Origin of the sequence: Pseudoalteromonas sp. NCIMB 1079, assembly GCF_040567695.1 — a bacterium.
Classification (GTDB): Bacteria; Pseudomonadota; Gammaproteobacteria; order Enterobacterales; family Alteromonadaceae; genus Pseudoalteromonas; species Pseudoalteromonas distincta.
Genome location: NZ_JBEWZA010000001.1, coordinates 57,672 through 288,357, shown reverse-complemented (window position 1 = coordinate 288,357; position 230,686 = coordinate 57,672). Strand labels below are relative to the sequence as shown.

General features: G+C 40.2%; 204 protein-coding genes, 9 tRNA genes, 3 rRNA genes, 4 pseudogenes and 2 riboswitches (2 of these 222 only partly in view). Of the genes and pseudogenes, 109 read left to right on the top strand and 111 right to left on the bottom strand.

Annotation, left to right across the window (positions count from 1 at the left end; all coding sequences use genetic code 11):
- Positions 1–325, top strand: the 3' end of a protein-coding gene (locus ABX891_RS01355) for an IS4 family transposase (RefSeq protein ID WP_024598303.1). It extends 1,049 nt beyond the left edge of the window; 325 of the gene's 1,374 nt are visible here — the last part of the coding sequence; the start codon falls outside the window, past its left edge; it ends in the stop codon at positions 323–325.
- Between the two features lie 49 nt (positions 326–374).
- Here the strand turns inward: ABX891_RS01355 and ABX891_RS01350 are convergent, their stop codons facing one another.
- Positions 375–812 carry a group II truncated hemoglobin gene (locus ABX891_RS01350; protein ID WP_004335148.1) on the bottom strand — a complete coding sequence of 146 codons (438 nt, stop codon included), beginning with the start codon at positions 810–812 and terminating at the stop codon, positions 375–377.
- A gap of 54 nt (positions 813–866) precedes the next feature.
- Between ABX891_RS01350 and aroE the strand changes: the two genes are divergently transcribed.
- Together aroE and ABX891_RS01340 are read left to right on the top strand one after the other, a co-directional pair.
- The gene (aroE, locus tag ABX891_RS01345) at positions 867–1,691 is read left to right on the top strand and encodes a shikimate dehydrogenase (RefSeq protein ID WP_024604902.1); all 825 of its coding nucleotides are present in this window, start codon (positions 867–869) and stop codon (positions 1,689–1,691) included.
- Positions 1,688–1,942, top strand: a complete 255-nt coding sequence (locus tag ABX891_RS01340) for a DUF1488 family protein (protein ID WP_004335144.1) — start codon at positions 1,688–1,690, stop codon at positions 1,940–1,942. Before aroE ends, ABX891_RS01340 begins: the two co-directional genes overlap by 4 nt.
- On the opposite strand, the gene ABX891_RS01335 is transcribed toward ABX891_RS01340, so the two are convergent.
- Entirely contained in the window at positions 1,934–2,479 is a 546-nt protein-coding gene (locus tag ABX891_RS01335) for a gamma carbonic anhydrase family protein (protein WP_309167893.1), read from the bottom strand. The two genes, ABX891_RS01340 and ABX891_RS01335, sit on opposite strands and share 9 nt — an antisense overlap.
- A gap of 602 nt (positions 2,480–3,081) precedes the next feature.
- Between ABX891_RS01335 and ABX891_RS01330 the strand changes: the two genes are divergently transcribed.
- From ABX891_RS01330 to ABX891_RS01270, 13 genes are all read left to right on the top strand, one after another.
- Positions 3,082–4,617 (top strand): 16S ribosomal RNA (locus tag ABX891_RS01330).
- Between the two features lie 76 nt (positions 4,618–4,693).
- Positions 4,694–4,770: transfer RNA gene (locus tag ABX891_RS01325), tRNA-Ile, on the top strand.
- Positions 4,771–4,820: 50 nt separating this feature from the next.
- A tRNA-Ala gene (locus tag ABX891_RS01320) sits at positions 4,821–4,896 on the top strand.
- 306 nt (positions 4,897–5,202) lie between these two features.
- Positions 5,203–8,092, top strand: a 23S ribosomal RNA gene (locus tag ABX891_RS01315).
- A gap of 149 nt (positions 8,093–8,241) precedes the next feature.
- Positions 8,242–8,356 (top strand): 5S ribosomal RNA (gene rrf / locus ABX891_RS01310).
- The 16S, 23S and 5S rRNA genes sit together here with 2 tRNA genes alongside, the layout of an rRNA operon.
- Before the next feature lie 672 nt (positions 8,357–9,028).
- Entirely contained in the window at positions 9,029–9,961 is a 933-nt protein-coding gene (locus ABX891_RS01305; RefSeq protein WP_033020991.1) for a hypothetical protein, read from the top strand.
- A 26-nt stretch (positions 9,962–9,987) separates the two neighbouring features.
- Entirely contained in the window at positions 9,988–10,887 is a 900-nt protein-coding gene (locus tag ABX891_RS01300; RefSeq protein ID WP_024597420.1) for a DUF350 domain-containing protein, read from the top strand.
- A gap of 3 nt (positions 10,888–10,890) precedes the next feature.
- Complete coding sequence (locus ABX891_RS01295) at positions 10,891–12,612, top strand: polyamine aminopropyltransferase (protein WP_354628761.1); 1,722 nt, start codon at positions 10,891–10,893, stop codon at positions 12,610–12,612.
- Positions 12,613–12,691: 79 nt separating this feature from the next.
- A complete protein-coding gene (locus ABX891_RS01290; RefSeq protein ID WP_004335098.1) occupies positions 12,692–13,105 on the top strand; it encodes a YjfI family protein in 414 nt (137 codons plus the stop codon).
- A 24-nt stretch (positions 13,106–13,129) separates the two neighbouring features.
- The gene (locus ABX891_RS01285; protein ID WP_004335088.1) at positions 13,130–13,822 is read left to right on the top strand and encodes a PspA/IM30 family protein; all 693 of its coding nucleotides are present in this window, start codon (positions 13,130–13,132) and stop codon (positions 13,820–13,822) included.
- Between the two features lie 74 nt (positions 13,823–13,896).
- Positions 13,897–14,535 (top strand): hypothetical protein, encoded by a 639-nt coding sequence (locus ABX891_RS01280; RefSeq protein WP_024604733.1) that lies wholly within the window; start codon positions 13,897–13,899, stop codon positions 14,533–14,535.
- A complete protein-coding gene (locus ABX891_RS01275; RefSeq protein WP_010554828.1) occupies positions 14,532–14,858 on the top strand; it encodes a hypothetical protein in 327 nt (108 codons plus the stop codon). The genes ABX891_RS01280 and ABX891_RS01275 overlap by 4 nt, the downstream gene beginning before the upstream one ends.
- Before the next feature lie 15 nt (positions 14,859–14,873).
- The gene (locus ABX891_RS01270; RefSeq protein WP_309167896.1) at positions 14,874–15,059 is read left to right on the top strand and encodes a hypothetical protein; all 186 of its coding nucleotides are present in this window, start codon (positions 14,874–14,876) and stop codon (positions 15,057–15,059) included.
- 29 nt (positions 15,060–15,088) lie between these two features.
- Here the strand turns inward: ABX891_RS01270 and ABX891_RS01265 are convergent, their stop codons facing one another.
- The 5 genes from ABX891_RS01265 to ABX891_RS01245 all read right to left on the bottom strand — a co-directional run bounded on the left by ABX891_RS01265 (position 15,089) and on the right by ABX891_RS01245 (position 18,184).
- Positions 15,089–15,490, bottom strand: a complete 402-nt coding sequence (locus tag ABX891_RS01265) for a hypothetical protein (protein WP_309167897.1) — start codon at positions 15,488–15,490, stop codon at positions 15,089–15,091.
- A 10-nt stretch (positions 15,491–15,500) separates the two neighbouring features.
- Positions 15,501–16,034 (bottom strand): hypothetical protein, encoded by a 534-nt coding sequence (locus ABX891_RS01260; protein ID WP_309167898.1) that lies wholly within the window; start codon positions 16,032–16,034, stop codon positions 15,501–15,503.
- Positions 16,035–16,143: 109 nt separating this feature from the next.
- Complete coding sequence (locus ABX891_RS01255) at positions 16,144–17,520, bottom strand: class II fumarate hydratase (protein WP_309167899.1); 1,377 nt, start codon at positions 17,518–17,520, stop codon at positions 16,144–16,146.
- An 11-nt stretch (positions 17,521–17,531) separates the two neighbouring features.
- Positions 17,532–17,897 carry a hypothetical protein gene (locus ABX891_RS01250; protein ID WP_223231703.1) on the bottom strand — a complete coding sequence of 122 codons (366 nt, stop codon included), beginning with the start codon at positions 17,895–17,897 and terminating at the stop codon, positions 17,532–17,534.
- 101 nt (positions 17,898–17,998) lie between these two features.
- Positions 17,999–18,184, bottom strand: a complete 186-nt coding sequence (locus ABX891_RS01245) for a hypothetical protein (protein ID WP_010554833.1) — start codon at positions 18,182–18,184, stop codon at positions 17,999–18,001.
- A gap of 200 nt (positions 18,185–18,384) precedes the next feature.
- On the opposite strand from ABX891_RS01245, the gene ABX891_RS01240 reads away from it, so the two are divergent.
- On the top strand, positions 18,385–18,975 hold the full coding sequence (locus tag ABX891_RS01240) for a DUF938 domain-containing protein (protein WP_309167900.1): 591 nt from the start codon (positions 18,385–18,387) through the stop codon (positions 18,973–18,975).
- On the opposite strand, the gene ABX891_RS01235 is transcribed toward ABX891_RS01240, so the two are convergent.
- The 4 genes from ABX891_RS01235 to ABX891_RS01220 form a co-directional block, all read right to left on the bottom strand.
- Complete coding sequence (locus ABX891_RS01235) at positions 18,952–20,091, bottom strand: GNAT family N-acetyltransferase (RefSeq protein WP_309167901.1); 1,140 nt, start codon at positions 20,089–20,091, stop codon at positions 18,952–18,954. The two genes, ABX891_RS01240 and ABX891_RS01235, sit on opposite strands and share 24 nt — an antisense overlap.
- Positions 20,092–20,097: 6 nt before the next feature.
- On the bottom strand, positions 20,098–21,486 hold the full coding sequence (locus ABX891_RS01230; protein WP_309167902.1) for an alpha/beta hydrolase: 1,389 nt from the start codon (positions 21,484–21,486) through the stop codon (positions 20,098–20,100).
- Positions 21,476–24,196, bottom strand: coding sequence for an ATP-binding protein (locus ABX891_RS01225; RefSeq protein ID WP_309167903.1), 2,721 nt, complete (start codon positions 24,194–24,196; stop codon positions 21,476–21,478). Before ABX891_RS01225 ends, ABX891_RS01230 begins: the two co-directional genes overlap by 11 nt.
- A 72-nt stretch (positions 24,197–24,268) precedes the next feature.
- On the bottom strand, positions 24,269–24,724 hold the full coding sequence (locus tag ABX891_RS01220; protein ID WP_024604725.1) for an Lrp/AsnC family transcriptional regulator: 456 nt from the start codon (positions 24,722–24,724) through the stop codon (positions 24,269–24,271).
- Between the two features lie 136 nt (positions 24,725–24,860).
- Here ABX891_RS01220 and ABX891_RS01215 point away from each other — a divergent pair, with 136 nt between their 5' ends.
- Together ABX891_RS01215 and ABX891_RS01210 are read left to right on the top strand one after the other, a co-directional pair.
- Positions 24,861–26,030, top strand: coding sequence for a PrnB family protein (locus ABX891_RS01215; RefSeq protein ID WP_165744624.1), 1,170 nt, complete (start codon positions 24,861–24,863; stop codon positions 26,028–26,030).
- Position 26,031: 1 nt separating this feature from the next.
- Positions 26,032–27,156, top strand: coding sequence for an aminotransferase class V-fold PLP-dependent enzyme (locus tag ABX891_RS01210; protein WP_309167904.1), 1,125 nt, complete (start codon positions 26,032–26,034; stop codon positions 27,154–27,156).
- On the opposite strand, the gene ABX891_RS01205 is transcribed toward ABX891_RS01210, so the two are convergent.
- The 4 genes from ABX891_RS01205 to ABX891_RS01190 form a co-directional block, all read right to left on the bottom strand.
- Positions 27,140–27,628: an RNA-binding protein gene (locus ABX891_RS01205; RefSeq protein WP_024597153.1), complete on the bottom strand. Its 489-nt coding sequence runs from the start codon at positions 27,626–27,628 to the stop codon at positions 27,140–27,142. The genes ABX891_RS01210 and ABX891_RS01205 overlap by 17 nt on opposite strands.
- 307 nt (positions 27,629–27,935) lie before the next feature.
- Positions 27,936–28,028: transfer RNA gene (locus ABX891_RS01200), tRNA-Ser, on the bottom strand.
- Between the two features lie 50 nt (positions 28,029–28,078).
- A tRNA-Ser gene (locus ABX891_RS01195) sits at positions 28,079–28,169 on the bottom strand.
- Positions 28,170–28,387: 218 nt separating this feature from the next.
- Complete coding sequence (locus tag ABX891_RS01190; protein WP_004335040.1) at positions 28,388–28,528, bottom strand: hypothetical protein; 141 nt, start codon at positions 28,526–28,528, stop codon at positions 28,388–28,390.
- 325 nt (positions 28,529–28,853) lie between these two features.
- Between ABX891_RS01190 and ABX891_RS01185 the strand changes: the two genes are divergently transcribed.
- The 3 genes from ABX891_RS01185 (at position 28,854) to ABX891_RS01175 (ending at position 29,988) form a co-directional block, all read left to right on the top strand.
- Positions 28,854–29,246, top strand: a complete 393-nt coding sequence (locus ABX891_RS01185) for a diacylglycerol/lipid kinase family protein (RefSeq protein ID WP_309167905.1) — start codon at positions 28,854–28,856, stop codon at positions 29,244–29,246.
- Between the two features lie 14 nt (positions 29,247–29,260).
- Entirely contained in the window at positions 29,261–29,392 is a 132-nt protein-coding gene (locus ABX891_RS01180; protein WP_309167906.1) for a hypothetical protein, read from the top strand.
- 185 nt (positions 29,393–29,577) lie between these two features.
- Positions 29,578–29,988, top strand: a complete 411-nt coding sequence (locus tag ABX891_RS01175; protein WP_354630087.1) for a diacylglycerol/lipid kinase family protein — start codon at positions 29,578–29,580, stop codon at positions 29,986–29,988.
- A 37-nt stretch (positions 29,989–30,025) separates the two neighbouring features.
- Here the strand turns inward: ABX891_RS01175 and ABX891_RS01170 are convergent, their stop codons facing one another.
- A complete protein-coding gene (locus tag ABX891_RS01170; protein WP_309167907.1) occupies positions 30,026–30,955 on the bottom strand; it encodes a DMT family transporter in 930 nt (309 codons plus the stop codon).
- Between the two features lie 102 nt (positions 30,956–31,057).
- Here ABX891_RS01170 and ABX891_RS01165 point away from each other — a divergent pair, with 102 nt between their 5' ends.
- The gene (locus ABX891_RS01165; RefSeq protein WP_354628760.1) at positions 31,058–32,500 is read left to right on the top strand and encodes an aminotransferase-like domain-containing protein; all 1,443 of its coding nucleotides are present in this window, start codon (positions 31,058–31,060) and stop codon (positions 32,498–32,500) included.
- 236 nt (positions 32,501–32,736) lie between these two features.
- On the opposite strand, the gene ABX891_RS01160 is transcribed toward ABX891_RS01165, so the two are convergent.
- A complete protein-coding gene (locus ABX891_RS01160; protein WP_309167908.1) occupies positions 32,737–33,531 on the bottom strand; it encodes a YggN family protein in 795 nt (264 codons plus the stop codon).
- Between the two features lie 387 nt (positions 33,532–33,918).
- Here ABX891_RS01160 and ABX891_RS01155 point away from each other — a divergent pair, with 387 nt between their 5' ends.
- The gene (locus tag ABX891_RS01155; RefSeq protein ID WP_007579801.1) at positions 33,919–34,104 is read left to right on the top strand and encodes a PA3496 family putative envelope integrity protein; all 186 of its coding nucleotides are present in this window, start codon (positions 33,919–33,921) and stop codon (positions 34,102–34,104) included.
- 118 nt (positions 34,105–34,222) lie between these two features.
- Here ABX891_RS01155 and ABX891_RS01150 read toward each other — a convergent pair whose 3' ends face one another.
- From ABX891_RS01150 to ABX891_RS01140, 3 genes are all read right to left on the bottom strand, one after another.
- Positions 34,223–34,720: a glutathione peroxidase gene (locus tag ABX891_RS01150; protein WP_033030969.1), complete on the bottom strand. Its 498-nt coding sequence runs from the start codon at positions 34,718–34,720 to the stop codon at positions 34,223–34,225.
- 73 nt (positions 34,721–34,793) lie between these two features.
- Positions 34,794–35,093 (bottom strand): AzlD domain-containing protein, encoded by a 300-nt coding sequence (locus ABX891_RS01145; protein WP_004335020.1) that lies wholly within the window; start codon positions 35,091–35,093, stop codon positions 34,794–34,796.
- Positions 35,090–35,794 (bottom strand): AzlC family ABC transporter permease, encoded by a 705-nt coding sequence (locus ABX891_RS01140; RefSeq protein ID WP_309167909.1) that lies wholly within the window; start codon positions 35,792–35,794, stop codon positions 35,090–35,092. The genes ABX891_RS01145 and ABX891_RS01140 overlap by 4 nt, the downstream gene beginning before the upstream one ends.
- A 107-nt stretch (positions 35,795–35,901) precedes the next feature.
- Here ABX891_RS01140 and ABX891_RS01135 point away from each other — a divergent pair, with 107 nt between their 5' ends.
- The 4 genes from ABX891_RS01135 (at position 35,902) to ABX891_RS01120 (ending at position 40,066) form a co-directional block, all read left to right on the top strand.
- Complete coding sequence (locus tag ABX891_RS01135; protein ID WP_033038622.1) at positions 35,902–36,558, top strand: cytochrome b/b6 domain-containing protein; 657 nt, start codon at positions 35,902–35,904, stop codon at positions 36,556–36,558.
- Between the two features lie 88 nt (positions 36,559–36,646).
- Positions 36,647–36,734, top strand: a riboswitch (cyclic di-GMP riboswitch).
- A 96-nt stretch (positions 36,735–36,830) separates the two neighbouring features.
- Positions 36,831–37,394: a hypothetical protein gene (locus ABX891_RS01130; protein WP_024604716.1), complete on the top strand. Its 564-nt coding sequence runs from the start codon at positions 36,831–36,833 to the stop codon at positions 37,392–37,394.
- A gap of 137 nt (positions 37,395–37,531) precedes the next feature.
- The gene (locus ABX891_RS01125; RefSeq protein WP_354628759.1) at positions 37,532–39,607 is read left to right on the top strand and encodes a S9 family peptidase; all 2,076 of its coding nucleotides are present in this window, start codon (positions 37,532–37,534) and stop codon (positions 39,605–39,607) included.
- Positions 39,608–39,667: 60 nt separating this feature from the next.
- Positions 39,668–40,066 carry a hypothetical protein gene (locus ABX891_RS01120; protein ID WP_024597142.1) on the top strand — a complete coding sequence of 133 codons (399 nt, stop codon included), beginning with the start codon at positions 39,668–39,670 and terminating at the stop codon, positions 40,064–40,066.
- A 22-nt stretch (positions 40,067–40,088) separates the two neighbouring features.
- Here ABX891_RS01120 and ABX891_RS01115 read toward each other — a convergent pair whose 3' ends face one another.
- Positions 40,089–40,841, bottom strand: coding sequence for a LytR/AlgR family response regulator transcription factor (locus tag ABX891_RS01115; protein WP_309167911.1), 753 nt, complete (start codon positions 40,839–40,841; stop codon positions 40,089–40,091).
- 238 nt (positions 40,842–41,079) lie between these two features.
- On the opposite strand from ABX891_RS01115, the gene ABX891_RS01110 reads away from it, so the two are divergent.
- Positions 41,080–44,022, top strand: coding sequence for a TonB-dependent receptor domain-containing protein (locus tag ABX891_RS01110; RefSeq protein WP_354628758.1), 2,943 nt, complete (start codon positions 41,080–41,082; stop codon positions 44,020–44,022).
- 284 nt (positions 44,023–44,306) lie between these two features.
- Here the strand turns inward: ABX891_RS01110 and ABX891_RS01105 are convergent, their stop codons facing one another.
- Positions 44,307–44,780 carry a Dps family protein gene (locus ABX891_RS01105; protein WP_165744884.1) on the bottom strand — a complete coding sequence of 158 codons (474 nt, stop codon included), beginning with the start codon at positions 44,778–44,780 and terminating at the stop codon, positions 44,307–44,309.
- Positions 44,781–45,115: 335 nt separating this feature from the next.
- On the opposite strand from ABX891_RS01105, the gene ABX891_RS01100 reads away from it, so the two are divergent.
- A complete protein-coding gene (locus ABX891_RS01100) occupies positions 45,116–45,325 on the top strand; it encodes a hypothetical protein (RefSeq protein ID WP_354628757.1) in 210 nt (69 codons plus the stop codon).
- On the opposite strand, the gene ABX891_RS01095 is transcribed toward ABX891_RS01100, so the two are convergent.
- Together ABX891_RS01095 and ABX891_RS01090 are read right to left on the bottom strand one after the other, a co-directional pair.
- Positions 45,322–45,927: an alpha/beta fold hydrolase gene (locus ABX891_RS01095; protein ID WP_004334986.1), complete on the bottom strand. Its 606-nt coding sequence runs from the start codon at positions 45,925–45,927 to the stop codon at positions 45,322–45,324. The genes ABX891_RS01100 and ABX891_RS01095 overlap by 4 nt on opposite strands.
- A 183-nt stretch (positions 45,928–46,110) precedes the next feature.
- On the bottom strand, positions 46,111–46,647 hold the full coding sequence (locus ABX891_RS01090) for a YaeQ family protein (RefSeq protein WP_165744885.1): 537 nt from the start codon (positions 46,645–46,647) through the stop codon (positions 46,111–46,113).
- A 91-nt stretch (positions 46,648–46,738) separates the two neighbouring features.
- Between ABX891_RS01090 and ylqF the strand changes: the two genes are divergently transcribed.
- The 3 genes from ylqF to fusA all read left to right on the top strand — a co-directional run bounded on the left by ylqF (position 46,739) and on the right by fusA (position 51,187).
- On the top strand, positions 46,739–47,683 hold the full coding sequence (ylqF, locus tag ABX891_RS01085; protein WP_007377881.1) for a ribosome biogenesis GTPase YlqF: 945 nt from the start codon (positions 46,739–46,741) through the stop codon (positions 47,681–47,683).
- Between the two features lie 487 nt (positions 47,684–48,170).
- Positions 48,171–48,896 (top strand): response regulator, encoded by a 726-nt coding sequence (locus ABX891_RS01080; RefSeq protein WP_222714700.1) that lies wholly within the window; start codon positions 48,171–48,173, stop codon positions 48,894–48,896.
- Between the two features lie 206 nt (positions 48,897–49,102).
- A complete protein-coding gene (gene fusA, locus ABX891_RS01075) occupies positions 49,103–51,187 on the top strand; it encodes an elongation factor G (RefSeq protein ID WP_024605154.1) in 2,085 nt (694 codons plus the stop codon).
- A gap of 453 nt (positions 51,188–51,640) precedes the next feature.
- Here fusA and ABX891_RS01070 read toward each other — a convergent pair whose 3' ends face one another.
- The 15 genes from ABX891_RS01070 to ABX891_RS01000 form a co-directional block, all read right to left on the bottom strand.
- On the bottom strand, positions 51,641–52,951 hold the full coding sequence (locus ABX891_RS01070; protein ID WP_309167426.1) for an IS4 family transposase: 1,311 nt from the start codon (positions 52,949–52,951) through the stop codon (positions 51,641–51,643).
- A 133-nt stretch (positions 52,952–53,084) separates the two neighbouring features.
- Complete coding sequence (mdoH, locus tag ABX891_RS01065) at positions 53,085–55,046, bottom strand: glucans biosynthesis glucosyltransferase MdoH (RefSeq protein ID WP_024597082.1); 1,962 nt, start codon at positions 55,044–55,046, stop codon at positions 53,085–53,087.
- A complete protein-coding gene (locus tag ABX891_RS01060; RefSeq protein WP_004334974.1) occupies positions 55,018–56,637 on the bottom strand; it encodes an OpgD/OpgG family glucan biosynthesis protein in 1,620 nt (539 codons plus the stop codon). The genes mdoH and ABX891_RS01060 overlap by 29 nt, the downstream gene beginning before the upstream one ends.
- A 331-nt stretch (positions 56,638–56,968) precedes the next feature.
- Positions 56,969–59,698, bottom strand: coding sequence for an ExeM/NucH family extracellular endonuclease (locus ABX891_RS01055; RefSeq protein WP_354628756.1), 2,730 nt, complete (start codon positions 59,696–59,698; stop codon positions 56,969–56,971).
- Positions 59,699–59,825: 127 nt separating this feature from the next.
- The gene (gene hemB / locus ABX891_RS01050) at positions 59,826–60,836 is read right to left on the bottom strand and encodes a porphobilinogen synthase (RefSeq protein ID WP_354628755.1); all 1,011 of its coding nucleotides are present in this window, start codon (positions 60,834–60,836) and stop codon (positions 59,826–59,828) included.
- Positions 60,837–60,848: 12 nt separating this feature from the next.
- The gene (locus ABX891_RS01045; protein WP_354628754.1) at positions 60,849–62,702 is read right to left on the bottom strand and encodes a sensor domain-containing diguanylate cyclase; all 1,854 of its coding nucleotides are present in this window, start codon (positions 62,700–62,702) and stop codon (positions 60,849–60,851) included.
- A complete protein-coding gene (locus ABX891_RS01040; protein ID WP_182197636.1) occupies positions 62,702–63,487 on the bottom strand; it encodes a TatD family hydrolase in 786 nt (261 codons plus the stop codon). Before ABX891_RS01040 ends, ABX891_RS01045 begins: the two co-directional genes overlap by 1 nt.
- A complete protein-coding gene (locus ABX891_RS01035; protein WP_354628753.1) occupies positions 63,487–64,002 on the bottom strand; it encodes a hypothetical protein in 516 nt (171 codons plus the stop codon). The genes ABX891_RS01040 and ABX891_RS01035 overlap by 1 nt, the downstream gene beginning before the upstream one ends.
- Before the next feature lies 1 nt (position 64,003).
- Positions 64,004–64,744: a twin-arginine translocase subunit TatC gene (tatC, locus tag ABX891_RS01030; RefSeq protein ID WP_024604418.1), complete on the bottom strand. Its 741-nt coding sequence runs from the start codon at positions 64,742–64,744 to the stop codon at positions 64,004–64,006.
- Positions 64,745–64,792: 48 nt separating this feature from the next.
- Positions 64,793–65,125: a Sec-independent protein translocase protein TatB gene (gene tatB / locus ABX891_RS01025; protein ID WP_004334956.1), complete on the bottom strand. Its 333-nt coding sequence runs from the start codon at positions 65,123–65,125 to the stop codon at positions 64,793–64,795.
- A gap of 5 nt (positions 65,126–65,130) precedes the next feature.
- A complete protein-coding gene (gene tatA / locus ABX891_RS01020; RefSeq protein ID WP_004334954.1) occupies positions 65,131–65,379 on the bottom strand; it encodes a Sec-independent protein translocase subunit TatA in 249 nt (82 codons plus the stop codon).
- A gap of 80 nt (positions 65,380–65,459) precedes the next feature.
- On the bottom strand, positions 65,460–67,061 hold the full coding sequence (ubiB, locus tag ABX891_RS01015; protein ID WP_354628752.1) for a ubiquinone biosynthesis regulatory protein kinase UbiB: 1,602 nt from the start codon (positions 67,059–67,061) through the stop codon (positions 65,460–65,462).
- 9 nt (positions 67,062–67,070) lie between these two features.
- Entirely contained in the window at positions 67,071–67,754 is a 684-nt protein-coding gene (locus ABX891_RS01010) for a ubiquinone biosynthesis accessory factor UbiJ (RefSeq protein ID WP_354628751.1), read from the bottom strand.
- Positions 67,755–67,765: 11 nt separating this feature from the next.
- On the bottom strand, positions 67,766–68,521 hold the full coding sequence (gene ubiE / locus ABX891_RS01005; protein ID WP_024597074.1) for a bifunctional demethylmenaquinone methyltransferase/2-methoxy-6-polyprenyl-1,4-benzoquinol methylase UbiE: 756 nt from the start codon (positions 68,519–68,521) through the stop codon (positions 67,766–67,768).
- 83 nt (positions 68,522–68,604) lie between these two features.
- On the bottom strand, positions 68,605–69,591 hold the full coding sequence (locus ABX891_RS01000; RefSeq protein ID WP_354630086.1) for a GGDEF domain-containing protein: 987 nt from the start codon (positions 69,589–69,591) through the stop codon (positions 68,605–68,607).
- Between the two features lie 334 nt (positions 69,592–69,925).
- On the opposite strand from ABX891_RS01000, the gene ABX891_RS00995 reads away from it, so the two are divergent.
- From ABX891_RS00995 to ABX891_RS00985, 3 genes are all read left to right on the top strand, one after another.
- Positions 69,926–71,704 (top strand): DUF885 domain-containing protein, encoded by a 1,779-nt coding sequence (locus ABX891_RS00995; RefSeq protein WP_354628750.1) that lies wholly within the window; start codon positions 69,926–69,928, stop codon positions 71,702–71,704.
- Between the two features lie 175 nt (positions 71,705–71,879).
- Positions 71,880–73,361 (top strand): FMN-binding glutamate synthase family protein, encoded by a 1,482-nt coding sequence (locus tag ABX891_RS00990; RefSeq protein WP_138489912.1) that lies wholly within the window; start codon positions 71,880–71,882, stop codon positions 73,359–73,361.
- A 131-nt stretch (positions 73,362–73,492) separates the two neighbouring features.
- Positions 73,493–74,866, top strand: a complete 1,374-nt coding sequence (locus ABX891_RS00985; RefSeq protein WP_024598303.1) for an IS4 family transposase — start codon at positions 73,493–73,495, stop codon at positions 74,864–74,866.
- 36 nt (positions 74,867–74,902) lie between these two features.
- Here ABX891_RS00985 and mtnK read toward each other — a convergent pair whose 3' ends face one another.
- Positions 74,903–76,120, bottom strand: coding sequence for an S-methyl-5-thioribose kinase (gene mtnK, locus ABX891_RS00980; protein WP_354628749.1), 1,218 nt, complete (start codon positions 76,118–76,120; stop codon positions 74,903–74,905).
- A 129-nt stretch (positions 76,121–76,249) separates the two neighbouring features.
- Between mtnK and mtnA the strand changes: the two genes are divergently transcribed.
- Positions 76,250–77,275, top strand: coding sequence for an S-methyl-5-thioribose-1-phosphate isomerase (gene mtnA / locus ABX891_RS00975; RefSeq protein ID WP_354628748.1), 1,026 nt, complete (start codon positions 76,250–76,252; stop codon positions 77,273–77,275).
- A 62-nt stretch (positions 77,276–77,337) separates the two neighbouring features.
- On the opposite strand, the gene ABX891_RS00970 is transcribed toward mtnA, so the two are convergent.
- From ABX891_RS00970 to ABX891_RS00960, 3 genes are read right to left on the bottom strand one after another with little or no spacing between them, the layout of a single operon-like run.
- Positions 77,338–77,880, bottom strand: coding sequence for a 1,2-dihydroxy-3-keto-5-methylthiopentene dioxygenase (locus tag ABX891_RS00970; RefSeq protein ID WP_354628747.1), 543 nt, complete (start codon positions 77,878–77,880; stop codon positions 77,338–77,340).
- On the bottom strand, positions 77,877–78,563 hold the full coding sequence (mtnC, locus tag ABX891_RS00965) for an acireductone synthase (protein WP_165744892.1): 687 nt from the start codon (positions 78,561–78,563) through the stop codon (positions 77,877–77,879). The genes ABX891_RS00970 and mtnC overlap by 4 nt, the downstream gene beginning before the upstream one ends.
- Positions 78,560–79,189 carry a methylthioribulose 1-phosphate dehydratase gene (locus ABX891_RS00960; protein WP_354628746.1) on the bottom strand — a complete coding sequence of 210 codons (630 nt, stop codon included), beginning with the start codon at positions 79,187–79,189 and terminating at the stop codon, positions 78,560–78,562. The genes mtnC and ABX891_RS00960 overlap by 4 nt, the downstream gene beginning before the upstream one ends.
- A 108-nt stretch (positions 79,190–79,297) precedes the next feature.
- Between ABX891_RS00960 and ABX891_RS00955 the strand changes: the two genes are divergently transcribed.
- The 3 genes from ABX891_RS00955 to ABX891_RS00945 all read left to right on the top strand — a co-directional run bounded on the left by ABX891_RS00955 (position 79,298) and on the right by ABX891_RS00945 (position 82,692).
- Positions 79,298–80,440, top strand: coding sequence for a methionine aminotransferase (locus tag ABX891_RS00955; RefSeq protein WP_354628745.1), 1,143 nt, complete (start codon positions 79,298–79,300; stop codon positions 80,438–80,440).
- Positions 80,428–81,201, top strand: a complete 774-nt coding sequence (locus ABX891_RS00950) for an amidohydrolase (protein WP_024606305.1) — start codon at positions 80,428–80,430, stop codon at positions 81,199–81,201. Before ABX891_RS00955 ends, ABX891_RS00950 begins: the two co-directional genes overlap by 13 nt.
- A gap of 75 nt (positions 81,202–81,276) precedes the next feature.
- On the top strand, positions 81,277–82,692 hold the full coding sequence (locus tag ABX891_RS00945) for a mannose-1-phosphate guanylyltransferase/mannose-6-phosphate isomerase (RefSeq protein WP_354628744.1): 1,416 nt from the start codon (positions 81,277–81,279) through the stop codon (positions 82,690–82,692).
- A 30-nt stretch (positions 82,693–82,722) separates the two neighbouring features.
- Here ABX891_RS00945 and ABX891_RS00940 read toward each other — a convergent pair whose 3' ends face one another.
- The 3 genes from ABX891_RS00940 to ABX891_RS00930 all read right to left on the bottom strand — a co-directional run bounded on the left by ABX891_RS00940 (position 82,723) and on the right by ABX891_RS00930 (position 86,290).
- Positions 82,723–84,879 (bottom strand): response regulator, encoded by a 2,157-nt coding sequence (locus tag ABX891_RS00940; protein WP_354628743.1) that lies wholly within the window; start codon positions 84,877–84,879, stop codon positions 82,723–82,725.
- A 166-nt stretch (positions 84,880–85,045) separates the two neighbouring features.
- Entirely contained in the window at positions 85,046–85,702 is a 657-nt protein-coding gene (locus ABX891_RS00935) for a helix-turn-helix transcriptional regulator (protein WP_004334929.1), read from the bottom strand.
- 219 nt (positions 85,703–85,921) lie between these two features.
- On the bottom strand, positions 85,922–86,290 hold the full coding sequence (locus ABX891_RS00930) for a histidine triad nucleotide-binding protein (protein WP_004334923.1): 369 nt from the start codon (positions 86,288–86,290) through the stop codon (positions 85,922–85,924).
- 92 nt (positions 86,291–86,382) lie between these two features.
- Here ABX891_RS00930 and ABX891_RS00925 point away from each other — a divergent pair, with 92 nt between their 5' ends.
- Positions 86,383–86,982 (top strand): DUF2057 domain-containing protein, encoded by a 600-nt coding sequence (locus ABX891_RS00925; RefSeq protein WP_004334921.1) that lies wholly within the window; start codon positions 86,383–86,385, stop codon positions 86,980–86,982.
- 58 nt (positions 86,983–87,040) lie between these two features.
- On the opposite strand, the gene ABX891_RS00920 is transcribed toward ABX891_RS00925, so the two are convergent.
- Complete coding sequence (locus tag ABX891_RS00920; protein WP_354630084.1) at positions 87,041–88,882, bottom strand: M1 family metallopeptidase; 1,842 nt, start codon at positions 88,880–88,882, stop codon at positions 87,041–87,043.
- A gap of 143 nt (positions 88,883–89,025) precedes the next feature.
- On the opposite strand from ABX891_RS00920, the gene murB reads away from it, so the two are divergent.
- From murB to tuf, 8 genes are all read left to right on the top strand, one after another.
- On the top strand, positions 89,026–90,033 hold the full coding sequence (gene murB / locus ABX891_RS00915) for a UDP-N-acetylmuramate dehydrogenase (RefSeq protein WP_354628741.1): 1,008 nt from the start codon (positions 89,026–89,028) through the stop codon (positions 90,031–90,033).
- Positions 90,033–91,025: a bifunctional biotin--[acetyl-CoA-carboxylase] ligase/biotin operon repressor BirA gene (birA, locus tag ABX891_RS00910; RefSeq protein ID WP_354628740.1), complete on the top strand. Its 993-nt coding sequence runs from the start codon at positions 90,033–90,035 to the stop codon at positions 91,023–91,025. Before murB ends, birA begins: the two co-directional genes overlap by 1 nt.
- The gene (locus tag ABX891_RS00905) at positions 91,022–91,732 is read left to right on the top strand and encodes a type III pantothenate kinase (RefSeq protein ID WP_197099251.1); all 711 of its coding nucleotides are present in this window, start codon (positions 91,022–91,024) and stop codon (positions 91,730–91,732) included. Before birA ends, ABX891_RS00905 begins: the two co-directional genes overlap by 4 nt.
- A gap of 126 nt (positions 91,733–91,858) precedes the next feature.
- Positions 91,859–91,934: transfer RNA gene (locus ABX891_RS00900), tRNA-Thr, on the top strand.
- A gap of 40 nt (positions 91,935–91,974) precedes the next feature.
- Positions 91,975–92,059: transfer RNA gene (locus tag ABX891_RS00895), tRNA-Tyr, on the top strand.
- A gap of 44 nt (positions 92,060–92,103) precedes the next feature.
- Positions 92,104–92,178: transfer RNA gene (locus ABX891_RS00890), tRNA-Gly, on the top strand.
- Between the two features lie 11 nt (positions 92,179–92,189).
- Positions 92,190–92,265 (top strand) — tRNA-Thr (locus ABX891_RS00885).
- Positions 92,266–92,394: 129 nt separating this feature from the next.
- Positions 92,395–93,579 (top strand): elongation factor Tu, encoded by a 1,185-nt coding sequence (gene tuf / locus ABX891_RS00880; RefSeq protein WP_024606594.1) that lies wholly within the window; start codon positions 92,395–92,397, stop codon positions 93,577–93,579.
- Between the two features lie 213 nt (positions 93,580–93,792).
- On the opposite strand, the gene ABX891_RS00875 is transcribed toward tuf, so the two are convergent.
- The 6 genes from ABX891_RS00875 to ABX891_RS00850 all read right to left on the bottom strand — a co-directional run bounded on the left by ABX891_RS00875 (position 93,793) and on the right by ABX891_RS00850 (position 100,454).
- Positions 93,793–94,704: a hypothetical protein gene (locus ABX891_RS00875; RefSeq protein ID WP_354628739.1), complete on the bottom strand. Its 912-nt coding sequence runs from the start codon at positions 94,702–94,704 to the stop codon at positions 93,793–93,795.
- Between the two features lie 174 nt (positions 94,705–94,878).
- Positions 94,879–96,075: a dipeptidase gene (locus tag ABX891_RS00870; protein WP_197098791.1), complete on the bottom strand. Its 1,197-nt coding sequence runs from the start codon at positions 96,073–96,075 to the stop codon at positions 94,879–94,881.
- Between the two features lie 64 nt (positions 96,076–96,139).
- A complete protein-coding gene (locus ABX891_RS00865) occupies positions 96,140–96,394 on the bottom strand; it encodes a YheU family protein (protein ID WP_004335925.1) in 255 nt (84 codons plus the stop codon).
- A gap of 2 nt (positions 96,395–96,396) precedes the next feature.
- On the bottom strand, positions 96,397–97,383 hold the full coding sequence (locus ABX891_RS00860) for a hydrolase (RefSeq protein WP_024606596.1): 987 nt from the start codon (positions 97,381–97,383) through the stop codon (positions 96,397–96,399).
- Positions 97,384–98,125: 742 nt separating this feature from the next.
- Positions 98,126–98,548 carry a TIGR02444 family protein gene (locus tag ABX891_RS00855; protein ID WP_024606597.1) on the bottom strand — a complete coding sequence of 141 codons (423 nt, stop codon included), beginning with the start codon at positions 98,546–98,548 and terminating at the stop codon, positions 98,126–98,128.
- The gene (locus ABX891_RS00850) at positions 98,532–100,454 is read right to left on the bottom strand and encodes an ATP-binding cassette domain-containing protein (RefSeq protein WP_008165349.1); all 1,923 of its coding nucleotides are present in this window, start codon (positions 100,452–100,454) and stop codon (positions 98,532–98,534) included. The genes ABX891_RS00855 and ABX891_RS00850 overlap by 17 nt, the downstream gene beginning before the upstream one ends.
- A 132-nt stretch (positions 100,455–100,586) precedes the next feature.
- On the opposite strand from ABX891_RS00850, the gene ABX891_RS00845 reads away from it, so the two are divergent.
- The gene (locus tag ABX891_RS00845; protein WP_007378899.1) at positions 100,587–100,790 is read left to right on the top strand and encodes a YheV family putative zinc ribbon protein; all 204 of its coding nucleotides are present in this window, start codon (positions 100,587–100,589) and stop codon (positions 100,788–100,790) included.
- A 32-nt stretch (positions 100,791–100,822) separates the two neighbouring features.
- Here the strand turns inward: ABX891_RS00845 and ABX891_RS00840 are convergent, their stop codons facing one another.
- Together ABX891_RS00840 and ABX891_RS00835 are read right to left on the bottom strand one after the other, a co-directional pair.
- A complete protein-coding gene (locus ABX891_RS00840; RefSeq protein WP_004335946.1) occupies positions 100,823–101,038 on the bottom strand; it encodes a SlyX family protein in 216 nt (71 codons plus the stop codon).
- The gene (locus tag ABX891_RS00835) at positions 101,025–102,023 is read right to left on the bottom strand and encodes a WD40 repeat domain-containing protein (protein WP_354628738.1); all 999 of its coding nucleotides are present in this window, start codon (positions 102,021–102,023) and stop codon (positions 101,025–101,027) included. The genes ABX891_RS00840 and ABX891_RS00835 overlap by 14 nt, the downstream gene beginning before the upstream one ends.
- A 215-nt stretch (positions 102,024–102,238) precedes the next feature.
- Here ABX891_RS00835 and fkpA point away from each other — a divergent pair, with 215 nt between their 5' ends.
- Both fkpA and ABX891_RS00825 read left to right on the top strand, forming a co-directional pair.
- Positions 102,239–102,985 (top strand): FKBP-type peptidyl-prolyl cis-trans isomerase, encoded by a 747-nt coding sequence (fkpA, locus tag ABX891_RS00830; protein ID WP_004335950.1) that lies wholly within the window; start codon positions 102,239–102,241, stop codon positions 102,983–102,985.
- Positions 102,986–103,116: 131 nt separating this feature from the next.
- Complete coding sequence (locus ABX891_RS00825; protein WP_354628737.1) at positions 103,117–104,427, top strand: IS4 family transposase; 1,311 nt, start codon at positions 103,117–103,119, stop codon at positions 104,425–104,427.
- A gap of 47 nt (positions 104,428–104,474) precedes the next feature.
- On the opposite strand, the gene rsd is transcribed toward ABX891_RS00825, so the two are convergent.
- On the bottom strand, positions 104,475–104,945 hold the full coding sequence (gene rsd / locus ABX891_RS00820; RefSeq protein WP_138489928.1) for a sigma D regulator: 471 nt from the start codon (positions 104,943–104,945) through the stop codon (positions 104,475–104,477).
- Positions 104,946–105,469: 524 nt separating this feature from the next.
- Between rsd and hemE the strand changes: the two genes are divergently transcribed.
- A complete protein-coding gene (hemE, locus tag ABX891_RS00815; RefSeq protein ID WP_002961084.1) occupies positions 105,470–106,534 on the top strand; it encodes a uroporphyrinogen decarboxylase in 1,065 nt (354 codons plus the stop codon).
- 107 nt (positions 106,535–106,641) lie between these two features.
- Here hemE and sthA read toward each other — a convergent pair whose 3' ends face one another.
- Both sthA and ABX891_RS00805 read right to left on the bottom strand, forming a co-directional pair.
- Positions 106,642–108,072 carry a Si-specific NAD(P)(+) transhydrogenase gene (gene sthA / locus ABX891_RS00810; protein ID WP_024604169.1) on the bottom strand — a complete coding sequence of 477 codons (1,431 nt, stop codon included), beginning with the start codon at positions 108,070–108,072 and terminating at the stop codon, positions 106,642–106,644.
- A gap of 13 nt (positions 108,073–108,085) precedes the next feature.
- On the bottom strand, positions 108,086–109,219 hold the full coding sequence (locus ABX891_RS00805; RefSeq protein WP_138489929.1) for an acyl-CoA desaturase: 1,134 nt from the start codon (positions 109,217–109,219) through the stop codon (positions 108,086–108,088).
- A gap of 126 nt (positions 109,220–109,345) precedes the next feature.
- Between ABX891_RS00805 and fabR the strand changes: the two genes are divergently transcribed.
- The 5 genes from fabR (at position 109,346) to leuD (ending at position 115,061) form a co-directional block, all read left to right on the top strand.
- A complete protein-coding gene (fabR, locus tag ABX891_RS00800) occupies positions 109,346–109,969 on the top strand; it encodes an HTH-type transcriptional repressor FabR (RefSeq protein ID WP_002961087.1) in 624 nt (207 codons plus the stop codon).
- 405 nt (positions 109,970–110,374) lie between these two features.
- On the top strand, positions 110,375–111,928 hold the full coding sequence (gene leuA, locus ABX891_RS00795) for a 2-isopropylmalate synthase (RefSeq protein WP_002961090.1): 1,554 nt from the start codon (positions 110,375–110,377) through the stop codon (positions 111,926–111,928).
- Positions 111,925–113,001, top strand: coding sequence for a 3-isopropylmalate dehydrogenase (gene leuB, locus ABX891_RS00790; protein ID WP_149594425.1), 1,077 nt, complete (start codon positions 111,925–111,927; stop codon positions 112,999–113,001). Before leuA ends, leuB begins: the two co-directional genes overlap by 4 nt.
- Positions 113,002–113,061: 60 nt before the next feature.
- Positions 113,062–114,462 carry a 3-isopropylmalate dehydratase large subunit gene (gene leuC, locus ABX891_RS00785; protein ID WP_182682468.1) on the top strand — a complete coding sequence of 467 codons (1,401 nt, stop codon included), beginning with the start codon at positions 113,062–113,064 and terminating at the stop codon, positions 114,460–114,462.
- Positions 114,462–115,061, top strand: coding sequence for a 3-isopropylmalate dehydratase small subunit (leuD, locus tag ABX891_RS00780; protein WP_002961095.1), 600 nt, complete (start codon positions 114,462–114,464; stop codon positions 115,059–115,061). Before leuC ends, leuD begins: the two co-directional genes overlap by 1 nt.
- Before the next feature lie 91 nt (positions 115,062–115,152).
- On the opposite strand, the gene ABX891_RS00775 is transcribed toward leuD, so the two are convergent.
- Entirely contained in the window at positions 115,153–116,652 is a 1,500-nt protein-coding gene (locus tag ABX891_RS00775) for a DUF3360 family protein (RefSeq protein WP_039488646.1), read from the bottom strand.
- Positions 116,653–117,067: 415 nt separating this feature from the next.
- Between ABX891_RS00775 and ABX891_RS00770 the strand changes: the two genes are divergently transcribed.
- Positions 117,068–118,054, top strand: a complete 987-nt coding sequence (locus tag ABX891_RS00770; protein ID WP_354628736.1) for an SRPBCC family protein — start codon at positions 117,068–117,070, stop codon at positions 118,052–118,054.
- 87 nt (positions 118,055–118,141) lie between these two features.
- Here ABX891_RS00770 and ABX891_RS00765 read toward each other — a convergent pair whose 3' ends face one another.
- Positions 118,142–119,767 carry an endonuclease gene (locus ABX891_RS00765; RefSeq protein WP_354628735.1) on the bottom strand — a complete coding sequence of 542 codons (1,626 nt, stop codon included), beginning with the start codon at positions 119,765–119,767 and terminating at the stop codon, positions 118,142–118,144.
- A gap of 303 nt (positions 119,768–120,070) precedes the next feature.
- On the opposite strand from ABX891_RS00765, the gene ABX891_RS00760 reads away from it, so the two are divergent.
- The 4 genes from ABX891_RS00760 to ABX891_RS00745 all read left to right on the top strand — a co-directional run bounded on the left by ABX891_RS00760 (position 120,071) and on the right by ABX891_RS00745 (position 125,121).
- Positions 120,071–121,885 carry an assimilatory sulfite reductase (NADPH) flavoprotein subunit gene (locus ABX891_RS00760; RefSeq protein ID WP_197098785.1) on the top strand — a complete coding sequence of 605 codons (1,815 nt, stop codon included), beginning with the start codon at positions 120,071–120,073 and terminating at the stop codon, positions 121,883–121,885.
- 61 nt (positions 121,886–121,946) lie between these two features.
- Positions 121,947–123,644, top strand: a complete 1,698-nt coding sequence (cysI, locus tag ABX891_RS00755; RefSeq protein WP_354628734.1) for an assimilatory sulfite reductase (NADPH) hemoprotein subunit — start codon at positions 121,947–121,949, stop codon at positions 123,642–123,644.
- A gap of 42 nt (positions 123,645–123,686) precedes the next feature.
- The gene (locus ABX891_RS00750) at positions 123,687–124,427 is read left to right on the top strand and encodes a phosphoadenylyl-sulfate reductase (protein ID WP_354628733.1); all 741 of its coding nucleotides are present in this window, start codon (positions 123,687–123,689) and stop codon (positions 124,425–124,427) included.
- A 145-nt stretch (positions 124,428–124,572) separates the two neighbouring features.
- Positions 124,573–125,121: a DUF4124 domain-containing protein gene (locus tag ABX891_RS00745; RefSeq protein WP_182674039.1), complete on the top strand. Its 549-nt coding sequence runs from the start codon at positions 124,573–124,575 to the stop codon at positions 125,119–125,121.
- Here ABX891_RS00745 and ABX891_RS00740 read toward each other — a convergent pair whose 3' ends face one another.
- From ABX891_RS00740 to ABX891_RS00725, 4 genes are all read right to left on the bottom strand, one after another.
- Positions 125,122–125,376 carry a hypothetical protein gene (locus ABX891_RS00740; RefSeq protein WP_354628732.1) on the bottom strand — a complete coding sequence of 85 codons (255 nt, stop codon included), beginning with the start codon at positions 125,374–125,376 and terminating at the stop codon, positions 125,122–125,124. It abuts the gene before it with no gap.
- 120 nt (positions 125,377–125,496) lie between these two features.
- Positions 125,497–128,241, bottom strand: coding sequence for an aconitate hydratase AcnA (gene acnA / locus ABX891_RS00735; protein WP_354628731.1), 2,745 nt, complete (start codon positions 128,239–128,241; stop codon positions 125,497–125,499).
- A 202-nt stretch (positions 128,242–128,443) separates the two neighbouring features.
- Complete coding sequence (locus ABX891_RS00730; protein ID WP_354628730.1) at positions 128,444–128,872, bottom strand: hypothetical protein; 429 nt, start codon at positions 128,870–128,872, stop codon at positions 128,444–128,446.
- Positions 128,873–128,973: 101 nt separating this feature from the next.
- A complete protein-coding gene (locus ABX891_RS00725) occupies positions 128,974–129,357 on the bottom strand; it encodes an RNA-binding S4 domain-containing protein (protein WP_002961114.1) in 384 nt (127 codons plus the stop codon).
- Between the two features lie 245 nt (positions 129,358–129,602).
- On the opposite strand from ABX891_RS00725, the gene ABX891_RS00720 reads away from it, so the two are divergent.
- Positions 129,603–129,890 carry a hypothetical protein gene (locus ABX891_RS00720; protein WP_354628729.1) on the top strand — a complete coding sequence of 96 codons (288 nt, stop codon included), beginning with the start codon at positions 129,603–129,605 and terminating at the stop codon, positions 129,888–129,890.
- Positions 129,891–129,989: 99 nt separating this feature from the next.
- On the opposite strand, the gene ABX891_RS00715 is transcribed toward ABX891_RS00720, so the two are convergent.
- The 6 genes from ABX891_RS00715 to glnA form a co-directional block, all read right to left on the bottom strand.
- Complete coding sequence (locus tag ABX891_RS00715; protein ID WP_354628728.1) at positions 129,990–131,261, bottom strand: IS4 family transposase; 1,272 nt, start codon at positions 131,259–131,261, stop codon at positions 129,990–129,992.
- A gap of 186 nt (positions 131,262–131,447) precedes the next feature.
- Positions 131,448–131,906: a cyclic nucleotide-binding domain-containing protein gene (locus ABX891_RS00710; RefSeq protein ID WP_354628727.1), complete on the bottom strand. Its 459-nt coding sequence runs from the start codon at positions 131,904–131,906 to the stop codon at positions 131,448–131,450.
- Between the two features lie 29 nt (positions 131,907–131,935).
- A complete protein-coding gene (gene ntrC / locus ABX891_RS00705) occupies positions 131,936–133,321 on the bottom strand; it encodes a nitrogen regulation protein NR(I) (RefSeq protein WP_354628726.1) in 1,386 nt (461 codons plus the stop codon).
- 14 nt (positions 133,322–133,335) lie between these two features.
- Positions 133,336–134,406: a nitrogen regulation protein NR(II) gene (glnL, locus tag ABX891_RS00700; protein ID WP_354628725.1), complete on the bottom strand. Its 1,071-nt coding sequence runs from the start codon at positions 134,404–134,406 to the stop codon at positions 133,336–133,338.
- Positions 134,407–134,488: 82 nt separating this feature from the next.
- Positions 134,489–135,010: a DUF4124 domain-containing protein gene (locus ABX891_RS00695; RefSeq protein ID WP_354628724.1), complete on the bottom strand. Its 522-nt coding sequence runs from the start codon at positions 135,008–135,010 to the stop codon at positions 134,489–134,491.
- A gap of 113 nt (positions 135,011–135,123) precedes the next feature.
- Positions 135,124–136,530 carry a glutamate--ammonia ligase gene (glnA, locus tag ABX891_RS00690; RefSeq protein ID WP_024603879.1) on the bottom strand — a complete coding sequence of 469 codons (1,407 nt, stop codon included), beginning with the start codon at positions 136,528–136,530 and terminating at the stop codon, positions 135,124–135,126.
- A gap of 507 nt (positions 136,531–137,037) precedes the next feature.
- Here glnA and typA point away from each other — a divergent pair.
- Both typA and ABX891_RS00680 read left to right on the top strand, forming a co-directional pair.
- Positions 137,038–138,861, top strand: a complete 1,824-nt coding sequence (gene typA / locus ABX891_RS00685; RefSeq protein WP_002961123.1) for a translational GTPase TypA — start codon at positions 137,038–137,040, stop codon at positions 138,859–138,861.
- 214 nt (positions 138,862–139,075) lie between these two features.
- Positions 139,076–139,393 (top strand): hypothetical protein, encoded by a 318-nt coding sequence (locus ABX891_RS00680; RefSeq protein ID WP_165743522.1) that lies wholly within the window; start codon positions 139,076–139,078, stop codon positions 139,391–139,393.
- 161 nt (positions 139,394–139,554) lie between these two features.
- Here ABX891_RS00680 and ABX891_RS00675 read toward each other — a convergent pair whose 3' ends face one another.
- From ABX891_RS00675 to ABX891_RS00665, 3 genes and pseudogenes are all read right to left on the bottom strand, one after another.
- Positions 139,555–140,283, bottom strand: a complete 729-nt coding sequence (locus ABX891_RS00675; protein ID WP_165743520.1) for a CBM9 family sugar-binding protein — start codon at positions 140,281–140,283, stop codon at positions 139,555–139,557.
- 67 nt (positions 140,284–140,350) lie between these two features.
- Positions 140,351–141,419: pseudogene (locus ABX891_RS00670) on the bottom strand (MBL fold metallo-hydrolase).
- A gap of 74 nt (positions 141,420–141,493) precedes the next feature.
- On the bottom strand, positions 141,494–142,150 hold the full coding sequence (locus tag ABX891_RS00665) for a DUF2959 domain-containing protein (RefSeq protein ID WP_149594446.1): 657 nt from the start codon (positions 142,148–142,150) through the stop codon (positions 141,494–141,496).
- 87 nt (positions 142,151–142,237) lie between these two features.
- On the opposite strand from ABX891_RS00665, the gene ABX891_RS00660 reads away from it, so the two are divergent.
- Positions 142,238–143,143 carry a virulence factor BrkB family protein gene (locus ABX891_RS00660; RefSeq protein ID WP_002961130.1) on the top strand — a complete coding sequence of 302 codons (906 nt, stop codon included), beginning with the start codon at positions 142,238–142,240 and terminating at the stop codon, positions 143,141–143,143.
- A complete protein-coding gene (gene dtd / locus ABX891_RS00655) occupies positions 143,144–143,581 on the top strand; it encodes a D-aminoacyl-tRNA deacylase (protein ID WP_002961132.1) in 438 nt (145 codons plus the stop codon). It abuts the gene before it with no gap.
- Here dtd and ABX891_RS00650 read toward each other — a convergent pair.
- The gene (locus tag ABX891_RS00650; RefSeq protein WP_309167962.1) at positions 143,578–144,285 is read right to left on the bottom strand and encodes a spermidine synthase; all 708 of its coding nucleotides are present in this window, start codon (positions 144,283–144,285) and stop codon (positions 143,578–143,580) included. The two genes, dtd and ABX891_RS00650, sit on opposite strands and share 4 nt — an antisense overlap.
- 246 nt (positions 144,286–144,531) lie before the next feature.
- Here ABX891_RS00650 and ABX891_RS00645 point away from each other — a divergent pair, with 246 nt between their 5' ends.
- Positions 144,532–145,425: a bifunctional GNAT family N-acetyltransferase/hotdog fold thioesterase gene (locus ABX891_RS00645; RefSeq protein ID WP_309167964.1), complete on the top strand. Its 894-nt coding sequence runs from the start codon at positions 144,532–144,534 to the stop codon at positions 145,423–145,425.
- Positions 145,426–145,497: 72 nt separating this feature from the next.
- On the opposite strand, the gene ABX891_RS00640 is transcribed toward ABX891_RS00645, so the two are convergent.
- The 5 genes from ABX891_RS00640 to dapA all read right to left on the bottom strand — a co-directional run bounded on the left by ABX891_RS00640 (position 145,498) and on the right by dapA (position 150,883).
- The gene (locus tag ABX891_RS00640; protein ID WP_165728327.1) at positions 145,498–146,532 is read right to left on the bottom strand and encodes a phospholipase A; all 1,035 of its coding nucleotides are present in this window, start codon (positions 146,530–146,532) and stop codon (positions 145,498–145,500) included.
- Positions 146,533–146,910: 378 nt separating this feature from the next.
- Positions 146,911–148,032: a succinylglutamate desuccinylase/aspartoacylase family protein gene (locus ABX891_RS00635; protein WP_354628723.1), complete on the bottom strand. Its 1,122-nt coding sequence runs from the start codon at positions 148,030–148,032 to the stop codon at positions 146,911–146,913.
- A gap of 5 nt (positions 148,033–148,037) precedes the next feature.
- Positions 148,038–149,243: a PLP-dependent decarboxylase gene (locus ABX891_RS00630; protein WP_354628722.1), complete on the bottom strand. Its 1,206-nt coding sequence runs from the start codon at positions 149,241–149,243 to the stop codon at positions 148,038–148,040.
- Positions 149,243–149,983 carry a 2,3,4,5-tetrahydropyridine-2,6-dicarboxylate N-succinyltransferase gene (locus tag ABX891_RS00625; RefSeq protein ID WP_002958799.1) on the bottom strand — a complete coding sequence of 247 codons (741 nt, stop codon included), beginning with the start codon at positions 149,981–149,983 and terminating at the stop codon, positions 149,243–149,245. The genes ABX891_RS00630 and ABX891_RS00625 overlap by 1 nt, the downstream gene beginning before the upstream one ends.
- Positions 149,984–149,998: 15 nt before the next feature.
- Positions 149,999–150,883, bottom strand: coding sequence for a 4-hydroxy-tetrahydrodipicolinate synthase (gene dapA / locus ABX891_RS00620; RefSeq protein WP_354628721.1), 885 nt, complete (start codon positions 150,881–150,883; stop codon positions 149,999–150,001).
- 190 nt (positions 150,884–151,073) lie between these two features.
- Positions 151,074–151,274: riboswitch (Lysine riboswitch) on the bottom strand.
- Between the two features lie 191 nt (positions 151,275–151,465).
- Here dapA and ABX891_RS00615 point away from each other — a divergent pair.
- The 6 genes from ABX891_RS00615 (at position 151,466) to ABX891_RS00590 (ending at position 160,007) form a co-directional block, all read left to right on the top strand.
- Positions 151,466–152,164 (top strand): DNA-3-methyladenine glycosylase I, encoded by a 699-nt coding sequence (locus ABX891_RS00615; RefSeq protein WP_309167970.1) that lies wholly within the window; start codon positions 151,466–151,468, stop codon positions 152,162–152,164.
- A gap of 8 nt (positions 152,165–152,172) precedes the next feature.
- Positions 152,173–153,582, top strand: coding sequence for a protein adenylyltransferase SelO (locus ABX891_RS00610; RefSeq protein ID WP_309167971.1), 1,410 nt, complete (start codon positions 152,173–152,175; stop codon positions 153,580–153,582).
- A 389-nt stretch (positions 153,583–153,971) separates the two neighbouring features.
- Entirely contained in the window at positions 153,972–155,036 is a 1,065-nt protein-coding gene (locus ABX891_RS00605; RefSeq protein WP_011326901.1) for an OmpA family protein, read from the top strand.
- Positions 155,037–155,328: 292 nt separating this feature from the next.
- Positions 155,329–157,926, top strand: coding sequence for a bifunctional aconitate hydratase 2/2-methylisocitrate dehydratase (gene acnB / locus ABX891_RS00600; RefSeq protein WP_002958806.1), 2,598 nt, complete (start codon positions 155,329–155,331; stop codon positions 157,924–157,926).
- A gap of 201 nt (positions 157,927–158,127) precedes the next feature.
- Positions 158,128–158,760 (top strand): 2OG-Fe dioxygenase family protein, encoded by a 633-nt coding sequence (locus ABX891_RS00595; RefSeq protein ID WP_002958808.1) that lies wholly within the window; start codon positions 158,128–158,130, stop codon positions 158,758–158,760.
- Between the two features lie 11 nt (positions 158,761–158,771).
- Positions 158,772–160,007 (top strand): cysteine desulfurase-like protein, encoded by a 1,236-nt coding sequence (locus tag ABX891_RS00590; protein WP_309167976.1) that lies wholly within the window; start codon positions 158,772–158,774, stop codon positions 160,005–160,007.
- 20 nt (positions 160,008–160,027) lie between these two features.
- Here ABX891_RS00590 and ABX891_RS00585 read toward each other — a convergent pair whose 3' ends face one another.
- On the bottom strand, positions 160,028–160,732 hold the full coding sequence (locus ABX891_RS00585) for a 2OG-Fe(II) oxygenase (RefSeq protein ID WP_165743502.1): 705 nt from the start codon (positions 160,730–160,732) through the stop codon (positions 160,028–160,030).
- A gap of 33 nt (positions 160,733–160,765) precedes the next feature.
- Here ABX891_RS00585 and ABX891_RS00580 point away from each other — a divergent pair, with 33 nt between their 5' ends.
- Entirely contained in the window at positions 160,766–161,164 is a 399-nt protein-coding gene (locus tag ABX891_RS00580; protein WP_024593444.1) for an acyl-CoA thioesterase, read from the top strand.
- Positions 161,165–161,308: 144 nt separating this feature from the next.
- Positions 161,309–161,824 carry an RNA polymerase sigma factor gene (locus tag ABX891_RS00575; protein ID WP_354628720.1) on the top strand — a complete coding sequence of 172 codons (516 nt, stop codon included), beginning with the start codon at positions 161,309–161,311 and terminating at the stop codon, positions 161,822–161,824.
- A gap of 79 nt (positions 161,825–161,903) precedes the next feature.
- Here ABX891_RS00575 and ABX891_RS00570 read toward each other — a convergent pair whose 3' ends face one another.
- Positions 161,904–162,788, bottom strand: coding sequence for a metallophosphoesterase (locus ABX891_RS00570; protein ID WP_354628719.1), 885 nt, complete (start codon positions 162,786–162,788; stop codon positions 161,904–161,906).
- A gap of 54 nt (positions 162,789–162,842) precedes the next feature.
- A complete protein-coding gene (locus tag ABX891_RS00565; protein ID WP_354628718.1) occupies positions 162,843–165,539 on the bottom strand; it encodes a TonB-dependent receptor in 2,697 nt (898 codons plus the stop codon).
- A gap of 430 nt (positions 165,540–165,969) precedes the next feature.
- Between ABX891_RS00565 and ABX891_RS00560 the strand changes: the two genes are divergently transcribed.
- Together ABX891_RS00560 and ABX891_RS00555 are read left to right on the top strand one after the other, a co-directional pair.
- Positions 165,970–166,914 (top strand): aldose epimerase family protein, encoded by a 945-nt coding sequence (locus tag ABX891_RS00560; RefSeq protein WP_309168934.1) that lies wholly within the window; start codon positions 165,970–165,972, stop codon positions 166,912–166,914.
- 217 nt (positions 166,915–167,131) lie between these two features.
- Positions 167,132–168,607 (top strand): annotated as a pseudogene (locus tag ABX891_RS00555) (alpha-galactosidase).
- A 160-nt stretch (positions 168,608–168,767) separates the two neighbouring features.
- Here the strand turns inward: ABX891_RS00555 and recG are convergent.
- From recG to asnC, 3 genes are read right to left on the bottom strand one after another with little or no spacing between them, the layout of a single operon-like run.
- Positions 168,768–170,849 carry an ATP-dependent DNA helicase RecG gene (recG, locus tag ABX891_RS00550; protein WP_354628717.1) on the bottom strand — a complete coding sequence of 694 codons (2,082 nt, stop codon included), beginning with the start codon at positions 170,847–170,849 and terminating at the stop codon, positions 168,768–168,770.
- Positions 170,850–170,907: 58 nt separating this feature from the next.
- Entirely contained in the window at positions 170,908–171,594 is a 687-nt protein-coding gene (gene trmH / locus ABX891_RS00545; protein ID WP_007580009.1) for a tRNA (guanosine(18)-2'-O)-methyltransferase TrmH, read from the bottom strand.
- Positions 171,595–171,635: 41 nt separating this feature from the next.
- Complete coding sequence (gene asnC / locus ABX891_RS00540) at positions 171,636–172,094, bottom strand: transcriptional regulator AsnC (protein ID WP_002958822.1); 459 nt, start codon at positions 172,092–172,094, stop codon at positions 171,636–171,638.
- 197 nt (positions 172,095–172,291) lie between these two features.
- Here asnC and asnA point away from each other — a divergent pair, with 197 nt between their 5' ends.
- Positions 172,292–173,287, top strand: a complete 996-nt coding sequence (gene asnA, locus ABX891_RS00535) for an aspartate--ammonia ligase (RefSeq protein WP_354628716.1) — start codon at positions 172,292–172,294, stop codon at positions 173,285–173,287.
- Between the two features lie 39 nt (positions 173,288–173,326).
- On the opposite strand, the gene ABX891_RS00530 is transcribed toward asnA, so the two are convergent.
- The 5 genes from ABX891_RS00530 to gmk all read right to left on the bottom strand — a co-directional run bounded on the left by ABX891_RS00530 (position 173,327) and on the right by gmk (position 178,739).
- Entirely contained in the window at positions 173,327–174,934 is a 1,608-nt protein-coding gene (locus ABX891_RS00530; protein ID WP_354628715.1) for a flagellar assembly protein A, read from the bottom strand.
- Between the two features lie 151 nt (positions 174,935–175,085).
- Entirely contained in the window at positions 175,086–175,478 is a 393-nt protein-coding gene (gene ridA / locus ABX891_RS00525) for a deaminase RidA (protein WP_002958826.1), read from the bottom strand.
- 12 nt (positions 175,479–175,490) lie between these two features.
- Positions 175,491–177,596, bottom strand: coding sequence for a bifunctional GTP diphosphokinase/guanosine-3',5'-bis pyrophosphate 3'-pyrophosphohydrolase (gene spoT / locus ABX891_RS00520; protein ID WP_002958827.1), 2,106 nt, complete (start codon positions 177,594–177,596; stop codon positions 175,491–175,493).
- 122 nt (positions 177,597–177,718) lie between these two features.
- Positions 177,719–177,994 carry a DNA-directed RNA polymerase subunit omega gene (gene rpoZ / locus ABX891_RS00515; protein ID WP_002958829.1) on the bottom strand — a complete coding sequence of 92 codons (276 nt, stop codon included), beginning with the start codon at positions 177,992–177,994 and terminating at the stop codon, positions 177,719–177,721.
- Positions 177,995–178,118: 124 nt separating this feature from the next.
- Positions 178,119–178,739 (bottom strand): guanylate kinase, encoded by a 621-nt coding sequence (gene gmk / locus ABX891_RS00510; protein WP_354628714.1) that lies wholly within the window; start codon positions 178,737–178,739, stop codon positions 178,119–178,121.
- A gap of 249 nt (positions 178,740–178,988) precedes the next feature.
- Between gmk and ABX891_RS00505 the strand changes: the two genes are divergently transcribed.
- A complete protein-coding gene (locus ABX891_RS00505) occupies positions 178,989–180,464 on the top strand; it encodes an NAD(P)H-hydrate dehydratase (RefSeq protein ID WP_354628713.1) in 1,476 nt (491 codons plus the stop codon).
- Between the two features lie 22 nt (positions 180,465–180,486).
- Here the strand turns inward: ABX891_RS00505 and ABX891_RS00500 are convergent, their stop codons facing one another.
- The 5 genes from ABX891_RS00500 to ABX891_RS00480 all read right to left on the bottom strand — a co-directional run bounded on the left by ABX891_RS00500 (position 180,487) and on the right by ABX891_RS00480 (position 184,283).
- Entirely contained in the window at positions 180,487–180,903 is a 417-nt protein-coding gene (locus ABX891_RS00500) for a VOC family protein (RefSeq protein ID WP_354628712.1), read from the bottom strand.
- A 200-nt stretch (positions 180,904–181,103) separates the two neighbouring features.
- The gene (gene rnk / locus ABX891_RS00495) at positions 181,104–181,517 is read right to left on the bottom strand and encodes a nucleoside diphosphate kinase regulator (RefSeq protein WP_010555031.1); all 414 of its coding nucleotides are present in this window, start codon (positions 181,515–181,517) and stop codon (positions 181,104–181,106) included.
- 193 nt (positions 181,518–181,710) lie between these two features.
- Positions 181,711–183,360 carry a chaperonin GroEL gene (gene groL, locus ABX891_RS00490; protein ID WP_354628711.1) on the bottom strand — a complete coding sequence of 550 codons (1,650 nt, stop codon included), beginning with the start codon at positions 183,358–183,360 and terminating at the stop codon, positions 181,711–181,713.
- 48 nt (positions 183,361–183,408) lie between these two features.
- Positions 183,409–183,696 carry a co-chaperone GroES gene (locus ABX891_RS00485; RefSeq protein WP_002958836.1) on the bottom strand — a complete coding sequence of 96 codons (288 nt, stop codon included), beginning with the start codon at positions 183,694–183,696 and terminating at the stop codon, positions 183,409–183,411.
- 110 nt (positions 183,697–183,806) lie between these two features.
- Positions 183,807–184,283, bottom strand: a complete 477-nt coding sequence (locus ABX891_RS00480; RefSeq protein ID WP_002958838.1) for an FxsA family protein — start codon at positions 184,281–184,283, stop codon at positions 183,807–183,809.
- A gap of 178 nt (positions 184,284–184,461) precedes the next feature.
- On the opposite strand from ABX891_RS00480, the gene cutA reads away from it, so the two are divergent.
- The 5 genes from cutA (at position 184,462) to accC (ending at position 189,162) form a co-directional block, all read left to right on the top strand.
- On the top strand, positions 184,462–184,782 hold the full coding sequence (gene cutA / locus ABX891_RS00475) for a divalent-cation tolerance protein CutA (RefSeq protein WP_002958839.1): 321 nt from the start codon (positions 184,462–184,464) through the stop codon (positions 184,780–184,782).
- Complete coding sequence (locus ABX891_RS00470; protein WP_354628710.1) at positions 184,782–186,611, top strand: protein-disulfide reductase DsbD; 1,830 nt, start codon at positions 184,782–184,784, stop codon at positions 186,609–186,611. The genes cutA and ABX891_RS00470 overlap by 1 nt, the downstream gene beginning before the upstream one ends.
- 228 nt (positions 186,612–186,839) lie before the next feature.
- A complete protein-coding gene (gene aroQ / locus ABX891_RS00465; protein WP_002958841.1) occupies positions 186,840–187,292 on the top strand; it encodes a type II 3-dehydroquinate dehydratase in 453 nt (150 codons plus the stop codon).
- A 38-nt stretch (positions 187,293–187,330) separates the two neighbouring features.
- Positions 187,331–187,795, top strand: coding sequence for an acetyl-CoA carboxylase biotin carboxyl carrier protein (gene accB, locus ABX891_RS00460; protein WP_002958842.1), 465 nt, complete (start codon positions 187,331–187,333; stop codon positions 187,793–187,795).
- A gap of 26 nt (positions 187,796–187,821) precedes the next feature.
- Positions 187,822–189,162 carry an acetyl-CoA carboxylase biotin carboxylase subunit gene (gene accC, locus ABX891_RS00455; RefSeq protein WP_002958843.1) on the top strand — a complete coding sequence of 447 codons (1,341 nt, stop codon included), beginning with the start codon at positions 187,822–187,824 and terminating at the stop codon, positions 189,160–189,162.
- 208 nt (positions 189,163–189,370) lie between these two features.
- Here the strand turns inward: accC and ABX891_RS00450 are convergent, their stop codons facing one another.
- On the bottom strand, positions 189,371–190,072 hold the full coding sequence (locus ABX891_RS00450; protein ID WP_024596672.1) for a FadR/GntR family transcriptional regulator: 702 nt from the start codon (positions 190,070–190,072) through the stop codon (positions 189,371–189,373).
- 199 nt (positions 190,073–190,271) lie between these two features.
- Between ABX891_RS00450 and ABX891_RS00445 the strand changes: the two genes are divergently transcribed.
- Both ABX891_RS00445 and ABX891_RS00440 read left to right on the top strand, forming a co-directional pair.
- Positions 190,272–191,030 carry an SDR family NAD(P)-dependent oxidoreductase gene (locus tag ABX891_RS00445; RefSeq protein ID WP_002958845.1) on the top strand — a complete coding sequence of 253 codons (759 nt, stop codon included), beginning with the start codon at positions 190,272–190,274 and terminating at the stop codon, positions 191,028–191,030.
- A 3-nt stretch (positions 191,031–191,033) separates the two neighbouring features.
- The gene (locus ABX891_RS00440) at positions 191,034–191,984 is read left to right on the top strand and encodes a 2-dehydro-3-deoxygalactonokinase (protein ID WP_354628709.1); all 951 of its coding nucleotides are present in this window, start codon (positions 191,034–191,036) and stop codon (positions 191,982–191,984) included.
- 31 nt (positions 191,985–192,015) lie between these two features.
- Here the strand turns inward: ABX891_RS00440 and glpD are convergent, their stop codons facing one another.
- The 7 genes and pseudogenes from glpD to galE all read right to left on the bottom strand — a co-directional run bounded on the left by glpD (position 192,016) and on the right by galE (position 201,052).
- A complete protein-coding gene (gene glpD / locus ABX891_RS00435; RefSeq protein WP_354628708.1) occupies positions 192,016–193,548 on the bottom strand; it encodes a glycerol-3-phosphate dehydrogenase in 1,533 nt (510 codons plus the stop codon).
- A 211-nt stretch (positions 193,549–193,759) separates the two neighbouring features.
- Entirely contained in the window at positions 193,760–195,259 is a 1,500-nt protein-coding gene (gene glpK, locus ABX891_RS00430; protein ID WP_033013631.1) for a glycerol kinase GlpK, read from the bottom strand.
- A gap of 207 nt (positions 195,260–195,466) precedes the next feature.
- Complete coding sequence (locus tag ABX891_RS00425) at positions 195,467–196,786, bottom strand: alpha/beta hydrolase family protein (protein WP_354628707.1); 1,320 nt, start codon at positions 196,784–196,786, stop codon at positions 195,467–195,469.
- Positions 196,787–196,815: 29 nt separating this feature from the next.
- Positions 196,816–197,820, bottom strand: coding sequence for a Gfo/Idh/MocA family protein (locus ABX891_RS00420; protein WP_354628706.1), 1,005 nt, complete (start codon positions 197,818–197,820; stop codon positions 196,816–196,818).
- Between the two features lie 19 nt (positions 197,821–197,839).
- Positions 197,840–198,988, bottom strand: a complete 1,149-nt coding sequence (gene galK / locus ABX891_RS00415; protein ID WP_354628705.1) for a galactokinase — start codon at positions 198,986–198,988, stop codon at positions 197,840–197,842.
- Positions 198,978–200,042, bottom strand: a pseudogene (locus ABX891_RS00410) (UDP-glucose--hexose-1-phosphate uridylyltransferase). The gene galK and the pseudogene ABX891_RS00410 overlap by 11 nt, the downstream one beginning before the upstream one ends.
- A gap of 1 nt (position 200,043) precedes the next feature.
- A pseudogene (gene galE / locus ABX891_RS00405) lies at positions 200,044–201,052 on the bottom strand (UDP-glucose 4-epimerase GalE).
- 267 nt (positions 201,053–201,319) lie between these two features.
- On the opposite strand from galE, the gene ABX891_RS00400 reads away from it, so the two are divergent.
- Together ABX891_RS00400 and ABX891_RS00395 are read left to right on the top strand one after the other, a co-directional pair.
- Positions 201,320–202,150 (top strand): SDR family NAD(P)-dependent oxidoreductase, encoded by an 831-nt coding sequence (locus ABX891_RS00400; RefSeq protein WP_354628704.1) that lies wholly within the window; start codon positions 201,320–201,322, stop codon positions 202,148–202,150.
- Positions 202,150–202,506, top strand: coding sequence for a putative quinol monooxygenase (locus ABX891_RS00395; RefSeq protein WP_354628703.1), 357 nt, complete (start codon positions 202,150–202,152; stop codon positions 202,504–202,506). Before ABX891_RS00400 ends, ABX891_RS00395 begins: the two co-directional genes overlap by 1 nt.
- 62 nt (positions 202,507–202,568) lie before the next feature.
- Here ABX891_RS00395 and ABX891_RS00390 read toward each other — a convergent pair whose 3' ends face one another.
- Complete coding sequence (locus ABX891_RS00390; RefSeq protein WP_007580070.1) at positions 202,569–202,811, bottom strand: HP1242/YdcH family protein; 243 nt, start codon at positions 202,809–202,811, stop codon at positions 202,569–202,571.
- 550 nt (positions 202,812–203,361) lie between these two features.
- On the opposite strand from ABX891_RS00390, the gene ABX891_RS00385 reads away from it, so the two are divergent.
- The 8 genes from ABX891_RS00385 (at position 203,362) to speD (ending at position 211,200) form a co-directional block, all read left to right on the top strand.
- Entirely contained in the window at positions 203,362–203,943 is a 582-nt protein-coding gene (locus ABX891_RS00385) for an anthranilate synthase component II (RefSeq protein WP_024596662.1), read from the top strand.
- Between the two features lie 43 nt (positions 203,944–203,986).
- Positions 203,987–205,147 carry an HDOD domain-containing protein gene (locus tag ABX891_RS00380; RefSeq protein ID WP_354628702.1) on the top strand — a complete coding sequence of 387 codons (1,161 nt, stop codon included), beginning with the start codon at positions 203,987–203,989 and terminating at the stop codon, positions 205,145–205,147.
- A 379-nt stretch (positions 205,148–205,526) separates the two neighbouring features.
- Positions 205,527–206,732 (top strand): aspartate aminotransferase family protein, encoded by a 1,206-nt coding sequence (locus tag ABX891_RS00375; RefSeq protein WP_354628701.1) that lies wholly within the window; start codon positions 205,527–205,529, stop codon positions 206,730–206,732.
- Between the two features lie 85 nt (positions 206,733–206,817).
- Positions 206,818–207,834, top strand: coding sequence for an arginine N-succinyltransferase (astA, locus tag ABX891_RS00370; RefSeq protein ID WP_354628700.1), 1,017 nt, complete (start codon positions 206,818–206,820; stop codon positions 207,832–207,834).
- Between the two features lie 15 nt (positions 207,835–207,849).
- Positions 207,850–209,319: a succinylglutamate-semialdehyde dehydrogenase gene (gene astD / locus ABX891_RS00365; RefSeq protein ID WP_149613632.1), complete on the top strand. Its 1,470-nt coding sequence runs from the start codon at positions 207,850–207,852 to the stop codon at positions 209,317–209,319.
- A gap of 132 nt (positions 209,320–209,451) precedes the next feature.
- Entirely contained in the window at positions 209,452–209,799 is a 348-nt protein-coding gene (locus ABX891_RS00360) for a DUF3802 family protein (RefSeq protein ID WP_002958862.1), read from the top strand.
- Between the two features lie 86 nt (positions 209,800–209,885).
- The gene (locus tag ABX891_RS00355) at positions 209,886–210,299 is read left to right on the top strand and encodes an OsmC family protein (RefSeq protein WP_002958863.1); all 414 of its coding nucleotides are present in this window, start codon (positions 209,886–209,888) and stop codon (positions 210,297–210,299) included.
- Between the two features lie 88 nt (positions 210,300–210,387).
- Positions 210,388–211,200: an adenosylmethionine decarboxylase gene (gene speD, locus ABX891_RS00350; RefSeq protein WP_024597058.1), complete on the top strand. Its 813-nt coding sequence runs from the start codon at positions 210,388–210,390 to the stop codon at positions 211,198–211,200.
- A gap of 103 nt (positions 211,201–211,303) precedes the next feature.
- Here speD and ABX891_RS00345 read toward each other — a convergent pair whose 3' ends face one another.
- On the bottom strand, positions 211,304–212,587 hold the full coding sequence (locus ABX891_RS00345; protein WP_354628699.1) for an aromatic amino acid transport family protein: 1,284 nt from the start codon (positions 212,585–212,587) through the stop codon (positions 211,304–211,306).
- Between the two features lie 445 nt (positions 212,588–213,032).
- On the opposite strand from ABX891_RS00345, the gene ABX891_RS00340 reads away from it, so the two are divergent.
- Positions 213,033–213,830 (top strand): alpha/beta fold hydrolase, encoded by a 798-nt coding sequence (locus tag ABX891_RS00340; RefSeq protein WP_354628698.1) that lies wholly within the window; start codon positions 213,033–213,035, stop codon positions 213,828–213,830.
- 243 nt (positions 213,831–214,073) lie between these two features.
- Positions 214,074–215,477 carry a KAP family P-loop NTPase fold protein gene (locus ABX891_RS00335; protein ID WP_354628697.1) on the top strand — a complete coding sequence of 468 codons (1,404 nt, stop codon included), beginning with the start codon at positions 214,074–214,076 and terminating at the stop codon, positions 215,475–215,477.
- Between the two features lie 72 nt (positions 215,478–215,549).
- On the opposite strand, the gene cysQ is transcribed toward ABX891_RS00335, so the two are convergent.
- From cysQ to cysG, 6 genes are read right to left on the bottom strand one after another with little or no spacing between them, the layout of a single operon-like run.
- A complete protein-coding gene (gene cysQ / locus ABX891_RS00330) occupies positions 215,550–216,320 on the bottom strand; it encodes a 3'(2'),5'-bisphosphate nucleotidase CysQ (protein WP_354628696.1) in 771 nt (256 codons plus the stop codon).
- 9 nt (positions 216,321–216,329) lie between these two features.
- Positions 216,330–216,923, bottom strand: a complete 594-nt coding sequence (cysC, locus tag ABX891_RS00325; RefSeq protein WP_149605738.1) for an adenylyl-sulfate kinase — start codon at positions 216,921–216,923, stop codon at positions 216,330–216,332.
- Positions 216,924–216,955: 32 nt separating this feature from the next.
- Entirely contained in the window at positions 216,956–218,680 is a 1,725-nt protein-coding gene (locus tag ABX891_RS00320; RefSeq protein WP_165743935.1) for an SLC13 family permease, read from the bottom strand.
- Positions 218,681–218,711: 31 nt separating this feature from the next.
- A complete protein-coding gene (gene cysN / locus ABX891_RS00315; protein ID WP_354628695.1) occupies positions 218,712–220,136 on the bottom strand; it encodes a sulfate adenylyltransferase subunit CysN in 1,425 nt (474 codons plus the stop codon).
- Positions 220,136–221,035, bottom strand: coding sequence for a sulfate adenylyltransferase subunit CysD (gene cysD, locus ABX891_RS00310; RefSeq protein ID WP_002958873.1), 900 nt, complete (start codon positions 221,033–221,035; stop codon positions 220,136–220,138). The genes cysN and cysD overlap by 1 nt, the downstream gene beginning before the upstream one ends.
- Positions 221,036–221,084: 49 nt before the next feature.
- Positions 221,085–222,512 carry a siroheme synthase CysG gene (gene cysG, locus ABX891_RS00305; protein WP_354628694.1) on the bottom strand — a complete coding sequence of 476 codons (1,428 nt, stop codon included), beginning with the start codon at positions 222,510–222,512 and terminating at the stop codon, positions 221,085–221,087.
- A 450-nt stretch (positions 222,513–222,962) separates the two neighbouring features.
- Between cysG and deoC the strand changes: the two genes are divergently transcribed.
- From deoC to rpoB, 9 genes are all read left to right on the top strand, one after another.
- Entirely contained in the window at positions 222,963–223,706 is a 744-nt protein-coding gene (gene deoC, locus ABX891_RS00300; RefSeq protein WP_354628693.1) for a deoxyribose-phosphate aldolase, read from the top strand.
- 148 nt (positions 223,707–223,854) lie between these two features.
- A tRNA-Trp gene (locus tag ABX891_RS00295) sits at positions 223,855–223,931 on the top strand.
- Positions 223,932–224,063: 132 nt separating this feature from the next.
- A complete protein-coding gene (gene secE, locus ABX891_RS00290; protein ID WP_002958877.1) occupies positions 224,064–224,441 on the top strand; it encodes a preprotein translocase subunit SecE in 378 nt (125 codons plus the stop codon).
- Between the two features lie 4 nt (positions 224,442–224,445).
- Positions 224,446–225,009, top strand: coding sequence for a transcription termination/antitermination protein NusG (gene nusG / locus ABX891_RS00285; protein ID WP_002958878.1), 564 nt, complete (start codon positions 224,446–224,448; stop codon positions 225,007–225,009).
- Between the two features lie 214 nt (positions 225,010–225,223).
- Positions 225,224–225,652, top strand: a complete 429-nt coding sequence (rplK, locus tag ABX891_RS00280; RefSeq protein ID WP_024603865.1) for a 50S ribosomal protein L11 — start codon at positions 225,224–225,226, stop codon at positions 225,650–225,652.
- Positions 225,653–225,655: 3 nt separating this feature from the next.
- On the top strand, positions 225,656–226,360 hold the full coding sequence (rplA, locus tag ABX891_RS00275; protein ID WP_002958880.1) for a 50S ribosomal protein L1: 705 nt from the start codon (positions 225,656–225,658) through the stop codon (positions 226,358–226,360).
- 323 nt (positions 226,361–226,683) lie between these two features.
- The gene (rplJ, locus tag ABX891_RS00270; protein ID WP_002958881.1) at positions 226,684–227,178 is read left to right on the top strand and encodes a 50S ribosomal protein L10; all 495 of its coding nucleotides are present in this window, start codon (positions 226,684–226,686) and stop codon (positions 227,176–227,178) included.
- Positions 227,179–227,254: 76 nt separating this feature from the next.
- Positions 227,255–227,617 carry a 50S ribosomal protein L7/L12 gene (gene rplL / locus ABX891_RS00265; RefSeq protein WP_002958882.1) on the top strand — a complete coding sequence of 121 codons (363 nt, stop codon included), beginning with the start codon at positions 227,255–227,257 and terminating at the stop codon, positions 227,615–227,617.
- A gap of 271 nt (positions 227,618–227,888) precedes the next feature.
- Positions 227,889–230,686 carry the 5' portion of a DNA-directed RNA polymerase subunit beta gene (gene rpoB / locus ABX891_RS00260; protein ID WP_138488388.1) on the top strand. Its footprint extends 1,228 nt past the window's final position, so 2,798 of the gene's 4,026 nt are visible here — the first part of the coding sequence; it begins with the start codon at positions 227,889–227,891; its stop codon lies off the right edge, out of view.

Genomic DNA, 230,686 nt, shown 5'->3' with positions numbered 1-230,686 from the left:
AAGATTGGTGACGATTAATGGCTTTATTGCGACGCGAATATTGCAACTAAAGTTCACCAATGAGCAGCCTGATTCTCCAAGTTGTGAACAACTGTTATCTCCCAAAGCATGGAAGTTATTGTGGTTAAAGAGAATAAAAACACCATTGCCTGAAACTGCTCCAAATATGTCATGGGCGTATCAGGAACTGGCAAAGTTAGGAGGCTGGAAAGATACCAAGCGCACAGGGCGTGCATCTGTGAAAGTGTTATGGAAAGGATGGCTTAAGTTACAAGCCATCCTGGAAGGCTACGATTTAGCAAAATCTCTTGAGTCAGACTTGTGATCAAGAGACAGCTAATTAGCGCCTTTTTGCATTATGGCTATATATAAATTTAATGCTGATTGATCATGTGCGTTGCTAGTTGAGAGAATGATTGCTTTAAGCCTTCACGCAACAACGGATTGTCTATTTCTATATCCAGCGTTTTATTCATGCAGTACATCCACTGATCGCGCAATGCTTTATCTACAGTAAAAGGCATATGTCTTTTACGTAGCATTGGCTGGCCATGTTTTTCAGTAAATAGGTTTGGCCCGCCTAACCAACCAGATAAAAATTCAAAAAATACTTGGCGAATTCGATCTAATGGCAGAGGATGCATATCATATAACGGTTTAGCGTATTCATCTGACTCCATTATGTCGTAGAATCGATTGGAGATAGCTCGCGCCCCTTTCTCTCCACCTATTATTTCATACGGTGTTTTTTCAGGAGTAGGAGCCTGTTGCTCGGGAGCCGGCTTAGATTTAGAAAAAAGTCGTTTAATCATATTACTTATCATCGTTAATAGGCAGTGTTATAGCTGCAAAGAGGTTGCTTTAAAATGGACAAATATGCGGTTTTTGGAAATCCAATTAAACATTCAAAATCCCCCGCGATACATAAACAATTTGCTGTATCACTGGGTGAGCAAATCGACTATCGCGCAATATTAGCACCTATCGATAACTTTGAAAAAACAGTATTGTCTTTTTTTGAGCAAGGCGGTGTGGGTGCTAACGTTACAATGCCATTTAAAGAGCAAGCTTATGCAATGGCTGATGAGCTTACGCCATTAGCCAAAATAGTAGGGGCTGTTAATACATTAAAAAAACGAGATGATGACTCATTACTCGGTGATAACACCGATGGTGTGGGCTTTGTAAATGATTTACTCGCTAATGAAGTAGCCATAACTAATAAACGCATTTTAATCATAGGTGCGGGCGGTGCTGCTCGAGGGGTTATTTTACCTTTGTTAGAGCATAACCCTCAGGAAATAATAATAGTTAATCGCACAGCACAAAAAGCCAAAGAACTCGCAGAGCTGTTTACCCAATATGGACCAGTATCTGGCTTTGGTTTTGATGATTTACCAGTAAGCGATTACTCACTAATAATAAACTCTACCTCTAGCAGTATGAATAACGAACTACCAGCACTTGATAAAAAACACATAACTAACTGTGAAGTCGCTTATGACATGTTTTATTCACTGCAAAATACCATTTTTATGAATTGGGTTGCACAGCATAATATTAACGCTAAGCTTTTAGATGGCAGTGGCATGTTAGTTGGCCAAGCTGCTCAAGCATATTATGTATGGCGTAATAAAATGCCAAAAATACTTCCCGTCGTTGATGCGCTCAAACAAGGAACGCTTAAATGAATCAGGCAATACAATTTATAGATAGGCTAGAGTTTAGAGAGCCCGATCATCAGTTAGTATTTTTTGCACAAGTTAGTGGCATGCTGGTGGAGTGTGTAATAGAAGTAAATACACTTAAATTAACAGACGAAAGCCATGCAACAGAGTATTTTGAAAAGTATCGTTTTGATTATGAAGAACGTGCCGAGGAGCTTATCGAAGAAGAAAGCTATAACTCGGCAGGCCAAATTGAAGTAAGCTTATTAACTTAAGTTAGCCATTTCAGCTAAGTATTCATCTTTAAGTGATACATAGTTATCTGCAGATATTTTTAAAAAGGCAAGTTCTTGCTCCGTTAGAGGGCGGGCTTGCTTAGCTGGACTCCCTACATATAAGTAACCAGACTCTAAGCGTTTGTTTGGTGGTACTAAAGAGCCGCCACCTATAATCACATCATCTTCAACAACTACGTTATCCATAATAATAGCGCCCATACCTACAAGTATACGGTTTCCTAATATACATCCGTGCAGCATTACCTTATGACCTACAGTTACATCGTCACCTATAATAAGTGGATAACCAGCTGGATTGCTTTTAGTTGCACGAGATAAATGCAATACACTGCCATCTTGTATATTGGAGCGTTTACCAATACGTATATAGTTAACATCGCCTCGGGCGGCTACTAAAGGCCAAACACTACTATTATCACCTAAAGTAATATCACCAACCAAAACTGATGACTCATCAATATAAACAGACGAATTAAACGAAGGAGTTACACCTTTATAAGAACGGATTGCCATATTTAGTACCTTTTAGATAATAGTTATTAGCTTTGAGTGTATCAGCAAGGTTATTTTTGTACCATAAAAGGCACTGTTTGATTACAAAACTATCAGTTTTAGGGTGTTTAGTTCAGATACTGACCGAACAGTATCTTTTTTTACTTTTTCTTTAAAAAAGTACTTGCGTAAAAATCTGTTCTCCCTATAATGCGACCCCACTGAGACGGGAAAGGCCAACGCATAGCGAGGCACGAACTACTCAGAGAGTTAAATAAAACTTCGGTTTTAAATCTTCTAAAAAGAAAGTTTAAAACTAAGTGTTGACTCAAAAAATAAAGGGTGTATTATTCGCATCCCTTGAGACGCTAAAGCGACTCAAAACGTTCTTTAACAATATAAAGCAATCATCTGTGTGGGCACTCGTACAGATTGAGTTCTAACAGCCAAACTACTTCGTTCTTTATTGAGCAAGTAATGAGGCAAACAAATTAGAGTCTCAATTGAAAACTGAGTGACCAACAGAATAGTTATTTCGGTAATTATTCGGCACAGTCAATTCAATATCGAAAGATATTAAAAAATTCAGAATTCATTGAGCTGTCGAAAGACATAAAACTTTTTAATTGAAGAGTTTGATCATGGCTCAGATTGAACGCTGGCGGCAGGCCTAACACATGCAAGTCGAGCGGTAACAGAGAGTAGCTTGCTACTTTGCTGACGAGCGGCGGACGGGTGAGTAATGCTTGGGAACATGCCTTGAGGTGGGGGACAACAGTTGGAAACGACTGCTAATACCGCATAATGTCTACGGACCAAAGAGGGCTTCGGCTCTCGCCTTTAGATTGGCCCAAGTGGGATTAGCTAGTTGGTGAGGTAATGGCTCACCAAGGCGACGATCCCTAGCTGGTTTGAGAGGATGATCAGCCACACTGGGACTGAGACACGGCCCAGACTCCTACGGGAGGCAGCAGTGGGGAATATTGCACAATGGGCGCAAGCCTGATGCAGCCATGCCGCGTGTGTGAAGAAGGCCTTCGGGTTGTAAAGCACTTTCAGTCAGGAGGAAAGGTTAGTAGTTAATACCTGCTAGCTGTGACGTTACTGACAGAAGAAGCACCGGCTAACTCCGTGCCAGCAGCCGCGGTAATACGGAGGGTGCGAGCGTTAATCGGAATTACTGGGCGTAAAGCGTACGCAGGCGGTTTGTTAAGCGAGATGTGAAAGCCCCGGGCTCAACCTGGGAACTGCATTTCGAACTGGCAAACTAGAGTGTGATAGAGGGTGGTAGAATTTCAGGTGTAGCGGTGAAATGCGTAGAGATCTGAAGGAATACCGATGGCGAAGGCAGCCACCTGGGTCAACACTGACGCTCATGTACGAAAGCGTGGGGAGCAAACGGGATTAGATACCCCGGTAGTCCACGCCGTAAACGATGTCTACTAGAAGCTCGGAGCCTCGGTTCTGTTTTTCAAAGCTAACGCATTAAGTAGACCGCCTGGGGAGTACGGCCGCAAGGTTAAAACTCAAATGAATTGACGGGGGCCCGCACAAGCGGTGGAGCATGTGGTTTAATTCGATGCAACGCGAAGAACCTTACCTACACTTGACATACAGAGAACTTACCAGAGATGGTTTGGTGCCTTCGGGAACTCTGATACAGGTGCTGCATGGCTGTCGTCAGCTCGTGTTGTGAGATGTTGGGTTAAGTCCCGCAACGAGCGCAACCCCTATCCTTAGTTGCTAGCAGGTAATGCTGAGAACTCTAAGGAGACTGCCGGTGATAAACCGGAGGAAGGTGGGGACGACGTCAAGTCATCATGGCCCTTACGTGTAGGGCTACACACGTGCTACAATGGCGCATACAGAGTGCTGCGAACTCGCGAGAGTAAGCGAATCACTTAAAGTGCGTCGTAGTCCGGATTGGAGTCTGCAACTCGACTCCATGAAGTCGGAATCGCTAGTAATCGCGTATCAGAATGACGCGGTGAATACGTTCCCGGGCCTTGTACACACCGCCCGTCACACCATGGGAGTGGGTTGCTCCAGAAGTAGATAGTCTAACCCTCGGGAGGACGTTTACCACGGAGTGATTCATGACTGGGGTGAAGTCGTAACAAGGTAGCCCTAGGGGAACCTGGGGCTGGATCACCTCCTTATACGATTTAGAACTTATTTGTTCGTAGTGTCCACACAGATGATTGTTATTGTAAAGAGAACAACACTTATTGTTTTGGGTCTGTAGCTCAGCTGGTTAGAGCGCACCCCTGATAAGGGTGAGGTCGGTAGTTCAAATCTACTCAGACCCACCACTTCTTGTCTAATCAAGAAGATGGTTAAAACAGTAAGTACCAGCATATGTGGGGCTATAGCTCAGCTGGGAGAGCGCCTGCCTTGCACGCAGGAGGTCAGCAGTTCGATCCTGCTTAGCTCCACCACTTTTACTTCTTAAAAATAAATATTCTTTATCGGGCCATTAACCGCCTGAGAATGAAGTGTGTTTAATTTTGAGGAGTTTTTATTTCTCTTGCTCTTTAAAAATTTGGAAAAGCTGATAATAAAATTCTGATGAATACATTGTATTTATCAAGAGTTTTCAAAAGTAAAAAAAGAATGGTAGCAGTACCATTCAGTGCCATTTAATTAACTCTTAGGAGTTGATTGATTGGTATCTACTTTAGTATTCAATATTAACTTCTGGCGAAGTTAAACTGTCACACAACAAAGACTCGTTTGGGTTGTATGGTTAAGTGACTAAGCGTACACGGTGGATGCCTTGGCAGTTGGAGGCGATGAAGGACGTATTAACTTGCGATAAGCCTAGTCAAGCTAGTAAAAAGCGCTTGAGACTAGGATTTCCGAATGGGGAAACCCACCTGCTTGCAGGTATCGTTAACTGAATACATAGGTTAACGAGGCGAACGCGGAGAACTGAAACATCTAAGTACCCGTAGGAAAAGAAATCAACCGAGATTCCGAAAGTAGCGGCGAGCGAAATCGGAACAGCCCTTAAGCTTATTATGTGTTAATGGAAGGCTCTGGAAAGTGCCACGATACAGGGTGATAGTCCCGTACATGAAAAGACATTTTAAGTGAAATCGAGTAGGTCGGAGCACGTGAAACTTTGACTGAATATAGGTGGACCATCATCTAAGGCTAAATACTCCCAACTGACCGATAGTGAACCAGTACCGTGAGGGAAAGGCGAAAAGAACCCCTGTGAGGGGAGTGAAATAGAACCTGAAACCGTGTACGTACAAGCAGTAGGAGCCTACTTGTTGGGTGACTGCGTACCTTTTGTATAATGGGTCAGCGACTTATATTTTGTAGCGAGGTTAACCGAATAGGGTAGCCGTAGGGAAACCGAGTCTTAACTGGGCGACTAGTTGCAAGGTATAGACCCGAAACCCGGTGATCTAGCCATGGGCAGGTTGAAGGTTGAGTAACATCAACTGGAGGACCGAACCCACTAACGTTGAAAAGTTAGGGGATGACCTGTGGCTAGGAGTGAAAGGCTAATCAAACCGGGAGATAGCTGGTTCTCCCCGAAATCTATTTAGGTAGAGCCTCGGACGAATACTTACGGGGGTAGAGCACTGTTAAGGCTAGGGGGTCATCCCGACTTACCAACCCTTTGCAAACTCCGAATACCGTAAAGTAATATCCGGGAGACACACGGCGGGTGCTAACGTCCGTCGTGAAGAGGGAAACAACCCAGACCGCCAGCTAAGGTCCCAAAGTCATAGTTAAGTGGGAAACGATGTGGAAAGGCCCAGACAGCCAGGAGGTTGGCTTAGAAGCAGCCATCCTTTAAAGAAAGCGTAATAGCTCACTGGTCGAGTCGGTCTGCGCGGAAGATGTAACGGGGCTAAACTATGCACCGAAGCTGCGGATTCAGAATTTATTCTGAGTGGTAGGGGAGCGTTCTGTAAGCGGTTGAAGGTGTACCGGGAGGTATGCTGGACGTATCAGAAGTGCGAATGCTGACATGAGTAACGATAATGGGAGTGAAAAACTCCCACGCCGGAAGACCAAGGGTTCCTATCCCATGTTAATCAGGGTAGGGTAAGTCGACCCCTAAGGCGAGGCCGAAAGGCGTAGTCGATGGGAAACAGATTAATATTTCTGTACTCGATATAATTGCGATGGGGGGACGGAGCAGGCTAAACAAGCATGGCGTTGGTAGTCCATGTGAAAGTGAGTAGGTTGGCGACTTAGGTAAATCCGGGTTGCTATTAAGACTGAGACACGAGACGAGTCACTACGGTGATGAAGTTGTTGATGCCATACTTCCAGGAAAAGCCTCTAAGCTTCAGATTATATGGAATCGTACCCCAAACCGACACAGGTGGTCAGGTAGAGAATACTAAGGCGCTTGAGAGAACTCGGGTGAAGGAACTAGGCAAAATCGTACCGTAACTTCGGGAGAAGGTACGCTCCTATCTGTGATGAGACTTGCTCTCTAAGCGGACGGGAGCCGCAGTGACCAGGTGGCTGGGACTGTTTATTAAAAACACAGCACTGTGCAAAATCGCAAGATGACGTATACGGTGTGACACCTGCCCGGTGCCGGAAGGTTAATTGATGGGGTTATCCTTAGGGAGAAGCTCTTGATCGAAGCCCCGGTAAACGGCGGCCGTAACTATAACGGTCCTAAGGTAGCGAAATTCCTTGTCGGGTAAGTTCCGACCTGCACGAATGGTGTAACCATGGCCACGCTGTCTCCACCCGAGACTCAGTGAAATTGAAATCGCAGTGAAGATGCTGTGTACCCGCGGCTAGACGGAAAGACCCCGTGAACCTTTACTACAGCTTGGCACTGAACATTGAACCTACATGTGTAGGATAGGTGGGAGACTTTGAAGCAGCGACGCTAGTTGTTGTGGAGTCGTCCTTGAAATACCACCCTTGTAGTTTTGATGTTCTAACGTTGGCCCCTGAATCGGGGTTACGGACAGTGCCTGGTGGGTAGTTTGACTGGGGCGGTCTCCTCCTAAAGAGTAACGGAGGAGCACGAAGGTTGGCTAAGTACGGTCGGACATCGTACGGTTAGTGTAATGGTAGAAGCCAGCTTAACTGCGAGACAGACACGTCGAGCAGGTACGAAAGTAGGTCATAGTGATCCGGTGGTTCTGAATGGAAGGGCCATCGCTCAACGGATAAAAGGTACTCCGGGGATAACAGGCTGATACCGCCCAAGAGTTCATATCGACGGCGGTGTTTGGCACCTCGATGTCGGCTCATCACATCCTGGGGCTGAAGTCGGTCCCAAGGGTATGGCTGTTCGCCATTTAAAGTGGTACGCGAGCTGGGTTTAGAACGTCGTGAGACAGTTCGGTCCCTATCTGCCGTGGGCGTTTGAGAATTGAGAGGGGTTGCTCCTAGTACGAGAGGACCGGAGTGAACGAACCGCTGGTGTTCGGGTTGTCATGCCAATGGCATTGCCCGGTAGCTACGTTCGGAACTGATAAGCGCTGAAAGCATCTAAGCGCGAAGCAGGCCTCGAGATGAGTTCTCACTAGACTTTTAAAGTCTCTGAAGGGCCGTTGAAGACTACAACGTTGATAGGCAAGATGTGGAAGTGGTGTGAGCCATTAAGCTAACTTGTACTAATTACCCGTGAGGCTTAACCATACAACGCCAAACGCGTTTTATGTGATAGTGAAACAAGCGAAGAAGTTAATATAACTAAAGTAGAAATTACTTAGAAAGACTTAAAAAATATTATCAGATATTTTCCAAATTCAGTTAGTGCGTAGCGATACGAATTAACGCCAAATTTGCTTGGTGACAATAGCGTTTTGGACCCACCTGATTCCATGCCGAACTCAGTAGTGAAACGAAACAGCGCCGATGATAGTGTAGCATTTGCTATGTGAAAGTAGGACATTACCAGGCTTCAAATTGTAGAAAGCCCGACTAGAAATAGTCGGGCTTTTTTACGTCTGAAGAAAAGTGAAATGCGTGCAATTAATATACACACATCACAAACCCTCTCAATATCTCAGTCGGCCAATACAGTAGCATTTGCTACGTGACCCTCCACCGTTGTAGATGTGGGCACTACGACATCCTACTGCGTAGCGCACCAACTTTAAATTGTAGAAAGCCCGGATCTAACGATTCGGGCTTTTTTACGTCTGCAGAAAAGTAAAATACGCGTAATTAATGTACACACACCAACACCTAGCACGTAGGTCGGGTGAGCGCCGCGACTCCCTACGCTGAAAGTACCCTTATACCAACCTGCATAAATCTTTAATCAATTTAACGAATTAAATTGCACTATACGTCGTTAAAATTTTTTATTTAGAACTACTAGATACAAAAATTTTTGCCTAGTTCTAGCGTAATTTTCTTAACGTTAAATAGACCCCATATATAAGCAGATTGGTATTATAAAGCTTCTACTTCAATTCTAACCTCACGATACGACTCATTATCTTCACTAAATCACAGTCTGATTTAAAAGCTAGCTACTTCTTCTCATTTTGTTGCAATTTCATTCTTGGTTTAATAAGTGACCTGTGTAAAACTACCTTAGTTAATTTAGTAAATCAGGTGACATGAATGTCGAATATTAAAGCTTGGAAACTTATAAGCCTGTTTTGTTTGTTCGCAGTGCTTATGGGTTGTCAATCTAAAGAAGAGCAGCTGCAACAAACAATTCAAGAATCTATTAAAAAAGCAGATACAGAGCTGTCACAGCTTGGTACTGCGCTTGATAATGGGAATGTGCGCAATGCTGTATTACTTAAAGAATATGGCGAGCTCCTTAAAAAACAACAGCCAGAGCTTACAAAAGTTGTTGATGTAATTACCCTTGATGCAACGCGCCGAGGCGCACTTTATAGTGGTTTAACACAGCGACTTAAAGATATTAAAGGAACTTACTTAATTCCTCCTTACGAAGATACGTTGCATAGTATTGATTTGTTGCGTGATGCGTCTAAACCTACGCTATTTTCTGATGCGTTAACCGATCCTATTAATATGCTAGCTGATATGTCCAAAGGCACTTTAGCGCGTGTAGGCGCAATTAGTAAGCAAGCTGAAGGTGAGGGTGTTGGTAACCAAATGGTAGGTAACCCTAACTATGGTAACTGGCAAACAAATAGTAATGGTATTAGCTTTTGGCAATGGTACGGCATGTACCGTATTTTAGGCGATGTATTTGACCGTGTTGAATATGGAAGTTGGAGCAAACGCCGAAAGTATAGTTATTACAATGACTATGGCCGTTCGCGTTATTCAAGCCCTAAACAAATTAAAACCCAAAGCGCGCTAGAAACACGCACGCGCCAAACATACCAACGCCAAGGTAAGCAGTTTACAAGCCCTTATGCGAGTAAAAAAACAGGTGCATCCGGTTTAAGCCGTAGTAGTTATACGCCACCAAAAAGCCGCAGTAGTTATTCTCGTTCGAGCAGTTATAGCAATAGCTCAGGATCGGTGCGTGATAGCGGTAGCAGAACCTCTCGTGGCGTGAGCCGTGGTAAGTAAAAGAATAAAGTTGGAGTTAGAATAATATGTATGAATTTAATGGAATAACTATGTGGTCGCTACAAGCATTGGCGATTGATTTTGCAATTATTGTTTTATTATTTGTAAGCCTTAAATATATAAAAGGTTGGGTTTCAAACTTACACGCAAATGATGAAATAACAGAGCGTGATAACTTTGCTTTTGGTATTAGCTTTGCCGCTGGTTTAGTGGCACTGGCGATTGTATTAACAGGTGTAAGTAGTGGTGCTTTTGCTGCAACATTGCAACAAGAAGCACTGCAAATGTTAGCTTACGGCGCATTAGCAATTGTACTTATTAAGTTGGGTCACTTTTTTCAAGATAAAGTAGCGCTTCGTAAAGTAAGCCTGCACGACGAAATAGTTAAAGGTAACGTTACAGCTTCAATAATTGATTTTGGTCATGTTGTTAGCGTTGCAATAGTTATTCGCTCAGCACTTTTATGGGTGGCTACTGATGGCTGGCATGGTCTTCCAATTGTAATTGCTGCCTTTATTATAGGTAGTGTTGTATTACTACTTGTTAGCCAGTACCGAGTGCAGTTATTTAAGCGTACAAACAAAAGTGGCGACTGCCTACAACAAGCAATTGTTGATGGTAACTTAGCTGTGGGTATTCGTTACGCTGGATTTTTAATAGGTAGTGCATTAGCTATTACAGCTGCAACGGGTGTTGCGCCATACGCTGCTGATAACATTAATGCGAGTTTACTATACTGGGCTATTAGCGCTGTTGTGAGCCTTGTTGCATTTATTATTTTGCACTTAGTGACAATTAAAATAATTTTATCTGGTTGCGATATTTCCGATGAAGTTAATCGTCAAAAAAATGTAGGTGTAGCAGCTATTTCTGCAGCAGTATCATTTGCTGTAGGTATCACTATGGCAACCTTACTAGGCGCATAATCAGTGTCATCAACCAACACTCCCCCAAGTAAGTCTCGCTTACTTGGGCACGATATATTACTAATTACTGTTATGGCCGTGCTTGCTGGGTGCGGCCTTATTTATGAATACTTACTCTCTCATTATGCGGGCCGTGTACTTGGCTCAGTAGAAAGCGCTATTTACGCCATGATCGGTACTATGATTGTAGCAATGGGCTTAGGCGCTTTTTTAGCGCGTTGGTTTAAAGATGCATTTACCGCTTTTGCTTGGCTAGAAAGCATTATTGCTTTGGTTGGCATGGGCTGCATTTTAGCGATAGCGGGTGTAATAGCTGTAAGTTATTCTCTTCCTCATTTATTTTCGAGCATTTTTAATTTACCCCCAGATGTTGTACTTAATGGTTACGTATTTCAAAAGCTACAAGAGTGGTCACGTTTTCTACCTTATGTTTTTGGTTTAATACTGGGCTTATTTATTGGTATGGAAATACCGCTTATAGCGCGCATTCGTCAGCACGTTTATGGTCGTTTTTTAGAAAACAACGCAGGGACTATTTATGGTGCCGATTATATTGGTGCTGGTATTGGTGCCGCCATTTGGGTAAGTATCATGCTCTCAATGCCTATAATGCAAGCTGCGGCGTGGACGGCGTTATTTAATATCATCGCAGGACTCGCTTTTTTATGGCGTTACCATGCCCATGTACGCTTTGCTAAGGCACTTTTAGTTTGCCATATAGTACTGCTGGCATTGTTTGGCTTTATTTTAGTATTTGGCAGTAGCTGGATGAACAATCTAAGTAATGTTTTATACAAAGATAAAGTAATTTATTCGCAAGCAACCAAATACCAGCACGTAGTTTTAACCGAAAGGTTAAGCAAAAACCAACCTCAGCCAATCACCGATTTATATTTAAATGGGCGTTTGCAGTTCTCAAGTATTGATGAACAAATATATCATTCAATGCTGGTTTACCCTGCAATGCTTGCCTCTAACAGACACGACCGTGTGTTAATAATTGGTGGTGGTGACGGGCTTGCACTTAGAGATGTTTTAAAATGGCCTGTGAGTGAAGTAACGCTAATAGATTTAGACGCGCAGCTTCTCAATTTATTTGGTCATAAAGACGGTGACTTTACGCCCCCAGAGCACATCAATAAGCGATTACTACAGCTAAACAATAAATCGATGCAAGACTCGCGAGCCAACATAATTGTGGGTGATGCATTTTTAGAAGTTGAAAAGCTGCTTGATCAATCTAAGCAGTTCGACACTATCTTAATTGATTTACCGGACCCAAATCACCCTGATCTAAATAAAATGTACAGTGACTACTTTTATAATCATGTACGTCAGTTATTAGCACCCGATGGCGCAATGGCGGTTCAATCAACTTCACCTTACCACGCTAAAAAAGCGTTTTTAAGCATTGCTAAAACAGTTAAAGCCGCAGGGTTTGAGTATGTTGAGCAATATCAGCAAAACATACCTTCTTTTGGGCAGTGGGGCTGGACTATAGCCACTAAAATGGGGCAGTCGGCCAGTGGCCGTATTAATGATGCGTCAGCTATGCCTGTGCCATCAAGATGGATTAGTAAAGAATATTTATTGGCAAGCTTTGTATTTCCTAACCACTACTTTGAACAAGTTAAAAGTATTGAGGTCAATAGGTTAGGATCTGGTCAGCTGTATGATTACTACCGAACTGCATGGCAAATAGAAAGCGAATTGTATAAAAACTAACAAAACATGGTTGACATAATATGTCGGCCGTGAGAATCTTAACTCAGACATAATATGTCAAACGACAAAAGGCAGAGACATGGAATTAAATGAACTTTCAATAAAATTAGCTTCTTTTGAAACTGAAGGCGCTAACTTTGAGTCTTTCTTGATTGCCAACCCTGGCGAGCAAGATGTTTTACAAGTCATTGTTGATGGAAATGATGAACTTCCAATTTTTGTTACACAAACGCAAGAGCAGTTGTTATGTATTAGCTACTTGTTTGACGAAGATGAAGTTAAGAGTGAATTACGCAACGAGTTAAACGAAACATTACTACGTTTAAACGTGCCAATTCCACTGAGTGCATTTGCTAAAATCGATAACAAATACGCGATTTTTGGTGCACTGTCGGTAAATTCATCATTAGATGACGTTACCCACGAACTAGTGACATTAGCCGATAACGCTATCGATGCACTAGAAGCCGTGACCTTGTATTTAAACGATTAATAGCCAGTTAGTGGAGTTAAGATTATGAGTATTTTAAAAAAATTATTTACAGCAGTACGTGGCGGCGCTCGTGAAGCAGGCGAAGCAATTGTAGACAAAAATGGCATCCGTATTTTTGAGCAAGAAATTGCAGACGCGCAAAATGCACTTCACCGCGCTAAAAAAAGCCTTACAGAAGTAATGGCTAAAGAAATGCAAACTAAGCGTAAAATTAGCGCTGTAGATGCATCAATCGCGGAACACGAAGCGTATGCAGGCCAAGCGCTTGAAAAGGGTAACGAAGCGTTAGCATTAGAAATTGCAGAAAAAATTGGTGACTTTGAAGCTGAAAAAGCCGAAAACGAGCAAGTATTATCTGGCTTTAGTAACCATATTGTTGCGCTTAAGCAGCAAGTTAAAGATGCTGAAAAATCAATTAAAGAGAATCAGCGCCAGCTTACAATGGTAAAAACCACTGAAAGCGTACAGCAAGCAACAATGGCTGTTAACAGCACGCTTAATACAAACAGCTCGTCTATGACATCGGCTCGTCAATCGCTTGAACGCATTAAACAGCGTCAACAAGATCGTAGCGACCAGCTAGGTGCTGCAAAGCAACTTGAGTCAGACGTAAATGGCGATGACTTAAAAGCAAAAATGGCTGAAGCAGGCATTGGCGACACAAGTCCAAAAAGTGCTGATATTTTAGCTCGCATCAAAGCGAAGCAAAATAGCTAACCATTACGTTTATACTTTAAAAAGGTAACCGAGTTTTGCTCAGTTACCTTTTTTGCTTAGAAGGCAGCCTTCCTATGTTTAATTTTTTCAAATCTAAAAAAGAGCCAGAGCGTCAGCTTAATCATCCGAGCGAGCTTAAAAAAGGCGACATGTTTAGTGTTATCGACTCATTTGCTTATCCGGCATGGTTAAAAGGTGAAACGCTACGTGTTACTGATATTCAGACTTACCAATATCAGCACAGCAGCGATACTGAATTTGTACTTGAGACAAATAGCGGCCAAGTTGTATTTTTACAAATTGAGCAAGATGACGGCGAAGAGTGGGCTAACTTTTCTATTAAAATTCAGCGAAACGAAGTTGAAGAGATATTTGGCCTTGATGAATTTGCGCGTATTTTTGATGAAGAGTCGTTAACCCACATTACAGTGCAAAATACACCAGAGCGCTTTATGCAGTTTTTAGCTAAAAGTTATCAACAAAGCGAGTCGCCTTATGTGTGTTATTTCCATAATAAAGATTACCGCAATCAAACATTGCCTCGCTATGAGCAAGAAGGTGGTGAACCATGCGAAATGATTTGTTTAGCGTCAGATAATGAAGGCTTTGGTTTAAATATCGAAATTTGGGATGGCGGCGAAACCGATGTATCGCTAACGCTCATGCGTCCAATGTCAGACATTGTAGACTTGTTTCCCGGAGACGCTAAGTGAGTGATGCTAAAGACAAGTGGTTACGTCAGGAACAAGCTGTACGTGCCACACAAATGGCATTTGATCTAAGCAGCGAAGTTCAAAAACTGATAAAAAAGCAGGCAATTGATCAAGAGCTAACGCCGTCAGATATGATCCGAAAAATACTTGGCTTAGACGTAAAGTCTAAAAAAACGCGTCAACGTTTATCGTTTAACTTAAATGATGATGAAATAGCGCAACTAGCCAGTCGCTTTGATGTACAAAGCGATGATAAGCGAGCCGTAAAGCAACAAGTAGCTGATTTATTAATAGCTCACACTAAAAATAAAAAAGTGAAATAATTTAATTAGGTTTTTATGAATATTGTTTTAATTGCTTACTTAATTATTTTTGCGTTGTTTGGTACTGCGGCGAGTTATTTTGTACGTTTTATTTATGCATATTGGGTGCTTAAAACAATGCCCATGAAGTACATTATAAAAGCGGGTATTTGCGTGGTACTGGTGGTTGTAATTTCAGCGTTAATTCCGTATTTAGGTTAACGCTGAGATTAAATTATACGCGACCGTTTTTATTTTATATCAAACGACTGGCATTGGTGATTAATACACAGCGATTGCACTTCAAGTACTGGTGAACAATCGGTTAAGCCTTGTGCTTTATTTTGTATTTTTTCTTGTTTTGTTATTTGTTGAGCAAGCTGTTCTGCTTCTTCTTGATATGTGTTCAGCGTTGAATAAACAGCATACTTACTCGGTCCGCCGCATGCGCGGGCGCCCACTTCAAGTACTTTGCACTGAAAGCTTGCAGTGCAGCTGTTATTACTCACCATGTTACTAAGATCATAGTTTAAGTCAGACAAGTTTTTACTTTGCTCATTTGACGTCACAGTACTAGCACAACCACTTAGTAATAAAATGCTGCTAGCAATGCTTAAAATTGATAGTTTAATTGCCGATGGTAAACAACTCATAACGTTATCCTTAAAATGCACTTACCGCTGAACCTTCAAGTTTAACACATTTATTTTCAACACACTGCGTGCTTGGCGTTGTTAAATGCTGACAAATGCTCATCATCCCTTTTTGTGAATTATAGTTACTTTCAAGCTTAGTAATTTTATCGCTAAGGGCTGCTACTTGTTTTTCAGACGCTGATTTTGTTGAGTACACAATAAAGCTGCTTGGCCCACCACATGCGCGACTGCCTACTGCACTTATTCTGCATTGAGTGCTGGTATCACATTGCGTATCTGTAATTAGCGTATTTAATTCGGCTTTAGCTGTTTTTATATCGTCTATTGAAACGTTTTTTAAATCGTTTATTGAAACGCTTTCAGAAATTACATTATTTTTTGTATTTTCTTGTAATTGAGTGTTTTCTTTTAGCTTTTGCAGCTCTTGCTTTGGCGCTTCAGTTTCTGAGGTTATTGTTACTTGCTGCGTTTCAGTTGGCGTTTTATCTAAGCATGCAGTTAAACAAAGTGGTAAAAGTATGGCTAACAATGGGGTACGCATAACAAACCTTGATAGTGATGAAATATTCATCACTATCATACACGGTGCATTTTTTACGGCAATAAAAACTATATTATCAAGTAATTAAAGCCGTGAAAAATATCGTTTATTAAAGTCCACCCTGCGTTAGTTTGGTGGGATTAAGTAGCTTTTCGAGTTCACTGCGTGGTAAATCGGTTTCTTGTTCGGCTACATCAATAATAGGGCGGGCTTCATTATAAGCCTGCTTTGCTATTTTTGCTGCTTTTTCATAACCGATCACCGGATTGAGCGCAGTCACTAAAATTGGATTTTTAGCGAGTGCTTTATCTATATTAGGCTTGTTTACTTTAAAGCTGGCAATGGCTTTATCGCCCAATGCTTGTGCGCTATTGGCAAGTAATTCTATGCTTTGCAAAATATTATAAGCAATGACTGGCAGCATAACGTTTAGCTCAAAATTACCCGCTTGGCCTGCTACTGTAATGGTCGCGTCGTTACCGATTACTTGTGCGCTTACCATGGCTGCGGCTTCTGGTATTACTGGGTTTACTTTACCTGGCATAATAGACGAGCCCGGTTGAAGTGCTTCTAGCTCTATTTCGCCTAAGCCCGCAAGTGGCCCTGAGTTCATCCAACGTAGGTCGTTCGCTATTTTCATTTGTGCTACAGCGAATACTTTTAATTGCCCCGAAAGCGCTACTATGGCGTCTTGTGAGCCGATGTTATAAAAAAAGTTACTACTAGGCGTAAATCTAATGCCTACATTGGCACTCAGGTTTTCTGCAAATTTGGCTGCAAACTTAGGGTCTGCATTTATTCCTGTTCCAACAGCTGTACCGCCTTGTGCAAGTTCGCATACACGCTCTAGGCTATGTCTAATTCCTGCTGCGGCATGATTAACTTGTGACTGCCATGCACTTAGTGTTTGATCAAATGTAACAGGCATTGCATCCATTAAATGCGTACGGCCCGTTTTAACTATATGGCCTATCTCAGCTTTTTTCTTTTCTAGGCTTTGCGATAAGTTTTCAAGCGAAGGAAGTAATTCATACACTACATTTATTGCGCTACTGAGTGCGATAGCAGTAGGGACTACATCGTTAGAGCTTTGCCCCATGTTTACATCATCATTAGGGTGAATGCTTTCATTGCCTATCCGGCTAGCAAGCGTTGCAATAACTTCGTTGGCATTCATATTTGAGCTTGTGCCAGAACCTGTTTGAAAAATATCAACGGGAAAATGCTCAACATGTTCACCATCAATAATACTTTGGCAAGCTTGCTCAATAGCATTTGCTTTGTCTTTACTTAAATGGCCAAGCTCGCAGTTACTTTGCGCAGCGGCTTGTTTTATATAAGCCAGTGCAGTGATAAATTGCTTTGGCATAGATAAGCCACTAATGGCAAAATTATTAACCGCTCGTTGTGTTTGCGCCTGATAAAGCGCATCAGTAGGTACTTGTAGCTCGCCCATGCTGTCTGATTCTGTTCTAAAGTTGATCATAAGTGTGCTCCTTAAAAAGGGTTGAATTCGTGACTAAGAATACGAGCTTCACGCTCAAGTATTAAAAATTGTGCAGTATTGTTATGCACCTTATAAAACCGTTTTAATGCTAATAATGGTTTGTATAGCTGCTCTAAACATTGTTTACGAATAGCATTATGTATAAGAGGGTCGCACATTTTGTTCATAATTTCATGGTGTGTGCGCCTAAGATAAAACTCTTGAAGCAAGGGATTATGTTGTTGCTCAAATTTTTTGGCGACGTTAAGGGCGGTTTCTATGTAGTCGGCAACGAGCATGGGTGCATGCAGGCCAGGTCTTAAGCAATGACAAGAGAGTTCTTGATGGTAACGATGCTGGGCATAATTTGAAGACATAAAAAAACCGACTCAAGTTAACGATAATAGTTATCATTACATTTAATCGGTTTCAGTGTAAACAGTTATTATAAAAATTATTTGCGATACTAATTTGAGTATTAATTGTAGCCAAGAATAAATATCTGATCTGTTTCATGTTTGGTCATCGCCTGTTGATTATGTTTAGGGTGCGAAAGTAAATCGATTACTGTAGCTCTCATATCAACGGCGTAACTATGATCGTCGGTGGTTTTTTCGGTTATAGCAATGGCCGCGTCTACAGCGGTATAAGGGGGTATATGCATAATTTTATCCTTTGAAATTTAATATAAGTTAAACCCTTTAGTGGGTTAACAATATAAAAGCATATTACGTACCAACCATAATGAGCCAGCTCAACCATATGATAGTTATAGTATTTAAAAATTACCTTTTTTTCATCACGACAAAATAAGCTAAATTTGCTTTACTGTTGTGCATTAATCTACAATTTTGGTGCACAGTAATGACAAAGCCATTTTCACAAGCCTGTGAAAACAATAAAACCCCTATTTTAGAGCAATTAAAGGACGTATTAAAAAATACTAAAACAGTACTCGAAGTCGGATCAGGAACAGGCCAGCATAGTGTGTTTTTTGCAGAGCAATTACCACATTTACAATGGCATACAAGTGATCGCGCTATAAACCACGAAGGGATTAATTTATGGCACCGCGAAGCTAATTTAACTAATTTACATGCACCACTTGAGCTTGATTTAAATAATGAATGGCCTGTAGATAAGGTTGACGCTATTTATACTGCAAACACATTTCATATTGTAAGTTGGCAATTAGTTGAACGTTTTTTTGACGGTGTTAAACGTCACTTAAATAGCGACGGTATGTTGTGTATTTACGGACCATTTAAGTACCTTGGTGAATTTACCAGCCCAAGTAATGATGACTTTAGTGCCTTTTTAACAGAGCGCGATCCTTTAAGTGGAATAAGAGATTTTGAAGCAGTTGAACAACTAGCTAAGCAAGCAGGGCTTACGCTTATTAGCGATACTGCCATGCCTGCAAATAATCAGTTACTCGTTTTTAAACGGCAGTAATGAGCTACATTGCTCTTTATATATATCAATATGGCCGCGTTCACGCTTTAAGTAGTCGCTTATTGCATTACTAAAGTCGCCATCAACAATATGGTGAGCAGAGTAGGTAAGTACGGGTTCAAATCCGCGTGCTATTTTGTGCTCACCTTGTGCTCCCGAATGAAAGCAGCTGAGTTTATGCTTTATTGCAAACTCAATACCTTGGTAATAGCACAACTCAAAGTGAAGCGAATCTACTTCCTCACTTGCTCCCCAGTAGCGCCCATAAAGTGTATTCTCACCTACTAAACTAAGTGTTGCAGCAATCACGCTGTCGTCTTTTTTGGCCAGCATAATAACGAGGTTATTAGCCATTAATGCATGTAAAAGCGTAAAAAACTCCATATTTAAATAACCCAAATGACCAGATCGCTTTAAGTAGGTACGCTGATAAAACTCACAAAACAATTGCATTATCTCGGGCGTAATTTGCGTTCCTTGCAGCCATTCAATATCAATATTTTGTTGCGCTATTTTAGCTCGCTCTTTTTTAAGTGACTTACGTTTTCGTGAGTTAAGTATTTGCAAGAAATCGTCAAAGGTTTCAAAACCTTTATTAAACCACTGAAATTGCACACCCACTCTTAGCATGGCATGTTGCTCAGTTAATGATGTTGCTTGGGCTTGGTCGCAAAAATTAACATGCCACCCCGACCACCTTTGATCAGCACTGTGTATGCTAAGTTGCTCTGTAATGTACTGATACACCGCATTAGGGTTAGCGTGCTCGATAGCAATACGCTTGCCTTCAATAGGGCTAAAGGGAATGCCAGATAGCCATTTGGGATAATATTCTAAACCGTGTTTTTCGTATGCCTCAGCCCATGCCCAGTCAAATACGTACTCGCCGTATGAATGACTTTTTAAATACCCAGGTGCAAGCGCAATGAGCGTATCATCTTCAAAAATAGCGAGGTGATGGGGCTGCCAACCGCTTTTTTGTGTTACGCATTGGCTTTGTTCAAGGGCATATAAAAAAGCATGTTGAGTAAATGGTTCATCACCAAATAAACGTTGCCACTGCGCCTGATCAATCTCATTAATACTGCTAAACCATTGGTGCGAAAACGTTCCCATGACTACTTACCTTGTAGTTGTTCTAAGCTGTTCTACGTTTTTAATAAACGTACTAATTTGCTTTTTAAGCTCGGTAAAATGAGGATTATAAGTTAAGCGTTGTAAAGCCGGATAGTGTTTTAAGTTGGCGCTTGTTCGCTCTCCTAGTTGTGGATTTTTTGTTGTTTTACATGTCTTGTACAGGGACTCGTCGTTAATAAAGCTGCCACAATTACGATAGGTTGCGTTAATTCCATAATGTGGATTTTGCGGTGAGTTAACAATAGCAATATGCGACATACCATGAACTTTTTTACACTGAGGCGTTGTGCATTGCGGATTATTTACTGTGTAGTCACTAGCAAAGTCTGGCGGTAAAATATCAGTGCTTCCATAAAGTACTAAAGTATCGAGCGGCTTATATTCTACTGAATTATCTTTGTGTAACGCACTTAATAATTTTAGCGTGGCACGCGTATCTATCGTGGTATCAATATCGCTAAGTACACTAAAAATAGGTAATTTAAGTGCAGGGCGTTTGTTTAAGCTACTTACTCTTGCAAGTGACATTGCATCGTACGAAGCGGCAGCTGCATTTAAAGGAAATGATTCATACTTAGCAAAGTCTACATCGGCGTCTTTATCTATCCAATTAACAAAGGGTATGGCATCAATCCACTTTGCTATCCAGCCGTACTTATTATGTGCCTCGGAGCCTGGCGAATAAAGCATAAGCGCTTTAATTTTGGGCGAAATAGTGTGCTTGGTTGCGTAATCAATAAGTAACGCTGCGCCGGTAGAGTAACCTGCGAGTATCACCTCATCAAAGTCTTGCACCGAGCGTTTAATACAGTATTGTATTGCCTGTTGCCATTGGCTAACCTCTACATTGAGTAATGCACTTGCGGCGCTTCCATGTCCTGGTAATAAAATAGTACGCACAGTATAGCCTTGTTGATAATACACTTGTGCTAAATCGTGATACGTAAATGGTGAGTCAGTTAGCCCGTGAATTAGTAGTGCAACTTTATTGCTGTTTGGATGCGTAAGCTCAAAAGGGGCAATAATATCTGCAATAGTAGGGTCAGGTTTTCGCGTACCTTGTGTTACTAATTGCTGGTACGTTTGTGTAATAACAGGGCATGGCATATCTGCACGTGGATTGGTTTTATTTATATGTTTATATGCAAAATCTAAGTAATCGTTAAATGGTAAAAGTGCGTGGTAATTAAAGCGCTGGTGGTTGTGCTCTTTTTCAAAGCGTAATAAGCCTTGTTGCTTACTTTTTGTTATAAATTTAAAGTCGCTCGCCTGCGATATACAGTTTTGAGCGACAGCAATATGCGAAAAAACACTTAAAACAAAACCAAAAGCGACTCTTAAAACTATTCTTAAAATTAAACCACTATTGTTCATTAACTTCTGCATATTGGACAAGACACTCGGTTAGCTTAATGAGTTCAAGCGGTTTTGCAAGGTGCTGGTTAAATCCAACGGCTTGTGCATGTGCTTTATCCTCTGGCATAACGTCGGCAGTTAAAGCAATAATCGGGAGCTCTTGTTCAGTTTTAAACTGGCGGATCAGTGCCGTTGCTCTATAGCCATCCATTACAGGCATTTGGCAATCCATAAGCACTAAGTCAAAATGCTGCTTTTTAACTATATCAACGGCCAGTTCGCCATTTTCTACTATATACGGCACAATTCCTAACGAGCCAAGCATCGCTTTAATAACCATTTGATTTACTGGGTTATCCTCTGCGACCAAAATATCTAGCGAAGTAATATTAGTATTATCAAATGTAATAACATGTTCTTTTTTAGGTTCTGTTGTTTCTAATCGCATTGAAAATGTAAAAGTAGAGCCTTTATTTATTTCACTTTTAAGTGTTATATCAGCCCCCATTAATTGGCTTAACTCTTTCGCTATGGTTAAGCCAAGGCCTGTACCACCAAACTGCCTTGAGGTAGAACTATCCGCTTGGGTAAATGCGTTAAATAATTTTTTATGTTGGCTTGGTTTTATACCTATGCCGGTATCACTAACGGTTATAACTAGCTGTACTTTATTGGCGGCAGTAAACTCTGTTTCTATGTTTAAAGTAACGCTGCCTTGGCTTGTAAATTTAATCGCGTTGCTACATAAATTAAGTAATATTTGCTCAATTCGCATAGGATCACCAATAAACCAGGTATCAACAGGTAGCTTTGAATTAACTTGCCATTTAATACCTTTGTTAACTGCGCTTTGCTCAAACATGTTGTTTATACGTGTTATTAAAGCACCTAAGTCGAATGCAATAGATTCAATAACTAACTTTTGGGATTCTATTTTTGATATATCAAGAATGTCATTAATTAAGTTTAATAAGCTTTTAGATGCTGAGTTTATTTTATCTAAATAGCCAATGAGTGTATTTGCATTGTCTGTTTCTCTAGCAAGTGAAGAAAAACCAATAACGGCGTTTAATGGTGTTCGTATTTCGTGGCTCATATTCGCTAAAAATTGGCTTTTAGCCTGATTAGCTAAATCGGACTGCTTCTTTGCTTGTGCGAGTGAGTGAGTACGCTCTGCAACTTGACGTGTAAGTGCGATTTGTTGCTGATTAAACAGCAGTAAAACCATTAAAATTAAAGAACATACGGCAACTTGAAGTATGAGTAATAATAAAGTTAGTTGACTATTATGTTGTGTTAAAAAGCTTTCTTTAAGGGCTAGTTTTACAATCCATTTTTGCCCTGCAAAGTCCACATCAAACGACATTAAGCGGCTGCCTTTAGCTTGCTGAACATTTTGAGAGTAATTACTATAAAACGGCGGAGTGTTTGTATCTTCGTATATACCAATCGAAAACATATCAGACTGTTCTTTAGAAATGGCCTGCTCAATAATACTACGCACTAAAAATACACCAGTGGCATAGCTTTTAATTGTTTTTTCATCACTATGCTGGGAGTACACAGGGGCAAATAATAAATAGGCTGGTTTAGGTTGTTTGGTTTGCACCAATTGAATTATTTTAGTTCCTACTGGCATGTACTTTATAGCGGGGTTAAGCAGAGAGCTTTTTCGATCAGGGTTTGAAAATACATTAAAGCCAATAGCTTTTTGATTACCATTAAAAGGAGCTATGTATTTTACTATAACAAGGGGATCGCTAGTTTCAAGAGGTTCGCCAACTACATCAATATCTAAATGATAAATGTTTGATATTTCTTGGGCAAAGACGTCGCGTTGATCTTGAGGTATTTTTGCGTTCCACGATAAGGCGTTAATAAATGCGTGCTGAGTTAGTAACTGGCTAGCATAAGAATAAAAATCTTGCTGGCTTAGCATGGGAGATGACTGTACCTGACTTGCTAGGCTCTGCACTGCAATAATACTACGATTTGTATATCTATAAAGGCTGTTTTCTATAACATGGACTTCACGTTCAGCAATTTTAATAGTGTTTATACGATTTTCTTGATCGTATAACTGCGTTGTTACCGCGACTGATAAAAATAAAATAGAGCATACTGCAATTGTCGGAAACGCCGATATATTATGTTGATTAGACTTTTGTGGTAATAAAGAAAGTAAAAGCGGAGTCGCAATTAATACTCCTAATGTATCACCAAGCCACCAGTAAGTAACATTCTTCCAATGATTATCAACACTGTAAACCGAGTTGAATTGGCTTAAGGCAAATACGCCAAAGTTAGCCGAAATTAAGCTGACCAATATTGCTATGACAAGGATAAAGTAAATTATATTCTTGCGCTTTTTAAAGCGCAGCGGGTGCCCAAGCCAATACTTTAAAAGAGCTGCGCCGACCATTGCCTGTATAACAACACCAAAGGCGATATACATAGCCTCGTTAAATGAGTTACCGACCAGGACTAGCTCATGAGCAGAACTGTCAAAAATATTAAGGTTAAAGGCAATTGCAGCTACAAATAAAGGCGGGATAAAGCGCCACCACCAAATATAACAACCGACTAGAGCTATGCCTGCAGGTAACCAAATTGGTATAATTTGCGAGTTAAAAGCAAGTTTAGTGAGTGCTATGCCGACTAAAAAATATGCTAAAGCAAACATGATGTAAAAAATAATGGAATGATTTTTAGAGTTAAAATTTTTCACATAAGGTCCAAGCAATTATTATTGTCGTTTTGAAATATCAGTATAGCTAACAGTAAGTTATTTTGGTTATTTTTATAAAGGTAACTGTTTTTTGCTAAATGATTGTTTAAGCACAACTGTTGATTCTATATTTGCGATACAGCTTAAGCCACCTAGTTGATGTTTCACAAACGTTTCGTAGCTCTCAAGATCATGTGCAATGATTTTTAATAAATAATCATAGCTTCCTGATATTACACAACACTCTAATACATGTGGTAATTTTTCTACATGTTGCTCAAATTGCTCTGCAGCACTGACCGAGTTTTGGCTTAATCGTACAAACGCATATACCAATACATTAAGATTAAGTGCTTTGGGATTTATGGCGGCGTGGTAGCCGGTAATAATGTTTTCTTGCTCTAACTTTTTTATACGCCTTAAACAAGGTGTATCCGATAGGTTAATACTGCCAGCTAAATCTGAAACCGACATACGAGCTTGGCTTTGCAGTGCAATGAGTAATTGCTGGTCTTTTTTATCTAACATAGTTGTCGGCTTTTATTGATTATTTTTATATTTGTAGTGATTATTGCTAAGTATTGCAGTTTTTACTAATTTTTTTGGCGTTTTACCCTCATTGAACTCTGTTAGCATTTAACTATAAAAATAATAGAGCACATCAATGAACACACATACCGCTATTTTCGATCACTGGATACGAACAGAGTTTGTCACTTTAAATAGTGAATTAGAGCAGCTTTATTGGCAGCAAACCGATAAAGCAAATGTAGAAGGAATAGGTGAGGCCTTAAAGCAACAATTAGAAAAAGAAGGCAACGCATTAATTAGTAATTTATTAGCCGAGGGAAACACAGATCAAGGCTTTGATAGCGCTTTTGACTTACTCGGTAACGTAGGATTATTTATGGCAGCGTGTAGGCGCCATGAAATTACTGAGCCAAGCAGAGAAACTACTTCACCGCTAATTGAAGCCTCAGCGCTTGCTATGCATATAGGCGCATCCATTGGCGTAACCCCTCGTTTTGCTACCGCCCACTTAACTACTCATAACAAAGCACTTAACGGTATTTATAAACGATTTACTAATTTACCTGATGAAAAGCTGTTTCTTGATTACAACACCCAAGGTATTTTGGCCTACAAACGGGCAAGTGATGCTTTATTAAAAATATTGCCGTTAGGTATTTCACATCCCTTGTGTGGTGAGTTATTAAAAGTAGCTAAACAAGCGCTTATAGATGTAATTGAGTCAAACAATGCACTTTATTCTGAGCTCGATACAGATCGCTTTTTTAACTGCGTTCGCCCTTATTATAAACCGTACCGTGTAGGTAAAGAGGTTTACAGAGGGGCAAATGCTGGTGACTTTGCAGGTATTAACGTGATTGATATGCTGTTAGGGCTGTGTAGTGCAAACGAGCCTAGTTACTCGCAAATGCTGGTGGATAAGTTTTTATATATGATGCCAGAGGATCAACAAATCCTGCGAGAAGCCATGCGTATGCAAAGCTTTATGGATGACTTTTTACAAGCAGAGCCATATAAAAATACAGATTGGTTTAAAAGCCACGCAACGTTATTTATTCAAGTGTGTAAATTACATGGCGACACCGCAGTCGGTCATCATAATCAACTGGTTGAAAAGTTTATTGCTCAGCCTTCAAAAAATATGCAACAGCAGCATATGAGCAAGGTAACAGCAAGTGGTCCGCCGCTTAATGTGTTACTTGATTCGCTCGAAAAATTAAGAGATAGGCGAGCTAGCGCAAAACGCGACGATATAAAAACACGTTTTGACGATCTAAATACACTTAAAGAATGGGTTAAATAGCATGCTTAAAAATGATTTTTGTATGGCTGATGGCTGTTATTTACTAAACCACTCGGTAGGGCGTCCTCTTAAAAATACGCAGCAATATTTAGCACAGCACTACTTTTTACCGTGGGAGAGCTCAAATAAAGAACCTTGGCAACAATGGCTGCCCGCAGTTGAGCAATTTACTACCGCGCTTGGTAAGTTATTTAATGCGCCTAGTTCGCAGTTTTGTCCTCAGGTTAATTTATCAAGTGGCTTAACAAAATTGCTTATGTCGCATCCACGGCTACAGCAAAAAAATTGTAAAGTGCTTATGGCGCAAAGTGATTTTCCGAGTATGGGTTTTGTAATGCAAAAAGCGTTGCCAAAGTGCGCGCAAATCATATTTATACCTGAGCACGAAAACCTAACAGATATTAGTGTTTGGCAGCGTTATATAACTTGTGATATCGATTTAGTTTTTATAAGCCATGTGTATTCAAATACAGGTGTACAGGCGCCTGTGTACGATATTGTAGCTATAAGTAAATTAACCAATAGTTTATCAATAGTTGATGTTGCTCAGTCAGCGGGTGTTATACCGCTTGATTTAAGCGTGCTCGATGCGGACTTTATGATTGGCTCGAGCGTTAAATGGTTATGTGGTGGCCCAGGTGCAGCTTATTTATGGGTTAACAAAAATCAAATAGAGTATTGTGAGCCTAAAGATGTGGGTTGGTTTTCGCATCAAAATCCATTTGAGTTCGATATTAACCACTTTGAATATAACGCCAGTGCGCTTAAGTTTTGGGGGGGCACCCCTTCTGTAGCGCCTTATATTATTGCCGCAAATAGTATTGCCTACTTTGCAGAGCTAACAGCTCACAAGGTAAGGGTGCATAACTTAGCGATGCTTACTCTTATTCATGAGCAACTAAGCGAATATGTTGCATCACCTATGATTGGTGATAAATGCAGCGGGACTGCTATTTTGTTTTTTAACAAGCAACAAGACCATGTACTTACAGAGCTTAATAAAGCGAAAGTTAGTGTAGATGCTCGCAAATTTGGAATACGAGTATCGCCACATATTTATAATACTCAAGAAGACGTTGCGCAATTTATTTCTATAGTAAAACGAGCGCTTAAGGGTTTTGGCTAAGCTGCTGCTTTCTTTGCTTTAATGACTCTATTTTTTGCTGCGTTTGACTAATTGATGCGTCGTAGGCTTGTTTTAATGAATTTGTTTTAGTTGCGATAGCATCAGCAATAGACGAAGCGCCTAAACGATTGGCCTTATCTTGGGTCATATAATCTATTTGTTGTTTTTTAGCTGCGTATTCTTTTTGGCTTTGTTCAATAGATAGCTCAAGGCGCTTTATTTCACGCTCTATTTGCTGAACTTCTAAGTAGTCATCAACAGAGGTATCGGTGATACCTTTACCGGGCGTAGAGCTTTTATATGCTTCAATTACATTTATATCTTTTAGAGTAATAACTTGTGCATCTTTAGCGCAAGGCGTTTGGCTAAAAGTAGGAACGCCCTTAATTACACACTTATACACTGTTGTACTTTGTGCCAAGGTAAAAAATGGTGCTGCCGCGCAAAATGATAGCAATATGAACCGGATCATAGTTAAATCTATAAGTGGCTAAAGTTGTGTTAATAATGCCCTAAGTTATTACTAGGCACAATTTGTTTAGTTTTTATAAATTTTTGGCACAAAAAACCACAATCAAGCGGTTTAAATTAAGTATGGTCCAGAGGGAGGGATAGACTTGCTTACATCCATGTAATCAATCGCTACGCGACGCTTGCAGCGGCCTAAAATGTTCCAGACATTTTGTCGAACCCTGTCGAGGGTTCTCACCCTCCCAATTTAGTATCGGTGTTAAATTTTGGGCACAAAAAAACCACAATTAAGTGGTTTAAATTAAGTATGGTGGAGAGGGAGGGATTCGAACCCTCGATAGAGCTACAAACTCTATACTCCCTTAGCAGGGGAGCTCCTTCGGCCACTCGGACACCTCTCCAACGCATAACCGGTTGTATTGATGGAGTAAAAAAGCCACCAATTAAAATATGGTGGAGAGATAGGGATTTGAACCCTAGATGGGCTATAAACCCATGCCGGTTTTCAAGACCGGTGCATTCGACCACTCTGCCATCTCTCCGTGACGCAGAATAATACTTAGGTGATACCGCTGTGTAAATAGCAAAATGACTGTTTGCCTAAAAAACATACGTAAATGAGGTTTTTTTTGTAAATAAGGGGAAATTAAGGCAATTTTTAATAAAATAAATAGGTTGCAGCAAACAATGGGAGCTAAATAAGTGACTTCATTTAGTGGTTGAGTGTTCGCTGCACCGAAAAATAATCATGGTTGGGTGATTATTTATATTGAGCTGCACCGCTAAGTGCTAGTCTTTTACCAATCGTGTTAAGTTTAGCTAACATTCTTGCTTTACGGTTAGTTGGTTTAACGGCTACTTGCGCTGCTGCTGTTTGATTTAATGTATTAATTGGTTTCATTATTTTGCTCCGGTTGTATCTGTTGAAATCGCGTGCATTTTGCACGTTGCTTGGTTAAAAATACAACGATAAAAATTGAGCCTGAGGGATTAGTTAAACTAATCTGAATTGATTTTATTAATATGCGATTCAGTAAGTTGCATTACTGTTTTTGCATAGCTATTTATATGACGGTTGGTTTTAACCCCTTTGATGTTGGGGTTTTTGGTTTTTTAATTTATTTTTATGCATTTTATACAATGTTTTTTGATTATTTATTCAGATTAAAAAAATTTAATTAAACGTTTGTTATCTCACTCTAAAATACATTGCTGGAAACAAAAGCTTGTCACTACTTATAATTATTAAACCAAGTATCAAAAAACAGAGCCAAAAATCATTGGCATGGCTTAAAAATATCTGTAAAAAACGCAGCTTTTCTTATTGTATATTTACTACAACGGGAAGCTTTGACGGTGACTGCGCTCAAATAAGGTTGTTACTGAGTAAATTTCCCAAAGTAGTTGCACTAGGTGGCGATGGGACATTGAACTTGGCGGTTAATGCGCTAATAGGCAGCAGCTGTTCGTTAGCATTATTACCTTGCGGTACAGGTAACGATTTCTCCAGAGGGTTTAATTGCAAAGAAGATGATTGGCGAAAGGCATTATTTAATACACCGACAGCAATTGATATAGGAAAAATTAATAGCCGCTATTTTATTAATATTGCAGGGTAGGATTTGATGCTCATGTGATTAAAACAATTAACGAGAAAGCTAATTTTTCATCTTTTGATTACAGTTGGACGAGTATCAAAGAGCTATTTTATTATCAAGCTCAGCAGTTACAAGGTACGTTTAATGACGATGTAAGGGCGTGTTGATCTTTGTGGATTGAAATTTGTTCAATCTAGGGGCGATTAAATTGCGGCGCGATGTTTGTAACCTAGTGGGCTAAGTAAAAACCGAGCAACAAAGAGTTAATCGTCCCTAGAAAGAACCCAAAGGGCAGCACATGTTTGGCATTTATGCTGCGTTATCGCCTATTTATGGGGAATAACCACACTGCATAGGCTCTGCCTGGCCTAAAAACCAAACATACTGCTGCAAATTCAACCACCAAAGGTCAACACGCCCTAGGCAGTATCAAAATTTAATTACTGTATTTGCTAATCATAAGTACTTTGGTGGCGGGCTAAAAATAGCGCCAAAAGCAGATTTAATTGATGGTCAGCTTGAGTGTTATCAAATGCGATCGGGTGGGCTTTTTTATAATGTAATAAGCTTTATTAAGTTATTTTTTAAGCGTCATGAGTATATAAAAAACCTTACCTATAGTCGCTTAAATACAGCTTCCATAAATACTGAAGGGCTATTGATTGAAGCAGATGGTGAGCTGATAGGTAAAACTCCTGCAGTTGTTAGTGTGCATGGACAGGCCTTACTTTTTCATATGCCAATAAAAAAGCGCCTACAGTAAAGTAGGCGCTTTTGCGTTAGTTGCGTTAATAACGCGTCTAACTGGGGACGGAGCCACTTTTAGCTATTGCTCTATTAGCTAAAAAGGCGTTAATTCGTTTTGTTGGGGTAAGCACAATGGCGTTACCTAATAGTACTAAGCTAAACCCTGCAAAGGTATTTGCGTGCCATTCAAACCCTTCAAAAAAACTACTTAGCGTTACTGCCACTAATGGAAATAAAACAATAACGTAGCTGGCTTTTTCAGGGCCAATATTTTTTAGTAGTGCAAAGTAGCAACCAAAAGCGATTACGGTGCCAAATATTGATAAGTAGAGTAATGATAACCAGTAACTCGGTGGCGCGTTTACACTAAATTGCACGTCATTCATTAATACATATAGCGCTAAGCCTACGGCGCTATATAACATGCCCCATGCATTGCCCTGCAATACGCCAATTTGCTTACGAGAATTTCGAACGCTTACCATATTTCCTAATGAAGCCACAAAGGTACCGCTAAGAGCAAGTAGTAACCCGACCAATGCACCATTACTTAAGTCGAACTGCTGTAACTGCGGCCAAAACAGGGACGTAATACCTAATACAGCAAGAACAGCTCCTGTATAAATTCGCTTTGAGATTGGTTTACCAAAAAATAGTCGAGTGTTAACTATGTTCATAACCAGCAGCATCGAAAAGGCAATGGAGCTCATGGCTGAGGTTAGGTAATTTTGTGCCCAGTAAAGCATTAAGTAATTTAAACCAAAGTTAAACAGAGCTAATAAAGCAAAAAAGCCATGATCGACTAATGAGAAACGCATGTCGGGTTTTTTGTACGCTACATACAACCACATTAAAAGTGCTGCAATAGCAAAGCGATAAAATAACGATAGCTCTACCGCAATATCACCTAGCTGAAATTCGATGGCTAACCAAGTAGAACCCCAAATTAAAACGGTTGTAATGTATAGCGCTGCACTTTTCATGGTTACTCTCCAAAGCCCGATTGAATGGCTATTTTAAGACCTATCTGTATACTTACCATATACAGAAAAGTAAAAATGTAACCTATACAGATTTGGTGTGTGATGATAAGACAAAAAAATAGCCAGGGGCATGAGTTTCTATATCAGCAAGTTATTCAGTTGATCAGAGATATGAGCGCCCAGCAGGTTTTACTCCCTGGCGAAAAACTTCCATCACTGCGTAAAATGGCAGATAACTTAAACATTAGTATTCCGACAGTGAAGCAAGCTTATCAAACACTTGAAGATCAGGGGTTAGTAGAGGCACGTGAAAAATCAGGGTATTTTTTAAAAGTCGTTAGCATGGCGCATAACTTACCTAAGCGAGTTAAATTGAGTCGCGAGCCTGTTGTGGTAAATAAACAAGCCTTAATAGAGCAGGTATACAGCGCCATTCATCAAGCTAACGTAGTCCCTTTTGGTATCGCTAATCCTATAGCCGCTGCACCTACCGATAAAGCACTGGCCAGAAATATGCGCCGAGTAATGACAATTGCCGGCAGTAAAGCCATTAACTATGGGCCAACAGATGGATTTGTGCCGCTGAAAAAGCAACTAGTGCATCGCTATCTAGATTTTGGCATTGGTATAAATATGGACGAGCTTGTGATCACCAATGGTGCACAGGAAGCCATGGCTATTGCGCTTAAATGTGTGACAAAGCCAGGCGATGTAGTTGCCATTGAGACGCCTTGTTATCACGGGATTATCGAGCTAATAGAGAGCTTAGGGCTTAAAGCGCTCGAAATACCACTGTGCCCAGATAATGGCATCTGGTTGAGCGATTTGGAACGCGCTTTGAATGAGCATGACATAAAAGCATGTTTATTCTCGACTGCAATTAGCAACCCTGTAGGCAGCTTTATGCCAGATAAAAACAGACAGCAGCTGGTGGAGCTACTTGAAAGTCATGACGTAGTGCTTATTGAAGATGACGTATACGGCGATTTATATTTTACGGCAAAACGAGGCACACCAGCTTTAGCGTACTCTAAAAAAGGATTAGTGATTAGTTGCTCATCTTTTTCTAAAACCGCAGCGCCGAGCTATCGTGTAGGTTGGTTAGTTGCGGGTAAATTTGCAACGCAAGCAAGGCGATATAAAAGAGCACTAAGTTGCTCTGCTTCGTTAATAAACCAATGGACGTTATCTGAATTTATTGCCAGCGGCGAGTACGACCGAAATTTAAAAGTACTTAGGCAACGCCTGCGCGATAACAAAGAGCGTATGCGATGGTGCTTACAACAAGCTATGCCAAAAAACACACGTATAAGCGATCCAAAAGGAGGCTGCGTTATGTGGCTAGATTTAGGAGGCGAATACGATAGCCAAACATTGTTTTTACTTGCGCTTGAGGTTGGTATTAGTATTACCCCTGGGCTTGTTTTTTCGGCCTCTAATAAATATAAAAGCTGCGTAAGGTTAAGTTATGGTGTGCAATGGAGCGCGCAAATTGAGCAAGCAATAGTTACATTGGGTAAGCTTACTTTATTAGCTAAAAAGTAATACCAATCTGCTTATATATGGGGTCTATTTAACGTTAAGAAAATTACGCTAGAGCTAGGCAAAAGTTTTTGTATCTAGTTGTTCTAAATAAAAAATTTAACGAAGTTATAGTGCAATTTAATTCGTTAAACTGATCAAAGATTTATGCAGGTTGGTATAAGTTTGCGAAACATAAAAAAGCAGCATTTAAGTAAACTTAAATGCTGCCAAAGGGATGTTAAATAACGTTTGCTGTACTAATTCTGTTTAAAACTAAATAACTGGTAACCTTCAAGCTCAGGCACTTGCATTATTAATTGCTCTTCTTGTTTTGCTATATCAGCAAAGCTTCCACATAAAGAGTTAGCACGTTCTTCAAGTGCGCTTGCATGTAGCTCTACTTTTTCTTCTATTTGTGCACCCATATTTTCCATACGTTGTTCAAAGGCATCCATATCACCGCCTGAACCAAGTAACTCAGAACCTAAAGCTACTAAAATACTGCCCATTGATTGCATCACTGCTGATTCAACCGCTGTTTCTATCTGCTGCTCAAATTGTTGTTCAAAGTTTTCGCCAAATTGATTAAAACTTTGTTGGCCCATTACAAATGTACCTTGTTGGTAAAATGTGTTTTCTACTTCGATTTTAATGTCATCCATAAGCTCTGACATATTATCAAGGCCGTCAATATTAAATGCATTGCCTACTTCTTCTAATGCCACACCGGCAATTTTAACGCCTTCTAGCGCTATATTAGCTACTTCAGGTAATTGTGTGCGTAAACTATCAGAGTACTTGGTTAGCGCTTCGCGTTGTGAGTTATTAAGTGCTACAAATTCGCCATTTACAGTTAAGTCACCATGGGTATTAAACTGCATGGTTTTATTGTTGACGGTAAAAATTTCCAATTCGTTTGGCTTAATGCGCACATCATTTTTAAATTCGACGTTACATTCATCATTACTAAATGAAATTGCAGAATCGTTATCGTTATGAGCCATAGCGGCTGGCGTACAAATTAATGCGCTAACTAATAGTAATTTTTTCATGTTTGTTCTCTACTTTCTGTTGATGACGATTAACTAATAACAAGTTTGGTGCCAGTTTTATTTTTTAATATAAAACATATGGTTAACTGTTTTTGTTTGTTTTTTAGTAAATGAAATTAATTAATAAATAACTATTTTTTAGTCAAATTGGCTAACTAATAAAAATTAATAAATTTTATTTATCGATACGATAAAAAACTCTCACTTTCCTCAATTCAAATTTAGCGCTATTTATTCACATTACTGACATGAAGACTATTTACAGTAGTCACGTGGCTTTATTTTGATGTTAATTTGCACAGCATTTTGACGTTAAACATTTTAATTTTACCGACTATTGCGATAATAAAATCCTTGGTTGGTCTCAAACACTTTATGGAGTGGGTTGTGGGTAAGACATTTAGTTACGATGCGCTAGATGACGATTTTGTTGAAGACGAGTACGAAATGCTCGGCCGTAATCAACACGATAAGAACAAGCAAAAGGTTAAAAAGAAGTTGGAAGACTACCTTGAGCAAAAACGCTTGCGTAAAAATCTAGGCGAAGACGATTTAAGCGATTACACCGATTAAATTTCACTAGTATAAATAAAATACCAATTAATATTGAGAGTTTAAATGTGCAGTTATGCGTATGTTTAAGTTTCAGTAGTATTGGCAATAAAGAGGCCCTGCGCCTCTTTATTACTTTTTAAAGCGTGCTTTTAGCCTGTGCCAAAGCTTTTTGAATTGTAAGTTCTAGCTTTTCGGGTTTAGTAAAAGGTGCATAACGTTTAATTGGCGTGCCATCTGCGGCAATTAAAAATTTAGTAAAATTCCACTTTATTTTACGTGTTAAAAAACCAGGTAAAGCCGATTTTAAATAACGAAAGACTGGGTGAGCATGCTTACCGTTTACATCTACTTTGGCCGCCATTAAAAAACTCACACCAAAATTAATTAAACATCCTTGCTCTATTTGTGTAGCGTCGCCGGGTTCTTGCTGACCAAATTGATTACACGGAAATCCTAAAATAACTAAACCTTGGCTGGCATATTTATTATGCAAAGCTTGAAGCGACTCGTATTGGTAGGTAAATCCACATTTACTTGCGGTATTAACAATAAGCACAACCTTACCTTCAAAATCACTAAAGTTAATAGGTTGACCCTGCAAGCTTGTTGCGCTTAATTGATGGAATTTGTGCATATTGGCGTCTTTTTTATTATTGTTATTGGTATTTTAACCTGAGTACAGTATTTCATAAAGTATAAAGAGCGCTCTAATTTAAAATCAGAAATAGCCCCATACCGGCAAGCGTTGTGTAATAAATATTATGTGTTTTATAGGCAACAATGATGGCGACTATCGCTGCGCTTAAATAAGGGTTTTGCCAGTTTAAGTTAATGCCATCTTCATTCAAAAACACGATAGGCACCCAAATTGCTGTAAGCACCGCAGGTGCGCTAAAGCTTAAAAATTGCTGCATTTTAGGACCTACTTTAAACGGTAAAGCGCGGTGTAAAAATAAATAACGCGTAAAAAATGTAATGCACGCCATGAGTAAAATAGTTGTCATCATAGCGTTGCTTCCTTTTTAGCGGTTAGCCTTGCTGTGCTATAACCTGCGGCCATTGCCAGCAGCGCTGAGCAAACAAGCCATAACTCAAATTCGGTACTTTTTAAAAGCGTTGCGCTGACGCCTGCTACAATTACCGTAACGAGTGAGGCCAAATTTTTGATTCCCGGAATAACCAACGCGATAAACGTGGCAGCAATCCCAAAGTCGAGCCCTAAATTAGTTAAGTCGGGCAGCATTGTGCCCGCTACAATGCCAATTAACGTCCAAATATTCCATGCAATATAAAAGCTAAAACCAGCGCTCAATGCGTATATTAAGCGTGTTTTTGTTCTATATGCTTTTCGATGATGAGAAAACGCAAACAGCTCGTCGGTTAAAACAAAGCTCACCGGTAAGCGCCAACGCATAGGTTGATCAATGACCTTATGACGCACAGCTAAACCGTATAAAAAGTGCCGAGAGCTAATAATAAATGTTGTGAATAAAATTGTGAGCAATGGTGTGTTGCCCGCCATAAGTTCAATCGCAACAAGCTGTGCAGAGCCTGCAAATACTAATAACGACATTGCTTGGGTTTCAAAGGCGCTAAAACCATTTTGAATCGCTAAAGAGCCGCATAAAATACCCCAAGGAACAACGGCTAAACACAGTGGTAGCATATCTAAAAAGCCTTTTAAAATAGCTTTTTTAACTGGTTGCATGATATTTACTCTCACGGCTTGTAGAATGGCTCATAAGGATACCTTAATATTATGATGTTAAAGTAGTTAACAAATTAAATAATACTGTTTTTTTAAGGATAGGCACAATGACGACGTTAAAAGTGTGGGATGGGTTTATTAGATGCTTTCATTGGTTTTTGGTTGTAAGTATTGCAGTGCTTTATTTTAGTATTGAAGAGGGCATGATTGAGCTTCATTTTGTTGCTGGCTTTTTTACTTTAGCACTTATAGTAACACGTTTAATTTGGGGTGTTATTGGTAGTAAAACCGCGAGATTAAGTGGGTTACTGCACTCTCCTAGTGCTATTTTAAAGGCGCTAAAAACACCAAGCGAATCGTTAGGCCATTCAGCACCCGGTAGCTGTATGGTGATAGTGTTTTTTATATTAATCATAACGCAACTTGTAAGTGGCCTAATGAGTAGCGATGGCATTTTAACTGATGGCCCGCTTGCTCAATATGTGTCTAGCGATACGATTGATTTTGCCAATTGGCTACATGAGCTGAATTTTGACATTTTACTCTATGCTATTGGCTTGCATGTATTAGCTATTATTGTTTATAGAATAAAAGGCAAACCGCTAGTTAAGGCGATGATCACAGGCTCAAAAGAGTTAAAAGCGGATGACTCTGAGGCTAAAGTAACTAAAGCGTCTTGGCCTGCGTGGTTAATATTTATATCTTTATTGGTGTTGCTGGTATTTACGTGGGCGAAAGAGCCTTTAACTTATTTGTTTAGTTAAAAATACATTAAACCAACCTTAAAGGGTTGGTTTTTGTTTTTGGTTACATTCTTTTGTTTGATTGTTATGCGGGGTCGAATTATAATCGCCGCATTGCTGGCAAACTAGCCGAAAGGTTAGGACGCAAAGTTTCCGGTCTAAGGCTTTTTAAAAGCTATGGTAGCGGGACTACTGCATAACGTGTTGTTATGTATCACTTGCCCTCAGTGTATTTTTTGTGTATCCATAGTGTATGGATAAGATTTTGTAACTCTTAAGGTGTTGCCGTGTTTATGCATACGTCGTTGGCCTGTGGAAAGTGGTCAACAATAGGTTGCTTAAATCATCATACCCAATTATTTATTGGTGATGTGGTGAGTGTAATCTTTTACGACATGCAAGGAGAGCTGGTTAGTTTATCATTTGATTACAAGATCACCTCGCTTGAGCAAGGTGAGCCTCACGCATGGCCACGTTTAGTTGCCGAGCATATTAATGTGCATGTTCCTCTGGTTAGCGCAGGTAAAATGACCGAACAGGGTTTAATTGTAGCCTATAGAAATAATGAAATTTTTGCTTTGCAAAGCAGTGGTATATGTAAAGCACACATCGACTTTCATTGTATTGCAAAATGCGATGAGCGTGTTGTTAAGAACCTTGATACTTATGATTACGTGTACCCTGAAAATTGTGAAAACTATAATGCGGGTACAAAGGTATTGCAGCCAAAAACTGGGCATGTATATCAATGCAGGCCTTGGCCATTTAATGAGTTTTGCCGCACGAATGACGATAATAAGTCTATGTTCGAACCTGGTGTAGGGCAAAGCTGGGCTATGGCATGGCAGCAAATATAAAGCTTAAATTATCTTCCCAAAGGTATAGCGGTTTTAGTAATGAAGCGTTTACCGTTTTAGCCCATCCAACTATTGGGTGGGCTTTTTTATTTTTATGATAAACTGCAAATCACATTATTTTTTTAATTGGTTTTGTTGTGTCTCGTCCTGTCTACTCTTTAAGTTTATTACCTAATTTCCCGATTGCTAAACAGCAAGCCCATACATTAAGTACTCATAATAAGATACGTACCGATAATTACTATTGGATGCGTGATGACGATCGCCAGGATGAGCAAGTACTTGCGCATTTACATGCTGAAAATGCGTACTGCGATGAACAGTTAGCTGCTATGAAGCCACTAGAAAATACACTTTTTGAAGAGTTAAAAGCACGCATTGTAAAAGATGATAATTCGGTACCCGTTAAAGATGGGAAATACTGGTATCACTCAGAAGTTCGTGGTGATGATGAATACTCGCGTCACTATAGAAGTACGAGTATAAAGGCCGATAATAAAGAGCTTTTACTCGATGTGAATGTCTTAGCTGAAGGATTTGAGTTTTTTGAGCTGGGCGAAGTCGCACTAAGTCCATGCGAGCAGCTTATGGCTTACTCTGAAGATACTGAAGGTCGTCGTATTTATAATGTTCGCTTTAAAAGCTTAGCGACCGGTGAAATGCTACCTGATGTACTTGAAAATACAGAAGGACAAGTTGTTTGGGCTAACGACAATAAAACTGTTTTTTATGTAAAAAAAGATTTAAAAACGCTATTAGGATACCAAGTATTTAGGCATGAGCTTGGCTGCGAGCAAAGCCAAGACGTAATGGTCTACGAAGAGCAAGACAGCAGCTTTTTTATGGGACTTGGTAAAAGCCGCGATGAAAGCTTAATTATTATTGATTTAGCATCGACAGAGACCAATGATACATGGGTGCTTGATGCTAATAAGCCCACTGGCGAATTTAAAGCATTAATGCCGCGTGAAGATGGCCACGAGTTTGACGTAGATAAGCTAGGTGACACATTTTATATTGTGACTAACTGGCAAGCTAAAAACTTTAGATTAATGACGGCAACAAACGAAACAATTGCTGATAAAACACAATGGGTTGAGCATACAGCTCACAGAGAGAATGTACTGCTTGAAGGTGTAGAGTTATTTAATGACTTTTTAGTATTGAGTGAACGCGAGCAAGGGCAAGCTCGATTTGTAGTTGTTAATAGGCAAGGGGATCGTATGGCACTTGAGTTTGCCGATCCTTGTTATTATGCTGCAATAGCAATGAACCCAGAGCCAGACACAAGCACTGCGCGTATTTATTACTCAAGTTTAACAACACCAGGTTCTTTATATGATGTTGATTTAGCAACTGGCGAAAAAACACTACTTAAACAGCAAAAAGTACTCGGTAGTTTTAATGCCGATGACTATCAGTCTGAGCGATTAATGGTAACTGCTCGCGACGGAGTTAAAGTACCCGTATCAGTTGTTTATCGAAAAGACAGCTTTAAAAAAGATGGCTCAAATCCGTTATTTCAATACGGTTATGGTGCGTATGGCTATACGATTGATCCAAGTTTTTCAAGTTCATCGCTGAGCTTGCTCGATCGTGGTTTTGTTTATGTAATAGCACATGTTCGAGGCTCTGAAATGCTAGGTCGTCAGTGGTACGAACAAGGTAAAAAAGAGCATAAACAAAATAGCTTTAGTGACTTTACTGATGTGACAAAAGCGCTTGTTGCACAAGGCTATTGTGATAGCAGCAAGGTGTTTGCCTCAGGCGGCAGTGCTGGTGGTTTATTAATGGGGGCGGTTGTAAACCAAGCACCAGAGTTATATTGCGGTGTTGGCTGTCATGTACCATTTTTAGACGTATTAACCACGATGCTTGATGAAAGTATTCCGCTCACAACAAATGAATACGATGAATGGGGTAATCCAAATGAGCCTCAGTTTTATGATGTAATTGAAGCTTACTCGCCGTATGACAATATTCGCGCCCAAAACTATCCGAACATACTCGTTACTACCGGTCTTCATGACTCACAAGTGCAGTATTGGGAGCCTATGAAGTGGGTTGCAAAAATGCGTGAACTTAAGACTGATAGTAATATTTTAGTATTTAAAACCGATATGGATGCAGGGCACGGTGGTGCATCAGGTCGCTTTAAAAGTTTAGAGGAAAAAGCACTCGAAATGGCCTTTTTTATTGCTTTATTAAATTAACTGCAAAATCGGAAAATTGTATTATCCTATATATAGAAGTTGATATATGTAAGGCGATTTATGTTTGGTGCACATGGTGAATTTCAAATTTGTTCACAGCCCCCTCAGATGTATTTAGAATTGAAAGGGAGCTTTAATAATGAAGGCATTACGCTGTTAACTAATGGAGTTGTTCAGGAGTTGAGCACTCACCCTGAAAATACGATTAAGTTTGTGGTTGTTAATTTAAAAGAGTTTGAGCTGTTAACTTTGGATGGCCTCGATTCATTAGAGGCCTATTTTGCCGGTGTAAAAGAACGTGGCTATCAACGAGTTGACTATATAAACATTAATATCATAGCTAAAAATATGTTTGAAAAAGTATGGAAAAATAGCGATGTAGAAGTTAATTTTTATAAAGATACCGAAAGCTATTTATTAGTGCACCCAAATGACAGTTATATAAAACAGAACTGGTAATTAATATGAGTATTATAAACCGCTATTGAAGAGGGCTTATAATACTCTCTAAACACCCTTTATAGCGCCGTGAAAGGATTAAACACATATCGTTTTTCAGTCTTACTCTATAATCGCAACTGTCAGTAGGCATCAGTTCGCAAATAGCTTGTTTTCTTACCAGCGTAGAGCGATGAATGCGAACAAATCCTTCAGGTTCTAGTTGTTGTTCAATATTTTTCATGGTTTCGCGATGTAGTACCGGCGTATTACCTTGGGTAAAATGCAGCTCTACATAGTTGCCCGCGCCATTAATCCAAATAATATCATTTATATCAATTAGCCTTACCTTACCTACATCTTTAACCACAATGTGTGATGATGGCTTTGCAGCTTGTGTGCTTTGCTGGTATTGGCGTTCGGCCGCACTTGCAATCGGGCAAAGGTGAATCAGCTTATCAAAGCATTTATCAATACGTGATGCAGTTGAATCTAATATTAAAAAATCTACAGCGCCAACTTCAAAGGCAAAACTCGCAAAATGTCCCGATTGAGCAATAATGACTAACTTCAGCTTTTTAGCAAGCTCTGTTAAATGCACTATTTGCATCGGGTCAGCTAGGTTGGTTAGTTCGTAAAACAGTACATTGTATTGATCTGTGTCTATTTGATCTAATCTATTTGTTTGAAGAAAAGATTGAGATTCAAAGTGCCGGTGATCTTGCACGCGCTTTGTTAAAAATGTTGCAAACTTAGTGTTACTAACAAAAGTTAATGCATGAAAAGAAGCGATCATTATTTTATATCTCTTGCTGTATATAATAATAAAGACCGTGCTTAGCGGAAAAACTGTTATGAAAAGTACAATATATTTATAAAATAATTGTGACGTACTAATTCATCCCATAAAAGCTGCTATTCGTACCAAAGACTACGCCTCATAAATAATGCCCGTAGAGTGTTTAAATAAATCCCCTTACTGTAATCCGCGAAGTAACCATTTAGTTACAAAAATAACAATTCAGGGGAATTATATGACATTAACTAACAAAGGTAGCGCGCGATTATTTAAAAAATCGTCGTTAACAGTTGCGCTAAGCAGCGCGATACTTGCAAGCTTTTCATTTCAAGGTGTGGCTGCAGAAGATGACGAAATAACTAAAATAGAACGCGTACAAGTTACAGGTTCTCGTATTCGTTCAGCTGAGGCAATGTCATCGGCTCCTATTCAAGTTGTAGATAGTGCTGCTATTGATGCATCAGGGTCGTTAAATATTCAAGACTTATTATTAGAGAACCCTGCATTTGGTACACCAGCTATTAGCCGTACTAACTCAAACTTTAATACCGCAAGTGCGGGTGTTGCTACTGTTGATTTACGTAATTTAGGCTCTAACCGCACATTGGTTTTAGTGAATGGTCGTCGTTATGTATCAGGTGTACCAGGTAGCTCTGCTGTCGATTTAAATACTATTCCGAGTCAATTCATCGAACGTGTTGAAATTATGACAGGTGGTGCTTCATCTGTTTATGGTTCTGACGCTGTTGCTGGTGTAGTTAACTTTGTACTAAAAGATGATTTTGAAGGTATTGAATTCGAAGGCCAATATGGTGAATCAAGCGAAGGCGATGATGAATCACGCCAATTTAACTTTACCTCAGGCTTATCAAGCTCAGATGGTAAAGGGCACGCGATGTTCCATCTTGGGTATTCTGATCAAGGTGCTGTTTTTTCACGTGACCGTGACCGCTCGGCAGTAGACCAATTTTCAGGTATCTTCTTTGAAGATGATCCAGTAGCAAACCCGGGCTCTGTATTTGATGCTGTAAGCCCATTTTTATCTTCATTTCCGCCACAGGGTCGCTTTAGCGCTGGGGATGAAACATTTACGTTTAATGATGCAAACACCCTACAAAACTCGTTTAGTACTAACGGTGGCGATGGCGTAGCTGAAAATGGTTTTAACCGAAGTGGCGTACGTACGATAGCGATACCTACAGAACGTTACTTATTTGCCTCAAATGGTAGCTACGAGCTAAGCGACAAGCATAGCTTTTTTTATGAAGGTACTTACGCTGCAACAACAACCGTTTCTGAATTAGAGCCATTTCCTTTTGCCTCTGACGACATCTATGCAAATGGCCAAGTACCAATTGAATTTAATGTAAACGGTGAAATATTGCGTAACGCATTTGTACCTGATGATATATATAACGCAGCAACCGACACCGACGGTGATGGTATGCGTGATATCTTTTTTGCAAAGCGCTTAAGTGATATCGGTAACCGTGGAACACGAGCTGAGCGTGACACATTCCGTTTAGCGCTTGGTTTTCAAGGTGAAATAGCAGATGGTTGGTTCTACGATACTTACTATGTATACGGTAAAACAAAAGAGCAGCAAGTTTCTGGTGGTTTAGTTAACGTACAAAGCTTTCGTCAAGGTTTAGAAGCTGTTATCGATAGCCAAGATTTAGATGGCGATGGTATTACTGATGAGGCTATTTGTATCGATGCGACAGCACGTGGCTTTAACTGTGCGCCGGTAGACATTTACGGTTTCAATTCGCTATCGCAAGGTGCTATTGATTTTGTAAGTGCACCTAGCTCACTTTCAACGTCGGTTGAGCAAGAGATTATTGGTGGTAATATTTCAGGTGATTTATTTGAACTACCAGCGGGTGTTGTAGGTATCGCTGCTGGTTTTGAATACCGCGAAGAGTTCTCACGCAGTGAATTTGATGCTCTACAGCAAGCTGGCCTTAATGCGGGTAATGCTATTCCAGCAACAGAAGGCTCGTTTGACGTAACTGAGTATTATGTAGAAGCAAATATCCCTGTGCTTGATTCTGTAACAATGAATGCAGCAGTTCGTTTGTCTGACTACTCAACAGTAGGCAATACTGAAAGTTGGAACGTGGGTGTAGACTGGGAAGTAATGGATAGCTTACGTTTACGTGCTACCCGTGCACGTTCAACGCGTGCTCCAAATATTGATGAGTTATTCTCTCCACCTTCACAAACTTTCCCAAGTGGTTTAAACGATCCATGTTTAGGGGTTACTAATAGTGGCGGTGGTGCCGCAGGTGATGCTTGTCGTACAGATGTTGGTGTTACAACTAATATCGCCTCAAATGGCGAGTTCACGCTTAACCAGTCTGACTTACAAGGTATTAGTGGTTTTAACCGTGGCAATCAAGATTTAAAAGAAGAAGTTGGTGACTCTGTAACAGTAGGTTTAGTATTTACACCAGAAAATCTAATATCAGGCCTAGACATTACGCTTGATTACTTTGATATCGAAATTACAGATGCAATCGTATCAACACCTCGTCAGTTTATTCTTGACCAATGTTATGGTGGTGGCGATACAAGCTTTTGTGACTTTGTAACTCGTCGTAGTGCGCCATCAGGTAATAATAGTGCTGGTTCACTAGAGTTTATTGACAGTGGTGTATCTAATAGTGGTGGTTTAGGTACAGAAGGTGTTGATTTAACACTAACGTACTCTACTGATATTGGCCCAGGTGCGTTTAGAACTCGCCTTGCTTATACTTACCTAATCGATGGTTATAGCATTCCACTTCCGGGCGCTGATAAAGATGAGTTTGCTGGAGAAATTGGTGCATCAGAGCATAAAGCTAACTGGAACTTTGGTTATAAACTTAACGACTTTGATTTTAACTGGAGCTTAACTTACATTGGCGCTGCAGACTTTGATGATCAATTCTTAAGTGGTTTTGGTATTGCTCCAGGTGGAGTAGGGATTGGTTCCGTAACATATCATGATGTTCAAGCAAGTTACCATATCAGCGATTCAACAGAGCTTTACGCTGGTGCGAGTAACTTATTTGATAAAGAGCCACCACGCATTTTATCGGGTGTAAGTGGTTCAAGCACGGGTACTGAAACGGATGCAGGTACGTATGACCCAATTGGGCAATCATCCTACATTGGTTTTAGAAGTAAATTCTAACCAACAATAACGATACTAACTATAGTTACTTAATTAGTTACGTTCACAAAGCCTCAGTATTGCTGGGGCTTTTTTATTGGAAAAAATAATGCGGCAGTAATTTTTTATACATCGTTTATCCCAATATATAAGTATTGTGCCCACTTAAACCCAAAACAACGCCACTGGTAACAGGGGCGTTGTTTAGTATGGGGAGGAGGCTAATATAGTAACCGAGTCGCTTGATTATTTAACGATTTATCCCTATTTGTGCCCTCTTCATTGAGGGTTTTTTTTGCTTAACTTTAGTCTAAGTAAGCTTTTAACATCCAAACCAGCTTTTCTTGCTCTGAGATGTAATCACTCATTAGTGAGGCTGTACCTTCATCGTCTGCATCACCAGCTTGAGTTAAAATTTCACGCTGCATGTGAATTAATGTACTGTAACCAGCAAGTAGGTTCTCTACGGCTGTAACGCCATCACTAATACCTTTAGCTTCTTTAATTTTACTTACTTCAAGGTAATCAGAAAATGCATGTAGAGGTGCGCCATCTAACGTTAAAATACGTTCTGCAACTTCATCTACTTTTAGAAGTAATAAGTTATAAATTTCTTCAAACTTAACATGTAGTTCAAAAAAGTTACGGCCTTTAATATTCCAGTGAAAACCACGCGCATTCATGTACTGAATTTGGTAGCTGCTTAATAGCGTATTGAGTGATTTTACAATGTCATCACTTTTAGCACTGTTTAGACCTATTGCGTTTACCTGTGACATAACTTGCTCCTTGAATAACCGTTGATTTGTGAACTTGTGATAAGTATTACTAATTTCGATAAATTAGTAAATTCGTTTAAATGTATCTAGTTAATAGTTTTAACCTATTAGCTGTTTTTGATACCTGTATTCACTTTAGACTATTAATAGAAATGGGACTGATTAATAAAAATACTACCCCTCAAAAATAAATAAAACTCAAAAGTATATAAATCATGATCTAAAACAAATTTTATTCAAGGTAATAGCTTAGGTATTTTTTTATTGATGTAGGTCAAAAATCATCCATCCTAACGGCGCATAATAATATTGTCGAAATAATTAGGAGAGATAACATGCATGAAAAAACAGCAAAACAAAATAAAGCAGAGTTAATTGTGGTAGGAATTGCAGTCATCGCATTTGTGCTTGGGTTAGTAGCGCACTTAGCGGGTGCAAGCTTTGCGAACTCAGATTTTTTTGGCTACATTGCGGCGCCGATTCCACTTATATTGGCAGTGGTATTTTTAATTAGTTATAAAATAGCAGCCAATGCTGAGGATTAATCTTTCTCGTTTAAGCACTTTAAAATGTAATCGAGTACTTGGCGCGAGTAAATCATACTGGTATGGCTTAAATGAAACACTTTGTGTTCGGCCATACCTTTAAGTTTGGTTTCATCTAGTAATACGGTGCCATCTGACTGGCTACCTTTGACTATTAAAGGCATAAGCCCAATAGGTAAATCGCCTGCGATACTATAAAGCTTAGCTTTAAAAGGCCAATTACCATTTTTAGTAAGCAAAAACTCAACACTATTTTTTAAAAATGATTCAAACCCTTTTTGCTTCATTTTTTGCGCTATATGGCTGCCTTTATGTGGAGTACCCAGTGTAATTACCTTCGTAATATTCTGGCTAGCAGGAGAGTTTGCCTCTAGGTAAGCACGTGCAATAAGCCCTCCCATTGAGTGGCATACAAGCGCTGCAGGTTCGTTAGAAATACACTCATCAATTTGTGCAAATATGGTATCGCGGTGAGGGTCGAGCGTATTGTAGGTAATGTTTAATACCGTCATACCCGACTCTTCAAGTCGTGAACAAAGTGGGCGCATAACAAAGCCAGACATATACAAGCCATGTAAAACAATAACGTGTTTAACTTTCATATGCTCCCTAATACCAATTTTATTAAAAACATGATCATCCTAGCGTATTAAATAATCCGCTACCTGCGTTAAAAATTATTTATATAAAACAGCTATATATCATAATTTTCGCCTTGTTATCGACTTATTTATTTGTCGCTATAATACATAACTAATTTAATGCAATTGGTATAACTACCGTAATTACATTAACTTTAGCGGTTTTATTTCAATATTGGTTTTATCGGTATTTACCCATACTTCACCATCTTGAATGGTAATGGCGAGCTTAATTCCACGATCAACCAAAGCAGCAAGTGCTTGTGTTGCTGCGTAATCAAGGCTAAAAATACTTAGATTTTTAAATTCATACAATTTAGGTTGATGTTTTTGCCACCAAATTGCTTGATTGTTTTCACCATAAGTATACAGCACCACTTTTTTAGATTTATTACAGGCTTTTTTAAGGCGTTTCTCATCTGGTAAGCCAAGTTCAACCCATAGTTCTATTTCTTCACTATAGCTTACATGCCAAAGTTCAGGCTCATCATCAGCACTTAACCCTTTAGTAAATTCTAAACCATCACAGCTATTTAGCGCAAAAGCGAGTAAGCGAATCATCAACCTTTGGTCGGTTTCTGATGGGTGTTGAGCCAAGGTTAAATTAAAATCTTGATAAACGTGGCGGTCCATATCGCTAAGCGATAACTGCACTTTCATAATGGTGGATTTAAGAGCCATAACAACTAATCTGAAAAAATTTGCGCCAGTATAGCGCAATTAAATGAATTGCCAGTTAAAATAGCGGTTAATTATACGTTAGGAGTTAAAAATGGCTATCCAGTGGTTCCCTGGGCACATGAATAAAGCCCGCAATGAAATTAAAGAAATAATGCCACAAATGGATGTGATCATTGAAGTGCTTGATGCGCGCATTCCCTACAGTAGTGAAAACCCGATGGTGGCAACCTTGCGTGAAGGTAAGCCGGTCATCAAAATTTTGAACAAAGCTGATTTAGCTGATCCTAAAATGACTCAAATCTGGAAAGATTATTTTGAGCAAGAAAACGGTGTTAAAGCGATTTCTTTTGGGCATGATAAAGCAGCTGAAGTACACCGTATTAATGAGCTTTGTAAAAAGCTAGTGCCACATAAAGTGGGTGCAGATAAGCAAATTAAAGCCATGATCATGGGTATTCCTAACGTGGGTAAATCTACGTTAATTAATGTATTGGCTGGGCGTATAGTTGCAAAAACAGGTAATGAGCCTGCTGTTACTAAAGCGCAACAACGCATTAAGCTTGAAGACGGTATTATGCTTTACGATACGCCAGGTATGTTGTGGCCAAAAGTAGAAAACGAAAACTCAGGTTATCGCTTAGGCGCCACCGGTGCCATTCGTGATACAGCACTTGAGTATGAAGAAGTAGCAAGTTACACAGCTGAGTACCTATTGCGTGCATACCCTGAGTTATTAAAAGGGCGTTATAAAATAGATGAATTACCAGAAAGTGATTGGGAATTTGTTGAAATGGCGGGGAAAAAACGCGGCTGTATTCGTGGTGGCAATCAAATAGACACATACAAAATGTCTGAAATACTAATCAACGAATTACGCGACGGTATTATTGGCCGTATTACTATGGAAACCCCGCAAATGCGTGAGGAAGAAGAAGTAATGGTTGCTGGTTTACGCGCTGCAGCAGAAGCTAAAAAGGCAGCTAAAGAAGAAGAGAAAAAACAACGCCGAGCACGCGCACGTAAAAACCGTCGTTAATTGATTTAGTTTAATTTAACCAACTAAATTACAGACATAAAAAAAGCCCGTAAGGGCTTTTTTAGTTTCATATCTACCGTCACCGATATGAGCAATGTAGCAAGTAAAATAGTAGGGCGGTTACTCATCATCAACATCAAGGGGCGTTGCGGTTCATAACAAGTAACCATAGCTGTTTACGTGCGCCACACGTTGTTTCAGGGTCGAGAAACAAATCAATTCATTCCTTAACAAGTGGTATGCAATCCGTCTTGTTGATATTGATTATCAGTTAGATCTAACTGCCTGTCAACACCTAAATACAAATAATTCTTATTATTGATAAGTTTGTTTTTTATTCATATATAAATCGGCTAGTGAGTACTAAAGTACATGCTTAATTTCATAAAAATTTAGACTCATGCGGCGGTACGTTAAAAATTGGTGAGTCAGACCTACTTGGTGCAAGACTAAGTGTTTATATTCCAAAATAATAAGAGCATTAAACATGACTTATTCAGTAGTAATAATTGAAGACGAAGTAGAGGTAGCACAGCTTTTAGCGCAGTACTTGTTATTACCAAATGGTATTGCAGGCAATCAAACGCCAAAGCAAAGTTTAAGGCAAGCACAGTATCAGGTAGTGGGCATTGCAGGTAATTTAAGCACGGCAACAGCTTTGCTGCATGCAATTGAACCTGATTTAATTTTACTCGATATACACCTGCCTGATGGTAATGGCTTAGATTTGTTAACTGATTTACGACGACGAACAATTAAAAGTGAAGTTATGCTGCTCACGGCTGCAAAAGAGGTTGAAACCCTTGAAAAAGCAATGCAGTTAGGCGCATGCGACTTTTTAGTTAAGCCATTAATGTTAAACCGACTAGATCAAGCACTTGCACGTTTTGAATCACGTCAGCAATGTTTTTCTGATGCAAGTGAAGTAACGCAGTCAATGGTTGATACGTTATTTGGCTCAAAGCAGCAAACCAACACGTCTGTTCGTTTACCAAAAGGGGTCGACCAACTTACCCTGCAAAAAATACATGATGCTTTTGTAGAGCACGCAACCACTGCATTTACTGCTCAGCAAATGGGCGATTTGGTCGGTGTTAGTCGCTCTACAGCACGTCGTTACTTAGAGTATTTGCTTGAATCAGGTAAGTTAACAGCGGATCAAAGTTACGGCAGTATTGGCCGCCCTGAACGTTGCTATAAAATAGCGAAGTAACTTGGTGTATCTGAAACTTAAGTATTAAACGCTATTAATTTCAATGTCTTGTGATTTTTTTGTTATGTTTGATATTTAATAGATTCTGACGATAAAAAAAATATGTTGAATTGATTGCATTTTAAGCGGCTTGTATGGTGATGTTCGCATTAAGTGATGTTATACTCCTGCCGAATAATTTATCGACTTTATTAAGAGTAAAATTAATGGCAGATTTATCGAAGTACAGAAACATTGGTATTTTCGCGCACGTTGATGCGGGTAAAACCACAACTACTGAGCGTATCCTAAAGCTTACAGGTACTATCCACAAAAGCGGTGAGACACATGATGGTGAATCGACTACCGATTTCATGGAGCAAGAAGCTGAGCGCGGTATTACTATCCAGTCTGCGGCAGTAAGCTGTTTCTGGAAAGATCACCGTTTTAACGTTATCGATACTCCTGGACACGTTGACTTCACCGTTGAAGTTTACCGTTCACTTAAAGTATTAGATGGCGGTGTGGGTGTATTCTGTGGTTCTGGTGGTGTTGAGCCACAATCAGAAACTAACTGGCGCTACGCGAATGAGTCAGGTGTTGCACGTATCATCTTCGTAAACAAATTAGACCGTATGGGTGCTGATTTTTACCGTGTAACAGCGCAAGTACAAAAAGTACTTGGTGCTACTCCACTTATCATGACTTTACCAATCGGTATTGAAGACGAATTCATAGGTGTTGTTGATGTTTTAAACAAAAAAGCATATGTTTGGGATGAGACAGGTCTTCCAGAAAACTACACTATTGAAGACGTTCCTGCAGACATGGTAGAGAAAACTGATGAATACCATGAAATGCTTATCGAAACTGCTGTAGAGCAAGACGATGACCTAATGGAAGCGTACATGGAAGGTGAAGTACCTTCTATCGAAGATATCAAGCGTTGTATCCGTAAAGGTACTCGTGACCTTGCTTTCTTCCCTACTTACTGTGGTTCTGCGTTCAAAAACAAAGGTATGCAATTAATTCTTGATGCTGTTGTTGACTACTTACCTGCTCCAACAGAAGTTGATCCTCAACCTCTTATGGATGAAGAAGGTAACGAAAATGGCGAATTCGCAATCGTATCTGCTGACGAACCTTTCAAGGCGCTAGCATTTAAGATAATGGATGACCGTTTTGGTGCATTAACTTTCGTACGTATCTACTCAGGTAAGCTTAATAAGGGTGACACTATCCTTAATGCGTTTACTGGTAAAACTGAGCGTGTTGGCCGTATGGTTGAGATGCAAGCAGATGAGCGTAAAGAGCTTACTTCAGCACAAGCTGGTGACATCATTGCTATCGTAGGCATGAAAAATGTGCAAACTGGTCACACTCTATGTGATCCTAAGCACCCAGTAACACTTGAGCCAATGGTATTCCCAACTCCAGTAATCTCGATTGCTGTACAGCCTAAAGATAAAGGCGGTAATGAGAAAATGGGTGTTGCTATCGGTAAAATGGTTGCAGAAGATCCATCTTTCCAAGTTGAGACTGATGAAGATTCAGGCGAAACTATCCTTAAAGGTATGGGTGAGCTTCACTTAGATATCAAAGTTGATATCCTTAAGCGTACTTACGGTGTAGACCTTATCGTTGGTCAACCACAGGTTGCTTACCGTGAAACTATCACTCGTGAAATCGAAGATAGCTACACGCATAAGAAACAATCTGGTGGTTCTGGTCAGTTTGGTAAAATCGACTACCGCATCAAGCCAGGCGAAGTTGCTTCAGGCTTCACGTTTAAATCATCAGTTGTTGGTGGTAACGTACCTAAAGAATTCTGGCCTGCAGTTGAGAAAGGCTTTAAGTCAATGATGGGCGAAGGTGTTCTAGCTGGCTTCCCAGTATTAGACGTTGAAGTTGAACTTTTTGACGGTGGTTTCCATGCCGTGGATTCATCTGCAATCGCGTTCGAAATCGCTGCTAAAGGTGCTTTCCGCCAATCGATCCCTAAAGCGGGCGCACAACTTCTTGAGCCAATCATGAAAGTTGACGTGTTCACTCCAGAAGATCACGTTGGTGATGTAATCGGTGACCTTAACCGTCGTCGTGGTATGCTAAGCGACCAAGAAGCTGGTTTAACTGGCGTTCGCATTAAAGCTGACGTTCCGTTATCAGAAATGTTCGGTTACATTGGTTCACTACGTACAATGACATCTGGTCGTGGTCAGTTCTCTATGGAGTTCTCACACTACGCACCATGTCCACAAAACGTAGCTGACACAGTAATCGCTGCAGAAAAAGAGAAAAAAGCTGCTAAGTAATTAGCTCCTTAACTCTTTAAAAAAACCCGCACATGTTGCGGGTTTTTTATTACCTATAATTTGGTTTTATTTTTTATAGTTTTTTATAACTGCTCCTTATTACTGATTAGTCCTATATTTATAATTAATGAAAAGGTACTAGAGCAATTTATTTATATTGTTACAAAGCAGGGATTTGCTATACACGTCTATGCACAGAGCGTTATATCAATAGTGAGGAAATTACTGTTGTATCATTTAGCTCGTTTTTTCTTTTCACTATTTTTAAGTAGAACTGGAGAATGGTAAGGTTTTTCATTTTTATAACTGGCAACTTGATGATGAAACGCAATCAGCTATTTCTAAAATGTACTGTAATAAGTTAGCTAAAAAAGTAGAAAATATTAGCGGCAAATGTAGCGCATGATTTTTTAATTTAGATAGAAAAAAGGAGCAATTAATTGCTAATGCCGTTCACTTAAGGTGAGCGGCTTTTTTATTTCTAGCGTACCGCTGTGGTCTTGGCTTGACTGCACGAGGAAAACCTCGATCCCTTCGAGGCTCTAGAATTAGGCTTTCTGCCATCGCATAAAAGTATTTTAATTGACGTGGTATGGCTCCAGGTGTTGAATAAGGTAATCCAACAAGCAACCTCATTATTTGAGCTAAACTACCATTGAAACTCAGTTGGTACGGTAAATAATCACCTTTTAATGTGTGGCACATTTTTACCATCTGATATCGCACCATATTATAAGTAAGCAACACTCCCCACAGCTCTTGCTTTACAAGCGCTGGTAAGCGACTTCTTAATGTTAATCGATTGCCCAGCATATATTGCTTTTGTTCCCGATAACCAAGCTCTATCTCCCAGCGGTGACTGTACAAATCACCTATATCGGCTGATAGATATCGCATCGGATCTGTCATAGATGTCATCACACTATATGATTTCCCCTTTATTTTTCGAGTCACTAACCTCGCGATTAAGGTGTTAGGCAGCGTTGGCCACATCTTTCTTGCTCTTGGGTTGCTGCTAAGTTGGACTAATTTATCATTACGCCCTAATGTTTGAATAACTTCATATTGCACATTTTTTTTCAGGGGGATTAGCCAATGGCGTTCACTGCCAGTTGTTTGCCATTTATGTAAAAGCCCTAAAGAATAGAAACCTTTGTCGAATAAAGTGAGACTGTTATCGGGTGTGGTTTCTATAAGCTTTTCAGCCAGCACCATTTCATTGACCTTGTAATCATCAAAAGCACTCCCCGTGATTAGGTGGCTGCTTAGCTCCATTTGACACACCATTCTGACCTGTGGGTATTGTGTATTAGTCGGTTTTGTAAAGGCTTCATTGTTTTGGGGTGAGTCATCCGTACGCCAAACGACACCATCGACACCAAGCAAGGTAAGCCCATTCCAATGAGGATGATTAGCGTCATTATTCCAATGCCTTTGGGTGCATTCAAATAAGGCTTTCATGGCGGCTTCACCTAGGTTTTTACGACGCTGAGTTAAAGCGCTTGGCGCAACAAATGGCTTACCATCGCGGTCAACAATGTCGAGCATATTAACGACATCGGCCATCGATTTGTCATTATAAATAACCATCCCGATCAACAACCAAGCCATCGATTCTAGGGTTAGTTTTCTTTTTCGTAGTGTAACGGTTTCGGTCAGTGCATAGGCTTCTTCGATAAGAGATAAAGGGAGTAAGTCTGCGAGTGTTTCAACGTCATTAGGTTTGATGTTGTTAATAATATCGAGAGCATTAGAAAGTTGCATAAAAAAATCCGAATTCTACAAAAGAATTCGGATTCTTACATACCTAGAAGATCGTTCAAGTGCTATTAACTAATTCTTAAATGATCGGCATTAGCAATTAATTGCTCCTTTTTTGTTTTTATTTTATAACGCGCTAATTAAACTTTTTTATAGCCTTAGCTTTTAGCGCTTTCATCTTTAGCCTGCGTGGCTTTTTAAAAGATTGTATAGGCATTGATACCATATGCTCTTGTGGCAGTGCCGGAATTGTTTGTGGGTAAGTTCCTTCCTCTGGCACGGAAATCTCTTTTAGATGTACTTTAAGCGCCTCTAGAGTTGAGTCGTTATCAACTTCACTAGGGCAAATAAATATACCTAACTTTCTTAGCTGTACGCCGAGTTTGATACTACTGGTATAACGGATAATTGGAGCACCTAATACTAAGCCTAATAATATAGGTGATAGCCACCAAAAGAATACAGGTGTGAAGTAGTAGGCTGTGCTGCCCCATGCTATAGCCACAATAGTAGAGAATAACGTATAACCAAACGCTTCTTTCCACGGGACCATACGACCTTCGCGCGGTTGTGCATCCCACTTCACTTTTTTACCTAAAAATACGCAAAGTACAAAGTAAGCATGAAATACCATCATTAATGGCGCAACAATAATAGCAAATACGGTTTCAATGATTGAACCTAGTATGAGCTTAATTGAACCACCAAAGCGTTTGTTTCTATGTATTAGGGTGACTATTACGCCCATTAATTTAGGCATTAATAAAATAACAATAGTTAAATACAAGAGTGAATCAATAAGATCGGTTTTAGCTATTTGCCATGTAGGAAATAATTGATAAACACGGTTAAAGTACACATCACTATTTAATGCGCGCGTTACTGCATCAATAGTACTTAGCGCTAGCATTGAGAGCCAAATTAGTGATGAAATATAAGCGGTTGCACCTAATAGAAAGTGCAGCTTACTCATTAATTTTAATTTAGATGACGATAGTAAACCTAAGTGCTGAATATTACCCTGCACCCAGCGTCTATCGCGTACAGCATAATCTAGAATATTACTTGGTACTTCTTCGTAGCTGCCTTCAATGTCTGATAGTAATAGTACATCCCAACCTGCACTATGAAGTAGTGATGCTTCTACAAAGTCATGACTTAAAATCTCACCGCCAAAGGGTGCATTACCTTTGAGTGTTGGCAAGCCACAGCACGTTATAAATGCTTCAACTCTAATGATTGCATTATGACCCCAGTAGTTGGCTTTATCTGTTTGCCAAAATGCTGAGCCAGTAGCGAGCATTGGGCTATATAGCACTGACGCAAACTGTAAAAAACGACCAAAAAAGGTATCTTGACGAACAGGTATTGGAATCGTTTGGATCAGGCCTGCTTGTGGGTTGTTTAGCATGCTTGTAGTAAGTTCTAACATACATTTACCGGTCATTACGCTATCTGCATCAAGCACAATCATATGGTCGTAATTACTTCCCCAGCGCTCACAAAAGTCGGTTAGGTTACCTACTTTGCGGTGTTTGTTATCTTCGCGACGACGATAAAAAACATGCTTTGCTGTATCCCCTAAACGTTCGCACAATGCATGCCATGCACTTAGCTCGTTTTTAACTATTTGAGGGTCTTGTGTATCGCTTAATAAATAAAAATCAAAATTATCAAGCTGACCAGTTTCTTTTAACGATTGTAGACTTACTTCAAAGCCCGCGATAACACGGTGGGTATCTTCGTTATAAATAGGCATTACAACGGCGGTTTTCTGAGCGTTAATTGCCTCGTTATTGAACTCAATTGGTTTAATACGTTTTAACGTAAGCGGGTCAATTCGAAACAACTGTAGTACAAAGCCGATTGTGCCACTACAAAAAGCCGTTACAATCCAAGCAAATGTGATTGAGAATAATACTAAAAGGGCATACTCAAGTAATGTCATACCGTTTGAGCTTAAAATCTCAAACATAATAGATATGCCGTAGCCAGATGTGCCAAGTGCCGCAATGGCAAATAGCCATACTCTTAGTGTTTTGAATGGCATTGGAGTGCCCCTACCTTTATTACTTGATGTCATTTGGGTACCAAACATAGCTCCATACCTCGCTAATTTCTTTGTCACGTAGTTTTAACGATAAACGCATATCAACGGGTTGATCGTCCTGTGGTGCAATTTTAAAGGCTACACGCCATCCACGTGAATCCGGAAGTTTTTGTACATTCACGTCGGTTACTTCGCCTGTTGTAAGTTGAATGTCGGCATCTAGTTTTAACTGTTTAGACAGTTGATTTATTTCTGAACCAGTAAAATCAACAGTAAATTGGCGGTGGCTTTTTGGTGGTGGGTTGTCCTCACCTGGTAAAGCGGCGCTACCAATTCTTGTACGTAGTACACGTGCTTTCTCGTGCTGAGTTAAAACTGAATTAAAGGTGGTCATTTTGTAGCTTAATTTTAATGAATCTCCGGCCTTCATTGGTTTTTCTGGTACCCAGTAACTTACGATATTGTCGTTAGTTTCTGTATCAGTCGGTATTTCTACAAGCTCTACACGACCATTTCCCCACTCACCTTGTGGTTCAATCCATAGGCTAGGGCGGTCGTGGTAATGTGCTTCTGTGTCTAGATAGTTATTAAAGTCTCGGTCTCGTTGAGCTAACCCAAAACCTTTTGGGTTATTGTACGAAAATGAAGTAACGCTGAGTTGTGATGGGTTGTTAAGAGGACGCCATACCCACTTGTCATCAGCAGATTGAGTTAATAGGCCATCCGAGTCATGAACTTCAGGGCGATAGTCATCAAAAAATTTGGTGCTGTTTTCGCCGTGATAAAACATACTCGTTAATGGTGCTACACCTAGTTTTTTAATATCTTTACGCGCAAAAATCTGCATATCAACATCAACTAGCATATTAGTTGTAGGGTCGACGCTAAATTTGTACGCACCAGAAATAGATGGACTATCCAACAATGCAAAAATGGTGATTTGTGTTTGCTCTGGCTTTGGTTTAACTAACCAAAACTCTTTGAACATTGGAAATTCTTCACCCGAATTTTCAGCAGTATCAATGGCAAGGCCTCTTGCTGATAAGCCATAAACTTGTTGAGGGCCAACGACTCTAAAATACGATGCTCCCTGAAATACCATTACTTCGTCTTTATACTCGTTAGTATTTAATGGGTAATGTAAGCGAAATCCAGCATGGCCTAGTTGAGTGCCCGCCACACTTTTAGCTATTTCTTCTTGTAGTGGTGCAGCAGTGCCATCGTATTGGTAAAAGTCAGTGCTGAAAGGTAAGCGGCTACGTTTAGAGTCGCTATCAACAGTATTTATTGTTACGGGGGTTTTATATAAAAAACCAGGGTGGAATAATTGCAGCTCGTACAAGCCTTCATCTTTCCATACCGCTTTGTCTTTTTTAAATCGAATTGAACGGTAGTCTTGATAATCAATATTATTTAGTGCTTCAAGCTCGATGTTTTTAGGTGCCACATATTCTTCGCTTGCTAACTTTTTAGCGCGAGCGCTAATTACATCAAATAAGCTACTTTGTGGAATTGCTACATCAACAGTTGCAGCAATCGCTTGGTTGCTATTGCCCCAAGTCGAAAAAATAATAAGTAGACCCAGTAGTGGTGCTGATTTTTTTTGCCATTTAGGCAAGTTTTGGGTTAGTTGTTTCATTCTCATTCCTTTATAAAAACACGACTTATTTTTACGTTTAGGGTAAATATTGATTTTGTTTTGTAAGTATCTTCTAATTTACTTAAAGCAAAATGTGAACCCTTATAAAAGTTCATATTTTTCAATAGGAAAAACCAATATACATAAGTCATCGAGGTTTTTGTTGTGTAAAATTCACTCAATCTTATGTAGTTGTTGCTTATTAAGTACTAGAAGACTCACTAATCGTATGAACATATTACGGGGAGTTTAATGAAGCTTGTCTGAATTACATTTGTATAAAATAAAAAAGCCGCAAAAGCGGCTTTTTAAATGTTGAGATTAAAGTTGGTTATTTCGTTTTGAATCTACGCACTATTGATAGTGGTGCTAAAAGAAGTGATAACCATAATAATGAACCTGAATCGTCATCATCAGAGCTCGTTTCAGTGATGTTAATTGTAACTGCTACCGAATCAGACACGTTATCTGCGCTATCTTTTGCTTGCACTGATAGTGCAATTGTACTTTCAACGTCAAAATCAAGTTCACCGGTTACAATAAGTTGACCTTGTTCATTAACTGTAATTATCTCACTACCCGACACTATAAATTCAACCGCTGGCGATACATCCGCATTCGGATCACTGAATTCAAGCGTGCCGATAATTGTGTCAATTGCGCTATTTTCATCAATTGAAAAAACTTGGTCAGCAGCAATTATTGGTGTTTGTTCCTCAGGAGTTAAAATTACCTCAGATTTAATATCAATAATTACAGGGTCGTGATCTGATGCACGGTATGCACTTTCAGAGTACAAGCTAGATTGTTGACCTTCGCTTTTAAACTCTACATTGTAATCAAGCGAAATAGGTTCATCAGCATTAATATGCCAATCTTTAGCCGATACTACTTTGCTAAGTAACGATGCACTTGCTACAGCATGGTCAAGGCTACCTGCACGACCAGAGAAGCTATAAGAGTAACCAAGTTTATTGCCATCAAGCTCTGCAACTACACTTTTATATCCTTTATCTGCAAATGCACGTATTGGATCTTCCATTGCGTAAGCATTCATATCGCCGACTAAAATAGTATCTTCATCATTAACACCGGTTGGTTTGCTATCAAGCCAATCTGCGAATGCATTAGCACCTTCTGTGCGTATTTCATTCCAACAGCCTTGGCCATCACCTGAATCTGCATTGTTTCCAGAAGCACTACCACAGCTTTTAGATTTAAGGTGTGACACAGCAACAGTAAATACTTCGTCAGTTTCTATTGATTTAAAGCTTTGTGCAATTGGAGCACGGTTACTAAAATCAAATGGAGTCTCAGCCGTAATAGCAGCAGTACCTACTTCTTCTACCTTGTTAGCACGATAGATAAGTGCGGTAGTAATTGCATCTGTACCAATTTGATCTACATTAAAGTCAACAAATGCATATTGGTTAGCTGAATTAGCTTCGTTTAATGCATTTACTAAGCTTGCAATTGCACTAAATTCACCAAAGCCATCATTTTCGATTTCCATTAAACCAACAACATCGGCCTGGATAGCGCTAATTGCACTTACAATTTTAGCTTCTTGACGAATAAATTCAGCTTCAGAGTCTGCACCACGCGCTGTAGGAAACCCTTCACCTTGGCCATCACCATTAAAGTAATTAAGCACGTTAAAGCTAGCTACACGTAAATCTGCTTCAGCATTAAGTTCAGGCGCATCTTCATGTGCATTTGTTGCAATAAACGAAGGCGCTACCGTTGGGTGGATTCTGTAAAGGCTAAAGCTATAAGCAAGTGCTCCTGTAACAGTATTAACAGTATCGCCAGTTCGTAATGTATTTTCTGCCGATAAGCCTGGAGTTGGATAAGCTGTAGGGTCTAAGTTTTGTACTGTAGAGCCATCATCTATTAAAATCTTTTTAAGTAGATTTTCAGTTTCAACTGCATTAGCAGCATCGCCAGGTAACGCAACCTGGGTACCTTGGTACAAGCGCTCTGTTGCTAATTCAACTTCACCATATCGACCAAGACCAAAGTTATTAGTCACTACTAATGGTTGCTCTAATGTGACTAACATACCTTCAAAAGCTTCTAAATCAGTTGTATTAGCTAAAGGTAAAGTGATTTTTGTAGCTGCTGCAGCTAAACCAGTGCCACACACCGCAACTTGGCTAACACTGCCAATTTGTGTTGCATCAAAATATTCTTCAACAGTACCTTGTACACGTACATGGTCGCCTACATTCACGTCAGTATCTGCAAAATATACAAATACACCTTCAGAGGTAAGTGGATTTGCATCTATATCAGCAGCCAGTGAGTTAACAAAAAAGCCTTTTAATTGTTCATCACCTTGAAAATCGGCGCTTACAACACCTTCAAGTTCTACTAATGTACCTACAAGTGGGCTAGCAGAGCCGTCACCTTGAATAGCATTTATTAGTGTTTTTTCTGCACCACAAACTAGTGGTTCAAGTGGCTCTGGTTCAGGGTCTGGCACAGGAGCGGTACCGCCGTTTCCTGTGTGTGAACCTAATCCATCAAAGGTGTCAATATCAAACTGTTCCCATTCTTCGCTAGGATCAAAAATGGCTGTCGAGTCAGTTCGGCCCGTGGTAATGCTATCTTTTCTTCGCAGCGTTTTGTTAACCGTAGTTACACCCCCTTCAGACCACTCTGAACCCGGATCAACGCCAACTTGACCAAAACTATCAACAATTACACCGTCTTTAGTTAAAACAAGGGCATCATCACCGTTATAGTAGGTTACTGTGCTGGTTTCATCTGCAATATCAAGTATTGCAGCTGCTGCACTGGGGTTTGAAATAATGTAGGTGGTATTGGCGGCCAATGTTCCGGTTAAATCAATCGAGTTGCCAATCGAACTGCTACCATTTGAATAGAGTCCTAAAGTATAACCTTCAAGAGAAAGCTCCGTATCAGCATTATTATAAAGCTCGATTGCTTTATTATTACTGCTTCCTTCTATATATTCTGAAATGATTAGATCAGCGGATGCTGGTGCACTGAGACTTGCTATAACAAGTGCGAGTGGTGTTATTTTTGTTTTAAACATTTTTTTATTATTCCCGTGTATTAATCCCAAAATGGGACACCAGTTTAGAGAATAAATATGACGGAAATAATACAAAAATGTAAATGAACGTAAACAAAAGGCGGTTTAACCGCCTTTTAATAAAAAATTACTTTTTAGCTAGATATTTTGCGGCTTGCTTAGCAAAGTAGGTTAATATTCCATCGGCTCCTGCACGCTTAAATGCAAGTAAAGATTCCATTATTGTAGCCTCTTCACTTAACCAACCGTTATCAATTGCTGCTTTGTGCATTGCATACTCGCCACTTACCTGATATGCGAAAGTAGGTACACCAAATTCGTCTTTAACACGCCGTACAATATCTAAATAAGGCATACCGGGCTTTACCATAACCATATCAGCGCCTTCTTGTAAGTCTAATGCGACTTCACGTATTGCTTCAGCAGAGTTTGCTGGATCCATTTGGTAAGTTTTTTTATCAGCACCTTTTAAGTTACCAGCAGAGCCTACAGCATCTCTAAATGGGCCATAGTAGCTAGATGCGTATTTAGCTGAGTAGGCCATAATTCGAGTATGAATAAACCCATCAGCTTCAAGTGCTTCGCGAATAGCGCCAATACGACCATCCATCATATCAGAAGGGGCAACAACATCAGCACCAGCTTCTGCATGGGAAAGTGCTTGTTTAACTAAAATTTCAGTAGTGACATCATTAATAACATAACCTGAATCATCAATAATACCGTCTTGGCCATGCGTAGTGAAAGGGTCAAGTGCTACATCAGTAATCACACCCAACTCAGGAAAAGCTTCTTTTAACGCTCTTACGGTACGTTGTGCTAAGCCATCATCGTTATATGCTTCTTCGGCAAATAATGATTTTTTATCCGCAGGTGTTACTGGAAAAATAGCAACGGCAGGTACGCCAAGTTCAACGAGTTCTTTTGCTTCAACAAGCAGTAAATCAATTGATAGGCGCTCAATACCAGGCATTGATTCAATTACCTCGCGGCGATTTTTACCATCAAGTACAAATACAGGGTAAATTAAATCATTTACGCTAAGCTGGTTTTCAGCCATTAAGCGGCGAGAAAAGTCGCTGCGGCGCATTCTGCGCATGCGAGTATACGGGAAAAGGTCTAATCCTGATTGGGCCATATTAATATGCTCCTACTGTGGTAATGGAAAAGTGATTACTTGATTACGGCCATGTTGCTTTGCGTAATAAAGTGCTTTGTCGGCGCACTCAGTAAAAATTTGAGGGTTGCTAACATCATCAGCAATACTGGTGTATACACCAGCGCTAATAGTAAATTGAATATCATTATTGGCAACCGTTACAGTACTTACTGAGATATCAGCTCGTATTTTTTCAGCTATGTCTTGTGCGCCTTCACTAGGGGTATTAGGTAATAGCACAACAAATTCTTCACCGCCATAACGGGCAACTTCATCGAGTGGTCGTTTTAAATGGTCTTTTATAAGGTCAGAAACTGCTTTAATAACTTGATCGCCAATGATATGGCCGTACGTGTCGTTGATATTTTTAAATCGATCTATATCAAGCATAACAATGCTAAGCGGCGTTTGTTCTCGACGAGAGCGACGAAGCTCCATTACCAGTTTTTTATCAAAAAAGCGTCTGTTTTTTATTCCAGTCAATGCGTCTTCAGTATTTAGTAACTCAAGTGAGCGGTTTTTTTCTTCAAGCTCTCTAAGCGTTACTTGTAATTCAAAGGTGCGTTCGTCCACCTGGGATTCAAGTTCTTGGCGAGTTTTTTCTTGTAATTTTAAGCGCTCTTTAAGTAGTGTATCTTGTGCTGTGTTTTCAGCAATCAAGGTCTGTTGGGCAATCACTTCTTCATCGCGTTGTAAAATAAATAACTTCATTACGCTGTAGCATAAGCAAAAAGTGTAACCAAAAAAGCATGCAAATACAAATGCGAGCGTACTTCTGTCAAAGGCGTATAGGCCCATTACTGCAACAGTAAAATAAAGCATTACCACCAAGAAAAAAACCAATACAAGTAATAGTGCTTTGTTTGGTTTAGAAGGCGTTAAACGCACGCACATAAACGTAGTTACAATATAAAAGCCTAAAACGATTGGAGTAGTGATTAAACAAAATAATGTAACTATGTTGTTTGGAAGTAGCCAAATAAATAATAACGAAATGGCTAAAGCGTTAACTACAACTTTTTGAATAGTTAGCAGAAGAGAGGGCCTGGGATGGCAAACTTGCTTCTGCAAAGGCAAAAACATTAAAGTGATAAGCATAAGTAATATAGGGATCATAACTTGCTGTAATGCAGGCAAATTAGGATGAACGTACCTTAAGCCAAAACCACAAAGGTAGGCTAATACACTACCTAATGTGAGAGATATAACCCCAGCATAAACAAAATAACCTTTACGTGAAAAACCATATAAAACTATGCAACTCACACCCAAAGAAAATATAAAACCAATCAATAAGCCATAGAGTAAATTGAGTTTTCCTTTGTGTGCCAAATAAGCTTCTGGTTGCCACAGTGTTAAAGGGACTCGCAAGCCTGAACTATTCGCCACTTTCATTATAATAAGCGTTTCGCTATTTGCAGGGCTGAGCAGTTTAACTAATAAAGACTCACTTTTAATTTTGCGCTTATATAAGGGGTAGGCATCACCAATTTGAGTATAAGAAAGTAATTGCGAGTTATGTAATTGATATACTTGAACGTGGTTTAGCAAAGGATTGTTTAGTGACAATATTTGCTCAGTATTATAACTAAGTGTGTTTTTTATTTTAAATTTTATCCATACAGGACGCTGCTCTAGTCCTAAATTAAGGGGTTTTCCTGTGTTTTTTTGCCACTGTATATGGCTACTTTGTTGTGCGCTTAATAGCGACGTTGGTTCAAAAGAGTAATACAGGTTATTAATGTTTTGAGAGTTAAAATCGTGTTTTATTATTACTGGGTTTGCGAAACAGCAAAAAGTGAAAAGGAATACTAATAGGCTTAAAAGTGCCTTTGCATAGGCCATTAACGATCTTCTAAACCAAAAACACGGTGAAAGTTTTCTGTAGTTTTACGGGCCACAACTTCTTCATCTATTTTATAAAGTTGTGCAACCGTTTGACAGATATAAGGAAGCAGGGCAGGTTCATTTTTACGTGATTTAGGTTTTGGCTTAACTGTTCGTGGAATTAAAAATGGTGCATCAGTTTCTATTAATAATCGATCTAGAGGAATGCTAGGCACTAGCAGTTGTAAATCTTTTCCACGCCTTTCATCACATACCCAACCCGTTATACCAATATATAGACCTAAATCTAAATATTGCTTTAGAGCTGCTGAGTTACCCGTAAAGCAGTGGAGTACACCGCGAATATTAAACTCTTTTAATATACTTAACATGTCGTCACTTGCATCACGCTCATGCAAGTAAACAGGTAAATCTAATTTTTCAGCAAGTGCTAATTGGCGCCTAAAAACACTGCGCTGTACATCGCGAGGCGAAAAGTCGCGGTTATAATCAAGACCGCACTCACCAATAGCAATAACATGCTTATTATTTGCAAGTATAGTTAGTTGTGCTTCTAGTTCATTAGTGGCTGATTTTGCATCATGCGGGTGAATACCCGCCGTAGAATATTGAAGATGCTTTGTTGCAAGATCAAGTGATTGCTGACTGCTTGCAATATCACAACCAATAATAAGCATATTTGTAACACCCGCTTCATTGGCACGGGTAATTACATCGTGATGCTGCTCATCAAATTGATGATTAGTTAAGTTAACTCCAGCATCAATTAACGTATATGACATTACTTAGTACGTTTAACGCGAATAGAGCGGTTTTTACCGTCTACTTTAAGCAAAAATGAGTTAAATACGCCACGGCTAATTACAACGGAATCGTTTTCTTTTAAACGCATACTGTCAGAGCCAATTTGACGCCATTGTTGGCCGTTATCTAGCGAAATAATTAACTCGCCATAAGCTGCTTCTTTCACTGAAGTAACCATAGCTTTAATTTCAGTCTCTTTTTCTATCTGTGATTCTTTGTGCTCTAAGCCAAAATCGTCAGTTTTTTCCTTTACTTGCATTGGTGCAGCAGCTACGACTTGAGGTACATTGTTAGCCGTTGGTGGGGTGAGCGTTTTTGTTATTGTTGGCTTTGTTAGTGATTTACCAGCAATTGTATTGTCATAGCAAAGCAATCGGTTAAAGTCATTTTCAATAAAGCTACATGCCTGTAACGCTTGAGTATTAAACTCTGTTTGCGCAGCAAAAGTCGGTGCGCTTAATAAAACCAATAGTGAGAGTAGTTGTTTTTTCATTTTATTCCTCAGATTCTTTTTGTGGTTTAGCGGTATAAAACTTTGCTAAAATTAGACCTAGTTCAAACAGAAGAAGCATCGGAAATGCTAGCAATGTTTGTGATAATACATCAGGCGGTGTTAAAAACATCGCGACTACAAAAACACCCACGACGATATAAGGGCGCTTTTCTTTTAAGCTTTTTGTTGTTGTTGCGCCACTCCAGCATAGCAACATAATAGCCACAGGAATTTCGAAAGCGACGCCAAATGCAAAAAACAATTTTAATACAAATCCTAGATAGCTAGCGATATCGGGTGCTAGAGTCATCATTTCGGGACCTGTACTTGTAAAAAAACCTAATATAATTGGTAGTACTGCAAAGTAGCAAAAAGCGATACCCCCATAAAACAAGACAACGCTTGAGATTAGTATAGGTATTAGCATTTTCTTTTCATTCTGGTACAAGCCAGGAGCTATAAACCCCCAAATTTGATGAAGTATCCATGGAGTAGATAATAAAGCCGCAACAAAAAAAGTAAGCATCATAGGGACTATAAAAGGGTCACTCACATTTATAGCTATCATGGTCGCGCCATTAGGTAAATGAACTACTAATGGTGCAGCTATAAGTTCGTAAATATCATCTTTAAAATAAAACAGCGCGATAAAAAATAATAAAATGCTCAATAGCGCTTTTATTAGCCGATCACGCAACTCAATTAAATGCGCTACAAACCCTGATTTTACTTCCTCAGCCATTATTTTTTATACCATGTAGTAAGTTGACCACAAAGTGAGAAATAAATTTCACTTTTTCTCATCAATTTGTTGGTTATTTGATGTATCAGATTGTTGTTTCTTGTAGCTGTGAGTAACTGATTCAGCCGCTTTTTGTAGCTCTGTTAGTGAGCTTTGTAACTCAGGGCTTAAATCTTTTAATTCTTGCTGTTCTGCTTTTTTAAGGTTTTCGTGCAGCTCATGAATGCGAAGCTCTTCACTTACTTCGGCTTTTACTGAGTTGGCAAGTGATTTAGCGGTTTTAACCCATTTACTCACTGTTCTAATCGCAACAGGTAAGCGCTCAGGGCCGAGCACCACTAAACCAACAATAAAAATAACAACAAGTTCCCACATGCCCATACTAATTAAACCTTATTGTTATCTTTGTTTTTTTCAGTATCGGTTGAGTTGTCAGCAGTGTTTTTTTCTGATTGTTGAATTTGCTCGGATTTCTCTTTCTCGCTCATTTGATCATCCGACATTGCTTTTTTGAAGCCCTTTACAGCGCCCCCAATATCGCCACCCATACCGCGTAGTTTTTTTGTGCCAAAAAGTAAAACTATGATCGCTAAAACAATTAATAATTGCCAAATACTAATACCACCAAAACCCATGGTTTTCTCCAATATATAAAACGGTTAAATGTTTATTTTAAATACTAATTATACGCTCACTAGCGCAAATAGCACCCAGTTTATGCGCTGCGCCATGCCGCTATAAAGCTAATAGCCGATAAGCTTATTGCAAGACTTGCAGCTATTAAATCGTGCTGTAAATAACAAAGTGTTGCCATAATCATTGTAGCACTACCAAATAAACTCAATATTAAAGGTTTATGAGATACCTTTTGTTCTTGAGGTTGAATGTGTGGTGCACGCTTTAAATTTTGATAAATTAGATCCGGTAACTCAGGCATTTTTTCAGCCCAAAATGGCAAGTTAGCATACATTTGCTTCAGTACTGATAGCGGTCCAACTTGTTGCTTTACCCAGTCTTCTAAAAAGGGCTTAGCTGTTTTCCATAAGTCGAGTTGCGGGTAAAGCTGACGCCCCAACCCTTCAACGTATAATAAAGTTTTTTGTAGTAGTACTAATTGCGGCTGTACCTGCATGTTAAAACGACGTGCAGTATTAAATAGATTTACGAGTACGTGCCCAAATGAAATTTCAGCCAAAGGTTTATTAAATATAGGCTCGCAAACTGTGCGAATCGCAAATTCAAATTCTTCAATGCTAGTATCTGGTGGTACCCAACCAGAATCAACGTGTAGTTGTGCAACTTGGCGATAATCACGATTAAAAAAGGCGATAAAGTTTTCAGCTAAATAGCGTTTATCTTCTTTGCTTAACGTACCAACAATACCGCAATCAATACCGATATACATTGGGTTTTCAGGGTGCTCTCGAGAGACGAAAATATTACCCGGATGCATGTCGGCATGAAAAAAGCTGTCTCTAAACACCTGCGTAAAAAACACTTCTACGCCACGCTCAGCAAGTAATTTCATATTAGTGTTTTGCGCCATAAGTGCATCGGTATCAGAGACGGGTATGCCGTAAATACGCTCCATCACCAGCACATTGCTACGGCTGTAATCACTGTAAACTGCAGGGATGTATAATGAATCAGAGCCTTCAAAATTGCGTTTTAGTTGAATGCCGTTGGCACCTTCTCGCATTAAGTCGAGCTCGTCTAGGAGTGTTTTTTTATATTCTTTAACTACTTCAACCGGGCGCAGGCGTTTTGATTCGTTATGTACTTTTGCAAGTACCTTTGCGAGCTTTTCCATTAGCGCTAAATCGGCATTAATTTGCTCATAAATATTGGGTCTAATAACCTTAATTACGACATCTTGCTCAATACTCTGCTCATCAATAAGTTTTGCTGTATGTACTTGCGCTATAGATGCAGAAGCTAGTGGAGTTTGTGAAAACTCACTAAACAATTCACTTATATCGTTAATTTCGAGCGCTTTTTCTATTATTTTTTGTGCAAGTTCGCCTTCAAATGGTTGAACTTGATCTTGCAAAAACGCAAGCTCTAAAGCGATATCATGAGGGAGTAAATCACGACGAGTAGAGAGCATTTGACCAAATTTGATCCAAACAGGACCCAGCTCTTGCAATGCTAAACGTAAACGAAGCCCTGCCGGTTTTTCTTTGTGCTGATTACGCAGCCAAAATAAACTGCCACGGGCTACTTTACCAAACCAAGGCACTTTATGCTTTGGAATTAGCTCGTCTAGTCCATAGCTAAGTAACGTTTTGGTGATGTTATACAAACGTGTAGTCGACACAAAAAATCCTTAGCGGGTGTTTGAAGGTAAAAAAGAGTTTAAGAGGGCGTTAATGCGTTGCTCAACGGCAGCGACTTGTCCTTTGAGTTCTCTATTTTTTTGTTTAAATTGCTCAAGTTCTAATGGATGAATAGTAATTGCGAGCTCATCTTGGCATAAACTTGTAAGCATGGTACTTATTTTAGTATTGATTTTGCTGCTCTTTTGTTTTAGTTCTTTTAAATGCAGGTATAACTGCTGAGCGGGGGCATCGCCAATGTATTTAGAAAGTTGTTCAGGCCAATCAATATCAATACCTGAAAATGCATTGCTATAAGTTTGCGCAATGTTTAAATCGTCTTGTAAGTCGAGCTTATCTTGGCGAATTAATTGGGTAAGCATTGCAGGGTTTTTGAGCGCTAAAAGTGTGTCTATATCTGCGCTGATCATACAATCTGCGTTTTCATTGCTTTGAGCGCTGTATAAGTGTAATTGATCAGCACTATAAACGAGTTGGATGCTTTGTTGCCAATCTCTTATTTCAACCACTAAGCGCTTATGTTTAACGGCGTTTAGCTTTTGAGATAATTGTGGGTCCAGGCTAAGCGCTTGATTTAGTACACGCTCAATAAGCGAGAGTACAAAATTAGGTAACATAAAAAACTCAGATGACATTGCACCTTTATTGTTTTTGGTTATTTTTTCAAGCGCCATAACTGCTAGCCTTAATATTTAAAACCACGATGCAGTGCAACAATTCCGCCTGTGAGGTTTTGGTATGTTGTTTGTTCAAAGCCTGCATCTTCCATCATCGCTTTTAATGTGTCTTGATCTGGATGCATACGAATAGACTCAGCTAAATACTTGTACGATTCACTGTCGTTAGCAACTAGCTTACCCATTGTAGGCAATAAATTAAATGAGTAAAAATCGTAAGCTTTACTAAGTACGTCATGTTCTGGTTTTGAAAACTCTAAAACAAGTAAACGACCACCTGGCTTTAAAATGCGGTACATAGAGCGTAATGCTTTGTCTTTATCGGTAACGTTACGTAAGCCAAAGGCAATAGTGATCACATCAAAGCTATTATCTGGGAACGGTAGCATTTCTGCATTCATTTGTACGTAGTCAATATTGCCTACTAAGCCAAGATTATGTAGTTTTTCACGACCAACCTTAAGCATAGATGAATTTATATCGCCCAAAACAACTTGACCGGTTTCGCCAACTAGTTGACTAAATTTTGCCGTTAAGTCGCCAGTGCCGCCGGCTAAATCGAGTACATGATGGCCTTTACGAACACCTGAGCTTGCAATAGTTTGACGTTTCCATAAACGATGCACACCAAAAGACATTAAATCATTCATTACATCGTATTTTGCAGCTACTGAGTGAAATACATCAGCAACCATAGAAGCTTTATCGCCCTCGGCTACTGTTTTATAACCAAAATGCGTGGTCTTTTGTTCGGTTTCGTTCATGACTAATCTCTATCGTGACAATAGAGGTTAGTGTACTTTATTGTACGCAGTAGGTGCAATTTGAATATGATTTATCAGGTAATTTATTGCCCTGCAGTGTAGCTACTTTGCCCTAATGACCGCGCTTTAAAAGCCGCATGAGACGCTTTTTTAGCTAACTGGTTAAAATCATCTTCTTGTAGATGTTGAGCAATTCCTAGAGATAAGCCAATACTAGGTAACTTAATCCCTGTTTTTGAACTAACAAAGCGAAGCTTTTCGACTCCATTTCGGACTTTTTCAGCAATAACATTGGCTGTTTCTGGGTCTATATCGGCGAGTAAAACAGTAAATTGATCTTTAGCTGTGCGGCCAGGCAAGCCACTTTGAAAAACATATTTTTGCACTTGTTTAGCTACTTTATTCAAAATAACTTCACCAATTATATCACCGTAATTTTTAGTAAAGTGATCAAGGTTATCTATTTGAATCGCAATGGCGCAAATAGACTTTTTTTGATTAGTCCATACTTGAGTTTGTTGCGTTAAATAATGGCGTTTATAAAGCCCTGTTTGGCTATCAATAATATGTTGTTTACGAAGTTGATTTAGCTGCTTTTTTGTTTTTTCGTGTAGTTGTTTGGCTTTACTTAGTTCTTGCTTAAATTGCTTGTGTTGATTTAGTAATTCGGCGGTTTGATTATGAAGTACTTCAAGCGCTTGACGGCTTTGTTCTATGTTGTTCTCATCTAGTGAATGTACGCATTCGCTCACCTGACCCGCAAAGCGAATTATCTGTTTTTCAGTAGCTTGAGAATTTTGAGAAAGTGAACTTATAACACCATCAACATTTTGAATCATGTTGACTTGCTCTGTGTGACCGGTATTTAAAAATTCAGCATGGAGCTGTTCAATTAAAACACTGTCTATATTATCTTCAACCGCAATAGCGCGGTCTAAGGCTTTGTTCAGCTCAAGGTTAGTTTGGCTAGTATAGGTATAAACAACTTGATAATTGAGCGGCGTAGGAGAAAGTGCATAGCGCTCTAAAAACACACACACTTTAGTCATCTTCTCTTGTGCAATAGCCATGGAATCATGGAACATCATTTTAAATACCAACTAAGTACGCATAAGTGCAAATTTTAAAATATCTCATTCCATGAGGCGGTTATGCGTCCGAGCTTTTTATTATTTTTTTATACAGTAATCATTATCCGCGCTATTTAAAAGCAAAAACGATAGTTAGGGAACTTAAATTTTACTTTAGCAGCCCAATCGCTGTTTTTCTCATCAATTCGGCTGGTTTTTACTTCTGTTAACGTATGTAGCATTATTTCAATATGCTAGTTTGTCTCATTTACTTGCTATTTCTTTAGCCTACGATAGTTTTATGCAATCTATTGCATCATCAAGTTAAATAATAATGAATCTTTTTTTACCAAAAACGCTTCGCCAAACGCTTCTTGGCATAACTGCTTTATGTTCGTTAAGTGCATGTCAAATAACCACACCCAATGCGGATGAGCAGTTTACTCAAGTAGCACAATCTATTGTTCAATATAGAGAAAGTATAAATCCTTATAGTAGTTCAAAAGGGGTTGATGGCTATTTACTTGCCAATTTATCGCCAGAATTTTTAGCAGAGCAGTACAAAAGTAATACTCAATTATTAGCAGACTTAGATGCCGTAGATGCAACTAAGCTTAGTGACGAAAATCAAATTAACTTAAGTATTATTCGTGCTCAGGTGCAAAATAGCGTTGACGAATATGTGTTTAATGCGCATTACATGCCGCTTACATCTGAGTATGGTTTTCACTCCGGTCTGTCGTACATCGTTAACAGTTCTCAATATAAAAAAGAGCAAGATTTAGAGACACACCTTGCACGTTTAGCACAAATCCCCCGCTTTTTTGAGCAAAATATATATTGGATGAAAAAAGGGCTCGAAACAGGTCTCACCCAACCAAAAGCAGTTTTAGAAGGATACGAAGACTCCATAAGTACTTATATTGTTGATGATGTAACTCAATCAGAATTTTATAAACCGTTTTTAGCTAACACTGCCAGTTTAAGTGAGAGTGACTTTTATGCACTTCAACAGCGAGCTAAAGTTGTTTTAAAAAATAAAGTAATACCAGCATATAAAAGCTACTTAACGTTTTTTACTGAGCAATACCAACCGGGCGCCCGCACAAGTATTGGTATTTCAGAAACCCCTAATGGCAAAGCTTTTTATAAAAACCGTGCTAAGCATTACAGCACTACCGACATGACACCAAAAGAGATCCACGAGCTAGGCTTAAAAGAAGTTGCTCGCATTCGAGGTGAAATGGAAGCTGTAATAAAAGAAGTTGGTTTTAAAGGCTCATTTGCTGAGTTTATTCACTTTTTACGTACTGACCCACAGTTTTACGCAACAACACCTGAGCAACTTTTGAAAGAAGCATCTTACATTGCTAAAAAAATGGATGCACAGCTGCCTAAGTTATTTCATACCTTACCGCGCAAACCTTATGGCGTGGCACCGGTGCCCGCAAGTATTGCCCCTAAATACACAACAGGTCGGTATTCTGGCTCTAATCGAGATGATGAAGCTGGATACTACTGGGTAAATACTTACGCTTTAGATAAGCGCCCTTTGTATGTTTTAGAAGCATTAACATTGCACGAAGCAGTGCCAGGTCATCATTTACAAATATCACTTAATGCAGAGCTTGAAAATTTGCCGAGCTATCGTCGTGATGCTTACCTTTCGGCATTTGGCGAAGGTTGGGGGCTTTACTCTGAATATTTAGGTTTAGAGGCAGGCTTTTATCAAGACCCATATAGCCGTTTTGGTCGCTTAACTTATGAAATGTGGCGAGCAGCACGTTTGGTTGTTGATACAGGGATGCACATGTATGGCTGGAGCCGCGAGCGAGCTATGAACTTTATGAGCGAGAACACCGCGCTTTCGCTGCATAATGTTAAAACAGAAACTGACCGTTATATATCTTGGCCAGCTCAGGCACTGTCATACAAAATTGGTGAGTTAACTATTAAACGTTTACGTGTTGAAGCAGAGCAAGCGCTTGGACCAAATTTTGATATTCGCGAATTTCATCATCAGATTCTTCGCCATGGTTCAGTGCCCTTGTCAGTATTAGAAACACAGGTACGTTTATATATAAAAAATGAGTTAACTAAGCTGCAAAATTAGCTTTGTAGGGCTTATAAACCTTGAACAAACAAAGGTGTTGTGTCATTTTGACCGCAACACCTTTTTTATACCACAGACCTAGTAATGTAGTTTATTTTAGCGACTCCTATCGTCAAAATATTCACATACTACGCATTAGGTATTATTTAATAATATAGCCATCAAGGGGCCTTAGATGAGCAATTTCATTATGTTTAGTATTGACGTATTTGCGAGTATTTTTATTATCGCACTTGGGTTAATTGTGCTTACTGTTATTATTTTTTACTTTCGCGATATAACACAAACAAAACATGCTATTAGGCGTAACTACCCAGTAATTGGCCGCTTTCGATATTTTTTTGAACGCCAAGGTGAATTTTTCAGACAATACTTTTTTGCCCTCGATCGAGAAGAAATGCCATTTAACCGCGCTGAGCGCAGTTGGGTTTACCGCGCAGCAAAAGATGTCGATCGCACCGCTGCATTTGGTTCAACCCAAAGCTTAGAAGTGACGGGTACGGTTATGTTTATGAACTGTGCTTTTCCTACTTTAGATGAAGAGGCACTCGACCCGAGTAATGTTACTTTAGGTCCGTATTGTAAAACACCTTACACCACTAATTCGTTATTTAATGTGTCGGGCATGAGCTTTGGTGCGCTTTCAAAGCCTGCTGTGCGCGCTTTATCAAAAGGTGCTAAATTAGCGGGTTGCTGGATGAACACAGGTGAAGGGGGCTTAAGCCCTTACCACCTTGAAGGTGGCGCCGATTTGGTATTTCAAATTGGTACAGCTAAATATGGTGCTCGAGACGAGCATGGAAACTTAAGCACCGAAAAACTTAAAGAAATAGCAGCTCACGAACAAGTCAAAATGTTCGAGCTAAAAATGAGCCAAGGTGCAAAACCAGGTAAAGGCGGAATGCTTCCAGGGCGCAAAGTTAACGCCGAAATAGCTAAAATTAGGGGTATTCCAGAAGGGCAAGATTCGATTAGCCCAAATGGACACCCTGAAATCAAAAACCCAGCCGACATTCTCGATATGATTGCCACTGTACGTAATGCCACAGGAAAACCAACAGGCTTTAAAGCCGTTATTGGTGATTACACCTGGTTAGAAACGTTATTTGCAGAAATTAATCATCGTGGCATTGAGTCGGCACCCGATTTTATAACAATTGATAGTGCTGATGGTGGTACGGGGGCTGCACCGCAGCCGCTTATGGATTCGGTGGGTTTACCTCTTCGCGAAAGCTTGCCGCTTGTAGTTAATATGCTTGAAAAGCACGGGCTTCGAGATCGCGTGAAAATTATTGCATCGGGTAAATTAATCGTCCCTTCAAAGGTTGCATGGGCATTAGCGCTTGGTGCTGATTTTGTTGTATCGGCCCGTGGTCATATGTTTGCACTGGGCTGTATTCAGGCAATGCAATGTAATAAAGATACCTGTCCGACCGGGATCACTACGCATAACGAGCGTTTGCAACGCGGCTTAAATGTAGCTGATAAAGCGCAACGAGTAGCTAACTATAATAAATACATTCATTACGGAGCCGGTTTAATTGCTCACTCATGCGGTGTAACAAGTGCACGAGAGTTGGCTCGTAAGCATGTACGTATAGTGCAAGAAAGTGGGCTTTCAGAGCCGCTTGATAAAATTTATGAAAACTACAAGTAAGTTTTAACTAACTAGAAGGCGCTTATAGCTGTCTCTTATACACAAATTCCTGCTAAGAAATTAGCGGGGATTTTTTTGAACTAAATCTCAATGTCATGATCAGATCTTCAAATCTTGTTTGAGGGCACATTATGATTAACGAACATACTCATTGGGCAAAACAACAATTCGGTAAATCGGACTTAGGTGATCCAAGAAGAACAGCGCGTCTGGTAAAGTTAGCATCAACGCTTGCAAATGAACCAGGAAAACCACTTGTGAACATCACTCAATCCCCCGCCGATATGGAAGGTGCCTACCGCTTTATTCGCAACGAGAATATTGACGCAACGGCTATAGCAGAGTCAGGCTTTAAAGCCACGGTTGAACAAGCAAAAAGTCATAACTTATTGCTCGCATTAGAAGACACGACCACACTAATTTATAAGCATTCCTCCATTCGAGATGATTTGGGTCATGTCGGACGAGGAGCAAAACAACGAGGCTTGTTAGCTCATAGCGTATTACTGTTTGCGCCAGACACAAAGCAAGTTGTGGGATTAATTGAACAGTCTCGCTGGAGTCGTGATATCAACACGATTGGAAAAAGAGAAAAACACGCGACGACTTCTTACGAAGAAAAAGAAAGTTACAAGTGGGAGTCAGCGTCACGAGCGATGGCAGAGCGGCTGCAAGGACAAATGGCGAACGTGATATCGGTGTGTGACCGCGAAGCGGACATCTACGAATACTTGCAGTATAAACTGACCGAGCAGCAACGATTCGTCGTACGCTCGATGCAAAGTCGTCATATTGAAGAAGGTGAGGATAAGCTCTATGCGTTTGCAAGCGAGCTGATGAGTGCAGGCACCAAACACATCCACATTGCACAAAAAGGAGGAAGAAAAGCCCGAAGCGCAACACTGGATATCACCTATGCGCCAGTGACACTCAAAGCGCCTTACAATAAGAAAGGACACTCCCTCCCAGTTTACTATGTCGGCTGTACAGAGCGAGGAAACGCTAAGAACGGCTTAAGCTGGCACCTATTAACCAGTGAACCAGTCACCAGCAAAGAAGACGCCTTAGCTATCATCACCTACTATGAGCACCGTTGGCTTGTAGAGGAATACCATAAAGTCTGGAAAAGTGATGGTACGGATATCGAAAGTTTACGCCTTCAAAGCCAAGATAACATGGAAAGATTGGTGACGATTAATGGCTTTATTGCGACGCGAATATTGCAACTAAAGTTCACCAATGAGCAGCCTGATTCTCCAAGTTGTGAACAACTGTTATCTCCCAAAGCATGGAAGTTATTGTGGTTAAAGAGAATAAAAACACCATTGCCTGAAACTGCTCCAAATATGTCATGGGCGTATCAGGAACTGGCAAAGTTAGGAGGCTGGAAAGATACCAAGCGCACAGGGCGTGCATCTGTGAAAGTGTTATGGAAAGGATGGCTTAAGTTACAAGCCATCCTGGAAGGCTACGATTTAGCAAAATCTCTTGAGTCAGACTTGTGATCAAGAGACAGCTTATAGCGCCTTTTTTAATGCTTGTTAGTTTAATTGGCTTATTAATAAACTAAAGAATGCTTCTTTGTTGTTGCATGTTTGTGCATTTAAAATAAGTTGCTCGCCTAGTGCTAATGTTTGTTTTTGCACTGTAAGGCGCGCATTGTCATCACTAATTCTATCTATATCGCTTACGTGCGCAAGCCCAATAGTACGCCTAATTAACTCAGCACCACAGTAACCAACAGCATCTTGCAATACGTTTTTCATAAAGTATTGCGCATAGCCTACTGGCGCTAATGATTCATCTAATGTTTTAGTGCGTATTAATTCAAGCCATTGCTGCTCAAATAAACTATAGGTGTCTACGATACAGCTAAGTAAATGTGTTTGGTAATTGCGACGTGCTACAAAGTCATCAATATGCCCTGCTTGTGCGCAGTAATTCAATAGTAAATTACCAATAAAAGAGCCAATATCGAACCCAATAGGTCCAAAAAAACCAAATTCTGGGTCAATCATCTTTGTATTATTACAATCAACAAAAATGCTACCGCTGTGCATATCACCATGAAGTAATGTTTGCGGCTTAGATAAAAAATTAGCTTTTAGTTTTGCTATTTCTAACTTTAATGCGTTGTTTTTTTGTATTGCGTCAACTTCGTTTTGTAGTTGTTTTGGGTAGTTATTGCGTTCGTGCTCAATGTACGGATCGCTAAAAAATAAGTCTTCCGTGATTTGGCAAAGCTCAGGATTAGTAAATTGGCTAACGAGTGCTTTTTTAGTTTGCGCGGTTAAGTAAAAATCTGAATTATAAAAGCCGGTGTGGCTTAAGTAGGTCGCTACATGCTGTGCCAATTTAGGGAATTGCTCTGCATTATTTTGTGCAGTACGCAATATTTGTAAATTACCTAAATCTTCTAAAATAGTCAGGGCTTGTATTTCACTATAATGTAAAACATTAGCAGTATAAGCTGGGCAAATAGCACCATGGTTAAGTAAAACTTGTGCTTCTATACGGGCTCTATCAAGTGTTAATGGCCACGACTCACCCACGCAACGCGCGTAAGGCAGAGCTTGCTTTAAAATAACACTATTGTTTTGCTCATCAGTAATTCTAAATACTAAATTAAGATTGCCATCACCAAACTCATATGCCGATAAGGTTTGTCCGGAATCAAAAAAATTACATTGTTTAGATTCAATTAATGTCGATACGTAATCGATAGCGCGCTGTGCATTAAAAGCAACATAGTTAGTCATGGTTTAAATCTCAAAAATCAGCTTTTAAGCATTCTATACTTTTAAATGTTTAGATGTCTACAAGTCTAGCTTGAGAGTTATTCAAAGTGGTGTAAAATAACGTTACGCATTTTTAATACCTTAAGCATTATGCAAAACTTAATCGCAAGCAGTTTAAAATATGAAAACGGGTCGCTTAGTGTGCTCGACCAATATTTACTACCTCACCAGCAGGTATGGCATCAGTGCCATGATGTAGAAACCATGAAAGAGCTGATCATTAACTTAAAAGTGCGTGGAGCCCCACTTATTGGTTTAGGCGCGAGCTTGTTAGTGGCGTATTTAGCTGAGCAAGGGGTAGTGAAAAGTGAGCTTGAAAAAGCAATCAATGAACTAGAAGCCACTCGTCCAACGGCGGTTAATTTAATGCATTGTATGGCGGCATTGCGAAAAGCTTTAACGCAAAGCGATTATGTTGCCGGTATTGTTAGTACTGCTGAGCGGTTGTTTATTGAAGATATTGAGCTGTGTGAACGAATGGCAAATCGTGGTGCCGAGCTTATAAATAGTGGCGACAACATATTAACTCATTGTAATACAGGGGCGCTTGCAACCGCTGGTATTGGTACTGCACTGGGTGTTATTTACAAAGCGCAGCAAAAACATGGCAACGTACATGTGTGGGTTGATGAAACACGACCATTATTACAAGGCGGCCGCTTAACGGCCTTTGAGCTTGAGCGCTGGGAAATACCGTACACATTAATTTGCGATAATATGGCGGCAAGCTTAATGGCTGCAGGTAAGGTGGATAAAATAGTAGTAGGGGCTGATCGTATTGCCGAAAATGGTGATTTTGCTAATAAAGTGGGCACCTATAATTTAGCCGTACTTGCGTATTTTCATAACATTCCATTTTATGTAGTTGCGCCTATTACCACGCTTGATACCAACACCGCGTGTGGTGATGATATAGAAATAGAGCAGCGTAATCCTCAAGAAGTGCGCGGAGTTAGCGGTAGCTTTGGTGAGGCTTTATGGGCACCCACCAATGCTAATGTATATAACCCTGCATTTGATATAACTCCGGCAAAACTGGTTACAGGGTGGGTATTAGATACAGGTGTGTACAACCAAAGTCAGGTTGAAAATGGCGATCTCATAAAGCTTAAGTAGCTTCGCGATATTTTGGTCCACGTTATGTGTATTCGTGTGGACCAAGGTTTTGAATGACTAACCTATGATAATAACGGAAATTGCTCTGCAATAGACGAGTCAGTGCTTTTTGCTACCCAGCCCTCTGTATTGTTAAATAAGCGAATGGCAGTAAACTCAGGGTCGCTGCCCATATCAAACCAATGCGGGGTAAGTTCAGGCACTGAAATTAAATCGCCTTGTTGGCAAAGTACCTGATAAACCTTATTGCCTAAATGTAGGCAAAATAGCCCTTGGCCTTTTACAAAAAAACGCACTTCGTCTTCACTATGGGTATGTTCAAATAAAAACTTTTTGCGTAGCTCTGATGCGCCAAGATTACCTTTAGCTAGAGATATAACGTCTACTGTTTGATAGCCATTTTCGGCTTTTAACCGATCTATATCGCTTTTGTACGCACTAATAATTTGCTCATGGGTGGTGTGCTGATTAATATCTGCATTTGCTTGCCACTGTTCAAAACGTACGTTTACTTTAGCTAGTTGCTTTGCAATATCATCAGCATTTGATGTGCTTACAAGTGCTTTGCTTGCATCGTTGTCAGCATATATTGTTAATTGACTCATACTAATTGCTCCAATTTAAATTGGCTAAAGTCATTAATATAAGGGTGTGCTTTAGTGCTTGCTTGCCCATCACGAATTAAATGTATTGTTTTTAAGCCGGCAGCTTGCGCGGCATCAAGCTCGCCGGCTACATCACTTAAAAAGAGTATTTCTGCTGCTTTAAACGGTAACAGCTCAACAATGGTGTTATAGGCCATTTGCTCTTGTTTTGCGCCAACTTTGGTGTCAAAAAAGTCAGTAAACAAGCTGCGAATGTCACCATAATCACTGTATTTAAAAAGTAGCTGCTGCGCTTTTACTGACCCTGACGAGTACACATATAAAGCTATATCGCTGTTGTACTGAGCTTGTAAAAAATCAAATGCATCTGGGTATAAATGCCCTTTAAAATCACCGTGTTCATACCCTGTTTGCCAAATTAAGCCTTGTAATTGCTTAAGTGGAGTGATTTTTTTATCTTCATCAATCCAGGTAAGTAAAGTGCTAATGACTTCTTCAATATCGGCGTTTGGCTTTTCGATAAGAGCTTTTATGGCACTAATTTGCTCAGCTACATCTGGCTTATTAGCATTGGCACGTACAAAGGTAGGTAATTGTTTTGCTGCGTAAGGAAACAACACCTCTTTAACAAACGAGATACGGGTTATTGTGCCTTCGATGTCGGTTAAAATGGCTTTAATCATTTAGTTACTCCCGCTTGAATACCTATTATTTTTAAGCGCTCTAGTTCGCAACTAAATAAAAACTCTAAGGCTTCTAGGTGGCGACGAACTTCATCAATATTACGCCCTACTGCATATAAGCCATGGCCACGTATCAGTACGCCGTGCTCTATAGGTGTATGTAAATGATGGTCACTAACCAGCAGGCTTAATCGGTCAATATCTTGATCGTTATCGAAAATAGGAATGCTCAGCGTTTCTAAATGCGAAGTAAAGCCGCTCAGTGCTTTTTGCATTTCATAGCCTGTTAAATCAAGCTGATGCCCTTGGGTAATTTGCGACAGTACGGTAGCGGCTACAGAGTGAGTATGCAAAACACACTGCGCATCAGGTATAAGCTGATACAAACTTAGGTGTAATTGTGTTTCTGCCGATGGTTTTGCAGCTCCTGCTAGGCGCTCGCCTTGGTGATCTAATTGCAAAAAATGCGCTTGCGTCAGTGAGCCTTTATCGTGCCCACTTGCTGTAACAACAAAGCCAGTGCTAGTACGAGCTGAAAAGTTTCCGCCTGTTGCGGGTACCCAGCCTTTTTGGCTAACCCATTTTCCGGCTTCAATAAGTTGTGAAATAGCGGTATTGTTTTGCATACATTCCTCACTAATGAGCGTAAAGTTAATTGTTTTTAGACGGCTATACTTCTGTTTTAAGCAATGATAGCATCGCTTTAAGCGCAAAACCATCATTAAGGGCATTACGTGTTTGAAAGTAAATTACCAAATTTAAGCGTTAGTATATTTAGCCAAATGAGTGGGTTGGCTAATGAGTTTTCGGCAATTAATCTCTCTCAAGGCTTTCCTGAGTTTGATGCTCCTGATCTTTTAAAAACGCAGTTAAATTATTATGTGCAGCAGGGCGTTAATCAATATTCACCTTCAAGTGGTGTACCACGATTACAGCAACAAATTGCTGATTTAGCAAAGCGCAAATATGCAGCTGATATAAACGCAGCTGATCAAGTGACTGTTACCTCGGGTGCAACAGAGGCATTGTTTGTGGCTATTCAAACAATTGTACGCCCCAGTGATGAAGTGATCGTATTTGACCCTGCATATGACTCTTACCAACCGGCAATTGAACTCGCTGGCGGAAAGTCGGTACACATTGCTTTAAGTGCGCCAAACTACACCATTGATTGGCAAGTAGTAAGCCAAGCAATTACTAAAAATACCCGCGCAATTATTATAAATACACCTCATAACCCAAGCGGTAAAATATTACAGCCACAAGATATAAAAGCGCTTAAAGAGTTAGTTGGTACTCACAATTTATATGTAATAAGCGATGAGGTATATGAGCACATTACGTTTGATGAACAACCGCATTTAAGTGTATTACGCGATGATGAATTATTTACTAAAAGCTTTGTTGTATCGAGTTTTGGTAAAACGTTTCACAGCACGGGCTGGAAAATGGGGTACTGTATTGCACCTGCAGATTTAGCTATCGAATTTAGAAAAATTCATCAGTACGTTACGTTTTCTAGTTTTACCCCCGCACAGCATGCGCTTGCCGATATGCTCGAGCAGCAAGGTGAGCATATAGATGAGCTAAGCGGGTTTTATCAGCAAAAACGCGACTTATTAGCGAGTCATTTAAGTAACAGCCGTTTTAAAATTTTACCTAGCCAAGGCACTTACTTTTTATTATTAGATTACAGTGATGTATCGGATTTAAACGATGTTGAATTTTGCCATTGGTTAGTTGAGCAAGCCGGTGTTGCGGCTATTCCGTTAAGTGTTTTTTATCAAAATCCACCAACCAACAAAGTAATTCGTTTATGCTTTGCTAAAAACGACAACACTCTCATAGAGGCTGCGCAAATATTATGTCAACTTTAACCATTACAGCATTGCAAAGCTCGCTTTATTGGCTTGATAAAGATGCTAATTTAGCCATGTTTAATAAGCAGCTTGAAGCAATTACGCATCAGCCCGATCTTATTTTACTGCCCGAAACATTCTCGACTGGCTTTGCTATCAATTTAGATTGTGCAGAGCCTGAAAACGGTAAAGTACTGACGTGGTTAAAGGCGCAGGCTCATAAACATAATGCGGTTATTGCGGGTTCGGTACTTGTTGCACAAGGCGATAAAAAAGCGAATCGGTTTTATTGGGTAAAACCCGATGGTGAGGTGAGTTATTACGATAAGCGCCATTTATTTCGCTTAGGCAGCGAGGGCGATTACGTTGTAGCAGGGCAAGCGCGCAAAGTTTTTGAAATCAATGGTTTTAAACTATTACCGCAAGTATGCTATGACCTGCGCTTTCCGGTATTTCAACGTAATAATAACGACTACGATGTAATGATAAACGTAGCAAATTGGCCTGCTGTACGCCGCCATATTTGGGATACGTTACTTATGGCGCGTGCAATGGAAAACCTCTGTTACGTAGTAGGTGTTAATCGCGTGGGGGAAGACGGTAATGGTGTGGCGCACAATGGCGGTACAGCGGTATACGACTTCAAAGGCGATGCATTAACTAAAGCGCAAGATGACGCAGAGCAACTAGTTACTATAACACTTGAAAAAGCGCCACTGGATGAGTTTAAAGCAGCGTTTCCTGCCTATTTAGATGCAGACTCTTTTACATTAATATAAACACGTTAATTTAGCGCAGAGCCAATAAAGTGTTAAAATAATCGCTGATATTTTTGTTGGCGGCTAATGTACATTATGAACACTTTAATCACTCCTGTAATTTTAGCAGGTGGCATAGGCTCTCGCTTGTGGCCGCTTTCTCGCCAAGCAATGCCTAAACAATTTTTACCACTACTAAATGAAAACACGTCATTGCTACAAAGTACGTTGGCGCGTGTTTCTGATGAGTTGTTTGATAATGCTATTTTAGTGTGTAACGAGCAGCACCGATTTATTGCCGCCGAGCAGGCTGAAAGCTCAATTCCTACTGCGTTATTACTCGAACCTAAAGGTAAAAATACCGCGCCTGCCATCGCATTAGCCGCCCACTATGCACTACAAAATGGGATTACTGGTCCGCTATTAGTGATGCCTGCCGATCATCATATTAAAAACTTTGATGTATTAACGGCTAAGCTCCCTGAAGTTGTAAAACTTGCTGAGCAAGGAAAGCTAGTGACGTTTTCGATTACTCCTACAGAGGCGCATACTGGCTATGGTTATATAAAACAAGGCGCGGCTATTGCTGGAACGGGTTGTTACGATGTTGCACAATTTAAAGAAAAGCCTGACTTAGATACAGCGAACCGTTATTTAGCTCAAGGTGGTTATAGCTGGAATAGCGGCATGTTTTTATTTACCCCCACAGCCTACTTAAAAGAGCTCGAGCGGTTTGCGCCAAAAATAGCAACGAGTGTCGCTGCAGCGGCGCAATTTACCAAAGATTTAGGGTTTACCCGCCCAAGCAACAGTGCGCTTGAACACTGCCCAAGCGATTCAATTGATTACGCCATTTTAGAGCGCAGTAATAACGTAGTTGTTATGCCTGTTGATTTAAAATGGAGTGATGTAGGTAGTTTTTCATCCCTTGATGCGCTTACAAAAAAAGATGAAAACGGTAATAACTTAAATGCTAATTATATGGCTCAAAAAAGCACTAATAACTTAGTTATTAACGAGGCTGAACACACTATTGCCACGCTTGGAGTTAGCAATTTAGCAATTATTCATACTCATGATGCCACGTTAATTGCAAACCAAAATGAGCTAGATTCTCTGCCTTTGTTGCTTAAGAAAATTGCTACAACACAGGCTGATAAACTTAATCATCATCAAGTGGTTTTTCGCCCGTGGGGGAATTACCGTACTTTGGTTGAAGGCACTGGCTTTAAAGTTAAAAAAATTACTGTAACCAGCGGTGCTAAGCTTTCGACGCAGCGCCATCAGCATCGCGCTGAGCATTGGGTGGTGGTTTCGGGTATTGCAGATGTGTGTATTAATGAGCAAGCGTATACGCTAACGCACGACCAATCGTGTTATATCGCCGCAAAGCAAATTCATAGTTTGGCTAATAATCAAAAAGAGCTGTTAATAGTTATTGAAGTGCAAACCGGTGCTGTACTTGATGAAAGCGATATAGAGCGATTTGATGATAAATATGGAAGAGGCTAATCATTAGCTTTTTTTAAAGCTAATTCACTATTACTCTAACTGCCCACGCACAAACTTTAAATATTGCTCTAAGCTGCGTTGCCACAGATCTAGCGCTTCATCAAGCATATCGTTATGTGGCTTTTTCTCGAGTAAACGGCGCTCTATTTTTTTAAGCTCAATACCATAGCGATTAAAACCAAGTTGCAGAGCGGTACTTGCTTGGCGATGTAAAAGCTTAATGCATTGCTCTGGTTGTTGGTCAATAAGCTTTTGACAGCGAATTAGCTTGTTGCGGGCTGAAAGCACAAATTCATTATAAATTGAAGACACTTCATCTTCACTAAATGAGCTGGTGAGTGTTTCGGCCGCTGTTTTGTCATACAAGGTATCAATAAGCTCTACTGCAATGCTCGCAGTTTGATTAGATTGAGAGTCACTAAGTGCTTGGCGAAGCTTTTCATGCTTAATAGGCTTGCCTACAATGTCTTTTATTCCTAATTCTAAATACTCTTTTACTTCGTCAGGGCTAAGGCTTGCAGTAAATGCGAGTACTGGCGTTCGTTGATTTTTATGATCAATGCGTTTTAGACGTTTAAGTACTTCTTGGCCTGTTAAATCAGGTAGGTTCATATCAAGCAAAACAACATCGAAGTGGTGAGCTTGCATGAGCTCTATGGCACTTTTCCCATCTTTTGCGAGCTTAATTTTGTGTTCATCGTCGGCCATAAATTCTATAGCAATTTTTTGATTTAAATCTAAATCTTCAACCAGTAATACATCAAGACCTGTTAAGTAATCTTTAGTTTGATGGCGCTGCTCTACAAGGCTTAATTCACCTAAAGTAAAAGTAACGGTAAAGCTAAATACACTACCAGTACCAAGCTGGCTGGCTATTTCGAGTCGGCTACTGAGCTTTTCAAGCAGGCGGCTAGTAATAGCTAAACCAAGGCCGGTTCCGCCTTTTTCTTTTCCTGCGCTACTTTGTACATAAGGTTCTGTTAAGTAGGCTATCTCGTCATTTTCTATACCTGGTCCTGAATCTTTGACACTAATTTTTATAGTGTGCTCAAGTTGTTTTTCTAATACTAAATCAACCTGAATTTTAACGGTTCCGTGATCTGTAAATTTAATAGCGTTACCGACTAAATTAATAATTATTTGTCTAAGTTTTTGTTGGTCGCAGTAATAACAGGCTTGCTCAGGAATATTATAGATAAGCTCAAATTTTAGCTGCTTTTGCTCGGCCATTGGGCTTAGTAATAAACATAAATTATTAAGCCATGTTTTAAATTCTACATCTTCTTCGTAAAGCGCTTCGTCACTTTGATCTAGGCTCGCGTAATCAAGGACCTTATCTACCAACAAGTTAAGTGATTCGGCCGAATTTATAATTGCCTCGCAATAGGCTTTATTGCGGGTATCACTTGTTTGGTTCATAACAAGTTGGGCGCTGCCTAAAATACCGTTTAGTGGGGTGCGAATTTCGTGGCTTATTGTTGATAAAAAGAGCCCGCGTATTTCTAAGTCTTTTTGTGCTTTATCGGCGAGTTTATTGAGGTGCTGTTCTCTGCGCTCATTACATAATAACGCCATACCTGCAGCATAAAACATGGGCGCAATTACCCCATTTAAAAATAATAAAGAGCTAAACCAGCCGTTTACTAAAAGATTTTTTTGTTCAATGTTATCCATAAATAACGAGCGGCCGATAAAGCTCAAAGCAACAAGCGTTAAAATGGTTATGTATACAATGCTGCCATTAGGGTAGGGTTTGCGCGCGTACTTAATAAATATAAAGAGTAAAAAGCCGGCTTCTGCTATGTGTTGTATATCGGATGCAATCACTCTTTCGTGTAGAGATGGGTCAAAAAAGGTGTAATAGCCAAGCATTACAGTGCAAAAAGCGGTTACTGAGCAAAGTAATTTAAAACCAATGCCGTGATAATTTAAAAACTGACTGAGCGATAAACAATGCACTATTGATGCGGCAAACATCATGCTACTGGCAGCGCTAATAATTACTAAATTATGTGTATCACCAACAAGAGTAAAACCAATAACAGAGCCTAAAAGCAATATGGGATAGAAAATGTATAGCAGCGTGCCCGATATTTGTTTGTTCGTTCGCCATGTTAAAAAGTTAAGTAAGGTCATTACAACCATGATGGCGATGCTGGCAAAATAAAGAGTGAAAGAGTCGAGCATTAATATTCCAGCAAAGTAGTTTTAAACTAAGATTATTAAAAGTATACACTTATACCAATTATCAAAACAGATCACTTAGGCAAGCAAATTGGTATTAAATAAGTGTGTAACACATACAAAAACAGACACCTAAGTGTCTGTTTTTAATTTTAAACTAAATATATGATTAACGAATTTCATCAGGGATATTTTGTTGTGCCCAAGATAGGAGCTCAATACGGTTACGACATTTAGTTTTTCTAAATGCGCTATATAAATGTGTTTTAACTGTGTGTGGACTGATACTTAAATCTTCTGCGATTTCTTTATTCTTCGAACCTTTACTCATTAATGAGATTATTGCTTTTTCTCGCTTAGTAAGTTTAACAGGCTCAATATCGCCTTCGGTTAGTTTATGCAGCGCATCTTTATTAAATTGCAGCATACGATTTAATGCATTACACATAATATCGCGACGGTACCAAAGCTGATCTTCAAGTAGTAAACGAATACCTTTCATTAATACATCGGCGTTATCTGTTGTGTAAAATACGCCACGAATACCGCTCAACAATGCACGATTAGCAAGCTCAGGGTTCTCGTCTAGATTAAATAATATGATATCGCATTTAATACGTAGGTTTACTAGTTGTTCTTTTAGTTTTCCCCATGCATCCTTGCTAGATGTTTCGATAAACAAAAGTCGAGTCCCTTCAGGTATATCTAAAATATTAGTACCCGTGGTTACGTCAAGGCCTTGCGTTTTTAACAAAGGTTCTAAAACGTTAATACCAATAGTGTTAATTGGCTCTTGATCTAATAACAAAAAGGCTGAACTGCTCATGTTTTTATACTCTTTTATAAAGCTGACTGTTTAAGTTTATCACGACTTCCGCACCTTTTGTATTAGAAAGTAGCTGAAGCACTCAATAACAAATACGATTTTACGATTATTTAAACATAAAATGTTGCAAATAAGTAATCACTTATTCTTTATAACCATGAAAAATCATAACATTTGTAACTAATTGGTTGAGCAGAATAGTTAGATAAAAATATTTAATTAATTTACTTTTTTTACATTTTGGTAGGGTGGCCACCCCATTTCTTTACCGCCAAGCATATGTAAATGTATGTGATAAACGGTTTGTCCACCATGTTCATTACAGTTCATGACCACGCGGTATCCGTCCTCAGCAAAATTGTGCTGCTTAGCTAATTTTGCCGCAACAACGTATAAATTGCCTACTAAATGTGAGTTTTCAGGATTTATATCATTTATAGTAGCAATTGCTTTTTTGGGGATAATTAACACATGAAATGGCGCCTGTGGGTTTATATCTTTAAATGCGAGGGTGTCTTCATCTTCGTAGACAATGTCGGCCGGAATTTCACGATTAATTATTTTGGTAAAAATAGTCTCTTGGCTCATAGTGTGTTCCTAATTAAGTGTTATGAATTTTAAGCTCACTAATGACAAACTTTCAAAGCAGTGTCAAACTGAAATCAAATAAAGGAGTTAATATGCTTAAACCAATTTTAATAAGTAGTGCAGTTGCATTACTACTTAGTTTTTCGGCTAATGCTGAAAACATTCACTTTCCAGAAGAAATTGTACCACTACAAGTGGGTGATAAAATGCTAGAAAGCTCTTTGTTTAGCCGTATTGATGATGTAGAGCTTGCGCCAGGAACTTACCAGCTTAGGCTAAAATATACCGATTTATATGAAGATGATTATGACACGCATGAAGTTGTGGAGTCGGAACCATTTTGGGTAAGTGTAACTGTTGAAGCAGGTAAAGATTATACCTTAGTGTTTAATCGTGCTGAAAATGCAGTATCTGCAAAAGTATTTGCAGAAGCACCACAAGTTAGTTTAAAAGCAAAAAGTAGCGCTGTTGCTAAGCCTTTAAGTGTTATTTCTAACACGCAGCTAGCAAGCAATAAACCGGTAATGCAAAATACAATGCCTGCAGGACCTTCTCGTCCTAGTCAGCCAATAAAGCCGATAGCACCCATTACAGGTAAAGGCATGCCAAGTGCGCCGCAAATGCTTGATTTTTGGTGGCAACAAGCCACAACTGCAGAGCGTAAAGCTTTTTTAGAAAAAGTGACAAAGTAGAAAAATAGCAAAACAAAAGGGCCAAATTTGGCCCTTTTTAGTTTCTAGTTAACGCTATTTATTCAAATAATGCGTCAATAGTACCTTGCGCAAGAGGGTGATACCCAGGGCGTGCTTTTAAGTACACGCTTTGTGCCCAGTCTTTTTTACCGTTAGTGATAAGTGATTTATATAACGGCACAATTAACTTACGACGGCCAATACCTGATAAGTGCTTATTAAGCGCAGGATAAATTGGTTGATAACCATTACCTACTGCTAGCATAAACCAAGCAAACGCACGTTCAGCGTTAGTTGATTGCGTTAGGTTAAATTCACTATCAAGCTCGCTCATTTTCTCTATGCTTAAATCGCGTGGTAAGTTATTTAAAAAGTGTAGCCACTCATGTACAGACCAATCAGCCGTTGGTAGTTGAGCTGCTGTTGTGTCGCCTTTCAACCATGCTGCTGTTGCAGTATCTACTTTATCAAATGCATCAGACGTAGGGTTTGGCGCATCACTTGGTAAGCCAGGCTCAAAAATCCATTCGTTTACTTTATCCATACTTACAACACCAGGGTACTTCTCAATTAAGTTAGCTTTTAAGTAAGTAACAAATTGCGCGGTAGTAAGTGATTTAAACGAAAACTCTTTAAAGTACGCTTTTACGAACGGGTCAAACTTATCGCGGCCATATTTGTTTTCTAGATAGATTAAAAATAACTGACCTTTAGTGTAAGGCACTGAGCTAAACGCATCGTCTGGGTCGCGGCCATTAAGCTTTAAATTAAGGCGTGTATCTGGTGCATCAATTGTTTTAATTTGTGCGCGTAAAGACGCTGAATCAAGTGCTTGTTCCATAACCGCACGGTCACGACCAAATACTTCTTCCATAATGCGGTTTTCAACGTACGAGGTAAAACCTTCGTTTAACCATAAATCTTCCCACGTTGCGTTCGTAACTAAGTTACCTGACCAAGAATGAGCAAGCTCATGGGCAATAAGGTTAACTAAGCTTTTATCACCAGCAACAACCGTTGGAGTTATAAACGATAAGCGTGGATTTTCCATGCCACCAAACGGAAAACTTGGCGGTAGCATTAATAAGTCGTAGCGACCCCATGCATATTCGCCGTACATAGCGTTTGTTTTGTCGATCATGGCTTGGGTGTCGTCAAATTCAGCAACTGAGGCATCTAAAATTGTAGGCTCAGCAAATATGCCAGTTTGGTGCGACATTGCTTTAAATTCTAAGTTACCTGCGCCAATAGCAATTAGGTAAGGTGAAATTGCTTGTGGCATATCAAAAATGTAGTCGCCATCTTTATAAAGCGCATCTTTGTTATCGGCACTCATTACAGCACGTATATCTCTTGGTGTATGAATTCGTGCAGAGTAAGTTACACGCATTGCGGGTGTATCTTGCACTGGGATCCAACTACGTGCATGAATTGCTTGCGATTGGCTGTACATAAATGGATGTGTTTTACTTGCCGTTTGCTCTGGTGTTAACCATTGCAGGCCAGATGCTTCTGGACGACTGTTGTAGTAAATACGAACTAATTCAGCTTGGTTTTTAAACACAATAGTAAGCTTTGAACCTTTAACGTCATCTCGCTTAGCTAAATCAAAAGTCGCTTTTTTCCAGTTGCCGCTTTGCTCTTTGTACATTACTTTATCAATGTCTAAGTCGCGGGTATCAAGTACGAGAGTTCTACTTTTGCTGTTGTTCCACTGAAGAGTATGCTCTACAAAACCTTCTAACTGCTTGTCGGCAAAATCGACATCTAAATCAAGGTTTAAGTGAGTAGTAACAACATCATCAAGGTTAGCATACGAGTTTTGGTCAATCGCATTAGCCATTGCTTGCGAACACATACCCGCCATAGCGAGGCTTAAAAAAAGAGGTTTAATTTTCATCATTACTCTGAACACAAATAAAAAAGTGCTGGTTTTATATCACGATTGACACGGCGGGTTGAGTGATTTTTACAATCTAGTGCCACATTTGCGACGATGAGGTAAACTATTGCGATTAGTTACCGGTATTTTTAGAGAGCTTTGTGGCGCATTCATTACACTCCTTACATACATTCGCATTAAACAGCCAATGCCAAAATTTTGTTGAAATTACTCAGCTTGAGCAACTTAAAACGCAAAATTTTAGTGCCCCGTTTTGTTTGCTGGGCGAGGGCAGTAATACCGTATTTTTAAATGACTACATGGGTACGGTTATAAAAATAGCTTTAAAAGGTATTAAAATTACCGAGCGCGAGAGCGACACACTAATAAGTATTGCCGCAGGCGAAAACTGGCATCAACTAGTTAGCTATTTATTAGAGAAAAATATACCAGGGCTTGAAAATCTAGCACTTATACCGGGCACTGTTGGCGCATCGCCGGTACAAAATATTGGTGCTTATGGCGTTGAGATAGCTAAATTTGTTGAGTTGGTAGAGTACTTTGATATAACCACTAACACTATGCATTCATTAAATAACGAGCAATGTGAATTTGCTTACAGAGACTCAATATTTAAACATGCCCTTAAAAATAAAGCGGTGATCACGCAAGTACACTTAGCGCTCCCAAAAAAATGGCAACCAGTATTAAATTATGGCCCTTTGCAGCAGCTCTCAAGCATCACCCCGCAAGCTGTATTCGATCAGGTTATAAAAACGCGTAATAGCAAATTACCTAACCCATATACACTTGCCAATGCGGGCAGCTTTTTTAAAAATCCAATAATAACCAACCAGCAGTTAGCTGAGCTATTAAAGCAATTTGCCGATTTACCTCATTACGAATATGGGCAAAGTCATCACAAGGTCGCAGCAGGCTGGCTAATCGATCAAAGTGGTTTAAAAGGGCACCGCGAGGCTGGTATAGAAGTGCATCAACAACAAGCTCTAGTACTTGTTAATCATGGAAATAGTGAAGGCAGCGACCTAATAAAAATGATTAAACACATTCAGCAAGTTGTTTATAGGCGTTACAACATTAAGTTAGAGCATGAAGTACGTTTAATTAATGCACGCAGCGAATGCCATATTAACGCGGAGCCTAAGTAATGAAAGCACCTGATGGGAACAAACTCGCTATTTTAAATGCACTCAACCAAGGAGGCTTTGTATCTGGCCAAGCCTTGGGTGAAACGCTAGGTATTAGCCGAGCTGCGGTAAGTAAACATATTAAAACGTTACAAGAAATGGGCTTGGATATTTTTAAAGTGACTGGCAAAGGCTATTGTTTGAATAGTCAGGTGGGCCTTTTAAATAAAACGCAAATTGATCAGCACTACAAAGCGCTAGGTGCAAATACTGCCGATGTAGAAGTACACCCTATTATTGATTCGACCAACAGCGAGCTCATGCGCCGTATACAGGCCAAAACAGCGCTTGAGTCTGGCACTGTTATTGTTGCTGAAATGCAGCAAGCAGGACGTGGTAGACGCGGCCGTGTTTGGCAGTCCCCATTTGGCGCTAATCTGTATTACAGTTATTTTTGGCGTTTAGATGACGGCTTACAAGCTGCAATGGGCGTATCAATTGCAGTAGGTCTTGCTGTTTATGATGCTATTAAAGCGTTATACCAAGTTGACGTAGAACTTAAGTGGCCTAACGATATTTATATAAATAAGCAAAAACTTGCAGGTGTATTGGTTGAATTAGATGGACAACCGCAAGGACCTTGTCAGTTAGTGATTGGTATCGGTATTAATTTACAAATGCCTGAGAGCTTTAGTCAGCATATAGACCAAGCGTGGACCGACTTAAATCAACATACTCAAAAGCTCGATAAAAACCAACTTGTGGCTTCTCTTACTCACCATTTAGAGCAGCGTTTAGCGCAGTATCGTCAAACGGGTTTGCAAGCCATGTATGAGCAATGGAATTCGCTCAATGCGTTTGCTGGTGAATATGTTGAACTAAATACAGGACACCGAAGTTGGCGTGGAATATGTGAAGGTATTGACGCACAAGGTGGAATACGAATTCGCCAAGACGGGGAAGTAAAAAGTTATTACGGCGGGGAAGTCTCCCTTAGAAAGGCGCAATTATGAGATTATTGATCGACGTAGGAAATACATCATTAAAAGCTGTATTGTGGCATAACGAGCAAGCACAACCGGCAGATATAAATAACCTGCCTTGGTTACAAATAACCGAAGTGATTTATGCATGTGTAGGGCGCAGTGATTTACTAAACAATATTCTCGCGCAAGCGGCTAGCAATAATATTATTTGCTTTGAAGCCAAGGTAACCAAAACGCTTGGAGATCTTGTATGCGCTTACGAGCATGTAGCTAACTTAGGCATAGACAGGTGGCTTGCGCTTATTGCTGGATTTACGTTATATCCAAACACAGCATGCATTGTTGTTGATGCGGGTACTGCGACAACAATTGATGTGCTTAGTAGTGAAGGGTTGCATTTAGGTGGCTGGATTTTACCTGGGCTTGATTTAATGACCTCATCACTTACACAAAATACTCAACGTGTTTTTGATGATGGTAAAACTCCATTTACCAATGAACTGGGTAAAAATACGCCTAATGGTTTAAAAAATGGTGCTTTAGTGGCAACCATTGGAGCAATTGAGCAAGCTAAGTTGCACTTAATGGATAAAAAAACAGAGAAAAAAGTACAATTAATTTTTGCTGGTGGCTATGGCTTGCTTTTACAACAGCAATTTGAGGGAAGTATTTTTGATTCATTACTCGTAATGAAGGGGTTAAATTACTGGCACCAGCTAAGCAAAACAACATAAAAAAGTGCAAAAAACGTGTTTTCGCGTGAATATTGAGCATTTAAACTAAAAATTTACACTTTTTTTAATTTTATAGTTGCATCCCAATAAACCTTACTCTAATATCTCGCCCCGTACTAAAGCAGTGCCGACTTAGCTCAGCTGGTAGAGCAACTGACTTGTAATCAGTAGGTCAACCGTTCGACTCGGTTAGTCGGCACCACTTTCCTTTTACCGGAAGTGAATTAGTAGAGAATTATCGTGGAGGGGTTCCCGAGCGGCCAAAGGGATCAGACTGTAAATCTGACGGCTCAGCCTTCGCTGGTTCGAATCCAGCTCCCTCCACCACTTTATTCTTGACGGTTAGAGGTAGTTTAAGAACAGATTTTTATGCGGGCATCGTATAATGGCTATTACCTCAGCCTTCCAAGCTGATGATGCGGGTTCGATTCCCGCTGCCCGCTCCAGTTCTTGTGTTGCTGATATAGCTCAGTTGGTAGAGCGCACCCTTGGTAAGGGTGAGGTCGGCAGTTCGACTCTGCCTATCAGCACCAGTCCTAAGAATCTCCTTGATTACTTCCTTTATCTGTCAGAAAATACTATTTGAAAAAGATTAACTTAATCTACCTTTGGTGGATTATTTTCATATGTAATTTAGATACACAAAACTGATAGGTTCCGTCATGGCAAAAGAAAAGTTTGAACGCGTAAAACCGCACGTAAACGTTGGTACAATCGGCCACGTTGACCACGGTAAAACTACACTAACTGCAGCAATCACTAACGTACTTGCAAAAGTATACGGCGGTGTTGCTAAAGATTTCGCATCAATCGATAACGCTCCAGAAGAGCGCGAACGTGGTATCACTATTTCAACGTCTCACGTTGAATACGATACACCTACACGTCACTACGCACACGTAGATTGTCCTGGTCACGCCGATTATGTTAAAAACATGATCACTGGTGCTGCTCAAATGGACGGCGCGATCTTAGTAGTTGCTGCGACAGATGGCCCTATGCCACAAACGCGTGAGCACATCCTTCTTTCTCGTCAGGTTGGCGTTCCTTACATCATCGTATTCATGAACAAATGTGACATGGTTGATGACGAAGAGCTACTTGAACTAGTAGAAATGGAAGTTCGTGAACTTCTTTCTGAATACGATTTCCCAGGTGATGACTTGCCTCTAATCGCTGGTTCTGCGCTTAAAGCGTTAGAAGGCGAGAAAGAGTGGGAAGATAAGATTGTTGAGCTTGCAAACGCACTTGACTCTTACATCCCAGAGCCAGAGCGTGACATCGATAAGCCATTCATCATGCCTATCGAAGACGTTTTCTCAATCCAGGGTCGTGGTACTGTTGTAACTGGTCGTGTTGAAGCTGGTATCATCCGCATCAATGACGAAGTAGAAATTGTTGGTATCAATGATACAACTCGTTCTACTTGTACTGGTGTTGAAATGTTCCGTAAGCTTCTTGACGAAGGTCGTGCTGGCGAAAACATCGGCGCACTTCTACGTGGTACTAAGCGTGAAGACGTTGAACGTGGTCAAGTACTAGCTAAGCCTGGTTCAATCAACCCACATACTACATTCACTTCAGAAGTATACGTACTTTCTAAAGATGAAGGTGGTCGTCATACTCCATTCTTCAAAGGTTACCGTCCACAGTTCTACTTCCGTACAACTGACGTAACAGGTGACGTACAGTTACCAGAAGGCGTAGAAATGGTAATGCCTGGTGATAACATCAAGATGACAGTAACTCTAATCGCGCCAATCGCGATGGACGAAGGTCTTCGTTTCGCTATCCGTGAAGGTGGCCGTACTGTTGGTGCTGGTGTTGTTGCAACTATCGTTGAATAATCAACTGTTGTAATGCATTAAGCATTAAAAAAACCCGAGCTTAGTCTCGGGTTTTTTAATGCCTGTAATTTATGTAATGTGAAGGTGGCTCTCTTACCTTAGGCATCGGTGCTTTGTAGCAACTATCGTTGAGTAATCAACTGTTGTAATGCATTAAGCATTAAAAGTATTAATGTTATCGCTGTAACAGAGTAGGAGCATGAACTTAATCAGTTAGTAACCAGCATTCTTACGTAACTCATCAAGCATATCTTGGTTACCCATCATTTCGTCAAGCGTTGTCCTGACTGCATTGTCAGAGCTGTTGTCATAAACTGAAAGTAGATGCTGCGCCATTTGCTTCGTATAACCATCTTGTTTATTTTGAGCTTGGTAGTATTGCGCCATCAACCCTTGTGCAGCTAAGCGACGGATATAATCATTCGTGTCTTGCTCTAACAAGTTTGTAAATTGCTCTGCAAGGCGGTAATCAAGTACCGGTGTTTGAGTTGTTAACTCAACAGCTTGAATTTTAAATTTTTCGTCACTACTGTTGTTCGCTAAATTTAAAATGTTACCTACTACTTCATAGTCATACTCAGGCATACTCGATTTATTCAAGATAAACATATTCATTTGCAGTTGGCTCAGTGCAGCTAACCTATTTAAATCAGAGATGCTTGGATCTAAAGTTTGCTCTCTTAATTGAGAGTTTATTTGTTTAGCATAATCAGGTTCTGATTTGATCCTTAAATCATAGTCTTCTGGTAAGTCTGCATAAAAGCTATAAAGAGGATTTTGCTCACGTCGTTTTTCATCTTCTTGCTGCTGTTTTTCCTCTAGTACGTCAAGAACAAGTTCCTTAAATTCGTCGGTATCTTGTTCTTGATAAGAGCCATTAGCGTGCAGTGTTAAGTTTGCTACTTTGCGTTGTAGCGAACTTACTTTCTTGCTTAGTTCGTCAATTAAGGCTTCATTTGATTGCTGATATTCTGCAGGAGTACTAATAGAAACTGTGGGGCTTAGCTGTTGCTGCTTGGGTTTATTAAGCGAACTGGACTGATCTTTAAAAAATGTTCCGTAGCATGAAATTACCAAGGCAAGTGTTGCTATAGTAATCGCAATAGTTCCTTTGTTTATAGTCATAAAATAATCTGCCTCTAAAATGGGTAATTTATCTGTTTTCGAAATATAAGTCTGTTAAAAAATGTGTTAAATGAGGATGAAATATACGGGTTAATTAAGAAGGCGGGGCGTGAGTGGCGAAATACGGTGTTTAAATTGGCTATAAGCGCTAGACCTAAGCCTAGCGCGTAAAGCTTAATGCGATTTTGCGTATTGCTCAGCTTGTTTCCACACTCTTAGTGTATTGCCGCTTAAAATCTTTTTAATATCGGTGTCGCTGTAACCTCTGTCTATCAAACCTTGAACTAGATTTGGGTAGCTAGATACATCTTTTAAGCCGATAGGTAATGAATCGCCAACTCCATCATAATCAGAGCCAATACCTACATAATCAATACCAATTAGCTCAACTACGTGATCAATATGGTCAAGTACTTGCTCAAGACTTGCAAATGGATACGGATTTTTAGCACGGTACGCAGCATCAAAATCTTTACTTAACTTAGTACCTTCTTTTTTAGCTGACTCTTTTGTACTTTTTAATTGCTTGCCCCAGCTACCTGCTTTAGCGGTAACAAAGCTTGAGCCAAAATTGATTTGAATAACACCGCCATTTTCCTTCAGCGCTAATAGCATATCGTCATTCATATTACGCTCAAAGCCAGGCGTGTATTTACGAAGTGATGAATGAGAGGCAATTACTGGCGTTTTAGAGAGCTCCATAACCTGATAAAACGCATCATCAGAAATATGCGATACGTCAATTAGCATGCCTATATTATTCATTTCAGTGACAAGCTTTTTACCAAATGGGCTTAAGCCTTTCCATTTACGGCGTATATCGTAAGACGAATCCGAAATATGGTTGCTTTGCGAGTGCGCTAGCGTGATGTAACGAATGCCACGGTCGTAAAAGTGCTGAAGGTTTTTCATATCACCTTCGATTGGAGAGCCATTTTCCATACCCATGGCTATAGACAGCTTACCTTGTTTAAATTGCTCTTCAATATCAGAGCTTGAGTTAGCAATAGCAAACTTATCGGGTGCGCGCTGGACTATGGCTTCCATACTATCAATCATTTGATTGGCTAGCTGGTAGCTTTTTCCTTTACCCTCAAACTCTAAATGCGCAGGAATATAAATCGACATAAACGGTGCGTTTAAACCGCCTTTTACAGCGCGAGGATAGTCAAAATCGCCATCACTAGTTGCTTTGGTTACATCAACCCAGCTTTCGTGAATTCGATAAGGTACGTCAATATGGGTATCAATTAAAATGGTATCTTTAGCGAGTTTAATTGCCTTATCAGATGCTGTTATTGTTTGTTCTGCTTGGGCTTGGCTAGTTAAAGCTAGTGATATGGCTACCACTAGAGTGCTGAGTTTTATCATGTTTTGGCTCTTTGGGTAAAAAGCCATTGTGTACGTTCAATTCAAAAGTTACAAGTACTACGCCCTAATCAAACGACTGTGCTTGATGCTCTTCACTTTGCAGCGCTTTAAATTCACCTTTTGAAATTATAGTTACAGACTCGTGTAATTCTGAGAAAAACACCATCGCTTCGCCATTTTTAAGCTGCAGCTTTACTTGGCTTACTTTAGATTCGATGCTTGCCTCTACTTCACCATAATCGGTACCTTCGCGTAATACGTAGCTTTCGATTAAGTTATAAAGAGTGTCTTGATCGAGTTGTTCAAAAGGGATAATCATTACTACTTGTTACTCGCTTTATTTGATACGTGCTGGCTAAAATAATGAGGGACGGCTTTTTCTAACCAAAATATAGGTTTAAACGGATTTTTACCGCTAATAAAACCAACATGCCCGCCCTTGTCAGAGATGCGCAGCGTAACATGCTCACTTACGTCTTGCCTACTCGGTACGGCTTTAATTGAGAGCATAGGGTCGTCTTTGGAATGAATAATAAGTGTGGGTACAGCGATATCTTTCAAATACGGCATAGCACTGGCTTTACGGTAGTAATCGTGTGCGTTTTCAAAACCATGTAGAGGGGCTGTTAACTGATTATCAAACTCTAATAAATCGTCAATTTTCATTAACTGTTTTGGCGTTAATGAAATTTGCTGCTTAATTTGTGGCAGCTTTCGCTGCATTGATTTTTTCATCCGATCGAGCAGATATTTTTGGTAAATTTTACCTAAGCTTTTACGAATAACATCGCTCGATGACGACAAATCATAAGGAGCAGATACCACCGCTGCTGCACTTAATGGGCATTTTTCGCGTTCTTCACCTAAGTATTTGGCAAGTACATTACCGCCCAATGAAAAACCAACAGCGACCATAGTGCGCTTAGGAAATTGCAGCTTTAAGTGATTTATAAAAAAAGCTAAATCGGCGGTGTCACCGCTGTGATAAGCACGTGGTAGGCGATTTACTTCGGTTGAGCAATTTCTAAAGTGCATAAGCACAACTGCATAACCTTGTTTTTTTAATGCCTTCATCATGCCTTTGGCATAAAAGCTATTTATATTGCCCTCAAGGCCATGCAAAACAACAGCAAGTGGTGCGGTTTCATTATGTGGAAGTGACCATGCAAGCTCAATAAAGTCACCATCAGGTGTATCAAGTTGCTCAAGTTCGTAGGACGTATTGTGAAATGGGCGGAAAAAACGCGGCATTATGGTCTGAACGTGACGATTGGTCATCCACCATGCTGGTTTGAACTGAGAGATCATGTTTGTACTACGCACTTTGTATTAAACGAAAAGCTAGTGTATCAAATTTTTCGCTTCAGAAAATAAAAAGCGCCTAACTAGTAAACTAATAAGGCGCTTTAGTGCGTCGTGCTTAATTTTGTTCGGGAATTTCTGCGTCATGTATTTTTTTCAAAAAGAAAAAAGCAAAAAAGATACACAAAGAAACAACGATGGTTAAAAACCCAAAAGACATAAATAAAACTGGATCTGTAAAAAAGTCTCTAAAGAATACGTTCATGAGTTGCTCCCCTCGTTGTTGATGGGTTAATCATAGGCGGTGTTTGCAGGTCGCAACGTGATCGAGATCAAGTTATTTTTCTAAGCAGCTGTAGGAGTGACGCTAAGTTGATTTAGATCATGTTTTAAGGGTTGGTAAGTTATTATCACTGAGAGCTAAGAGAGTTTTCTCTTAAAATAGTGAGCTGATCGTAACTCATTTTTTTTCACTTTATCTAAAAGCGAAACGCTTTAACCTTTTTGTGAATAAAGTACTTAAAGACCTTTTGCACAAAGAGAAAAGAATGAGAAATAAATGAGGGGGGGGGAGAGCAATAAACTACTTGAGCCAAATAACTGCTCAATATTTATATTTTTCACCTGAATAATTTAGTTTGTTTTCCTCTAAAAGCGAAGCGCCTCTTAACCTCTTTGTGAGTAAATTACTTGAAGGTTTTTTGCACAAAGAAAATAAGAAGTGGAGGAGGCTACAAAAACTAACACCCTAAGTGGCTTTCACATATAGCTCAATGTTGTTTGGCTCTGAAAGTTTGACTAATTCAAGCTCATTTACCGTTTCAATCAACATATGTTGCTGTTGTTTTTCAAGCTTCAGCTCAGCGCTTAGCAACTCTGCACGTATTGTGGCGTAATCACTTATCGCATTCTGGTTAGCTTTTAAATAGCTACGAGCGGCGCGCAGAGGTTGTAATGCGCGAGTATCAAAGTCACTAACTACTTGCGTTAACTCGTTTAGCTGTTGGGTATTAATACTTAAATTTAATGAGTCTAAATAAAGCAGTAATAAGCATAAATTAACGTTTTTTCCTTGCTGGTTTTGTAGTGCCAGCAAGGTTGTTTGTTGATCAGGCTTTGCGTACAAAGTGCACGCAAATTGCCAAAAATGGTCGCTATTGAGCAAGTTCATCGGCGAATGCCTGCTCTTTTTCTTCCATTTCTTCAAGTGCCATAAGTAACTCTTCTTCAACGTCGTTAAGTTTAGGCGTAAGGGTTGCTTGCTTGGCTAATAACTCTTTAAGCTTGGCTTTGTTGTCGTCGTTGTAGAGTTCGTTATCACCTAAGGTCACTTCAACTTCACTTAACTCGGCGGTGAATTTATCGAGTTGCTTTTCAAGCTTTTCAATTTGCTTTTTAAGTGGTTGAGTGGCCTTTCTAAACTCAGCCTCTAGGCGTTTTTGCTCTTTACGGTTAACACCTGGATTTGCTTTAGGCTCGTCGCTTTGCTGCGCTTTAACCGCTTCTTTATTGGCATTGAGTAACCACTGGTAATACGCATCTAAGTCGTAACCAAACTGGGTTACTTTGCCGTCATCTACTAAGTAAAACTCATCGGCGGTATTTTTAAGCATGTGGCGGTCGTGTGATACGGTAACCATAGCGCCTTCAAAGCCTTGCAGTGCCATAACAAGTGCATGGCGCATTTCTAAATCAAGGTGGTTAGTTGGCTCATCGAGAAGCAGCAGGTTTGGCTTTTGATATACCAACATGGCAAGTACTAAACGTGCTTTTTCGCCGCCCGAAAAAGGGGCTACAGGCTCAAGTGCTTTATCGCCAATAAAGGCGAAACCACCTAAAAAGTCACGTAGTGATTGCTCAGTGGCTTTTGGGTCGAGGCGTTGTAAGTGCATTATTGCACTGGCTTTTAAATCAAGAGATTCAAGTTGATGCTGCGCAAAGTAACCAATATTTAATCCGTGATGCTGAACAACTTCGCCCGCTTGCGGCTCTAAATCACCAGAAAGCAGTTTAATTAACGTTGATTTACCTGCGCCATTTCGACCTAATAAAGCAATTCGGCTACCTGGTACAAGGTTTAGCTCTATATTATTTAAAATAGTGACGTCACCATAACCCGCTTTGGCTTTATCTATTGTCATTAGTGGGTTTGGTAATGCTTTTGGCTCTGCAAACTCAAAGTTAAATGGCGAGTCGGCATGTGCCGGCGCTAGTTTTTCCATGCGTTCAAGCGCTTTCACACGGCTTTGTGCTTGTTTAGCTTTACTGGCTTTTGCTTTAAAGCGCGTTATAAACTGCTCAAGGTGAGCAATTTGATCTTGTTGCTTATCAAACATTGCTTGTTGTTGTAGTAAGCGCTCAGCTTTTTGGCGCTCAAACTGCGAGTAGTTACCTTTGTACACGTTAATAAGTTGCTTATCTACATGCCAAATTTGATCAACCACCGCATCTAAAAACTCACGGTCATGCGATATAAGTACAAGGGTGCCGGTATAAGCACGCAAAAAGCGTTCAAGCCAATAAACGGCATCTAAATCAAGGTGGTTTGTTGGCTCATCGAGTAATAGTAAATCGGCGTCGCGTATTAATGCTTGGGCAAGGTTTAAACGCATACGCCAACCACCCGAAAACGAGCTTACAGGATTTTCTATAAGGTTATTGGCAAAGCCTAAGCCGTGTAATAGCTCACCTGCGGTTGATTCAATGCTATAGCCTTTAATGTTTTCAAGCTGAATATGTACTTTAGCTTGTGTGTCGCCATCGTTGTTTTTCTCGGCCTCACGCAGTGCTATACGCATTGCGTAGTATTCTGGGTGGCCTTGAAGTACATAATCAATCGCGCTTATTTCAAGGGCAGGTGTCTCTTGCTTAACAGAGGCGATAGACCAATCTTTTGGAATGCTGCAGTTACCGGCATCTAGTTGTAGTTCTGATTTTAGTAAACCAAATAACGTTGATTTTCCACAGCCATTAGCGCCAACAAGGCCTACTTTGTGTTCTGGAAATAACGTAGCTGATGCGTTTTTTAATAAGGCTTTACCGCCACGAAGTAGTTCTATTTCTGAGATTTGGATCATGAATGTGTTACTTTGCTGTGCCCTTGTTAAGTTGGCGCTATCATAACATAGAACTTAATGCTCTTATCAAGCGTATCAACAAGTGAAGTTATACGATAAAATGACAGCAGTTCAAACCACAGGAAAAATGTTGTGAGACAAAAGAAGCGATTTATTGCTGGTGCATCGTGCCCTGACTGCAAAGCCATGGATACTATGATGCTATACAGAGAACATGATGTTGAAAAAGTAGAGTGTGTTGAGTGTGGTCATAAAATGGCGCAACCCGATAATGCTGTGCAGGCGTCTACTCGCCAATTTGAACAAGTAATTGGTGTATTTAAACCGGGCGACTAACCCGGTTTTTTATTGCCTAATTTTTACCGATTTTAGTAATGCGGTGGAGGCGGCTCAGGTACTTCAGACATCATAGATGATGATGACTGCGACTCTTTAATTTTTTCTGCTAGCAGCTCGGTTTGGCGTTTCATTTTTGCTAACAGCTGTTGGTGCACTTTTATTTCATCATTTAAGACTTCAATCGTTTCGTCTTGAAAAGCCACTTTGGCTTCAAGTTCCATTAAGCGATGTTCAATTGTGTTCATTATTCTCTCGTATAATAAATCGCTCTGCGATCCCGCTGGAGCTTTCGGTTAACAACGACTTACCGTTATCTGTAAATGTCACATCTAGCACCACCGCCGATTTAGGCTTACTGCCTTCGCGCGGGGTAACCTGCCAAGTTTGAATTTTTTCACCGCTTGGTATTTGCCACAAATCTACACGCTTATTTGGCGAGCCGGTTGCAAGCAAAGTGCCTTGTTCGTTAAAACGCACAGCAGTAAAAATTTTCTGACGCGCAATATACTTCAGTTTACTCACAAGATCACCTGTAGTCAGCTTCCATACATTTGCTTGTGCCATACTATCGGCCGTAAACGCATAGCGACCTTGTGGATCGAGCGTTACTTGGGTAACACGCGTTGGGTGATTAAAACGATGAATTACTTGTCCGGTACGTGTATCCCAAAAGTAAGCAACATAATCGTTAGAACCACTTAAGGCAAAGCGTCCGTTAGGTGACAGGTCAACGGTGTTAACTTTATCTTGATGACCTAAAAACTCAATACGACGCCCAGTTTCTAGGTTTACAAATACGACAACGCCGTCGCTACGGCCGTATAAAACACTACGGCCTTGATTGCTAATAGCAATATCGCGAATACTGGCTTTCTGTATTTTGTAATAACCTTGATTTTTGCCTGTGGCTATATCCCACACAGCAAACGTGGTTTTTTCGGCGGTAACAGCCACGCTGTTATCAAAAGCAATGGCAACAGCGTACACTAGGCTGTCTTGTGACTGCTGCTGAAACCATTGGTATTTTAGCACCTGCTGTTGATTATCCCACAGGGCGACCGCATGGTTGATAGAGGAGATCAAACTGTATTTACCATCGTTTGAAACTGTTGATGAAAATGCACCTTGTGCAGCATGTTCGTAACTTGCTACAGCGTGTTGTTTTTTATCGGTACAGGCGATGGCTAAAAAACAGCTAAATACGATTAAAAAAGTACGAAATATCGACATATTACAGGTATTTCCCCTTAACTCTTAGTGACTGAGAGGTTAGACTAGGACGCGTTAAATGCCTAGGTTGTTTGTCTAATCACTGGATATGTTTTTAGTTTAGCTAACAATATGGAATTTAGTCATTAAACAAGCAGCCTATCATGTGGGCCGTTAATCTTTCACTAGTAATAATACATTAAAATGACAACTGCAAAGTGTGTCGGAGATTTAAAATGAAAAAGACGATTAGATTGTCATTGATTGCAGCGTCAGTTTTAGCGCTTACAGCTTGTAATCAAGAAGCAAAAAAAGAACAAGCTGAAGTTAAATTAGACACTGTAGAACAGCAACAAGCATATGGTATTGGTGCATCTGTAGGTAACTTTTTAAATAAAGACCTAGCAGACAAAACAGAAATTGGTATTGAACTAGACCAAGCACTTTTAATTCGTGGTTTTGAAGATGCGCTTGCTGGCAATGCAAAAATTGACGAAGAAAAAATTCGCGAAGTATTAACTGCACTAGATACATCAGTACGTACTAAGCAAGAAGAAAAAGCTAAAGTAGAGTCTGAAAAAAGTAAAGAAGCAGGCGCTAAATACCTAGCTGACAACGCTAAAAAAGAAGGCGTTACAGTAACTGAGTCGGGTCTACAGTACGAAGTACTTAGCGAAGGCGATGGCGAAAAGCCAGTGGCAACTGATGTAGTTAAAGTACACTACAAAGGGACTTTATTAGACGGTACTGAGTTTGATAGCTCATATGCACGTAACGAACCGACAACTTTCCCTCTTAACCGCGTAATTGCGGGTTGGACTGAAGGTTTACAACTTATGTCAGTGGGTTCTAAGTACAAGTTCACTATACCTTCAGAACTTGCTTACGGCGACCGTGACTTAGGTAAGATTCCAGCTAATTCAACACTTGTATTTGAAGTTGAATTACTTGAAATTCAAAATGAAGAAGCACCAGCACAGTAATAAGCTTATTGTGTAAATGCAAAAAGGGACCCTAGGTCTAATGCCGATCATTTTAGAATTAGTTAATAGCACTTGAACGATCTTCTAGGTATGTAAGAATCCGAATTCTTTTGTAGAATTCGGATTTTTTTATGCAACTTTCTAATGCTCTCGATATTATTAACAACATGAAACCTAATGACGTTGAAACACTCGCAGACTTACTCCCTTTATCTCTTATCGAAGAAGCCTATGCACTGACCGAAACCGTTACACTACGAAAAAGAAAACTAACCCTAGAATCGATGGCTTGGTTGTTGATCGGGATGGTTATTTATAATGACAAATCGATGGCCGATGTCGTTAATATGCTCGACATTGTTGACCGCGATGGTAAGCCATTTGTTGCGCCAAGTGCTTTAACTCAGCGTCGTAAAAACCTAGGTGAAGCCGCCATGAAAGCCTTATTTGAATGCACCCAAAGGCATTGGAATAATGACGCTAATCATCCTCATTGGAATGGGCTTACCTTGCTTGGTGTCGATGGTGTCGTTTGGCGTACGGATGACTCACCCCAAAACAATGAAGCCTTTACAAAACCGACTAATACACAATACCCACAGGTCAGAATGGTGTGTCAAATGGAGCTAAGCAGCCACCTAATCACGGGGAGTGCTTTTGATGATTACAAGGTCAATGAAATGGTGCTGGCTGAAAAGCTTATAGAAACCACACCCGATAACAGTCTCACTTTATTCGACAAAGGTTTCTATTCTTTAGGGCTTTTACATAAATGGCAAACAACTGGCAGTGAACGCCATTGGCTAATCCCCCTGAAAAAAAATGTGCAATATGAAGTTATTCAAACATTAGGGCGTAATGATAAATTAGTCCAACTTAGCAGCAACCCAAGAGCAAGAAAGATGTGGCCAACGCTGCCTAACACCTTAATCGCGAGGTTAGTGACTCGAAAAATAAAGGGGAAATCATATAGTGTGATGACATCTATGACAGATCCGATGCGATATCTATCAGCCGATATAGGTGATTTGTACAGTCACCGCTGGGAGATAGAGCTTGGTTATCGGGAACAAAAGCAATATATGCTGGGCAATCGATTAACATTAAGAAGTCGCTTACCAGCGCTTGTAAAGCAAGAGCTGTGGGGGGTGTTGCTTACTTATAATATGGTGCGATATCAGATGGTAAAAATGTGCCACACATTAAAAGGTGATTATTTACCGTACCAACTGAGTTTCAATGGTAGTTTAGCTCAAATAATGAGGTTGCTTGTTGGATTACCTTATTCAACACCTGGAGCCATACCACGTCAATTAAAATACTTTTATGCGATGGCAGAAAGCCTAATTCTAGAGCCTCGAAGGGATCGAGGTTTTCCTCGTGCAGTCAAGCCAAGACCACAGCGGTACGCTAGAAATAAAAAAGCCGCTCACCTTAAGTGAACGGCATTAGACCCTAGGTCCCTTTTTTAATACGTGTAAGTAACGTATTAATTCGTGTGATTAGAAAACAAGTTATCAATAAGCTCATCTTCAAGTGCAAAACGTGCTTCTAATGCCTCACCAATAACAGATAAGTCATTATCAAAGTCTTTTAATAAGTCTTCTTTGTCTACTTCTGCGTACTTATCATTAAAATCTAACGCCACATCGGTTGTGCTAGAAATACGCGGGTAAATAGAGTTTGCAAGCTCTTGGCTTTGTAAGCCCTTTTTTTCGCATGCTTTTGCTATATCGTCATATACTTCAAAATGGCCTGCAGATAGGTAATCCATTAAAAGCTGGCAAAATGATTCAATTAGTTTTGGCTCTGGCAATGCTTGATCTTGCTTCTCGTACGGCGTAAAGCCTGCAATTTTGCAGTAAAGTACAATAAGTTCTTGGCGTTCGTTTAGCCATTTATCAATTACTGTGTGGCTACCACCCCATTTTTGTTGAGCTTTTTCTACACGCGTCAGCATAACTGTTCTCCTAGCTGGGTTGGTCTTTCAATTAGAATATAATAAGTTTATGTACATCAAGATATATTTAATTTGCGCGTATATCAACAAGTAAAGTTGAGCTACTTTGAGGGGTGTACCTTTTTATATAATCTAAGGCGAGAGATTTTATTTTAGGCAAGAAAAAACCACCAGTTACGGTGGTCTAATTTCTTTCAGTGACTTGTTATAACAAGCTTTCTTATTTTTATGAGATGATTTTTATTGTTATTATTTTAAAACATTTATTTTTATTGTTTTAAGATTTTTATTATTGTTAACGCGGGACAAACAATAACAAGGTTTTTGTAATGTTGCAAACGTATTAATGAAAAGTTTTAAATGTTATTTATTTTTGTTTATTTTATAGTCAAAAGGGATTAAAAAACTCCATTCTATTGATCTACCTCTAGGTAAAGCTGTTTTCGTCCCTAAGCAATAGAGGGTCGGAGAATATGGTGGTACAATCTTGCACAATTTATACAAGTCTTAGGATCATTTACGCCATGAGCGAATTAAAAAACGACCGTTATTTACGTGCACTTGCAAAACAACCTGTTGATGTAACTCCGGTATGGATGATGCGCCAAGCAGGACGCTATTTACCAGAGTATCGCGCTACACGTGCACAAGCGGGCGATTTTATGAGCCTGTGCCGTAATGCTGAGCTTGCATGTGAAGTTACACTGCAGCCATTACGTCGCTACCCGTTAGATGCCGCTATATTATTTAGTGATATTTTAACGATTCCAGATGCGATGGGTTTAGGTCTTTACTTTGAAACTGGCGAAGGCCCTAAGTTCGAACGTCCTATTTCATCTCTTGCTGATGTTAAAAAAATTCCAAAGTTAGACCCTACAGACGAGCTTGGCTACGTAATGAACGCAGTAAGCACTATCCGTCGTGAGCTTAAAGGCGAAGTACCGCTTATTGGTTTTTCTGGTTCACCTTGGACGCTAGCAACTTATATGGTTGAAGGCGGTAGCAGCAAAGTATTTGGTAAAATCAAAAAAATGGCGTTTGCAGAGCCGCAAACACTTCATTTATTACTCGATAAGTTAGCTGATTCAGTTATTGATTACTTAAATGCTCAAATTAAAGCTGGCGCGCAATCGCTAATGGTATTTGACTCATGGGGCGGTGTATTAAGCCCGCGCGATTACAACGAATTTTCACTACAATACATGCATAAAATTGTAGATGGTTTAATTCGTGAGTACGACGGTCGTAAAGTGCCGGTTACTTTGTTCACTAAAAATGGTGGTCAATGGATTGAAGCTATTGCAGCAACAGGCTGTGATGCAATCGGTCTTGATTGGACTATTAATATCAGCGACGCTAAGCGCCGCGTGGGTGATAAAGTAGCTCTACAAGGTAATATGGACCCATCTATGTTACACGGTACACCAGAGCGTATTCGCCAAGAAGTAGGCACTATTTTAGAAGACTTTGGTACAGGCAATGGCCACGTGTTTAACTTAGGCCACGGTATTACACCAGATGTAGACCCTGAAAATGCTGGCGTATTCATTAATGCAGTACATGAGCTAAGTGCTAAGTACCATAAGTAATAGTCACTTAAACAAGCTTTAAAACTGTTTAAAAGTAAAAAACCCGCTAAGTTGCGGGTTTTTTGTTACCTATTTATAAAGGCTTTTAAAACTACTTATTTAAGCGGTTATTTAAATAAGCGATTTAAGCCATTTAATGCCGCAACACGGTAGGCTTCAGCCATGGTTGGGTAGTTAAATGTGGTATTTACAAAGTAGTCGATATTATTGCCACCATTTTTTTGTTCCATAATAGCTTGGCCAATGTGAACAATTTCAGAGGCACGTTCGCCAAAACAATGTACGCCAAGTACTTCTTTGGTTTCGGTGTGGAATAATATTTTTAAACTACCTACTTCAGTACCAGCAATTTGCGCGCGAGCCAAATGCTTAAACTGAGCACGGCCAACTTCATACGGTACTTTAGCAGCTGTAAGCTCTTGCTCGGTTTTACCTACTGAGCTCATTTCTGGGATGGTATAAATACCGGCCGGAATATCAACAATCAGCCTGTCATCGCAGTTACCACATGCAATTGCATCAGCAGCTATACGACCTTGGTCAAACGCAGCACTTGCAAGGCTTGGATAGCCTATTACATCACCTACAGCGTAAACGTTATCAATTTCTGTTTGGTATGTTTCGTTAACTTTTAATTGGCCACGGCTATCGGCTTTTAAGCCAATGGCTTCAAGATTTAGTGTATCAGTGTTACCAGTACGACCATTAGCAAATAAAATACAGTCAGCTTTTACGCGTTTACCTGATTTTAAATGCATTATAACGCAGTCGTCACGCGTCTCGATTCGGTCAAACTCTTCGTTATGACGAATAACAATACCGCTGTTCCAAAAGTGATAGCTAAGTGCGTCAGATATTTCAGCATCCATAAAAGCAAGTAGTCGGTCGCGTGTATTAACTAAATCAACTTTAGCGCCTAAACCTTTAAATATTGACGCGTACTCACAACCAATTACACCTGCACCATAAATCAGTACACGATGAGGGTCATGCTCAAGGCCAAGTATTGTGTCACTTTCGTAAATACGAGAATGCGTAAAATCTACCTCTGGTGGGCGATAAGGGCGTGAACCCGTTGATATAACGATCGTTTTAGCAGTCAGTCGCTCAGTTGAACCATCATTTCTTTTTACTTCAATTGTGTGCTTATCTACAAAGCTCGCATCACCTTGAAACATATGAATGCGGTTACGATCGTAAAAGCTACTACGTAAATTAGATTGCTTAGAAATAACAGAACTTGCGTGACGTAAAATATCAGGAAATGTTAAGCGGCTAGGGCGCTCACCAACATTGAATAACGGATTTGCTTTGTATTCAATATAGCGGCTAACAGAGTGGCGAAGCGCTTTTGAAGGAATTGTTCCCCAATGTACACAACCGCCACCAACTGATTCTTGGCGTTCAATAACCGCTACTTTTTTATCGTTTTTTGAAAGGTTCATGGCGGTACCTTCACCGCCAGGTCCCGTGCCAATAATTATTGCATCATATTGGTATGTCACGGGTACTTTTTTTTGTTCTGGTTGTTTGGCCACAGCCACTCCTAAATTAATTAAAAGAGGCTTTTAATAACCTCGCATTAAGTGCTAGCCATGCCTGTTTTTGATTTTCCCAGGCGGCTTCCAACTCATGGTATTGTGCCATTAATGCTGAGCGTTCACACTGCTTTGCCATGTTATTTTTTTTAACTTCTAACACTTGTTTTTGTAGTGAACAATAATTTTGCAGTTTTTTCAGCAGTAAATCGTACTCTTGTTGTAATAATGTAATCTTATCTTGTGCTAAAGGCAATTTTGCAAGACGCGTTTGCGTTTTGCTCATTAGCGTTTCAGCCTTTGCTTTTTCGATACGTTCAACAGGTGTACGCTTCAATTTATTAGCTAAACCAACAGCTGCTAAAGAGCGGATCATCCATTTTGTTGGGTCGTAATGAAACCATTTAATACCGTTACGGTAGTCGCTTGCAAAAATATGGTGGAAGTTGTGATACCCCTCACCGTATGTAAATAACGCTAAAAAGCCGTTATCGCGTGCCGTATTTTTTTCGGTGTATGGGCGAGAGCCCCAAATATGTGCAACCGAATTTATAAAAAAGGTAAAGTGTTGACTCAGTACTAAGCGTAGTAAACCTGCAAGAATTAACATACCCCACACATCACCAACTAATAAACCAAGCGCAAGAGGCAAACCTACGTTCATAGCAATAGCTAGTTTTAAGTAGTGCTTATGTTGCCACATAACTATTTTATTGCGCTGTAAATCACGACAATTACTATAATCACCGTAGCTATCGCCTTGGTAGTCACGTAACATCCAGCCGATATGGCTATACCAAAAACCATTGGTAGCCGCGTAAGGGTCTTTTATTGGGTCGTCAACTTGACCGTGATGTATACGGTGATCGCTACTCCAATGCAAAGCACTGTTTTGTAGTGCAAAAGCACCGCCAAGCGCAAAAATAAATTCAACAGCAGGGTGTGCGTTATAGGTTTTATGTGCCCATAATCGATGGTAGCCGGCAGTAATTGATAAGCCCGCATAAAACATGCAGGCTACAAAAGCAATCCAATGCGCGCTGGTAAATCCGTAGCTAATGGCGTACCAAGGTACAAGTGTGGCAGCCGCCAAAAAGGTTAGGCTAAAAAATAGGACGTTTGTCCAAATAATCGGTGGTTTATTCATAATTCTCAATCTCAGCGTACAACTGTAAGCTAAAATAGTATTTCAAACTCTCGTCGTCAAGTATTAGACTGGACAATTGAGCTAATATCACTAAATATTCATATAAAATAATTCAGGGAGCTGTTGATGTCGGGTGTTAGAGCGCAACAGAAACAAAAAACACGACAGGCGTTAATTCAAGCGGCATTTAACCAGCTGAGTGCTGATCATAGTTTTTCGAATTTAAGTTTACGCGAAGTAGCACGAGAAGCCGGTATTGCCCCAACGTCTTTTTATCGTCATTTTAAAGACATGGATGAGCTAGGTTTAACCATGGTTGACGAAGCAGGCTTAACCCTTCGTCAACTAATGCGTCAAGCACGCAGACGAATAGCAAACGATGGCGGCAGTGTTATAAATACCTCAGTGGTTACTTTTATGGAGTTTATTGATAACTCAAGTAACCAATTTAGGTTGTTGCTGCGAGAACGCTCTGGGACTTCTAAAGCATTTAGAGCCGCAGTAGCGCGCGAGGTAAAACATTTTATTTTAGAGCTGGCTCATTATTTAGAAAGTGAAACTAAATGTAATGCTATGCATGCCTATATTCAGGCGGAATCTATGGTAACGCTCGTATTTAATGCGGGTGCAGAAGCGCTCGATATAGAAGGGTTGCAACGCGACGAATTGATTGAGCGCGTTATTTGGCAGCTGCGTTATATTACTCGCGGAGCCGGGCATTACGTAAGAGAAACGAGTAAAGAAGCATAGCTTAAAAAAATTGTAAAAAGTTAATATAAGCACGGTATATTGCAGTGCTTATTAATTTAAGCGTCACTAGTCATGTATTTGTTATTTTAATTCTTAATAGGTGACTTGGTTGAATTAAAAAACCCAATTGAATCGTTTTTAAATCTGTTTTGTGGAATTTTTATGCTTGCTTCCGTCGCTTTGTAATGTTAAAAATAGGCTTCACTGAACACACACACAAGAAAACAAGATGCATATTATTCGTTTAATTACACTAAAACTTAACCTCTTACTGCTATGGTCAGTGAGCGGGGATTAGTGTGTTTGCATCGAGTTGAACACTAAAAACCCCGCAATTGCGGGGTTTTTTTTATCTCGCGGCTGGGATTAATTGAAATTTGGGTAACATAGGAATGAGGGGCAGTTATGCAAGAGCAAGATAAAGTATGGATTTTTGATACCACCTTACGTGATGGTGAGCAGGCACTTAAAGCAAGCCTTACTGAAGATGATAAAATTCAATTAGCGCATACAATTAGCCGCTTGAATGTGGATGTGATGGAAGTGGGTTTTCCGGTTTCGAGCCCTGCTGATTTTCGCTCGGTGCAACGTATTGCAACCGAGGTAAAAGGTCCGATTATTTGTGGTTTAGCACGCTCTGTTGCCAAAGACATTGAAGCCTGTGGCGAAGCACTTCGCACAGCTCAGCAAAGCCGTATTCATACTTTTATTGCTACAAGCCCTTTGCACCTTGAACATAAATTACGTATGAGCCTAGACGATGCAACGGCAATGGCTGTTAAATCAATTAAATTAGCACGTAACTATACTGATGATGTTGAATTTTCGTGTGAAGATGCCGGTCGTACCCCGCATTGGGATTTATGTAAAATTGTTGAGCAGGCAATTAACGCCGGAGCTTCAACTATTAACTTGCCAGATACCGTTGGTTTTGTAACGCCAGATGAGTACGCCGCAATGATCCGCCATTTAATGAATAACGTGCCAAATATTGATAAAGCGCGTTTAAGTGTGCATTGCCACAACGATTTAGGTTTAGCAGTAGCAAACTCGGTGGCTGCAGTGCAAGCCGGTGCACGCCAAATTGAGTGTACTATCAATGGTATTGGTGAGCGGGCTGGTAACTGCTCGCTTGAAGAAGTGGCGATGATCATGAAAATGCGCAAAGACCATTTAAAAGTATACACAGATATTAAAAGTGAAGAAATTTACCGCGCATCTCGCCAAGTGGCTAAAATTTGTAATATGCCAGTACAACCAAATAAAGCGATTGTTGGCGAAAACGCATTTGCGCATAGTTCTGGCATTCACCAAGACGGTGTATTAAAAGCGCAAAATACTTATGAGATTATGTCGCCAGAAAGCGTTGGTGTGCCAAGTAACCAATTAAATATGACTTCGCGTTCGGGTCGCCATGTTATTGAACATCGCTTAGAAGAGTTAGGCTATCAAAAATCTGATTACGATATGGATGGCTTATATAAAAGCTTTATTGAGTTGGCTGACCAAAAAGGCACAGTATACGATTACGACCTTGAGGCGATGATTTACTTTAATCAAATTAACGACAAAGACGAAAAATACCAATTAGAATTTGTTAACTCAGCTTCTAACTCACAATCGGTAGCAAGCTCTACGATTGGAATGCGAATTGATGGCGAAGCTAAACAAGAAGCCGCGACAGGTAATGGCCCAGTTGAAGCTTCGTTTGCAGCCATTGAGCGCTTAACCGGTATGAGCGTTGAAATGATTGAATATAACTTAGAAGCGACAGGTCAAGGTGCAAGCTCATTAGGCCAAGTAAATATTATAGCTAAATACGATGGCCGACCTTACCACGGTGCGGGCATTGCAGCGGATGTGGTTGAAGCGTCGGTACGCGCCATGATCCGTGTTTATAACTTAATTTATCGTGCACAAAAAGTGTCTGATTTAAAACAACAAAGGAAAGCAGGATGAGTAAAACAAACTACAGCGTTGCCGTATTAGCTGGCGACGGTATTGGTCCAGAAGTGATGGCAGCAGCAGAGCAAGTGCTTGATGCTGTAAGCAATAAGTTTGGTTTTACCCTGAACCGTCAGCATCATGCTATTGGTGGCGCAGCTATTGACGAATTTGGTGAAGCATTACCACCAAAAACGCTAAGCGCGTGTGAAAACGCCGATGCTATTTTATTTGGCTCAGTTGGTGGCCCTAAATGGGAAAACCTACCACCAAACGAGCAGCCTGAGCGCGCATCGTTATTGCCGCTTCGTAAGCACTTTGGTTTGTTTTGTAACCTGCGCCCTGCACAGTTATTACCTGCATTAAGTGCAGCGTCACCACTTCGCGCTGATATTAGCGAAAAAGGTTTTGATATTTTATGTGTGCGCGAGCTAACCGGCGGCATTTATTTTGGCGAAAAAGGCCGTAGCGGCGAAGGCGCTGAAGAAGCTGCTTTTGATACGCAAACATACTCGCGTAAAGAAATTGAACGTATTGCACGCTTTGCTTTTGAAGCTGCAAAATTACGTAGTAACCATGTTACCTCTGTTGATAAAGCAAACGTACTTGCATCAAGCGTATTATGGCGCGAAGTAGTCACCGAAGTAAGCAAAGACTACCCAGAAGTAAGCCTAGATTACATTTACGTAGATAACGCCGCTATGCAGTTAGTTAAACAGCCTAGCCAGTTTGACGTACTACTTTGCGATAACTTATTTGGCGATATTTTGTCAGATGAGTGCGCGATGATCACAGGCTCAATGGGCTTATTACCTTCGGCAAGCTTGAATCAATCGGGTTTTGGGTTGTACGAGCCAGCAGGCGGTTCAGCACCAGATATTGCAGGTAAAGGCGTTGCAAACCCAATAGCACAAATTTTAAGTGCCGCATTAATGTTACGTTACTCGCTAGGGCAAGACGAAGCTGCGCGCACCATTGAAAAAGCAGTAGCAGAAGCTGTAGAAGCAGGTGTAGGCACGCCAGATATATATCCAAATGCAGGTTACAGCACAAGCGATGTGGCAGCAGCCATCGTTTCACGCATTTAATAACATATTAAAGTTGCAGCACCGTTATGCTGCAACTCAAACAGATTAGGGAATTAGCAAGTGGCCCAAACGTTATACGACAAAATTTGGCAAGCACACACCGTTGCCAGCATAAATGAGCAAACCGACTTACTTTATATTGACCGCCATTTAGTGCATGAAGTTACTTCTCCGCAGGCTTTTGCAGGTCTACGTGAAAAAAACCGTACTGTACGTTGCCCAGAAAAAACCTTTGCAACGATGGATCATAACGTATCGACTAAGAGCCGATCACTTGATGCCGCAAGCGAAGTATCTAAAAACCAATTAATGGCGCTTGATAAAAACTGTAAAGAGTTTGGTATTGTACTTTACGATTTAAACTCAATTAACCAAGGCATTGTGCACGTAATGGGCCCAGAGCAAGGTATTACTTTGCCAGGCACAACCATTGTATGTGGCGATAGCCATACTTCTACGCATGGTGCGTTTGGCGCATTAGCGCATGGTATTGGTACGTCTGAGGTTGAGCACGTATTAGCAACGCAAACGCTACAGCAAAAAAAGGCGAAATCGTTAAAAATTCAAATAAACGGTGTATTGCGTCCAACAGTTACGGCTAAAGATTTAATTATGGCGGTAATTGGCAAGTTAGGTACTGCTGGTGGCACAGGCTATGTAGCAGAGTTTTGTGGTGCAGGCATTGAAGCGCTTTCAATGGAAGCCCGTATGACGCTATGTAATATGAGCATAGAAATGGGTGCAAAAGCGGGTTTAATTGCATCTGACCAAATTACTTATGATTATTTAAAAGGTCGTCCGTTTGCACCTAAAGGCGCAGATTTTGATGCAGCCGTTGAATATTGGGAAACCTTAAAAACAGACGAAGGCGCACACTTTGATTTAGTTGTTGAGCTAAATGCTGACGACATTCAACCACAAATTACCTGGGGCACAAGCCCAGAGCAAGTAATTGGTGTTGATGAGTGCATACCCGATCCAGATAAAGAGCCAGATTTAATTAAAGCCGATGCCATTCGCAGCGCACTTAAATACATGGGCTTAAAAGCGGGCGATAAATTATCAAGCGCAAAAGTAGACACGGTATTTATTGGCTCATGCACTAATAGCCGTATTGAAGATTTACGTGCTGCGGCAAAAATTGTTGAAGGCAAGCAAGTTGTAGCCGGCATAGAGGCGTTAATTGTACCGGGCTCTGGCTTAGTTAAAAAACAAGCTGAAGACGAAGGCTTAGCCGATATTTTTAAAGCCGCAGGTTTTGAATGGCGCGAACCAGGTTGTTCTATGTGTTTAGCGATGAACGATGACCGCCTAGAAGCAGGCAAGCGTTGTGCATCTACTTCTAATCGTAATTTTGAAGGTCGCCAAGGTCGTGGCGGGCGTACCCATTTAGTTAGTCCTGCAATGGCGGCAGCCGCTGCAATACATGGTCACTTTGTTGATATTAGAGGAGAAGCATAATGAGCGTATTTTTTAGTGGCTTAATGGCTCCACTTGATAAAAACAATGTAGATACTGACCAAATTATTCCTAAGCAGTTTTTAACATCAACTAGCCGCGAAGGTTTTGATGCTGCCTTGTTTTATGATTGGCGTTACCTAGATAACGGTGAGCCAAACCCTGACTTTATTTTAAATCGCCCATGCTACCAAGGCGCACAAATATTATTAACGCGCGACAACTTTGGTTGTGGCTCATCTCGCGAGCACGCGCCATGGGCACTTAAGCAATATGGTTTTGAAGTTATTTTAGCTGAAAGCTTTGCAGATATTTTCTTTAATAACTGTGGTAATAACCAAATGTTAGCCATTGCGTTACCTGCCGACACGCTTGAGCAATTGTTTGTACTTAGCGAGCAGCACGACGATATTAACATTGAAATCGACCTTGAAAATCAAACATTAACAAGCAGTAAGTTTGCACCAATTAGTTTTGATATTCGTAAAGACGTAAAAGAGCGCTTATTAAGTGGCCTTGATTTTATTGGTGTAACCGAAACACTAAACCCACAGATTGATGCGTTTGAAAAACAACTAGCAGCTGAGCGCCCTTGGCAGTAATTGTTTAATCTGTATAGTAAAATCACGTATTGAAAAGCACGGCAATTGCCGTGCTTTTTTGTGGGTAAATATTAGGTTCAGTACCTAAGGCTTAATGCCTAAAGTCAGCCATTAACGCAGGTATACCAGGTAACATGCCTACAATTGCCATTACAGTAGTAAGTAACACAAACATAATAAGTGGAATCACCCAGCGGCTCATTTTAGTTAACTCAGCGCTGCGCTCTTTACAGCCAATAAGCCCTAAGTTATCAAGTAACATAGTAAGCGACCAACCAAAAGCCGGGTTAACCAAGGTTGAGGCAAACACCACAATAGCGGCTGATTGCGTTGTTTTGCCTTCGCGCGTCATTTCCATGCCAGCTTCAAGTAGCGGAATAAACACACCTACAATAAGCGCTACACAAAGCACAGGTTGCCAAATGGCTAAATCCATAGGGTAACCCCATAAACCAGCAATAATACAAAATACGGCTGTTAAAATGGCGCCAGCCGGAATAGGGCGCTTAGCAATAGCGGCAGGTACAATGTAGGTTCCCCACGATGAGGTAAAGTTAGCACCACCGGCAAGTGAGCCAAATGTTTGTCTAACCGATGCGCTCAGCATGGTGTCGTCGATATTCATTTGTACTTTTTCAGTACGTTGCGGATAGCTTATTTTTTGAAATACTTGATGACCTAAAAAATCAGGTGACCACATAGCAACGGCGAGCACTGCAAATGGTAGTACAACCACAAAGCTTTCAAGTGTTGGCAGGCCAAGCATCCAACCCGTGTTTTCGCCCCACCAGTAAGCTGGGTTCATATTTGGTAAACCGGGAGCTGTATGAAACTCAAACGGTGCACCTAAAGCAAAGGCAACCACGCCACCAATAAGGCAGCTTAACGGCACAGCTAACCAGCGCTTTTTAAAGTGCTCTAATAGCGCATACAATAAAATGGTGGCTAAAATAACAATAAACGCAATATGCGCCATATCAATGGCCTCAGCCCAGGCAAACAGCTTTTTAACCTGCGAAATAGTACCAATAAAGCCTAAATAAATGAGTAGCCCGCCACATACACCTTTACTGGTTAGGCGCGCGAGCATACTTCCTCCTTTGGTTATGGCCAAAATAAAACCAAAGGCACCAATGAGTAAGCCAAACGCCATAGGGTGGCCGCCAGCTGCAACTACAATAGGAATTAACGGAATAAGCGGGCCGTGAGTACCAGCCAAGTTGGCTGTTGGTAAAATAAAGCCTGAGAATAAGATGATAAAAATAGAAACAATGAGTAATTCGTAGCGCACATTTTCTAAAACAAAGGCATCGCTTAAACCAAGAGGCGCTGCAAATGTTGCTGCAATAGCCCCCACCATAACGACTTTACCAATAGTGCCCGCCATTGCAGGAATGGTGTCTTCAAATTCAAATCGGTAATCTCTAAACGGTAAATTAGGACGCCAGCGTTTAGGCTGCATAATCTGTAATTCATGTTCGAGATACTCGTCGCGAGTATTAAACTCTGAACTCGGTTTGTGAAGCTGCTCGTAGCTTTGAGCATTCTTGTGCGTGTTTGATGGTGCATCACCGGGTGGTGTAGTTTGCATGCGTTCTCCTGCAACATTGTTGCTTAATCAAATAAATACGGCTTTTGTTAAAGCAAATGAATATTGAACATGCAGGGTAGATCAGCTTTTAGGGTGCTATGTATAGGCAAAAGGTCGTGCATGGTTGTTTTTAATACAGTTAATAAAAAAACAGCTTTACACTAAAAGTTATGAAATTACAGAAGGTGATTAAAAGTTGTTACAAATCATAATCTTGAGTGTGTTATTAAGGAGGCGGAGCACTATTTACTTAATAGTATAGTGTTAACGGCAGGTTATTATCCTTTAGTCTTAGTGGCTGTGAAAGCCGTTTTATTTCAAGCTATTTGCTTGCAGGAGCCGTTAATATTGTTTTATTTGTGGTGGAATAATACTTCTGTTACTTTCTGATTGTTAATTACAATAAAGAATAGACATGCAACTCAACTCCCCTAAATCAATTGGCATTTTACTTGGTACGCTTTACGGCATATTTATGCGGCTGTTTATAGAGCTACTTGATACTTACAATTTAAGTAGCCTAGTCTCTATATCATTTATGTTTTTAGTGCCCGTTGCAATTGGTTATATTCGTGTTCACTTTGAATTTAAGAGCTCAAAAACATTAACTAAAAGGCAAATGGTCACGATTGCTTGGCAGCCTATTTTTGTTTTTTTATTTGTAAGTGTAATTACTTTACTTGAAGGCAGTATTTGTGTGGCTATGGCTTTGCCTGCTTTTATGTTTTTTGCCAGCATTGGTGGATTACTTGCGGGTTTTGTTAGAAAGCGTGAAATAAAAAAAGCGAATAGTTCTTTATTATCAATCGCGTTGTTACCTATATTGCTCTCACCTATTGAAGTTAATTTTTTAAAGTTATCAAAAACATACGAAGTAACAAATTCAATAACTATTAACGCGCCCATCAATGCTGTGTGGCAACAGTTAGCTAATGTGAGTGATATAAAACCACAGGAAGTGCCTTTTTCACTCACTCAATTAATTGGTGTACCAAAGCCATTAAAGGCAAGTATGAATGCAAGCGGTATAGGCGCTGTTCGCACAAGTACTTGGCAAAAAGGGGTTATATTTAAAGAAGTTATTACGGATTGGCAACCAAATAAACAGATGCTTTATAGATTTGACATAGACCCAGATGCTATTCCCGATGACGCACTCGATAAACACGTAAAACTTGGCGGTGAATACTTTTCTCCACTTTACGGTGGTTATCAGCTAAGTGAAGATAAAAGCGGCAATACAATTTTAACTTTAAAAACGACCGTGCAAGACAATACAAATTTTGGTATTTATTCACGAATATGGGGAGAGGTGATATTTCAAGATTTTCATCATTCACTTTTAACGTTGATGAAAAACAGAGCTGAAAAGTCACTTATCGCAGCTGTTTCTTATAATTAGCTTAAGCCATTGTGACTATTAAAAATATTACACACTAAAAGATAAAGCCTTTGCAATTGCAAAGGCTTTTGTTTTAACTGCTAACTTTTACCAAATCATTTCTACAAATTCAGGATGGTCGATATACGGGTTACGATTACCTTGAAATTCAAAGGCTGCTTGGTTACGGTCAAGTTCCATTTGGCTTACAGGATCGCTGTTATGCCAGTTAAGCAGCATGGCTACAACCCAGCTTTCAAACACTTGGTTGCTTGAACCATTAAGCACTACATTACTTGAGGTCGTTTTGGTTTGCCAAGTGCCTATTACATTTTCGTAGCGCGTTGCCATGTAAAAATAAGCGCGAGCAAAGTCACCTTTAAATTCGTCAATTGGCTCAAATACAGTACCTGAGTAATTTAATGAACTTGCGGCAGAACCTAATTTACTACCGTTGGTTGATGTAAATGAAGCGCTTGCTACTTCACCAAATGGGAAGTTACTACGTTTTGAGTTTACATAACCGTCGGTTGCGTAAATATGATGCACATCTGAGTTCATTGGCTCAATAGTGCCGCCAAACCAGCTTTTAGGAAATGAATGCTCACGGTTGTAACAGCCGCCTTCTCCACTATAGTTACCACATTGGTCACTTACCGCAGTATAATTGTAGCTATCTGAGCCGTTTGGTTTTTCGCTATACATATCTAAAATGCTGTTATCGTTTTCAAAGTATTTATCACGTGCAGATGAGTCGTAAAAATTCCAAATAGCTGAGTAACCCTGTGCATTATGATCTTTAATAATATTATAAAGCTCAGTTTTTAGTGCATAACCTGATAACCCTTGAGCAGTAACATAGTAGCCAGTGGGTGTTGGGTTGGTCCCGCCGCCATCACCAGAGCCACTACCTAAAGTAAATGCCGTGCTGTCTGTATTATTAAAACTTGCACCGCTAGCAAGTGTGGTAGAGCCTTGCTTAAGCGCATAGTTGCCATTACCTGTTGAACAACACATGCCATCGCCGTAGCTGTCGCTAATAACAAGTGTGTAAGTATCATCAGTTAGGCATATTTGCTCATCATACTGAGTGTTTGATGCGTAACCACTGCCGTTAGCAACAGCGCTACCTTGATTGTTATTAACGGCCCAGCTAGTTTCGCTACCGTAATTATCGGTGTTAAGCGTTAAGGTAAGGCTATTGTCGGTGCAACTTGTTGATGCGTTGCCATCAGCATTTGGTAAAAAGTTATCTACGTATACGGTTTCGCTGCCATCAAATCCACTTACATCGTAAAACCTAAGCCCAACACTAATTGTTTTATCACTGCTTGCTGTATAGCTATGGCTAATTGTTTGCCATTGGTTAGTTTGTGCTTGATTCGAATAGCCTTGATAGCCATCTACATATAAGCGCGCTTTAATTTTACCTTCGGTGTGGTAAACATCAGCCGAAAAGTTATAGGTTTTACCAGCTTCTACAGCAACCTGTTGTAGTAAATCAGTGTTACTTTGCGATCCTGTTGTTACATTGACAGCAGCAGAGCTACTACCGCTTTTAACTGTACTAGTTGAGCGCGTTAAGCTGATTCCGCTATCAATAGTGCTCCAAGAGCTAGGTGTATTACCTGACCATTGTTCAAATCCGCCATTAGCTACATTGGCCATTACAGGTAATGAGCCAAGTAACAAAGCGGTACTAAGTAGATTATTTTTATATTTCCCGTGTAACATAGTTGTTCCTATTTTTATTTTGAATGAAGAATATACCCTACATTAGTTGGGTTACAAAATTGTTAATTTAAAGTGCAGTAAAAAGCAATAATAAGTCTTTAATCTGTTTTTGAAGGTATTTTTATAAATTAATAACTAAATGGAATATCAAAGCAGATTCTATTCTTTTTTTATCTATGCTGAGCCCGTTATGCTACTAACTTAGAAAACCTCAACAGATACGCTCTGGATGAGGTAAAACTCATTTTTAACAATACACAAAGTGTGTTGTGTTTAATTTTCAGGGTTATGGGGAATCGATTCATGTTGTTAGGTCAACTAAATGCTGCGGCAAGCCCGCTATCGCAAGATCAAGTACAAAAGCTGCAAGGTTTAGTGGCTGAACTTAATCCAATTCAACAAGCATGGGTGAGTGGTTACTTAGCTGCAAATGCTAATTCGGCTGCGTTAGGTGCTCCTACGGCAGGCGTACCAGCTGCGGGTGATGCAGCAGCGCTAACTATTTTATATGGTTCGCAAACAGGTAACGCAAAAGGTGTAGCTACCAAAATGAAAGAGCAGGCTGAGTCGCGAGGCTTAGCAGTTAAGCTTGTTAGCATGTCAGATTACAAACCAACAGCCCTGAAAAAAGAAAAGTTTTTAACTATCGTTGTATCTACTTACGGCGAAGGTGAGCCACCAGAAGACGCAGAAACACTCCACGAATTTTTAGCCACTAAAAAAGCGCCAAAACTAGACGATGTAAAAATAGCGGTTATTGGCTTAGGTGATTCTAGCTATGAGTTTTTCTGCCAGACAGCAAAAGATTTTGAAGAGCGTTTAAATAAACTCGGTGCACAAACTATCTATCAACGTGCTGATTTAGATGTAGATTACGAAGATGAAGCTGCTACGTGGATCGCCGGTGCAGTTGATGCATTTGAACCTGATTTAAAAGCGCAGCAAGAAGCCGCTGGTGGTCAAGTTGTATCAATGCCATTTGGCGCTCCAACCGCTGCAGCAAGCCAATATACAAAACAAAATCCATTTGAAGCAGAGCTATTAACTGTTCAAAAAATTACCGGTCGCGACTCGACTAAAGATGTACGCCACGTTGAAATTTCGCTTGAAGGTTCTGACATTACTTACACGCCAGGTGATTCATTAGGTGTATACTTTTTAAATGACGATGTATTAGTTGATGAAGTACTTACACTTACTCAAATAGATGCAACAAGTATTGTAAAAGTAGGTGATGAAGAGCTAAGCGTACGTGATGCACTTATTGAAAAGCTAGAGCTGACTCAGTCGTACCCAGGTTTTGTAGAAAAATACGCAACAGCAACAGGTACGCCTGAATTATTAAAGCTTGTAGAAGATAAAGCGGCAATGCGTGCGTATATTGAACCTCGCCAAATATTTGATGTGATTCGCCAAAACCCAGCAAAAATTGATGCGCAAACATTAGTAGATTGCCTACGTAAACTACAAGCTCGTTTGTACTCAATTGCATCTAGCCAAGCTGAGGTTGAAGACGAAGTACATTTAACACTAGGTCTAGTGCAGTTTGATGCATTTGATAGCGAGCATTTAGGTGGTTGTACTGGTTACTTAACTCGTCGTGCAGAAGAAGGTTGTAAAGTTAAAGTATTTAGCGAACACAACGACAATTTCCGCCTTCCAACTAACGATGATACACCTGTTATTATGGTTGGTCCTGGTACGGGTATTGCGCCGTTCCGTGCATTTTTACAAGAGCGTGATTCACGTGAAGCACAAGGCAAAAACTGGTTGTTCTTTGGTAACCCACATTTCACTCAAGACTTTTTATACCAAGTAGAAATACAGGGTTATTTAAAATCGGGTTTACTTAACAAAGTAGATGTTGCATTTAGCCGTGACCAAGCAGAAAAAGTATACGTACAAGACAAATTACGCAGTAACAGTAAAGACGTGTTTGAATGGTTAGAAGCCGGCGCTCACTTTTATATTTGTGGCGATGCAAATCGCATGGCAAAAGATGTACACAACGCCTTGGTTGATATAGTTAAAGAAAATACAGGCAAGAGTAACGAAGACGCAGAGCAGTACTTAAAAGATTTACGTAGCGCAAACCGCTATCAGAAAGACGTGTACTAACCGCGCCTCCTATTTTATTTAGTATCTAATTATCGTAATTGTAACAAATTTAGGATTTAAAATGAGCGAACAAGATAAAAATGTAAAACTTTCTGATAACGAGCGCTTAAAAGGTGAAAGTAACTTTTTGCGCGGCACTATAGCTCAAGGGTTAAAAGATGAAATCACAGGTGGTTTTACCGCAGATAACTTTCAGCTAATTCGTTTTCATGGCATGTACCAGCAAGATGATCGTGATATACGTGGTGAGCGCGCTAAGCAAAAGTTAGAGCCGCTACATAATGTAATGTTACGTGCACGTATGCCTGGCGGTATTATTAAGCCAGAGCAGTGGTTAGCAATTGATAAGTTTGCTGATGAAAAAACAAGCTACGGCAGCATTCGTTTAACTACGCGTCAAACGTTTCAGTTTCATGGTGTATTAAAGCCGAATATTAAAGGCATGCACCAAATGCTTAACAGCGTAGGTATAGACTCTATTGCAACTGCGGGCGATGTTAACCGTAACGTGCTTTGTACAACCAACCCCGTTGAATCTGAACTGCATTTAGAGGCTTATCAATGGGCTGCGAAAATTTCTGAACATTTATTACCAAAAACCAAAGCATACGCTGAAATTTGGTTAGATGGCGAAAAAGCAGAAACCACAGAAGAGCCAATTTTAGGATCTAACTACTTACCGCGTAAGTTTAAAACAACGGTAACCATTCCGCCTAATAACGAAGTTGATGTTCACGCTAACGATTTAAACTTTGTGGCAATTGCTGATAATGGCAAGCTTGTTGGTTTTAACGTATTAGTGGGTGGCGGCCTTGCCATGACGCACGGCGATACAGCAACTTACCCGCGTAAAGCTGACGAATTTGGTTTTATACCTCTTGAGCATACATTGAGTGTTGCTGAACATGTTTTATCAGTTCAACGTGATTGGGGTAATCGCGAAAATCGTAAAAATGCAAAAACAAAGTACACACTAGATCGTGTTGGTACAGATACATTTAAAGCTGAAGTTGAAAAACGTATTGGTGTTAAGTTTGAACCGATTAGACCTTATAAGTTCACCCACCGAGGCGATCGCATCGGTTGGGTTGATGGTATTGATGGAAAGAGTCATTTAACGCTCTTCATCCAAAATGGTCGTATTTTGGATTACCCAGACAAGCCACTAAAAACAGGTTGTCGTAAAATTGCAGAAATTCACCAAGGTGACATGCGTATGACGGCAAACCAAAACTTAATTATTGCTGGCGTACCTGCAGATCAAAAAGCCGTGATTGAAGAAATTGCACGTAGCCATGGCCTAATTGATGACAAAGATTCGCAGCAGCGTAAAAATTCTATGGCGTGTGTTTCACTGCCAACGTGCCCACTTGCAATGGCAGAAGCAGAGCGTTACTTACCAAGCCTAATAGAAAAAACTGAAGCACTGCTTGCTAAGCACGGTATACCCGATGACAGCATTATTATGCGCGTTGTAGGTTGCCCGAACGGTTGTGGCCGCGCAATGCTTGCAGAAGCTGGTTTAGTAGGTAAAGGCCCAGGTAAGTACAACGTTTACTTAGGTGGTAATGTAGAAGGCACACGTATTCCTAAATTGTACCTTGAGAACGTAGGCGAAGATATTTACCTAGAAGCATTCGATAAGCTAATTGGCCAATGGGCTAAAGAGCGTAACGACGGTGAGTGTTTTGGTGACTTTGTTATACGCAAAGGCATTGTTGCTGAAGTAAAAGTATCAGTAACCGACTTTTACGCATAATTTAATACCAGCGCTAAGCGCTGGTGAGGTTTGGAATTTACCATGAGTGAATTTAAAAACATTTTACAGTTAGATAAACAAAGCCAAACGGCTATGTTAGCTGATGCTAATGGTTTACTAGCGAGTATGAGCGCAGAACAGCGCGTTGCATGGGCGCTTGATAACTTGCCTAATACGGCATTTTTATCATCTAGCTTTGGTATTCAAGCAGCAGTGATGCTGCATTTAATGACCTCACAACGCCCAGATATTCCTGTTGTATTAACCGATACAGGTTATTTATTTCCTGAAACGTATCAGTTTATTGAGCAAATGAGTGAGCGTTTATCGCTTAACTTAAAGGTGTATAGAGCGCCGCTTAGCCCTGCATGGCAAGAAGCCAAATTTGGTAAGCTATGGGAGCAAGGCGAAGATGGCATTAAGCAATACAATCAGCTTAATAAGGTAGAGCCGATGACCCGCGCGCTAAAAGAGATTGAAGCCGGTACGTGGTTTAGTGGCCTGCGCCGCGATCAATCATCTACACGTGCTGATAAACAGTTTGTAGAAATAAGCCGTGGTACCGTAAAAGTGTACCCGATTATTGAATGGTCTAACCGCGATGTGTATCAATACCTGACTAAGCACGATTTACCTTACCACCCATTATGGGAGCAAGGTTATGTGTCGATGGGTGACGTACATACAACACGTAAGTTAGAACCAGGAATGACAGAGGAAGAAACTCGCTTTTTTGGTTTAAACCGAGAATGTGGACTGCACATGGATGGTGACGGTATTTAACGTCACTACGGTGTAGTTAAATCGCAAATAAAAACGCAGCTTCGGCTGCGTTTTTATTTTCTTTTATTAGGGTACAAAAAATTGCCTAATTAAGTATTTTTTATTAGACTCAAAGCATTAAAGGATTAATTAAAGCAGGAACGCTATGAAATACTTTACCTACTTAGCTATATCAATCATGGCTATTGCAGTCATCTCTTTGTTTTATTTAAAAAAGCCCGATGGTCAAACATGGCTTTCTGCATCATCAATTAGCAGTGAATCTCAGCAAATTAAAGAAAAAATGGTCGCGCTATCTAGCAATACTTTGGACCAAGCAGTGTTGGGCGTTAAGCAAGCTGGCGATAAAATTGCGAGCAGTATTTCTGATGAACCAATTGCTGCAAATGCTACCTCAAGTGGTAAAATTTTTAAGTGGCAAGACGAAACAGGCCAATGGCACTTTTCTGATACACCTAACCCACATGCAAAAAGTATTGAAGTAAAACTCGATCCTAAAGATATTACTGTTATTGCTGCAGAAGACACGTCTATTTTAAATACCTCTTCAACTCCAAACACAACGTCGGCTGCACCAGAGGGGATCAGTATTTTGAACCCAGATTCGGTTAAAAAGCTATTTAATGACGCCGAAAACGTAAAAGACAAACTAGAAAAACGTAATAAAGAAATTAATAATTTAAGTGCACTTTAATTATTTAGAGTGAGTGCTTTTATGGTTTTTTAAATAACGTTTTTCGGCTTCCATCAATAATACTGTTAAATATATTTTAGTGGGAAGCGACAGCAGCACGCCTACAGCAATGCATGCCGCCGCTATAGTTATTCCTTTAATACCATGCTCGACGGTAAAGTAGTTCGACACAATTAACGTATGGCCAGTCACGATAAGGTACAACCCAAGCACTATTGATGTTTTAAGCAGCCTAATTATCATTATTTGCGACATCGTCACCTCAGTAGGCACGCTTTAAATGCTTAGCATTGATTTAAGACAACAAACAGCAAATATAAAAAAGCCCAGCTTATTACTAAACTGGGCTTTTAAATGTATTAACTACTGTCTTTGTTAGTCGAGCATGTTACGCAGTACATATTGTAAAATGCCGCCGTGTTTATAGTAATCCCACTCTTTAGGGGTATCAATACGTACGTCTGCACTCAAGGTTACTTTTTTACCTTCGGCATTTGTGGCAATAACGGTGACTTCATCGGTTTTATCGTACAGGCCATCAATATCAAATTGTTCTTGCCCTGTTAACCCGTGTGACTCGTAGCTTTCACCTTCTTTAAATTGCAGAGGTAATACACCCATACCAATTAAGTTAGAGCGATGAATACGTTCGTAGCTTTGTGCTACAACTGCTTTAACGCCTAATAAAAGTGAGCCTTTAGCAGCCCAGTCACGAGATGAACCCGTGCCATATTCTTTGCCCGCTAAAATAATGAGTGGAGTATTATTTTTTTGATACTCCATTGCTGCATCATAAATGCTCTCTAGCGTATCGCCAGGCTGAGTACGTGTTACTCCGCCTTCAGTACCAGGAGCTAGTAAGTTTTTAAGACGCACATTAGCGAACGTTCCACGCATCATTACTTCGTGATTACCACGGCGTGAGCCGTACGAGTTAAATTGCGCTTTATCTACACCTTTCTCTTGCAAGTATAAACCTGCTGGCGCTTCTGCTTTAATAGCACCCGCTGGAGAAATATGGTCAGTGGTTACAGAATCCCCAAGTTTAGCTAAACAACGTGCACCTTCGATAGAAGGAATTCCCGGTGGTTCTACTTTCATACCATCAAAAAAGGGTGCTTTTTTAATGTAGGTAGATGCATCATCCCAATCGTAAAGTTTGCCATCCGGTATTTTAATTTGCTGCCAACGGCTATCGCCTTCGTAAACGTTAGCGTAGCTTTTTTCAAACATTTCTTTAGTTACGGTTTCTTTAACTAAGTCACTTACTTCTTTAACGCTTGGCCAAATGTTTTTAAGGTAAATATCGTTACCGTTAGCATCTTGAGCAAGGGGTTCGTTGTATACGTCAATATCGGTTCTACCTGCAATGGCATAAGCTACAACAAGCGGAGGAGAGGCTAAAAAGTTCATTTTAACATCTTGGTGAATACGCCCTTCAAAGTTACGGTTACCCGATAAAATAGAGCTCACTACTAATTTATGTTTTTGAATCGCGTCTGATATTTCAGTTGCAAGTGGCCCTGAGTTACCAATACACGTAGTACAGCCGTAGCCAACTAAGTTAAAGCCTAGGCTTTCTAGGTCATCCATCAGGCCAGCTTTTTCTAGGTAGTCGGTAACTACTTTTGAGCCTGGAGCAAGTGATGTTTTAACCCAAGGTTTTACATTAATGCCTAACTGTTTTGCTTTTTTAGCAACCAAACCAGCAGCTAAAATAACACTTGGATTAGAGGTGTTGGTACAGCTGGTAATCGCGGCAATAACACAAGCGCCATCGTTTAGCTCAAACTCTTGGCCTTTAAATTTAACCTTAGCGGCACCCATAAACTGCGCTTCGTTAACTGGTTCGTCTGGATTTGTTGCTGGGCCTTCACTTTCAATACGAGCTTGTTCTTCATCGCTTTTATCGCGACGAGCCATACGCTCATCCTGAAAGCCTTTTAAATGATCGCCAATAACTTTGCCAGCTTCGTTTAGGGCAATTCTATCTTGTGGACGTTTAGGGCCTGCAAGGCTCGGTACAACATCATCTAATTTAAGTTCAAGTGTATCGGTGTAGTTGGCTTCGTCGCCATCGTTACGCCATAAGCCTTGATGCTTAGCGTAATCTTCAATTACTTTTAAGTGTTTTTCGTCGCGGTTTGTTAAGCGAAGGTAGTTAATGGTCTCATCATCAATTGGGAAAATACCACACGTAGCACCGTATTCTGGTGCCATATTGGCTATGGTTGCTCTGTCGGCAAGTGGTAGGTCGGCAAGGCCGTCACCATAAAATTCTACAAATTTACCCACTACGCCATGATTACGCAGTATTTCGGTTACTGTTAACACTAAATCGGTTGCGGTAGTACCTTCAGGTAAACGTCCGCTTAGCTTCATACCTACTACTTGTGGAATGAGTAAGCTAATTGGCTGACCAAGCATGGCTGCTTCAGCTTCAATGCCGCCTACACCCCAACCAAGCACACCTAAGCCATTAATCATGGTGGTGTGAGAGTCAGTCCCTACAAGCGTATCTGGGTAAGCGAATTTTTTGCCGTCGCGCTCTTCATTAAAAACAACGCGCGCTAAGTATTCTAGGTTTACTTGGTGAACAATACCGGTTGCTGGTGGCACTACTTTTAAATTATCAAAAGCGGTTTGTCCCCAACGTAAAAATTCATAACGTTCTTTATTTCGGTCGTACTCAAGTTTTGCATTTAAATCAAATGCACCATCATTTCCGTAGCCATCTACTTGTACCGAATGGTCAATCACAAGTTCAGCAGGCGATAACGGGTTTATTTTTGCAGGATCTCCACCTAGCTTTTCCATTGCGTCACGCATCGCGGCTAAATCTACAATAGCGGGTACGCCGGTAAAATCTTGCATAACAACACGGGCGGGAGTAAAGGCAACTTCAGATGCAGGCTTTGCTTGAGGATCCCAATTAAGAAGGGCTTGAATGTCTTGTTCTTTTATATTTACGCCATCTTCGTTACGAAGAAGGTTTTCAAGTAGTACTTTTAAGGAAAAGGGCAATCGTTTCGCTTTGTCGCCAAGTCCTTTTAGAGAATGAATATGATATTGCTCACCATTTATTGTGAGCTGATGTTGGGTATCGAAACTATTATTCATTATTTGCCCCTTTATGAATTATAAAAATATTTTGAAGAGTGACCTCTGTAGTGCTTGATTTGCAAAGTGCATACCAATGTAAAAAGCCGTATTTAGAGAACGAATTTTATACAGTTATTATAGTAGAGATAATGCTGAAAAATTTAATTTCAAGAGATGATTTGAAAGAGGTAGGGTCAAAAGTTATTTCGACCCTTATTAATCACCGTAACCAGCCCTGCTGCTTACCTTTAATACTTAAATAAAGTAGAGCAATGGCAATAAGGATTACAAAAATAGGCATAAATACAGCACTTGCGCCAAGCAGCTCAATACTGTTTATGACCACAAAATTATAATATTGCTGAATTAAAATAGCGCCGAGCGATAGCGCAAAAGTAGGTGTTGCCAGCGCGTTTTTAGCAAGTAAAAACAGACAACCCAAAGTGCTTCCAAATACAGCTACAGCAAATGCAATGGTTGACCAAAGAGGGATGTCAGAGTAGGCAGCTTGTTGATCTAACGGAAGTTTACCTATCATTTCGGGTGTCATCATCATGTGCATAGCAAATGCAATAACGCCAAGTAAGTTCCATACGAGTGCCGCCCATACAACGGGTTTAAACCAATTTTTAGGTGTGTTTACAGACATTTTATAACCTTGTTTTTATTATTATTAACGAGGTTATTAAAGAGTAAAAAGGCCAACTATACAAGTTGGCCTTTTTATATAAAAAGAGTGCTTTTAAATGCTTAACCAAATGAAATAGGACGACGACCTGTTTTATCATCTACTTTTGGTTTTTTAGTTCGCTTACGCTTACTTTTAGCTGGTTGATTTGTTGGTTGTGGTGCAGCTTGCTTTGACTCTGCTTGAGTTTGTACCGCAGGTTTTTCTGCAGGGATTGCATCTTCACTTAGTGAGAGTTTAAAAAACTCACCATCAAACTCTAGTACATCACCACTGTATAATTTTTTCCGTTTAATTGTACAAATTTCATGGTTAACACCCACATAGCCTTCAGTAATTAGGTTTTTAGCTTGGCCGCCACCTTCAACTAAGTTTAGTACTTTTAATAATTTACAGAGCTCAATCGGCTCTTCTTCTAATTCTATTTCTATGTATTCTTCGTTCATATTTGCTCTCGGTGGGGTAACGCACAAGCTGTAGTATAAAGGCTTGCAGCTATTTTTGCACCAAAGCAAGTAACTTTAGCTAATTGTAATAGGGAAATAACGACGAAAGTTTTTATGTATTTTATCTATCTTTAAAAAAACTGAAGCAATTGAAGAGTAATCTTTGCAGCAGTTAATTTTACGTATGGCCTGCTAATTGCTAAAACTTTGGCGGAATAAATATTTTTCATTAAATGGAGTAGGAAATGGGCGTAAGATTAGCAATGAAAAAAGAGCTAATGGGATTAGATAATTCAGGTATGTTAACTGCTGACGATGTTAGAGAGCACCTTGCTAATTCTGTAAAAAAGCAAGCTGATCAAGATGAGCGCGGTTTTTCTGTAATTTCAAAATTCAATGATACCCATAGCCGTTTAGTTAGTGGTGATGCCACGAGAAAAACAAAACTTGAATTTGAACGTCATCGTTTGTTTAAAGAAGTTTTATATACTCGCAAAAGTGTTGATGCTTGGTTAAATAGCCAAATTAGCTGATTTGCTATTTATCAAAAATATAGTTTTAGTGTGCTTAGCCATTTTATTAAGTACGTGTCAGTCATAGGTAGGTACTTAAGAAAAACATTAAGTACAGCCTTAAAAATTTGGCTCTACCCCATACTGAAATACTCCTGTTTTTCGATCGCGTTTGGGGTGTGCCCTAGCTGCATTTTTCCTCAGAAAGTCAAATGCTCCATTAACTGCATTTAACAATCCTTTCCTATGCTTCCTAATAATCGCTGTTAATATGGCAATCCACCAAACACCCGTTGTTTTTGCTACTGTCATTGTAGACATTTCAGTTTTAAATATCTTTTCAATACAGCCAGTTAAAAATCTTTTAAGCGTGGTTACTATTAAACTTACATAAATTAGCGCCTCTTGTAAGGTTGCGTTTGATGTTTGAAAGCCGCGTAAATTATTATAAGACTTACACTCCTTAAAAAGTAATTCAACCTGCCAGCGTAACCTATATAATTTGCCTATTTCAGTCGCTGTAAATTCATCAATAGATAAATTAGTGACTAAAAATGTATATTGTTTTTCTTTTTTTGACCAATACCCAACGACTCTTGTTAGCTTGTTTTTTATGCTAACATTCATATCAATAAGATCATTTTTAGGTAATTCGGGAAGCAATTCACATAACTTTGGGGAATGACTTCCTGTTAATTCCTGTCCATTTTGCTTAAAAGCATTATGTACTCTGACTGCTTTTAATCCCTTCGCTCTTAATACGTAAAATCCTCCTGCTTTATCTAATTCATGAATATAACTACCTGAATAATATCCTCTATCAGCAAGTAACAACTGTCCTTTCAACTCTTTAAATGTTGGAAGTTCTTCACGTTCAGAGTAACTGTCTGGTGTTATACCTGCTTTTTCAAAGCAACCTTGCGTTAAATTTAAAGTAGCATGCAATTCAATGGCTGCTGGACACGTATTTGAAAATCGCCCAGGAAAAACATCTTTTAAAGAACGATGAAGCATAATAGAACTACCGTCCTGAATTAAAATATTCTCAAACTTGAACAAATCTTTTTTAGTGTACTTAAGCGCATCATTTATCCAACAATTAAAAACTCTATTTGTTACCTCTCGCATTAGTTCAGCTAGTTCAGGTTTAACTAACTGGTTATGAAAAGGCTTATACTTAATAGACTGCCCTGTTAGCTGGTTATAAACTCTTAATATTTCGGATAAATAGATCGTTTTTTTATCCCCAAGCGCAGCAACAAGACTAACAACCATACGAAATGCGGTAATATTTCTTTCTCTTTTAGTAAATGCTACTTGTTTACCAAGTCGGTTCAGTTTTTTTTCACTTAGGATACTTTTTAACTTATTAATAAAAATGTTAGCATTCATTTGAAGCTCTTTTCTTGATTCTGTGGTTTGTGTGGTAACAACCATTTGATCATGAATTGAGCTTCAACTCAATTTCTTAAGATCTTACCTATGACGTGTCAGTAACCAACTGCGTATATTTATACATAAACGTTGGGTGCAACTTAAAAGTAGCAGCTAGAATCAGCTTGGGGATATAAACGGTTTCTAACCATGGTTTTCTATATGCTCGCTTAATTTGGCAATGCGCAAGCTCATACCCTCAATAATTCGGTCTTTAATTTTTTCGCGGATTACATTAGGTAAGCGGGTGAGTGCTTCAGGGGTAATGGCAAGTACTATGGTGTCGGTTTTAGCGCGTGCGCTAGTGCTACGCTCTCGGTTATTTATAAAAGCGCCTTCACCTATAAATTCACCAGGTACTATCGTTCCAAGCTCAAGTAAATGATTATGTTTAAATACTAATAACGCGCCGCTAAGAACAATGTACAAACGCTTGTCGTTATCGTATTGCTTAAATAAAAACTGATGCTGGCTTACTAAATATAACAGGCCGAACGATTCCAATAAGACTTGGCGCTCGCTGAGCGTAAATTCTTTAAAAAAGTGCAGCCTGTTTATAATTTCCATTTGTTTGAATAATGGAATATGTTCGATTAGCTTCATCAATAACCAAATGTGTTAAAAACGTTTAATTAGCTAATATTGCGCTCTTTTAATTTTCGGGTCAACGTGTTGCGGCCCCAACCAATTTTTATAGCGGCATCTTGCTTATGGCCAGAGCAATTAGCCAGCGCCGTTTTTATTAAGCGAGTTTCTAGTTGAGCTTGAATGTCAGGCCAAATATTTTCTTTGCCTTTTTTTAGCTCTTGATTAAGCCATTGTTGGAATGAATCGAGCCAATCACCTTCTTCTTGGGTTGGTGAAGCATCCAGAATCTCCGGCGGTAAATCTTGCTCGCTTACAAGCTCACCCGGTGCCATAACTGTCAGCCAACGACACGTATTTTCTAATTGGCGTACATTACCTGGCCAATTAAATAAACGTAATTGCTCAGTCGCTTTAGGGCTCAGTACTTTACTTTCTACTTGTAGCTCTTTAGCGCTTTTATGTAAAAAGTGTTGCGATAAGCTTTCTATATCTTCAGTACGCTCTCGAAGAGCGGGTAAACGTAGGCGCACAACATTAAGACGATGAAATAAATCATCCCTAAACTTGCCTTGTTTAACTAAATCTTCAAGGTTTTGGTGCGTAGCTGCAATAATGCGTACGTCCACTTTTATACTTTGATGGCCACCAACGCGATAAAACTCACCATCGGCAAGAACGCGTAATAAACGTGTTTGCACATCAAGTGGCATATCACCAATTTCATCTAAAAATAGTGTACCGCCATTGGCTTGCTCAAAGCGGCCTTTACGTACGCTATCGGCGCCCGTAAATGCGCCTTTTTCGTGGCCAAATAACTCTGACTCAACAAGCTCTTTTGGAATGGCCGCCATGTTCAGTGCAATAAATTGATTTTCTTTACGTGGGCTATGGTTGTGCAGGGCGCTGGCGACAAGTTCTTTACCTGTGCCAGATTCACCATTTATTAATACGCTCATGCTTGAGGCCGATAGTTTACCTATCGCTCTAAACACTTCTTGCATAGCGGGTGCTTCACCAATAATGTGGGCACTTTTTGGTGGAGCTTGCTTTCGCTTAGTTTTTTTAGTGGAGTTTGCTCTGCATGCGCTCTCGACTAGCGCCACTGCTTCGTTTAAATCAAACGGCTTAGCTAGGTATTCAAAAGCACCTTTTTGAAATGCATTAACTGCAGAGTCCAAATCTGAGTGGGCAGTCATTATAATAACTGGCAGCCCAGGGTTTTGCTCTGCTATAAGCTCAAGCAACGCCATGCCATCCATACCAGGCATTCGTACGTCCGAAACTAAAACAGTAGGTTGACTAAACTTTAATGCGCTTAATACATCTTGCGCATTAGCAAAGCTTTCTGCGTTAAACCCTGCACGGGTTAGTGCTTTTTCAAGTACAAATCGAATAGAAGCATCATCATCTACAAGCCAAACTGTTTTCATGCAAACTCCAAACATTAATCTGCAAAGGGCAGATAGATATTAAATTCAGTATGTCCAGGCCAGCTATCACATTCTATATAGCCATCATGTTGATCTATCAGCGTTTGCGCTATTGAGAGTCCTAACCCTGAGCCATCTTCTTTATTGGTGATCATAGGGTAGAACAGTGTTTCACGTACACTGGGATCAATACCTGGTCCGTTATCAGATATTTGGATCAACAAGGCTTTTTTAGGTGCTTTACCTGGGCGACGATGCTGATGATTAATGCGGGTTTTTATTTTTATTTCACCGCCATCTACAAGTGCCTGTTGAGCATTACGAACAATGTTTAATACTACTTGCTGAATTTTACCTTGATCAATGTATACATCAGGAATGCTTGGGTCGTAATCCTTAACCAAGCTAATGTTAGAACAATTATCTAACGTACTTAGTCGTGCAACTGATTCAAGTGATTGATGTATATTGCCATACGATTTTTGCGGAAGCTGATTTGGCCCTAAAAGCCTATCTACTAATTCACGTAATCGGTCGGCTTGCTCAATGATAAGTTCAGCACATTGGTCTCTTTCTTGTTGATCAACCTCATACTGCAATAACTGCGCCGCTCCGCGAATTCCACCTAAAGGATTTTTAATTTCGTGAGCTAAGCCTCTAATTAGATTTCGGGCTGCTTGGTATTGATGCATTTGATTAGACGCTTGGTCGTGCTTAATTTCGTCATCAGTTTGGCGCCACTCAAATAAAATATAAAGTGAGCCATCAAACTTAATTTGTCGTGTACTTACGGCTACTTTTGCATGGCGAGAATCGCTAAAAACCACGTCAGCTCTGTGCTGCTGGCAATCTACACCTTCAACTAATGAGTATTGTTCTATACGCTGCAAATCGATTGAATGGTAATTAAAAAGACTATCGAAAGGCTGATCTAATAGGCGCTTGTTACCAAGGCCAAGCAGTTCGCTAGTACTGGTATTGGCATAGACAACGGTGAAGTTTTTATCAAGCAACATGATAGCGGTTGTTTGATTTTGCCAAATAGCATCGAGTAGCTCAGGGCTAAAGTTTTTATTATTAATCATAGCTGCACCATTTTAGTGCGTGAATATTTACAAGCAAGTTATATAGTAAAATACACTGCTGCACGTTTAGTAATGCCCCAATTTAGTTACTTAGGTTTAGCCCTTTTCGGTGCATAAAAAATATGCAGGGCTCACTTATAGCAATAACTTGGTTTTTACTATTCAAAAGCTTTAATTGTAGTGTGTGCTCACCACGTTCTACATCTCTTATTGCAAAGGTTGAACTGTCACTGGCTGGGCCATGTGCTTTGCCATCAATAAAAAGTTGTATAGTAAAACCAGTTTCAAAGCGTGGTTTTATTCGGCTAGTAACATAAACAGTGCCGGTATTTTCACGAATAGTCTGGTTATGATCAGGTGAGGAAATGGCAATACTAAAGCCCGCTTGTTGAGGCTGGGGTTGCTCGTCAAAAATGTCAGTATTTGTTGCAGGCATATTAAGATCTTGGCTGGTAAGCTTTACCTCTTTAGCACCTTTATGAGGGGTGTCAGAGAACACTAATACGCCATTTTTATCTTTCCAAGCGTATATCTTTGTTTCACCAGCGTAACCATAATTGCTTAATCCTAAAGCAATTAATAGTAATAAAATCTTGTTGTTCACTCTGCAGCCCTGCATTTTTGTCGGTAACTTAACTTTAGTGGAGATTGATTAATTTTACCATTAAAAAAGCCCGCAAAGCGGGCTTGAGAACACACATATTTTATACAGCTAAATTAACAGCTGTAGTACATTTCAAACTCAACTGGGTGAGTTGTCATGTTAAGCTTTTCAACTTCTTTAGATTTAAGTTCGATGTAAGCATCGATTAAGTCATCAGTGAATACACCACCTTGAGTTAAGAATTCACGGTCTGCGCTAAGTGCAGATAGTGCTTCGTCAAGTGATGCTGCAACAGTTGGGATTTCTGCTGCTTCTTCAGCTGGTAAGTCATATAAATCTTTATCCATAGCATCGCCAGGGTGGATCTTGTTTTTGATACCATCAAGGCCAGCCATAAGCATTGCTGAGAAAGCAAGGTATGGGTTAGCAGTTGGATCTGGGAAGCGTACTTCAATACGACGACCTTTTTCAGATGGAACCACTGGGATACGAATTGATGCAGAACGGTTACGTGCAGAGTATGCAAGCATAACTGGTGCTTCAAAACCTGGTACTAAACGCTTGTACGAGTTAGTAGAGGCATTTGCAAAAGCATTGATTGCTTTAGCATGCTTGATGATACCGCCAATGTAGTAAAGCGCATCTTCAGAAAGGCCGCCGTACTTATCACCAGCAAAAAGGTTTACACCATCTTTAGCAAGTGACTGGTGACAATGCATACCAGAACCGTTATCACCAACAACTGGCTTAGGCATAAACGTTGCTGTTTTACCGTATAAGTGAGCCATGTTATGGATAACATATTTCATTTCTTGGATTTCATCCGCTTTTAATACCATTGTATTAAAGCGAGTAGCAATCTCGTTTTGACCTGCTGTTGCAACTTCGTGGTGATGTGCTTCTACTACTTGACCCATTTCTTCTAGAACTAGACACGTAGCTGAACGCCAATCTTGGAAGTCATCAACAGGAGCAACTGGGAAGTAACCGCCTTTAATACCTGGACGGTGACCTGTGTTGCCATCTGCATATTCTTTATCTGAGTTCCAAGCAGCTTGCTTAGAATCAATTTTGTACATAGAACCAGACATATCTGATTTGTATTTAACGTCGTCAAATACGAAAAACTCTGGCTCAGGGCCAAATAAAACTGTATCTGCAATACCTGTAGAGCGCATGTAATCTTCAGCACGCTTAGCAACAGAACGCGGGTCGCGCTCATAACCTTGAAGTGTTGAAGGCTCTACTACGTCACAACGTACGATTAATGTTGATTCTTCAGTGAAAGGGTCTAGTTTGATTGATTCAGCAACTGGCATTAATACCATGTCTGATTCGTTTATGCCTTTCCAGCCTGCAATTGAAGAACCGTCAAACATTTTACCGTCTTCAAAAAAGTCTTCATCAACTTGGTGATGAGGAATAGATATATGTTGTTCTTTACCCTTAGTGTCAGTAAAGCGTAAATCAATGAACTTGACGTCATTTTCTTTAATAAAATCTAAAACCGATTGTGACATGTGTCCTCCAACTATTGGGTTTTGTTATTGCTGCATAATTGCTTTGGGATTTACTAAGCTGATTTTGTGCCATTTTTATAACTAGCTGTTTATAAATTAAAAAAATATCGTTGCATCAAAATGGAATGTACAAACGCACTATATTGGTGCGTAAATTTTCCTTTTTGGTGCAAAATTTACAGGGCACAATTTGCTGCTAATTTAATCGCTCGGAAATAGCATAACCTAAATGCAAAAGAGTACCAAAAAGATCAGCAAAATAGCCAAAAAGGCTGTTTTTCAAAAAAAATTTGAAATTTAATTCATATAATTGTCATATATAAAACAGATACTTAGTAAAAGTATTGAGAAAGTTTTGAAATTTATATTGGATAAACTTTCATCCATGTCATTAATGAGGGATAATATGCGCCCTTTTAAATCCTATGCTGGGACATCTCGCGAAAGCGTGGATGAGTGCGTAGATCTTGCAGGATCAATGAGAATTTAATTTCTCTGAGTAAATATATGAGCATCGAACAGTTAAGAAATATAGCGATTATCGCGCACGTTGACCATGGTAAAACAACACTGGTTGACAAACTACTTGAGCAATCAGGTACATTAGAAACACGCGGCGGTAACGAAGAGCGCGTGATGGACTCAAACGACATTGAGAAAGAACGTGGTATTACCATTTTGGCTAAAAACACAGCCATTTCTTGGAATGACTACCATATCAATATCGTAGATACCCCGGGACACGCCGATTTCGGTGGTGAAGTTGAACGCGTACTTTCGATGGCTGACTCAGTATTATTACTTGTTGATGCTCAAGAAGGTCCAATGCCGCAAACGCGTTTCGTTACGCAAAAAGCATTCGCGCAAGGCTTAAAGCCAATCGTCGTTATCAATAAAATTGATAAGCCAGGCGCTCGTCCAGATTGGGTTATGGATCAAATCTTTGATTTATTCGACAACCTTGGCGCGACTGACGAACAGTTAGACTTTAAAGTAATCTACGCTTCAGCAATCAACGGTTGGGCAACACTAGATTTAGACGAACCATCAGACAACATGGAACCTATGTTCAAGATGATCGTTGAAGAAGTATCACCACCGGATGCAGATCCTGAAGGTGACTTCCAAATGCAAATTTCTCAACTAGATTACAACTCTTATGTTGGTGTAGTTGGTATTGGTCGTATAAAACGTGGTTCTGTTGCTCCTAACCAACAAGTTACTATTATCAGTGCTGATGGCACTACACGTAATGGTAAAATTGGTGCAGTACAAAGCTACCTAGGTCTTGAGCGTATCGAAACTGATAGAGCTTACGCTGGTAACATCGTAACTGTAACAGGTATTGGTGAGCTTAAGATTTCTGATACAGTTTGTTTCCCAGGAAACGTTGAAGCATTACCACCACTAAGTGTTGATGAGCCAACTGTAACAATGACATTCTCTGTAAATAACTCACCTTTCTGTGGTAAAGAAGGTAAGTTTGTAACGTCACGTAATATCCGTGAGCGTTTAGACAAAGAATTAGTACACAACGTAGCACTTCGCGTTGAAGATACTGCAAGCCCAGATAGCTTCCGTGTTTCTGGTCGTGGTGAATTACACCTAGGTATCTTAATCGAAAACATGCGTCGTGAAGGTTACGAGCTTTCAGTTTCTCGTCCAGAAGTTATCTTACGTACTGTAGATGGCGTTCTAGAAGAACCGTTTGAAACAGTGACTATTGACTGTCAAGAAGAGCATCAAGGTTCTGTTATGGAACAAGTTGGCCTACGTAAAGGTGAACTTACTAACATGACTCCAGATGGCAAAGGCCGTATGCGTTTAGACTTCATGATCCCAAGCCGTGGTTTAATTGGTTTCCAAACTGATTTCATGACGCTTACTTCGGGTTCTGGTCTTATGTACCATACGTTCGATCATTATGGTCCTCATAAAGGTGGCGCTATCGGTGTTCGTAAGAACGGCGTAATGATTGCAAACGCAACTGGTAAAGCACTTACTAACGCATTATTCAACTTACAAGAGCGCGGCCGTTTATTCATCGGTCACGGTGTTGAAGTATACGAAGGTATGGTTATCGGTATTCATAACCGTGATAACGACCTTACAGTTAACGCCCTTAAAGGCAAGCAGTTAACTAACGTACGTGCATCTGGTACTGATGAAGCGCAAACGCTTTCTCCACACCTTAACTACTCACTTGAGCAAGCGCTTGAGTTCATCGATGATGACGAGCTAGTTGAAGTTACTCCACTAAACATTCGTATCCGTAAGAAACACCTTACAGAAAACGAACGTAAACGTGCGGGTCGTGCACCTAAGTCATAATCTATTAATTTAGAATAATGATTTTAAAAGCCGCTGTATTGAAAAATACAGCGGCTTTTTTGTGAACAATAGTTAGCGAGAGAAGAGCTGTAAGCTCTCAGGTTGGAAGAACATCGCGGTTGGTTCGATACTGTTAAGCAGTTTTTAATATTGAACCTAAAAAAGGTATTAAGTTATTATCAAAGCTATATTTAATATGTGCGAGTAAGCTAGTGTGAATACCGAAAATGTAATTAAGGCAAAACTAGAGATAGAACATATTGCTGAACTGCAAAAATATAAAGATGAATTTGAAACGTTAGGAAAAAATGATTGGGGCTTGAAAGATCTCATATTAATTTTTTTACCGTTTGTTTTGTTATCAATTGCTAATAGCTTCTATGATATTGAAACTGAATTATTTCAAATAATATGTTTTATTTTCCTTGCTTCAGCTGTGGTGCAGGGAATGATTAGGGAGCAAACCAAAAAAACAAATCGCAGAATTGATTTGCTTCTTAAAATTATTAAACATGAGCAAAAGGGTGGCTGAAATTAGCTTTATATTAGGGCGCAGCCCGCTCTTTGTCTAAGCAAAAACGTGCTTGAGAATTAAATAATCGATAATGCAAAGTATCTGTGTTTGTTGGTGGTGGGGTCGTTGGGTTTCGCTGCGCTCAACCCAACCTTGTATCTCTTCTTGATGGGGGTGGCTTACTTTTTAGGAAGTAGGGTTATTTTGCCAAATACGTCGGCATCTATAAAACCACGGTTTCTGTCGCCATTTATTGGTTGTACTTCGTGTGAGCCCATAAAGTGCTCGCGCACGTCACTGCCATCGTTATCGCAATACGCTAACATAAAGCCTATTACTTGCTTTTCGCTAAGTGTAATTGGGGTGTTTTTAGCACCTTCTTTATAATCATTAGGGTAGAGTTTTATTGCTACTTCCCACGTAATGTTAAAAGGTGCGGTGGTATTGCGCTTCCAGTTACTTGTTAGGTGGTCGGTATACAAGTGGGCTTGTTTATCAGGGCCGTAATCGGCGGCTTGGTTATCAAGGCCAATGTGGTACGCCAAAGCGGTGTGATTAAATTGGTGGTTTCCGCCCGATGCGTCGCTGTCTATAAACACTTCAAGCGCATCGTCATCCCAATATTTATAGGTTGGATCTGCGTGTTTATCTATTAGAACATCATCCACAATATCGGCTTGTAGGTATAAATAGTTTTGATCCCACAATAAGCGATAACGCCCTTTAAAGTCGGCATCGTTTGATGGCAGTGTGCCATCCATTAGATAAGGCATGTCGTGCCAAGCGGCTTTATCCCATGCGCTTTCTGATACGCCATCAATAGTAATTGGGGTTGATGTATGTTCAACATCAATAGCCATTGCTGGCGTGCTTAATAAAAAGCTTAAGGCGAGTGCTAATTTCTTCATTAATCTCTCAATTTTATTGTCGATTTGTCTTAATGTAATAACAATCTTAAAACAGCTAAGTAAATAGTTACAGTGAAATACTTTCGCCTTCGTTTAAAATATACAGCGGTACTTTTGAATCCATTTTATTGTACATATGCAATAAGCGAAGTAAGGCTGAATGACTGCTGTGGTCGCCCATTTTCCAACTTGAGTTACCGTATCCCCACGGTATCATTACTTTACAATTAAGCTCTTGTGCTGCGTTGAGCGCGTCTTCAGGTGTGGTGTGCACGTAACGGTACCAGTTAGGATCGTCTTTACTGTAGTAAGAAGCGATTGGGATTAAGCATACATCTATATCGCCATATGTCTTTAAAGTGTTTTGAGTAGCCTGTATCGCCTGCAAAAAATAAGGTGCTACCGTTTTGTTCAAGCAGCCAGCCATTCCATAAGTCTTTATTGTTATCTTCGTAAAGAAAGGGCACTAATACGCGAGCGCTAAAATGATGAGCTGGCAGGGCGTTAATAACTAAGTCGTCAATGTTGGTTGTTGAGTACCACGGCATTTCGCTAATATTAAAACCGCCGGTAGGGAAGTTGTCGGCCATCCCGAGTGGTGTTAAATAGCGAGGTTTATTGCCAATGCTTTGTATGTCGGCTTTATTAAAATGATCGTAATGAATATGCGAATACATTACCGCATCAATATTTTCCAGTTCTTGCTCACTAGGCCAAGCGCCTGCTTTACGATAAGTGCCACCGCTGAGTTTAAAGCCAAGTGCGACTGGAGAATCAAACTGATTTTTTACCGGATCAAACAGCACATTTTGACCATTTGGGGTGTTAATTACAAAACTAGCGTGACCAAGCCAGCGTACTGTATAGCCAGTGCTAAGTTGTGGTTTAGTTTGCTGGCCTTGGTACTGGCAGTTTTCGCTGCCGGTTTTGCATAGTAAGTCTGGGTGGGCTGGGTAGCAGTTTTCAGTACAGGTGGTGGGATATGTTTTTTCACCTATGTATAAATTTTTATAACGGCCGTTCTTATCATTAATAACAACAACTGAGTCAGAGCTGGTAATACGATTACTATTATTAGGTGCACCGCAGGCCGTTAATATACATAAGAGCATTGCTGCGATTAAAAAGCGTTTCATTGTAAATCCTTTTTAGCATTCCCTTTAACATAAAAAAGCCTGCAATTAAGCAGGCTTGTTAAAGTAACAAATGATTAGCCAGCGCTATTCATTTGTTCAATAAATTTATTTGAATCGGCAATCGACTTGTTCATGTCGTTCATCAACAATTGAATATCGCGCTTAAGGTTAGTGAATTCACCTTTAATAGCCGATACCGCTTGTGCATTTAAGTTATGCTTTAAGTATAAAACGTTATCATGAAGCGAGGTTAATACTGGCTCCATTTTACTCTCTGCGCTGCGCATTGAGCGTAATAGCTGATCAAATTGACGCTTAGTCGCGGTTAGCTTTTTGCTGCTTTCACGCTTAAGTGACGCGCTTTTGTATTGCTCTAGCTCATCGCCCCACTCATCAAACAGGGCTTCTGCCACGTCTTCTACTTTATTGATGTTAGTTGACACTTCGTTAGCGGCATTTAAGCTCGACTCGTAATCGTCGTTTAACTGATTATAAGTGTCTTGTAGTTCGCCACCATTAAAATCGATTAGAGTCGTTAAGCGCTCTAGTGCCGATTTAAATTCTTCTTGTGACTCTTGCTGAGAGTCTTTGGTTTCTTCTACGCGGTCAATAAGAATATCGCGTTTGTGAACACCCACTTTTTCCATCGCAGAATAATAAGCTGATTGGCAGCCAGTTAAAGTAAGTGTTACTACAAGCATTGAAACACTGAGTAATGTTTGTTTTTTCATTTGAATTCCTGTTTACGAGCGTTAGTGCTGTAAATTATGGCGCTGATTGTTATTATAATCAAAACTAAATAAGCACAAGTCAATTGTATGAATGATAAGCTCTCACATTACAAACAGCAAGTTAAGTCCTTTATACGCCAGCAGCCTGGTTGGTGGATGCAGTATTTTAATCGGTGTATAGACGATCAAATAACGGTTAATGCAGGTTACCTTGCTTACGTAACCCTTCTTTCGTTAGTGCCATTAATTGCGGTGGGTGTTGCTATATTTTCAGCTTTTCCGGGCTTTGAATCTACTCGCATGGAAATTGAGAGCTTTTTGTTTACCAACTTTGTCCCTACCTCTACCGATGTTATTAGAGAGCACATTAGCTCCTTTGCCGGTAACGCTAATCAAATGACGGCGGTAGGTATTGGCTTTTTAGCTGCAATAGCCTTGCTGTTAATACGTAATGTAGATGCCACACTAAATCGAATTTGGCGAATTAAGAAAAAACGCCCGATGATGATCTCATTTGCTGTGTATTGGATGGTTTTGAGCTTAGGGCCTGTATTACTCGGAGCGAGTATTGGGGTTACCTCTTATATTGTATCTTTGGTATCGTTTGCTGATCAGGGTATTCCTGGGTTTAGCGGGTTTTTGTTAAAGTTATTGCCGTATGGGATTTCGATGGTGGGCTTTATTATGCTCTACACCTTAGTGCCTAATACGCGTGTATCTTTCAGAGCAGCAATACCTGGCGCTTTTTTTGCGGCACTTTTGTTTGAGCTGACTAAAAAAGGGTTTGCACTTTATATTAGTCATTTTCCGTCGTACGAAGTTATTTACGGGGCAGTAGCAACCATTCCTATTTTGTTTGTATGGGTGTATTTATCGTGGGTAGTTGTTTTGCTTGGCGCTGAATTTACTGCGTGTATTAGCCCAAATGATATTCCAGAAACACCAGAACTTGAACTAGAAGATGATGAACCAGCAGTAAAGGACACAGTTTAAATGCAAGGTTTAATACAACGCGTAAAGCATGCCAAAGTAGAAATTAACAACCACGTGGTAGGCGAAATTAGCCAAGGTATATTGTTGTTACTGGGCGTTGAAAAACACGACGATACGCAAACGGCCGATAAGCTTTTACACAAGGTAAGTAATTATCGTATTTTTACTGACGAAAACGACAAAATGAACTTAAGCCTTAAAGATATTAAAGGTGAGTTACTGGTGGTTTCGCAATTTACGCTAGCGGCTGATACTAAAAAGGGTATGCGCCCTAGCTTTTCATCTGCGGCAACGCCAAGCCAAGCTAATGAGCTTTACGAGTACTTTGTAGCTCAAGCTAAAGAGTTGGGGCTTACAATAGCCACCGGTGAGTTTGGTGCCGATATGCAAGTAAGCTTGTGTAACGATGGGCCCGTGACGTTTAACTTATCTGTTTAAACTTTTTTAGTAACCACGACAATATGATTTACATAGCCCGTAATTTTTTGCGGGCTAATGTTACAACCAAATACATCGAGTAATAGCTGTTGAAGTTGTTTTAATTGCGACTCATGCTGCGATAAAAAGTTAATAAATAGCACACCGTTGTTATTTAAAGCCGAGTAAATTTTTTTATAAAATGCCTCTTCAAATAAAAATCGAGGTGCATCTATCTGGCTAAACAAATCTAAAATAATCCAATCAATATTTTGCGCACTTTTTAAAATCTGTTGCGCATCGGCGCAAAGCAGTTGCTCATTTTTATTTGACGAAAAAAATTGGGTATAGCAATCAATAATATCGGCGTTTTTTTCAACCGATGTTATTTGTGCTTTAGGGTATTTGTGTTGTAAATAATTACGAATTGCTCCGCCGCCGAGGCCGAGTTCTAACACTTTTTGTGGCGGCTTAAGAGCCTGCCAATGCTTACCTAGGCATAATAAATGTGGAAAAAGTAATAAATCCGGGTTATTTAAATCAATAACAGATTGAAGAGTGTCGTTAATCAGTAACCAGCGTAACGGCTCGTGCTCACGTACTTGAATGTGATCGCCACTGCATTTATGCCAATAGATTAACTGACCAATGCTGTGGCTATTTTCAATAAATTGATCGCCCAGCAAACCCGTCAGTGAATTTATATAATTGATTTTTTCCATCATATTCTCAGCATAAACTAGCAACGTTAAAGCGCAATGGCCTTTGCCATTATTTTTTACGTTATTTTACAGCCATCACCAAAGTCGTATTTGCAGTTTTTTTAAGATGGAGTATGGTATTTGCCATCAATAATACCAACGGACTTAATTATTTAAGCTTTTTAGTTTGGTAGATAATCAATACTATTAGTATAGCGCCGTAGCCTTTTTTGACTTTTATTTACGGCTTATATAATAACAGGAGTATGTATGTTTCAGGTAAGCACCCCACAAAGTAGCGAAGATTGGCAAGCGTATTACCAATTGCGTTGGCAGGTATTACGCGCGCCTTGGGGCGAGCCACGTGGCTCTGAACAAGACGATATGGAACAAGACTCTGAGCACCGCTTTATAAAAAATAAAGAAGGCGAAGTGCTAGGTGTAGCACGTTTGCATTTTAACAGTCATGAGCAAGCACAAGTGCGCTACATGGCAGTTGCAGAGGGGAACCGTAATCAGCATATTGGTAGCCGATTACTTCACGAGCTTGAAAAAATAGCATGGACACAAAATGCCGATGAACTGGTTTTGTTTGCACGCGAACGAGCGCTTGAATTTTATAAACGCCACGGTTACGAATTAAAAGAAAAAGCGCATTTAGCGTATGGCGATGTTCAACACTTTAAAATGGTAAAGCAAAAACCGTCTGAGCCAGGTTGGTTTCGTCACCCTAATTGGACGCAAGTACTACAAAATACGTGGCGTGAGTCTATTCCAATTAGTGACGCGATGGGTATTAAGGTAGAAAGCTATACTGATTGGCAATTTACAACCAGCGCTGACCTAGACGCTAACTTAAACCTACATAACACTATGTTTGCAGGGTCTATTTATAGCTTGGCCACGCTAACAGGTTGGGGGGCTACGTACTTAGCACTTAAAGAAGCTGGGCTTGAAGGTAATATTGTATTAGCCGATGCTAACATTAAGTACTTAAAACCGCTTACTACCGACCCACGTGGTTGTGTTGATATACAAACCTGTAAGGGCAAGTTAAGCGATTTAGAAACCGACGGTAAAGCAAGTTACGTAGTGCCAGTAACTGTTTACGATGGTGATAACGTGGTTGCAGAGTTTGAAGGGCAGTTTGTAGTAAAAAAATAACTGTTTAGCTGTTCAATACACAAAAAAGCCAAGCGATGCTTGGCTTTTTTGTGCGTAAAACTTAGAGAAGTATCACAGCAGATCGGTTAATAATATACCTACACCAATACGTTCTACATCCGCATTGTAATCAATTAAGCTTTCGCCATAACCGTTAAAGTATTGCGCATAACCACGAACGCGGCCCCATAAAGGAAACGACCAGTCGAGTTGAATTGCACCACGATTATCTGAATTTAAATTGTTACGCGTCATAAAGCTAAATTCATGGTCATGAAAACGATACGCGCCGCTAAACTCAAAGTAACCCATGTATTTATATATGTCTGGGTTGTCGTCGCCATTGGCTTCTAAAATATCTTCTTTTTCGTCCTCAGCTATTCGGTACCAAGGTTTAAAGCTAAAAACAAAGCCTCTGTTTTCCCAGATAAAGTCTGCATAAATACGGTTCCACGAACGTGAGTTTGGTTGGCTTCGACCATTTGACTGATGCGAAATACCTAAAGCAATTGCCATTTCGTCGCCCCATAATACGTTTTCTGGGTCGAGATAATTTATCCAAAATATCTCTGGTTCGTAGTTGGTCTCACGAAATGGAGAAGAAATTTCTGAGTTATAAAGCTGCCAATACGATTGCAGTGTAAAGCCAAAAAATATGGCTTGGTCTTTATCCGAAAAATCATCGTAAAGAGGCACTTTTATCGATAGCTGATATTTTGCTTCTAGGTTGTCGAGCGGTTCACCGTCGTTATCGTCTGTTAGTGCATCAAAGCCATCAAATGGGCGATCGTTTGGGTGTGACACGTACGAAAGAGGCAAAATATAGTTACGCTTATGTGGCGTAATTACATTTCTATTTTTTTTACCTACTTCTTCACGAGCTTGGCGTTTATCAAGCGCGGTAAGTTGTTTGTTTTCTTCAAGAGCTGAACACTTTTTACGAAGATCGTCTAATGTTTGTTTACCATCTCCGCCAATTACCTCATTTAAAATACACTGCTTTACAAGTTCGATGTCGTTGTCTTGCTCATTTGTAGCAACTTCTTCTTGTGCGAAGGTAGCGGTACTAATTAAAGCAGAAAGAGTTATCCAGTGGCGCCAGCTCATTGTAATTCCTTGTGATTTTGGGTTGTTGTATGCGTTAATTTAATTATAACGTCTTTTTACATATGTAACGGTGAACTTTTACTGAATTTGCATTTATAACAAGGTCTATACGTATACAAAGTAAGTATAGATCAAAAGAAAAGCGGCCTAAGCCGCTTTTCTAATGCAAATTAACTATTTTAGTTAATTTATACCAATTTTATTAAAAACATGATCATTCTAGCGTATTAAATAACTCACTAACTACGTTAAAAATTATTTATATAGAACAACTATGTACCATAATTTTAGCCTTGTTATTAAGCTATTTCCTTATCGCTATAATAGATCACTAATTTAATGCAATTGGTATTACTCTCACGCAATGAGAAGGGTGAGCTAAAGCTCAAATATGTTAGTAAAAAACTTATAAAGCTCAGTACCTTGGTTAACACTCGCTGAGGCAAAGTGCAAAATAGCAATTGCATCGCAATCAAGAGTGAGTGTTTGCAGTGGCTGCTCGCTTAAGTAGCGCTCCATGCGTAAAATATTGGCAATAGGCTCACCAGCTTTAATGTGCCCGCCAAGTGGGGCTAAGTATTCAACCATGCCGCCAATAGGGGCGTAATAGGCAAAGTAGTCATCTAAATTACATGCATAGCGAGTCATATTAGCTGGCGTATGCGGTGCGTTTTGTAATACGCCTTTGTGATTTAAGTAACTTAAAATGCTGTTTGCATCGTTTAATGCTTCTTTTAAGTCTATTTTTTCTTGGCTGCCTAGCTCTACAGTAAATGCTTCTACAGGTATTGATAATTCGCGACCTTGTCCGCTAAGTGCATCACTTAAATGCCACCATGGGCAAAAGTTAGCTTCATCCATAGCGCCGTCAAAATCACTAGGAATAAGCAATACATGTTCAATATTAAAGTAACGTGCGCTGTCGGTTGCATAGCTTGGGCAGTACAGATGCTTGCTTGAAATAGGGCCTGTGTGTAAATCGAGTACTATATCAGCCTGATGAGCGAGCTTTTGTAAGTTAAGCGCAATGCGTTTACCCGTATTGAGTAAATAAGCAGGGCCGTTAAGTTTGCTGTCTACTTCGTCAATAAGTGCCTGTTTGAAGTTACTTTTTAATGTAGCGTCGTCATACTGAGTATGATTTTGTGCAAACTGTGCCACTAAATTTTTATTGTAGTGATACATGCGATTCCAATTAGTGCCCGTAATCGGATCGAACCTGCCAAGGGTAAACTCGCCAGATTTTTGATTACAACCAATCGGATTGGCATAAGGTACAAGGGTAATATCGCCACTAAGGTTAAGGTGTTTTAATTGCTCAAGCAGCTGAAAAATAACTGCGTTACCTTGCACTTCAGCGCCATGCATATTGGCCTGAATGTAAACACTTGGCCCTGTGCCATTGCCTTTTAAACGATACACAGGAATTGTAAGCGGTAAGCCGTTTGCAACTTCCCCTACTACAATGTTCTCTTGGCTAATGTGTGTTGTATTACTCATACTTGTTACCTTAAATAATGGCTGGCATTTTCGGCTTGGCGAACACAGGTAAGTGTACCGTTTTGCAAGGTGTACTCAGCAGCTAGCTCATGGCATAAAAAATACGGCATACTTTCGGTAAAGCCGTAAGCACCGCATTGGCTAAACACTAGCCAGTCGTGCTCATTTAAATCGCTTGGTAAGTTATGTTCACCCAAGCAATCAAGCGCTGTACAAAGTGGGCCGTATAAAGTGACCGCTTGAGTTTTAGCACTGGATTCACGCAGTAATGCAGCAGGAAAGTCTTGGCTGGTAACAGCAGGGCGTAATAAGTGATTTATACCGCCGCTTAAAATTACTTGTTCTTGATTGTAGTTTTGTTTGCGCTCTACTACTGGGTTTGCGTAATGACCGCATTCGCCAACGGCATAGCGACCAAGTTCCATCCATAATTCTTCTACACCCGCATCATTTTTAATTTTAGCGAGCGCAGCAATTAAGTCATCCCAATCAAGTGTTGCTTCGTTTTGTGTATAAGGAATACCTAAACCACCACCTAAATCTAAAATCTTAAGGCTAATATTTAAATCGCTGGCAAGTTGGCTAAGAGGTGCAATCATTTGTGACCACAAATCGCTTAGCTTTTGCGTGCTAAGCATGTTGCCCCACTGAAAAATATGCAGGCCGTCAAATTTAAGTGCAGGGTAGTCAGCTACATTGAGTGCTTGCCACTCATCACAACCCATACCAAACGGCGTAAGGCTATCGCCGCCCAGAGGGTTTTTTTCACCTTCAGGCCAACGTAATTGCACTCGCAGTAATACTTGTAACTGCGTGTTTTGTAGTTGTGCTTGTTGGTTTAACCAACGTACTTGATTGAGGCTTTCTGCTACGAATATACGCACGCCGCGCTCAATAAAGTGTTTAATTTGTTTAGGGCTTTTTGCAGGCCCTGTGTTGAGCACGCGCTGCGAGCTAATACCTTGTGCGAGTACTTGCTCAAGCTCACCTTTACTTGCTACGTCAAAATTAAAGCCAGCACTGTCTAAGCTTTGAATAATTTTAGACAGTGGGTTTGCTTTTACCGCGTACCACAGTTTTACATCGGTTTGCGCAACTAAACGCGCAAGATGCGTGTTTAGTTGATCTAAATCGTAAACAAAAAAAGGTGTAGCAAGTTGTTGTGTAATTGTATTTACAGCGGTTTTGATAGGCGTGCTCAAAAAGCTCATTATCGTAAAACCTCTTCAAGCAATAACGATGCATCGCTTTTCTCGTCGCGGTATTTAACTATTAACGCACACGACATGCTTAGGCCTTGCTCGCGCGCCCATTCGTTTGACGCAGGGCGAGAGCCCGGTATTACAATCGCGTACTCTGGGATTGGCTCGCCTTTATCTAGTTGGCGCTCGTTTACGCAGTCGTATACCGGAATAGTTGCTGATAAACGCACGCCTGGGGCAAGTACTGCGCCTTTTTTAATGACTACGCCTTCAACAATAATACAGCCAGCACCAATAAATGCATCATCTTCAACCACTACTGGGCTGGCACCAATTGGCTCAAGTACACCACCAAGCTGAACTGCAGCGCTTAAATGTACGTTTTTACCTACTTGTGCACACGAGCCAACTAATGCGTGGCTATCTACCATTGTGCCTTCGTCGATATATGCGCCAATGTTTACATACGCTGGTGGCATAATAATCGTGCCTTTAGCAACATAAGCACCACGGCGAACACTTGAGCCACCTGGTACCATACGAACGCCATCATCAGTACTAAATTCTTGCGGAGCTAGGTTATGTTTATCAACAAAGCCGCCTGCAAACTCAGTATTAGTGCCATTTTTAAAGGCTTCTAAAATGCCTTGCTTTACTTCTACGTTAGCTTGCCATTGGCCGCTTTCGTTTTGTGATGCTGCGCGTACTGCGCCCGATTCTAAATTATTTAATAGTTCTAACCAGCTCATTATAAAAACCTGTATTTAATGCCAAGATAAAATGGTGTTGTTTGCAGTTGTGATGCAATCGGTTTGAGTTAACTCAAGATGTGTTAAAGGTGGACGAAGTTGCGGGCTGCTTAAGCGGCCTTGCAAATGCATCAGTACCTTTACGGGAATAGGGTTTGCGACAGCAAATAGGCTATTAATAGCGCTTGACCACTGGGCAAATAAGTTAGGGTGTTGACCACTTAAACTGCGCTTAACAAACTCGTGAGTTTGTCCAGGCCATGCGTTTGCAGCTACCGACACCAAACCTTTTGCGCCAGCTTGAGCAAAATAAGGCATTAGCGCATCGTCGCCACTAAAAATAGCTAAATTAGGCGCCGCTTGGCGGTAAGCTTCAAACTGAGCAATACTGCCGCTCGCTTCTTTTAACGCCCATAAATTTTTATTGTTTTGTAAGTTTTGAATTGTTGCCGCTGGGATGCTAACAGCGCTTCGACCCGGTACGTTATAAAGCATACATGGGTGAGCGCTTGCATTTAGTAGGCTTTCAAACCAATGAGTTTGACCTATAGCACCAGGCTTTGCATAAAGCGGTGAGCCAAGTAAAAAGCTATGAATTGGTAGTGTATTACAGTAGTTAACCCACTCAATTTGTTGCTTTAAGTTACTACCGCCCACAGCTACCATGAGTGGTACTGTTGGTTTTAGCTGGCATACGTGCTCAACAATGGCTTGGTGCTCTTTTAGCGTTAGTGCTAAACCTTCGCCCGTACTGCCAAGTAGCAAAATACCGTTATGTACCGCTTCTTGATCGCTAACCAACTTAGTTAACGTGTTGTAGTCAACATCGCCGTGTTGATCAAATGGCGTAACGAGTGCGGTCCACAGTGAGTAGTCGTTTAAATTGAAGTTGTTGATCATCTCTCACGAACTTATAATTTGTACCAATTTTATTAAAAACGTGATCATTTTAGCGATAACTAATTTAATGTAATTGGTATTATTCGAAGAGTTAAAAAGCTTTATGGAAGGAGCCGCATTAACGTCGTTCGAACTAATAATTCGAAGAGCGAATGGGCTTAAAATAATAGGGCGCACGGCCTTAATATTTAAGACCAGAAGCTCTCCACCAAACTAACAAGCTGCTTTTTATAAGCAACTATTGGTGACAGTCGCTAGGGTTCAACCTAGTCGCCCGAAATAAACACCTCGCAAAAGTGGTTACTTCTCGGCGTTAATTCCCCTCACGTATGCTTACTGGAGTTTGCGCTCCTAACATACGCTACCTGAATAACGCACCTCTTCTAGCCCTTTGCACCTGTTTGTAGAGTAAAACTTACAAACCTGTGCAATTTAAATAGGGTAATTACGGCGATTAAAGCATTTTAGCCGTCTAGGTGTCAAGCGACTAAATACAGATTAATTCATCGAAAAGAGGGGTGGTTACGTATTAGGTGCTTTTCTCGTACACTAGCAATATAAGTAGTGAGGTATTTAATTAGTATGGAAAAATTTAGCGATATTTATAAGCGAGCGGTAGAGCGAAAAGGCTCTGAAAAAATGCTTAAATTATTACTTGCAAAACCGCTATCTAAAAAACAACTAAGCACGTTAAGTGACGACGATTGGCTTGAAGAATTTACTCGAAAAGTATTTCAAAGCGGCTTTTATTGGTCAGTCATAAATAATAAGTGGCCGGGCTTTAGAGAGGTTTTTTGGGATTTTAGCGTTGACAAGTTATTAATGATGCCACCCGATATGCTGGAACAAAAAGCAACGGATGAGCGCATTGTTCGTAACTATAAAAAAGTAAAAACAATTACCGAAAATGCTTACATGATCCACGAAATAGCAGGGGAACATGGCAGTTTTAGTCAGTTTATCGCTAATTGGCCAACAGAGGATATTATTGGTTTGTGGGCGTATTTAAAAAAACATGGTTCGCGTTTAGGCGGAAATACAGGGCCTTATGCGCTGCGAGCACTTGGTAAAGATACATTTTTACTATCACGCGATGTAGAGAATTATTTGCGTGCCCATAAAATTATAGACGGCGGCTTACAAACTAAAAAGTCACTAAATGCAGCCCAAGCTTTTTTTAACGAAATGCAAAAGCAAAGCGGCTTAAGTATGCAAGAGTTAAGCTTAATTGTTGCTTATGGCGTAGGTGACAACCGTGTTGGTATAAGTCAGCAACAATAGGAATTACCATGAAATTAGTGCCAAGATACACAGATATTGCGGAAAACTTCGCAATAGAAGATTTCCCTGCAAGTGTCGCCTCTCCTCAGCTATTACTGTGGAATGAGAGCTTAGCAAAACAATTTAATATTAACGTTGCGGCTGATTTGCGTGCCAGCACTTTTAGCGGTAACGAAAAACAGGCGATTCCTGCAGTAGCACTTGGTTACTCTGGGCACCAATTTGGACATTTTTCACCCCGCTTAGGCGATGGACGAGCGCACTTACTGGGCGCTATTAGTGATGATGAAAACCAGTTATGGGATATTCAATTAAAAGGCTCTGGTGCTACTCCTTACTCAAGAGGGGGAGATGGGCGTTGTGCACTTGGTCCTGCTATTCGTGAATACGTAATGAGCGAGGCAATGCATGCGCTGGGAGTTAAAACCACACGCTGCTTAGCGGTTGTTGGCAGTGGCGAAACGGTTTATCGTAATCCGCCACAAGCAGGGGCTATCGTTACGCGTGTAGCAACGAGCCATATTCGTGTTGGTTCATTTCAATATTTAGCGACGCAAGGCGATGTTGAAGGGCTTAAAAATTTAGCCGATTTAGCTATAGAGCGACACTACGCAGAAATAACAGATACAGGATCGCAGCGCTATTTAGCATTTTTAGGCGCTGTGATTAAAAACCAAGTTAAGCTAGTTGTGAGCTGGATGCGTGTTGGCTTTATTCACGGAGTAATGAATACAGATAATACGCTAGTTAGCGGAGAGACTATTGATTACGGCCCGTGTGCCATGATGAATAGCTTTGATTTTGATACTGTATTTAGCTCTATAGACAAACAAGGCCGCTATGCATTCGGTAATCAACCTAATATAGCTAACTGGAACTGCGCACGCTTAGCTGAGAGTTTAATGCCGCTTATTAGCGATGATGACGAGCAAGCAGTTTTATTAATGACGCCATTTATTAATAGTTTTGCTGAGCAGTTTAATGCTGAGTTTACGGCTATGTGGGCACAAAAACTGGGTTTAAATGAATCTAGCGATAGTAGTGGTGAGTTAATAGCAGAGTTGTTAACGCTATTAAAAGATAATCAGCTCGACTACACCAACACCTTTGATGCGCTTACTGAATCCTTAAAAGGAGAAAAAAGCGTACCTGAGTCGCTAATTGAATGGAGAGCTAAGTGGGTAAGCTTAACTGACGATAATAGTTATAAAGTAATGAGAGCGGCAAATCCTCGTGTTATACCGCGTAATCATGTGATCGAAGAAATAATTGAACAATATAACGCTACTGGGTCTAGTGAGTTGCTACAGCGCTTTATAAAAATAGCCGGCAATCCATATTCTAACAGTGAAGAATTATCAGAATTTTGCTCTCCACCGACTAATGATAATGACTACCAGACTTTTTGTGGTACTTAATACTTAACTTTAAATATAACCGCATGATTAAAAAGAGTCATTTTTTAATCAAACATGCGCATATACTTAGGGGAATGCTAATTCTGGTGGTATTATGCACACAATATAAAGCAAGCAATATTTCTTTGCATTTATAAGTGCATTCAATTTAATTGCTCTTACTTTCCTTGCTAAGTACTAATTTACAAAAACTACTATATTTATTTTTCAATAAAGTTTTAATTTCGCCTATAGTAAGTGGATGTGTGTTGTGACAAGGCATAGAAAAAAGTAATAAACTTTATTTTTCGTTAAGTATTGATTAACAAAGGCTCAGTTAGTCTATATAAAACTGGTTGAGCTAGAACGAATTAGCTATATTTTTTAATTGTTAAAATGGGAAGAAAACAATGAAATTAAAATCACTTACAATCGCAATCGCGTTAGCTGCAACTAGCGCATCGGCATTTGCAGCAGAAAAAACTGAAGGTTTTTACATTGGTGTGTTCGGTGACTATTACGATGCATCTTGGAAAAACTTAAACATGCACCAAAACTTGGAAGTTAATGAATCTGCAAGTTGGGGTGCTGAAGTTGGCTACCGTTTCAGTGATTACTGGAGTGCACGTCTTGAGTATGCAGATATGGACTTTAATGCATTTCTTAAAAATCCGATTCCTAATGGTAATCGTAACGACGTAGACGGCGAGCGTTTTGGTGTTGATGCACTTTACCACTTTGGTGGCGGTCCTTTCTATGGTTTATTTGGTATTAAAGAAGTAAAAGTAGCAACAGATAATACTTTCTTAAACGCAGGTGTTGGTTACCAACACTTCATTACAGACGGCTTATTTGTTAACGCAGAAACATCTGTTTATCAAGGTCTTGACCGTGGTTATACCGATGTGAACGCTAAACTAGGTATTAACTACTTATTTGGTCAAAGTTCAGTAGCAGAAGAGCCAGTTCAACCAGCTCCAGAGCCAGTAATTGTTGAAGTTGCACCAGTAGATAGCGACAACGATAACATTCCAGATGCAGATGATCAGTGTCCTAACACACCAATGACAGATGCAGTTGATGGCACAGGTTGTACTTTATACGAAGATAAAGAAGTAACTGTAAGCTTATTAGTGACTTTCCCTAATAATACATCTGCAGTATCTACACAGTACTTAAACGATATCGATAAAGTAGCTGAGTTCTTAAAAGAGTACCCAGATACAACTGTTCTTTTAGAAGGTCATACTTCTTCTGTAGGTAAAGCATCTTACAACAAGTGGTTATCTAAAAAACGTGCTGACGCAGTAGCTAAAAAATTAGTAGCTGATGGCGTAGCAGAAGACCGTATTACTACAGTTGGTTTAGGTGAAGAGCGTCTTAAAAATGAAGCGAACACTAAAGCAGCACACGAAGAAAACCGTCGTGTAGAAGCGCATATCAAAACGATTAAAAACGTTAAAGTTTTACGTTAATTAAGTAGTTTGTAATAAAAACCCAGCCAAGTGCTGGGTTTTTTTATGCCTGTAATAAAATAATATTAGTTAATGGTAATGATTCTTACTTAACAAGTATTCATGAAAATAGTTTTTACCACAACCACTATTCATAGTATTTATAATCGGTATAATCAGTTGCGCAACTGGATGGATTTTCATCTATCCATAAAAGCTTTATAATTACGCGTTAGAATACTATAAGTATTGGGTAACTTATTTGCGCCCAAAGCGCTACCGGATACTTTCACGTCACCAAGAGGGCAATATTGTGCTACAAGAATATCGTAAACACGTAGAAGAACGTGCCGCGTTAGGTATCGTACCAGCGCCATTAGATGCTCAGCAAACTGCTGATCTTATTGAATTAATAAAAAACCCACCTGCAGGTGAAGAAGAATTCATTTTAGATTTGTTCATTCAGCGTATACCAGCTGGTGTTGATGATGCTGCTTATATTAAAGCGGGATTTTTAGCAGCTGTAGCTAAAGGTGAAGCTAATTCTCCACTTGTTTCTAAAGAAAAAGCGGCAGAATTATTAGGTACAATGCTGGGCGGTTACAATATCGCGCCAATGATTGACCTACTTGATGACGAAACACTTGCACCAATCGTAGTTAAAGGCCTTTCAAATACATTACTTATGTTTGATGCGTTCTACGATGTTGAAGAAAAAGCAAAAGCGGGTAATACATTCGCTAAGCAAATTATTGAGTCTTGGGCAAATGCGCAGTGGTTTACTAATAAGCCAGCTGTTGCTGAAAAGATCTCAGTTACTGTATTTAAAGTAACTGGCGAGACAAATACTGATGACTTATCACCAGCACCAGATGCATGGTCTCGTCCAGATATCCCACTTCATGCTTTAGCAATGCTAAAAATTGAACGTGATGGAATTACACCAGACAAGCCAGGCGAAGTAGGTCCAATCTCTCAGCTTGAAGAATTAAAAACTAAAGGCTTACCACTTGCATATGTAGGTGACGTTGTTGGTACTGGTTCTTCTCGTAAGTCTGCAACTAACTCTGTACTTTGGTTCATGGGCGATGATATCCCATTCGTACCAAACAAGCGTGTTGGCGGTGTATGTCTAGGTAATAAAATTGCTCCAATCTTCTTCAATACAATGGAAGATTCAGGTGCATTACCAATCGAATTAAATGTTGATGAGCTTAACATGGGTGAGCAAATCGATATTTACCCGTACGAAGGTGTTGTTAAGAGCCACGGTACTGACAAAGTAATCTCAACTTTTGAACTTAAATCTGATGTAATTTTAGATGAAGTTCGTGCTGGTGGTCGTATACCACTTATCATTGGTCGTGGTTTAACTGATAAAGCACGTACATCACTTGGCCTAGGTCCAACTGATGTATTTAAAGTACCAACAGTGACAGAAGTTTCTGAAAAAGGCTTCACACTAGCGCAAAAAATGGTTGGTAAAGCGTGTAACGTTCCAGGTATTCGCCCAGGCCAATACTGTGAACCTAAAATGACAACTGTTGGCTCGCAAGATACAACAGGTCCTATGACACGTGACGAACTTAAAGACTTAGCATGTTTAGGTTTTTCTGCAGATTTAACAATGCAGTCTTTCTGTCATACGTCGGCTTACCCTAAACCAATCGATGTAAACACTCACCATACGCTTCCTGATTTCATCATGAACCGTGGCGGTGTGTCACTTCGCCCAGGTGATGGTGTAATTCACTCATGGTTAAACCGTATGTTATTACCAGATACTGTAGGTACTGGTGGTGATTCACATACACGTTTCCCATTAGGTATTTCATTCCCAGCAGGTTCGGGTGCAGTAGCATTCGCAGCAGCTACAGGTGTTATGCCTCTTGATATGCCTGAGTCAATTTTGGTTCGCTTTAAAGGTGAAATGCAACCAGGTATCACTTTACGTGACCTTGTACATGCAATCCCTTACTTCGGTATTAAAGAAGGTTTATTAACAGTTGAGAAAAAAGGTAAAATTAACGAATTCTCTGGTCGTGTACTAGAAATTGAAGGCGTTGAACACCTAACTGTTGAGCAAGCGTTTGAACTATCAGATGCATCTGCAGAGCGTTCTGCAGCAGGTTGTGCGGTTAAACTTTCTAAAGAGTCTATCGCAGAATACCTAGAATCAAACATTGTTATGCTTAAATGGATGATCTCTGAAGGTTACGGCGATGTACGTACTATTGAGCGTCGTATTACTGCAATGCAAGATTGGTTAGCTAACCCAGAACTAATGGAAGCTGACGCTGATGCAGAGTACAAACATGTACTTGAAATCGATTTAGCAGACATTAAAGAGCCAATCCTTTGTGCTCCAAATGACCCAGATGATGCACGTTTATTGTCTGATGTTACTGGCGAGAAAATCGACGAAGTATTCATCGGTTCTTGTATGACTAACATCGGTCACTTCCGCGCAGCAGGTAAGTTACTAGATGGCTTTAAAGGTCGTATCCCAACTCAGCTTTGGGTTGCCCCGCCAACTAAGATGGATAAAGATCAGCTTACAGACGAAGGTTACTACGGTATCTTTGGTCGTGTAGGTGCACGTATCGAAACTCCAGGTTGTTCACTATGTATGGGTAACCAAGCACGTGTTGCAGACAAAGCAACGGTTGTGTCTACCTCTACACGTAACTTCCCTAACCGTTTAGGTAATGGCGCGAACGTATTCTTAGCTTCAGCAGAACTTGCTGCAGTAGCGGCTATTTTAGGTAAACTACCTACTCCAGCTGAGTACCAAGAATACGCAGCGAAGATTAATGCAACGGCTGCAGATACTTACCGTTACTTAAACTTCCACCGTATGCCTGCTTACACTAAAAAAGCAGACAACGTGATTATTCAACAAGCTGTATAACTTTTAGAGTTTGTTTAAAAACCCGCTTCGGCGGGTTTTTTTATTGGTTAAAACAAATATTAGATAGTTCATGCTTCTTTTTTTGTATTATTGTATTAACTCTAGTCTTAAATTGCTTTTAAAGTAATTAATCGCGCAAAAATTCCTATCAAAATGCATTAAAATCCTTATCAATATTCTCATTATTTTAGGCGAGATTTTATGACAGCATTAAACAACCAGAATTTATTGCAACTACGTTTTGTTAACCAAGCAAATATTGATTTGGTTAAACCTTCTTTTGATAACCTTCCTGCAAACCTTTATGCAGATGGTGCCTTTCGTAAACGTCGTTATTCAGTAGTAAAAATGCAAAATGGTGAAATAAAGCTACAGCAAGCCAAAGCATTTGTTCAAGATGATTCAATTAATACTTTTCAAGGTAATGTAGAGCGTACTTACGAAAATTTAGAGCAAAGTTTACTTGAGTCAGAGGGCATGAAAAGCATTGTAAATGAGTTTCGCCAACTTACCGGTATTGATGAGCAGCGTGATATTGAAATTCATCAGTTCCGTATGCTTGCCATCGATAGCGATACACCTGCAGCGCCAGAAGGCGTGCATCAAGATGGTTTTGACCATGTATGTATATGCGGTGTTTCTCACGAGAATTTAGAAGGTGGCGAACTGCTTGTATACGAAAACAAGCAAGCTGAGCCTTGTTTTAAAATGGAAATAAAAGACGGCATGTTTGCATTAATAAACGACCGTCAAGTGTGGCATAACGCAACACCTATGAACAAAATTGATGCTAGCAAACCAGGTTACCTGGATTGTTTTGTATTAACGTCTTAAGGAAGTTAGGCATGAACATAACGCAATTACGTGAGCAGTTTCCAGCATTAATGCAGAACGTTGATGGTAAATCGCCAATATTTTTAGACGGACCAGGTGGCTCGCAGGTACCAACATCGGTGCTTACTGCGATGACTGCTTATTTAGGTCATTATAATTCGAACTTAGGTGGCGCGTTTTTTTCAAGTGATAAAACGGTTGAGTTGATGGCGAATGCGCGCCAAGCTGCAGCTGATTTACTAAATGCACCTAGCTCACAACAAATTGTGTTTGGTCCAAACATGACCAGCCTTACGTTTAGTTTTAGTCGTGCAATTTCACGCGACTGGCAGGCTGGCGATGAAATAATTGTAACCAATGCCGATCACTTCTCGAATGTATCGTCGTGGCAACAAGCTGCAGAAGATAAAGGCGTTAAAGTTAATACGGCTTTAATTAACGAAGCTGATTGCAGCTTAGATATGGTGCAATTTGAAAGCCTATTAAACAGCAACACTAAGCTTGTAGCGGTCACTTACGCTTCAAATACCACAGGTTCAATTAACAATATTAAACGTATTGTTGAGCTTGCTCACGCTGTAGGCGCACTTGTTTATGTTGATGCCGTACATTATGCACCGCATGAACTTGTTGACGTGCAATCACTTGATTGCGACTTCTTAGCGTGCTCTGCGTATAAGTTTTTTGGCCCGCATTTAGGTATGGTTTACGGTAAAAAAGAACATTTAGACGGGTTTACACCTTATAAAGTTGAGCCAGCTAAAGACGTAGCACCAGGTCGCTGGGAAACCGGCACGCAAAGCTTTGAAGCAATGGCTGGTTTTATCGCTGCTGTTGATTACATTGCAGCGATTAGCGAACTTGACGATAGCCATTCACGCCGCGAAAAGTTAAGCGTTGCTTTTGCTAAAACTAAGCAGCACGAAATGGCGCTTAGCGAACACTTTTTAACGCGCTTAGTTAATTATCCACGTATTAAGTTATTTGGTATTGATGATTTTGATCGCCTTAATGAGCGTACACCTACTTTTGCTTTAATTTTTGAAGGGCTTGAGCCACGCGCCGTTTCAGAATTTCTAGGTAAGCAGCATATTTGCGTGTGGGATGGTAATTTTTACGCGCAAGGGTTGTGCAAGCAATTAGATGTGCTTGATAAAGGCGGCGTAGTGCGCATTGGTTGTATGCACTACAACACCATTGAAGAGCTAGATCAGTTGTTTAATTTATTTGATGAACTGCTCGGTTAAATAATACTGATTTTGGTGCGCTAACTCTTAGGCGCACCATATATTTGTTCTGCACGGTTAAACAATACCCACGAGGTTAAAATATACTTATCGTTTGATACTGGCTTATTGCCTCTATGAGTATGTGTAAAGTAGCCAGGTGCTATTACCATAGTGCCTTTTTTAGGGGCGATTTTACGGTTTTGATAATAAAACTCTGTTTCACCACCTTCTTCTACATCGTTTAAGTAAAACATAAATAACAACACGCGATGCAAAGCTTCATTGTGCTGTAGCTGCGGATAAACTTCACTGTGCCAGTAAGGGTAGCCACCTTTGTTTACTTCGTATTTTTGCGCTTGAATGTTACCGAGTCTAAAAATTTGCTGAACTAAAACGGGTAACTGCGGTTTACCCACTTCTTCAAAATTCTCTTGGGTTAAATCGACTACATCACCTGTTTTTGGATGATAAACCTTTAAGCCAAATGCCCCAATCATCATAAAAATATGCTCTTCAACATACTTAAAAACATGCTGTGCAGTCGTTTGTTGTATATGTTTTAATTGTTGTGCATATTCGGGGTGATTATTTAAGTGTAGGTCGTGGCTGTCTTTTTTCTTTAAGTCGACACCGCCCGATGTTACCCCTTGTCTTACATGCGGGCTTTGCGCGAATGTGGAAATAAATTCATCGCAAAACTCATCGCTTAATGCGTTATCAATAACGCGTATAAAGTCCGTCATGGTTTACCTTTATATAATTATTATTGGATTTTTATGTTTATTGAAAAAGTGATGCCGCGCTTTAGCGAAACAGATGCACTCGGACACATTAACAATACCGTACTCCCTGTATGGTTTGAAGTCGCGCGTGGACCTATTTTTAAGTTTTTTACACCGGACTTAAATCCACATGATTGGAAATTGATTATCGCCAAAGTTGAAGTGTCGTTTGTAGGCGAATTATTTTATGGCCACGAAGTGACAGTTAAAACCTCTGTAGAGCATATAGGGACTAGTTCTTTTACGCTTAGGCAAGAAGCATGGCAACACGATAAATGCTGCGCAATAGGCAAAGCTGTGATGGTGAGATACGACTTTATTGCTAAATCAAAGCAAGCGCTTAGCATTGACGAAAAAGCAGCGCTTAACGAGCACATTACTGCTGAGTCATAACTTAGCTAATAAATGACCTTTTAGTGACAAACGCTTGGTTTGTCATATTCTTAGCATAATTGAATGCTAGATTAATCCTCTTAAATATAACGACTAATACAGTTGTTTTTACTTTTTGAACTAAGAGGTTGTTAAAGCAATTTTATGATTGTCGAATCATTTTTTGAAAAATTATATACCGAGCACAATAGTGAACTAAACCGTAGAGTCCGTGATTTTTTTGGGGCAAGCCTTAGCGATCATGAAGATTTAGTGCAGGAGGCATTTAGTAATATGTTGTCGCACCAGCATATTGATAAAATAGAGTTTCCGAAAGCTTATCTGCTTCGTTCAGCTATTAACATTGGTTTAAATTATCGTTCTCGTTTTAAAAATCCCCAGTATTTGTCAGACGACACCCTCGATAATATTGATGAACTACTATGTACACAAGGTAGCCCTGAGGATCTATGTAGCATGAATTTACGAATTGAATATATTTCAGATGCGATGAATACGCTTACAGCTAAGCAGCGAGACCTTATAGTACGTAGTCGTATTCATGGTGAAACATATCAACAAATTAAAGTGGCAACAGGGTTTAGCCTAGGCGATATAAGCCGCCAAATACAAAGTGCTATTGAGCAATTGCATAGTTATATAAGTGCTAGAAATGCGTAACTAAGTTCCATAGTCACGCTAATTCCTACCTTGTGCGCGTTATTATATAAAGTTATAGGTTATCTTAGTGTTATTACGGCTATTTAATGGGAAGAATCATTGAAGGCTGTCTCCCTTGACCATTAATTTTAAGTTGGGTTGGCGAAAATTCAAGAGTGCTAAATGCAGTTGTGTCGGTATCAAGCATTGCATGAAAAGTCACAAAGTGAATACCGTCTTTTTTTGCGTAATTACCTACATGGTTATGACCATTAAACCATGCTTTTACGGCTGAATACTGGCTAATAAGGGCTAGCACTTCTTGCGCGTTCCAAAGGTTATGGTTGTTCTCAGGAAAAATAGGGAAATGGCTCAGTAGCACAACAGGTTGCTCTTTTACTTGCGCTACTTTTAGTTTTTCTTCTAACCACTTAAGTTGTTTTGTACCAATTGCGCCATTCCAATCTTCATGCCCTTTATATTGAGAGTTAAACAAGGCCATATTTTGTTGATGTTTTTTACTATTTTTAGGCCATGCGTAAGTGCTCACATCGTTGCCATCTAAAGCAATAAAAAGCCAGCCGTTTACTTCAAAGTTGTAGTACCGCGCGGGCATATTTAATGTGTTAGTTATGTGCATTTTAAACTTATCATCTACCGAAAACTCATGATTTCCTAATACATGATAAAGGGGAGCGTTAAGCGATGACGATATTGTATTTAACGGAGTAAAACTTTTAAATTCACGGTCGATAAAGTCGCCTAAATGTAATACACCCGATAAAGGCAGTTGATTAAATTGCTCAACGGCAGTGCTGAACTTTTGAGGGCAAGATGTATAGTGTCGAGTACCTTTATTGGCTTGTTCTGCATATTGGCAATCGGCAATAACACCTAAAGTAAATGAGTCATTTGCAGCAATTGATGGGCAGCAAACTAAAAGCAATAATAAATTAATGAGGAATGAAACAGTGTATTTTTGCATAACTTTTTTCCTTAAAGTAACTGGCTGCAAAAGCAGCCAGTTTAGAAGTGAGAGCTAAAATTTATACGACATACCTAACGCAAAGTTACGACCACTTTGTGAGTAAGATTGAGTTCTGTGATCAAGGAATTGGCGAATTACTTCATCCGTTAAATTTGTTGCTTCAAAGGTTATTTTTACTTGCTCTGTAATATTCATGAACGATTTAAAATCAACAAACGTTGTTTCATCGTATCCTGCAACAATGTTTTGCTCTGAGCCTTCCCCTGTAATATATTCATCACGATAAGAGCTCGATACCCGCATGCCCCAACGCGGCGTTTCGTAATAAAGGGTAAAATTGTGAGACAATTCAGATAAGCCAGGAGGAGTAACGCTGATGCGCTCACCTTCGTTAAATAAAATAGTTTCGCCATCAGCAATGGTTACATTACCGAGCATTCCTAAGTAATTGAATGGCTCTGGTAAAAAATCAAAGTCCATTTGAAACGCAATTTCTAAACCAGTGACATCTGTAGAATCACCATTTATAGGTTGTGAAACGGTAAACTCAGATTGCGCATTTACGCGCGGGTCAAAATCTAAAAACTCTAGAGGGTAACCCGTTTGCTCATAAGGTAGGGTCACTGATTGCTGGACAATAAATGACTCCATATCTTTATGGAATAATGCAATAGCCAAGCTTGACGAATCACCATAAAACTCAAATGATGTTTCGAATGAATCAGCGACAAAACGCTCTAAATTAGGGTTACCAGCACTGATAAATTGATCTGCAACACCCACTTGCCCAGCCGCTTTTAATTGATTTAAATTAGGTCGAGAAATATTGCGATTTGCACCAAAGCGTACTAACCAATTATCAGAAATATCAGCAACAACATTTAAGCTTGGTAGTAAATCGGAATAGGTTTTACTAAATTCTATTTGCTCAAAACCTGATCCAGTATTAACTTCCCCGCTCGATGTTTGTTCAGTTTCGTACCAACGTAAGCCTAAATTACCTCTAATTGGGAAGTTGCTTATTTCGGTGTTCCATACATACTGTGCATAAACCCCAATAGTATCTTCTTCAATTTGATATACAGTACCAGGGCGATTATGAGAGGCGTTTAACTCGCGAGAAATTAAACCTGTCGCAACAACACGCTCAAAAGTAGCTTGGTTATCTGCAATAACATAGTCATGCAAAGTTGGAATACTAGTTATTTGAAAAACAGCTTCAGGTGAATTTGGGTCATTTCCCCAATCGACACGGTCTCTGCGTTCAAAGCCATCTGATTGATAGTTTTTAGACTGAAGACCAAACTTAAATGAATGCACATCATTGAGTTCGTAATTAAAATCAACTTGATACGTGTTATATTCATTGCTTATTTCATCTTCGCGGACATCAGTCCGCATTAATGCCCACTGGTCGATGTCGGTAATATCGAAGTCGTAAGTATTTTGACCATATTTAGCATTGCGCCAATCAACAGAAAACGCATGATCGACAGATTCACTAAAAACTTTATCGTTTATAGGTTGCTCAAAAGTAGATTTTGATAAACCAAACATGGTTGTCATGTATAGTTTATCGGTTAGTTCAAAATTACCACTGAGTGATATTTGGTGAAAATCAGTTTCGCCAAAACTTACTTTTGACTCGGTACGTAAATCAAGACCTTCAAATGAGGCGTATACTAAATCGTCACCTTCAATAGCTGCATCAACGAGTAACTGATTTGCTGTCACATCGCCAGTAAATGCGTTTGTGCCCGCTGTTGATAATTGATTTTCAATGCGATCGTTAGATAGTTTTCCGTATAAAATATCTAAATCAAAAGACATTGCATCAGAAGGTTGCCACTGAAGTGCAGCGGTAATACCGGTACGTTTACGTGTATTAGCCCAAGATGCAATATTATTAGCGCGAGATACAAACACTCGGTCATTGCCCGTGGCGTTAACTAAACGGTTTTTGATATCGCCATCAACTGAATCTGCAACATTATCATCACCAAAGCTCGCTTGTTTCCAAGACCACACATGATAGCCTTCTTCAATTGTATCTACTTCAGAATAAGCAACCGATACGAGCGCACCAAAATTCCCCCAAGTATTTGATAACAAACCAGCAAAGCGAGGGTCTGAATGCTCTGTTCTATCATTATAAATACCTTTTACACTTACAGTACCTTGTAGTCCTTCTTCAGAATTATCAAAAGGTTTTGCAGTATGTAAATCAACAGTACCGGCAATACCCCCTTCATCTAATGACGCATCATACGATTTGTACACATCTACGCGATTAAATAGTTCTGAGGCAAAAATACTGAAATCAAAATCTCGAGAGCGAGATGCACCACCACGTTGGTCAATACCTGAATCGCTTGTAAAAAGTGCTTCCATGCCATTTAAGCGTGTGCGTGTAAAATTAGGACCCAAGCCACGTAGCGATATTTGACGACCCTCACCTGAGTCACGCGAAATAGATACACCTGGTACACGCTGTAATGACTCAGCTAAGTTGGCATCAGGGAATTCGCCAATGTCTTCAGCTAATATGCTGTCTTGCGAGCCAATGGCATTTTTTTTGAGTTCCTTACTACGGACTAGGTTAGAACGGTAGCCTGTTACCGTGATCGCTTCCATTTCCTGCTGAACTTTATCACTTTGAGCTGCATGTATAGGGCTGCTTGCTAATATGAATGTGCCAGATACAGCGCTAACTAATATGCTCAGTTTATTAAGTTTAAATGGGATCATAATTCCTTTCTTCTCTCAGTTAATGTTTATAAATACTAAAAACAAAGTGCACGCGCAGCGATTAAGCTGGATTAAATGGTGCAGACATCAACTAAACAAAGTAAGACTGAAAATTTTCCAAATAAAAGAGTGTTTTAATAAAACTTTAACATATGCCGATTGGTTGGGTGTTCTTAAATATTTAATTATATTGATCTTTTTGTTTATTTTTACGTGTTAGTTAATTAGGTGTGATTTTTAGAGGATTAAAAAATAAGTATTTAATTTACTCGCCTTGTGTAAATAAATAATGGCAGCTGTAAATTTTTGTCGTGATTTTTTAACGCATTTAGATTGAGTTACAGGCCTCAATTATATATTATTTATATTATATATTGTTGCGCCGTTATAACAGGAAATGTTAATTCGGTAATTTGATTGGAGAATGCGTGTGACATCTATTGGCAATAACCAACCTTTACAAGTTATTCAGCTCAGTGATGGTGAAAATTTAACAGCTGAAATTTTGCCATTTGGCGCAATAATAAAAAGTATTAAATTTAAAAAACAAGAAATGACCCTTAGCGTCGATGACCCTCAATACTATCTTGAAAATCCATTTTACTTAGGTGCTACAGTAGGTCGATACGCTAATCGCATTGCAAAGGGGCGTTTTAGCTTATCTGGTACGCAGTATCAACTAGAGGCGAATAACGGTCCTAATAGCCTGCACGGCGGCGTTAAAGGCTTTAATAAAGTACTTTGGCAAGTAAGTAAACAAACTGAAAGTGAAGTTGAGCTTTATTATTGCTCGCCCGACGGCGAACAAGGTTTTCCTGGGGAGTTGCAGGTTTGGCAAACGATTAGCGCTAAAAACGGCGAGCTTACTCTGCACTTTAAAGCGATAACGAATAAAGAAACGCTCGTTAACTTTACTAACCATTGCTACTTTAATCTTGATGGCAGTGAATCAATTAATGAGCATCTTGTTCAAATTAATACCGATCGTTACCTTCCTATCAATACAACAAGTATTCCACTTAATGAACCCGCTTTAGTTTGCGGTACCTGCTTTGACTTTACTAAGCCAGCTCAAGTTGGTAAGGCATTAAGCGCCGTTCATCCTCAACTAGAAGCTGGAAATGGCTTTGATCACTGCTATATTTTTAATGATGACAGCAGTTTAAAGACGATGGCTACATTAACTTCGCCACACACGAAGGTTAATTTAACCCTTAAGAGCACTCAACCTGGTATGCAGTTATACACCGCTAACTTTGTAGGTGCGCCTTTTAAAGCACGGCAAGCTTTGTGTTTTGAAGCGCAAAATTGGCCAGATGCGCCAAATCGTGAAAATTTTCCAAAAGCTAATTTATTGCCGGGAGAGGATTACTAACAGGTTATTATTTACTCTTTTTCTAAGTGAATACAGTATTCTAATGTTAATTTAAAGAAAATTAAAAGCAAAAATATAGTGATTAAATGCTATCCATAATTCAGGAAAAGGTTGCACTTTTTGCTGGTTTAAAGTATTTATAATATAAATAGTATTTGAAACTATATGCACTACCACAACGGCACAACGACTACACACAATCAGGAGTTTTTAAAAAATGATAATTAACAATAAGTTATCGTTCAACAAGAAAACCGCGCTCAGTATTGCTATCACTGGTATATTGGCAAGCGGAAGCGTTGCAGCTCAAGGCGCTGAAGGCAATACGCCTACAGTAGTAAATGAAGATGTTGAAGTTATCGCAGTAACGGGTATCCGCAGCAGCTTACGTTCATCAATGTTAGATAAAAAAGCATCTAATGTTGTTACAGACGGGATTAAAGCAGAAGATCTTGGTAAATTTCCTGATTTAAACGTAGCAGAGTCTCTGTAACGTATTACAGGTGTAGCAATTGACCGTAGTGGTGGTGAAGGCCAAGCGGTAACTATTCGTGGTTTTGGTCCACAATTTAATACTGTACTTGTTAATGGTCGTCAAATTGCGACAGACAGTGCAGGTCGTGAATTCAATTTTGATGTATTAGCGGCAGATCAAATCACCGGTGCTGATATTTATAAAAGTAATACAGCAATGCTTCAAGAAGGCGGCATTGGTGGTACGGTTAACGTAACTACAGCACGTCCTTTTGATTTTGGCGGTTTACATGTTTTAGGCTCAGAAAATAACGAGCAGTTAAGCTTTAGAAATCAGCTAGTACTTGATTTAACGCGCTCTGAGGTTGTTGAGTACCTATATAAAGCGATTGACGATATTTTAGTTGAATACCCAACTATTAAGTACATTAAATGGGACATGAACCGCGATATTAACCATGCGGGTAATTTTGATGGCAAGCCTGCTGTGCATCAGCAAACATTGGCACTTTATCGTTTAATTGACTGTATTAAAGCGGCGCACCCTGGTCTTGAAATAGAAAGCTGTTCGTCAGGTGGTGCACGTGTAGATTACGGCGTACTTGCACACACAGACCGTGTATGGACATCAGATTCTAACGATGCGCTCGATCGTCTTGAAATACAACGTGGATGTTCGTTCTTTTTCCCATCGTCGGTAATGGGTGCACATGTAGGACCGCGTGATTGCCATATTACAGGGCGTAATGTAAGTATTGAAATGCGTGCTGCGGTATCAATGTTTGGTCATATGGGAATCTAAATGGACCCACGTGAGCTGAACGATCACGAGTACAGCGCACTTAAAGCGGCTATTGCCTTGCATAAAGAGCATCGTGACTTTATTCATAGCGCCGATTTATACCGCCTTGATAGCGACGATTTATCTATTAACTTTGGTTTAATCGATGCGCAAAAAACAAAAGCGTTATTTGCCTATAACAGCGTTCGCGAAACACCGCGTACAGCGCCTAATAAGCTTCGTTTTGTTGGCCTAGATGCTGATGCGCAGTACACACTTAATTTAGTGTGGCCGGTAAAATTTGAAGAGTATCGTCCATCTTCTATTGCTGCGGTAAATGGTCAAACATTTACCGGTGAAGCGTTAATGCAGTTTGGTTTACAAATGCCAATTTCATTCCCGCAAACATCGCTTATATTTGAGCTTAACAAAGCTTAAATTTAACTAAGAGCAGTAAAGGGCGAAAATCGCTTTTATGCTGCTCTATTGAGATATCAGTAGTCAGATCTATATTGTTTAGGGCTGGCTTTTTTATACCCTTAGTAAGCTAATTTAGTAAATTAACTTAGTAAACTCAAAAGTATCGAAAATAAAGTGGTTACGCTTGCGCGTAATTTTGCTTGTTACCCAACCAACGTTGAATTAGTGGGTCAACAACCTCTGGGTGTTGCTTAAGCATTTGCTGTGCAATTGGCCTTACTTGATTAAGTATGTGCTTATCACGGGTAAGATCGGCAATTTTAAATTCGGCTAAACCCGTTTGTTTTGTCCCAAGGACTTCACCTGGGCCACGAATTTCTAAATCGCGCTCTGCTATCACAAAACCATCGTTACTATCGCGTAGTACTCCTAATCGCTTTTGAGCGGTGTGAGACAGCGGTGCGTGATATAAAAGCACACAATGCGATGCCGTAGCGCCACGGCCAACGCGTCCACGTAACTGATGCAGCTGTGCTAATCCCAAGCGCTCGGGGTTTTCTATAATGATTAAGCTCGCATTAGGTACATCAACACCAACTTCAATAACGGTTGTAGCCACTAAAACATGTATATTACCTGCTTTAAACTCACTCATAATGGCTTGTTTTTCAGCTGACTTCATGCGGCCATGTACTAAACCTACGGTTAGCTCTGGTAGTGCTTCTTTTAATTGTAGTGCGCTGTCCTCCGCTGCTTGGCATTGCAGTACTTCAGATTCATCAATAAGTGTACACACCCAATAAACTTGGCGGCCTTGCTCGTTACACGCTAATTTAACGCGGGCAATAATATCGTCTCTGCGAGTATCAGGAAGTGCTACTGTTGTGATTGGCGTACGCCCAGGTGGCAGCTCATCAATCACAGAGGTTTCTAAGTCGGCATAGGCGGTCATAGCGAGTGTACGCGGGATAGGTGTTGCGGTCATGACTAGTTGATGAGGGTAACAATCACCAAATTTACCTTTTTCGCGCAGTGATAAACGCTGGTGGACACCAAAGCGGTGTTGTTCATCAATAACTATAAGCACTAAGTTATTAAACTTAACTTCATCTTGAAATAAAGCGTGAGTACCTACAATCATTTGCGCTTCACCGGAGGCTATTTTTTCAAGTGTTGCTACGCGCTCTTTGCCTTTTGTTTTACCGCCAAGCCAAGCAACTGTTATACCTAGTTGATTAAACCATGTTGTAAAATTAACGCCATGTTGCTCTGATAAAATTTCAGTAGGAGCCATTAAAGCGACTTGAAAGCCCTGCGCAATGGCTGTTAGTGCACTAAGTGCTGCTACTAGAGTTTTACCTGAGCCTACATCGCCTTGTACTAAACGCATCATGGGATACGCGTGTTGCATGTCACCTTTAATTTCAGCAACTACGCGGCTTTGTGCATTTGTGGGTGCAAAAGGAAGTTGCTCTAAAAATTGGCTTTCTAATGTGTTTACCGGATTTAATGCCACAGCTTTAACCTGTTGCCCTTGCTCTCGTACTTTTAATAAGCTGAGGTTTTGAGCTAGTAACTCCTCAAATACAAGGCGCTGTTGAGCAGGGTGAGTACCTTGCTCTAATGCAGTTACATCAACATCATTTGGTGGGCGGTGCAGTAATAATAAGGCGTCACTTAGCGGCATATTTGATGGCTGCCACTGTGAAGGCAGTAGTTCTTCTACTGAGTATTTATGCAGTAAATCAATAGCCTGCTCGCTTAAAGCTCTAATCGATAGCTGCTTTAGGCCTTCGGTTGTTGAATAAACGGGCGTTAATGTCGTCGCTACCGGCTGCTCGTTAGAGGTATCGCTGATGCTGTATTCAGGATGACTCATTTCAAAGCCAACACGGCCGCGGCGCACTTCACCAAAACAACGTATTATTTTACCAGCGCTAAAGGCATTTTTTTGTGCAGCGGTAAAATTGAAAAATCGTAGTGTAAGCCTGCCAGTACCATCATTGATTTGGCAAACAAGCATGCGTCTTTTTCCAAACGTGATTTGGCTTGTTTCAATTGTTGCTTCAACACTCACGTGGCTATGTAGTGACAACTCATTAATCGCGTATAAGCGAGTGCGATCTTCATAGCGAAGTGGCAAATGAAAAAGCATATCTTGCACAGTTAAAATACCTAGCTTTAACAAACGCTCAGCCATTTTTGGGCCGACCCCTTTGAGCTCTGTAATTGGGTATTGATTTAAGCTAGGTTTAGACAAATTATATCAATCTTATTATTTGTGAATAAGTTAAGTGTACTTACAGAGCTTTAGTCCATCAAGTATGTTTTAAAGCTTGCCAAAATTGCTCGTCAGCGACTATTTCGCCGTTTTCATCAAGTGCGGGGTAGGGTAATTTTTTTTGTTTACACTGCCTTGCGATAATAGGGTGGCAGCCTTCAAAGTAAAGTGGATGTTTAACTTCGGCGCTCAACATATCTCTATTATATAAACCAGCCAGCTCGCGTTGGCGCTGTGCTTCAAACAATATTAGCGCAGCAGCAACTGAAACATTTAGCGATTGCACCATGCCTTGCATTGGAATAATAATATTTTGATCGGCATATTCTAGGGCTTTTTCTGAGATCCCCGTTTTTTCTTGTCCAACAATAATAGCCGTTGGCTTGGTGTAATCTACTTCTCTAAAATCAACGGCATCTTCTGATAAGTGAGTCGCTAATATTTGTATTTCTGGATTGCGTTCACGCATTGCAGTAACTGCATCATCAATATTTCTATGTAAGTGCGTCTCTAGCCAGTTTTTACTGCCACCTGAGGTATTATTTGTTAGCCATTTTTGCTTTTCAGGCCATACAGCATGTACGTGATGACAACCAACCGCATCAGCACTTCGTACTATTGCAGATAAGTTATGGTGTTTGTGCACGTCTTCTAAGCACACGGTTAAGTCTGTTTGACGGCGCGAAAGTACGTCTTCGATTCTTTGGTAGCGAGTTTGCTGCATGGTTATCCTCTTTTTTCAGCAATTATACGAGATTTTTGCAGTTAAGGCATTACCGTACGGCTAATTGGATTTTGTAGAGAAATCAGTGTTTCTGTTGATTGAATGGCTTCTATTGCTTGTATCTTATTAATCAGCACATCTTGTAAGTGATCAATGGACTTTGTCATTACCTTTATAAATATACTGTAGTTACCTGTTGTGTAATAAGCCTCTACCACTTCCTCCAATGCTTCTAGCTTTATAAGTGTTTGTGGGTAATCACGTGCGTTATTTAAATTAATACCTATAAAGCAACACACATCGTAGCCTAGCTGTTTAGTATTAATCGTTAATTGGGTGCCTGTAATGATCCCTGCTTGCTTCATTTTTTCAATTCTTACGTGAATCGTCCCTGCGCTTACATTAAATCTTTTTGCTAATTCGGCGTACGCAGTACGGGCATTTGCCATTAATGCATGAAGTATCTGTTTATCGAGATTATCGATTAAATAATTTTCCATTATATTTTTCTTATAAAATTATCGAATATATGATTTTTATACCACTTAATTGATGGTTTTAATATCTTTAAGCTATTTTTATTGTGGGATATTGAATTAATTAATCAAATCGTTACATTAACCTCATTAAATGCGCTCATTAGGGCGCTTTTTATCAATTAAGCAAGCAACAATAACTGGGAATGAGGCCAATTATTATGAGTTCACACTATGTGCAGCAACAGCAGCAAATAAGTAAAGTTAAGCATTTTTTTTCACAGCAACTAGAAACCCAACTTGGGCTGGTTGAGGTTCAAGCCCCTATTTTGGCTAAAGTAGGTGACGGCACGCAAGATAACTTAAGCGGCCATGAAAACGCAGTTGCTGTAAATGTAAAAGCGATTACAGATAGTCGCTACGAAGTGGTGCATTCATTAGCTAAGTGGAAACGTAAAACACTCGCAACTTATGGCTTTGGTGTTGGTGAGGGTATTTACACTCAAATGAAAGCTTTGCGCCCAGATGAAGATTCATTAAGTCCTATTCATTCTGTATATGTTGATCAATGGGATTGGGAAAAAGTAATTAACGAAACCACAGAGCGTTCGCTGGCAACACTAAAGCAAACTGTTCAATCTATTTATAAAGGGATAAAAGAGACGGAAGCTTTTGTAAGTGAGTCTTATGGTTTGACGCCTTTTTTACCGGACGACATTAAGTTTGTGCACAGTGAAGAGCTACGTAAAATGTACCCTGACTTTAGCGCTAAACAACGCGAAAAAGCCATTGCACAAGAATATGGTGCTGTATTTTTAATTGGTATTGGTGGCGCGCTTGGTGATGGCAAAATCCATGATGTAAGAGCCCCAGATTACGATGATTGGTCTACGCCGACATGCGAGCAATACACGGGTTTAAATGGTGATATTTTAGTATGGAATCCAGTACTTGAAGACGCTTTTGAAATTTCATCAATGGGTATACGCGTAAGTCCTGAAGTTTTAAAAGCGCAGTTAAGGGTTACTGGAGATGAAGACCGCTTAGAGTTTGATTGGCACAAAGCGCTACTACAAAGTAAATTTCCGCAAACAATTGGCGGTGGAATAGGGCAGTCTCGCTTGGCTATGCTCTTGCTACAAAAGCAGCATATTGGCCAAGTACAAGTGGGTGTATGGCCGCAGCAAACACATGCTGAGGTAAGCGGTTTACTTTAAATGTGAATAAATTTGAGTGCTCAATAGAGCACTCAGTTATTAGCTTGTTTTGAACTCTATTTCAATTTTGTTATTCAAAAGTTTAACGTTGCACGGAGGGTAATTGCGGATTGTTTTAAGTACTTTATCAAAAATATGAATCTCTACACCTGAATGCAAAACAGAATTTACCGCTAAATTAGCGTCGTTAAGTAAATCGTGTAAGTCGTGATCTAAGTTTGAAAGACGTTTTTCTAATTGCTCTGCCTGCTCACAATAATGCTTTTGAGTAGCACCAATTTTAGTAATTAATAGTTTTTTCTTTTCGGTATCTTTCACTAAATCAGTTTTTTCTAGTGCTGCTTGCAACGTGTCTAGCTGTGCATTTGTTTTAGCTAAGTCTTTAAAGCAATTATCAGTATCAGCGGTTATTTCGGCGCCAGAAGCCGCTAGGTTAATAATCATTTTAGCGCCTGATTCATTCCCTATTTCGCCAGCAATGAGGGTCGTTGCATCAAGTATTTCGCCACCAAATATTTTACCCTTGGGTAAGTCGGATTGACCAACTTGCAGTAAGCGTTTAGCTTTCATTACACAGTGGCTTGTTTGGCGATCAATAAAAATATTATTTGCTTCTAGGTAGCAATACTGTGAATGAGAGACGTGAATATCACCTCGTGCAATAAGCTTACAAGACAGTGATTGTTCGTCGGCTTTTTGATGGCCAATAATGCCTTGTTTAACGGTGATGTTTCCGCCTGCGGTAAGCTCTCCTGATTCAACCGTGCCAAATATAGTAATATCGCCTTTGGCTGTTACTTTCATTCCAGGGTCTATATTGCGGGTAACAATAACACTGCCTTGAAAGTCAATGTGGCCGCTTTTTACGTTTACATCTGAAATGGTAAAAATATCGTCGACACGCATACCATTATTAATTTCAACCGGAACACCTGCAATAGTAGAGACTAGTTCAAGCGGATTCAGCTTTGATATTTCGGTGCCTTCGCCTGCCACTAGTTGTTTATTTTCTCCGGGTTTTGCGGGCAGTATGTCACCTATTACGGTGAAGCCTTCTTTACCAGGGGTTGCTGGTTGTTGGCGAATAAGCACAGAGCCTGGCTCTACGCTTGCAAGCTTGCCAAAGTCGCGCATATCCACGCTGCCATCTTCTTTGAGCTTGGGGGTTTTTAAACGGTCTTTTAAAGTCTCTACGGTTGTTATTAGTTTAGTGGCCAAACCATCACTTGGTAGTCTGCCTTTAGCTAATACTCCCTTAACGACAGAACCCGCTGTATGCTCAAACTGTTTTTGCAGTAGCAACTCTAAAAATGCTTGCTTATAGCCACGCACAATTCCTGCTTTAACGAGTTGTTTTTTTGCATCTTCTAAACTTAATAATTTTCCGCCTTGGGCAAGGGTTAGCTCGCCAATGGCCAGCATTTTATCGTCGCTGATTGTTACATTTAAAGTGGCATTGTGTTTTGTTGCTACAACCAGGGTGTGTTGTGTGTTTTCGTTTTTAAAAAAATCATTAATAGCGTCATGATCTATTTTGCAGTCGCAAAAAGCTGACTTTTCGAGAGCCTCTAAAATAAATGCAGCGCTGGGAGGAATATGTTCTTTTACATCAAGTAAAACATTTCCATTGTTGGCAAGCTTAAACACGAGTTAATCCTTTTTTACTACTTAAGTTAAGTTTGTTTTTTAAAACACAACTACAGATTGCTAGAAATTTACATTTGAGTCAAGAGGTCACAGAGAACGAAGTGCTAAGAGGGAAAGAAAGGCTATAGAGAGGCTCTATAGCCTGTAATACTTAATTGGTAGAAGGAAGTTCCATTATTCCATCTATTTCAACTTGTGCACCTTTTGGTAGTGCACGAACACCTAATGCAGCTCTTGCTGGGTAAGGTTGCTTAAAGTATTGGCTCATTACTTCATTTACAGTGGCGAAGTTAGATAAATCAGTTAGATAAATATTTATTTTCACTAAATCTTGAATTTGCCCGCCAGCTTCTTCACATACCGCAGTGATATTTTTAAATACCTGATGCGTTTGCTCACTAAAGTCTTCTGAAATCATTTCCATCGTTTCTGGCACTAATGGAATTTGACCAGATAAATAAACAGCGGTGCCTACTTTAACTGCTTGGCTGTAAGTGCCAATGGCAGCAGGTGCTTTGTCGGTAGAGATAAATGCTTTATTCATGTGTTTCCTATTTTACTTTTTACGATAGACTTTTTGTACATCAGGCATAACGCGAATGCGGCGCATGATGTTAGCAACGTGGATACGGTTTTTAACGGTAACCCCTAAATCTATCACGTATAAATTACTTTCTTTTTCATCGGTGGTAATTTCTACAATATTGGCTTGGGTTGTAGTAACAACATTGGTTAATTTAGCCAGAGCCCCCTGATGATTAATAATTTCAACTCTCAGAGCTGCAATATATTCTTTCTCTGGGTTGTCGTCCCATTTTACAACTAAGTATTTAGAGCGCTCATTTTCCCAGCCACGGATGTTTTTACATTCTTGGCGGTGAACGGTCAGGCCCTTACCTTGGCTTACATGAGCTGTAATAGCGTCGCCAGGTACAGGTCGGCAACACTTAGAGTAATTAACTAGCATGCCCTCAGTACCAATAATGGTCGCTTTGGCTTGGCTGGTAATATCAGTTAAGTCGTCACTGTCATTTTGTAATAGGCGTTTGGCAATTAACATGCTCATTAGGTTACCAGAGCCAATTTCTACAAGTAATTCAAGGAGCGTTGTTAGTTCGTGCTCCTCAAGTACTCTCGCTATATTTTCATCAGCAATGCTATCTAGTTTGTTTTCACCTAACGCTGAATCAAGTAAGCGGCGCCCTAAAAGCATAGCTTCTTCATGATGCTGGCTTCTAAGGTAATTACGAACGCCCAAACGCGCTTTACCAGTAACAATAAAGTTTAGCCATGTTGCATTAGGGTGGGCACCTGAGCTTGTTATTATCTCTATAGTTTGCCCTGTATCTAAGGGCCTACTTAAAGGGTGCGGCTTGCGATTAACGCGCGCGCCTACACAGGTGTTGCCTACATCTGTATGCACGGCATAGGCAAAATCGACTGCGGTAGCACCCATCGGTAGCTCAACAATACGCCCATCTGGTGTAAATACGTAAATTTCTTCTGGGAATAGCTCAGTTTTTACATTTTCAATAAATTCAAATGATGAACCCGCACTTTGTTGAAGCTCTAATAAGCTCTGCATCCACTGGCGAGCACGTTGCTGCGAAGTATTACCTGCGCCATCACCTGCTTTTTTATACATCCAATGCGCCGCTACACCTTTGTCGGCCATATGATCCATATCGTGAGTACGAATTTGAATTTCAACAGGTATACCGTGAGGACCAACTAATGAAGTATGAAGCGATTGGTAACCATTCGTTTTTGGTACTGCAATATAATCTTTAAAGCGTGTTTCAATAGGTTTATAAAGACTATGAGCTACACCTAATACACGATAACACGTATCCATAGAGTCAACTGCAATTCTAAACGCGTAAATATCCATAACTTCGTTAAATAGCAGTTCTTTATTAAGCATTTTTTTATAAATACTATATAAATGTTTTTCACGGCCTGACACAGTTGCTTTAATGCCTGATTCTTCAAGACGCGCTTCTATTTCATGCTGGATATTAGTAATAACTTCTTTGCGATTACCGCGTGCTTTAGCAACTTCCGATTTAAGTGCGCGATGACGCATAGGATATAAAGCTTGAAAACCTAAGTCTTCAAGTTCATTTTTAATATCGTGAATACCTAAGCGGTTTGCAATTGGTGCGTAAATTTCTAGTGTTTCACGCGCTATTCTGCGGCGCTTATCTGGGCGCAATGCGCCTAAAGTACGCATATTGTGTGTTCTATCAGCAAGCTTGATTAAAATGACTCGAATATCCTGAGTCATTGCCATAATCATTTTGCGGTAGTTTTCAGCTTGGAATTCTTTTTTATCTTTAAAGCTAAGCTTATCGAGCTTACTCACACCTTCAACTAGCTCTGCAACAGTTTCGCCAAATATCTCGGCTAAATCTTGTTGACTAAAATCAGTATCTTCAATTACATCATGCATTAGCGCGGCCATGAGTGTTTCATGGTCAAGATGCATGCCTGCAAGAATTTGGGTTACTTCTACTGGGTGCGTTATGTAAGGTTCGCCACTCGAGCGAGTTTGTCCTTCATGGGCCTCTCGGGCTACCACGTAAGATTTTTGAACCAGCTCTACATCAGCAGCGGGCAAGTATTCTGAGATTTTCTTTTTAAGACCTTCAAAAAGATACATTCACACTCCAATGTTCTAGTGAAGCAAATTAGGTAAGTTACGAATATACGATGAAAAGAGAGGATTGCCAACGGCTATAGTAGAAATACTGCGCCGTTGGCTAAATCAGACCGGGAGGTCGATTATTGGTTGCCACCAACAATAGCGGCAACAGCAGCTAATTCAGCTGCTTCTTGGTGTTGTTGTTCTTCACGGTCAATTAAGTCCATTGAAGAGCTATCAACTAAACCTAGTTCAATTTCACGTAAAGCAACTACCGTTGGCTTATCGTTTTCAGGGTCTACTAGTGGAGTTTTACCACCAACAGCAATTTGGCGGGCACGACGAGCCGCAACTAAAATTAAGTCAAAACGATTACCAACTGCATCTACTGCATCTTCAACTGTTACGCGGGCCATCACAGCACTCCAAAAATAATTTAAATCAAAGACGTAGTTTACTGCAAGCAGCCACTTTCGCCAATAGCCAGTGTTCAATTTTTATCAGTTTTACTTGTCTAAGCCTGATTTAAATAGACTTAAATTATTTAAGCAGGCTATCTAGTAAAACTTGATGGCGTTCTTCTTGCGCTTTTAGGGTTAAGCGCTGAGCCATTACAATCATTTCTATGTCGCCAAGCGCGCTCTCAAAGTCATCATTAACAATTACATAGTCGTATTCGTTATAATGTGATGTTTCAGATTGTGCTTTTGCCATACGAGAGGCAATAACCTCAGCCGAATCTTGGCCACGATTATTTAAGCGTTGCTCTAACTCTTCTTTTGAAGGAGGTAGTATAAAAATAGTTTTCACGCTTGGCATTATTTCGCGCACTTGTTGAGCGCCTTGCCAATCAATATCTAAAAACACATCAATACCCGCATCAAGTTGCGACTCAATAGCCTGCTTTGATGTGCCGTAGTAGTTGTCAAACACTTGGGCCCATTCAAAAAAGTCATCTTTGGCAATAAGCACTTTAAACTCATCTGTAGATGCAAAGTGATAATGCACACCATTTTCTTCGCCTGGGCGAGGGGCGCGAGTCGTATGTGATACAGATACTTTCATATCAGCGTGTTTTTTTAATAACGCATTGATTAAGCTTGATTTACCAGCACCTGAAGGGGCTGATAAAATAAATAAGTTACCGCGAGTTTGTGCCATGCTTTTCTCTACCTAAAAATAAACAGGCTTGGATTACAAGTAAACCAAGCCTTTAATTAACTGCATTGTACTTTAATTAGCTCACCTTGCTCAAGTTAGACGTGCTCAAGTGAGCCATGTTCAAATTGAAGTGGCAATGTTTTACTAAGTTAGACTTTAAATAAAATTACAGTTTAAAATTGCCAACAGAACTAGCCGCTATATATAAGTATTTGATAAGGTGAACTATCACCTATTAAAGGAGCCTTTATGCTTAATAAAACCTTATTTACCGCACAACAAGTAAGAGATAATGAAGCTTTAGCGGCTAAAAATAGTCATTGCGATTTATTTACCCTAATGCAGCGAGCAGGAGAGGCTGTATATAAGCAATGGCAGTTATTTGATGCGCAGCATACATTAGTCACTGTTGGCCATGGTAACAATGCTGGAGACGGTTACGTTGTAGCTAGGCTTATTATGCAATCAGGTAAAAAGGTAACAGTATGCGCTGCTGAACCTGATAAGACATTAAACGGTGATGCTGCAAAAGCGCAGCAGCTATGGACAGAAGCGGGTGGGGTGGTTTCTCATTTTACAAAAGATGCTCTTAATAAATGCGATATCGTTATTGATGTGCTCCTTGGTACTGGGCTTAATAGCGCCGTGCGCGATAATTTTGCGAATATAATTAACGCTGTAAATAACAGTGGTAAGCCCGTAATAAGCATTGATATTCCATCAGGCATTGAAGCAAATACAGGACAGCCTTTAGGGTGCGCAGTACAAGCGACTTCAACCGTTACTTTTGTAGGTATAAAGCAAGGGCTCACAACGACGGCAGGTAAACAACATAGCGGTAAGTTAGTTTTTGATGATTTAGCAATTGGTGATGCGTTTACTTGTATAGCTCAGTCATCAGGAACCTTGATAAATATTAATAGCTTTAAAGGAATAGCCACGCGGGCAATCAATAGTCACAAAGGCAGCCATGGCAAGCTTTTATGTGTTGGTGGTAATCAAGGTACTGCAGGTGCAATTAGGTTAAGTAGTGAAGCAGCTCTTAGAACGGGTGCTGGCATGGTAAGGGTGTATACACACGAAAGCTCAATAACACCTATTAGCATTGGCAGACCAGAGCTTATGGTAAGCAGTAATAACCTACATCAAGCGCTAGAGTGGGCAAGCTGTGTTGTTATTGGCCCAGGGCTTGGGCAAGACGAGTGGGCACAACAAACATTCGATGAAGTAATGCAATATTGCCAAAACAATAAAATGCCATTGGTTATAGATGCAGACGCCCTTAATTTACTCGCTAAGCAAGCCTCATCGTATATGTTAGAGCAATGCGTACTTACGCCACATCCAGGCGAAGCTTCGCGACTGCTAAGTGTTAGTACCAGCGACATAGAATCAGACCGCTTTAATTATGCCCGCCTTTGCGCCAAGCGCTATAACGCGACTTGTGTATTAAAAGGCGCTGGAACATTAATAGATAATGCCCAGCACATGTGGGTATGTGAAGATGGCAACCCAGCACTGGCAGTTGGCGGCAGTGGCGACGTACTCACTGGTATTATTGGGGCATTACTTGCTCAAGGTTTAACTATTGATGAAGCAGCACGCTATGGTGTAACACTGCACGCTAAAGCTGGTGATATCGCAAGTGAGCGAGACGGGCAAAGAGGAATGCTACCCAGTGATTTATTCCCAGTTGTAAGAGAGTTAGTTAATAAAGTGACGTGAGTTTAAGCGTCACTTTACATAACTAATTATTAGGCTGCAGTAAATCCCATTTTGTACCATATAGGTCTTCAAAAACCACTACGGTGCCATAGGGTTCTACTCTAGGCTCTTCGTTAAATGTAACACCTTTAGAAAGCATTAAATTATAATCTCGCCAGAAATCATTAGTATGCAAAAATAAAAACACGCGACCATCCGTTTGATTACCAATAGCGCTAATTTGTTCGGACGTTGTGGCTTTAGCAAGCAGTAGATTAGTTCTGCTCGAATTAGCTCCGTTTGAATTTGGAGGTGAAATTAATACCCAGCGTTTACCATCTCCTAAATCAGTATCCTCGACCAACTCAAAGTTGAGCTTTTGAGTATAAAACTCAATGGCATCGTCGTAGTCCTTAACAACTAATGCAATGCCGCTTATATGCTGTTGAACGTTAGTCATGTTTGGTTTACTCCGTACTATTAAATAAATGTACTTTTTATCATATTTAGTAAACGATCAAGTAGGGTATATGCTCGCAGTATGTAGCTTATTTATAGGTATAAATTAAACAGTAACAATCTGGTTTATAATAAAAAGCAAACCCCAGCCGAGGCTGGGTTTACTTTAAATCGAGTTTTAGCGTTAAATGCATAAAATGTTTATCTGTGTAATTCGCCAGCACGTTCTGGTTGATAGGTTACTTCTTTTATTTTTACCTTTATTAAGCCGCCACTCGGTTTAGGCCACTCAATTTCATCGCCTTGGTTTAGCCCAAGTAATGCGCTACCAACGGGGGATAATATCGATATTTTATCGCCGCTAGAGTCACTGTTTTTTGGGTACACTAAGGTTAACGTAAATTCTTCTTTAGAAGACTCAACAATAAAGTTTACAGTTGAGTTCATTGTTACAACTGACGATGGCATATCTTTAGGTTCGACTATTGTCGCTCGTGCCAGTTCAGCTTCCAATTCTTCTTTATTAGCAAAGCTACCTGCAGGCAATGATTCCATTAAGTCATACAATCTATCTGCATCGAGTGATGAGATGATTAGTTCAGGTTTTTTATTCATCTTAATATCCTTAATAATTTTTAATAAATAAAATTAACTCTGAGTATGGCTTGGCATGCATTTAAGAAGCAAAGGGATACGCGAAGTCATTTTATTAATTAGCCACACCTGTGGCTTTTACTTTATTTGTGCCCAATAGCTAAAAACCCAGCCGAAGCTGGGTTTTTATTTGAGCTAGGTGTTTAGGGGATGATTACATCATGCCGCCCATACCACCCATTCCACCCATGCCGCCCATATCAGGTGCACCAGCAGATTCGTCTTTAGGGATTTCAGCTACCATTGCTTCAGTAGTGATCATTAGACCCGCAATAGACCCTGCAAACTGTAGCGCAGAGCGTGTTACTTTAGTTGGATCTAGGATACCCATTTCAATCATGTCGTTGTATTCGCCAGTTGCTGCGTTGTAACCGTAGTTACCATCGCCGCCTTTAACTGCGTTAATTACAACTGATGCTTCGTCGCCTGCGTTTGTTACGATTTGACGAAGTGGTGCTTCCATCGCACGAAGTGCAACTTTAATACCGTGGTTTTGATCTTCGTTGTCGCCAACTAAATCAGCTAGCTTGCTAGCAACACGTACAAGTGCAACACCGCCGCCAGGTACTACGCCTTCTTCAACCGCTGCACGAGTTGCATTTAATGCATCTTCAACGCGGTCTTTTTTCTCTTTCATTTCGATTTCAGTAGCAGCACCTACTTTGATTACTGCAACACCGCCAGCTAATTTAGCCATGCGCTCTTGAAGTTTTTCTTTATCGTAGTCAGATGTAGCTTCTTCAATTTGTGCTTTAATTTGAGAAACACGACCAGTAATACCCGCTTCTTCGCCAGCACCGTCAATGATAGTTGTATCATCTTTAGTGATAATTACGCGTTTAGCTGTACCTAGGTCTTCAACTGTTGCTTTTTCAAGCTCTAAGCCGATTTCTTCAGAAATAACAGTACCGCCAGTTAATACAGCGATATCTTGTAGCATTGCTTTACGACGATCGCCAAAGCCAGGTGCTTTAACTGCTGATACTTTAACAATACCGCGCATGTTATTAACTACTAATGTAGCTAGTGCTTCGCCTTCAAGGTCTTCTGCGATGATTAGTAGTGGTTTGCTTGCTTTAGCAACCGCTTCTAATGTTGGTAATAATTCGCGGATGTTAGATATTTTTTTATCTACAAGTAGAATAAATGGGTTATCTAGTTCAACAGTACCTTTTTCTGGGCTGTTGATAAAGTAAGGAGATAAGTAACCACGGTCAAACTGCATGCCTTCAACAACATCTAGTTCGTTTTCAAGTGATTGACCTTCTTCTACAGTAATAACACCACTGTTGCGGCCTACTTTTTCCATTGCTTGAGCAATGATATTACCAATCTCTTGATCAGAGTTAGCTGAAATAGTACCTACTTGTGCAATTGCTTTAGTATCAGAACAAGGAACAGATAACGCTTTAAGCTCTGCAACAGCAGCAATAACTGCTTTGTCGATGCCGCGCTTAAGATCCATTGGATTCATGCCTGCTGCAACAGCTTTAAGGCCTTCATTAACAATAGACTGTGCAAGTACTGTAGCGGTAGTTGTACCATCGCCGGCTGCATCATTTGCTTTAGATGCAACTTCTTTAACCATTTGTGCGCCCATGTTTTCAAACTTGTCTTCAAGTTCGATTTCTTTTGCTACAGATACACCATCTTTAGTGATAACTGGAGAGCCAAATGATTTGTCTAGTACAACGTTACGGCCTTTAGGACCTAATGTAACTTTTACTGCGTTTGCCAGGATGTTTACGCCAGTTAGCATTTTAGCGCGTGCGTCACCTGCAAAAAGTACTTCTTTTGCTGCCATGTTTTAAATTCCTCTAAATTCTTAAATGTTTATAAACGAAAAGTAGGTTTAGCCTACAATGCCTAAAATATTATCTTCACGCATGATCAGGTACTCTTGACCTTCGATCTTTTCAACTTTTTCAACATATGAGCCAAATAACACAGTGTCACCGGCTTTAACTTCTAACGCTCTCACGTCACCGTTATCTAAAACGCGACCATTACCTACGGCTACAACTTCTCCGCGAGTTGATTTTTCAGCTGCAGAGCCAGTTAATACAATACCGCCAGCAGATTTTGTTTCTTCTTCTAGACGTTTAACGATTACGCGATCTTGTAAAGGACGAATGTTCATGTTTTTTAGTTCTCCTAACAGTTTCTGAACAGTACAGAAAAAAGCTTTTCTAATTTGCATTCATTAATGGGGGTAGAGTGTAAAATTCCAAGAGAAAAAATGATAAATTTTTAATCTTTTCGCTCATATTCGCCATCAATAGTCGTTGGTCGTTCCATTTGCCCTTGCTCTCGTTCAGCATGTTGCTGCCCAGCAAACGGCGATGGCCCTTGTTGCCTACCTGCGCTCATTCTAACAGTTGCTTGGCTAGCAAGGCCTGCGGCCAGTTTGTTACGAATTGCAGGCGTTAATAATAGTAACCCAAACACGTCGGTCATAATGCCAGGGGTAAGTAATAATACCCCTGCAATTACAACGCATATTCCGGTAAATAATTCTTTGGCTGGCATTTGCCCTTGCGCCATTTGCGCTTGTACGTTTTGCAGCGCACCCATACCTTGTGTTTTAACCATTTTGGCACCTAAAATCGCGGTAATAACAACAAGTGCAATTGTTGCAAATCCGCCAATCACATCGCTTACTTGAATCAGTAAGGCGATTTCGATAATAGGGATGATGATAAACAACACAAATAAAAATCTAAACATAGCGCTCTCTAAATAATGACACTCAAAAGAGTTGATGAAATATAAATGAGGGTGACTAGGTCTCTTTTCAAGGTTAGGGCATAGGTATAGTCATTTTACTGATATTTAAGCGTCTACACATTGTATCGGCTATCAGATACTATGAAGCTAGACACTGTCCAATAAGAATAGGTTCATAATGACTACGCATTTTAAAATGATTTTTACGACTTGCAAAGACGAAGCAGAAGCACGCAGCCTAGCAAGGGCGTTGGTAGAAAAAAAGCTAGCAGCTTGTGTAAATATTTTACCTAACATGGGCTCTATTTATATGTGGGAGGGCGAAGTAGCAGAAGCAACTGAAGCCAAGCTACTTATAAAAACAAAAGCAGATAAAATGAACGATGTGTTTTTAACAATAAAAGAGCTACATAGCTACGAAGTGCCGGAGATTCAGGTTGTAGAAGTTTCAACTGGTAATTTGGCGTATTTTAATTGGATGGACGAGGTACTGAATTAATGCGTTTTTTCTTTTTATTGTTGGTTACATTATTAACTGTACCCGTAAAGGCTGCGACTAATAATGTGCTTGGTGATCTACTTGGGCCTCCGCAACAGACTTTTTTACCTGTAGACCAAGCGTTTGTTTTTGATTTTGACCAACAAGGCAGTACCTTGTTTGTAGGTTGGGATATAGCGCCAGACTATTATTTATATAAAAAGAAAATAGAAATTATCGCCAAAGGTGCAAACATTCAAGTAGGCGACTCTGGCAGTGGCGAAATTATTGAAGATGAATTTTTTGGTAAAACAGAGGTTTTTTTTAATTCCGCGAGTGTTATTAGTAAGCTAAGTAATGTAACCGAAGGCGCTGTGGTTAAAGTTCGTTACCAAGGCTGTGCAAAAGCAGGGCTTTGCTATCCACCAGAAGTAATTAGCATCCCACTTAATGTTATTAGTGGCGCACAGATTAAAAATGTAGATAAAAATAGCGCCACCGATGAAGTGGTAACTGCGCAAAGTACATTTGCAGCACTTAACGAGCCAGCTACTGAACCTACAACAAATTCGGATGATACCGAAAAAGAGCTTACTTTTACTGAACAGTTAGCAAGTCAGGGCTTAATAACTAATTTACTTATATTTTTTGTTGTTGGTGTAGGCCTTGCTTTTACGCCGTGCGTATTTCCAATGTTTCCTATTTTGTCGAGCTTAATTGCGGGTCAGCAAAACCTTTCAACTAAAAAAGCGTTTGCGTTGTCGTTTGTATATATACAAGGCATGGCAGTTACTTATGCAGCACTAGGCTTAGTTGTTGCGGCGCTTGGTGGGCAAGTGCAGGGGTATTTACAGCATCCATTTGTATTAGTTAGCTTTAGTTTACTATTTGTATTATTGGCTATGTCGATGTTTGGTTGGTACGAAATTAAATTGCCAAGCAGTATGATGAGCAAGCTAACCCAAGTAAGTAACAATCAAAAAGGCGGCAACTACGTTGGCGTATTTTTAATGGGTGTACTGTCGGGATTAATAGCATCACCGTGTACTACTGCGCCACTGTCGGCAGCGCTCTTATTTGTAGCGCAAAGTGGTGATTACTTAGTAGGTGGTTTAACGCTATACGTGCTTAGTTTAGGTATGGGGTTACCACTTTTATTACTTGGTACATCTGGTGGTAAATTACTGCCTAAAGCCGGTGGTTGGATGGAGCAAGTTAAAACCTTGTTTGGTTTTGTGATGCTCGTTGTGCCGCTTATATTACTTGAGCGACTAGTGAGCGCCGACATTATATTATTAATGGCCGGTGTGCTTGCATTAACAACGGCACTTTACCTACATCACTGGCAAAGTAGCCAAACACAAAGCAAGTTAAAAACTGCATTATGGTTTGCTGCAACGCTATTAGTTATGACAGGGTTTACGTTAACTAAAAACTACTTTTGGCCAGTACAAGCTGTGCAAGTAAGCTCACAAAGTAATGAATTTAAAAAGGTGGCGGATTTAGCTGAGCTAAAAGAGGCCGTAGCGCAAGCGAGTAATGAAGGTCGAATGGTTATGGTCGACTTATATGCTGACTGGTGTGTGGCGTGTAAAGAGTTTGAGCATTACACGTTTCCAGATGCCAAAGTGCAAAGTGAATTTAGCCATTATCAGCTAATTCAAGTTGATTTAACTAACAGTGACAATAAAACAATTGAGTTAATGGAAGAGTACACCGTGTTTGGTTTACCTAGTATTTTGTTTTTTAACACCCAAGGTAAAGAGCTAACTACACAACGTGTAACCGGCTTTTTAAACGCAGAAGATTTTGCTAAACACCTTGCTACAGTGCGCGCCAGCGCACAATAATAGTGCAATAGAGCCACTTGGATATACTAAGTGGCTTACGACTCCCTCCTAGTTATTCGTTCCCAAAATAGAGATTGGACCAGTATTTTGCTGCTATTTACATCGAAATCACTATAATAGTTGGTTAACGTGAGAATTTGTTGCTACATTACTTTTTTCTGCTTACTTAAAAGCGAAAAACTACTTAGCAACCGCTTAACTCATTACTTATAGGATATATCGCGTATTATGGCTGCAAAATTTAACCTTTTAGTTATAAATGGTCCAAATTTGAACATGCTTGGCAAACGTGAACCGGATAAATACGGTTTTCAAACGCTAAGTGAAATTATGAGCGAACTAACCAGTGCTGCTGATAGTCTAGATGTTGAGTTAGCACATTTTCAAAGTAATAGTGAGCAAGCCCTCATTGAGCGAATACACAGTGCTTGGCAAGCGGTTGATTACATAATAATTAACCCTGCTGCATTTACGCATACAAGCGTTGCATTACGTGATGCATTGCTAAGTGTTGATATTCCGTTTTTTGAAGTGCACTTAAGTAATGTGCACGCACGTGAAGCCTTTCGTCATCATTCGTATTTTTCTGATGTGGCACAAGGCGTGATATGTGGATTAGGTGCAATGGGTTACCACGCAGCATTAAATGCCGCTGTGAGCCGGTTGAAAAACTCGATTTAATTTTAAATTAACACACAAACAAACAGGCGGGTCGTGTAATGGATATTCGCAAGATAAAGAAGCTTATCGAATTAGTAGAAGAATCAGGTATTGCTGAGCTAGAAATCACTGAAGGTGAAGAATCAGTACGTATTAACCGTAACAACATGAGCGCAGGCCCTGGTTACCCGCAATTTGCTCCACAGCAATATGCACCAGCGCCAGCAGCCCCTGCTCCAGTTGCAGCAGCTCCTGTAGCAGTTGAAGCAGCAGCTCCAGCAGAACCTACTGGCCATCAAGTTAAATCACCAATGGTTGGATCTTTCTATGCAGCAGCGTCTCCTGAAGCTCCAGCGTATGTAGAAGTTGGTCAGCAAGTTAAAGTTGGCGATACGCTTTGTATTATCGAAGCTATGAAAATGATGAACCAAATTGAGTCAGATAAAGCCGGTACAGTAAGAGCTATCTTAGCTGAAAATGGCGAGCCAATAGAATTTGATCAACCTCTATTCATCATTGAATAATAGCGTAACCTAAAAGGCCAACTCTAATGTTAGATAAAGTAGTCATTGCAAACCGAGGTGAAATCGCACTTCGTATATTGCGCGCCTGCAAAGAGCTTGGGATCAAAACGGTTGCTGTGCATTCAACGGCGGATCGCGATCTTAAGCATGTATTGCTTGCAGATGAAACCATCTGTATTGGTAGACCATCAGCAACTGAAAGTTATTTAGATATCCCGCGCATTATTGCTGCGGCTGAAATAACTGACGCTGTAGCGATTCATCCAGGTTACGGTTTCCTTGCAGAAAACGCTGATTTTGCCGACCAAGTTGAGCAAAGTGGTTTTGTATTTATTGGTCCAAAAGGTGACACTATTCGCCTTATGGGTGATAAAGTTTCTGCTATTTCAGCAATGCGTAAAGCAGGCGTTCCATGTGTACCAGGGTCTGATGGTCCGGTATCTGATGATAAAGAACGTAACATGCAAATCGCTAAACGAATCGGTTACCCGGTAATCATCAAAGCCGCTGGTGGCGGTGGTGGTCGTGGTATGCGTGTTGTTCGTAGCGAATCTGAACTTATTGATTCAATTGCATTAACACAGCAAGAAGCTAAGCAGTTCTTTGGTAATAGCATGGTTTACATGGAGAAATTCCTTGAAAACCCACGCCATATCGAAGTTCAAGTATTAGCAGATGGCCAAGGTAATGCAGTACATTTAGGTGAACGTGATTGTTCTATGCAACGTCGTCACCAAAAAGTAGTTGAAGAAGCACCAGCGCCAGGTATTACTGCAGAAACACGTAAATTTATTGGTGAACGCTGTACACGTGCATGTATCGAAATCGGTTACCGCGGTGCAGGTACGTTTGAGTTTTTATACGAAAACGGCGAGTTTTACTTCATCGAAATGAATACACGTATTCAGGTTGAACACCCTGTAACTGAAATGGTTACTGGTATTGATTTAATCAAAGAGCAGTTAAAAATTGCTGCGGGTCAACCATTATCATTCACGCAAGACGACGTTGTTATTCGTGGTCATGCTATTGAGTGTCGTATTAATGCTGAAGACCCTGAAACGTTTATCCCTTCACCGGGTAAAATTACACGTTTCCATCCTGCTGGTGGCTTAGGTATTCGTTGGGACAGCCATATTTACGCTGACTATACGGTTCCACCACATTATGATTCAATGATAGGTAAGTTAATCACTTACGGTGAAAACCGTGACGTAGCTATTGCCCGCGCGCGCAATGCACTTAACGAGCTAGTAATTGACGGAATTAAAACTAATACTCCTTTGCATAAGAGAATTCTTGCAGATGAAAACTTCCAAAATGGTGGTACTAACATCCACTATCTTGAGAAGAAATTAGGATTGTAATTCTAGCCTGTAAAAAGGCGTTTTATCTTAGTTAATAACCCGAGTTATTAAGCTGATTTAAATAATTAAAAATCCGATATCAGGAGACTGATATCGGATTTTTTAATGCCTGTAATTTAAGTTTTATAAGCAATAAAAAAGTCCATAAAATATACTACAAAGAGTAAATTCGATGGACTCAATATTTATATAATATGTTGAACTAACATTACACTAATTTAGATTCAATTAACTGTAGTGCTTCTTCTAAAATTGTTTCTACTGCTTTTTTAGCGCGCTCAGGATCGCGTGACTTTATAGTCTCTAAAATATCAGCGTGCTTAGCAACATCTGCGCCCGGTACACCTTTAATGTGGTTTGTATAACGAATACTTACTCTAAGAGCTGTACTAATAAACTCAGTTAACTGCACAAAAAAGCGATTGTTACTGGCCACTAATATGCTGGTATGAAAAGCAATGTCGGCTTCTAATGGGTCGTCTAAGCCTTCGTCTGCTTCAGCCATACGGGCTAAGGCACTATCTATATCGGCAAGTTGTTCAGCAGTTGCATTTAGTGCTGCAAGAGCGGCCGCTTGTGGTTCAAGGGCTACGCGTACTTGAGTAAACTCTTTTAATAATGACAGTGACGGTTTGCTGCTTAAAATCCAACGTAGTACGTCGGTATCAAACATGTTCCAGCTACTTTCAGGTAATACACGAATACCTTGCTTAGGACGCGATGAAATTAACCCTTTAGCAGAAAGCATTTTTACCGCTTCGCGGGTAGCGCTGCGACTTACATCATACTTTATACATAAATCGGCTTCAGAAGGCAGGCCTTCGCTTACAGGGTAAACACCACGCACAATAGCAAAACCCAAATCGTGGGTTAATTGTTGTGTTAAATTTTGACGGGGTTGGCTTTTCATTGCGCAGGATTCCGAGTTGATACATTGCTTTATTATATATCATATATCATATTAATGTACTTAAGGATATGATATAAACTTTTAATTAGTTAAATATTTTAGCACAGCAATAACAACTTAGTTTGGCTCTTTATACTATAAATGTAAGTTTATAAAGGGTTTAATTAAAATTGAAAATGCGCTGTATGGAGAGTTGAATTTGAACACCCTAGCTCAATATCATAGTCTTTCTGGTAAAGTTATTTTTATTACAGGCGGTGCATCAGGCATTGGTAGAGCAATGGTTAAATCCTTTGTAAACCAAAATGCAAAAGTAGCATTTATAGATATTGATGATAAGGCAGCGCAATCGCTTATTCGTGATTTACCCAATGCAAAACTATGGTATAGGCAAGTTGATGTAACTGACTCTCATGCACTTCAGCAATCACTTGTGGATGCATGCGCCGCTTTTGGTGCCATTAATGTACTAGTTAATAATGTAGCGAACGACCGCCGCCAAGCGAGCGAAGACGTTACAGTGCAAGACTGGGATCAGTGCTTACAAATAAACTTAAACCCTGCATTTTTTGCCTCTCAAGTTGCTATGTCTTTTATGAAAGGCGATGGAGCCGGCAGTATCATTAATTTTAGCTCTATTAACGCGATTATGGGCCAGCCACAAATGGCAGGCTATGTAACCGCAAAAGCAGGCCTTATTGGTATGACTAAGGCACTGGCTCGCGATTACGGCGAGTTTGGTATTCGCGTTAACGCTATTTTACCAGGGTGGGTGGCTACCGACCGTCAACTAGCAAGCTGGTTTACCGAAGAAGAGCAAGTTAAGTGGATGGAAGCCATGGCACTTAAAAAATTAGTAACTCCTGAAGATGTTGCTAATTTGGCACTCTTTTTAGCCGCCGATGAAAGCAGTATGATCACCGGGCAAAGTATTAAAATTGACGGTGGGAGGCTTTAAAGCTTGGCTACTTCATCTCTTTTTATTGCTGTTGACTGGGGCACGAGCCATTTACGCGCTTATTTGTGCGAAGTACGAGCGCAATCAACACTTAAACTATTAGCACAACGTGATGGCCCTGGTGTTGTTAAGGCAAATCAAAATTTTGAGCAAACCCTAATCGACACCATTGCGGTGTGGAAGCAAGAATATGGCAGCTTACCTATATATATTGCAGGACAAATTACCTCAAGCATCGGCTGGCACGAAACGCCTTATTTAGAATGCCCAATTAATCCCGAAGGGTTACTTAATGCTGCTGTTAGCTTTGATTGCGATGGACATATTACTAAAGCGTTACCTGGCACAAAGTGTACGCTGCAAAATGGCTTGTTTGATGTAATGCGCGGCGAAGAGCTGCAAATTTTAGGGTTTTTAAAGCAAAACCCAGAGTATCAACAAGGTAAAATATTACTCTGTTTGCCTGGCACACATACCAAATGGGTGCTTATAAACAATGGCGAAATCATTTGCTTTAAAACAGCCATGACCGGTGAGTTATATGATTTGTTATGTCATCAAAGTGTTTTAATTCCTAACGACTGCGCAGAAGGTGAGTTTGACTTTAAAGCATTTGAGCAAGGCTGTGAGCTAACTTTAGGTAGTGATAGCGGTAACTTGGCACATGGTATTTTTAGTGTGCGTACCCGCCAGCTTTCAAAGGAGTTAACGCCAGTACAAGCTAAAGCCTATTTGTCGGGTGTATTAATTGGCAGCGATGTACGAGCAGCTCGCCACGCTAGTGAATGGCAATTATTAAGTGATACGCAAGTTGTGGTGATTGGCACAAAGCAGCTGAATAAGTGTTTTACTACGGCGCTTAACCAAATAGGTGTGAAGTGTGTTGAGTTTGATATTAAAACAGCGACGCTTAGCGGCTTTAATTATTTATTTAATTTAGAGTCAAAAAAATAAACCCCTTTATAACGGTTAAATTATAAAGGGGTTAACAGGAAGCTATTATAACTTGATAGTTAAGCGCTTTTAGCTGTTTGTTATGCTCAATATAATCATTAAGCGCAGCAACTTGCGCCTCATTAAAACGTAGTCCTAATTTACTGCGGCGCCATAAAATATTGTATGCGTTTTCTGCCCACTCTTCATTTAGCAAGTAATCTACTTCTGCTGCAAATAAACCATGGCCAAAATCTTGGCCTAAATCACTCAGCCCAGTTGCACTACCTAAAATATGTTTAGCACGAGTACCATAAGTGCGTACAAAGCGTTTAAGTGTTATTTCAGGTAGCCATTCGTATTTTGCTTTTAGCTCTGATTTAAGTGCTTCTACAGAGCTAAAATCACCACCAGGGAGCGGACTATGTTTGGTCCACGCATTGCTCATTTGCGGATAAAAATCTTCAAGCTTATTAACCGCAGCTTCGGCAAGTTTGCGATATGTTGTAATTTTTCCGCCAAACACACTCAGTAGAGGTGTTTGTTTAGCATCACTCGAAAGCTCTAATTTATAATCGCGAGTAACGGCTTGTGCATTAACTGATTCGTCATCAAGTAATGGGCGTACACCAGAAAAGGTATGTACTATGTCTTCGCGTTTAATCGGTTGTTTAAAGTAGGTATTAGTAATATCAATTAAGTAATCAATTTCTTCATCACTAATTTTAACGTCTTGTGTTTCACCTTTGTGTTCTACATCGGTTGTGCCAATAAGTGAGAAGTCATCTTCAAACGGAATAACAAACACAATACGCTGATCTTTATTTTGTAAAATATAAGCTTGTTTTTCATCGTGAATGCGAGGCACTACAATGTGGCTACCTTTTACAAGGCGAATATTTTGTGGTGATTTTTCTGTTAGTGCTTCGTCAAATAATTTAGCTACCCAAGGACCCGCAGCATTAACAATCCCTTTGGCAGAAATGGTGTATTTAGCTTTGCTCTTTTGCTGCTCAAGGGTTACCTGCCATTTACCTTGCTCACGTTTAGCATTTACACACTTAGTTTGCGTGGTAATAACGGCGCCTTTTTGCTGCGCTGCTAGGGCGTTTAAAACGACTAGGCGAGAGTCATCAACCCAGCCATCTGAGTATTCAAAACCTTTAGTAATAGAGGGTTCTAAAACGCTATTTTCACCAAATTTAATGCTTCGAGAACCCGCTAGTGTTTCGCGTTTTGCTAGGTTGTCATACATAAACAAGCCAATACGAATCATCCACGCAGGGCGCAGGTGTTTTTGATGCGGCAATCTAAAGGTTAGCGGCCACATAATATGAGGTGCGTTTTTAAGTAGCACTTCTCGCTCTGCTAGCGCCTCTTTTACTAATCTAAATTCGTAATGCTCAAGGTAGCGCAGACCGCCGTGGATCAGCTTAGAACTGTTTGAAGATGTTGCACAGGCAAGGTCTGATTGTTCGCACAATAGAACTTTTAACCCTCTGCCAGCTGCATCAGCTGCTATTCCAGTGCCGTTTACACCGCCACCGATGACTAGTAAGTCATATTCGTTATCTGCTAATTCCACCGAGCTAACCTTTTTATTTGTAATATAAATAAGACATGAATATCATAAAGCTGCTGTTTTCATTTGACAATAGAAAACCCAGATTTTCATTCGTTTATTTTGACGCCAATCCATTTTCAATTTTAAGCAGTAAAGCATGCCTTTTAAATCTAGCATTTAGCTAAGTTAAAAAAGCAAAGTGGCTAAAGTATTAGCCTTAGCCACTTAGTATTTACTGCGGGCAGTTTTTATTCGTTAAGCAGACTTGAGCTACGCAGTGCTGCCATTTTGCGTATAGATCGTTACGCTCGTCGGCACTCATGGTGGGCTCAAAGCGACGGTCGCATGTCCACATTTTAGATAACTGTTCAGTCGACTCGTACACACCTGCTTGCAAGCCTGCTAAATAAGCGACCCCTAAAGAAGTGGTTTCGGTCACTGTTGGGCGCTCAACTGTTGCACCTAAAATATTAGATAAAAAAGTCATAACCCAATTATTTTTTACCATACCGCCATCTACACGAAGCACACTTGGGCGAAGGCCATCACGCTCCATCGCTTTTTGTAAATCTTTGGTCTGGTAACCAACTGATTGCAAAGCAGCCGCAACAATAGTGCTAATACCAGAGTCGCGTGTTAGCCCTAAAATAGCGCCACGCGCATTAGGGTCCCAGTAAGGAGCGCCTAAACCCGTAAACGAAGGCACTAAAAATACACCATGATCGAGCGGTACATCTTTAACCATCGACTCACTTTCGCCAGCATGGCTAAGTAGCTTTAAGCCTTCAACAATCCACTGCATAGTTGCGCCAGCCATAAATATACTGCCTTCAATGGCGTAAGTTGGCTTGCCGTTTAATCTGTAGGCAACAGTGGTCAATAAGCGGTTTTCTGAGGTCAGTGCTTTTTCGCCAGTGTTAAGCATTAAAAAACAGCCAGTACCGTAAGTACTTTTAGCCATGCCTTGTTCAAAACATGCGTGTCCTACAAGCGCAGCTTGCTGATCGCCTGCAATACCACATACGCGAATTGGCGCGCCAAAAATATCAGCGCTGGTTGAACCAAACTCGTCAGCTGAATCCATTACTTCTGGCAGCATAGATTCTGGAATATCGAATAACTCTAGAAGCTCTTGATCCCACTGCTGGGTGTGAATATTAAATAACATGGTGCGCGATGCATTGGTTGCATCGGTGCGGTGCTCTTTGCCACCTGTTAGCTGCCAAAGTAGGTAAGTGTCAACCGTACCGAAGGCGAGTTCGCCTGCAAGGGCTTGTTCGCGTGCGCCTTCAACGTTATCTAAAATCCAACGAACTTTAGTGGCCGAAAAATAAGGGTCGAGCAGTAAGCCTGTTTTATCGCTTATTGTTTGGCAAAGCTCATCAGTTGTTAGGCTTTCGCAATAGTCACTGGTGCGACGGTCTTGCCATACAATAGCGTTATAAATTGTTTTGCCGGTTTTTTTATTCCATACCAAAGTGGTTTCGCGCTGATTGGTGATACCAATGGCAATAATTTCTTCAGGCTTTACATCGTTTTTAGTTAACACTTCGCGACTAGTGCTAAGCACTGTTTGCCAAATATCGTTAGGGTCGTGTTCTACCCAACCATTTTGTGGAAAATGCTGCGAAAATTCTTGTTGTGCTGTACCAAAAACGTCTGCATCTTTTGTAAACAAGATGGCCCGAGAGCTTGTGGTTCCTTGATCAATTGAGAGTATGTATTTGGACATGATATTTGTGTTATTTATCTTATCTTATATATGACTAGGTTGCCTTTAACCGAAGTTAATGGCAATGGTTTTTTCTTAAAATAGCAGATTAAAAAATAAACACGCCAATATTTGCTGGTAACTCTTTTATATAAAAGGCGTTTTATTTTTGCATTATTTTAAGGGCGTATGCGGCTATTGATTAAAACAACCGCTTAAAGCTTATTATTACTTGGTGTGAGGTTTAGCTTGTTGCCAATCCATACCGGTAGAAAAGCGATTATCAAACCCGCGCCACTGTGGCAGCGGCTTACCATCAACAACAGCTTGGTCGCCGTTTTGTGGTAAATCTAAGTATTTACACTCGCGGTCTATGCCTTTTACGTGGCAGTCCATCATGGCAAGTACAAAGTGTTTGTTGGTCTCGTTTAGTGTGCGCATAGACCACGAAGGCTCGTAGTAATGGCCTATATCTAGCTCACTGCTGCTTTGTGCAATAGCAGGGGCTGGGTGTGGTGCTATATTATGGCGTGCATTTTTGTAAGTAAGCATGTACTTATCTTTGCTGCCTGTTTGTTCATAAAGACTTTTAATGCCTTCATAGCCTGAAATGTCATCTAAGTTACCGGCTACATAAAGCGAAGGTACTTTAATATTTTCCATTGCTTTGGCATCAAATATAGCGTGCTGTCCGCCCCATGGTGCAAAGGCCACCATCGCTTTTATACGAGGGTCTATTTTTGGGTTTTGGTATTGTCCACCAGCGCAGCTGTTTAGTAATTGCTGTACTTTTTTAATTTGAGCTGGGTCTTTCATACCCGTAAACATAGCCGTAGTTTGCTCATTAAAAGCGTAACAACCACCTATCGTATTTACCGCGCCATAGCCACCCATTGAGTAACCAATTACACCTGCGCTTTTGTTATCTACCTGCTTGCTGGCAAAGTTGTTTTGCTCATTAAAGTAATTAATTACAAACTGCTGATCGCGTGAGCGATTTATAAGCGTGCTAAAAAAGCCAGAAAACGGTGCGTTTTCAAAATCAACATCGGCATTGGTTGAGTCAGTATGGTCAATAGCTACCACAATGTAACCGTGCGACGCTAAATGCTCGCCAAGGTAGTACATAATTGTACGGTAACCGGTATAACCGTGCGAAAGCACTATCACAGGGTAGTGCTCTTTATTAATGGCGACATCACGCATTGCATCGGCTTGCAAAGTAAACTCTTTACCTGAGCGAGTTTCATCTGTGTAGCTGCTAAGTGGAGCTTTTGCTATATTTGCAGCCGGATACCACACCTCTACTTTTAAAGGACGATCTTTTTGACCTTGTGTAGCGGGGTCAAATTGCGCAGGGTTAACTAAATCAAGTGTTTGCACACCTACATTGTAGCTACCTTTAGCTGCAAGCTCTGGCAGTACTTCGCTAGTGATTGGCGGGTATAGCTGCTCTGGTTTATTAGATTCAGCAACAGCTACACTAGCAGATAAACTGCACGTTGCAAGTAATATGGCTTTTGAAAGCGCCTTGAGTGTGTGTGTCATTGTGTGTCCTTGTTGTGTATTTTTATTTTTTAATTTGTCAGTTCAGCCGACTCGACGACATTGCTATATTGCAGCAGCCACTGTGCTCGCAAGGTATCCATTATGTTCATAACTCGTAAGCTAGTACTGAGGGGCAACACGCTGCTTTGGGTTTGTTTTTGTAATATACACTGCGTTACATGTGCAATTTCAAACTTAAAGTTTTCATCGTCACTAAAGTTGTATTCAAAGTACTGAGGGTCTTGGTCGTTTATGTGTAGCTTTAGTGTTTTTGCACCTACAAACTGAGGTATTCGAATATAGCCAAGCTCACCATTAATACATGCTTCTGTTGGGCCATTTTGCTGCAGTGCGCTGGCAAGAGATGCAAATTGCCCGTTACCGTAATCAACTATAGCAGTGCTTCGCTCATCAACGCCGGTTGTGCTTTTATGTACAAAGGAGTTGATGTGTTCAGGGGCTTTATTAAATACCACATCAGCAATCGAAATAGGATAAATACCTAAATCGAGCAGGGCGCCACCCGCTGTTACAGGGTTCATTAATCGGTGAGTGTCGGCAAAGCTGCCAGGTAAACTAAAGTTGGCATTAACACTGTGCACATTACCAATAACACCTTCACTTAGGAGCTGTTGTAATTTTACTATGGCTGGTAAAAACCGCATCCAAACGCCTTCCATTAAAAAGCAGTTTTGTTGCTTGGCAAGCTCAGTGAGACTTTGCAACTGCTTAGCATTAACGGTGATTGGTTTTTCGCTTAGCACGTGCTTATTGTGTTTTAAGCATTGGGCGATAGTTTTAAAGTGTTGATCGTGCGTATTAGCAATATAAATAGCGTCAATGTTTGGGCATTGAATAAGTGCTTGATAGCTCTCATAGCCTTGAATATTGTACGATGTGGCAAATTCTTTAGCGCGCTGCATACTCGTTGATGCAGCGCCAATAAGCTGTGCATCACTACAATGCGCAATGCTTTTAGCAAAGGTGTGAGCTATATTGCCACACCCAATAATTCCCCAATTAACCTTTGCCATGCTTGTTCCTTAAGTTTATTTAAAAAGACGTAATTTGTAATCCTGAACCCGCTGAACATACGTAAATATCAGCATTTAAATTAAAGCGTTCAAAGTAATGCTTTTCTACGGCTGCTTTAATTAGTGGTACTTCTGCATCACGACATAAACATACAATTGCGCCACCAAAACCACCCCCTGTCATACGAACTGCGCCACGCTCGCCCATCGCTTCTTTACAAATTTCTACTAAGCCATCGGTTGCAGGTACGGTTACTTCAAAGTCGTGTTTAAGTGATTGATGCGATGCTGCCATTAGCGTGCGAAGTGCATCCATATCGTTATTTTGTAGTGCAGTAGTTGCTGCAATTACACGGTCGTTTTCGCTAATTACGTGGTGTGCACGTTTATATTCGTTTTCGCTTAATGTCGCTTTTACTGCTTGCAGGCCAGCCATGGTGGCTTGGCGAAGTGTTTCTACACCCATTTTTACAGCAGCTTGTTCGCAGTCAATACGGCGCTGGTTGTATTCGCTATCAACCAACTTACGCGGGTAGTTTGAATTAACAATAACAATATTTAAATCATCAGGAACTTTAACTGATTTAGTTGCGAGGTTTTCACAGTCGATTAATAGTGCATGACCGTTCTCGCCTTTAGCTGAAATAAGCTGATCCATAATGCCGCATTGGCAATGCATAAAGTCGTTTTCGGCTTCTTGGCCAAATAGCGCAATTTGCTCTGGCGGTAAACCAAGCTGTGCAATATGGTTAAACATACCGCCTACAGCAACTTCTAGTGCGGCCGATGACGACAAGCCACTACCTTGCGGTAAGTTGCTGTCAATAAGTAGGTTGGCGCCACGCAGTGTGTAGCCCGCTCTTTTAAGAACATAAGTAACAGCACGAATGTAGTTACCCCATTGCGACTGGCCTTCAGTGATTTCTTCATCAACGCTAAAGCTGTCTTTTTCGCCTGGGTAATTTAAAGAATGCACAGTAATAATATTGTCGTCGCGTTCTTTAAACATCACTTGGGTACGAAACTCTAACGAACACGGTAAAACAAAACCGTCGTTGTAGTCGGTAAATTCGCCAATAAGGTTTACACGCCCCGGTGCTGCAGCAATACCTTGAGCAGGCGCGCCATACAGTGACAAAAATTGTTGTTGGAATTCGTTAAGCTTCATCTGTGTTTCCTGCTGTATCTTTATAGTGTGTTGTACTGGCTGCTTTTAAAATAGAAGCAGCGGTTTCTGCGCTTAAATCGCGTTGGCTTTCGCCTAGCATTTCGTAGCCTACCATGTGTTTTTTAACAGTAGCAGAGCGAAGTAGCGGCGGATAAAAGTGTGCATGTAAGCGCCAATGTTGCTCATCAGAGCCTCTGTTAGCGGGTGCATTGTGCCACCCCATAGAATACGGGAAGCTGCAATTAAATACGTTGTCGTACTTAGTGGTTAATACTTTAAGTGCCTGTGCTAAAGCGTCTGTTTGCGCATCGTTTAACTGGCTAAAGTTTTGAATATTATCTTTAGTTACTAGCATTGTTTCAAACGGCCACGCTGCCCAAAATGGCACCACAACAAGCCAATGTTCGTTTTCAAATACAACACGTGTTTGATCCGCTTGCTCTTTTTGTGCGTAATCGGCAAGCATAGCTGTGCCATGCTTTTAATAATAAGCAAGCTGCTGGGTATCTTCGGCTTCTATTTCGGTTGATAAATGCGAGTGAGCCCATACTTGGCCGTGAGGATGAGGTTGCGAACAACCCATGATCTCGCCTTTATTTTCAAAAACTTGTACGCATTCGTACTGCTGTGCAAGCTCTGTGTAATTTTGTTTCCAGGTTTTTACTACTTCGTGCAATGCATCGTGCTCAAGCTCTGGAAGTGTTTTATTATGCTCTGGAGAAAAACAAATTACGCGGCATTCGCCACTGGCTTCGTCGGCAATAAATAAATCGCTGTCAGATTCTAAGCTTTGTAATTGCTCGCCGGCATTAGGCGTTAATGCACCAAAGTCATTTCTAAATACGTGTGTGTATTTATAATCAGGGTTACTGTCGCCATTTGCACGGGTATTACTTGGGCAAAGTGGGCAGCCTTCATCGTGTTTTGGTAATACGTTTTCGTTAACGGCTTCTGTTGCGCCTAACCATGGGCGGTTATTACGATGTGGTGACACTAATACCCAACGACCCATTAGCGGATTTTTACGTCTGTGAGTACTTTCTAATAAAGCCATGTTAACTCTCCAACCCACTTGGGTAATTAGTTTGCCAGCGCCATGTGTCGTTTGTCATGTCGCTAAGTGTTAGTTCTGCGTACCAGTTAAGTGTGTTTTGCGCTTTTGTAGCATCGGCGTAGTTACAGGCAATATCACCTGCTCGGCGCGGTGCAATCTTATACGGAATATCTTTATTGGCTGATGCGCTAAATGCGTTGATCATATCAAGCACAGAATAACCTTGCCCTGTGCCTAAGTTGTAAGCATGAAAAGCGGTATCTGTTTTATGCTGTATAAAAGCGGCAACGTGGCCTTTCGCTAAATCTAAAACGTGAATATAGTCGCGCACGCCGGTGCCATCTTCGGTGTCGTAGTCGTCACCAAAAATATTAACCATGTCGCGTTTGCCTACTGCAGTTTGAGCAATAAATGGCATTAAGTTATTAGGAATACCATTAGGGCTTTCACCTAACAAACCACTTGGGTGTGCACCTACTGGGTTAAAGTAACGAAGCGCAATACCCATAAATTTGCTGTTGGCATTACATACATCTTGCATGGCTTGTTCAACCATAACTTTAGTCCAACCATATGGGTTAGTTGCGCGTATAGGATGCTTTTCGTCAATAGGGAGGTAGTCTGGCTCGCCGTACACAGTAGCCGATGAGCTAAATATAATATGGTTAACGCCTTCATCTTGCATGTTTTGTAGCATGCTTAATGTGCCCGACACATTATTTTGATAATAACGCAGTGGTTGCTCAGTTGATTCGCCAACGGCTTTTAAAGCCGCAAAGTGAAAAACAGCTTCGGCTTTAGTATGTTTTAGGGCGAGTTTAAATTGTTGCTCGTCTTGAATGTCACCCAATATAAACTCAAACCGAGTACCTGTAATCTTTTCGAGTTGGTCAAGTACCCGCGCACTTGCATTAGACAAGTTATCATAAATAACAGGCGTAATACCTGCTTCATGCAATGCATGTCTGGCTACCTATGTAACCCATGCCGCCAGTAACTAAAACTTTCATGTTATTTCTCAAAAAGTGTATTTATATGATAAATACCACTATTAAGGTGGTTTAAAAACAATAGTTATGATTGCTGAGTAATTCAAATAAAAGCATAAAAAACATTCAGCTTAAACACTCATCTGCCTTTTAAAGGAATGCTTTTATATTAACTAACATAGGCTTAGCTTTATCAATTAATTCTATAAACTGATTCAACTATTGGCCTAATTATCAGCAGTAAGTCGGGGTGCTAATATAGCGAAAATAAAGTAAGGAGAGATCAACATGAACAAAACAATTTTACTTACCGGCGCTACCGATGGCATTGGGCTAGAAACCGCAAAGATGTTATTAGCACAAGGTCACACCGTATTATTACATGGCCGCAGCCAAGCAAAGCTCAGCGCGCTACAAGTAGCTTTAACCGAACAATACCCAAATGCGAGTACACACACTTATATTGCTGATTTAAGCGATATGAGCCAAGTTCAAACTTTGGCACAAACTGTATTAACCGACTTGGCCGAAAATAATAACCAGCTCGACGTGCTAATTAATAATGCAGGCGTTTATCAATTAGTTGATGCTACAACAATTGATGGTCTTGATGCTCGCTTTGTTGTAAACACGATTGCGCCATATCTTCTTACAAAACTATTATTACCTGTTCTTGGTCATGATTCGCGAGTGGTTAATGTATCATCAGCTGCGCAATCAAGCGTTAACTTAAATGCACTTATAGGTAACACTGAACTTTCTGATAGTGCGGCTTATGCACAAAGTAAATTGGCTATTACTATGTGGTCACGTCATTTAGGGCTTGAGCTTAAAGATACTGGGCCATTAGTTGTATCGGTAAACCCTAAATCGTTACTGGGAAGCAAAATGGTAAAAGACGCTTACGGTATAGATGGTGGGGACTTAAAAATTGGCGCAGATATTTTTTGTCGCGCAGCGCTTAGTGATGAATTTAAAGATGCCGCAGGCCTGTATTTTGATAACGATACAGGACGCTTTGCGCCTCCTCATGTTGATGCACTTAATAATGCTAAAAATCAACAACTAGTAGATACGTTAGACAGTATTTTAGCACAGCTTAAATTAGGTAAAGCATAATGAAAAATCATGTTACCTGGACAGTACAAGGCCAAATTAAAGAAGGTAAATACGATGAGTTTTTACTGGTAATGGCACAGTTAGTTACTTTGGCTAAAAGTGAAGCGGGCACTTTAGTGTATGAGTGGGCAGTAAGTGAAGACAAGCGCAATGTACATATTTACGAGCGTTACCAAGATGAAGATGCTGCTAAAGCGCACCTTGCTGGTTGGGACAAAAGTGGCCCACTATTTTTAAGCGTAGTTGATATGGATAAAATAACGGTATTTAGTCAACTATCAAAAGAGTTTGCGCAAGCCTTTGCAGGCCCAAGCAGTGTATTTATGAAACCTGTGGGTGGCTTTGTAAAGTTTTAGAGAAAATACCCATTGTTGATCTAAAGAGCTCACCTCATCAGTGAGCTCTTTTTTTAGTGGCATTACTGCTCTTGCTGCAAGCGTTCGTATAGCCAATCTTTTAGTTCTGTACGTTCGTGTTTTAGTTGATGCATTTGCTCATCGCTTATGGGCGCATCTTTGAGCTCTAATACCCTAATCTCTTTATCTAGCTTGTCGTACTTATCTGCTTTTTTTGCAAATTCAGTATCGCTTTCATTTAACTCGGCAATGGTCTTTAAGTACTCTGGAAAGTCATTTGTTAATGAGTGGTCTTCGCCTAACATATTCGCTCCTTAGTAGGATATAAATGAGCTCACAAGTAAGTGAGTTGTATAAGTGAATTACTGCCTTTCATATAATACACTGGGGCTTACATAGATATAATTCAACCATCGAGCCACTAATTTGATGTAGCGCAAACAATCTGTTTATTTTGCTCAGTAAGGCATTTCACCAAAGTATTTAGTAGTGCGATCAATAAATGCACGTACTTTAGAGGTCAATAATTTATTGTTGGGGTATACAGCCTACGTAGGTGTATTAACTAGTCGTAAAAAGCTTAGGGTTCGATATTATTACTCAAGGTGCAAGGAATCTCTGGCTAGAGAAAATAAATTTAAATATCATCATGATTCAATACGTTAGTAAATCTCTTAACCAGAGTTCAAGTTAAGTAAACCAATACCCGCTAAAGGCTTTTAAGCATTTTAGCTAAAAGAGTTAATTTTTAACGCTTTTTGCTAATTTATGTTGGTTAATTAATAGTGGTAGAATGCAGCACTTAGTACCACTTGTGTAAAGTAGTGGTCAATAATTTATAAGGTCTGTTGTGTAATGCTGTTGATGATCGATAACTACGATTCGTTTACTTACAACTTAGTGCAATATTTTCAGCGTTTAGATCAAGACGTTTTAGTAAAACGTAATGATGAGCTAAGTATTGCACAAATAAAACAGTTAAACCCGCAGCACATCGTGTTATCGCCAGGGCCATGCACCCCTAACGAAGCGGGTATTTCACTAAATGTTGTTGAGCAACTAAAAGGGCAATATCCTATTTTAGGGATTTGCTTGGGGCATCAAACTATCGCACAAGCTTTAGGTGGAGATGTAATTCGTGCTAAAAAAGTAATGCACGGTAAAACATCACCCATAGTTCATACTAATAAAGGGGTGTTTAAAGGCTTAGCTAATCCGTTAACGGTATGTCGTTATCATTCTTTAGTGGTTAAAGCGCAAACTCTGCCTAAAGAGCTTGAAGTAACCGCATGGACTCAAACTGAGCAAGGCGAGTTTGACGAAATTATGGGGTTGTTACACAATGAACTTGCTATCGAAGGTGTGCAGTTTCACCCCGAGGCTATTTTAACTGCTCAAGGCTTAGAACTGCTTGATAACTTTTTAACTCGCTTCTAATGTTATAATACACATAGCATTTTATACTTTATTAATGGATGTCATGACTGAACTTGTAGCCCAGCAGCGTACTGCCAAAATACTAAGCCAACGAGCTCATGACTTATTGCTTGGGCATAGCTTTGCGCATCAGCAAATTGGTTTCATTCATACATTAGATATAGATTACGGCGAACCCATGAAGCAGCGTACCTTGCTTCAGGTTGAAGTGGCCGCACAGAATAAACGCCAGCAAAGCAGTACTGCACATCATAAGTACCGCGCTCAAGCCAGTGAGCAACTGCACAAAACAATTGAAACAGCTATATATAAGCAGCTCGAAGATATAGATGGCGTAATTCATAGCACCATAGGTATTGAAGATGGCATTGCGAATATACTCGATATATTAGCGGTAAAGTCAGCGTCGGTAGGGCGTTTAGAGCCATTGGTTAATGATATAAATTGGTTGGGTAGGGAGTTAGTAACGCTCGTTAATTTACCTTACTATCGTAATCAACGTAGTAAAAACACGTCTGTAAAAGTAGATAAGCCATCGCTCGCCCTTCGTTATATTGGCCTTGATAACTTACAGCTAGTTATTCCTACATTTGCTGCTCGTCATTGGATGCCACATAGCACCGAACCATTTTCGTTATTAAAACGTCGTTTACGTGACAGTGCCATGGCAAACGCCATTGCTGCGCAAAAAATTGCACAAATTAATAATGTAAATGACGTTCATGCATTTACCCTAGGTATGCTTTTAGATGTAGGGCGAATTGCATTAGTGCGCTTGTACTTAAAAACGTTTGAGCAAATATGGCAACGTAAAGTACAGCTAGCCCGAAATGAAAACCAAAAAGATTTACACACCGCTTTATTAGAGCTTCAGCCCGACCCGCTATTTTTAACTACTCTACTTAGCAATAAATCGATAGAAGTAAGCGCTAAGGTAATAGACAAAATGGCTTTTAAATATTTACCGTTTAAAGGGGTAATGCAGCAGCTAGTAAATGGGGTAGATAAGGGCGATACATTACTGCCATTAACAGAAGTAATGCTAAAGGCACGGTGCTATTCACAATATCTTAATTTAAAAGAACATCAACTTATTGAACCTGATGAAGCTCTAAGCTGGTTTTCGCACTTTAAGTTCACTAAAACGGAACTAAAAACCCTCCAATCGAGTAATTTTACCAATTTAGCTATTCAAATTGACTAAAAATCTGAATTTTTTGTTAATTTTTTTGCGACTAACCATTCATTCTCATCTTATTGTTATATTACATATTTGCCGATTAAAGCGTGTGCGCCTCTGTACTCATGCGGTTAGTTGCCTAAAAATAAGCATAAATAGCTATGCAAATAGTTATTCACTATCTATGAAATAATATCTTTAGCCCTTTATTTTCAAGGGATACATGAAAGTTTTTAACGAGACAGATATAAGTAATTCTGAAATAATGTGCGTCTGAAAATTGAACCACAAAGCAATTTTGCGCAATTATCAGGTTACTGATCTTGCCTATAAAGTTGGTTACAAATATTAACCAAACACCTATTTTGATGTTTTGTGTTGCTCACAATTAAGAGGAAATAAAATGACAGTCAATCGCGAATTATTTGATCACGTAATGGTTCCTAACTACGCACCTTCAAGCGTAATTCCTGTTCGAGGCGAAGGCTCTCGCGTATGGGATCAACAAGGTCGAGAGTTTATCGACTTTGCTGGTGGTATTGCAGTTAACTGTCTTGGCCATTGCCACCCTGCATTAGTAGGCGCATTAAAAGAGCAAGGCGAAAAAATCTGGCATCTATCTAACGTAATGACCAATGAGCCGGCACTTCGCCTAGCTAAAAAAATGGTTGATGCGACATTTGCTGAAAAAGTTTACTTTGCCAACTCTGGCGCAGAAGCAAACGAAGCCGCGCTTAAATTAGCGCGTCGTTTTGCACTTGATAAGTTTGGCGCAGAAAAATCACAAATCATCGCGTTCAACAAAGGTTTCCACGGTCGTACATTCTTTACCGTAACTGTTGGCGGCCAAGCTGCATATTCAGATGGTTTTGGCCCTAAGCCTGGCGACATTGTACATTGCGATTACAATGACCTTGCTGCTTTTGAAGCACTTATCAGCGATAAAACATGTGCCGTAATGATGGAACCTCTACAAGGTGAAGGCGGTATTGTTTCACCAACTGATGAGTTTGCTCAAGGTGTTCGCGATTTATGTACTAAACATAACGCACTGCTTATTTTTGATGAAGTTCAAACAGGTGTTGGCCGTACTGGCGATTTATACGCATACCAAGGCTTAAACGTAGTACCTGATATTTTAACTTCGGCTAAAGCACTTGGCGGCGGTTTTCCTATTGGCGCTATGATCACAACAACTGAAATTGCACAGCACCTTAAAGTAGGTACACATGGTTCTACTTATGGCGGTAACCCGCTTGCGTGTGCTGTTGCAGAAGCTGCATTTGATACAGTAAATACTCCAGAAGTACTTGCTGGCGTAAAAGCAAAAGCCGCATTATTTAATGAATTACTTAGCGCGGTTAACGAAAAATACAACGTATTTAGCGAAATCCGTGGCCAAGGTTTATTAATTGGTGCAGTAGTGAACGAGCAATACAAAGGTCGTGCAAAAGAGTTTTTAGTGGCAGGTACTGAGCAAGGCCTTATGTCATTAGTTGCCGGTGCAGACGTAGTACGTTTCACTCCATCTTTAGTAATTCCTGAAGCGGACATTCGCGAAGGTATGGCACGCTTTGAAAAAGCAGTAGCAAGCGTAGTAAACGCATAAGCTACCTAAGCCAACCAATTAAGGGCAAGCACTGCTTGCCCTGCAATTCCTATTTACCGTTATTTATAAGGGAGCAAGCGGACTCATGATGATCCTTCGCCCAATCCAGCAAAATGATTATTCAGCATTACTGAAAATTGCCCACGAATCTGGGCATGGTTTTACGTCTTTGCCTTTAAATGAAGAGCTATTACAAAAAAAGATCGACCATTCAGTAAGCTCATTTGCTAAACAAACGTCACAACCTGGTGACGAAGGCTACCTGTTTGTTCTTGAAGATAGCGAAACCGGTGATGTTGTAGGTACGTCTGCAATTGAAGCTGCGGTAGGGCTTGATGATGCATTTTATCATTATCACTTAAGTAAAGTGATTCACTCTTCGCGTACATTAGACGTATACAAAGCCGTTGATATTTTAACGCTATGTAACGACTACACAGGTGCTACAGAGCTTTGCACATTGTTTTTAAAAGATGGCTATCGTAAAAATTGTAACGGTAAGCTACTTTCAAAAGCGCGCTTTATGTTTATAAAACAGCATCAAGAGCGTTTTGCACAAACAGTGATCGCAGAAATGCGCGGTGTGTCTGACGAAAACGGCAGTAGCCCTTTTTGGCAGTGGCTTGAAGAGCACTTTTTCTCAATGGATTTTCCAACAGCCGATTACCTAACAGGTATTGGTCAAAAGGTTTTCATTGCTGAGCTAATGCCTAAATATCCAATTTACGTAAATTTGCTAAGTAAAGATGCGCAAGCCGTAATAGGTAAAGTACACGACAACACTCGCCCAGCAATCGAGTTATTAAAAAGCGAAGGCTTTACGTTTAATGGCTACGTAGATATTTTTGACGGCGGCCCAACGGTTGAAGCAAAAGTAGATAACATTGCGACTATTCGTAATGCAAATCACTTTAACGTTGAAATTGGCGAAATGACTGGCGACACCATGGTGTTACTAGCTAACGAAAAGCTTGAAGATTTTAGAGCAACCGTTGCACCAATGACATTTGACGAGCGCGCAAAAAGCCTTATTTTATCGCAAGAAATAGCAGATGCATTGCATTTGCAAGCTGGCGATATTGTTAGTGCAACCACGATTTAATTTAGGAGAAAGTATATGACTCATCCTGCACAATTTATTAATGGTCAATGGTCACAAGGCCAAGGCACAGAATTTAATTCAGTAAATCCTGCAAATAACGACGTTATTTGGCAGGCATCATCAGCAACTGCGGCGCAAGTAGACACCGCAGTAAATGCAGCGCGCGAAGCGTTTTACGCATGGGCTGATAAAAACTTTACTGAGCGTTTAGAAATAATTAAAGCATTCGCAGCGCAATTAAAAGAAAACAGCGAAGAGCTCGCTATTACTATTGCACAAGAAACAGGCAAACCACTGTGGGAAACGCGCACAGAAGCGGGTGCTATGGTTGGTAAAATTGCCATTTCTGAAAAAGCATTTTTAGAGCGCACTGGCGACGTAGAAAACGCAATGCCACTTGGCCGTGCAATGATCCGTCATAAACCACATGGTGTTGTAGCTGTATTTGGTCCGTATAACTTTCCGGGTCACTTACCTAATGGCCACATTGTGCCAGCGCTTTTAGCAGGTAACACAGTGGTATTTAAACCGTCTGAACTGACTCCTAAGGTTGCTGAGCTTACGCTTAAACTGTGGGAAAAAGCAGGCTTACCAGCTGGTGTAATTAACTTAGTTCAAGGTGAAGTAGAAACGGGTAAAGCCCTTGCTGCTCACAAAGGGATTGATGGCTTGTTCTTTACGGGTTCTTCTCGTACTGGGCATATTTTACATGAACAGTTTGCGGGTCAACCGGGTAAAATTTTAGCGCTAGAAATGGGTGGTAATAACCCACTTATTATTACTGACGTTGAAGACACTAAAGCGGTTGTTCACGACATTATTCAATCAGCGTTTATCTCAAGCGGCCAGCGTTGTACCTGTGCACGTAAATTGTTTTTACCTAAAGGTAGCAAAGGCGATGCAATTTTAGAGCGCCTTATCACTGCAACTAAAGCGATTAAAGTAGGTAACTACGATGATGCAGACCAGCCATTTATGGGCTCTATGATCTCATCAGCGGCAGCAGCGGGCATGGTTAAAGCGCAAAACGAGCTTGTTGAGCTTGGCGCTCAAGTATTAGTAGAGCTTGAGCACACAGCCAATACCGGTTTTGTAACACCAGGTATTATTGAGTGTACAAATATTAGTGATTTCCCAGATGAAGAACATTTTGGACCACTTTTAAAAGTATTCCGCTTTGATGACTTTGACCAAGCCATTGATAAAGCAAACGATACAACCTTTGGTTTATCGGCTGGTTTATTAAGTGATAGTGCAGCAGATTACGACCATTTTTTACGTCGTATTCGCGCTGGTATTGTTAACTGGAACCGCCCAATTACTGGCGCGTCAAGCGCAGCACCATTTGGTGGTATTGGCGCATCGGGCAATCACAGAGCAAGCGCGTATTACGCAGCTGATTACTGTGCATACCCAGTTGCTTCAGTAGAGCTTGAAAAAGTAGCGATGCCAGCAACACTAAGCCCAGGCTTAAAAATAGATTAAGTAGTAATACTACTTAATTATTATAAAAGCAGCTTCGGCTGCTTTTTTTGTATTGCTATCGTACAAGGCTAGTAATTATCGACTCTTTCTGCTTAAATCAGCATAATTAAATATATTTAGGTGGTTCGCATAATGGTTTTAGATAGGCAAGGGTACGATGATTTGATCATGTATCTAACTCAAAATTTAGCATTGTTTGAGAAGCCAGGCGAAATAAAACCAGGCGCTCCAACAGTAATGGAATTAATCGAAGACGTTATTGCACAAAATGTGATGCTTATTTGCGAGCAGCACACAGACCTCAACACAGAGCAGCGTAGTCAAATTGTACGTGAAGTTGATGGCATAGTTTACGATTTAGAAGAAGTCCTCAGCAGCATCACCTCACAGCCTGTCACGGTTGAACAGCATGCCTTTATAGATGAATTTGCAGGTTTAGTGAAAAACCTCTTTGATAGCGCGTTAGCACAACAATCTTAGCCATTTTATAGCCCTGCGTTGCATTTTCATTTGCAACTACGGCTAAGTTGCTTACAATCAAGAAAATATTTTTTTGAGATATAACAATGCAAGCAAATGTAAAATGGGTTGAAGGCGATACGTTTATTGGCCGTTCTAATTCTAACCACAATGTTGTGTTTGATGGCGGCAGCGATAGCGCAGCACCAAGCCCAATGGAAATGGTTTTAATGTCAGTTGGCTGTTGCTCATCAGTTGATGTGGTTAGTATTTTAAAAAAAGCTAAACAAGATTTTTCAGACGTACAAGTGCAACTCAGTGCAGAACGCGCCGAAACAGCACCGCGCGTGTTTACCAAAATCAACTTACACTTTGTTGTTAAAGGCAATAATGTGTCTGAAAAGCACCTTGCACGTGCAGTTTCACTCTCTGCTGAAAAGTATTGCTCGGTTGCATTAATGCTTGATAAAACAGTAGAAATTACGCATAGCCACGAAGTTGTGCAAGATCAAGCAAAATAACGCTTTTTCCACGAGGAAAATTCGTATAAAATCCGCGAACTTTTCATTCTGCAGGTGCAGAACCCACTAATTTATAGGTTGGTTTATTATGAACAAACCCTTCGATAAACTTAAACTTCATGGCTTTAACAATTTAACCAAAAGTTTAAGCTTTAGTATTTATGATATTTGTTACGCAAAGACCGAGCAACAACGTAAAGAATATATTGAATATATCGATGAGCAGTACAGTGCAGATAGACTAACCGATATTTTAGGTGAAGTTGTTGATATTATTGGTGCTAACATTTTAAATGTAGCGCGCCAAGATTATGAACCGCAAGGCGCAAGTGTCACTATTTTGGTTTCAGAAGAACCAGTAGAAGAGCAGCAAAATTACGATGCTGACGAAGCACCAGGCCCATTACCTGATTCAGTTGTTGCACACCTAGATAAAAGCCATATTTGTGTACACACATACCCAGAAGCTCACCCTGATGATGGTATTTGTACATTCCGTGCTGATATTGAAGTATCTACCTGTGGCATTATTTCGCCACTTAAAGCGTTAAACTTCTTAATTCATAGCCTTGAGTCAGACGTAGTAACAATAGACTACCGCGTTCGTGGTTTTACCCGCGACATAAACGGTGTTAAGCACTACATTGATCATGCTATTAGCTCGATTCAAAACTTCATGACAGAAGATACAAAAGAAGCGTACCAAATGATGGACGTAAACGTGTATCAAGAAAACCTGTTCCACACCAAAATGATGTTAAAAGAAACCGACTTAAATACCTATTTATTCGGCCTTTCTACTGATGAGTTATCGGACGAAGAAGAAGACGAAATTCGCTCTAAGCTGACTCGCGAAATGCAAGAAATATTCTATGGCCGTAACCTGCCAGATACAGAATAATAGCAACGAATTAAATTAAAAATGGCGCTCAGTGAGCGCCATTTTTTTATGCCTAAAAAAGCCCAGCTAATTAAATTAGCTGGGCTTTTGAATATATAGCGTATTAATTAATCATGCTGTAAATAAGTGCAAATACAGCAAGTGAGCCAACCGCTAATATAAATAGCGTGCTTAAACGGTTGCGGTATTTATGAAGTGCAGGCACTTTATAAACTGCGATCATTGGCATGATGAATAAAATCATCGCGATGATAGGGCCCGATAACTGATCCATCATGTCTAAAATACTTGGGTTTTTAACAGCGCAAAACCAAATAGCTAAAAACATAATTAACACACCAATTTTATCAGCCGCTTTTGCGCTTAAGTTTGTTTGTTTAGTTACTAAACCCGTAAAGCTCTCACGTGCCCCTAAAAAGTGACCCAAAAACGACGATGTAATAGCAATAAAGGCAACAAGCGGCCCAAGTGTGGCAATAAACGAGTTATCAGTAATGTTAGCAAGGTAGGATAAAACCGATACGTTAGCGGCTTTAGCCGCTGCCATTTGCTCGCCTGTAAGCGACAGCACGCAAGAGAATACGAATAACAGTACAAAGGTAATAAGTAGTAAGCTAGTGCGCTTTAAAATCGCCTCAGACTTATGTGTAGCTTGTTCACCGTAGTGACCGCGTTGCACGTTTACAAAGCTTGAGATAGCCGCTGCGTGGCTAAACGAAAACACAATAATAGGAATCGATAACCACAACGTTTTACCAAAGCTGCCCATTTCAGGCATTGTCATATCTGGCATTTGCCAGCTTGGGATTAAATAAAGTGATAAAAAGAACAATATACCCACAAGCGGGTAAACTAAAATAGCAAAGGCACGCAGCATTAAGCGCTCGCCGCCCATCATTAAGCTAATCATACCTGCAACTAATACACCCGAAAGCAACACGCGAGAAGGTGATTCCATCCCCATTTGATTAACCATAAAGCTATCAACGGTATTAGTTAAGCCCACACCGTAAATAAGCAAAATTGGGAATATAGATAAAAAGTACAATAAAGAAATTAACCGCCCCGCAGTCACACCAAAGTGCTCTTCAACTACATCGGTAAAATCGGCATCTTTATTTTTTGATGAAAGTACAAAACGCGCTAATCCACGGTGTGCACAAAAGGTCATTGGAAATGCTAAGCATGCCAAAATAATTAACGGCCAAAAACCGCCAATACCAATGTTAATAGGTAAAAATAAAATACCCGCACCAACGGCGGTACCAAAAAGGCTTAAAGTCCACTGCGTATCGTGCAGGTTCCATTTAGAAGTGGGTGTGTTTGAAGGTGTGTGTGCACCTGTTGTTGATGCATTTGAAAGCGTTGCATCTTGAGATATTGTCATGTGTGTGTTTATCCATTATTTAAATAATAATCGCGGCAAGAATATAGTTTTCAGCTAAAAATTTCATGTTTTGAGAGGATTTGTAGACTAATTAATTAGACCAAATTGAAGGGTAAGTGTCATGAATACGAAACAGCGGTGTAAAAGTGAGCAACCCCTTAAGCGGCAGCACCACATTATAATTTTAAAGTAGGTTGGTTAGAGCGCAGCGAAACCCAACACGCTATAGTGTCACGCGAGCAGCAAAGCTGAGGTAGGCGGTTTTCATAACGTAAAAATAAGGGACTGGTCATTTTTATTGGTTTTCATTTAAAAATCAGAATCTGCACCGAAAAGCTGTTAAGTAGAAGCCATTGATCTGAACTTCATAAGGGATTTTTATTAAACTCCGTTATACTTCCTGCAATTGAATATGCCAAACGAAGTAAATAGGCCACTAACTGTAATGAGCAAAGAGATTCTCTTCCATACTACTTTTGCGCACGAAACCAGTAAAACATGGGTTGTATTTGTCCATGGAGCAGGTGGTAGCTCGGCAATTTGGTTTCGTCAGCTTAAAGCCTATAAAAAAGAATATAATGTATTGCTGCTAGATCTTCGTGGTCACGGTAAATCGAATAACTTAGTACAAAACTTTGTTGATAATAATTATTCATTTAATAATGTCTCTAGAGACATTATCGATGTGTTAGATCATAACAATATCTCCAGCGCACATTTTGTTGGTATTTCATTGGGCACAATACTCATTCGAAATATTGCTGAAATTGCGCCGCAATATGTTTCTAGCATGGTGCTAGGTGGAGCGGTTACTCGTTTTAATACTCGCAGTAATACATTGGTTTATTTAGGTAATACTTTTAAATACTTCTTGCCTTATATGTGGCTGTATCGCTTATTTGCTTTTATTATGATGCCTAAAAAGCGCCATAAAGAATCTCGACTTTTGTTTGTTCGTGAAGCAAAACGCTTGTGCCAAAAAGAGTTTATAAAATGGTTTAAATTAGCCATGGACGTAAATCCTTTAATGCAATACTTCAAAGAAAAAGACATTGATATTCCCATTCTTTACATTATGGGTAAGGAAGATCATATGTTCCTTGGCCCTGTTAAAGAAATGGTTAAGCGTCATAAAAATAGCGTACTGCAAACTATTCACCATTGTGGCCATGTTTGTAATGTGGAACGTCCTGACTTATTCAATCAGCACTCGCTTGCTTTTATCGCCCAGCAAAATCGTTAGGGTTGTAGAAGGAATAGCCTGCTCCATCTTTTTGACTTTCCTCCTAAACTAAAAATAAGACCTGATCTAAAGGGATTATTCTGAGCGTGGTATGTAGTAATCGAGAAGGTAATAAAAACGCATGCTTTCTTGCTTGCACATTACTATTGAGAAGCAATGTTTACATTAGAGCTTTCTGATGTGAATATAAGATTAGTTTTTTGAGTTGACCTTTCAATGCTGGAATCGGAGAAGAATACATAAATGGAATTTAAATCACATAAAATAATTATTGATCCAAACGACCCTTTTGAGAATGACAAGCTTGGACGAAAACCTCATATCGAAAACTTTACTACACTCCTCAAAAACATTAGCTCACCGATTGTTTTATCCGTGAATGCTCCTTGGGGGCAAGGTAAAACTACATTTTTGGAGATGTTAAAAGCTAACCTACAAATAAATGATTGTTCGGCAATTTACTTTAGTGCCTGGGAAACTGATTTCGTTAATGATCCACTGCAAGCATTTCTGGGCGAGGTTAATAAAAAAATAGAGTCTCTTGTTGAGGGAGATAAAGAGAAAAGTAAAGCATGGGTTAATGCAAAGAGTGCAGGTGCACAAATTTTAAAAAAAGGTTTACCCGTGTTAGTAAAGCTTGCTACTACTGGAATAATTGACGCTGAAAAAATAATTGAAGCTGAAGCAGCCAAATTCACGGAGGGATTATCTAAAGATTTTTTGGATGATTATACAAAGAGTAAAGAGGCTATTACTTCTTTTAAAGAGAATGTATCAAAAGCTTTAAAAAATGAAGATGGAGCTACAAGTCAATTATTTATTATTATTGATGAATTGGATCGGTGCAGACCTACTTACGCAATTGAGTTACTAGAGAGAATAAAACATCTTTTAGATATTGAAGGTCTTGTATTTGTAATTGCAATGGACAAACTTCAGCTGTCTCATAGTGTTAAAGGGGTCTATGGTGCAGGGTTTGAAGCAATGGGTTATCTTAGGCGGTTTATTGATATTGAGTATATTTTACCTGAGAGTGATTTAGACGCATTTATAGAACAGCTTTATATAATATTTGAGTTTGATATTTTCTTTCAGAAAAGAACTCAATACCAAGCATTTAGATATGAAAAAGATCACTTAAAGAATACCTTTAAACTATTGGCAAAAGCTAAAAAACTGTCTTTAAGGGAAGTAGAGCAGTTATTTGCGAAAGTAAATTTAGTAGTTAAATCTACAGCGGAAAATGTGTGTCTACATCCTGACTTACTAGCATTCTTGATTGTAGCTAAAGAGTACTATTACGGAAGCTATAGTGGGTATATTAATGGAGGAGATACACCAGAAAAGCTGATTCAAGTTCTTCATTCAATAACCCCTAGTTTGAAATCAATAGATTCTAGAGCGTGCGCAGTAATTGAAAGCTCTTTAATTGGAGCAAAAAATGATAGATACCACGGTAATATTGGAGACGCACTAAAGCACCATGAGGATATGATTTCTGATGAAAGTTCTAGTACAGAAGAACAAGGCTATTCGAATGATGTAATACAATTAACAAAAAGTTTTGACGGGTTTCGTAATTCAATTAATTTAGAGAGCTTAAAGCAGAGGATAGAAATGCTAGAAAGCTTCAAATTTAATAGTTAAAATAAATTACTACTGTAGTTAAGCTATCACTTATCTTGCTGACAACTGATAGCTAACCACTCAAAACTGCTCTTATCCCTCTAAAGCCGAAACCACAAAATACGGATTTAAGTATTCATCTTTGGTGTTATAAATAAGCGGGCTGCCATCTAGCTTAGTGACTTTTGCACCGGCTATTTGTGCGATTGCATGGCCTGCGCCTGTATCCCATTCACACGTTGGACCTAAGCGCGGGTAAATATCGGCGCTGCCCTCAGCCACTAAACACAGTTTTAGTGAGCTGCCTTTAGACACCAATTCAACCTCATCAAAGCGTTTCACAAACTCGGCTAAATCGGGTGATGGATGCGAGCGGCTGCCGACTACGCGAATAAGGCCTTTGTTAGGTTTGGTAGTTACCTTAAGCTCAATTCGCTCATCGCCTTTATCTTTAAACGCGCCAATGGCTTCGGCGGCTAAGTACGATACGCCAAGGGCGGGTGCATCAACTACGGCTAAAATAGGAATGCCGTTTTTAATTAGGGCGATGTTTACGGTGAATTCACCGTTCTTTTTAATAAATTCTTTAGTGCCGTCGATTGGGTCAACTAACCAGTAGCTTTTCCACGTTTGGCGTACATCCCAGCTTATGTCGGCGTTTTCTTCACTAAGTATTGGAATATCAGGTGTGAGCTGTTGAAGCCCTGCCACAATCAGTTTATGAGCTGCTAAATCGGCGTCGGTTACGGGGCTTTCATCGGCTTTGTACTCAACGTTAAAGTCCTTTTCGTAAATTCCCATTATCGCTTGGCCTGCTTTGCGGGCAAGGATGAGGGTTTCTTCTAGCAGTTCGGTTTGATTCATGGGGTTAACCTATATTATGTGCTTTTGTTTTAGATACGTTATCAGTTGTGTAACCGATTGGTCTAGGGTGTTTTTACTTGTATCTAAAATTATTTCTGGATTGTTTGGCACTTCGTAGCTTGAATCGATACCAGTGAAGTGTTTTATCTCTCCAGCGCGGGCTTTTTTGTATAAGCCTTTTGGATCGCGGCTTTCGCATACATCCAGTGGAGTATCGATAAAGACTTCAATAAATTCGCCGTCATCTACTAGGTTACGCACCATATCGCGTTCTGCTCTAAAAGGCGATATAAACGCAGTAAGTACTAACAAGCCAGCGTCGGTCATTAGTTTTGCGGTTTCGCCTACGCGGCGTATGTTTTCAATGCGGTCTTCGTCGCTAAAGCCTAGATCTTTACATAAACCGTGGCGTACGTTGTCGCCATCGAGCAGGTAAGTGTGCGTACCTTGCTGATTAAGCGCCGCTTCTAGTGCGTTTGCTACGGTGCTTTTGCCAGAGCCTGAAAAGCCGGTAAACCATAAAATAGCGGGCTTATGTTTTTTTTGCTCACTACGCTGTGCTTTTGTAGTTGCGTAGTTATGCCAAACTATATTTTCATCCATAGTGAGAGTCTCTTATGCTGTGAGCGCAGGTATTAAAACGGAAATACCAGCGGGATCAAGGTTAATACTGTGATTGAATAAATAATAGAAAGGGGTAAGCCCATCACTATGTAATCTTTTAAGCGATAGTTACCCGCGCTATAAACCATTAGATTAGTTTGATACCCAAATGGCGATATAAAGCTAGCAGATGCGCCAAAGGCAACCGCCATAATAAACGGTAGTGGGTCGACATTAAAACCAACCGCGAGCGAGTAAGCAACAGGGAACGATAAGGCAGCAGCTGCGTTGTTAGTTATAAGCTCGGTAAATAATACGGTCATTAAAAATATGGCTATAAACGCGCCGTACGGGCCAAAATCCCCAAGTACCATAAACATGGCGTCGGATATTTGCCCGGCAAGTCCGGTGCCTATCATTAACTTGGCAAGGCCAATGGCACTACCTACTACCACTAATAACTCGATAGGAAAACGGCGTTTTACTTCGTTAAGTTTTATGGTGCCACTGAGCATTAAGCCAATCAGTAATACTAATAAGCCTTTAACCAGCGGCACTATGCCAATAATGCTTAAACCCAGTACTGCGGCAAAGCTTAGTAGCACAATGTTTGATTGTTTAGGCGCAAGGTGGGCTTGTAAGTCAAACCCTGAAATATACACAAATTCGCGCTTTAAATTAGGCAAAGTGTAAAAGTTTTTGCCTGGTGCGAGTATAAGTGAGTCGCCAGCTTGTAATTGCACTTGCCCAAGGCCGCCTTGTAAGCGGTCATGTCCACGGCGAATGGCAATAACAGCAGCATGAAACTGCTCTCTAAAGCGGGCTTCTTTTACGGTTTTGCCAATAAATTTTGAAGATTGACTTACGACTACTTCTACTAAGTGTTCTATGTCTTTTTGGTGATTCTCGTGCACTACTTTTAAACCGTCAAAACGGGTAAGTAATGGCACCGATTTTATGTCACCTACAAACAGCAGCACGTCGTCTTTTTGAATAATTTGCTGTGGAGTGACTGCGCAAATGCGGCTCTCGTCGCGAATAATTTCAGCAAGGAATAAGTCTTTTAAATCACGCAGGCCGTTTTCTTCAACGGTTTGGCCTATTAATTTTGAGCTTGCTTGTACTTTACCTTCTAGGTAAAAAGGCACGACTTCTTGGTCGCTTTTACCGTTGTCGGGTAAGTATTTAAGCATTACTAAAATAGTAATTAGGCCTACGCTTAGCGCGCCTAAACCGACTAAGGTAAAGTCAAAAAAGCCCAGCGGTTCCATGCCCGCATCTACTGCAAAGCCATTGACGATTAAGTTGGTTGATGTACCAATAAGCGTAATAGTGCCGCCCAAAATAGCAGTGTACGACAGCGGTAATAATAGCTTTGAAGGGGAGTGATTAGGATTGTCTTTTATCGCTGTAATAAGCGATGCAACAACGGCGGTATTGTTAGTAAACGACGATAAAAAGGCGGTTGATAACCCCAATTTTGTTACCGATTTTACTAAACTACCTTTAGATAGCGATTGCGCTAACTTTTGAATTAGGGTGGTTTTTTCTATTGCGGTCGACACTAACACCAATAGTACTAAAGTGATAAGCGACGGGTTAGCGTAGTTAACTAACATACTTTCAAGATCGATTAGCCCTGCTAAGTAGCTGGTGCCAATAGCGCTTACAAATAACCATGCTGGATTAATACGGGTGCCAAAAAGGCACCCGACTAAGGTAAGCATAATGCCTGTTAAAACGAGCTGTTCTACCATGCTTTTAAATTCCTAACAGGCTAAAGTTAACTTATAACTTAGAAATATCAAGCGCTTGCCAATGCGGGAAGTGCTTGCGTACTAAGCTGTTAAATTCAACTTCAAATTCGCTAAAGTTACTTTGCTTTGTTTGGCTTTGCAGTACTTGCTCAATCATACCGGCAGCAACAGTTAGGTTTGATAAGCGATCGATTAGGATAAACGAGCCTGTTTCGTGATTGCTGTGGTACTCGTCTGCCAAAATAGTTTCGGTTAGTTCAAGTGTTACAATCGCAATTTCGTTTAACTGCAGTGAGTCGCTAGTGCCGTGCTCAAGCGTGTTTACATCAATTGTGTAGTCAATCTTTTTAACAATAGCTGAGGTGTTTTTACTGCCTAGTTTTAGGTTATAGCTTTTACCTAACACTAATGGCGATTCATGCATCCACACAATTTTAGCTTGCAACTGGTTAGTTACAGCGGCCGCTGAATTTGCAGGTACGATTACATCCCCTCGGCTAATATCAATTTCGTTATTTAGGGTAACGGTAATTGCTTGGCCTGCTTCGGCGCTGTCTAGGTTGCCATCAAAGGTAACAATTTCTTTAATGCTTGATGTTTTACCCGACGGTAATACTTTTATAGCATCGCCTACGTGCATCTTGCCCGATGTAAGTGTGCCCTGAAAACCACGGAAGTTTAAGTTAGGACGCACTACATATTGCACAGGTAGGCGCGCTTCAAAGCCTGTATCTGTTTCGGCTGCTGGCGAATCTTCTAGTAATTCTAGTAGCGGCTTGTCGGTGTAATACGGTGTATGTGCAGAGCGTGTTACTACGTTGTCGCCTTTAAGCGCCGACATAGGCACAAACTTAATGTTTGATACGTTAAGTTGCTCAGCAAATTTAAGGTAATCGGCCTTAATTTTTTCATACACGGTTTCGTCAAAATCAACGATATCCATTTTATTAACGGCAACAACAAACTGCTTAATGCCCAGCGAGTCACAAATAAAGCTATGGCGCTTAGTTTGTACTTGTACGCCGTAACGCGCATCAACCAAAATAATGGCGACATCGCTTGTTGATGCACCGGTTACCATGTTGCGCGTGTATTGCTCGTGCCCAGGTGTGTCGGCAATAATAAATTTACGCTTAGCCGTTGAAAAGTAACGGTACGCTACGTCAATGGTAATGCCTTGCTCACGCTCAGCTTGTAGGCCATCAACCAATAATGCAAGGTCAAGATCTTCACCTGCATTACCTACTTTTTCGTTATCTTTATGAAGGGCAGCTAGCTGATCTTCATAAATTTGGTGGCTGTCGTGTAGTAGGCGGCCAATCAGTGTTGATTTACCGTCATCTACGCTGCCACAAGTAAGCATGCGTAATAAGCTTTTGTCTTGCTGGCGTGCTAGGTAGGCGTCTATGCCTATTTCCTTTACTTCGTTAAATGTATCGTTATTTTGGCTAGACATTAAAAATACCCCTCACGTTTTTTCTTCTCCATTGAGCCGGCTGAATCATGGTCAATAACACGACCTTCACGTTCAGATGACGTAGATAGCAGCATTTCTTCGATGATTTCGGTTAAAGTACTTGCTGTTGATTCAACTGCACCGGTAAGTGGGTAGCAGCCTAGTGTACGAAAACGAACAGATTTCATTTGCGGTACTTCACCTTCATTAAGAGGCATACGCTCATCGTCAACCATAATCAAAGTACCGTCGCGCTCAACTACTGGGCGATCTTTAGCTAGGTACAATGGCACCATTTCGATGTTTTCTTGATAAATGTATTGCCAAATATCAAGCTCAGTCCAGTTAGATAATGGGAAAACACGAATGCTCTCACCCGGATTAACTTGGCTGTTGTAGGTATTCCAAAGCTCTGGGCGTTGGTTTTTAGGATCCCAACGGTGGTGTTTGTCGCGGAACGAATAAACACGCTCCTTTGCGCGTGACTTTTCTTCGTCGCGGCGTGCGCCACCAAATGCAGCATCAAAGCCGTATTTATCTAGCGCTTGTTTTAAGCCTTGGGTTTTCATTATGTCGGTATGTTTACCCGAGCCATGCGTAAACGGGCCTACACCCATTTCAATACCTTCTGGATTTTTGTGTACCAGTAGGTCAAAGCCGTATTCTTTAGCTATACGGTCGCGAAACTCGATCATTTCACGAAACTTCCAGTTGGTGTCTACGTGTAATAACGGAAACGGTATTTTTGCAGGGTAAAATGCTTTACGCGCTAAGTGCAAAAGTACCGACGAATCTTTACCAATAGAGTAAAGCATTACTGGGTTCTCAAACTCAGCGGCGACTTCGCGCATGATTTTGATACTTTCAGCTTCAAGTTGCTGAAGGTGAGTTAAAGCCATTGTTAGTCGTCCTACTAAAATGATTAAAAGTTACAAATTTAAAATTCGGTTATGTATTTGATACATCTGTTAGCGGCTGTGCAAAGCTGCTTGTTTGCTCGTTTTTCCCAAACCACGCTAGTTGCGAGTGCAGGGCGGCTACTTCGCCAATAATGAGTAGTGCAGGCGATATAATGCTGTTGCGTTCAATTAAGTCGGCAAGTTCGCCTAATTGGCCTGTTACTACACGCTGATTTTTACGTGTACCGTTTTCGATAATGGCAACAGGGGTGTCGGCTTTGCGGCCATGTTTTAAAAGCTCGCCTTGTATGTGCGGCGATTTAATTACGCCCATGTAAATAGCCAGCGTTTGATTTGCTTTTGCCAGCGATTGCCAATCAAGTTCTTGACCGTCTTTTTTACAGTGACCAGTTACAAATTGAATGGCTTGTGCATGGTCGCGATGCGTAAGCGGAATACCCGCGTAAGCACTACAACCTGCAGCGGCTGTAATACCTGGAACAATTTGATAATTTACGTTGTTAGCAGCCAGTACTTGTACTTCTTCGCCACCACGGCCATAAATAAACGGGTCACCACCTTTAATGCGGCACACTTTTTTGCCTTGTTTAGCAAGGTCGACCAGCATTTGGTTGGTATCTTCTTGAACAACACTATGATCGCCTAAGCGTTTACCTACACAAATAAGGTCAGCATCACGGCGCACTAGTTCCATAATTTCGTCAGAGACTAAAAAGTCATAAACGACGACGTCGGCTTGTTGCATAAGTTGCAGTGCTTTAAGTGTTAAAAGCTCTGGATCGCCAGGGCCTGCACCTACTACATATACTTCGCCTTCAGGTTCTGCTTTCGCATCTAGCATTTGCTCTAGTTGCTGCTGTGCGGCTTGGGTATCGCCGGTTTGTACTTTACTCACGACAGATGAGTCGAATACGCCTTCCCAAAATTGGCGGCGGTCTGAAAAATGCTTAAAGCGTTTTTTTACTTTGTCTCTAAAGCCACCGACAAGTGTTGCAAGTGGGCCAATATGATGTGGAATAAGAGTTTCGAGCTTTTCGCGTAAGCGACGTGCAAGTACGGGCGCTGTGCCAGCACTTGATATAGCAATCGTAATTGGGTCACGGTCTACAATGGATGGGAATATAAACGTACATTTAGGTTGGTCATCAACCACGTTTACAAACACATTGCGGGCATTGGCAAATTCAAATACGTTGTTGTTTACTTCATCGCGGTCGGTTGCTGCAATAACAAGCATTTTGCCATCAAGGTGCGATTCATCAAAATAAGCATCAATAAGCGTTACTTCATTATTATGTGCATGCTCTTTTAGTTCGTCGCAAAACCAAGGTGCTACTAAAGTAACGCTTGCTCTCGCTTTTAAAAACGCGCGACATTTGCGTAAAGCGACCTCTCCACCGCCAACAACCAATACTGGTTTGTTGTCGAGTTTGGTAAAGATAGGTAAATACTGCACGTTAATAAGACCCCTAAACAAATTCAAATATAAGAAAACGCTTTATTCTGATAAGCAGAATATAGCGGCTATCAATAAGTAAAAAATAATTAAAACCAAGTTGATATAACCAAAAGTTATAACAGGTGGGCTTTTTAGGCCTAAGAGCTAGTTAACAAGGGATTGCGCGGAGTTACAAGTAAAATAACCAGCTTATAGTGTTTGGTTATGAGCTATAGCGAGTTTGGTTTAATTTGTTAATATGGAGGCATATCAAATTTTGTACTTATACCAATTGCATTAAATTAGTGATCTATTATAGCGACGAGAAAATAGCTCAATAACAAGGCTAAAATTATGATACATAGTTGTTCTATATAAATAGTTTTTAACGTAGTTAGTGCGTTATTTAATACACTAAAATGATCATGTTTTTAATAAAATTGGTATTACATAAGCAACGGAGCTCTAATGACACAACACCAAAAAGATGCTGCACTAGCAGTCGCACTGATGGATTTAACAAGCTTAAACACCAGCGATACCACCAAAAGCATTCAAGCACTTGTTGATAGTATAAATCCTACCTTAGGTACGCCTGCCGCAGTATGTGTTTATAGCGATTTTGTTGATGATGCAAAAATAGCAATCGCAGCGCGTGAGCTTAACCACGTAAAAGTCGCAACAGTTACTAACTTTCCAACGGGTGATGCTCCACTGAGTGATGTAATTAACGAAACACTTATTGCTATAGAGCGCGGCGCAGACGAAATTGATTTGGTTATTCCTTATAAAAAGTTAATAGCGGGCGATGCTCAAACTGTAGTTAACTATGTAAGCGAAAGTAAAAAAGCATGTGGGTCGCGCGCCCAGCTAAAAGTAATAATAGAAAGCGGCGAGCTAAAAACTGACGCGCTTATTACTCAAGCCACGGAGCTTGCAATTGAAGGCGGTGCTGATTTTGTAAAAACAAGTACGGGTAAAGTGGCTGTAAATGCCACGCTTGAATCAACAAAAATTATGCTAACAGCCATTAAAAACTCAAACAAACGTGTGGGCTTTAAAGCGGCCGGCGGTGTTAAAACTGTTGCCGATGCTAGTGATTATTTAGCACTAGCACGCGCAATAATGGGTGATGATTATTTGCAAGCAAATACATTTAGGTTTGGTGCTTCAAGCTTGCTAAGTGACGTTTATAAAACCATAGGGAAATAATCAATATCTTTGGATTGTAGGTTTATCTAACCGATTAAATTTTTAGCAGTTTAAACAATAATGTAATTAATTAATTAGATTTTCCAATGTGGGTATCTTTTAGGCTTGTGTTAATGAACTGCGTAAGTATAATAGGCATCCACTTTGCAGGGGCGTAGTTCCAATTGGTAGAACAGCGGTCTCCAAAACCGATGGTTGGGAGTTCGAATCTCTCCGCCCCTGCCAGTTTTACTTGATATTTGAGTAGTCTGAGATTAAAAACCGGTTTAAATTAAGTCTGTTTTTAAGTTTAGATTTTAATGGATTAACCCTGCCGTAGTGTAGGGTTGTTGTGTCTGTAGTTAAGGTAATAATATTATGAGCACGAATGTAGAAACACCATCAAGTGCGATGGAGTCAGTAAAGTGGTTAGTAGCAATCGCGCTACTTGCAGGCGCAGTTGTTGGTAATCACATGTATGCAGATCAATCTGTATTACTACGTGCTATTGGCGTTGTTGTTGCAATAGCGGCCGGATTAGCAATTGCCTCGCAAACATTTAAGGGACGTAACTTTCTTGCTTTCGCTAAAGAAGCTCGAATTGAAGTACGCAAAGTTATTTGGCCAACGCGCCAAGAAACTACCCACACGACATTAATTGTAATGGTTGCAACAGTGATTATGGCACTTATCCTTTGGGGATTAGATGGCATTTTATTCCGCGCTGTAGGCTTTTTAACTGGATTGGAGATCTGATCCCATGTCGGATGAGAACGAGAACAAAGAAATTAAGTTACGTTGGTATGTAGTACAGGCCTTTTCTGGTTACGAAAAGCGTGTAGCTCAAACGTTAATTGAACATATTAAAATCGAAGGTCTAGAATCGAGCTTTGGTGAGATATTAGTACCAACTGAAGAAGTTGTTGAGATGCGCGCTGGCCAAAAGCGTAAATCTGAGCGTAAATTCTTCCCAGGTTATGTATTAGTACAAATGGATATGAATGACGCAAGCTGGCACTTAGTGAACAGCACAGAACGCGTTATGGGCTTTATTGGTGGTACGTCTGATCGTCCTGCTCCTATCAGCCCTAAAGAAGCTGAGCGCATTCTTAATCGCCTACAAGAAAATGCTGAAGCACCTAAACCTGCTACATTATTTGAACCAGGTGAAGTTGTACGCGTTACAGATGGTCCATTTGCAGATTTCAGTGGTGTAGTTGAAGAAGTTGACTACGAAAAGAGCCGCGTAAAAGTATCTGTACTTATTTTTGGTCGTTCTACGCCAGTTGAGCTTGAATTCGGTCAAGTTGAGCAAGATAAGTAATTGATTAAAAAAGCTTCGCTAATTTTTATTTAAATTTTGGCATGAAGCTTGAAAAAGGCCGCTGATTAACTTATAATCAGCGGCCTTTTTGTATTAAGGTAAAATTTATTTTTTACTGTGCAAAAAGTACGAAACCAATTTTTAAACTGGGAAGCCGTTAGAGTACGCGTCCTCGCGCGCACAAGGCTGAGACCCACCAAATGAGGTATTTATAATGGCTAAAAAAGTTGAAGCTCTAATCAAGCTACAAGTTGCCGCTGGTATGGCTAATCCTAGTCCTCCAGTAGGTCCTGCACTAGGTCAACACGGTGTAAACATCATGGAATTCTGTAAAGCGTTTAACGCACGTACAGAGTCTATCGAAAAAGGCGCTCCAGTTCCTGTAGTGATCTCTGTTTACGGTGACCGTTCATTTACGTTCGACATGAAAACGCCACCTGCTGCTTACTTACTTAAGAAAGCTGCTGGTATCAAGTCAGGCTCAGGCCGTCCTAACACTGATAAAGTAGGCACAATAACTCGTGCTCAACTTGAAGAAATTGTTGAGACAAAACGAACTGACCTTACAGCTGCCGATATGGACGCAGCGGTTCGCACTATCGCAGGTTCTGCGCGTGCGATGGGCTTGAACGTAGAGGACTAAGAAATGGCTAAATTAACTAAACGTATGCGTACTATCCGCGAAAAAGTGGAAGTAACTAAAGATTACGAAATCAATGAAGCAGTTGCTCTTTTAAAAGAGTTAGCAACAGCTAAATTCGTAGAAAGTGTTGACGTTGCCGTTAACCTTGGTATCGATGCTCGTAAATCTGATCAAAACGTTCGTGGTGCTACTGTACTACCTAACGGTACTGGTCGTGACGTTCGTGTTGCTGTATTCACACAAGGCGCTAATGCAGAAGCTGCAAAAGAAGCCGGTGCTGAATTAGTAGGTATGGAAGATCTTGCTGAACTAGTTAAAAAAGGCGAGATGAACTTTGACGTTGTTGTTGCATCACCAGACGCTATGCGTGTTGTTGGTCAACTAGGTCAAATCTTAGGCCCACGTGGTCTAATGCCAAACCCTAAAACTGGTACTGTAACGCCTAACGTTGCAGAAGCAGTTAAAAATGCTAAAGCAGGTCAAGTACGTTACCGTAATGACAAAAATGGCATCATCCATACTACTATTGGTAAGGTTGATTTCACTGCAGAGCAGTTACAACAAAACCTTGAAGCTCTAATTGTTGCGCTTAAGAAGGCTAAACCTTCTCAAGCTAAAGGTGTTTACTTGAAGAAAGTAACTATCTCTACAACAATGGGCGCAGGTGTTTCTGTTGACCAAAACACTTTAAGCACTATTGTTGCTTAATTGAGTGTTTACATGGCGTGAAATTTGTACTATAATTTCGCGCCATTTTGTTGATTAATTTATTAATTTGCAAAGTAAAGAATTCGGGTTGAAGTCCATAATTTCGTTAAGCCTTCGGGGTTAACGATAAATTGGGCTTCCGTCCAAGACCGTAGGTGGCTTCGGCCTTAATATTCACCTACGTAGACGGTGTAGACCCCAGATAGATTTTTCCTAATCCTTCTGGCTCTCGCCGTAAAAAGCATCTCTACCTTGTTTGGTAGGGAAGAGTAGAACAGGGGAATCCGATAATCGGTACCCCCATTAAACCAGGAGTAACACCCATGGCTTTAAATCTTCAAGGCAAAAAAGCAATAGTTGCTGAAGTCAACGAAGCAGCCAATGGTGCTCTATCTGCAGTTGTTGCAGATTCTCGTGGTGTAACAGTTGGCGCAATCACTGCCCTTCGTAAAGAAGCTCGTGCAAATGGTGTTTGGATGAAAGTTGTCCGTAACACTTTAGCAAAACGTGCTCTTGAAGGAACAGATTTTGAGTGTCTTTCTGATTCATTTGTTGGTCCAAGCTTAATCGCTTTCTCATCAGAGCACCCAGGTGCTGCTGCGCGTATCTTTTCAGATTTCGCGAAAAAGAATGAGAAATTCGAGCTTAAAACGGCCGCTTTTGAAGGAAATGTTGTTGATGCAGCAATGCTTGCTACATTACCTACATACGATGAAGCTGTTGCACGCTTAATGAGTGCTATGAAAGAAGCGTCTGCTGGCAAATTGTGTAAAACAATTGAAGCAGTACGTGTACAGAAAGAAGAGCAAGCTGCTTAATTTTAAGCTGTTTAATCTCACTTTCGGTGTAAAATTTATTTGGACTTAATGTCCGTTAATTATTAGGAAATTTGTAATGTCTGTATCTAAAGACCAAATCCTTGACGCAATTGCTGAAATGTCAGTAATGGACGTTGTTGCTCTTATCGAAGCAATGGAAGAAAAATTCGGCGTAACTGCTGCAGCTGCAATGGTAGCTGGTCCAGCTGCTGAAGCTGCTGAAGAGAAAACAGAATTTGACGTAATCCTTACTGGCGCTGGCGCTAACAAGGTTTCTGCAATCAAAGCTGTTCGTAGCGCAACTGGCCTTGGCCTTAAAGAAGCGAAAGCTCTTGTTGAAGCTGCTCCTACACCTGTTAAAGAAGGTGTATCTAAAGAAGAAGCTGAAGCACTTGCAAAAGATCTTACTGAAGCTGGTGCTGAAGTTGAGGTTAAGTAATTTAGCTTTTGCTAAGTTCGCTGCCTGAGAAATCAGGCAAGGGCTGGTGATTATTTAATCACCGGCCTTTTTGCGCTATAGAGTGATGCACTCTTTTAGTTCAAATAAAATCTGATTTTTTCTTTACTTTCAACGCTTTATAGTTTGCTAGTGTTAAAGTGGGATCTAATTAGAACAACAGTTAAATGTTGTAAAATCTTGGCATAGCTGCCAGTTAAGTCTGTTCTTACAAGAACAGGTCGGGTCAAAGATCAGCAAGCTGAGGAACCCCATGGCTTACTCTTATTCTGAAAAGAAACGTATCCGTAAGGATTTTGGTAAACGTCCACAAGTTTTGGATATACCTTTTTTACTGTCTACACAGTTAGAATCGTTTAAAAAATTCTTAGTGCCGGACGCTGATGGCGATCATGGTTTGGAAGCTGCCTTCCGTTCTGTGTTCCCTATTAAAAGCTACTCGGGAAATTCTGAGCTGCAATACGTAAGTTACCGTATTGGTGAGCCAGTTTTCGATGTAAAAGAATGTCAAATTCGCGGTGTGACTTATTCTGCTCCACTTCGCGTGAAACTGCGTCTTGTTGTTATGGACAAAGAAGCACCAGGCACAGTTAAAGACATTAAAGAGCAAGAAGTTTACATGGGCGAAATTCCGCTCATGACAGATACCGGTACTTTTGTAATCAATGGTACAGAGCGTGTTATCGTTTCTCAGCTACACCGTAGCCCTGGTGTATTCTTTGATAACGACCGCGGTAAAACCCATTCATCGGGTAAAGTATTATATAACGCACGCGTTATACCTTACCGTGGTTCATGGTTAGACTTCGAATTTGATGCAAAAGATAACTTATATGTACGTATTGACCGCCGTCGTAAATTACCGGCGTCTATCATCCTACGTGCACTAGAGTATTCTAGCGAAGAAATCCTAGATATGTTCTTCGATAACACTACGTTTGAAGTAACGAATGGTAAAGTTCTTATGGAACTTGTACCTTCGCGTTTACGTGGTGAAACTGCCGCTTTTGATATCAAGAGCGAAGACGGTGAAGTATTTGTTGAAAGCGGTCGTCGTGTTACGGCTCGCCACATCAAGAGCATCGAGAAGAAAGGCATTAAGCAATTAGAAGTACCACATGAGTACATCATTGGCCGTATTGTAGCTAAAAACTATGTTGATGAGTCAACTGGTGAAGTTATTGCAAATGCAAATGACGAGCTAACTCTAGAGCTAATGGCTGAATTGGTTAAAGCCGGTCACACTAAAATTGATACGTTATATATCAATGAAGTGGACAGCGGTGCTTACATGTCAAATACATTGAACATTGACTCTTCAAGCAGCCGTTTAGAAGCACTAGTAGAAATTTACCGCATGATGCGCCCAGGCGAGCCACCGACGAAAGACGCGGCTGAAGCCTTATTCCAGAACTTGTTCTTCTCTGAAGAGCGTTATGACTTATCTACTGTAGGTCGTATGAAGTTCAATAGCCGTGTTGGTTACGATACAGACACAGGCCCAGGCACATTAAGCAAAGAAGACATCGTGTCTGTTATGAAAGTATTAATTGCTATTCGTAACGGTCAAGGCGATGTTGATGATATCGATCACTTAGGCAACCGTCGTATACGTAGTGTTGGCGAAATGGCTGAGAACCAATTCCGTGTTGGTCTAGTACGTGTTGAACGTGCTGTACGTGAGCGTTTAAGCTTAGGTGACCTTGACGCGATAATGCCACAAGATCTTATTAACGCTAAGCCTATTTCGGCAGCGGTTAAAGAGTTCTTCGGCTCGTCTCAGTTATCACAGTTTATGGACCAAAATAACCCACTATCAGAAGTTACGCATAAACGTCGTATCTCTGCATTAGGTCCGGGCGGTCTAACTCGTGAACGCGCAGGCTTTGAAGTACGTGACGTTCACGTAACTCACTATGGTCGCGTATGTCCAATCGAGACTCCTGAGGGTCCAAACATCGGTCTAATTAACTCGTTGTCTACGTACGCACGTACAAATGACTACGGTTTCTTAGAAACACCTTACCGCAAAGTGGTAGATGGTGTTGTAACTGATGAAGTTGATTACTTATCAGCCATTGAAGAAGGTCAGTTTGTTATCGCACAGGCGAACTCAAACTTAACTGAAACCAATGAGTTTGTTGATGAACTTATTCCATGTCGTCACAAAGGTGAATCTACCTTTATGGGTCGCATGGACCAGCAGTATATGGATGTATCACCACAACAGGTGATCTCTGTAGCGGCAGCACTTATCCCGTTCCTAGAACACGATGATGCTAACCGTGCATTGATGGGTTCAAACATGCAACGCCAAGCAGTACCAACATTGAAAGCGGATAAACCGTTAGTAGGTACTGGTATTGAGTTAACACTAGCGAAAGACTCTGGTGTAACTATCGTTGCTAAACGTGGTGGTGAAGTAATGTATGCTGACGCAAGTCGCATCGTTGTAAATGTACATGAAGAAGAACGCATCCCAGGTGAAGCGGGCATCGACATCTACAACTTAACCAAATACACACGTTCTAACCAAAATACATGTATTAACCAAAAACCAACTTGTATGGTTGGCGAACCGGTTACTCGTGGTGATGTGTTAGCAGATGGTCCTTCGACTGACTTAGGTGACTTAGCCCTTGGTCAAAACCTTCGCGTGGCATTCATGCCATGGAACGGTTACAACTTCGAAGATTCAATCTTGTTATCAGAGCGCGTAGTTGAAGAAGATCGTCTAACGACTATCCATATTCAAGAACTACAGTGTGTTGCCCGTGATACTAAATTAGGTCCTGAAGAGATCACTGCAGATATCCCGAATGTGGGTGAGTCTGCGCTAGGCAAGCTTGATGAATCAGGCGTTGTATATATTGGTGCTGAAGTTAAAGGCGGCGATATCCTAGTAGGTAAAGTGACTCCTAAAGGCGAGACACAGCTTACACCTGAAGAGAAGCTACTACGTGCTATCTTCGGCGAAAAAGCGTCTGACGTTAAAGACAGCTCTTTACGCGTACCAAACTCTGTAACTGGTACTGTAATTGACGTGCAAGT

Bases quoted from the DNA above. Each gene is read 5' to 3' on its own strand.
- ABX891_RS01350 (WP_004335148.1), bottom strand. From the start codon at position 812: ATGATTAAACGACTTTTTTCTAAATCTAAGCCGGCTCCCGAGCAACAG.
- aroE (WP_024604902.1), top strand. From the start codon at position 867: ATGGACAAATATGCGGTTTTTGGAAATCCAATTAAACATTCAAAATCC.
- ABX891_RS01340 (WP_004335144.1), top strand. From the start codon at position 1,688: ATGAATCAGGCAATACAATTTATAGATAGGCTAGAGTTTAGAGAGCCC.
- ABX891_RS01335 (WP_309167893.1), bottom strand. From the start codon at position 2,479: ATGGCAATCCGTTCTTATAAAGGTGTAACTCCTTCGTTTAATTCGTCT.
- ABX891_RS01305 (WP_033020991.1), top strand. From the start codon at position 9,029: ATGTCGAATATTAAAGCTTGGAAACTTATAAGCCTGTTTTGTTTGTTC.
- ABX891_RS01300 (WP_024597420.1), top strand. From the start codon at position 9,988: ATGTATGAATTTAATGGAATAACTATGTGGTCGCTACAAGCATTGGCG.
- ABX891_RS01290 (WP_004335098.1), top strand. From the start codon at position 12,692: ATGGAATTAAATGAACTTTCAATAAAATTAGCTTCTTTTGAAACTGAA.
- ABX891_RS01285 (WP_004335088.1), top strand. From the start codon at position 13,130: ATGAGTATTTTAAAAAAATTATTTACAGCAGTACGTGGCGGCGCTCGT.
- ABX891_RS01280 (WP_024604733.1), top strand. From the start codon at position 13,897: ATGTTTAATTTTTTCAAATCTAAAAAAGAGCCAGAGCGTCAGCTTAAT.
- ABX891_RS01270 (WP_309167896.1), top strand. From the start codon at position 14,874: ATGAATATTGTTTTAATTGCTTACTTAATTATTTTTGCGTTGTTTGGT.
- ABX891_RS01265 (WP_309167897.1), bottom strand. From the start codon at position 15,490: ATGAGTTGTTTACCATCGGCAATTAAACTATCAATTTTAAGCATTGCT.
- ABX891_RS01260 (WP_309167898.1), bottom strand. From the start codon at position 16,034: ATGCGTACCCCATTGTTAGCCATACTTTTACCACTTTGTTTAACTGCA.
- ABX891_RS01255 (WP_309167899.1), bottom strand. From the start codon at position 17,520: ATGATCAACTTTAGAACAGAATCAGACAGCATGGGCGAGCTACAAGTA.
- ABX891_RS01250 (WP_223231703.1), bottom strand. From the start codon at position 17,897: ATGTCTTCAAATTATGCCCAGCATCGTTACCATCAAGAACTCTCTTGT.
- ABX891_RS01245 (WP_010554833.1), bottom strand. From the start codon at position 18,184: ATGCATATACCCCCTTATACCGCTGTAGACGCGGCCATTGCTATAACC.
- ABX891_RS01240 (WP_309167900.1), top strand. From the start codon at position 18,385: ATGACAAAGCCATTTTCACAAGCCTGTGAAAACAATAAAACCCCTATT.
- ABX891_RS01235 (WP_309167901.1), bottom strand. From the start codon at position 20,091: ATGGGAACGTTTTCGCACCAATGGTTTAGCAGTATTAATGAGATTGAT.
- ABX891_RS01230 (WP_309167902.1), bottom strand. From the start codon at position 21,486: ATGAACAATAGTGGTTTAATTTTAAGAATAGTTTTAAGAGTCGCTTTT.
- ABX891_RS01220 (WP_024604725.1), bottom strand. From the start codon at position 24,724: ATGTTAGATAAAAAAGACCAGCAATTACTCATTGCACTGCAAAGCCAA.
- ABX891_RS01215 (WP_165744624.1), top strand. From the start codon at position 24,861: ATGAACACACATACCGCTATTTTCGATCACTGGATACGAACAGAGTTT.
- ABX891_RS01210 (WP_309167904.1), top strand. From the start codon at position 26,032: ATGCTTAAAAATGATTTTTGTATGGCTGATGGCTGTTATTTACTAAAC.
- ABX891_RS01205 (WP_024597153.1), bottom strand. From the start codon at position 27,628: ATGATCCGGTTCATATTGCTATCATTTTGCGCGGCAGCACCATTTTTT.
- ABX891_RS01190 (WP_004335040.1), bottom strand. From the start codon at position 28,528: ATGAAACCAATTAATACATTAAATCAAACAGCAGCAGCGCAAGTAGCC.
- ABX891_RS01170 (WP_309167907.1), bottom strand. From the start codon at position 30,955: ATGAAAAGTGCAGCGCTATACATTACAACCGTTTTAATTTGGGGTTCT.
- ABX891_RS01165 (WP_354628760.1), top strand. From the start codon at position 31,058: ATGATAAGACAAAAAAATAGCCAGGGGCATGAGTTTCTATATCAGCAA.
- ABX891_RS01160 (WP_309167908.1), bottom strand. From the start codon at position 33,531: ATGAAAAAATTACTATTAGTTAGCGCATTAATTTGTACGCCAGCCGCT.
- ABX891_RS01150 (WP_033030969.1), bottom strand. From the start codon at position 34,720: ATGCACAAATTCCATCAATTAAGCGCAACAAGCTTGCAGGGTCAACCT.
- ABX891_RS01145 (WP_004335020.1), bottom strand. From the start codon at position 35,093: ATGATGACAACTATTTTACTCATGGCGTGCATTACATTTTTTACGCGT.
- ABX891_RS01140 (WP_309167909.1), bottom strand. From the start codon at position 35,794: ATGCAACCAGTTAAAAAAGCTATTTTAAAAGGCTTTTTAGATATGCTA.
- ABX891_RS01135 (WP_033038622.1), top strand. From the start codon at position 35,902: ATGACGACGTTAAAAGTGTGGGATGGGTTTATTAGATGCTTTCATTGG.
- ABX891_RS01130 (WP_024604716.1), top strand. From the start codon at position 36,831: ATGCATACGTCGTTGGCCTGTGGAAAGTGGTCAACAATAGGTTGCTTA.
- ABX891_RS01120 (WP_024597142.1), top strand. From the start codon at position 39,668: ATGTTTGGTGCACATGGTGAATTTCAAATTTGTTCACAGCCCCCTCAG.
- ABX891_RS01115 (WP_309167911.1), bottom strand. From the start codon at position 40,841: ATGATCGCTTCTTTTCATGCATTAACTTTTGTTAGTAACACTAAGTTT.
- ABX891_RS01110 (WP_354628758.1), top strand. From the start codon at position 41,080: ATGACATTAACTAACAAAGGTAGCGCGCGATTATTTAAAAAATCGTCG.
- ABX891_RS01105 (WP_165744884.1), bottom strand. From the start codon at position 44,780: ATGTCACAGGTAAACGCAATAGGTCTAAACAGTGCTAAAAGTGATGAC.
- ABX891_RS01100 (WP_354628757.1), top strand. From the start codon at position 45,116: ATGCATGAAAAAACAGCAAAACAAAATAAAGCAGAGTTAATTGTGGTA.
- ABX891_RS01095 (WP_004334986.1), bottom strand. From the start codon at position 45,927: ATGAAAGTTAAACACGTTATTGTTTTACATGGCTTGTATATGTCTGGC.
- ABX891_RS01090 (WP_165744885.1), bottom strand. From the start codon at position 46,647: ATGGCTCTTAAATCCACCATTATGAAAGTGCAGTTATCGCTTAGCGAT.
- ylqF (WP_007377881.1), top strand. From the start codon at position 46,739: ATGGCTATCCAGTGGTTCCCTGGGCACATGAATAAAGCCCGCAATGAA.
- ABX891_RS01080 (WP_222714700.1), top strand. From the start codon at position 48,171: ATGACTTATTCAGTAGTAATAATTGAAGACGAAGTAGAGGTAGCACAG.
- fusA (WP_024605154.1), top strand. From the start codon at position 49,103: ATGGCAGATTTATCGAAGTACAGAAACATTGGTATTTTCGCGCACGTT.
- ABX891_RS01070 (WP_309167426.1), bottom strand. From the start codon at position 52,951: ATGCAACTTTCTAATGCTCTCGATATTATTAACAACATCAAACCTAAT.
- mdoH (WP_024597082.1), bottom strand. From the start codon at position 55,046: ATGTTTGGTACCCAAATGACATCAAGTAATAAAGGTAGGGGCACTCCA.
- ABX891_RS01060 (WP_004334974.1), bottom strand. From the start codon at position 56,637: ATGAAACAACTAACCCAAAACTTGCCTAAATGGCAAAAAAAATCAGCA.
- ABX891_RS01055 (WP_354628756.1), bottom strand. From the start codon at position 59,698: ATGTTTAAAACAAAAATAACACCACTCGCACTTGTTATAGCAAGTCTC.
- hemB (WP_354628755.1), bottom strand. From the start codon at position 60,836: ATGGCCCAATCAGGATTAGACCTTTTCCCGTATACTCGCATGCGCAGA.
- ABX891_RS01045 (WP_354628754.1), bottom strand. From the start codon at position 62,702: ATGGCCTATGCAAAGGCACTTTTAAGCCTATTAGTATTCCTTTTCACT.
- ABX891_RS01040 (WP_182197636.1), bottom strand. From the start codon at position 63,487: ATGTCATATACGTTAATTGATGCTGGAGTTAACTTAACTAATCATCAA.
- ABX891_RS01035 (WP_354628753.1), bottom strand. From the start codon at position 64,002: ATGAAAAAACAACTACTCTCACTATTGGTTTTATTAAGCGCACCGACT.
- tatC (WP_024604418.1), bottom strand. From the start codon at position 64,744: ATGGCTGAGGAAGTAAAATCAGGGTTTGTAGCGCATTTAATTGAGTTG.
- tatB (WP_004334956.1), bottom strand. From the start codon at position 65,125: ATGGGCATGTGGGAACTTGTTGTTATTTTTATTGTTGGTTTAGTGGTG.
- tatA (WP_004334954.1), bottom strand. From the start codon at position 65,379: ATGGGTTTTGGTGGTATTAGTATTTGGCAATTATTAATTGTTTTAGCG.
- ABX891_RS01010 (WP_354628751.1), bottom strand. From the start codon at position 67,754: ATGGCGCTTGAAAAAATAACCAAAAACAATAAAGGTGCAATGTCATCT.
- ubiE (WP_024597074.1), bottom strand. From the start codon at position 68,521: ATGAACGAAACCGAACAAAAGACCACGCATTTTGGTTATAAAACAGTA.
- ABX891_RS01000 (WP_354630086.1), bottom strand. From the start codon at position 69,591: ATGGCTATTGCACAAGAGAAGATGACTAAAGTGTGTGTGTTTTTAGAG.
- ABX891_RS00995 (WP_354628750.1), top strand. From the start codon at position 69,926: ATGAATCTTTTTTTACCAAAAACGCTTCGCCAAACGCTTCTTGGCATA.
- ABX891_RS00990 (WP_138489912.1), top strand. From the start codon at position 71,880: ATGAGCAATTTCATTATGTTTAGTATTGACGTATTTGCGAGTATTTTT.
- ABX891_RS00985 (WP_024598303.1), top strand. From the start codon at position 73,493: ATGATTAACGAACATACTCATTGGGCAAAACAACAATTCGGTAAATCG.
- mtnK (WP_354628749.1), bottom strand. From the start codon at position 76,120: ATGACTAACTATGTTGCTTTTAATGCACAGCGCGCTATCGATTACGTA.
- mtnA (WP_354628748.1), top strand. From the start codon at position 76,250: ATGCAAAACTTAATCGCAAGCAGTTTAAAATATGAAAACGGGTCGCTT.
- ABX891_RS00970 (WP_354628747.1), bottom strand. From the start codon at position 77,880: ATGAGTCAATTAACAATATATGCTGACAACGATGCAAGCAAAGCACTT.
- mtnC (WP_165744892.1), bottom strand. From the start codon at position 78,563: ATGATTAAAGCCATTTTAACCGACATCGAAGGCACAATAACCCGTATC.
- ABX891_RS00960 (WP_354628746.1), bottom strand. From the start codon at position 79,189: ATGCAAAACAATACCGCTATTTCACAACTTATTGAAGCCGGAAAATGG.
- ABX891_RS00950 (WP_024606305.1), top strand. From the start codon at position 80,428: ATGTCAACTTTAACCATTACAGCATTGCAAAGCTCGCTTTATTGGCTT.
- ABX891_RS00945 (WP_354628744.1), top strand. From the start codon at position 81,277: ATGAACACTTTAATCACTCCTGTAATTTTAGCAGGTGGCATAGGCTCT.
- ABX891_RS00940 (WP_354628743.1), bottom strand. From the start codon at position 84,879: ATGCTCGACTCTTTCACTCTTTATTTTGCCAGCATCGCCATCATGGTT.
- ABX891_RS00935 (WP_004334929.1), bottom strand. From the start codon at position 85,702: ATGAGCAGTTCAGCCTTTTTGTTATTAGATCAAGAGCCAATTAACACT.
- ABX891_RS00930 (WP_004334923.1), bottom strand. From the start codon at position 86,290: ATGAGCCAAGAGACTATTTTTACCAAAATAATTAATCGTGAAATTCCG.
- ABX891_RS00925 (WP_004334921.1), top strand. From the start codon at position 86,383: ATGCTTAAACCAATTTTAATAAGTAGTGCAGTTGCATTACTACTTAGT.
- ABX891_RS00920 (WP_354630084.1), bottom strand. From the start codon at position 88,882: ATGAAAATTAAACCTCTTTTTTTAAGCCTCGCTATGGCGGGTATGTGT.
- birA (WP_354628740.1), top strand. From the start codon at position 90,033: ATGAAAGCACCTGATGGGAACAAACTCGCTATTTTAAATGCACTCAAC.
- ABX891_RS00905 (WP_197099251.1), top strand. From the start codon at position 91,022: ATGAGATTATTGATCGACGTAGGAAATACATCATTAAAAGCTGTATTG.
- tuf (WP_024606594.1), top strand. From the start codon at position 92,395: ATGGCAAAAGAAAAGTTTGAACGCGTAAAACCGCACGTAAACGTTGGT.
- ABX891_RS00875 (WP_354628739.1), bottom strand. From the start codon at position 94,704: ATGACTATAAACAAAGGAACTATTGCGATTACTATAGCAACACTTGCC.
- ABX891_RS00870 (WP_197098791.1), bottom strand. From the start codon at position 96,075: ATGATAAAACTCAGCACTCTAGTGGTAGCCATATCACTAGCTTTAACT.
- ABX891_RS00865 (WP_004335925.1), bottom strand. From the start codon at position 96,394: ATGATTATCCCTTTTGAACAACTCGATCAAGACACTCTTTATAACTTA.
- ABX891_RS00860 (WP_024606596.1), bottom strand. From the start codon at position 97,383: ATGATCTCTCAGTTCAAACCAGCATGGTGGATGACCAATCGTCACGTT.
- ABX891_RS00855 (WP_024606597.1), bottom strand. From the start codon at position 98,548: ATGAACTTGCTCAATAGCGACCATTTTTGGCAATTTGCGTGCACTTTG.
- ABX891_RS00850 (WP_008165349.1), bottom strand. From the start codon at position 100,454: ATGATCCAAATCTCAGAAATAGAACTACTTCGTGGCGGTAAAGCCTTA.
- ABX891_RS00840 (WP_004335946.1), bottom strand. From the start codon at position 101,038: ATGAACACAATTGAACATCGCTTAATGGAACTTGAAGCCAAAGTGGCT.
- ABX891_RS00835 (WP_354628738.1), bottom strand. From the start codon at position 102,023: ATGTCGATATTTCGTACTTTTTTAATCGTATTTAGCTGTTTTTTAGCC.
- fkpA (WP_004335950.1), top strand. From the start codon at position 102,239: ATGAAAAAGACGATTAGATTGTCATTGATTGCAGCGTCAGTTTTAGCG.
- ABX891_RS00825 (WP_354628737.1), top strand. From the start codon at position 103,117: ATGCAACTTTCTAATGCTCTCGATATTATTAACAACATGAAACCTAAT.
- rsd (WP_138489928.1), bottom strand. From the start codon at position 104,945: ATGCTGACGCGTGTAGAAAAAGCTCAACAAAAATGGGGTGGTAGCCAC.
- hemE (WP_002961084.1), top strand. From the start codon at position 105,470: ATGAGCGAATTAAAAAACGACCGTTATTTACGTGCACTTGCAAAACAA.
- ABX891_RS00805 (WP_138489929.1), bottom strand. From the start codon at position 109,219: ATGAATAAACCACCGATTATTTGGACAAACGTCCTATTTTTTAGCCTA.
- fabR (WP_002961087.1), top strand. From the start codon at position 109,346: ATGTCGGGTGTTAGAGCGCAACAGAAACAAAAAACACGACAGGCGTTA.
- leuA (WP_002961090.1), top strand. From the start codon at position 110,375: ATGCAAGAGCAAGATAAAGTATGGATTTTTGATACCACCTTACGTGAT.
- leuB (WP_149594425.1), top strand. From the start codon at position 111,925: ATGAGTAAAACAAACTACAGCGTTGCCGTATTAGCTGGCGACGGTATT.
- leuD (WP_002961095.1), top strand. From the start codon at position 114,462: ATGAGCGTATTTTTTAGTGGCTTAATGGCTCCACTTGATAAAAACAAT.
- ABX891_RS00775 (WP_039488646.1), bottom strand. From the start codon at position 116,652: ATGCAAACTACACCACCCGGTGATGCACCATCAAACACGCACAAGAAT.
- ABX891_RS00770 (WP_354628736.1), top strand. From the start codon at position 117,068: ATGCAACTCAACTCCCCTAAATCAATTGGCATTTTACTTGGTACGCTT.
- ABX891_RS00765 (WP_354628735.1), bottom strand. From the start codon at position 119,767: ATGTTACACGGGAAATATAAAAATAATCTACTTAGTACCGCTTTGTTA.
- ABX891_RS00760 (WP_197098785.1), top strand. From the start codon at position 120,071: ATGTTGTTAGGTCAACTAAATGCTGCGGCAAGCCCGCTATCGCAAGAT.
- cysI (WP_354628734.1), top strand. From the start codon at position 121,947: ATGAGCGAACAAGATAAAAATGTAAAACTTTCTGATAACGAGCGCTTA.
- ABX891_RS00750 (WP_354628733.1), top strand. From the start codon at position 123,687: ATGAGTGAATTTAAAAACATTTTACAGTTAGATAAACAAAGCCAAACG.
- ABX891_RS00745 (WP_182674039.1), top strand. From the start codon at position 124,573: ATGAAATACTTTACCTACTTAGCTATATCAATCATGGCTATTGCAGTC.
- ABX891_RS00740 (WP_354628732.1), bottom strand. From the start codon at position 125,376: ATGTCGCAAATAATGATAATTAGGCTGCTTAAAACATCAATAGTGCTT.
- acnA (WP_354628731.1), bottom strand. From the start codon at position 128,241: ATGAATAATAGTTTCGATACCCAACATCAGCTCACAATAAATGGTGAG.
- ABX891_RS00730 (WP_354628730.1), bottom strand. From the start codon at position 128,872: ATGTCTGTAAACACACCTAAAAATTGGTTTAAACCCGTTGTATGGGCG.
- ABX891_RS00725 (WP_002961114.1), bottom strand. From the start codon at position 129,357: ATGAACGAAGAATACATAGAAATAGAATTAGAAGAAGAGCCGATTGAG.
- ABX891_RS00720 (WP_354628729.1), top strand. From the start codon at position 129,603: ATGGGCGTAAGATTAGCAATGAAAAAAGAGCTAATGGGATTAGATAAT.
- ABX891_RS00715 (WP_354628728.1), bottom strand. From the start codon at position 131,261: ATGAATGCTAACATTTTTATTAATAAGTTAAAAAGTATCCTAAGTGAA.
- ABX891_RS00710 (WP_354628727.1), bottom strand. From the start codon at position 131,906: ATGAAGCTAATCGAACATATTCCATTATTCAAACAAATGGAAATTATA.
- ntrC (WP_354628726.1), bottom strand. From the start codon at position 133,321: ATGAAAACAGTTTGGCTTGTAGATGATGATGCTTCTATTCGATTTGTA.
- glnL (WP_354628725.1), bottom strand. From the start codon at position 134,406: ATGATTAATAATAAAAACTTTAGCCCTGAGCTACTCGATGCTATTTGG.
- glnA (WP_024603879.1), bottom strand. From the start codon at position 136,530: ATGTCACAATCGGTTTTAGATTTTATTAAAGAAAATGACGTCAAGTTC.
- typA (WP_002961123.1), top strand. From the start codon at position 137,038: ATGAGCATCGAACAGTTAAGAAATATAGCGATTATCGCGCACGTTGAC.
- ABX891_RS00675 (WP_165743520.1), bottom strand. From the start codon at position 140,283: ATGAAGAAATTAGCACTCGCCTTAAGCTTTTTATTAAGCACGCCAGCA.
- ABX891_RS00665 (WP_149594446.1), bottom strand. From the start codon at position 142,150: ATGAAAAAACAAACATTACTCAGTGTTTCAATGCTTGTAGTAACACTT.
- ABX891_RS00660 (WP_002961130.1), top strand. From the start codon at position 142,238: ATGAATGATAAGCTCTCACATTACAAACAGCAAGTTAAGTCCTTTATA.
- dtd (WP_002961132.1), top strand. From the start codon at position 143,144: ATGCAAGGTTTAATACAACGCGTAAAGCATGCCAAAGTAGAAATTAAC.
- ABX891_RS00650 (WP_309167962.1), bottom strand. From the start codon at position 144,285: ATGATGGAAAAAATCAATTATATAAATTCACTGACGGGTTTGCTGGGC.
- ABX891_RS00645 (WP_309167964.1), top strand. From the start codon at position 144,532: ATGTTTCAGGTAAGCACCCCACAAAGTAGCGAAGATTGGCAAGCGTAT.
- ABX891_RS00640 (WP_165728327.1), bottom strand. From the start codon at position 146,532: ATGAGCTGGCGCCACTGGATAACTCTTTCTGCTTTAATTAGTACCGCT.
- ABX891_RS00635 (WP_354628723.1), bottom strand. From the start codon at position 148,032: ATGAGTAATACAACACACATTAGCCAAGAGAACATTGTAGTAGGGGAA.
- ABX891_RS00630 (WP_354628722.1), bottom strand. From the start codon at position 149,243: ATGAGCTTTTTGAGCACGCCTATCAAAACCGCTGTAAATACAATTACA.
- ABX891_RS00625 (WP_002958799.1), bottom strand. From the start codon at position 149,983: ATGAGCTGGTTAGAACTATTAAATAATTTAGAATCGGGCGCAGTACGC.
- dapA (WP_354628721.1), bottom strand. From the start codon at position 150,883: ATGATCAACAACTTCAATTTAAACGACTACTCACTGTGGACCGCACTC.
- ABX891_RS00615 (WP_309167970.1), top strand. From the start codon at position 151,466: ATGGAAAAATTTAGCGATATTTATAAGCGAGCGGTAGAGCGAAAAGGC.
- ABX891_RS00610 (WP_309167971.1), top strand. From the start codon at position 152,173: ATGAAATTAGTGCCAAGATACACAGATATTGCGGAAAACTTCGCAATA.
- ABX891_RS00605 (WP_011326901.1), top strand. From the start codon at position 153,972: ATGAAATTAAAATCACTTACAATCGCAATCGCGTTAGCTGCAACTAGC.
- ABX891_RS00595 (WP_002958808.1), top strand. From the start codon at position 158,128: ATGACAGCATTAAACAACCAGAATTTATTGCAACTACGTTTTGTTAAC.
- ABX891_RS00590 (WP_309167976.1), top strand. From the start codon at position 158,772: ATGAACATAACGCAATTACGTGAGCAGTTTCCAGCATTAATGCAGAAC.
- ABX891_RS00585 (WP_165743502.1), bottom strand. From the start codon at position 160,732: ATGACGGACTTTATACGCGTTATTGATAACGCATTAAGCGATGAGTTT.
- ABX891_RS00580 (WP_024593444.1), top strand. From the start codon at position 160,766: ATGTTTATTGAAAAAGTGATGCCGCGCTTTAGCGAAACAGATGCACTC.
- ABX891_RS00575 (WP_354628720.1), top strand. From the start codon at position 161,309: ATGATTGTCGAATCATTTTTTGAAAAATTATATACCGAGCACAATAGT.
- ABX891_RS00570 (WP_354628719.1), bottom strand. From the start codon at position 162,788: ATGCAAAAATACACTGTTTCATTCCTCATTAATTTATTATTGCTTTTA.
- ABX891_RS00565 (WP_354628718.1), bottom strand. From the start codon at position 165,539: ATGATCCCATTTAAACTTAATAAACTGAGCATATTAGTTAGCGCTGTA.
- trmH (WP_007580009.1), bottom strand. From the start codon at position 171,594: ATGCAGCAAACTCGCTACCAAAGAATCGAAGACGTACTTTCGCGCCGT.
- asnC (WP_002958822.1), bottom strand. From the start codon at position 172,094: ATGGAAAATTATTTAATCGATAATCTCGATAAACAGATACTTCATGCA.
- asnA (WP_354628716.1), top strand. From the start codon at position 172,292: ATGAGTTCACACTATGTGCAGCAACAGCAGCAAATAAGTAAAGTTAAG.
- ridA (WP_002958826.1), bottom strand. From the start codon at position 175,478: ATGAATAAAGCATTTATCTCTACCGACAAAGCACCTGCTGCCATTGGC.
- spoT (WP_002958827.1), bottom strand. From the start codon at position 177,596: ATGTATCTTTTTGAAGGTCTTAAAAAGAAAATCTCAGAATACTTGCCC.
- rpoZ (WP_002958829.1), bottom strand. From the start codon at position 177,994: ATGGCCCGCGTAACAGTTGAAGATGCAGTAGATGCAGTTGGTAATCGT.
- gmk (WP_354628714.1), bottom strand. From the start codon at position 178,739: ATGGCACAAACTCGCGGTAACTTATTTATTTTATCAGCCCCTTCAGGT.
- ABX891_RS00505 (WP_354628713.1), top strand. From the start codon at position 178,989: ATGCTTAATAAAACCTTATTTACCGCACAACAAGTAAGAGATAATGAA.
- ABX891_RS00500 (WP_354628712.1), bottom strand. From the start codon at position 180,903: ATGACTAACGTTCAACAGCATATAAGCGGCATTGCATTAGTTGTTAAG.
- rnk (WP_010555031.1), bottom strand. From the start codon at position 181,517: ATGAATAAAAAACCTGAACTAATCATCTCATCACTCGATGCAGATAGA.
- groL (WP_354628711.1), bottom strand. From the start codon at position 183,360: ATGGCAGCAAAAGAAGTACTTTTTGCAGGTGACGCACGCGCTAAAATG.
- ABX891_RS00485 (WP_002958836.1), bottom strand. From the start codon at position 183,696: ATGAACATTCGTCCTTTACAAGATCGCGTAATCGTTAAACGTCTAGAA.
- ABX891_RS00480 (WP_002958838.1), bottom strand. From the start codon at position 184,283: ATGTTTAGATTTTTATTTGTGTTGTTTATCATCATCCCTATTATCGAA.
- cutA (WP_002958839.1), top strand. From the start codon at position 184,462: ATGACTACGCATTTTAAAATGATTTTTACGACTTGCAAAGACGAAGCA.
- ABX891_RS00470 (WP_354628710.1), top strand. From the start codon at position 184,782: ATGCGTTTTTTCTTTTTATTGTTGGTTACATTATTAACTGTACCCGTA.
- aroQ (WP_002958841.1), top strand. From the start codon at position 186,840: ATGGCTGCAAAATTTAACCTTTTAGTTATAAATGGTCCAAATTTGAAC.
- accB (WP_002958842.1), top strand. From the start codon at position 187,331: ATGGATATTCGCAAGATAAAGAAGCTTATCGAATTAGTAGAAGAATCA.
- accC (WP_002958843.1), top strand. From the start codon at position 187,822: ATGTTAGATAAAGTAGTCATTGCAAACCGAGGTGAAATCGCACTTCGT.
- ABX891_RS00450 (WP_024596672.1), bottom strand. From the start codon at position 190,072: ATGAAAAGCCAACCCCGTCAAAATTTAACACAACAATTAACCCACGAT.
- glpK (WP_033013631.1), bottom strand. From the start codon at position 195,259: ATGTCCAAATACATACTCTCAATTGATCAAGGAACCACAAGCTCTCGG.
- ABX891_RS00425 (WP_354628707.1), bottom strand. From the start codon at position 196,786: ATGACACACACACTCAAGGCGCTTTCAAAAGCCATATTACTTGCAACG.
- ABX891_RS00420 (WP_354628706.1), bottom strand. From the start codon at position 197,820: ATGGCAAAGGTTAATTGGGGAATTATTGGGTGTGGCAATATAGCTCAC.
- galK (WP_354628705.1), bottom strand. From the start codon at position 198,988: ATGAAGCTTAACGAATTCCAACAACAATTTTTGTCACTGTATGGCGCG.
- ABX891_RS00400 (WP_354628704.1), top strand. From the start codon at position 201,320: ATGAACAAAACAATTTTACTTACCGGCGCTACCGATGGCATTGGGCTA.
- ABX891_RS00395 (WP_354628703.1), top strand. From the start codon at position 202,150: ATGAAAAATCATGTTACCTGGACAGTACAAGGCCAAATTAAAGAAGGT.
- ABX891_RS00390 (WP_007580070.1), bottom strand. From the start codon at position 202,811: ATGTTAGGCGAAGACCACTCATTAACAAATGACTTTCCAGAGTACTTA.
- ABX891_RS00385 (WP_024596662.1), top strand. From the start codon at position 203,362: ATGCTGTTGATGATCGATAACTACGATTCGTTTACTTACAACTTAGTG.
- ABX891_RS00380 (WP_354628702.1), top strand. From the start codon at position 203,987: ATGACTGAACTTGTAGCCCAGCAGCGTACTGCCAAAATACTAAGCCAA.
- ABX891_RS00375 (WP_354628701.1), top strand. From the start codon at position 205,527: ATGACAGTCAATCGCGAATTATTTGATCACGTAATGGTTCCTAACTAC.
- astA (WP_354628700.1), top strand. From the start codon at position 206,818: ATGATGATCCTTCGCCCAATCCAGCAAAATGATTATTCAGCATTACTG.
- astD (WP_149613632.1), top strand. From the start codon at position 207,850: ATGACTCATCCTGCACAATTTATTAATGGTCAATGGTCACAAGGCCAA.
- ABX891_RS00360 (WP_002958862.1), top strand. From the start codon at position 209,452: ATGGTTTTAGATAGGCAAGGGTACGATGATTTGATCATGTATCTAACT.
- ABX891_RS00355 (WP_002958863.1), top strand. From the start codon at position 209,886: ATGCAAGCAAATGTAAAATGGGTTGAAGGCGATACGTTTATTGGCCGT.
- speD (WP_024597058.1), top strand. From the start codon at position 210,388: ATGAACAAACCCTTCGATAAACTTAAACTTCATGGCTTTAACAATTTA.
- ABX891_RS00345 (WP_354628699.1), bottom strand. From the start codon at position 212,587: ATGACAATATCTCAAGATGCAACGCTTTCAAATGCATCAACAACAGGT.
- ABX891_RS00340 (WP_354628698.1), top strand. From the start codon at position 213,033: ATGAGCAAAGAGATTCTCTTCCATACTACTTTTGCGCACGAAACCAGT.
- ABX891_RS00335 (WP_354628697.1), top strand. From the start codon at position 214,074: ATGGAATTTAAATCACATAAAATAATTATTGATCCAAACGACCCTTTT.
- cysQ (WP_354628696.1), bottom strand. From the start codon at position 216,320: ATGAATCAAACCGAACTGCTAGAAGAAACCCTCATCCTTGCCCGCAAA.
- cysC (WP_149605738.1), bottom strand. From the start codon at position 216,923: ATGGATGAAAATATAGTTTGGCATAACTACGCAACTACAAAAGCACAG.
- ABX891_RS00320 (WP_165743935.1), bottom strand. From the start codon at position 218,680: ATGGTAGAACAGCTCGTTTTAACAGGCATTATGCTTACCTTAGTCGGG.
- cysN (WP_354628695.1), bottom strand. From the start codon at position 220,136: ATGTCTAGCCAAAATAACGATACATTTAACGAAGTAAAGGAAATAGGC.
- cysD (WP_002958873.1), bottom strand. From the start codon at position 221,035: ATGGCTTTAACTCACCTTCAGCAACTTGAAGCTGAAAGTATCAAAATC.
- deoC (WP_354628693.1), top strand. From the start codon at position 222,963: ATGACACAACACCAAAAAGATGCTGCACTAGCAGTCGCACTGATGGAT.
- secE (WP_002958877.1), top strand. From the start codon at position 224,064: ATGAGCACGAATGTAGAAACACCATCAAGTGCGATGGAGTCAGTAAAG.
- nusG (WP_002958878.1), top strand. From the start codon at position 224,446: ATGTCGGATGAGAACGAGAACAAAGAAATTAAGTTACGTTGGTATGTA.
- rplK (WP_024603865.1), top strand. From the start codon at position 225,224: ATGGCTAAAAAAGTTGAAGCTCTAATCAAGCTACAAGTTGCCGCTGGT.
- rplA (WP_002958880.1), top strand. From the start codon at position 225,656: ATGGCTAAATTAACTAAACGTATGCGTACTATCCGCGAAAAAGTGGAA.
- rplJ (WP_002958881.1), top strand. From the start codon at position 226,684: ATGGCTTTAAATCTTCAAGGCAAAAAAGCAATAGTTGCTGAAGTCAAC.
- rplL (WP_002958882.1), top strand. From the start codon at position 227,255: ATGTCTGTATCTAAAGACCAAATCCTTGACGCAATTGCTGAAATGTCA.